This window comes from Clostridium sp. B9 (assembly GCF_050509515.1).
Classification (GTDB): domain Bacteria; phylum Bacillota; class Clostridia; order Clostridiales; family Clostridiaceae; genus Sarcina.
In genome coordinates this window covers 2,010,659-2,241,344 of record NZ_JBNWKA010000003.1, presented here as the reverse complement: position 1 = coordinate 2,241,344, position 230,686 = coordinate 2,010,659, and the positions used below count along the sequence as shown (strand labels likewise).

The window sequence follows — 230,686 nt, the reverse complement described above, 5'->3', positions numbered from 1 at the left end:
ATAGGTATAATACCTGTTGGTACAGCTAACGACTTTGCGAAGCATTTAGGAATGCCACAAGATGCAGGAGCTTGCGTTGAGATGATATTAGATTCATATGCAGTTGGAGTTGATTTAGGAAAGGTAAATGATAATTACTTTGTAAATGTATTATCAACAGGATTATTTACTGATGTATCTCAAAAAACAGATACAAACTTAAAAAATACAATTGGAAAGTTAGCATATTATTTAAAGGGATTAGAAGAACTTCCTAACTTTAGAAAATTAGATGTTAAAATAACTGCTAATGGGGAAGTATTTAATGAGCCTATATACTTAATGCTTGTATTTAATGGTCAAACAGCTGGTAACTTTAAGTTAGCAACAAAAGCTAAAGTACAAGATGGATTATTAGATGTTGTAATATTTAAAGCTTGTCATATTCCAGAATTAATACCTATGTTTATAAAGGTATTAAAGGGAGAACATTTAAATGACTCAAGAATAGAGTATATAAAGGCTGAGGAGATTCTTATAGAGTCAAATGAAAATATAGTTACTGACATAGATGGAGAAAGAGGCCCGGATTTTCCACTAAGAGTACAGTGTATTAAAGATGGAATAAAAGTTTTAGGAATAAATAAGTAATTTAAATAATAGTTTATAGTAATGATTAATTTAATATGTAAAACAAAATAGAGTAATACTAGGAGGAATTATGAATCAAACATTTATTTATTACGCAGTTTTGTTAATTATAATTTTTATTACTATAAACAATATATTAGAAAACTTAAAATATTCGCCTAAAAAATTAAAATTACTAATAAGTATAGCTTTTATATTTCAATTAATAAGAGGAATTTCATTAATAGTTTTAGCTTTAGTTGAAAAGCAAAATTATATTGGCTTTTTAAAGTACACCATATTTTTTGATTTAATATATATTCCACTAATATTAATGTTAGCATTTTATGTGTTTTTAAGAAGTGATAGAGTTAATTTTAATATAATAAGATTATCATTTGGAATACTTAGTATGTTTTATTTAGGAATGATAGTATTTTTTAAACCATATTTTAAGGCTACATGGGAGTTTGGATATTTAATAAATGTTGATAATGAATTTCTATTTAAGGGGATATACTTATTTTTATTATCTATTATAATTTCATTTATAATACTTTATAAAAAGGAAAAACATTCAAATAATACAGGGATAATAGGTGTTGTTTTTGTAGGTTTTTTAATAATATTAGAAAATTCTTTAGGATTAATAGGGTTAGAATTTTTAAATGCATGTTTAATAAGCGAAGTTGCTTTAACTTGTCTATGCTTTTATTTTTTGACTACCTTTAAAAAGAATATAATATCAGTAAATGGATAGAAGTTAATCTATCCATTTATTTTTTTTGAACAAATAGGGGAAAACTATTAAAAACAGAATGAGGTGATTTTATGAAAAAATTAATCTTATCATTTTTAATAGGAATTACTATTTTCAATGTAGGATGTACAAGTAATATTGAGAAGGTTCCAGAAGAATCAAATACTCAACAAGTAAATCCAGCACAAGGAGTTTCACCAGATCCAACAGAAATTCCAGAGGAGAAAAACAGCAAAGAAGAATACTCAAAAAATAGGATAAAAGGATTGTATGAAAAATTAGTTGATAAAGCAGAAAGTGAAAAAGATTTTAATGAGAAAGAATGGAGTAACTTTAAAGGAGTGTACATGAATGATTTAACTAAAGCTGAAGAAGAGATAAAAGGAACTGATAGTGCTAAAAATATACCTCTTTTAAAAGATTTAGTTAATGAATACGATAAATATTTAAATGGAAATGCTAAAGATGAAAAAGTAAAAGAGATAAAAGATAATATAGAGTCTAATATAAAATAATTTTAAATAGAGTGTAGATTTATTTAAAATTAGTCTTAATTAAAATATATAATTTAATTTTATATTAAGCTCTATTTTAAACTAGTGTTGATTTCTAGCTAGGTTTGAAGATATAGATGGAAATCAACACTCGCTTAAAACAGAGACATATATTATCTAAAAAATTCCTTAGAAGGTAGGTCTTTTAATATTTCACCAGATTGAAGTTCAATTACTCTTGATGAAGCTTCTTTAGCAAATTCCATATCATGCGTTATTATTAGTATTCCTATATTGGTTTTAGCTAATGATTTCATTATATTAGCTATTTCTTTTGTTATTGTAGGATCAAGTGCTGATGTTGGTTCATCAAAGCAGATATATTTAGGATTTAGCATTAGAGCACGACCTATAGCAACTCTTTGTTTTTGTCCACCTGAAAGTTCACATGGATAAGAGTCAGCTTTATCATCTAAAGCAAGATTTTTTAATATTACCATAGCTTTAGATTCAGCTTCTTCTTTTGAAATTTTTAAAGTTTGCATTGGAGCAGCTATTAAGTTTTCCATAATGCTCATATGAGGAAATAGATTAAAGTTTTGAAAAACTAGTCCTATTTTGTTGTGAATATCTTTAAGCTTTTTGGTGACTACATACTTTCCTTCATTACAAATAGTAAAGTCATCTATATTTATAGTTCCTAAGTCACAAGTTTCTAATCCATTTAATATTCTCAAAATTGTAGTTTTACCTGCGCCGGAAGGACCAAGAAGACTTAAAATCTCCCCTTCTTTAAGTGAAAAGTTTATATTTTTTAGAATTTTATTTCCTTTAAAAGATTTCTCTAAGTTTTTAATCTCTATCATTTAACTTGTCCTCCTTTTAATTATAGTAAGAATACCTTTTTTCAAGTCTATCAAAGACTTTGGTTAATAGAGCAACCAATATTAGATATATGACTCCAGTTAAAAATAAAGGAATTAATGAAGCATCTCTATTACTTGCAATTTTACCAGCTCTTAATAATTCTCCGATTCCAACAACATATACTAAAGAGGTATCTTTCACTAATGTGATTACTTCATTAGCTATAGCAGGTAATATCTTTTTAAATGCTTGTGGTAATATTATTTTTCTAAATGTATATGATTTTGAAAATCCTAAGATTTCACAGGCTTCATACTGACCAGCAGGAACATCTTTAATTCCAGATCTGAATATTTCCCCAAAGTATGCTGCGTAGTTTAGAACAAAGGCTAAAATTGCAGCAGGAAATCTATCTATACTTATTCCTATAATAGGTAGTCCAAAGAATACAAATATTAATTGAAGAAGTAGAGGAGTTCCACGCATAACCCATACATAAAATGAAGCTATTCCATTTATAGTTTTTATTTTTGATAATCTAAGTATTGCAACAACAACTCCTAGTGGAATTGATAATAATAATGTAATAATGAAAACGCCTAAGGTATTTTTAAGTCCTTCTAAAATTGACGGCATTAATGTAATAATATAATCCAAAACTTTTCACCCCTTTAAAATTTTATTCTAAATCTTTGCCAAACCATTTTACTGATATTTTTTTTGTTGTACCATCCTGTTTCATTTCCTCTAAAGTTTTATTTAGAGGAGCTAGTATAGGAGAACTTTTTCTAAGACCAACACTGTAGCTTTCTTTTCCTAAATCTTCAGACAAAACTCTAAATTTATTTTTATCTTTTTTAGACATATAGTATTGTGCTAGTATTTCATCGCATACAACTGCATCACTTCTTCCAGCTTCTAAATCCATAAAGCAATCATTGAAGCTATCAAATAGGATAGGTTCATTACCTTTGAATGAAGCTACAAGATTTGGGTTTTCGAATAAGACATCTAGTGAACTTGAACCATCTTGAGTTGTAACTGTTTTTCCTTTTAAATCTTTTAATGATGTTATATTTGAATCTGATAAAGTTACAATAACTTGTCTATTTTTTAAATAAGGTTCTGTAAAGGCTACTTTTTTTGCTCTTTCAGGTGTCATTGTGTATCCGTTCCATATAGCATCTATGTTTCCGTTATTAAGTTCCGTTTCTTTCATAGACCAGTCGATCGCTTGAAAATCAACTTTATAACCTATTCTTTTAAAAGCTTCCTTTGCTAAATCAACATCAAATCCAACGATATTTCCGTCTTGATCTCTAAATCCCATTGGAACAAAAGTATCATCCATTCCAACTACTATAGTTTTTTCATCCTTAACTTTAGTAGTATTTTTTTTAGAACAACCATAAAGAAAGGTTGAAAAAACAAGTACAGTTAATAATAAAAATAAAAGTTTTTTCATAATTGCCTCCATCACTTTAATATATCACTACTTTATCATGCTAAAGCAAAGAAGTCAATGTGCATTTTAAATTTATTTGTTTTAAATCTCTTTAAAAAGTTGCATTTTAAAGTTTATATAATATAATAAACTAGAGAGTTATATAATTTTTTTTTAAAAGGTGGTGAAACTAAATGGAAGATAGCCCTCGAGAAGATAGGTGCAAAGAAGAGATAAAAAATAATATTATTAAGAAAAGAGGGAGGATATTTTCTGTTTAGGATTTTAGGACATACTTCTCCTTTTCTTAATAGATACTTAATCTTAAATTAATTATTTTAAGGTTAAAGGAGGAGAGATATAATGAATAAGTTAACAATGTTTCTTTATAGTAATATAATGAATAAAAAAATATACGATGAGTTTAATGAAGTTTTAGGTGTATTAAAAGATGTATATGTTACTACAGAAGAAGGATATCCAAGAATAATTGGATATAAAGTTAAGAGAGATGGAGTTATATTTGACTATGAGTTTAAAAATATAGATTTTTATCAAAAGGATAATGGGAAAATAAAGATTCAAATAAGAGGAAGCAGAGAGATATTACCTAGAAATTATAGCTATTTATTATCACAAAATTTATTAGATAGAAAAATAGTAGACATAAATGGTAAAAAGGTTGTTAAGGTTGATGACTTAAGAATTGTTAAAATAGCAGGTGAGTTTAGAGTTATAGCTGTTGAAACTGGTAATATAGTTAAATTTAGAAGAAAAGGACTTGATACTTTAGGTAAATTGTTAGCTAAAATATTTAGAGAAAAGTTTCAAGAAAAAGTTATTATGTGGGAAGATGTTGAGTCTTTAGAAATGATAAACGAAAACTTAAAGTTAGCTATTCCATATAAGAAACTTCAAAAATTACACCCTGCTGACTTAGCAGATATACTGGAAGAATTAGATGCTATAAACAGAAAAAAAGTCTTTGATAGTTTAGATGAAGACTTAGCAGCTGATACATTAGAAGAAATAGAACCAGAAGTACAAAGTAGTATCATAAAAGGGCTTTCTCATTCAAAAACAGCAGAGCTATTTGAAAATATTCCGAATGATGAGATTGCTGATATTATTGATGAACTGGATGAAGAAGAAAGAGAAAAAGTATTAATTGCCTTAGAAAATGAAGATGCTGAGGAAGTTAAGGAACTTATGGGTTATTCAGATGAATCTGTAGGTAGTATTATGAATAAGGACTTTATATCATTTAATTTAGATCTTACAGTAAAAGAAACAGTAGAGCTTCTTAGAGAGTTAAATGCTGATGAGGAAGTTATGTATTATGTCTACATAACTGATGAGGAAGATAGATTAAAAGGTGTAGTTACATTGAGAGATTTAATAATGAATCAAGATGGAATTATGCTTAAAGAGATAATGCATACATCTTCTCTAAGTGTTAATATAGATAGTACAATTGAAGATGCTATAGAAAAATCAACAAAATATGATTTAATATCTATTCCAGTAGTTGATTATGAAGAAAAATTAGTTGGAATAGTTCTAATTCATGATATAGTTGATGAACTAATTCCAAACAATCTGAAGAAAAAGTTTAAGAAAAAGTACACAGATTAGTTGACAAAATTGAATAAAAGCATATAATAAAATATATAATTCATATCAGAATAGTCGGATAAATGTTATGATGAAGTAAAGTATTATAAGGATAGGTTACAGAGAGAAAGTGATGCTGGAAATCTTTCACCAAAGCTTTATGAGAAGTGCGCTTCTGAACAAAAATTTTGAATTTACTTATTATAATAGTAGAAATTTTCGTGAATCACCCGTTAAAGTGATAGAGTATTTATTGTACTTGATTAAGTGAGGTCTTTACCTAATTAGAGTGGAACCACGGAGCAAAAAGCTTCGTCTCTAAATAGTGTAAAGGCCTTTTATTTATATATTTTAGGAGGTTTTATAATATGGTTTTTAAGAATGTATTAAGTTTAATAGGAAATACACCGGTATTAAAGGTTGATGGATTATTTGAAGGAGAAAATAATCCAAATATATTTGTTAAATTAGAAAAGTTTAATCCTGGAGGAAGTATAAAAGATAGAGCTGCTTTAGGTATGATAGAACAGGCTGAAAAAGAAGGGCTATTAAAAGAACATGGAGTTATAGTTGAACCTACTAGTGGAAATACTGGAATTGCTATAGCTATGATAGGAAAGGTTAAGGGGTATAAAGTTATAATAACTATGCCTGAGACTATGAGTAAAGAAAGAAGAGATATGATAAAGGCTTATGGTGCTGAAATAATTCTTACAGAAGGAAGTAAAGGAATGAAAGGAGCGATTGCTGAGGCTGAAAGACTAGCTGATGAAAAAGGTTATTTTATGCCTCAACAATTTTTAAATATTGCTAATGCTAATAAGCATTATGAAACAACAGCAGAGGAAATTTTGAAAGATATTCCGGATATAGATGTTTTAGTTGCAGGTGTTGGTACTGGTGGAACAATAAGTGGAATTGGTAAGAGACTGAAAGAGGTTAATCCTAATATTAAAGTAGTAGCTGTTGAACCAAGTACATCAGCAGTTTTATCTGGTGAAAACCCAGGAGCTCATAAGATTCAGGGGATAGGAGCTGGATTTATACCTAAGATATATAATGCAGATGTTGTTGATGAAGTAGTAAAAGTTGATAGTGAAGATGCTTTTAAAATGGCAAAAGAATTTTCAGAAAAAGAAGGTGTTCTTGTAGGTATATCTTCAGGAGCTGCAATATATGGTGCCAAAGAAATAGGAAAGAATTTACCAAAGGATAAAAAGATAGTTGTCATAGCTCCAGATGGAGGAGAGAAATATTTCTCAACAGGTTTGTATGATTAATTATAATAGGAGTGAAAAGTTTGTTTGAAAGACTAAAATATGATATAGAGAACGTTATGAAAAATGATCCTGCTGCTAGAACAAAATTAGAAGTGTTTTTACTTTATCAAAGTATTCATGTTTTGATTTTTTATAGAATAGCTAATAGATTATATAGATGGAAGTTATTTTTCCTAGCAAGACTTATTTCTCAATTAGGAAGATTTTTTACGGGAATAGAGATTCATCCAGGAGCAAAAATTGGGAAAGGACTTTTTATAGATCATGGTATGGGAGTTGTAATTGGGGAGACTGCAGAGATTGGAGATAATGTAACAATATATCATGGTGTTACCTTAGGTGGCACTGGCAAAGAAAAGGGAAAGAGACACCCAACAGTAGGTGATAATGTTATAATTGGGTGTGGCGCTAAAGTTTTAGGACCAATTAATATAGGTAATAACTCAAAGATTGGTGCTAATTCTGTTGTTTTAAAGGATGTGCCAGAGGGTAAGACGGCCGTAGGAATACCTGCGGTTATAAAAAAATAGATTAATATTTTTATTTAGTAGTTTATATTTTAAATTTATGAATAATTGTTTGAAATAGATTATATCAAAGGGTAATATGAAAATATAAGAGTAGTACTTGTATTTTTCATAAAGCCCTTTTATTATTTAGCTAGAGGTGATAAGGATTTGAAGAAAAAAATTATAGATTATTGCAACGAATTAGGATTAGAAAATATAGGATTTGTTAGTTGTAGAAAGTTTTCTGAGTTAGAAGATGTTTTTAAGTTAAGAAAAGAAAAAGGTCTAGAAAATGATTTTGAAGAGAGTGATATTGAAAAAAGAATAAATCCTAATATATATATGGAAGATGGAAAAACTATAATAACAATAGCTTTTCCGTATTTACATAATCAGGAGTATATTGATAATGGTTTTTCAGTATATACTAGAGGACAGGATTATCATGCAGTAGTTAATTCTTATCTAAAAAAAATAGGGGATTTTATAGAGACGTTAGGTGGAAAAGCAATAAGTTTGGTTGATAGCAATGCTTTACCGGAAAGATATATAGCTTACTTAGGGGGTATAGGTTTTATTGGTAAAAACAATATGCTAATAACTGAAAAGTATGGATCTTATGTATTTTTAGGGGAAATAATAACAAATTTAGATATTGAATGTGAGGATGGAAGGACTTTAGAAGAATTAAGAGAATATAAAAAGTGTGGGGATTGTGAAATTTGCTTTAAAGAATGTCCAACTAAGGTTTTAAATAGAAGAATGATGAAGAATACCAATTCATGCATGTCATATATTACACAGAAAAAAGAAATTGAAGATAAGTATTTGAGACTTATGAATGGAAGGATTTTTGGGTGTGATAGCTGTCAGAAGAAATGTCCCTATAATAAGGAAATAGAGTATAGTAATATTAAAGAATTTACTCCTTTTGATTTTATGGAAAAAAAAGACTTTGAAAACTTATATACTATGAGTAAAAAAGAGTTCAATGAAAGTATAAAGCAAACTTCATGTGGATGGAGAGGAAAGAATGTTATACTTAGAAATGTAATCATAAGAGATGCGCTATTTGATAAGAAGGATATCTCAAAATATAAAGTCAATTCAGAAAATTTGAGGGTATTTAAAAATAGACTTTTAAATTTTTATGATGTATAATAATATATTGTTAAAATTTTTGATGCAGGAGGTAAACGAGTAATATGATGTTTAATCGTATAGGTGCTAATGTTTTAGTTAGGCTACCAGAAAGTATGTTTAGACCAATAGCAGGAAGTTTAATCGGTAGATGTTTAAATAAATATGCTGACTTAAAAGTAGAAGGACTTGAAGAGTTAAAAAAAGAGGAAGGACCATTTATATTCATAGGTAACCACCTAAGCAATGCAGATGGTTTGGTTTTAGATAAAGTATTAAGAGAATACTATGATCCTTATTTTATAGCAGGCGTTAAGTTGAATGACAAAGCCTTAACTAATATTGGAACTAGATTAGTTAAAAATATAAAAATAAAACCAAATTCAGCTGATAGAGAATCTCTTAACAAAATTGTTAAGGAAGTAAAGTCAGGACAAAATATAGTTATATTTCCTGAAGGAACTAGAAGTAGAACTGGAGCAATGATAGAGGGTAAAAAAGGAGTTTTGCTTATAGCAAGATTAACAAAAGCTAAAATTGTTCCTTTTGGAATGACTGGAACTGAAAAGCTTATGCCAATAAATGATGATAATATGGGAGCTGAAAAGTTCAATCATTCAGAGGTTGTAATTAAGTTTGGGAAGCCTTTAACTTTACCTAAGAAGGAAAAAGGTGAAGAGAAGCATGAGTATGAAGAAAGATCTTTAAGACACCTTATGAAAGGAATAGCAAATCTTTTACCAGAAAGTTATAGAGGTGTTTACAAAGACTAGAGGTGTATGGTATGAAGAAAAGAACTAAAGAGGTATTAGAAATATTAAAAAAAGAATACCCAGATGCAAAATGTGAATTAAATTATGAAACACCATTTCAGTTGCTTGTTGCTACAATTTTATCAGCTCAAACAACAGATAAAAAAGTAAATGAAGTAACTGAAACTTTATTTAGAGATTATCCAGATGTAAATGCATTTTTAAACATATCCCAAGAAGAATTAGAAGATAGAATAAAACAGATTGGGTTATATAGAAATAAAGCTAAGAATTTAATAATGATGGCTCATCAATTAAATCAAAATTTTAAAGGGGAAGTTCCAAAGACAATGGAAGGCATAACCTCTTTAGCTGGCGCTGGTAGAAAAACAGCTAATGTGGTTTTATCAAATGCCTTTGGAGTACCATCTATAGCTGTTGACACTCATGTTTTTAGAGTTTCAAACAGAATTGGTTTAGCTCACTCAGATAATGTTTTAGAAACTGAGAAGCAACTTCAAAAAGAACTTCCAAAGAAAGAGTGGTCATTAGCTCATCATTTATTAATATTCCATGGGAGAAGATGTTGTATTGCTAGAAAGCCTAAATGTGACATTTGTCCAATAAATAAGTATTGTGATTATTTTAAGAATTTAAAATAAAGAAAGCTACACTTAATAGTGTAGCTTTCTTTTATTTTGTAGCTTTCTTGTTATATAAAAAGATTACAAAGGATGCTCCTAAAATTAATGCGTATCCAATTAGAGAAATGCTATCTGGAAGATCACCAAATAATGTGAAACCTATTAAGGCAGCAAATATAACTTGAGTGTAATCAAATATTGAGATATCCTTAGCAGGAGCATATTTGTATGCTGCAGTTAAAGCGAATTGAGCACATGAAGCTGCAACACCTGCAAGTATTAAAAATACAAATTGATTAATAGTAAACATTTCAAATTGAATTATCATAATAGGGAATGTGGTTACTATTGAGAAGAATGAAAAGAAGAAAACAATTGTAGCTCCTTTTTCTTTCCCTCCTAGATACCTAACAAATGTATATGCACCACCAGCAAAAGCAGCTGAGCATAATCCTATTAAAGCAGGCATAATATTACTAGCTAAACTTCCAGAAGGTCTAACTATAAAGAGAACCCCTGTAAAAGCAACGAAAAGTGAAATTATATGAATTGGCTTTAACTTTTCTTTTAAGAATAAATAGGAAAATATAATTACAAAGAATGGGCTTAGTTTGTTTAGTATTGTCGCATCCGATAAAATAAGATTATCAATAGCGTAATAATTAGCCCATATTCCTAAAGTTCCTAAGGTTGCACGTCCTATTAGGGCAAGTCTGTTTTCTTTATGACCGAATAATAATGACTTATCTTTTCTAACTAGATAAAAAGCCACCACACAACTAACTAGATTCCTAAAAAAACTTTTTTCTATAGATGGTAAATCACCAGATAATTTTACAAAAGTACTCATAAGAGCAAAACTAAAAGCTGATATAAGTATAAAAATTATCCCTTTTGTTTTATTATTCATTTAATCCTCCTATGAAAATGTTAAAAATTTTTACTATATTATTGTAGTTCTTATATATAAATAGGTCAATATCAATGATTATATGGTAAATTTATGAAGAAAAGAATAATTTTTAGAAAAAAGCTTAAAATTAATTCCTAAAATTGGTTTATTAATATATAATAGAATAGATTAGTAACTGATTAAGAATGAGGTTAAGTAAATAATGTTAGTTGGACTTTTTAATAATTTAAACTTAAAAGGAAAAAATATAAAATTAATATCTGTAATTACAGTGGTTTTACTATCTTTATTTTATATAAAAAGTTTGAGTATTATCCAGGGGATAAATGAAGGTGCATTTTTAAATGTAGATATAAATTGTGCAGTAGAAGAAATAATTATTATGACTCAAGTTTTATTAGTATTGATGGTTTTAAGTATATGTTTTATATATTATCGAGGGTTAAAAAGAAAGAATTTCTTTGGGATATCTTTGGTATATGTGAGTATAATTACTGAAATGATTATTATGATGGTTATTGGTAAAACAATACCAAGTCAAATATATGACTTAAATATCTATAGTGTATTATTTAGGTCGATAATATTATTAATAGCTATAATTGATTATAAAAAAATAGAAGACTTAATTTGTAAATATAAAAAGATTTCTTTGATTGTGGTAATAGGGATAACTTCTATAATAAGAAACTTAAATTTAGATTATAACTTTGGGATATATGATAGGTCTATATTTAACTTTTTTGCTACCATAATAATGGTGATTTATATAACTACAATATTTATATGTTTTTTTAAAACATTTAAATATAAAGAAGTTACATATTTAGTAATAATGATAAGTGTATCAATAATGTTATTGAAATTTATGTATTGTGTTTCTTTAATAATTACGGGGAATGGTCTTTTTAAGATTAACATAGTATTTTTTTCTTTTATATCTTTTATGGCTTTTGTTTTTGGTATGTTTTTTGATGCATTACAAATTATAAAAAGTAAAAATTTTATGCAAGAAGAGTTAAGTGCATTTTTTAATTTAATAGAGTTTGATTGTAATAGTGAAATAATTTTGCTTAGCAATAATCTAAAAATTATATATGCAAATGAGAAGTGTAGAAGAAAGAGAATAAAAAATATAGGTGAAAGTAAATATTATGAATTAGAAAGACAGATAAAAGAATTATTGTATGATAAAAATATAATAAGTGTAGAGAGTGTTCTTAGAGAATCTCAGGAATGGAAGGGAACTCTTGTATTGAATGATAAGACAGAAGTCTTAAGAGTAAATCTTCAAAGGGTTAAGAAGAAGAAACATATTTACTATGTTTTAAGAGTAAATGATATAACTGAAGAATATGGAATGGAAAAGAAATTAAAACTTAATGAACAACGGTTAAGAGGAGTAACTGAGAATATAAAAGACTTAATATTCACAATTGATGTGAATGGTAACATAACATATGCCAATAAGGCTGTAACAGAAGTCTTAGGATATCCTAGGGAAGAATTGATAGGACAAGTTTACTATGATTTTCTCTTGATTGAGTCAAATCTAAAGGTTATAGATAGCAAACAATTTAATAAGGATAAGGTGCTTACTGTTGACAAGATTAGAGGGAAAAATGGTTTAGTTGAGCTAGAATCTATATCAAGTAGAATTAAAGATAATCAAAATAATACTTTGGGATGGGTAAGAGTAGCTAGAAATGTAGAGGATGTTAGAGAGATTGAGGTTCTTAAAAATAAATTTGAGGAGATAAAGCAATACGATAAAATCAAAAATGAATTTTTTGCTAATTTATCTCATGAATTAAGAACTCCAATAAACATAATTTACTCATGTATACAGCTTTTAAATAACAATAAAAAGAATGAGGAAGGTTTTTCAAGTTTTTATACAAAATATGAAAAAACTTTGAAACAGAATTGTTTTAGAATGCTTAGGCTTGTAAACAATCTTATTGATATAACCAAAATAGATTCTGGATTTATAAAAATGGGGTTTGTAAATTATGATATAATAAAGCTTACAGAAGATATAACTATGTCAGTAATTCCGTATGTGGAATCTAAGAATATAAATATAGTTTTTGATACAGACTGTGAAGAGTTAGAAATAAAATGTGATCCTGATAAAATAGAGAGAATAATATTAAACTTATTATCAAATGCTATAAAATTTACTGAATCAGGTGGAGAGATTAGTGTTAATATATTAACTGATGATAATTGGGTTGATATAAGAGTTAAAGATACAGGTATAGGTGTACCTTCTCATATGAAAGAGTTTATATTTGAAAGATTTATACAAAATGACAAATCGTTGAATAGGAATAAAGAAGGAAGTGGCATAGGGTTATCTCTTGTTAAGTCATTAGTAGAACTTCATGATGGAAAGGTGTTTTTAAGAGAAAGTAGTGAAACAGGAAGTGAGTTTTCTATTTTATTACCTAATATAAGAATAGCCGATATAGAGGATGAAGTTATGGGTTTAGATTATAAAACAGAAGTTGAAAAAATATCAATAGAATTTGCAGATATATATGAAATTTATTAGGATAATTTAATAAATCACTAACTTTCTATTTTGAATATATAGTGATATAATATTAAGGGCTTGTTTTGAAAAAAGACAAGTCCTTAATTATTTCTATTTTGGAGGTAAAGAAATGAAAGTTGGAGTAATAATGGGTGGTATTTCTTCAGAAAGAGAAATATCAATACAAAGTGGTAATTCTGTAGTAAATGCCTTAAATAATAATGATAAATATGAAGCTATTCCTATAGTTTTAAATGAAAAAGAAGATTTGATAAAAAAGATTGAAGGTATAGATTTTGCTTTATTGGCTTTACATGGGAAATTTGGAGAGGATGGAACAGTTCAATCAGTTCTTAAAACTTTAGGAATACCTTTTTCAGGATGTGGTCCTTTAAGTAGTGCTATATGTATGGATAAAGATATGACAAAGAGAGTTTTAGCTTTTGGAAATGTTAGAACAGCAAAGTGGACTATGGTTTATTCAGTAGAAGGAATTGACTACGAAGCTATTGAAAAGTTAGGGTATCCTGTATTTATAAAACCTAATAATGGGGGTTCATCAGTTGCAACTACTTTAGTTGAGAGCAAGGAAGAGGTAGAAAAGGCGGTTTCAGAAGCTTTAAAATATGATACTGAAGTTATGATAGAAGAGTATATAAAGGGAGATGAAATTACTTGTCCTATTATTGAGGGAAAAATGTTACCTGTTATAGCTATTAAGCCAAAGGGTAAGTTTTTTGATATAGAGTCAAAGTATGCTGATGGAGGCGCAGATGAGTTTATAGTAAATCTAAATGAAGAACTTCATAAAGAGGTTGAATTCATGGCTCTAGAAACATATAAATTATTAAAGTGTGATGTGTACGCAAGAGTAGACATGCTTATAAGGGATAATGTTCCTTATATATTAGAAGTTAATACACTACCAGGAATGACTAAAAATAGTCTTTTCCCTAAAAGCGCAGCTGGAGCAGGAATGAGCTTTGAAGAACTTTTAGATACTATAATAGAGAAATCTTTAAAGGTTAATAGAGATTAATATATAATTAGTAACAACTTCCTTTGAATTTTTATATTTTATATTGAGTATTAATTTTTAGGGAGAGTATTAATGCAAGATAAAAATCCATTAAGTACTTTTGGTCCAGATTTAAATGAATTTAGTAAGGATGTTAATTTCGAAAAGTTATCTAAAAACTCAGATTTTATTTACTTAAGAGCTTCAGGTTCGGGAACAGGAAAGTTAAGAGTTGATAAGAAATTTTTAGAGTTTGCAAAAGAATGCAGAAAATATGGGATTCCATGCGGAGCGTATCATTTTGCTAAACCTTCTGCAGATTTAGAGACAGCTGTTCAACAAGCTGATCAATTTATAGATGTATTGCAACAAGGCTTTGGTAAGGGTGATTATGGGGATTTATTCCCAGTGGTAGATGTTGAGGTTCCTGTAGACAAATCATTAACCCCAACTCAACTTGTTAACTGGATAGATAAGTTTAGAGATAGATTTGAAGAAAAAACTAGAAGAAGATTAATGCTATATACTGGCTTATTCTTTATAGACCTATATAGTGATTTTAAAGTTCCTGGTAAAGGATATCCCTTAAGTGATATGCCATTATGGCTTGCTATGTACACAAGAATACCATCTAATCCTAAGATTCCACCGAATGTTGGTGGATGGAAGAGATGGACTATATGGCAATATACTGATGAAGGGAAATTAGATGGTGTAGGAAATCCGCTAGATTTAAATTGGGGACCAAATAGTGTAGCAAGACTTATGCCTCCAGCAGCTGTTACAGGACTTAAGGCTTATGATGATAATAAGAGGATATATGTAGTCTGGAATAGCAATAAAGAGGATGATTTAAATGGATATAATGTTTTTGTAAATGATAATTATGCAGGAACATTGCCAAGGAAAGCCACTAAATTTGTGATAAATAAGAATAAGTTCTATTTGCCACAAGGTAAACCTATAAAAATATCAATTGAGGCTTTTGATATTGCCGGAGATTTTTCTAAAGATAGAACAGAATATGTTATAGATTAATTATAAGATTTACGGTGTTAAATAGGGTTAAAGTTTTTTTAACTCTATTTAATTTTTTTACTCAAGTTGTAAAAAATTTGTTATAATAATAAATGTTATTATATTGTAATAATTTTTTGTGAGATTTATCTTATAGTTTTTGTAGGAGAACATAGAGAGGAGAATAATTGTGAGTGAAGAAAATAAAAAAAAGAGTACAAGCTTTCTAAAGAGTAAAAAGAACATAATAATATCAGTTATTGTAATATTAGCAATTATAATAGGTTCTGTTACTGCTTATATAGTAAGTATTCAGAAAAAGGTAGAAAAGTGGAATAATAAGATATATCCTAACGTTTATGTTGAAAATGTAGATTTATCAGGTATGAGTAAAGATGAGGCTATAAAAGCTTTAAATGAAAAGATAAAAGAACCAATACAAAATAAAGCAATAACAGTAAAAGCTGCAGATAAAAGTATTGAAATAAAATATTCAGATTTGTCACCAGAATATAATATAGATGCAACTGTAGATGAAGCTATGAATTATGGAAAAGATTTAAATCTTTTTGAAAAAAATGAATTGATTGAGGGAAGTTCTAAAAAAGAATTAAAATTAGAATTTAAATATGATGAAACTAAGTTAGTAGGTTATGAGGATAAATTAGCTGAAATGGTTAATCAGGATGCTAAAAATGCTACTATAAGTTTAAGTGGAGGAGGTATAGATGTAGTTGATGGTCAAGATGGTCGTGCTATTGAAAAAGAAAAGATGACTACTTTGGTTAAAGAAGCTATAAATGCCAATCCAGAAGCTAATACAGTAGTTGAGGTTCCAGTAGAAGTTACTAAACCTAAGGTTACTAAAGATATGCTTACAAAAATAGATGGCGTTATAGGAAGTTTTACAACTAGCTATACTAGTTCAGATGCTAGCAGAAGTGCTAATGTTGAAATAGCAGCAAAAACTGTAAATGGGACTCTATTAATGCCAGGTGAGACATTTAGTTATAATAATACTTTAGGTGAAAGAACTAGAGATAAGGGTTATAGGGATGGAGCTGCATATATAGGTAATAAAGTAGTTATGGTAACTGGTGGAGGAATTTGTCAGGTATCTACTACATTATATAGAGCTGTATTAAGAGCAGGAATATTGCCAACAGAAAGACATAATCATAGTATGACTACAAGCTACTCAGGACCAAGTGGAGATGCTACGGTAGCATGGGGGTCATTAGATTATCAATTTAAGAACCCATATGATTTCCCAATATATATTCAAGGGTACACAGCTAACAAGCATGTTACATTTAATATATATGGAAATAAAGAAGGTATGGATGGAAAAACATATGAACTTCAGACAGTTGTTAATGAAACATTAACACCAACAACAAAAGTGGTTGATGATCCAAATTTACCAGCAGGTGAAAGAGTTGTTGAACAACATGCTGTTAAAGGATATAAATCAAGTGGATACTTAGTAACTTATCAAAATGGAAAAGAAATAGATAAGAAATTAATTGCACATGATGTCTATAAGAAAAAGGATGAAATAATAAAGGTGGGTACAAAAAAGGCTGAACCAAAGCCAGAACCAAAACCAGAGGTGAAACCTGAAACAAAGCCTGAGGAAACACAACCTACAACGCCACCAACTGAGCAACCGAAGCCAGAGGAAACAAAGCCAACAACACCTCCAGCAAATGGAAGTCAGGCGGCAACACAACCTCCTGCTAATACTCAAACTCAAGGAGCTGCTGCTCAAGGGCAAGCTCATCAATAATAAAAATTTTAAGAGAGGTTAAGTAATTAACCTCTCTTTTTTTATAGGAGGAGAATTTATGAGATACAAAATGATATGCATTGATATGGATGGAACTTTACTAAATTCTAAAAAGGTAATTAGTGAAGAAAATAGAATAGCTTTGAAAGAAGCATATAATAAAGGAGTGCATATAATAATTTGCACAGGAAGAAATGCTAAAAATGCAATATACTTTTCAAGCTTTATAGGAGTTAATTGTGCAGTTATAGCTAATAATGGAGCATGGATAATAGATGAGGATAGAGATATTCTTATAGCAAGGGATACTCTAAGCAGTAATCAGTGTGAAGAAATAAGAGAGGTATGTAAAAAATATAAAGGAGTGCCTAGTTTTCATTCAAGAGATAAAGTCTATTGGTCATCTAAATTGAGGAAACATATTTCTGATTATGCTCTTAATATAAAGACACCTAAAGAGCATAGAGTAGCAAATGTTTATGTGAAAGAAAATTTATTTAAGGAAGCTTTAGAAAAAGAGAATATAGGAAAATGTATAATAATTGATTTTAGTACAAATAGACTTAGCAAAATAAAGAATGATTTGAATGCTTTAGGAAATTTTGAGGTTACAGCATCAGGGAAATATTCTTTAGAAGTAAATAATAAAGGTGTTTCTAAAGGGAGAGCAGTTAGAGTTTTAGGAGAAAGATTTGGAATAAAAAGAGATGAGATAATATGCATAGGTGACAATGAAAATGATTTGTCGATGATAAAATATGCTGGATTAGGTGTTGCTATGGGAAATGGAAGTGAGGAGTTAAAAAAACTTGCAGATTATGTAACTGATACCAATGATAATAATGGTGTTGCTAAGGTGATATATGAATTTATATTAAAAAATGATTAACTTGCAATTTGTTCGATTAGATACTATCATATACTTATGACTTAACTTAAAAATTTATATATTTTTACATTTATTTGGAGGGACAAAGGTGAATCTTAATATAGTTTTATATCAACCAGAAATACCACAAAATACAGGGAATATAGCAAGAACTTGTGTTTTAACAAATTCAAAGCTTCACATAATAAAACCTATGAGCTTTGTTATAGATGATAAACATGTAAAGAGAGCAGGACTAGATTACTGGGATCAATTAGATATTGAAATACATGAAAGTTATGAAGCGTTTATGGAGAAGTATGGAGATAAGAAAATATACTTATCAACGACTCATGCTACTGATCATCATGATGAGGTTAAATATGAAGAGGGTGATTTCATAATGTTTGGAAGAGAAACTTCTGGAGTTCCAGATGATGTTCATAATGCGCATCATGGAATAAAGGTTCCTATGATAAGCAGTTCAACTAGAAGCTTAAACTTATCAAACACTGTGGCAATCATAGCTTATGAAGCATTAAGACAAATAGGATTTCCAGGCATGAAATAAGGGGGAAATAGACTTTGGAAAAAATAAAGATTATAACGGATAGTACATGTGACTTATCTAAGGAAATTATAGATAAATATGACATAGATGTTATGCCAATGTTAATAAACTTTGGGGAAGATAGCTATTTAGATGGCGTTGAAATAAAAGTAGATGCTATGATGGAGAGAATTGAAAGAGAAAATGCTCTTCCAACTACAGCTCAAATAGTTCCAACAAGATTTATTGAAAGATATAAACAATACTTAGATGAAGGGTACAAAGTTATATCTATACATATATCATCAAATATGAGTGGAACTTATCAATCAGCTTGCTTAGCTAAGGCTGAATTAGAAAGTGATGATATAGTTGTTATTGATTCAAGAAATGTAACTGTTGGTTTAGGTCTTATAATATTAAAGGCAGCTAAATTAATAGAACAAGGGATAACTTTAAATGAATTAGAAAAAGAAATATTAGAATATTCAAAACATGTAAAAAGTACAATAGCTTTTGAAAGTTTAGATAACTTAGTTAGAGGTGGAAGACTTTCAAAGGGGAAAGCATTATTTGTAAATGCTTTAGGAATAAAACTTATGCTAAATGTTCAAGATGGTGAGATGAATGTTCAAGGAAAAATAAGAGGAACTAAGAAGATGGTTAAGGCAATGATAGAACAATTTGCTGAAACTCCAAGAAAAGAGGGAGAACCAGTTATCTTAGTAGAACTTGAAAATGAAGATATATATTTACCTATAAAAGATTATTTAGAATCTAATAATATAGAATATATTAAACTTCCTTTAGGATGTTCAGTAGCAATACATTCAGGGCCAAAAGTTTGTGCATTATTCTATGTAGAAGAATATTAATATAAAAGAGTAACTCTCGAGGAGTTACTCTTTTTCTTTTTATACATAAAATTATTGATTTTGGAAATCATATAAATTGATATGAAAAAGAGGAGGCCTATGATATGAGATTTAAGAAAGTTTTTGCATCTATAGTATTATTAGCTGCTTTAGTAAGTTTTGTAGGATGCAATTCAAATAGCTCATCTGCATTAGAAAAAGTTAATATAATAGAAAAAGAAGTATATAATTTTGCTCTTATAAAGGATGATTTTGTAGATGAAGAAAATTACTTTACTGATTTAGCTGTTGATGGATTAGAAAGAATAAAAAAAGAATACAATGCTAATATAGAAGTTTTTGATACAAATTCTTCAGAAGATTATGAAAAAAGATTAAGAGAAGCAGCACAAAACAATGATTTAACATTCGCATCTGCATTTAAATTTCTAGAAGGTTTAAATAATGTAGCAAAAGATTATCCGGATAAGAATTTTGCTATAGTAGATACAGTTTCTGAACTTCCAAATGTAAAGTCTATTGATTTCAAAGATGAAGAGGGAGCCTTTCTAATGGGAATAATAGCTGGAAATATGACGAAAACAAATAAAGTTGGTTTTATTGGTGGGATTGAGGCTGAAGTAATAGAAAATTTTTTATCAGGATATATGGCAGGGTTAAAAGCTTCTAATGAGGAAGCGTATAATAATATAAAAAATGATAATATGGTTAGATATGTTGGAGATTTTAAAAATCAAGAAGAGGGGTATAAAATAGCTGGAGAAATGTATGGAGGTGGAGCAGATATAATATTTCATGCAGCTGGAGAAGCTGGTGTAGGTTTATTTAAGGCAGCTAAAGAAACAGGAAATTATGCTATCGGGGTAGATGTAGACTCTGCAGTAGTATTTTCAGAGTATGCAAATAACATACTTTCATCTATGCTAAAAAGATTAGATGAGGCTGTTTATAATACAGCTAAGGAGGTTATAAATAGTGATTTTAAATCAGGTCCAGAAAATATAATGGAAATTGGTTTGAAAAATGATGGTATAGCTGTTGCGGAGTCTACTAAAAATTTAGTGCCTCAAAATGTTATGGATAAAGTTAATAGATACAAAGAATTAATAATAAATGGGGAAATAGATGTGCCTAAAAATCTTAATGAGGTTGAGAATTTTAAAGTTAACCAATAATAATGGTTTTATTCGTATATTGACAGAATATAACTTTGTATGTAATCATAATTTTGGTGGTTAATATTTATACATATATTAGCTGATAGGAGGAAACTTCTATCAGTTTAATCTTATTATTTAAATGTACAAGCTTATAATTATATATTCAATAAAAGACTTTGTTTTAAAATTAATATTTACTTAAAATAGGGTTAATAAAATATAGAGAGGATGAATATTTGGGATGAGTCTAATTAAGAAGAAAAATGATTTTAGTGTCAAGAGGATGTGCTTTGCAGCACTATTAATAGGGCTAAGTATGATACTAGCTAATGTAAAGGTGTTTCAAACAATAGCTTTTGATTCTATGCCTGCGTTTGTAGGAGGAATTTTATTGTCTCCAGTTATTGGTGGAATTATAGGATTGTTAGGACATTTATTTACAGCACTTATGTCAGGATTTCCATTTACAGTACCAGTACATATTCTTATAGCTATAGAAATGTTTGTTGTCGTTTATTTAACTTCACAAATATACAATAAAGGCAAAACTATTTTAGCTTGTATAGTAGGAACTTTGTTAAATGGAGTAGTTGCTACTTTAATAACAGGAGCATTTATGTATTATACAGCTGGTGGATTAAATCCAATACAATTTCTACAAGTTATGGGATTACCATTAACCGTAGCAAGTTTAGCTAACATTGTTTTAGCATTTATAATAGCAAAAGGTGTTAAAAATGCAAATATACAAATTTAGAGATTTAACAATAATAAATGAGCTAGATAAAGAAACTGTAATAGCTTGTGATAGTTGCTGTGGTATTGGAGAAAGAGAATTGGATATAATTAAATCTGACAATAAGATTGTTGGATATTTTTCAGCAAGGGTTTGTCTTTTTGAATTGCTAGCTTTTAAGGCAAGACCTCAAGTTATAGTTAACAACTTAGGTATGCCAATGAAAGGACAGGGAGAAAGAATAATAGAAGGAATAAACAGAGCAATAGAAGAGTATAACAATACAGATTTTTTTAACGATAAATATGACTTGAAAGAGTGTGTAACTGGAAGTACTGAAGATAACTTTAATACTTTACAAACATTCTTAGGGTTAACTATAGTAGGCAAGAAAAGTAAAGAAAAGAAAAAAAACTTTGAAAAAGGTGATGCTGTAGTCTTGTTAGGAATACCTAAGGTTGGCATAGAAGTTTTAGAAGAACTTAAAAGTGAAAAAAGAGAGATAGTTGGATTTAAAGAACTTAAACTTTTAAGCGAATTCGAGGGTGTTAAGGAAATACTACCTATAGGCTCTAAGGGAGCAATACATGAAGTAAAAGAACTAGAAGTAAGTAACAATATAAAAATTGAGATTAAATATGATTCAGAGAAGCTTAGAAAATCAGCAGGACCAGCAACAGCGTTGTTATTTATGTGTAGTAATGAAAGCATAGAAGAGATAAAAAACAAAATTTATATACCTATGATTAAAATAGGTGAAGTTATTTAAAATAAGCATGGTAGATTTTAATCTACCATGCTTATTTTAGAATTAATTATTATATTTTAAACATAATAATTAATGAAGAGTGAGCTTAACATATTATAATATTGAAAAAAACTTTAATTTGATAGATAATTAAAGAGGAAAGGTACTAGAGAAAAAATGAATGTTTAGAATTTGATAATTTTGGGTGATATATATGTTAATGGATTTTAATTTGAATTTAACTCAGGAACAAAAGTTAATAATGACTCAGCAAATGCAATTATCTATAAAGCTTTTGCAGATGTCTACATATGATTTAAGAGAATATATAGAAAAAGAATTTTCAGAAAATCCTGTTCTAGAGGCTCAATATGAAGAGCAAAAAGAAATGGTTAATGAACAAGATAGATTAGATTACAAAGAATTAGTAAAATATTTAGAATCAGATAATTATGGTTCTCAAAGTTATGGAGAATATGACAAAGATAGTGTTTCCCCATTTACATTTATAAGTAAGCCAGAGTCTCTTACTGATTATTTAGAAGATCAAATAAGAGAACTTCCTATAAATGAGTATGAGAGAAGCGTATGTAGTTACATGGTAGAATGTTTAGATCACAAGGGGTATCTTGATATAAGTAAGGAAGAACTTATGAATGAACTTAATTGTTCGGAAGAAACATTTGAGAGAGCTTTAATAGTTCTTCATAATTTAGAGCCAGCAGGTATAGGAGCTAAAGATTTAAAAGAGTGTTTGAGAATACAATTAGAGCGTAAAGGTGAGTTTGGTGAAGAGGTTGAAAAAATAATAGAAGATCATTTAGATGATTTAGCAGATAATAAATATCAAGTTATTGCTAAATCATTAGGAATAACTCCTAAAGAAGCTCAAAGTTATGGGGATCAAATAAAAAGCTTGGAGCCTAAACCTTCAAGAGGGTTTTATACTGGAGATGAAGTTGGTTTTATAATACCTGATGCAGAGATAAGAAAAATAGATGGAGAATTTTTTATCATAATGAATGATGGGGTATTACCTCTATTATCAGTAAATCCTCTATACGCATCGCTATTAAAAGAGAATAATAATGATAAAGAAGCAACAGAGTATGTAAAAGAAAAAATGGGAAAAGCTATGTTTCTTATAAAAAGTATAGAGCAAAGAAAGAGTACATTATATAGAGTTTTAGAAAAAATACTTGGAAAGCAAAAAGAGTATTTTGAAAAGGGAGATAAATATTTAAAGCCTATGACTCTTAAAGAAATAGCTGAGCAATTAGAAATGCATGAATCAACTATTTCAAGAGCAATTAGAGATAAATATATTTTAACTTCTATGGGAACAATAAAAATAAAAAATCTCTTTGTTAACTCAATAAGCAATAAAGAAAATAGTAATGGTGATGAAGATGTTACAGTTATAAATATAAAAAAAGCATTAGAGGATGTTATAAAAGAAGAAAATAAATCAAAACCTTTATCTGACCAAGCTATAAGTGAAATATTAAAAGAAAAAGGTATGGCTATATCTAGAAGAACTGTGGCGAAATATAGAGAAGAGCTTGGAATAAAGTCTTCAAGTAAGAGGAAAAGATTTTAAATAGATAAAAAATAGGGATTAATTGGAATAAAACTTCTTGTAAATAGCATAATTGAGTGAAAAATATAGAGAGATTGGGTAATCTCTCTATATTTTTTTATATTTTTTAAAAAAATAAGAAAAATTTTTCTAAAAACCCTTTAAATTTTTCTTAATATGTTTTATAATAAACATGCGGGACATTTAAGAAGCAAGTGGGACTTTGAATGTCCAAAGGAGTTGTTAAATTTGCTAGAGATTTTAAAATTGCAAAAAATAATAGTTCCTGAAATGGTAGAACTATTAGTGAAAAGATACAATATAATCAGAACAATTTATTATAATCAGCCAATAGGTAGAAGAGCTTTGGCAAACAATTTAAATTTAGGTGAAAGAATTGTAAGAACAGAAATAGGTTTTTTAAAATCTCAAAACCTTATACAAATAAACACTCCAGGTATGTCTGTAACCCAAGAAGGGGAATTCATGCTAGAGTCATTAAAAGGATTTATACATGAAATTAAAGGCCTATCTAATCTGGAAAAACAATTATGTGATGCACTAAATGTTAGAGATGTAATAGTTGTTCCAGGAGACAGTGGTGAAGAAGAAAGTACTATAAAAGAACTTGGAAAAGCTGCTGCAAACTATTCAAAAAACATAATCAAAGATGGTTATACAATTGCTGTTACTGGTGGAACAACTGTTAAAGAAGTTATAGATGAATTACCAGAAATGGCAAACCTACGCAATGTTTTAGTTGTGCCTGCAAGAGGTGGTATGGGCAAGAAGGTTGAAACACAGTCAAATACATTGGCTGCAAATTTAGCTAAAAAGTTAAATGGAACCTATAAAATGCTTCATGTTCCTGATAACATAAGTAAAGAAGTAATGGATGCTTTAATGAAACAGGATGATATGAGAGAACTCATAGATAATATCAAAAATGCAGATATGCTAATATATGGTATAGGTAGAGCAAAAAAAATGGCTGATAAGAGAGGTGTTCCTAGAGAAGAAGTTATGAGACTTTTAGAATTAGGAGCCGTTGGAGAAGCCTTTGGATGCTACTTCAATGAAAAATCAGAAGTTGTTTATGTTATGCCAACTTTAGGGGTAACAATAAATGATTTAAGAAAAATAAAAAGCCATATTGCTGTAGCTGGTGGAGGAAATAAAGCTGAAGCTATTTTAACTACTGTATATGGAAATAAGAATGCAGTTCTTGTTACAGATGAGGGTGCAGCAAATGAAATTTTAAAAATTTTAGGTAGAGATGAATAAAATAATATGAAATCTCTCAAAATAAATCTGTTTAAAATATTTTTTAATATTTTATATATAAAAATAAACAACATCTTTTAGGAGGTATTTACAATATGGTAAATGTAGCAATTAACGGATTTGGAAGAATAGGAAGATTAGCATTAAGATTAATGATCAACAACCCAGAGTTCAACGTTGTTGGAATTAACGATTTAACAGATGCTAAAACTTTAGCTCACTTATTCAAATATGATTCAGCACAAGGAAGATTCGATGGAGAAATCGAAGTTAAAGAAGGAGCTTTCGTAGTTAACGGAAAAGAAATCAAAGTTACTGCAGAAAGAGACCCTAAAAACTTACCATGGGGAGATTTAAATGTAGACATCGTTTTAGAGTGTACAGGATTCTTCGCATCAAAAGAGAAAGCTTCAGCTCACTTAGAAGCAGGCGCTAAGAAAGTTGTTATATCAGCTCCAGCTGGAAACGACCTTCCAACAGTAGTTTACAACATAAACAACGAAATATTAAAAGCTAGCGATACAGTTATATCAGGTGCTTCATGTACAACTAACTGTTTAGCTCCAATGGCTAAAGTATTAAACGATCAATTTGGATTAAAAGAAGGATTCATGACTACAATCCACGCTTACACAAATGACCAAAATACTTTAGATGCTCCTCACGGAAAAGGTGATTTAAGAAGAGCAAGAGCTGCTGCTGCTTCAATCGTACCTAACTCAACTGGTGCTGCTAAAGCAATCGGATTAGTTATCCCAGAATTAGCTGGTAAATTAGACGGAAACGCTCAAAGAGTACCTGTAATAACTGGTTCATTAACTGAGTTAGTTTGTGTATTAGACAAAAACACTACAGTTGAAGAAATAAACGCTGCTATGAAAGCTGCTGCTAACGAATCATACGGATACACTGAAGATCCAATAGTATCATCAGACGTAATCGGAATAAGCTTCGGATCATTATTCGATGCAACTCAAACAAAAATCATGGAAGTTAACGGACAACAATTAGTTAAAGTTGCTTCATGGTACGACAATGAAATGTCATACACTAACCAATTAATCAGAACTTTAGGATACTTCGCTAACTTAAAGTAATCTATTAATTAGATAGTATTTTATAAAAAGTTTTATAAGTCTGGTTTTGTAGTATAAGGCTATAAGGCCAGACTATTTTCAAATTTAAATTTAATTTTAATAAGAGGTGAATACGATGAACTTCAATAAAAAGACTGTAGAAGATATACAAGTTAAAGGTAAAAAAGTTTTAGTAAGATGTGACTTTAACGTACCACTAAAAGATGGTGTTATAACTGATATAAACAGATTAAATGGTGCTATGCCAACTATAAAATACTTAGTTGACAACGGAGCACAAGTAATCCTTTGCTCACATATGGGTAAACCAAAAGGAGAAGCTAAGCCAGAATTCTCATTAGCACCAGTTGCTAAGAAATTAAGCGAAATGCTTGGAAAAGAAGTTGTTTTTGCAGCTGACGACAATGTTGTTGGAGAAAATGCTAAAAAAGCAGTAGCTGAAATGAAAGATGGAGATGTAGTTTTACTTCAAAACACAAGATACAGAAAAGAAGAAACTAAAAACGGCGAAGAGTTATCAAAAGAATTAGCTTCATTAGCTGATATGTTCGTTAACGATGCATTCGGAACTGCTCACAGAGCTCACTGTTCAACAGTTGGAGTTACTGAGTTCTTAGATACTGCTGTATGTGGATACTTAATCCAAAAAGAGCTTAAGTTCTTAGGAGATGCTGTAGAAACTCCAGAAAGACCATTCGTTGCTATCTTAGGTGGAGCTAAAGTTTCAGATAAGATAAACGTTATAAACAACTTATTAGAAAAAGTTGATACTTTAATAATCGGTGGAGGAATGGCTTACACATTCTTAAAAGCTCAAGGATACACTGTAGGAAGTTCATTAGTAGAAGAAGATAAAGTTGAATACGCTAAAGAAATGTTAGCTAAAGCTGAGGAAAAAGGTGTTAAATTATTATTACCTGTAGACCACAGAGTAGCTAAAGAATTCAAAGATGTTGAAGCTGTAGTTACAGAAGATCAAAACATCGCTGAAGGATTCATGGGATTAGATATCGGACCAAAAACTGAAGCTATATACGCTGAGGCTATCAAAGATGCTAAGACAGTTATCTGGAACGGACCAATGGGAGTATTCGAATTCGAAAACTTCAACAAAGGTACAATAGCTGTTGCTAAAGCTATGGCTGATGCTGATGCTACTACTATAATCGGTGGTGGAGATTCAGCTGCTGCTGTAAACATATTAGGATTCGGTGATAAAATGTCTCACATCTCAACTGGTGGTGGAGCTTCATTAGAATTCTTAGAAGGTAAAGTATTACCAGGAATAGCTGCTTTAAACGATAAGTAATTATTATACCATAAAGTAGTAAATTTTTAGATTGAAGTACAAAGATTGTTGTTTTATAAAATAAAATATGGTGTTTGGTAAAGAGATTTACCATACACCATTTAGTATTTAAAATATTAATAGAGGTGAATATAGATGAGAACTCCAATAATCGCAGGAAACTGGAAAATGCACTATACAATAGACGAGGCTGTTAAATTAGTTGAAGAATTAAAGCCATTAGTTAAAGATGCTAAATGTGAAGTAGTTGTATGCCCAACTTTCGTTTGCTTAGACGCTGTTAAAAAAGCTGTTGAAGGATCAAACATAAAAGTAGGTGCTCAAAACATGCACTTCGAAGAAAAAGGAGCTTTCACTGGAGAAATCGCTCCAAGAATGTTAGAAGCTATGGGAATAGACTACGTTGTAATCGGACATAGTGAAAGAAGAGAATACTTCAACGAAACAGATGAAACTTGTAACAAGAAAGTTAAAGCTGCTTTCGCTCACAACATGACTCCAATCCTTTGCTGTGGAGAAACTTTAGAGCAAAGAGAAAACGGAACTACTAACGACGTAATCAAAGCTCAAATAACTGCTGATTTAGAAGGATTAACTAAAGAGCAAGCTGAGAAAGTTGTTATAGCTTACGAGCCAATCTGGGCTATCGGAACTGGAAAAACTGCTACTTCAGACCAAGCTAACGAAACAATAGCTGCTATAAGAGCTATGGTTGCTGAAATGTTCGGACAAGAAGTTGCTGACAAAGTAAGAATACAATACGGTGGATCAGTTAAACCTAACACTATAGCTGAGCAAATGGCTAAATCAGACATCGATGGTGCTTTAGTTGGTGGAGCTAGCTTAGTTGCAGCTGATTTCTCACAAATCGTAAACTACTAATAAAAGGTAATATTATTAGATAATAGTTTTTATTGAATAATATTGGTAATTAAACAGTAGCAATAGGCAACTAATACCAAGTGTCTATTGCTATTGTTTTTTAAATAACAACATATTATAATAGATGTATAAATAGAAATTAATTTTTTTGGAGGGTTATTATGAGTAAAAAACCTGTAATGTTAATGATACTAGATGGATTTGGAATATCTCCAAATAAAGAAGGTAACGCAGTAGCTGCTGCTAGCAAGCCAAATTATGATAGATTATTCGCTAAATACCCACATACTGAATTACAAGCTTCAGGATTAGAAGTTGGTCTTCCAGAAGGACAAATGGGTAACTCAGAAGTTGGACATTTAAATATAGGTGCTGGTAGAATAATATACCAAGAGTTAACAAGAATAACTAAAGAAATCAAAGAAGGAACTTTCTTTGAAAATGCTGCTTTAGTTAAAGCTATGGATGAAGCTAAAGAAAATAATACTTCATTACATTTAATGGGATTATTATCAAACGGAGGAGTTCACTCTCACATAGATCACTTAAAAGGTCTTTTAGAGTTAGCTAAGAAAAAAGGACTTCAAAAAGTTTATGTTCATGCTTTCATGGATGGAAGAGACGTTGCTCCATCATCAGGTAAAGATTTTATAGTTGAATTAGAAAATGCTATGAAAGAAATCGGTGTTGGTGAAATAGCTACTGTAAGTGGTAGATACTATGCAATGGATAGAGATAACAGATGGGAAAGAGTTCAGTTAGCTTACAATGCTATGGCTTTAGGAGAAGGTGAAAAAGCTTCTTCAGCTGTTGAAGCTATTGAAAAATCATACCATGATAATAAAACTGATGAGTTCGTTTTACCTACAGTAATAGAAGAAGATGGACACCCAGTTGCTAGAATTAAAGATGGAGATTCAGTAATATTCTTCAACTTTAGACCAGATAGAGCTAGAGAAATAACTAGAGCTATAGTTGACCCAGAGTTCACTGGATTCGAAAGAAAGCAATTACATGTAAACTTCGTTTGTATGACTCAATATGATGAATCATTAAAATGTGTAGATGTTGCTTATAGACCAGAAAGTTACTCAAATACTTTAGGAGAGTATGTTGCTTCTAAAGGATTAAACCAATTAAGAATAGCTGAAACTGAGAAGTATGCTCACGTAACATTCTTCTTTAATGGTGGCGAAGAAGTTCCAAACACTAATGAAGATAGAGCTTTAATAGCTTCACCAAAGGTTGCTACATACGACTTACAACCAGAAATGAGTGCTTATGAAGTAACTGAAGAATTATTAAAGAGATTAGATCAAGATAAATATGATATGATCATATTAAACTACGCTAACCCAGATATGGTTGGACATACTGGAGTAGAGTCAGCAGCAATAAAAGCTATAGAGACTGTTGATGAGTGTTTAGGAAAAGTTGCTGATAAAGTATTAGAAAAAGATGGTACTTTATTTATAACAGCTGACCACGGAAATGCTGAAATAATGATAGATTACTCAACTGGTAATCCAATGACAGCTCATACTTCAGATCCAGTTCCATTCTTATGGATTGCAAAAGACGCTGAAGGAAAATCATTAAAAGATGGTGGAAAATTAGCTGATATAGCTCCAACTATGTTAAATGTTATGGGATTAGAAGTACCAGCAGAAATGACTGGAAACTGTCTTTTAAACAAATAATATAGAAAATAAATTTATTATAATTAAAATAGTATTCTTCATTGAAGAATGCTATTTTTTTTGAATTTGTTTATTTTTAGTGAGTAAAAAATATAAAAAATTATAAAAATTGAATTGAAAATTGGAAAAAGAAAAATTTGTTTTTATAATTTAAAATAAATAATTTTAGAGATGAAGTGGAAATAAATTGAATTTAATTTTGCATTAAAAGTTTATTTAATTTAAGTAAACTTAATAAATGTTAACTTTTGGAGAGTATAGTACAATTTGTTTAACAAATTAAGAATAGAGAGTTATAATATATATAAACAAAACGTTAACAAATAGTTAACTTTGTTTATAACTCAAAAAAATAAAAGTTTCTTACTTCTTTTAGAAGCAACTAACTAGTAATTTATTTGAGCTAATCAAATAACTTAAGAGGAGTTGAGTTTAAATGAAACAAGAAGGAACAAACCAAAAAACAAAATCATTAACACTGTTTGGATTTTTTGCAATGACAGCATCTATGGTTATGGCTGTGTATGAATATCCTACCTTTGCAACATCCAAATTACACTTAGTATTTTATTTGCTTTTAGGAGGGTTCTTGTGGTTTATACCAGTTGCTCTATGTGCTGCTGAAATGGCAACAGTAGATGGTTGGGAAAAAGGAGGAGTTTTTACTTGGACCGGTAAGAATCTAGGTAAAAAATATGGCTTTGCCAATTTATTCTTTGAATTTTTTGAAATAACCGTTGGTTTTGTAACAATGATTTATTTCATACTTGGTGCTTTATCATATGTATTTAATTGGCCAGCACTAAATAGTAATCCAGTTATTAAATTCATAGGAGTTTTAGTCATATTTTGGGTATTAGCTTTATCACAATTTGGAGGAACTAAATATACTGCTAAAATAGCTAAAATTGGTTTCGTAATAGGAATACTTTTACCAGCAGCTATTTTAATAATCTTATCTTTGATATATATAATACAAGGTAATCCTATATATATATCAAGCAAAGATACCTTTGTTCCAAATTTCTCAAATGTTAATACATTAGTTGTATTTGTATCCTTTATCCTATCTTACATGGGTGTAGAAGCATCTGCTACACATGCAAATGAAATGGAAAATCCAAAAAGGGATTATCCTTTAGCAATGCTTTTATTAGTTATAGTAGCTATAGTTGTTAGTACATTGGGTGGATTAGCAATAGCTGCAGTAATTCCTCAAGATCAAATAAACTTAAGTGCAGGGGTTGTACAAACCTTCGCAGTATTATTAGGTCACTTTACAACTCATAATACAATTTTAGTTAAAATTATAGCCATCCTACTTGCTTTTGGAGTAATAGCAGAAGTAAGTTCATGGGTAGTTGGCCCAACAAGAGGTATGATTATAGCTGCTGAAGAAGGAGCTATTCCAAAATTATGGGCTAAAACAAATGAACATGATGTTCCAGTTTACTTAGTTATAGCACAAGGTATATTAGTTACTATATGGGATGCAGTTTTAACTTTTGGAGCAGGTGGAAGTAACCTTTCATTCTTAGCAGCAATGTCATTAACAGTTGTAATTTACCTAACAGGTTATATTTTATTCTTTGTAGGATATATTAAAGCTATCCTAGGAAAAGGATTAAATGGTTCATATCAAATGCCTGGTGGAAAAGGTGTTAAATTAGTAGTTGCCATAGTAGGATTAGCAACATCAATATTTGCATTCTTTATTTCATTTGTACCACCAACATCAATAGCAAGCAGTATGGTACAATCACATGAATACATGTGGATGTTAATAATAAGTTACTTAGTAGCTTTAGTATTACCATTTGCTATTTATGCATTCTGTCAAAAATATATGCATGCTCATGAAGGCAATGTTCATCATGCAGTAGCAACTCACAAACACTAATTAAAGAAGGCTGTCCTAAAGAGTTGAGAAAATTCATCTTGTTTAGGAGAGTCTTTTCTTGTAATAAAATTTGCTTTTTGAGAAATAATATTTTAGAAAAATAAATTAACTAATGATAAGGAGTGAATTTTATGAGCAAGAAAAAGACTCTAAAGGGAATGCAAGATAGTATGAAAAAACATAATGACGATTCCTCTAATTCTAAAAATGGATTTAATGATAGAAGTAATTCAGGAAAAGAACCTGGAATAGTCAATAGAAAAGGTCTTTAAAAGTATATCTAAAGCAATATAAAACTTTAGGTAGGTGTCACTTTACACATCGATTTAAAAGTAAAGATTGAAAAAAGCTGTACTTTAATACAGCTTTTTTATTTGAGGAAAATTATAAATATTAAATTATGAATAAATTTTGGATAAAGAATTAATGAGTAGTAAAATTGAATAGTATAACGATGAAAGAGGAGGAAGTCATCATGCATATACTATCAATTTTACTATTTGCTATTTCATCTAATTTAGATAATTTAACTGTTGGGATAGGTTATGGTATGGAAAAAATTAAGGTTAATCCTTTAAGTAATTTTATAATCAGTCTAATTTCAGCAGTAGGAACTTTTATATCAATGTATCTTGGTACTATTATATTAAAGTTTTTAAATAAAGAGATTACTAATTTGATTGGAAGTGGAATTCTTATAGTTATAGGATTATTTTTCTGCTACCAATTTTTTAAGAATAAAGATGTGAAAAATGATGACAATTTAATTAAGAATCCAAAGAAGGCTGATAAAAATAATTCAAAACGTATAGAGCCAAAAGAAGCCGTATCACTTGGTTTTGCTCTTACAATAAATAATTTTGGAGTAGGTTTTGGTGCTAGTATTGCAGGGCTAAGTGTTGTATTAACAAGCATAGTTACATTTTTCGTAAGTATTATTTTCTTAGAAGGTGGATATTTATTAGGAAATGCTGTTTTTGCAAAAATATTTGGTAAGTATTCTGACTTAATATCAGGATTAATAATAGTTTTCATAGGATTTTATGAGATATTTTTCTAAAAAACAAGCCAATGATAATCATTTTCAATAAATGTGATTTAAATCACAGAATTATGTAAAAAAATAAACTAAAATAAAAGCATAAAAAGTGATTGAAAAGAACAAAATAAAAAATGATTGATTATTAATTTGAAAAAATTTAAGGAGGAATATAGACATGAAACAATATATTGAAATAATTGATGTTGTAGCAAGACAAATCTTAGATTCAAGATGCTTCCCAACAGTAGAGGTAGAAGTTTACTTAGAAGATGGTACAGTAGGAAGAGCGGCTGTTCCTTCAGGTGCTTCAACAGGAATATATGAAGCTGTTGAATTAAGAGATGGTGATAAAGATAAATACTTAGGAAAAGGTGTAGATAAAGCAGTAGAGAATGTTAATGATACTATAGCTGAAGAAATTATAGGATTAAATGTTTTAGATCAAGCTTATATAGACAAAACTCTTATAGAGCTAGATGGAACTAAGAATAAAGGAAAATTAGGAGCTAATGCTATACTAGGAGTTTCATTAGCTGTAGCTCAAGCAGCTGCTAATTATTTAGGAATGCCATTATATCAATACATTGGAGGAGTAAATGCAAAAGTATTACCAGTTCCAATGATGAACATAATAAATGGTGGTAGCCATGCTGATAACTCAGTAGATATTCAAGAGTTTATGATTATGCCAGTTGGATTTAATTGCTTTGAAAGAGCAGTTAGAGCTTGTGCAGAGGTTTATCATGCATTAAAGAAAACTTTAAATGAAAAAGGATATTCAACAGGTGTTGGTGATGAGGGTGGATTTGCTCCAAACTTAAAATCAAATGCTGAAGCAATAGAAGTTATTTTAGAAGCAATAGAGAAAGCTGGATATGAAGCAGGAAAAGAATTCTTCATAGCTATAGATGCTGCTTCATCAGAATACTATAAAGATGGAAAATATGTATTAGAGCATGAAGGAAAAACTTTATCAGCTTCTGAAATGGTTGATTTCTTTGAAGAATGGGTTAATAAATATCCAATAATCTCAATTGAAGATGGTATGGCAGAAGAAGATTGGGAAGGATGGAAGTTAATGACTGAAAGACTTGGTAAAAAAGTTCAGTTAGTTGGTGATGATTTGTTCGTTACTAATACAGAAAGACTTTCAACTGGAATTGAAAAAGGAATTGCAAACTCAATCTTAATAAAACTAAACCAAATTGGTACTTTAACAGAAACTTTAAATGCTATAGAAATGGCTAACAGAGCAGGATACACAGCTGTTGTTTCTCATAGATCAGGTGAGACAGAAGATACAACTATAGCTGATTTAGTTGTAGCTGTTAATGCAGGACAAATAAAAACTGGTGCTCCAGCAAGAAGTGAAAGAGTAGCTAAGTATAACCAATTAATAAGAATAAATGAAGAATTAGGTGATGTGGCTGAATACAGAGGAATGAAAGCATTCTTCAATCTTTCAAAATAATTTGTAAATAAAATAAGATAAAATAGTAAAAAGACCTTAAGAGATTTCTTAAGGTCTTTTTGTATGTAAAATTAAAAAGCTAGTCTTAAATAATTTACTCTTAAATGATAATTAAATAACAAAATATTGAAATATAATACAAAATATTGAATTAAAATGAAAAATATGTTAAAATGATTTAAATATCAAGTATAAGTTGAGGGAGAGGTGATTATATGCTAAATATAATAGCATGGGGAGTAATAATTTTAGCATTTATTATAATCCCTATTATTAAGTTAAGAAAGAATCCTATAATTATAGAGTTGGATGATAGGTATTATTCTTTAAATGATATAAGAAATGCTACTTTAAAACATTTAAAAATGAGTGGTAAGGCTTGTGAGATTGTAGATGAAAGAATATTAATGGTTGATGGTGAAAAATATTTATTAACAGAAACTACAGTTAATGTAGGCGCACCAGTACAACAAGTTATTTTAAAAAGTATTTAATTAAAACATAGCCAATTAAATAAATAATATGAGTTATTTTATTTATTTTGGAACATTTTTATTAAAAATTTAATATATAAATATATAGATATTAATAAAAAGTTTAAAATGAAAAGCATGATAAAATAATTTTAATTATTGAAATAGAAAAAAAAATAAAGTAATATAGTAAAAAAGAACATAAATATCCCTTTGAAGAGGAGTAAGTAGTTAAACTTAGATTCAATAAAGAGAGCTAATGATGGTGGAAATTTAGCAAGAAAGAGTTTGATGAATCGGCAACCTTGGAGGTATGAAATGAAATCTATTTAGAAAGTAGTGGAATGGTGGGCTGCACCTTATAGCAGATAGAGTATGCTAGTACTTGAAAATGAGATATATTGAAGCATTATTATAGCTAAGTGCACATTGAGGCTATAATATTATGGGATTCAATATAAATTAGGTGGTATCGCGGATTCAACTTCGCCCTATATTTAGGGGCGGAGTTTTTTTATTTTAGCTAGAATTTATAGAATATAATTTTAAGTTGAATCTGACTTAAAAATCTTTTGCAAAAGTAAATTAGATTTCTATGATTATAAAAATATTTAGAAGTCTATGTTAAGAGTTGAAAGGAGGGAGTTCAAAAATGAAATGAAGTGTTGAAAGAATAAATAAAAGTGAGTTGAAGAAAAAAAGTTTTGTTGAAATAACTCCCTTAGTAACGGGAGTTTAAGAAATGTGTTACTAAATTTAACTTGAATTTTGGAGGATTTTATAATGAATGTAAGAAATAACACAAGAATATTAACAATGAATGCTTTATTACTAGCTATAGGAGTGATACTTCACCAAATAACGCCAGTACTAGGATTACCTATGCAACCAGATTTTGCACTTACAATGCTTTTTATAATAATTTTATTAAATGATAATTTTAAGATAACATTAGTTTCAGGTACATTAATGGGAATATTCACAGCTATGACAACTAAGTTTCCGGGTGGGCAATTACCAAACTTAATAGATAAATTTATAACTGCTATAATAATATTTACTTTAATAACTTTAATCAAAAAAACAAATATACTAGGAAAATTAAATGAAGAAAAAAGAGAGTTATTCTTAATAGGATTTGTATTACCATTTGGAACTTTAATCAGTGGACTAGCATTTTTAGGGTCAGCACAAGTAATAGTTGGCTTACCAGCAAGCTTTATGGCTTTATTCTTGACTGTAGTAGTACCATCAATAGTTTTAAATACAGTAGTGGGAATAATGCTATACAAAGTGGTTATGTCTTCTTTAAAAAGAGTTTCTTATAGTATCAGAAGATAAAATAAAGTTTAAAAAATTTTAAAGTATACAATATGTATATTGTTATAATTATGTGCACAAAATGAGATAAATATTGTAAATTTTTCATTGGTGTGATATGATACTTCTATGGAATTATGCAACTATATCAAGCTTAGGAGGTTTTCTTATGAATAATGTTTTAATAGTGGTCGAAGCTATTTTAGCTATAGTAATATTGGTTTCAATAATGATGCAACCAAGTAAAGCAGATGCGTTAAGTGGATTAATTCAGGGAAGTCAAGATAGTTTCTATTCAAGAAACAAAGGTAGAACAAGAGAGGCTATGCTTATAAAAGTTACTGTTGTTTCATCTATCTTATTCGCTATAAACACAATTGCTATAAATTTAGTTAAATAGTTATTTATGCGGCCACCCATAATTTCAGGGTGGCTTTTGATTTGTCTTGGTTATAATTCCCTTAATCAAAGAGGAATTTTAGGCATATCATAGTAATAAGAGAATAGTTAAGCTTTAAGATATAAATTTTAATGCTCTTGGCAAGATATATATAGAAAGAAGTTTATTAATAAGTAAGTTTCGATTAAATTGTTGCAAATTTAATTTAGAGGTAGAACGGAGGAAGAAGAATGAAAATAAAAGATATAATTTTAGGTCTTATGAAAGAAGAAGCATATAGACCAATGACGATGTTAGAATTATCAAAGATATTTAATATAAATAAAGCTGAATACAAGCAGTTTAAAAAAGTGTTTAAAGCTATGGAAACTGAAGGGCTAATAGCTAGAGACGAAGAGGATAGATTCGGATTAGTAGATACAGTTGGGTTAATCCCAGGTAAAATCCAAATACATCAAAAAGGTTTTGGTTTCCTTATTCCAGATGAGGAAGGAATGAAAGATGTATTTATACCTAAGAACTCTTTAAATGGAGCTATGAACGGAGATAGAGTATTAGGAAAAGTTACTAAGGAAAGTGAAGAAGGAAAAAGACGTGAAGGTGAAATAGTAAGAGTAACTGAGAGAGTTAACACTAAAGTAATCGGAATATATGAAGATAATAAGAGTTTCGGATTTGTGCTTCCAGAGGATCAAAGAATAAGAAATGACATATTCATTTCTAAGAAAGATAGAAATGGTGCTAAAAAAGGTAATGTAGTTGTTGTTGAAATAACTAAATGGCCAGATGGAAAGAGAAGAAATCCAGAGGGCGTAGTTGTTGAGATATTAGGAAATAGAGGAGATTTAGGACTTGATATCATAACTGTAATCAAGAAGTATGCACTTCCAGAAGAATTCCCAGTTAATGTTTTGGCATGTGCTGAAGAGATTCCAGACGAAATACCAGAGACAGAAATCAATAGAAGAACAGACTTAAGAGATTTAAGAATGGTTACTATAGACGGTGAGGATGCAAAAGACTTAGATGATGCTGTATCTATAGAAAGACTTTCAAATGGAAACTATAGACTAGGAGTTCATATTGCAGACGTAACTCACTATGTTAAGGAAAATAACCCTTTAGACAAAGAAGCATTTAAGAGAGCAACTTCTGTTTACTTAGTAGATAGAGTTATACCTATGCTTCCTAAGAAGTTATCAAATGGTATATGTTCATTAAATCCACAGGTTAATAGATTAACACTAACTTGTTTCATGGAAATAGATCATAAAGGAAATGTTTTAAATTCCTCTATACATGAAAGTGTAATTAAAACTAATGAAAGAATGACTTACACTGATGTAACTAAGATTTTAAGAGATAATGATGCTGAGTTAATGGAAAGATATAAAGACTTGGTAGATGACTTTAAAGCTATGGAAGAGCTTTGTAAGATATTAAATAAGAGAAGAATGGGAAGAGGTGCTATTGACTTTGAATTTACAGAGAGTAAAATCATCTTGGATGAAAAGGGTAAGCCAATAGAAATCAAACCATATGAAAGAGCTATAGCTAACAGAATAATAGAAGAGTTCATGTTAGTTTGTAATGAAACTATAGCAGAATATATGTTTAAGAAAGAAATGCCTTTTGTATACAGAATCCACGAAGAGCCAGATAATGAAAAGCTTCAAAGATTCAAAAACTTCGCTTATAACCTAGGTTACTCATTTAACTTTGGTGAAGAGGTTGAGCCAAAAGATTTACAAAGTGTTGTAGAAAAAGTCAAGGGTGAAGATAATGAAATGGTAATAAATACATTACTATTAAGAAGTATGATGCAGGCTAGATATTCACCAGAATGTGCAGGTCACTTTGGATTAGCAGCAGAATACTACTGTCACTTTACTTCACCAATTAGAAGATATCCAGATTTACAAATTCACAGAATAATTAAAGAGTTTATAAATGGTAAGATAGATGCTAAGAGGGCTAAGAAGTTAAACACTATAGTTGATTCTGCATCTAAGCAATCTTCAGAAATGGAAAGAATAGCTCAAGAAGCTGAAAGAGAGACAAATGATCTTAAGAAAGCTGAATATATGAAAGATAGAATTGGAGAAATCTTTGATGGTATTATTTCTTCAGTTACTGGATTTGGAGCATTTATTGAACTTCCAAACACAATAGAAGGATTAGTTCATGTAACAAGCTTTAGAGATGACTACTACATCTATGATGAAGAGAATATTCAATTAATAGGTGAAAGAACTAAGAAGATTTATAAACTTGGAGAAAAAGTTAAGGTTATCTGTTCTAAGGTAGAAATGGCTACTAGAGAAGTTTACTTCGAGATAGTTGAGGATAAATATACTATCGAAGAAAAAGAAGAAGAAACTGAAAAGAGAGAAGACTTAATGGATGAAGTTAAAAAAGAGCTTGAGGCTGAAGGAAAGGTTGAAATTATTGAACCTAGAGAAGAAACAGCTGAGGAAGAGCTATAATAACAGGTTAATTAAAAACTTATAGATAGATTTCGAGAATTACTGTATTTCGTTAAGAATTTATAGTAATCATTACGAGAGGTTTACTAAAGCTTCGAAACTTGCTTCGCTTCGAACAGTCTCAGCTTATTAACGTAAACATCTCTCCATGATTACTTAAATTCTAAAACTCATACAGATATTCTCTACATTCTATCTATAAGTTTTTTACTATCTACCTATGTATTAAAGTGTTAGATAGTAATAATAGTAAGTAATGCTTAAAACTTTAAAACTAGATGCGCGTTAATTCAAAGTCCAAATTTAAATTAGCACTTTGAATTTATATCTTTGAGTGAAGCGAAAAGGTGCTACTTTTTAAATATTTGCTTAGTGGAGCTTACTTATTAATTTTCACTTAAAGTCTAAAGAGTTAATTTGATTGTAGTTTTATGTTAAGTGGAGTGGTGAAGTGTTTTGTGTTTAATAGTGTGTAGATTGCAACGAATGCAGAGTAGATGAAATTACCTATAAAGGGTTGGGTATTGTAATTTAAGGACTGTATTAAGCTTATAGAACAAAATACTAGAGAATAAATTAACATGCTCCAGTAACCCCATTTTCTTTGTTTTAAGTAGCCATATGATATTACTAATGAAAATACAATTAAAAGTGATTGGACTAATATTTCTGGCATAAATGGGACGGCAAATCTTACATTAAAGGCTACATCTTGTTTAACATTTAATGTGAGTAATACTGCTAAAGCACCAAAGACTTGAAACCATCCTATAAATTTAATTCCTGTAGGAATTTCTTTTTTCATTTTATTTACCTCCAATATAATTTATTAATGAATCAAAAGTTTATAATTATTATACAATATTTATTTGAAAAATATAACAATTATTGAAATTGTTATGATGAGAAGTGTGGATGTTTTGAGTGCTTATTAAATGTACACGTATATATGAGTTTATTAATAAATACAACATTATAAAAATAATGTAACCATGTGAAATTAAAAATTAAGACTATATAATTTGTTTTGAATAAGAAGTTTTAACTTTTGACACAATAAGTGGATGGGTTATAATTTACATTTAAATAGTAAGTATGTTAAAATAGTAAGAAAAGAAATAAAAGGTATGTTTTCCTTTGGGAGGATATACTTTCAATATAACCATCATAGTAGGTGAGAGTATGGCAAAAAGAAAAGATAATAAGACATTAGCAGAAAATAGAAAAGCAAGACATGATTATTTTGTTGACGAAGCTATGGAAGCAGGAATAGCTTTAGTTGGAACAGAAGTTAAGTCGATAAGAAATGGAAGAGTTAACTTAAAGGATTGTTATGCAGATGTATATAATGGAGAAGTTTATATAAATAATATGCATATAAGTCCATATGAGCAAGGAAACATATTTAATGTTGATCCTTTAAGAAAGAGAAAGTTACTTCTTCATAAAGCAGAAATACAAAGACTTATTGGTATAGTTCAACAACAAGGTGTTGCTTTAATTCCACTTTCTTTATATTTAAAGAATGGAAGAGTTAAGGTAAACTTAGGAGTTTGTAGAGGTAAGAAGAACTACGATAAGAGAGATTCAATGCTTGAAAAAGCTCATAAGAGAGAAATGGATAGACAACTTAAAGAAAGAAACAGATACTAAGCTATTTGAAAAAGTGTTTAGAAGACAAAAAGTATTAGGCGTTAATCTAATATTATGTCTTTTAAACACTTTTTTATTATAATGCATATATATAAGGGTAAAAGGGATAAGGGGGATTTTATTTATGAAAAGATTAAATGGGATTGTTTTAGCTGTGGTTCCAACTTTATTTTTAACGGGGTGTGGTGATGTTTCTAAAAATGATGTTGCAAAGCTTAGCTTTGATAAACTTTCAGTGAAAGAGGAACAAATATTAAATCTAACCGAAAATAGAGTTTTCTTTTATAATATAAAAGATATTGATAAAAGTAATGGATATAAGATTGATTTAAATTATGAGTTTTATAAAGAGGGTAAGGAAGTGAGAAGAGAACCTATTCTTTCAATGATTAATGAAACATATGAAGATGGAAAAGATGATCTGGATTTAGGGATAAATATTAAAGAAGGAAATAAGATAAATTGCCTTTTATCAGATGATGGTGTTTATACCAATAATGCTTATGAGTTTGAAGAGAATATAGAAGATTGGGCAACAGCTGTTTTTTCAGGAGATTCAGAGTTGGAGCTGGCAAAAGGAAAAAGAATTTGTATTTATTATGGAACATCAGAGAATTATATAGAAGCTGGAGCAGTAGGAATGGATATGGATTCAGAAGAAGTACAAAAAGTTATTAATAAAAATAAAGAAAATATATTTCTGACTATAAGTATAAATGACTTTGAAAGCGAAAAATAAGTAATTTATAATACTATATTTTTATAAAAGTGATTTTATTATTTATAAGTTTATTAAAGGCTCTATTTTAAGTAAATGTTGATTTGGGGTTACTTCTTCAAAACTATTTGATTTCACAAAGAGTAATCATTAAAATAGTTTTATAGTAATATTTAGAATTAACACTAGCTTAAAATAGAGCCTTATTAAAATTTTATTGTTATAGACTTTTAGAAGTGATAGTCTTAAAATCTTATGAGTTTATTTCTAATAACTCACTAAATCTTGAAAAGAACTTCAAGTTGTTTAACATTTCATCTTCAAGAGCAATTTCTTTTAAACAATCACAGTGATGTAAAGCTCTTTCTAAATAGTAGAATGCATTGTTAGCATCTTTTTTTAGGGCATAAGCTCTAGCTTTATAGTAAAATGCTATAAAGTTAAATGGTGATAGGGAGAGTGCCTCATCTAATGCGTCTAAAGCTTTATCATATAGTCCTAAATGAAGTAATACATTTGCATATTCACAATAGTATGTTTCGCTCTTAGGATTAAGTTCTAAGGCTTTTTCATACATCTTTGAGCTTGACTTTAAATCGTTTAGGTAAAAGTAACATTCTCCAAGTTTTTTGAATGCAGGAGCCTCAGTTTGATCTATGGATATGAAGTCTTCTAATAAATCTACAGATGTTTTATAGTCTCCTTTTTCATAGGTACAGTAAGCTTTGCCAGACAAAGCATTTTTAAAAAATGGATTGAATTCTAGAGCTTTATCAAAGGAAGCTTCAGCTTTTTCATATTCACCAATTTTTATATGAGCAAATCCTTTATTGCTTAGGGCATATAGGTCTAGGGGATTTAAGTCAAGTGCTTTCTTAGAAAGTTCGATTGCTCTATGGTAGAGGTTGAGGTTATAGTAGACAAAAGCAATATTATTGTAAAGTTGATGGTTTGGTTCTTTGATTTTTCTTAAAGCCTCTATGGAAAGTTCATAGGCTGCATTAAAGTCTTTTCCCTTAGATAGAGCTAAAATTTTATTGTTATAAAAAAATAGTGGATCTAGTTTTTCAGAATGCTTATCTAAAAAATAGAGAGCCTTGTTATACTTTCCTAGAGAGACGCATTTTTGGATTTGTTTTTCTGGTAAAAAATTATCAGATTCTATTAAATATAAAATAATAATTATGGTTAAAATACATATAAGTATCATTACGAGTGATTGAGCTTGATTCATGTTCATCTCTCCAAAAGATTTTTCTACTATTATTATATAAAAAATATTTCAAAAGGATTACATGAATAACAAGAATACTGTATAATAAAATAAGATGACAATAACTTTTTCTAATATGTTATAATAGAGGAAGTTAATACTATATTAATAGTAAGAAAGGGTGTAACCAAATGGAACTATTAAAAGATAAGATAAAAAAAGAAGGAAGAGTTACAGAAGATAATATTTTAATGGTTGATTCTTTTTTAAATCACCAAATGGATGTAGAGTTTTTTAACGAAGTAGGAAAAGAATTTAAAGATAGATTTAAAAATGACCAAGTAGATAAAATACTTACAATAGAATCAACAGGAATAGGGCTAGGAATAATAACTGCTCAATATTTTGATAATGTACCAGTTGTTTTTGGTAAGAAAATAGAAAGATTACCAAGAAACAAAAGAGAAGATGTATTCAATTCAGAAGTTTACTCATTCACAAAGAAAACAATATACAATGTTGTAGTTGATAAGAAATTCATAAAACCGGGTGAAAAGATCCTTATAGTAGATGACTTCTTAGCAAATGCATGTGCTGTATTTGGATTAATAGATGTAGTAAAACAAGCTGGAGCTGAGGTAGTTGGTGTTGGAATAGTTATAGAAAAGGGATTCCAAAGTGGAAGAACTAACTTAGAAGACAAAGGCATAAGAGTAGAATCTTTAGTTACTATAGATAAAATAGAAAATGGAGAAGTTTACTTTAAATAGAATATTAAGTGAGTTTAATAAAAACTATTTAATAGGATTGTAATACAAATGAAAAAAAGTTTTGATTTAGGTAAAAATAACCATTGATATTTTGAATAGAATTATGTATTATATAAATTGTCTATTTTAGAATGTTAAAAGTTAATTAATTAGTCAAGGAATTTATCTCTTACAAACACAAACATTATATGTCCCTTGACTAACTTAATTAATTGATATATAATGAGAACATAAGTTTTCTTTGAAAGCTTTAAGTTTAAAAATTGAATATGGAATTAGCGTTTAGACCATATTATTATCTCATACATGGGGGCGTTTTGGCTTCGACGGGGGTAAGATGGGTTTGATAAGCGGGTCGAGGAAAGCATGGTACCTCGTTAATCAAGTATGCATTAAAGATAAACGCAGAAGATAATTTTGCATTAGCAGCTTAATTTAAGCGCTGCTCATCCTTCCTCAATTGCCCACGGTTGAGATCAAGGGTGTCATTTTAAAGTGGGGAACCGAGCTTAGCAAAGCTTTGAGCTAGGAACGGAATTTATGAAGCTTACCAAAGAGGAAGTTTGTCTGTGGACGTCTTCTGAGGGAATTTTAAAACACAAGACTACACTCGTAGAAAGTCTTACTGGTCTGCTTTCGGACACGGGTTCGACACCCGTCGCCTCCACCATATAAACCACGATTTAATATCGTGGTTTTTTAGCGTTTGGAGATTTATTTAGATGAAGATCATGCTACACTATTTAATAAATATTTTATAAAGACTACGTTGGAGAAATATTCAATGTAGTCTTTTATTTTTTGAAATATTGAATAGTTTAAGAGAAAATCCTTAATAAAGATTGAAAGATATATTTTAGTAATAGATGCGTTTATTCCTATCTTAAATGAATAAGGCAACAACAAATAATAAATAATAAATAGAGATTAATATTATACAAGGAGGAACTATAATGAAGATGGGAAATGAAACATTTAAAAAAGTATTAAAAAGTTGTGTTGTATTAGGAATTTCCATCTTAGCAATTTTAATTAATAGTAAAGCTCTGGAATCTAAAGCTTCATTTAAAGTAGCAGAAAAAGAATATCTGATATTAGCATATAATGATTTAGGAATGCATTGTATACAGGGAGATTATTCTGCTTTTATGATATTACCACCAGCTAATACCGTTAGGGTTCAAGTCTTTGAGAAGGGAACAGATAAGGCTAAACTTATAGATAGTGGAATAATAGTAGAATACAAAATGAATAACAATACTACATCAGTTGATAAAAGTAATTTTTGGAATTATGCTAAAGATTATGGTTATGATTTGAAACCTAATGAAGGTATTACTGGAAATTATTTAAGTGGAGTTTGTAAATTGTCAAAGGATAAAAATTATTACGAAGCCGAATACGTTCCAGTAGTACCTTTTAATGATGGGAGTAAGGAAAGAAATCCATATCAAACCATGACTGTTACAGTAATTGATGAGGCTACAAAAAAAGTATTAGCACAAGAGGATAGTATTGTAGTTCCGGTATCAGATGAGATGAATTGTAGTAATTGTCATGGAGAGGTGGATACTTATGCAAATATATTAAAGGTTCATGATAGGAAAGAAAAAACTACTTTATATTCTGATTTAAATAATAATAAAAGACACAAATGTAATGAGTGCCATTCAGATAATGCTTTAGGTGCATCAGGGGCTCAAGGTGTTCAAAGTCTTTCTCTTGCAGTACATGACTTTCATGCATCAATTATGGGTATGTCAGATTTGAAAAACAAATGCTACAATTGTCATCCAGGGGTTGAGACACAGTGCAATAGAGGAGCTATGTATAAAGCAGGTATTACTTGTAGTGATAGTAAATGTCATGGAGACATGGAAAAAGTAGCTCAGTCTTTAAAGGAAGGTAGACGAGATTGGCTTGATGAACCACAGTGTAGTAATTGTCATGGAGAACTTTATAGTATAAAAGATAATGAACTATATAGGGAGGCATATCTCCAAAATGGACCAAAAGGTATGAATGGAAAAGTAAAATGTGCAACTTGTCATAATAGTCCACATGCTGAATGGATATCATCACTTCCTCAAGATAATGAGATACCAAAAAAACTTTATGGCAAACCTGATTTTATTAGAAAATGCACAACTTGTCATGAGAATAAAGGAAATAATAAAATACATCAGTATAAGGGAGAGTAGAGAAAATGAATTTAGGGAATTTGCTTATTCTTATATCTTTAGTAGGTAGTATATTAATACTACCTATTAATATACTAGTACATAATAAAAGGATAAGAGACGTAATTTTAATAATTACTGCCATAAGTTTAACAGCTTCATTAATTTTAATTCTATATTATCAATACACTTGTAACTTTAGGTATAGTTATGTAGTGGAACATATATCAACAGATTTAAAACCTCTTTATAAGATTTCAGCTTTATGGGCAGGGCAAAGTGGTTCCTTTTTATTATGGGCAGTTATTTCTATTTGGCTAGGGATTGCTATAAAAGATAATAACAAATCTTTTAATATTTATATGATTATCACTATAGCACTTATTGCCTTTGTTTATTTAAGTGACCCATTTGCAATTGAAAGAGTAATTCCTAGTGAGGGAAATGGATTAAATATAGCATTACAAAATCCTTGGATGGTTATACATCCACCACTTGTATTTATAGGATATTCGTCTATGGCTATACTGTTTTGTGAAAGTTTTTCACAGAGTGTAGAGAAAAAATGGACTTATATTTCATTGCTTTTTTTAGGAGCTGGGATATTTACAGGAAGTATATGGGCTTATAAAGCATTAGGGTGGGGAGGATATTGGGCATGGGATCCAATTGAGAATGCTGCATTAGTTCCATGGCTAATTTTACTAGCTATTGTTCATAAGGAAAAAGTAAAGTCTTATGTAACTATGTTACCTTTTATTCTAGCCGTTTTTGGAACATTTTTAGCAAGAAGCGGAATATTAGAAGGAAAATCAGTACATTCGTATAATATATCCACCATGTCAAAGCCAATATTGATTTTAATTAGTTTTTTATGTGTATTACTATTTATAATTGCTATAAAAAATAAGCAAAGTAAAGATATAGTAAAGAATAAGAGTGCTTCAAAAAAAGTATTATCTATATTTTGCATTAGTACATATTTATTTTCGGCACTTATTTTAATAGGTACTACTTTACCTATTTATTCATCTTATAATGTTGAAGTTGATTTTTATAATTTATTATCATTAGCTTTTGCAATAATTTCTTCAATTTTATTCTTAATTTATATGAAGGATTTATTTAAGGGAAACTTAGCTATTGTATTAATAATAAATACAATTTTACTTATAACAATAAGTAGGATTACAAAGTTTGGAGAAGTCAAGTGGCTGCTTATTCTTTGGGTACTAATGCTTCCATTGCTTTTAAAAATAATCTATTTTAATAAAATTAAAAATAAATCAGCAAATATAGCCCATATTGGATTTATATTAATGGTATTAGGTAGTATTACATCATCTATATTTGGTGAAATTGGAATGTTTTTAGATGCACAGGTGACAAACCAGGAAGTTGTAGAGGCTATAATAATTCATAATTTTTTAGAAGATGTAATAATAACAGAAGGTGCAAAATATACAACAAAGCCATTAATATTTTTATTTTGGATAGGTGGAATTTTAATAATGCTTTCTATGGTAAGAAAAATATGGTTCTTTAAGGAAAGGATAAAATAAGAACATAATAATACTAAAATGATACGACTAATGATATAATGTGTAAGGAATAAATTTTTTATAGTAATGAAGTTTATTGCATTAAAAGAAGTTTAAGATATGAGGAATAAAAAGATTTAAAAAACAAAAGATTGGATGGAAAAGATGAGAAAAGAAATTACTGTAAAAGTGAAATCAAGATATGTAGATAAGTTTAAAAAGGGATACCCATTAATTTTTAAGGAAGCGCTAATAAATGTTGATGCTTTTAATAAAGAGGGGGAGCTAGTTAAACTAGTAGATGAAAAAAATAGATTTGTTGCAAGAGGATATCATGGAAAACAGAATAAAGGTTATGGATGGATTCTTAGTACAAAAGAAAATACAAAGATAGATATAAGCTTTTTTGAAAGAAAGATAATATCTGCATTAAATAAGAGAGCAGGTCTTTATAGAAGTCGTGATACAAATGCATTTAGAGTATTTAACGGAGAAGGAGACGGTATAGGTGGATTAACTATTGATTATTTTGATGGTTATTACTTAATAAACTGGTATAGTAGAGGTATTTATAAGTTTAGAGATGAGGTATTAAATTCATTAAAAAGAATAGTTGAATTTAAGGCTATTTATCAGAAGAAGAGATTTGATGAGAATGGTGCTTACATAGAAGAAGATGGATTTGTAATGGGAGAGAGAGGGAATTTCCCTATTATAGTAAAAGAAAATGGAGTTAATTTTGCTATATACCTAAATGAAGGAGCGATGGTTGGAGTATTCCTAGACCAAAGAAACGTAAGAAGAACTATCAGAGATAAATATGCAAAAGGGAAGAATGTTTTAAATACATTTTCTTATACAGGAGCATTCTCTGTGTATGCAGCCTTAGGTGGTGCAAAAAAGACAACAAGTGTTGACCTTGCAAATAGAAGTTTACCAAAAACGATTGAACAATTCAGTATAAATGGAATAGACTATGAAGCTCAGGATATAGTTGTTGAAGATGTATTTAATTACTTTAAATATGCTGTTAAGCAAGGATTAAAGTATGATTTAGTTATACTTGATCCACCAAGTTTTGCTAAATCAAAGAAATTCCAATTTAGTGCAGCTCATAATTATAAAGATCTTCTTAAGGAAGCAATAGCTATAACAGAAGATAATGGTGTAATAGTGGCTTCTACAAACTGCAGTAACTTTAATATGAAAAAATTCAAAGAATTTATAGCTACTGCATTTAGAGAAATGTATGGTACTTACAAAATTATAGAAGAATACTCATTACCATCAGATTTTAGAATTTCAAAGGAATATGAAGAAAGTGATTATCTTAAGGTTGTGTTTATCAAGAAAATTAGAGGTCATTTTTAATAGTGTACTAGATACTTTAATATAGATTAAGCATTGAGTTTGAGGAATTTAAAAATTCGTTTGAGTATAGAATATTAATTTTATATTTTATGAATATATTGGGATAATATGGGATAGGAAAGTAATTAATAAACATAAATATTAAAACCTCAGTATTAATATAATTTAATGCTGAGGTTTTTAGTATTATTTACTTAGTTGGAACTTTTGGGATTTTTACTAAATACATCATGACAGTATATTCCTATCTTTTGTGATATATATCCTAATACATTACCACAAAGTAATGCTGGTACAACTGCTTGCCAATCACCGTTTAATCCAAAGGTTGAGAAACATCCACAAAATGCTCCTGATATAAATTCAAATTTCTTGAATTTTGCTTGTATTACCATCATAAAAGAAAAGAATGCTGTTAAGAAATAAGACCAATATTCATTTGGAAAAATAGATGATCCCTTTATAATAAGCAGAGCATAAATAATTCCAGTTGCATTTGAAGTAAGAGACCTAAAAAGCCCTTTAGCCATCCCTCCTGAAGAATAATAACTAGTCCATCCAACAAATCCTGTCCAACTTACCATTCCAAAAGTTGCTGCCATCCATGCCCAAACTCCAGAAAGTACTCCAACACTAATAGCTACATATACAAGTACGTCCATATAAATTTTGTCCTCCTCTTTAGTATCTCATAAATTATCCTTGATGTTTTTACTTTACCATACCATTCTATCTAAAAGTAAACCTTTAATCAATTTGTTAATTTTTCTAAATTAAATTATATTTCAAGATATATCTACAAATTGGCACTCACCTAAAACGTAACAGCTAACCTATAAAGGAAGAAACAATGCTATGAATACTATACATTTATCTAGCACAAAATTCAAAAATGTGCAAAAATTATATAGTAGTAATCTTTACAAGAGACTATTAAATAACTTTAAAAATATATTGATTAATAGAAATTGGATAAATAAAAGGGCTGTATTTTAGCCAGGTATTAATTTCTAAACATACTTAGAAGGCAATAATAGCTTTAAGTAGACATTACTTATAAATAAAGAATTGTATTTTAAAATAGTTTTGGTTTCTAGATATAGATGAAAGACCATCTTAATGAGCAATTAGAGTTTCATTGTCTTAGGAAGCACCTTCTCATATTCATTCGAAGGTATAAGTTCAAAGTACAAAATTAAAAATTTTGATTTTTACTTAAAATTAAGTTAGGTCTGAAGAAATATCTAGAAATCAAAACTCACTTTAAAAACAAACAAAGAAAAGGAGATGTAAAAGTGAATATATATAGTAAATATTTTAAGAGATATAAGCTTCCTTTTTTAACTGCTATTATTTGTGTAACATTGGAAGCTATATGTGATTTACTTGGACCAACTCTTATGTCTAACATAATTAATTTAGGAATAGATGGAGCGAATCTTTCGAGTGTTTATTACTGGGGCGGATTAATGCTCATGGTTACAGCACTAGGTGCTTGTTTTGCTATAACTCGTAATATATTAGCTTCTAAGGTTTCTCAAAGAGTTGGTGCAGATTTAAGGTATGATTTATTTAAGAAGATATTATATTTTTCAGAAAATGGAGCAGATAAGATAGAAAGTGGTTCTCTTATTACACGTATGACTAATGATACTTCTCAGGTTATACAATTTATAAATGGAATTATGCGTATTTTTCTAAAGGCTCCTATAACTTGCATAGGTAGTATTATTCTTGCAACAATACTTAATTTTAGACTTTCTTTAATTATTTATGGAGTTGTAATAATTGTTGTTGGAATTATAGTAGTTAGTATGAAACTTAGTTATCCACGCTTTTATAAATTACAAAAGTCTATAGATAAAGTGAACTCTGTTGTTCAGGAATACTTAATAGGAGTTAGATTAGTTAAGGCTTTTTGTACTTATGATAAGGAACAAAAAAAGTTTGGAGAGGCTAATGATAACTTGATGAAAAGCAGTATTTCTTCTCAAATGATTATAACGGTAATAGCTCCTCTTATTACTTTTACAGTTGGAGTTGGTACAGTAATTGTAATTTGGCTTGGAAGTAAGCTTTTCTCTTTAAATCTTGCAAATCCAGGGGATATAACAGCTTTTACAATATATATGGCTCAAATCCTTACGTCTTTAATAATGATAACTAATATATTTAATACCTTTGTTAGAACAAAGGCATCTACTAATCGTATTAAAGAAATTTTAGAGTGTGAGGATGATTTTACTCATGGTGGAGAGATTTCAGAAGTAAAATGGGAAATAGGTTTTAAAGATGTTGTTTTTTCTTACCCTAATGGCAGTGGAGTACCAGCTATTAATGGGTTGAGTTTTTCTTTGAAAGCTGGTGAAAAGCTTGCTATTATAGGACCTACAGGAAGTGGAAAGTCAACAATAGCTTGGTTGTTATTAAGATTTTATGATGTGAATAGTGGGAAAATATTAATTGATGGTAAGAATATAAAGGATATAGATGTAAAATCTCTTAGAAAAAATATTTCTATTGCTCCTCAAAAACCAATGTTATTCTCAGGAACAATTAATGAGAATATTAAGTGGGGAAATAAAAATGCTTCACATGAAAAAGTTAATTTAGTAGCTGAAAAGGCTGAGGCTTCTTTTATATACAACATACCAGAAGAGTTTGATTCTTTATTAGGAAGTAGAGGAGTTAATCTATCTGGTGGACAAAAGCAAAGAATTTCTATAGCTAGAGGACTTCTTAAAGATTCAAAAGTACTTATATTAGATGATGCTACTAGTGCTTTAGATGCAGTTACTGAAAGAAGAGTTAGGGATAATATAAATTCTTTAATGAAAGATAAAACAGTTATCACTATTACTCAACGCTGTGGAACAGCTATGGCTTCAGATAAGATTTTAGTTATGGATAATGGGAAAAATGTTGGATTTGGAACTCATATTGATCTTATGAAAAACTGTGAGGTTTATAGAGAAATATATAGAACTCAAATAGAAAGTAGCAAGGAGGCAGAATAATGGGAGAAGTATATAATAATAAATCACAAGCCAAGATGCCTTCAATAGGAAGAGGTGGTGGAGGCCCTAATAGGTTTGCGCCTAAAGCCAAGCCTAAAAATGCTAAGGGAACTTTGGTAAGAATTATAAAAATATATATGAAATGGGGAAAAGCTATATTTTTAGCTATGCTTTTAACAATTATTTCTTCAGTTATAACAGTAAGCATTCCTTATTTTGTTGGGGAAACATTTAATTATTTTGATATTAGCACTAGAACTGTAAATTTTAAAATAATAATGTGGATTTTAATGATTATTTTAGCACTTTATTTATCTAATTTTATTATTTCAAGTGTTAATCAGGTAGTTATGCTAAAGGTATCTCAAAAATTAGTACATGCTTTGAGAACAGAGTTCTTTCATAAGATGCAAAAGATTCCTTTAAATTTTTATGATAAAAGATCTAATGGGGATACTATGAGTAGGATTACTAATGATATAGACAATATCAGCTCAACATTAGCTCAAACTACAACACAACTTATATCAAGTATTTTGATTTTAACTGGTTCATTTTTAGTGATGATAAATTTAAATTTTTTTCTTACTGTAGTTGTCCTTTTATGTGTTCCTTTGGTGATTTTACTAACTAAAATAATTGCATCTAAAAGCAGAGATAATTTCTTATCTCAGCAGAGAAGTCTTGGTGCTTTAAATGGGATTATTGAAGAGAATATTTTAGGACTAAAAATGGTTAAAGCTTTTAATAAACAAGAGGATGTTTTAGAAAGTTTTAAAGAAACTAATGAAAGATTATATGAAAGTAGTAAGAAAGCTCAAATATGGTCGGGGTATATGATGCCTTTAATGAACGTTATTAATAACTTTATATTTGCTGTGGTTGCTATTGTAGGTGGAGTTTTATCAGTAAGTTTTGGATTGGAAGTAGGAACTGTTGTCAGCTTTTTAAGTTATTCAAAACAGTTTTCTAGACCATTAAATTCTCTTGCTGGAATGTTTAATACTATTCAGTCAGCTCTTGCAGGTGCTGAAAGGGTTTTTGAAATTTTGGATACTGAAGAGGAGAAAAAGGATAAAAAAGAAGCTATAGAACTAAAATCACCTAAGGGTGCTGTAGAGTTTAGAAATGTTAGCTTTTCTTACGATAAATCAAAGAAAATACTAGATAATATAAGTTTTAATGTTAATGCAGGAGAAGTGGTTGCTTTGGTTGGAGAAACTGGGGCTGGTAAAACAACTATAGTTAATCTTCTTACGGAGTTTTATGAGGTGGATAGTGGAACTATTCTCATAGATAATGAACCTATAACAAATATAAAAAGAGATAGTCTTAGAAAGTGTTTTTCAGTTGTTCTTCAGGACACATATTTATTTACAGGAACAATTATGGACAATATTAGATATTCTCAAAGTTTTGCTTCAGATGAAGAGGTAATTATGGCATCGAAAATAGCTCATGCACATGAATTTATAAGTAAGTTGCCAAGAGGATATTTTACTATGGTTTCAGGATCTAATGATAACTTAAGTCAAGGACAGCGTCAGCTTATAGCAATTGCTAGAGCTATTTTATGTGATAGTCCTATTCTTATTTTGGATGAGGCAACTAGTAGTGTTGATACTAAGACAGAGAAGGATATTCAAAATGCATTAGTTAAATTAATGAAAAATAGAACAAGTTTTTTAATTGCTCATAGACTCTCCACTATTAGAGATGCTGATAAAATTATGGTTATTGGAGATGGGAAAATTATTGAAAGTGGAAATCATAATAGCTTAATGGAGAAAAAAGGGCTTTATTATAAAATGGTAGTAAGCCAAATGGGTGAAGTATTTATAGAAATATAAGAATCTTTTTTAGAGTTTATATAAAGAGTTGGTTATAATGGTACGAAAGAAAGTTAAGATAAAGAGTATATATTTAATAGAAAGTAAGACTTGATTTAAATATACTTTTTTAGAAAAGGAGAACATATGGAGAATACATGGGAGAAAAAGTGGTTATCTTTAGTGATTATAGTATAGATAGTAAATAATAATATAAGTATAGATATTAGTAGAGATATACAGAGATAATAGAGTATAACAAGGGAGTGTATAAGAGTAAGTAAGTACCACAGTAAAATATATTATTAATAAGACAATATTACTATTGAATAATTATTTAAAATCAACTTATAATAGTAATATAAACTTATTAGACATGTAAAGAATGATAGGAGGAACTTACGGATTGGAATTACATACGATAAGATATGAAAATAAAGATATTGTTGTACTACTTGATAATGATATGAAATTAGTTAAACCTGTATATGCTTACTTGAAATATCTTAGACATAAAGATAGAGCATTTAATACTATAAAGGCTAATTGTAATGACCTAAAGTTGTATTGGGATTTTTTAAATAAGGAACATTACCAATATGATGAAGTAACGCCTAATGTTATAAGTGAATTTATAGAGTACCTTAGAGAACCTAACGCTACTGATAACGTAGTTAGTATTTATGCTGAAAGTAAGCGTACTGGAAAAACTATAAATAGAATACTTAGTACAGTTTATAACTTCTACAAGTATTGTGGAATGGTTAAAGAGATAAATAATCCTATAATAATGGAAGATGTAAATAGACCATTTGGTATGTTTAAGAGCCTACTACATCATGCAAGAAGCAATAATAAAACTAAGCAATCTATATTCAAAGTTAAAGAAAGTAAAACTACTTTTAAATTATTATCAGATAATAATGCTGAAACATTTTTAAATAATTTGCCTACTTGGAGAGATAAATTAATCTTTAAAATAATGTACCTTACAGGGGCGAGAATTGGAGAAGTTTTAGACCTTCAAATTGAAGATATACCCTATCCCGATATTTCCAAAGAAATTGGAATGTTAGAAAATATAAAGTCTAAAGGTAAAAGAAGAAATTTGTATATTCCAATGACTTTATTAGAGGAAATAGATAATTTTATAATGGAAGAAAGAAATAATATTGATACAGAGCATAGTTATATCTTTGTATCACAACAAAAGCAAAATTTAGGTAAACCACTAACTTATAGAGCAATCTATGAAGTATTTAATACAGTTAAAAAGAAAACTGGAATAGAATTAAATTTTCACGATTTAAGACATACTTGTGCAACTGCTTTAGTTCAAAGTGGTATGGATATTAGTGTTATTAAGATAATTTTAGGTCACGAACATATCACTACAACTCAACAATATACTCATATTTCAAATCAGTATCTTGAAGATAATTTAAGTAAGTATTGGAATAAGAGTTCTTTAATTGGAGGTAGCGCAAATGGTAAGTAAAATGCCTAATGATGATATTTGGGAATTGATAGATAATGATAGCAATTCGCAACATTATGGAAAGAAATTTAAATTTGATTTTTCATATATATATTCAACTAATATAAAGGAAATTATGAAAAAGTACATTTGGCATAATTATAAAACTGGAAGTAAAACTGTTAGAACTTTAAGTGAAGATATTAGTTGCTTTAAAATTATAAATGAATTTTTAAATATTAATAAAATAAATTACTTAAGAGAATTAACGAATTATGATATTAATAAGTTAATATCATATGTAAAAACTATCTTAAACCCTAAAACAAAAGTACCATATTCAACATCAGCTCAAAGAAAGTGTTATTTTACCATTAAAAAATTAGTCATGTATAGCAAACTATATTGCGAGAATGAATCGCCAAGTGGAGATATTTTTATAGGTACAGTAGTACCACAAATAGAAAGAAATATAAAAATTGATTTTATTCCTGACGACGTTTTATCTAAAATAAATATTGCTTTAACAAGAGAAGAAAATCCCTATATTAAGTATGGAATAATTATTTTACAATCAACGGGGATGAGAATTGGAGATATGTTGAAATTAACAATAGATTCAATTAAACCACATATAATCAATGGTTATACATTGACTTGGTATGAATATAAAACAAGAACACAAAGACAACCTATGCCTGTGACTAATGAATGTAAGATTGCTATTAATAAATTAATAGCAATTACAGAAGAAGTTAGGAAACAAGCAAATGAAGGTACGAAAAAATATATTTTTATAAAAGAAAATATTAAAAGTAAGGAAATTTCACCTATTGAAAGAAGAACCTATAGTAGATGGTTAAAACTTTTTATTGAACAACATAATATTCGAGGAATAGATGGTGAATTGTACAACATAAAGACTCATCAATTTAGAAGAACCTTGGCAACTGACATGCTGTCCAAAGGTACTGATATTAACATAATAAGAAATGTGTTAGGACAAAAATCTGCAACAACAACCAGTAGATATTATGCTGATATTAAAGATAAAGAAAGAGCCGAGATATTTAAGAATATAGGTATTATCGGTAACATCAACAAGATTGATGAAACATTTATAGCAGATAAGAAGGATTTAATTTGGTTCAAGGAAAATAAGGATAAAGGGGCAAGGATGGAAGATGGCTATTGCACTAAGCCTTGTAGTGATGGGAAAATTTGTGATAGATTATTAAAAAGACAAAAATGCTACACTTGTAGTAGGTATATTACTACTCCAGAGTATTTACAGGCTCATAAAAATCATTTAGCAGAGTTAGAAAAGCAATTAGAGGGAAATATCTATGGTGACCATTATGCTGAACATTTCTTACCTACTATTAAAGTTCTAAAAGAGATTGTAAAGAGATTGGAGGAAATACAAGATGGCAATAACTAAGCTAAATTTACAACCAATAATTACGGAAAGTGATTATAGTAATATAACTATTGGAAATTCTAAATTCAATGATGATGAATGGGACGTAACGCCATTCATGACTACTAAGGGTGTTAAAAGATGTAGAAGTAGAATAAATTTTAAATATATAAATAGTAATGCTATGAAATTTGTAATTAAGCAATATGCTTATTTCTGCTTTAGTAAATTAAAAGCATCTACAGTAGTAAGTAATATAAATAGTAAGTTACCTTCGTTTATTGAATACTGTAATATTAATAATATTACATCATTTAAGGATGTTGATACAATAATATTAATGAATTATGTAGATTGGTTAAGAAATGAAAAAGGATTTTCTGAAAGAACTGGGTATTCTAAAACATTAGTTGTAGAAGAATTAATGAAGGTTGGAGCAAGTCAAGGGTGGAATGTCAATAAAGAAAATGGTTTTTTTTTAGAATCAACACATTTGTTATGGAATATAAAAAAAGAAATTAATAACAATAAGGTAAAACCTATACCAGAGGATATATTTAATAAAATATTATATTATGCTATTAATAAAGAAAATGATATATTAACTAAGGCTGGAATAATTATTCAAAGTCAAACTGGTTTAAGAATAAGTGAAGTATTATCTATAAAGGATGATTGTTTAGGGATAACTAATGATGGTTATGAGTATATGGAGGTTTATTTAAACAAAACAACAAAAGATAATTTTATAAAGCATAAAGTTTTTATAAATGATTTAGTAAAAAAAACAGTATTAGAACTTATAGAATCAACTAAATCTATGAGGAAAAGGTTTTGTGTTAATAATTTATTTATTAAGATAAATTATGCGGACAAAAAAATTAAAATATTAAATAATGATGATTTTGCATATAGAGTTAATTCATTCATTAAGAGATGGAATATCACAGATAATAATGGAAATATATATCACTTGAGGACACATCAATTTAGAGCAACATTTGTTAGGGAACTTATCAAACAAAAAGTACCAATAGCACACATTATGAAACAGTTTGCTCACGTATCTATTGAAATGACTTCACACTATCTTACTTTGCAAGAGGAAGAAATTAAAGAAATATATTCAGATATGATACTTGGTAAAGATTCTAAGATTGCTGGACTTAGAGCAAAGGAAATTAAAACCAAACTTGATGAACAGTTTAGAGGCAAAACAGAACAAGAAATTGATGATATAGTTTCTAATTTATCTAAATCTATGAGTTTTAATCCATTACCGACAGGCGTATGCTTGTATGACTTTAGAAGGGGGAACTGTTCTGATGGTGATGGCTGTTTCTTTTACAACTGCCCTAACTACGTTACCGAGGTTAAATTCTACCCTGTTTTAAAACAAGAATTAGACCTTATGGAGAAGGAAATGACAAGGTATAAAGAGTTAGGTCAACAACGTTCTTGGGAAAGACAATATGTTAAATATAAGTATCTAAAACCATTAGTAGATAGTTTGGAGGAACAAATCAATGAAGAAAAATAGTAATAAAAATACAGAAGGTTTAAAAGAGTTTGCCGAAAAGAAAAAACAAGAAACTATCGAAAAGGTTAATAAAGCAATAGATAAGTTAAAGCGTTCAAAAACCAAGTCAATTAACTTTAAAACAGTAGCCGAGGAAGCAGGGGTATCTAAGGCTACTCTATATAACAATGATATTCTTAAAGAACGTATATTAAGTTTAAGAGCTATTCAAAAAGGTGTTCCTAACGATAGCATAGTTGCTACACCTAAAGATAAAATAAAGGCTAAAAACGATAAAATAAAGCAACTCTACGAAGAAATCAAAAAACTGAAAGAAGATAAAGAAAAACTAATTATCCAATTAGTTGATATGGAAGAACTTAAAGATGAAAATAAAAGATTAAGAGAAAGTTTGAATAGAATTGATAACTAAAAATAGGAGTGGAAAATGAAAGATAATATTACTAAAAAACAACATTATATACCGAGGTCATATTTAAAAGAGTTTTCAAAAATTAATGATAATAGTGACGATAAAAAAAATAAAATTTTAGTTTTTGATAAGTTAAGAAAAAAATCATACGGTTCAAATGTTTATGATATAGCATGTGAGAATTTATTCTATGAAATTGAGAATGCACCTACAATTACAGAAAGACAAATTTTTGAAACAACTTTTAGTGAAATGGAAAGTAAGTTCTTAGTATTGTTAAAAAAGTTTAGAAGACTTTGTGAAGAAGAAAATAATTATTTTAATGCATTGATTACAACTAAGGAACAAAGATTAGAATTTTCATTTTATATTGTTTTACAGTGGATAAGAACTAAAAAATATAGGGATATTATTAGAAACTTTAATGATAATGCTATGACAAAGATAATGAAATTTTATAAGGAAGAGTTTTTAGGAGAAAAATTTGATACAAATAATAAGGGATACAAGATAGATGAGAAAATAATGCATTTAAACAGTCTTCTTGACAGTAATTACATTGGTGCTTTAACAAATTTTATTTCAAACTCTCATTGGATGTTTATTAAAAATGAAACACAAACACCATTTATAACATCAGATAATCCAGTTTGTAGGATTCCCAAATACTATGTTGATGAAATATATGGAGAAAAAATATATCCTATTTTTAGTGATACATTAGAAATAAACTTTCCTTTGTCTCCTAATATACTATTGCGTATTTTTAGAAATCAAACTTCTAATTATGAGAAATTAAAAAAATTTAGAAATAGAGTTGTTCCTGTTAAAGAAATTGAAATGGTAGATATTATAAATCAGTTTCAATGCATTATGGCAAATGAGAAAATTTTTATAAATCCTGAATATAAAAATTTACTTGAAAAATATACTAAAGAAGATTTGCTAAAAGAGATAAATTTAATAATGTAGTATAGGATTGAAATTTAATAACAACTTATTAGACACTAAAAAGTGAAAAACAAGAAAGAAAGTGGTATTTAAAAGAGTTTAGTACTTATAATACACTTTGTTACTAAAGATAATATTCGATAGAGGACATTGATTATTTAAAAGAGGAGCTTAAAAAAAGACATAAGAATCTATTTGCCTATACAAGTGAAAATGAGTTTAATGAAAAGATAGATAATCTAAAAAGAATAGTCAATAAGTTAGACTATGAGGAGATGAAAGTTGAAGTATCAAGAGTTGTAGCTTCTGTTAAAGATGCACATACTTCAATGGTGTTTCCTGCTAGAAAGTTTCTTCCTCTTAAGTTTTACTATTTCAATGATGGAGTGTATATTATTGGTACTACCAAGGAATATGAGAATTTATTGTTTAAAAAGGTAATAGGCATAGAGGAGAGTTCTATGGAGGAGGTTTTAAAGGAACTTTTTGAAGTTATATCCTTTGAAAATGAGTATTTCTTTAAGGCTCAAAGTATGAAGTATATGCAAATAGCTGAAGTTTTATATGGACTTTTAATAATTGATCATATGGATAATATAAAAATAACTCTAGAAGATGGAGTTTATGAAGTTTCAACATGTTCTATTGAAGAACTAGTTTATACAAATAAGAAATTACCTAGGTACGCTAGGAATAGCTCTCATAATCTTTGGTTTGAGATTTTAGAAAATGGAGAACTTTACATAAAGTATAACAGCTGTAGAGAGCAGGAAGATATAAGTATAGAAAATAAAATTAAAAGCTTGATTGCTTTAATTGAAGAAAATGATATGGAAAAAGTAACTATAGATTTAAGAAATAATTTAGGCGGAAACTCCACATTGTTTGATTCATTTATAGAGTGGCTAAAGCACAATAAGAAGATAAATAATAAAGGGAATTTAAAGGTCATAATAGGCAGAGAAACATTTTCCTCAGCACTTTTAAATGCATATAGCTTTAAAAATTACACAAATGCAAAAATAGTTGGAGAGCCAAGTGGAGGGAAACCAAATTGCTATGGTGAGATTTTAAGGATTACACTTCCAAATAGCAAGCTTATAATTACCTATTCCACGAGATTTTATAAACTTATTGATGATGATTCAGTTAAAGCATTATATCCAGAAGAAACTGTTTTAGAATCAATAGAAGATTATAAAGGGGCTTTAACAAAATAACCTTTTAATAAGACTTCCAAACATATTTAGAGAATAACTAAATCTCCATAAGAAATTAAAGTTATTCTTTTCATAGCGTTTGGAAGTTTTATTATTTTGGAATAGATAATAGAAACTCTTTGGGAAATTAAGTAGGTCTGAAGGGCTAGCTAAAATAAACGATGCTTTAAAGTGGAAATTTTTAAAGTGTAGTCTAAAAATAGACAAGTTATTAGACAAGTTTAAAATCAAGGGATTTGTAGGAAAAGCTATCTAAATAGGGTGAAATAAGTGAAAATAAGGCTTTTATCACTGTTGAAATTGTTAATAAACTGTGATAGTATTGAACTTGTCTAAAAAACGAGTAGAAAGTAGACAAGTTTATCAGGGGAATAAGGCGAGAATATTTTAATTGTTTTTGTAAACGATTATTGAAAAGAGGAGGAATAAATAAGGGATTAAAAAATTTTTATGAAAAATTTGTAAACGATTATTAGGGAGATCAAAGGAAAAATAAAAGAGGTGTAGAACATGGAAATTTCACTTAATAGAACAGAAGAGATGGAAGACATCAATATAAAGAAAGCAGTACCAGCGGTATTAGCTTTAATGATTTTTGCATTAGTTATTGATAATTCATTTAAGATTATTTCGCCAGATTTAGCAAAGGCTTTTAATATATCAGCAAGTACAGTTAGTTGGCAAGTAACTTTAGCTGGATTAGTTATCGGTATTGGAGCAATTGTATATGCTTCTTTATCAGATTCAATAAGTGTTAGAACTTTATTATCAATAGGAATTGTATTGATTTGTGTTGGATCATTAATGGGCTTTATTTTTCAAAAGTCATTTATAATGATAGTTATTTCAAGAATAATTCAGTCTGCTGGATTAGGGAGTGCAGAAACTTTATATGTAATATTTGTAGCTAAGTATTTTAAAGAGAGTGAACATAAAAAATATTTAGGATTTAGTACAAGTAGTTATGCTATTGCACAGGTAATTGGTACTATTACAGGTGGATATGTATCAACATATTTAAGCTGGCAAGCATTATTCTTAATTCCACTATTAACTTTAATAATATTACCATTTATCTTAAAGTATATTCCAAAGGAAAAAGCTAGTGCTGGAAATATTGACTTTATAGGTTTTGTATTAGTTGCAACAGTTGCAGCAACATTAATGCTTTTTGTTTCAGAATTTAAGTGGGTATTCTTAATAGGCTTTATAGTAGCTCTTGTATTATTCATTACATATATAAGCAAAAATCAAAAAGCATTTATTACTATTAAGTTTTTCAAAAATAGAAACTTTATATCAGTTTTATTTGTAGCTTTTGTTATATATAGTGTACAACTTGCATTTATATTTATGTTCCCATTTTTAGTGGAATCTATATATCATTATAGACTAGATCAAATTTCTTTACTTTTAGTTCCATCATATGTTTTAGCAGCTACTGTAGGTGCTTTATCAGGTAAGGTTGCTAATAAAATTGGAAGTAAGCAATGCATTCAAATAGCTATAGTAGGTATAATAATCAGTCTTATTGTAGGAGCTTTATTTGTTGAGACATCAGTATTTGTATTTATATTCGTAATGATACTATTCTCAAGTTCATTTGCTTTAATGTATGCACCTATGATTGATACATTAACAAAAACAATTCCTAAAGAAAATTCAGGGACTGCTATTGGATTCTATAATTTCTGTTTAAATATAGCAGCATCAATTGGTATAACATATGTAGCAGTATTTATGGAAACTGAATCTTTAGGAAAAAATATTACTGGTCTTTTCAATAATGCAATAGCTATACAATATAGCAACGTATTAATTGTACTAGCTGTAATATCAGCAGTTGCCTTTATATTATACTGGGCTTTAATTGGAAGAAGAGAAAAAGCTTAATAAAATTAATTTATAAATAATTTATTTTTTATTGGATTTTAATATAAATTATATAAATATACTATTTTGATTATAGTATAATTAGATGGAAGGGGTTCAACAAAGAGTGTTGAACCTCTTCTTTTGTTTATTATAAATTAGTATTGTAAAATAGTCCTATTTTATAATGAAGAATAATGAAACATAATATTGATTTAAATGTATTTATTAATAAAAAAGATATATTGATAATAAAAATATAATAATATCTCATATATTGACATAAAAGTATATAGATGGTAAAGTGGTTTTGTTATAAAATATAACGAGAAATCTGATGGATTTATAGGGATAATAAGGAATTTTGTTAAACGAGTAGTCTTACATATATTTTATTTCAATTCGTATGATAACGAATACAAAGATTGGTAGTACTATAAATTAAGGTGTTTAAGATTGTTGTTAGTACTGCAATAAATTATATGAAGAGTTTATCATTTAATATTATTAAGTAAATGAACGTTATTCATATGGATTCGCCAGATAAAATAATAAAATAGGGGGAAAATTATGCGAAACAAAACTAAAAAACTAACGTGGCTAATTTGTAGATTAATGACTTTAGTTATGGCAGTAACTTTACTATCAGGAATACCTGTAAAAAACGTATTAGCTACGGAAGTAAGGGAATCAAACAAAGAGGAATATGAAATTTATCCAATTCCTCAAAGTATAAAATATGACAATGGAACAGTTGATTTAGGATCAGATGCCAACGTTGTATTTGAAGAGGGGATAGATGAAGCTACAAAGAATAGGTTAATTGAAGTTTTAGGAATTAAGGGAATTAACCATGAAGTAAGTACTGAAATAAAAGAAGGAAAATTAAACTTCTTAGTAGGAATAAACAATTCTAATGGAGTTGTAGATAATTACTTTACAGAAAATAAATTAGTAAATGACAATCATTTTGGACATCACGATGCCCATGTTGTATCTGTTAAGGATAATGTGGTAGCAGTATTAGGTAAAGATACTGATTCAGCATTCTACGGAATTACATCTTTAAAGTTAATATTTAATCAATTAGAAGGTAATGAACTAAGTGAGTTATTAATTGAAGACTATTCAGATGGACAATGGCGTGGATTTATTGAGGGATACTATGGAATACCTTGGAGTAATGAAAATCGTATGGATTTAATGAGGTTTGGTGGAGATTTCAAGATGAATTCTTACATATTTGCACCAAAGGATGATGAGTATCACAGTCTTAAGTGGAGAGAACCATATCCAGCAGAGAAATTAGCTGAAATTGAGGAGATGGTTGAAGTTGGTGCTTCAACAAAGAATAAATTTATATGGACAATACATCCATTCTTAAAAGATGGAATGAACTTTGAGTCAGAAGAGGCTTATGCAGCTGATCTAGAAAAAATAATAACTAAGTTTGAGCAACTATACAGTGTTGGAGTACGTCAATTTGGAGTTCTTGCAGATGATGCTGAGGGAGATGCTAACAATCAAGTTAAGCTTATGAATGATTTAGAAGAGTGGCGTCTACAAAAAGGTGATGTCTATGAATTTATCTTTGTTCCTAAGGTTTACACAAAGGAATCAGCAGGTGGAAATGTTAATAATGAATACTTAAATACTATTGGAACAATGCCAGAAACAGTTGATATTATGTGGACTGGTGATGTAATACTTGGACATGTAACTCAAGAAACATTTGAGTTTTTTGAAGAGGCTGTAGGGCGTCAAGCATTCATGTGGTTAAACTGGCCAGTAAATGATATAAATAATAAAAGATTATTAATGGGTAAAGGTGAAATGTTAGATCCAACAGTTACAAACTTTAAAGGAATAGTAACCAACCCAATGCAAGAAGCTCAAGCTTCAAAGGTTGCTTTATTTGCAATAGCTGACTATGGATGGAATAGAGCAAATTTTGACATGGATAAGAGTTGGGAAGACTCATTTAAGTATATAGAGCCAGATGCTACTGATGAATTACACACATTTGCAAAGCATATGAGTGATCCAGCTCCAAACTGGCATGGATTATCTTTAGAAGAATCTGAAGAGTTAAAACCAGTTCTTGAACAATTCATAAGAAAATTATGGGACAAAGAATCGATATTAGATTATAGCGAAGTAGTTTTAGATGAGTATGAAGAGATTCTAGATGCTACAAATAATTTTGCTACTAAGTCTAAGAACGAATTATTAAAGAGTGAAATTAAAGGATGGGTTGATTCTTTAAGAGATTTAACAGAAGCAACTATAGCATATGTAAATGCAACTGTTGCTTTAGAAAAGGGTGACTATGAAAAAGCTATGGAATACTATGTTTTAGGAGAAGAGGAGTATGTTGCTTCAAGATCTCATAGAACTCCAACATTAACAGGAGTATCAAGACCAGAGCCTGGTACAAGACATCTAATTCCATTTGCTAAAGATTTATCTAAAATAATTAGTGATAATATTAATCAATTTATAAATCCTGATACTACTAAAGTAACCCTTCGTCCTTATACAAATATGGATCCTTTATATTGGGGACATGTTCAAAATATAGCTGATGGAGACAATACTAGATATTCATGTATGTGGATAAGAAGAGCTGCTAAAGAAGGAGACTATGTTGCTGTAGAATTAAATGAAGTAACTAAGGTTGAGAACATTGTATTTGAACAAGGACAAGATGAGGGAGATACATTTAACTATTGTAAATTCCAATACTCTATGGATGGTGAAACTTGGACAGATGTAGATGGAATAGAATATGGTCCAAACATGAAAGAAATAGTTATAGAAGATTTAGATATAACAGCTAAGCATTTAAGAGTTGTTCCAACTGGTGAAATACTAGGAAACTGGATTGCTGTTAGAGAATTCTCTGTTAATAAAGAAGAGAAAACTGATAATGGAATATTTGAAGTTAATCCAGAAGCAGAGCCTAAATTTGAGACAAAAAATTTAATTGATGGAAAGTTAAGTACAGCATTTAAACCATTAGTAGCTGCTCCTAAAAACGGATCTTTAATTTATAAAATTTCTGATGAAACAGAGGTTAAGAAGTTCACAATAGTTCAAAATCCAAATACAATTTCTAATGCAGTAGTATCTGTAAGAAGTGAAGAAGGTTGGGCAGAGATTGGAGAATTAGAGAAGAGCTTCAATGAATTTGAAACAGAAGATTTTAAAAATATCTTTGAAATAAAAGTAGAATGGGATGGTGTTGCTCCAACTATTCATGAAATAGGATTTTCAACAATCACAGATGAAGCTTTACCAGTTAGCAATTTTGAAGCTTCAGAAATCAAAAAGAAGAGTGTTGTTGTAAAGTGGGATGCTCCAGAAACTAATAAAGAATTAGTTGGATATGTCCTTTATAGAGATGGTAAGAAAGTTGGAGAAGTAGATTCTTCAGAGACTACTTATAAATTTAAAGGGTTAAATAAACATACAATTTATAACTTTAAAATAGCTGCAAAGTACTCTGATGGAGAACTTTCAAAGAAAGAGAGCATAACTTTAAGAACGGATAGATAAAATATAAAAACTACTGAAATTTTTCATTAATAACTTATGGTGAAAAATCAGTAGTTTTTTTCTTTTAACTTCTTTAAATTAAAGAACTTTATATGCATAATTATGCTTAAGTAATTGGATATATTTTGAAAATATGAAAGAATTAGAATGGATTTTTTAGTGGTAAAGTGATATTATTATAAACATGATAAAAAATGTTGTATATTTATAATAAAATATAAGAAATATACAAAAAAATAATTTGATAAACTGACTGGTATAGTCAGAAATTTTTTTACTAAACTAAGGTTGGGTATAATGTGTACAAGCAATTATACATATACTATAGTTATAGTTTATATAATGTTTGTACATTTTATATAAATTATATAGGATGAAATATCAATAAAAACTATTGATATGAGGAACGAAAGGAGAGATTAGGTATATGAAGAAGAAATTACCTAAAGAAGCTTATGGTGGAGTCAGTGGAAAAGACTATGTTCCGTATTTTACTGGTAAATCAAAAAATGGAGTTAACTTACCAGTTCTAATAATCGGAATAATATTAGCAATTGTTTTTGCTGCATCTACTGCTTATTCAGGAATGAAATCAGGATTGACAGTTGCAGCTGGTATACCAGGAGCAATTATAGGATCCGTATTTGTTGGAATATTTGCTCGTAGCAAAGGTATACTTGGAAAAAATATAACACAAGGAATGGCTAGTGGTGGAGAATCAATAGCTAGTGGTATGATTTTTGTATTACCTGCAATCATTTTAATTGGAAGTGATTTTACTTTCTTAGAAGGAATAGCTGTAGGAATAGGTGGAGTTCTATTTGGTATAGGATGTCTATCATTAGTTTATAACTATCTAATAGTAGAAGAGCATGGAAAACTTATGTATCCAGAATCAATGGCAATTTCAGAAACACTAGTTGCTTCAGAAGGAAGCGAGGACTCTATAAAATTTATGGGAGTTGGTTTTATTGTCAGTGGAGTTATTACAGCTTTATCAAGTTCATTTTTTAACTTAATAAATAATACTGTTAATTTTGTAGGAAGTAAGTTCTACAAGTGGAAGTTTTCAACAGAAGTTAATCCTCTTTTATTAGGAATAGGATTTATTGTTGGATTAGAAGTTTCACTTACTATGTTTGCAGGTTCTATATTAGCTAACTTTGGAATAGCTCCATTAATAGGATATTTTACAGATATGGCTGAAAAGAGTATGCATTCATGGAATGATGCAACAATATTAATCAATCAAATGGATGTAAATGCAATATCCGGTAGTTACGTTAAGTACATAGGAGCAGGAATGATGCTTTGTGGGGGTATTATAGGAGCTATAAAACTTATACCTACTATAATAGTTTCCATAAAAGAAACTTTAAAAGCAAATCCTGTTAATGAGGAAAATGCTGAAAAAAATAGTGGTGCTATAATAATACTTTTATTAGGTGCAATAATAGCTTTCGTAGCTGGCTTCTTTATTTCTAACAGTATAGGAATGGCTATAACAGGAGCTGTGGTTTCATTAATATTATCATTACTTTTTGTAATAGTTGCAGGACGTTTAACAGGTACAATAGGAACATCAAATCTTCCAGTATCAGGTATGACAATAGCTTCATTAGTTATTTTAACTTTAGTTTTCGTCATAATGGGATGGACTGGCAAGGCTGATAATAAATCATTACTTTTATTTGCTACATTTATGGTTGTAGCTATATCAGTAGCTGGTGGATATAGCCAATCTCAAAAAGTAACTTACATAATTGGTGGTAGTAAGAAAGAAATGCAAAATTCATTTTTAATTGCTAGTATAGTAGGAGTAATAGTTGTTACAGGAACAATTTTAGTACTTTCTAGCCAATTAAAAATAACTGGAGCAAATGCACCATTTGCATTACCACAAGCTAACTTAATGTCAACTTTAACAGCAGGTATAATGGAAGGTAACTTACCATGGCCAATGATAATAGTTGGAATAGTAATGGCTTTATTCTTATTCTTATTAGATTTACCTATAATGACAGTTGCAATAGGATTCTATTTACCTATTTCAACAACATCTATAATATTAATAGGTGCATTAATACGTGTATTTATTGAGAAAATGAGTAAAGAAGAGCATGAGAGAGAAGTTAGGGTTTCAAATGGAATAAGCTTATCTTCAGGTCTTGTTGCTGGGGGTTCTATTATAGGATTAGTAGGAATAATTCTACAAGTAACAGGAATAATAACACCAGGAACACCAACTGGTTTTGTAGGAAGCAATGGAATGGCTATAATCTTATTAGTTATTTTAGTTTTAGCAACTACATTACCTATTATGAAGTCTAAGGTGAAAAATCATGGATAATGATGAACTTTTAGCTATGGTATTTAAGAAATGTGATTATATAAAATATGAAGTGGATGAAGAAGGAATAGTCACTATTTTTGAAAAACAAGATCATAAGATTCAGAAATTTTTTAGAAAACTAAAGTTTAAGATTCCTATGTATAAGAAAATTACTTTTGATGAATATAGTAGTGAGGTATTTATGATGATAGATGGGATTAAAACTGTTAAAGAAATAGGTGAAAACCTAGAAGTTAAGTTTGGTGAAAAAGTAAATCCGCTTTATGAAAGGTTATTAGTTTTCTTAAATCACATATATTTAAATTGTAATTACATAGAAAAACTATAATAGATATTATTTATAGCCTCCAAAATCTTATTTAGATTTTGGAGGCTATTTTTATAATGAAACTTACTGACAAATACTTTTTGAAAAATTAGCATATTAAATATTTTAAATAGTGTTATGGTTTCATATAAGAAAATTATGTAACACTGTATAGCATTTATGAATAATATATATTAAGACGGTTCAAACTTAGCTAAATGTAAGTAATGTTCAAAAAAGGACTTGCTTATATGTTAAGTTTTTCTATAATAAATAAAATAATAGGAGTTGATTTATATGGATTATTATAGAAATATGTCAAGTAGAGGTCATCATCATTATAGAAGAAAAAGAAGAAGACTAAGTGACTCATCATATAGTAGCTCAGTTAGTGAATCAGCAAGTAGCTCATATAGTAGTTCATTCAGTGACTCACACAGCAGTTCACAAAGTAGCTCATACAGCGACTCACACAGCAGCTCATATAGTAGCTCATACAGTGAATCAGCAAGCAGCTCATACAGTGAATCAGCAAGCAGCTCATACAGCGACTCATCAAGTAGCTCATATAGCAGCTCATATAGTGACTCATCAAGTAGCTCATATAGTGACTCATATAGCAGATAAAATAAGTATCCAAATTAGATAAAATAGATGAACAATGGATAAGCATTATAAGAAGAAAGAGTCAGTAAATGGGTATTCAATAACTAAAAAATTAGGTCAAGGTAGATATGGAATAGTCTACCTTGCCATAAATGAAAATAATGAGAAGGTAATTATAAAACAGTTAAAAAAAGAAATGCTAGAAGAAACAAGGAAAAAGCTGTTTTATGAGAAAAAAACATTAGATACACTAAGTAATTATGATAATTTTCCTAAGTTTATATCTAAATTTGAAGATGGAGACAGAGAAGGATATATACTTGAATATATAGAAGGTACTGTATTAGAAGATTTGATTTATAAAAGAGGATATGAATTTAGCAAGGAAGAAATTTATCAGATTGCAGCTAAAGTTTTAGATATTATGGAGATATTGCATGAGAATAACATTGTGCATAGAGATATTAGAACTCCTAATGTAATAATGAGAGAAAATAAAGAGTTAGTTTTAATTGATTTTGGACTAGCTAGATTTATTGATGAAAATCATCTTAAAGACGTAGATTATTGGTATTTAGGAGATTTCTTAATTCATTTGTATTATTCTTCTTATGTTGAAAATGATGAAGAGGAAAAACCTTGGTACGAAGAGCTTAATTTAAAGCCTGAAGAAGAAGTGTTTTTAAAAAAACTTATGGGAATTGAAGAAGCTTATAAAAGTATTGAGGAAATAAGAGAAGATTTAAAGAAGATAAAAGACAGTAATTAAGATAACAAACCATATATACTTACAAAGTTATATGGTTTGTTATTAAATATATGAGGAAGGAGATATTATTTTGACTAATATTAAAAGGATTTTAAGATTGTATCCTGAAAGCTTTAGAGCAAATTTATATACTACTGAGCCTTTTAGAATGATAGGGCTTATAGATGTAGATATTGAATATGATTATGGTGTTGAGAGAGTAACGCTAGCTTATTATAGATCATCTGGAACTAATAGTGGAAAGACTAAAGGATTATGGTATCCTATAGTTGGAATAAAGACTAGACAAGGAAGCTTTGTTGAATTTACTAAATATTTAAATTATGTATTAACACGTTGTACAAGGGGAGGAAAGGCAAGAGCAGGCTGGTTAGCAAAATCATTATTTTTTTCAAGAAGAAATTCAGAGGGATTGAATTTTAGAGGATTTTCAAATGGAATACATCATGAGAGTCTTTTGGTTATAGGAAAGACATTAAGGAATATGTTTGAAAATGGAGAATTTGAAGAGGTAGATTGGCTATATGGTGAAGAACTTAATAATATAGTAACTTCAAAAAAAATATACTATGGAAATATGCGTACGCAAAGAGAAAATTTTGAGAAGTTTATAGAAGATATATTCAATGAGAGATAATTACTTGTACCACATTTTTACTATTATGAATGTGGTACAAGTAATTATTTTACGGCTTTAGATACTTTTATATTTATGCTTTTTAAGAAATAATTAGATTTTACTAGAGCAAGAAATACTTATTATAATAAATTTGTAATTTAGAAAGTAGATAAGTAAAAAAAATACTGATATAATAATATTTCAGAAGATTAAAAAAGGAGTCAAATGATGAAGTATTATTTAGCACCAATGGAAGGTATAACTGGATTTATATATAGAAATACATATGAAAAATACTTTGGGGGAATTGATAAATATTTTGCACCATTTGTTGTTCCAAATCAAAGTAAGAGTCTTAAGACTAAAGAATTAAGGGACGTATTGCCTGAGAACAATAAAGGACTTAATGTAGTTCCTCAAATACTTACTAATGATTCAGAAGGATTTATTACAACAGCTAGGAAGTTACAGCAGTTAGGATATAATGAAGTTAACTTAAATCTTGGTTGTCCATCTGGGACTGTAGTTGGAAAGAAGAGAGGATCAGGATTTTTAGCACATAGAGAAGAATTGGATAAGTTTTTAGAGGAAATATATAAAATAAATGATATGAGTATAACCATAAAAACTAGATTAGGAATGGAAAATCCAGAGGAATTTTATGAACTTATAGAAATTTATAATAAGTACACTATGGAAGAATTAATTATTCATCCTAGAACTAGAAAAGATTTTTATGGAAACAAGCCAAATTTGGAACTTTTTAAGGATGCATTATCTTTAAGTAAAAATCCAATTTGTTACAATGGAGATATTTTTACAGTAGAAGATAGGAATAGATTTATTGAAGCTTTTCCAGAAGTGGATAAAATTATGCTAGGAAGAGGGATATTAGCTAATCCTGGTTTAATAAATGAGATTAATAAAGGTGAGTTCGTAGATAAAGCTACATTAAAAGAATTCCATGATGAAATATTTAATGGCTACAAAGAGGTATTTAATGAAGAAAGAAATGCTATGTTTAGGATGAAAGAGTTATGGGGATATATGATATACATGTTCTCTAATAATAAAAAGTATGCTAAAAAAATAAAGAAGGCTCAAAAAATAGTAGATTATAATCAAGCTATTACAAGTCTTTTTGCAGAACAAGAGATTATAAATGGTTCTGGATTATTTAATAATAAAGAGTAGTTAAGATAGAATTGTGAAAAGCAAGTAATATTTAGTTAAAAATTATTACTTGCTTATTTTATATATAGATACTTGATTTAAATAAATACTTTGAATATTTGTAGTTTTATGGTTAGAATTAGAATAAACATCAAAACTATAAGAATACAAATAGATTGGAGATACTATGAAGGAAAAATATATTTTAAAGCTTTCAAATTATGATAAATTCAAATGTACAGCAGATAAGTGCAAGTTCACATGCTGTGAAGGTTGGGATATAAGCATAGATAATGACACTTATGAGAAGTGGGGAAAAGGAAGCGATGCTAAGAAACTTTTAGATTGTGTAAAGTTTAAACCAGCGGAGGAGAGAAAAGAATATTTTATAAATAAAGAAACCTTTGATATTTGTCCTTTATTAGATAATAATGGGTTATGCAATATAGTAAAAAGTCAAGGGGAAGAATATTTATCTTTAACGTGTCATACATTCCCTAGGATAGAGAATGACTTTGGGTATAAGAAGGAATTATCATTATCATGTGCATGTCCGGAGGTCATTAATATAATAAATGATACTGATAAAATAGAATTTGTTCATTGTGATGAAGAAGCTTCAAATGATGATTTGTTAGAACTTAAAATTAGAAAGAGTCTAATAAATTTAATAACTAAAAAAGAATTACCATTAGATGAAAAATTGATAATAGCATTTGAAATGCTTTTATCAATTTTAGAAGAAAGTAATTTTGAAAGAAAAGAACTTATATTTGGTGAGTTAGAAAAGTATAGAAGTGAAGATTATATAGAGGAAGTTATAAATACTTATAGACAATTAGAGTTGAATTTAGGAGAATCATTAGAAGAGATAAATTATTTATTTTTAGATATAACAGAAAATTATAAGGAAGTTAATAATTTAAGAAAGCTTTTAGAGAGTGTGTCTGAGTATGCAGAAAATGAGGGCATAGAAATTTTAGAAGAAAATTGGCATGAGTATAAGAAAAAATTCCAAGCATATGATGAATTACTTGAAAAATGTATTATATCAAAAATAATAAGTAACTGTGTAAATGAAGATATTGAAGAGGTTATAGTTGCATTCCAAATGATTATATTAGAATATTTATTAGTTAGATATTCAGTATTTTTAAAATATCTTATAGAAGACAATGATAAATTGGATGTTGAGGATATAAAAGACTATATATTAGCATTCTCAAGAATAATAGGAAATAATAGTGATGCTGTTAGAGAATTTATAAGAGATGGTTTTGAAGGTGAAATTTTAGAAATAGGCTATTTATGCTTTGTGACTTTAGTTTAAAATGAATGCTAGGTTATTAGGAATTTAAAATAAAATTTTTGATTGATTTTAGAATTTTAAGAAGTAAATTGAATTATTCGATTTACTTCTTTTTATTTTTTACTTATGTAAAATTTATTCTTAATAAAAAGTTTTTAATAATTTACTATAACTCAATAAGGTGCTATTATATTACATATAAGTAAAAAATAGTAAAAGCTTTGAGGGTGATTGTAGATTCTTTAACTTTAAATTTAGAGAATTTTACAATAGATTATTTTAAAATTATAGGGGGGATTTCGATGAAACAAATTCATCAAAAAGGTTCTGCTTTAGGTGTAGCAATAGCTATGGCTTTAACTTTATCACCTACAGTAGTAAGAGCTGAAAGTAAGCAGGCAACAGAGTCTGAAACTGTGCATGTTGGATTTATTAAAGATGGAGAGCGTTCAACAATATTTAATGAAAATTGGCGTTTTATTAAGGGTAATCCATCGGGAGCTGAAGGGGTAAATTTTGATGACTCTTCTTGGAGAGGGTTAAATTTACCACATGACTGGAGTATCGAGGGAGATTTCACTGTTGAGGGAGAGGCAGAAAGTGGATTCTTATTAGGTGGTACAGGATGGTATAGAAAGAGCTTTGTAGTTCCAGAAAAATTTGATGGGCAAGATTTTACACTAAACTTCGATGGCGTTTATATGAATGCAGAAGTATATGTAAATGGGAAAAAGTTAGGTGAGCATAACTATGGTTATACTGCTTTTGCTTTTGATATTACTGATGCTTTAATTTGTGATGGTGAGACTGAAAATATCATAGCTGTTAAGGTTACAAATAATATACCAACAAGTAGATGGTATTCAGGTAGTGGTATTTATCGGGATGTTACATTAAGTGTTACAGATCCAATTCACGTAGGACATTTAGGCACAAGTGTTACTACACCTAATATTGAAACACAAAATGGTGGAGATGTAGATGTAGTTGTTGAGACAGTTGTTGAAAACGAATCCAAAGAAGAGGCTAATGTTTCAGTTAAGACTACTATTATAGATGAAAATGGAGAAGAAGTTAGTGAACCAGTAGTAGAGGCTAAAGTAGTTGGAGTTGAAGAAAGTATAGAGTTTAATCAAACTGCTATAGTAAATCAACCAGAACTATGGTCAGTGGATAACCCAAGCATGTATGAGGTTAAGAGTGAAGTTATAGTAAATGGAGAAGTAGTAGATACTTATTATACAGATTTTGGATTTAGATATTATAACTTTGATAAAGATACTGGTTTCTCTTTAAATGGAGAAAATATGAAATTAAAAGGTGTGTGTATGCACCATGATCAAGGGGCTTTAGGAGCTGCTTCATATTATAGAGCTGTAGAACGTCAGATGGAGATTATGAAGGAAATGGGTGTTAATGCAATCCGTGTATCTCATAACCCAGCAAGTGATATGTTATTAGAAATTTGTGATAAATTAGGGTTGATGGTTATCAATGAGGCATTTGATACATGGACAAACCCTAAAAATGGTAATGTAAATGACTTCTCTAAATATTTTAATGAAGCAATAGGAGAAGAAAATGAAATAATAAATGGAAATCCAGAAATGTCTTGGGGAGAGTTTGAAGCTAGATCTATGGTTAAAAACTCCAAAAATAGTCCATCAGTAATTATGTGGTCTATAGGAAATGAGGTTTTAGAAGGTATTAGTGGAAGTGCATCAAATTATGCAACTGTATCTCAGAATATAATTGATTGGATTTCCGATGAGGATCCAACCAAGCCTGTTACTATAGGTGACAATAGAAGTAAAGGTGGACAACAATTAGCTATTGATATTAACAATGTAATTACTGAGAATAATGGGATAGTAGGTTTAAACTATTCAAATGATGCACAGTTTGAGAGTTTAAGACAAAGATATCCAGACTGGACATTATATGCATCAGAAACTAGCAGTGCAGTTCATACTAGAGGTTATTATGGAACTAAGGGAATAAATTACTCAAATCATAGAATTTCTGAGTATGATAACAATCAAACAAGAGTAGGATGGGGACACTCAGCTAGTGATGCTTGGAGATTTGTTATAGAAAATGATTATAATGCAGGAGAATTTGTATGGACAGGATTTGACTATATAGGTGAGCCAACTCCTTGGAATGGAACTGGTACAGGTTCTGTTGGTGGGGGAAACGGGCCTTCTCCAAAATCAAGTTACTTTGGTATAGTTGATACTGCAGGATTCCCTAAAGATATCTATTATTTATATCAAAGCCAATGGAATGATGATGTAAATACACTTCATGTACTTCCATCGTGGGATAGAGAAGATATATACATGGAGAATGGAATGGTTGAAGTAAATGTATTTACTGATGCTCATAAAGTAGAACTATATTTAAATGATGAAAAGATTGGAGAGCAAACTTCAACTGAGCATGTAACAGAAGCTGGATATAAGTATTATACTTTTGGGGAAAAATCATTCTATCCAGTATTTAATGTTCCGTATGAAGAAGGTGTTTTAACTGCTAAGGCATACGATAAAGAAGGAAATGAAATTACTAATACTGAAGGTAGAAGTTCAGTAACAACATCTGGAACTCCTACTACTGTAGAATTAAGTGCTGATAATACTACTATTGATTCAGATGGTTATGATTTATCTTATATAACTATAGATATAGTTGATGAGAATGGAAATATAGTACCAGGTGCAGATAATAGATTAAACTTTGAACTTGAAGGTAATGGTAAAATTGTAGGATTAGATAATGGTGATCAAACTGATATAGAATCTTATAAGCCTACAACTGATACTACTGGAAGTAAGAGAGCTTTAAGTGGAAAAGCTTTAGTTATAGTACAATCTACTAAGGATGCAGGTACTATGACATTAAATGTTTCTGGTGATGGATTAGAAACTCAATCTATAGAGATTAATACTGTAAATAATTCAAGTGAAGATAGATTCTTAGAATCTTATGATATAGTTAAAGAATATTATGTTGGATTAGGAGAAAGGCCTGAATTACCATCTACAGTAGAAGGTAGATATAGTGATGGTACAACTGAGACTTTTAATATCTCATGGAATGATTATAGTGAGGGGGAATTAAATACACCTCAAATATTTAAAGTTACTGGTAAATTAGAAGGGACAGATGTGGCTGTAAATGTTAATGTTCATGTAGTTGGTGAGGTTGCCTCAATGGAAAACTATTCAACATTCACTTATGCTAATCAAGATCCAGTACTTCCTAAGACTGTAAAAGGATATTTGGTTGATGGTGCTGAAAGTGAGGAATTTAAGGTTGATTGGAATTTAGAAGGTTTAGATTTCACTACACCTAATACGACTGTAGAGGTACCAGGTAAAGTTTCATTACTAGGAAATGTTTATGAAGTTAAGGCTTATGTAAGAGTTGTAGAAGAGTTAAAGGCGGCAGCTAATCTAGCAATAAATAATTCTGAAAACAAAGATGTACCAACTCTATCACAAAGTTGTACTACTACATCAGATAATTTAAATGCTATTAACAATGGAGTTACTAATAATAGTTCAAATACAGCTGAGCGTTGGACAAACTGGAATGAGCGTAATTTAACTTTTGCTGGAGAGCCAATGGGAGCTCATGTTCAATTAGATTGGGATAGCAAGCATAGCATTGACAGATTAGACTTATGGCTATTTACTGACAATATATATGGAAGAATTCCAAAAAAAGTTGAAATAAGCTATAGAAATGAAGCTGGAGAATATGTAAAAGTTTCTCATTCTAATACAACTGAAGTTCCGTATTTCTCAGGTGAAACAACTTATTTCTTAAATGAAGTAATAAACACTGATAGCATACGTATCTATATGCAACAACCAGAAGTAGGTAAGTGTATTGGATTAACAGAGGTTGCTGTTTATGAGTATGTTCCAAAAGTAAATGCAAATACTACTGATACTTTATCAGGAATTAAGTTAGATGGAGCAGAATTAGAAGGATTTGATTCTAGTACTATGGAGTATACAGTTAATGTTGAAGCTTTACCAGAAACAGTAGAAGCTATAGCAGAAGAGAATGCTGCAGTTACTGTGTTACCAATCCATAATAATAAATCAACAATAGTAGTACGTTCTGAATCAGGTAGTAAGAATGTATATACTGTAACTTATGTTTTAGAGGATCAAACTAACTCACTAGATGTAAATGAGGATGGAGTAGTAAATGTTGGAGATTTATCAATAGTGTCTAAGTATCAGGGAGAAATAATAGAAGACAATAAATTAAGCGAAAAGTCTGATGTTAATAAAGATGGTATGGTTGATACTAAGGATATACAATTAGTCATGGATAGTATTTTAGGCGAGTAATATTACAATTAATTTTAATGAGAATACCATGAGGTTTATTTAAACTTCATGGTATTTTTTTATTATTAAATTTAAGTTTGAAAGTTTAATAATATTTCGATATGAAACTATTAGTTATAATAAAGAGAAAATTAAAGAAAAACACGTTAAGTATATTTTTTTTTGAAAAAAATTTAAATGTTTAAAATAAAATATTGATAAAACAATTTGAAATATTGAAATTATTTACATAAAATGGTAATTTTAAGATGAGAATTATAAAATTTTAATAATATTGAGAGGAATTATTGTTATGAAGAGGGATTTATGCAAAGGCGCTATAGCAGCCACATTAGCATCAGCTATAATAGCCGGGAATGTATCATTATCAGTTTTAGCTGAACCAGTAAATTCAATGAGTATTGAAAAAAGAAACGATATTTTTCAAGCTCACATTTGGGAAGAAAAGAATGGAGATGGTATAGTTATAACAGATAATGCATCAGATTTTACTTCTATTGGAGGAGAGATAAAAGCTGGAGATAGTATAACTTATAGTGATGTAGATTTTGGACAAGGAACATTAACTACAATGCTTATGACAATATCAGCTTTGAATGTAGACAATGGAAAAGAAATAGAAGTTAGATTAGACTCCCCACAAGGAGAATTATTAGGAATAATAGGAGTAAATGCTTCAAATGATTTAAGAGTGTTTAAAGATCATTACTTAAGTATTCCTGAAGTTAGTGGAGTACATGATATAGCACTTGTATTTAAAGCGGATATGAATGTTGAAATAGATATCTTTAATTTTTCAGAGTATGATGGCACTGAAACAGAAGAAGAATTTGATGAAAGAATGCAGTGGTGGAGAGATGCCAAATATGGCCAATTCATACACTGGGGACCATATGCATATGCAGGTGGAGAATATAAGGGACGATGGGTTCAATATTCAGAATGGATTATGAATTATTTAAGAATTTCTAAAGAGGATTATGCTAATGATATAGCAAAACCTTTTAATCCAACACAGTTCAATGCAGAGGAAGTTGTTAGATTGGCTAAAGAGGCTGGTCAAAAATATATGATATTTACATCTAGACATCATGATGGGTTCTCAATGTATGATACTGAAATAAGAGAGTTTAAAGATTATGAATTATTAGGTTATGGGAACTATGCAGGAACAGATCCTTTAGAAGAATTAGCAAAAGAATGTAAAAAACAAGGTGTTAAATTTGGAGCATATTACACTATATATGATTGGCATGATAAATCACAAGAGAACCTAGGAGAATATATAGATCCAGAGCAAAAAGAAGAATATAAAACTCGTATTAAAGGTCAATTAAGAGAGCTTATTGAAAAATATGATGTGGAAGTTTTATGGTTTGACGGAGAATGGATTAATTGGTGGACAAAAGAAGATGGACAAGAATTATATAGATATTTAAGAACTCTAAAACCATCGTTAGTTATAAATAACAGAGTAGGGAAAAGACATCCAGACGATGGTGATTATGGAACTCCAGAGCAAGAAATACCTCCAACTGGTTTAGATTATGAGTGGGAAACTTGCATGACACTTAACAGATCATGGGGATATCATAAGACTGATGAAAATTGGAAATCACCAAAAGTAGTAATAGATAATTTAGTTGATGTTACATCTAAAGGTGGAAATTATTTATTAAATGTAGGTCCAGATGAAGAAGGAAGAGTTCCAAATGGAAGTGCTGAAATATTAAGAGAAGTTGGAGCTTGGATGGATCAATATGGTGAAAGTATTTATGGAACAAGAATATCATGTTTTACTAAACTACCAAACGGAGTAAAAGCTACAACTAAAGAGGGGAAGATATATTTACATTTTAGTGAGTGGAATAGTGGAGATGTAATAAAAATCCCTGGAATAGTAAATGAAATAAAAGGAATGAAATTATTAGGAACGGACATTAATGTTGATTATACAGAGATAAAAGATGGAATATTAATTGAAACACCACAATATGAAGGAAATCAATATGATACAGTAATAGAGATTGATGTTGTGGGTACACCAGAAGCAGTTCCGTCAGATGAAAATGTGAACTTAGCAAATAGAGCTATTGATGTAAAGGCTTCAAATCATTATCAAAACAATGTAACTTATAGTGGGAAAAAAGCTGTTGATGGTGACTTAAACACTAGATGGGCAACTGATGATAATACTAATCAAGCTACTTTAGAGTTAACTTTTGAAGAAGAAATAACTATAAATAAAGCATCATTCAAAACATTCTTGGCACCAAATAAAAATAGCATAGATTCTTACAATATTGAGTATTGGGATGGACAAAAATGGGTTGTTGGCTATACAGGAGAAGCATTGACTGAAGAAACTATGGAAGTTCAGTTTAATCCAATAACAAGCAATAAAATTAGATTGAATATAACAGATGCTATGAATCCAAGTATTTATGAATTCCAAATATTCAATGAGGTGGTAACAGAAGTAACTGTAGATTCACCAAGTGAAAGCAAGATACTAAGTTCAGATGGATTTACTATGGAAGGTACTGCTGTTGGAGGAGAGTCTGTTGAGATTTTAGTTAAGAGTGCAAATTCAACTCCTGTAGAATTTGAAACTAAAGTTTTAGAAGATGGTACTTGGAGTACTGATATATCCAATATTGGTGGTGGAAATAAAGATGTTAGAGTTTCTCTTAAAGATAAGGATGGAAGCATTGTAGATGTTACAAATACTAAGTTAAAAGTAAGAGACAAAGGGAAAAACTTAGTTAAGGGAAAAGAAATAACAGTTTCTTCAGAATATAATCAAGAGCTAGGCTATGATAAGAGTAAGTTAGTTGATGAAGACTTATCAACTAGATGGGCTCCTGCAAATGGAGATAGAATACCAACTTTAACAGTTAACTTTGGAGAAAGAACAACTTTTGATACTGTTATACTAAGTGAGATGATAGATGAATGGGTTACTCCAAATGATTATAGATGTAAAAAATTTAAATTAGAATATAAAGATGGAGACACTTGGAAAACAATCGTTGAAGGTGATGGAATTGGTGATGAAAAGATTATTGAGTTTGAACCAGTAACTGGAGAAGAATTAAGATTTATTGTTACAGAAAATTCAGCAGCCAATAATTATGCACCAGCAAACTTTAAGGAACTTGAGGTATATAGTACTAAAGATACAGAAGTTTCAGAAGATGTTAACAAGGTTGAAAATTTAAGTGTTAGTGAAAAAAGTAAAAAGTCAGTTACACTTACATGGGATAAGCCAGTTGGTGGAGTTGAGGTAGCAGAATATATTATCTATAAAGATGGTAAGAAAATAGGAACTGTTCCTGCGAGTGGAGAGTTAAGCTATATAGCTAATGGATTAAAGAGACATACAATTTACAACTTCAAAGTTGCAGCTAAAGGTGTAAATGGAAAAATTGGACCTAAAGCATCTGTAACTTTAAGAACAGATAGATAATAAAAAGTTTTGAGAAATATCGGGTATTAGGAGAAATTCCAATATCCGATTTTTTTATAGTATAATATGTATTGTTGATTAAAAATAGTATGGTTTAGTTTTGGTAAAAAGCTAGGATGACATATAAAATTTTTATTTTACAAATAATAAAGAAATACTACAAAGGAATAGAGAGGATAAGCTATGGCTAAAGTTAGTAAAAGAGGATTTGATGAAAATGATAAAAGATGGTTTTCAAATGAAGAATTGATAAAGTTAAAAAAAGCTAAAGATGAAATTGAGTGGTTAATTACTAGAGATTATAAAATGGATCATGTAATAAAATTTGTTGGAGATAGATATCAGTTTTCTCTAAGACAAAGAGATGCATTAAAAAGAGGGGCTTGTTCTGAAAAAAGTAAGGTGTTGAGAGAAAATAAAAAGTTATCATTGGAATCTTTAAAAGAAGGGTCAATAAACATAGATGGATTCAATTTAATAGTAGCATTAGAAGTAGCATTATCAGAAGGTACTTTAATAATAGGAAGTGATGGGTGTATTAGAGATTTAGCAGGTCTTAGAGGAACATATAAATTAATTGATAAAACGTATAAGGCTTTAGGAATTATGGGAGAATTCTTTAAAAAATATGAGTGTAAAAAAATAAATTTTTACTTGGATTCGCCTGTTTCAAATTCAGGGAATTTAAAGTGTGAAATTTTAGAACATGCTAAAGAGTGGAATATAGATGTAGAAGTTAATTTAGTAAATAATGCAGATGTTATTTTAGAAAGATTAGATAGGGTAGTTAGTAGTGATGCTGTTATTATTGATAGAGCAGATAGTTACTTTAATTTAGCAAGAGAAATAGTAAATGAGTTTATAACAGAAGCTAGCTTGGTTGATTTAAACTAAAGATAGCTTAGTGTGTAAGATTTGCGTGGTTTGAAAAATATAATTCATAGTGTATAATTTTATAGGTTGAGTTAAAAGGAATAATCAAATGAAGAGGAGAACCTATGATTCATACAGGGAGAGTTAAGAAGAGTAAAAAAAAGGTTAAAATTAATAATATAAAAGAGTTTAAAGTCTTATTAGAGGAATCAGGTTATGCTATAAAATCAGTTAACAAAGAAGATTTCAAAGATAAAATTGAAAGCTTATTAAATTTAGATAGGGAAGTGGCTGAAAGATTACATATTTGTTTAAATGAAAATATTGAATATAGAGCAGTAGATTTAGCTGATTTTATAGATTATATTGAGAAGATGATTTGTTTTGAATTTAAACACAATATGCTAAGTGAGAAAATAATTGATATAGAAAAACTACGCATAGATAGAATAGAGTTTGAGAGAGAACCTCTAATACAAGAAGATGTACATGAGTTGCTTAATGATTTAAATAAAATAAAAATTAAAGTTGCTGAAGGCATGGAGAATTATGAAATAGAACGATTATTAGAGGTAGAGAGGGAAATAAATTCAGATTATTTATATGCTAAAGATATTGAGTTTTTAAAGAAGATGATAATAGCTAATAATTGTGGGATTAAAGAAACTTATAATGAAGAGGATCAAATAAAGACATTAATTATAGACAAAAAGAGGAAAATAGATTTTACATATATAAAGCATAAAAAAGGCAGCATAGAGTATCACGATTATTTAAAGAATAATATACCTAGAATGGACAGGCTAATAAGTAATATTGATAAATATATTGATAAGGATAAGAAAAACAACTTATTTATGATTAATCAAAGTAGTGCACTTCAAGACTCAATAAATATTGCTATTGCTAATTATGATGGAAAAGAATTTAAAGCAATCAGTGGTAGTAATGAAATAAAAAGTTATTGTAAATCTCCTAAAAAAGAAGAGGCATACTTTAAAAGTAGAAAAGTAAATAAGTTAGGCAAGTTAGGCATAGGATATGATAGAGCAAATGATAGTGAGAAAAAGATATTTGAAGAGATTCATCGTAATATAAAAGAGAAAAAATTAAATGATTATGGAGAGCTTATTTTATATAGTAAGTGGGAACCATGTCCAAGCTGTTATCTAGTAATAGATCAATTTTGTAAGAAACATCCTAATATAGATGTGAAGGTTAGATGGAGTGAAAGCTACGGAGAAAAGAGAAAGTATGGTTAGATAAATTACAGCTTTAATAATTAGAGGTGAAAAACTTCTAACAACATAATAAAAGGAGGAATTTAACCTCCTTTTATTTATTATTTACATGTTTTAATTTTATGTTGATTTAAAACAATGCCTTATTATTTAATCTAAAATTACTTATCTAACAGTTCTTAAAGTAATAGGTTCTTTAGGTGACAATTATTTATATAAATTCTAGAAAAGTTTTCAATACCATCTTGCATTCTAGTGACTTCAGAAATTGTTAAGTCTTTATCAGCTTGAGAAGCGGCAACCGCAGAACCATATTCAATTCCTTTATTAGGTCTCTTAAGTGACTTAATTAAAGTGTCTATTTCATCTTTAAGTTCAGGGGCGTTTTCCATAAGGTATTTAGCTTTATTTATATCTCTTATTCCTTCCTTTAATCTTTCGAATCTAGGAGTAGAATAGAATGTGTGTGTAGTACTATCTTTTTCAGCTGGGTAGATATACCATGGATCACCAGGTTCCCAATACTTGTATGAAACATTTTTAAGTGGATTTTCAACCCATCCATCCCATGACCAACGCATAAATCCATCAGTATTTTGAGATAATGAATACCACATTGTCCAAGCGCTTTCAGCTGTATCACTTATTGTAAAGCTATTTGGATAATCTCCAGTGCAGGTATATATAGTTGTTAAAAGACCTAGCTCTTTTCTATGGGCAGCCATGTGTCTCATATCATCTGAATTATGATTTATATGAGACAAACCAATAGAGATATCATCAATTCTATCTAAGAATGAATAGTCATTTCCGCTTTGGTAATTCATAGCTGATGAAATTTTAAAGTGATCGCCATTTTGATTTGTAATACTTTCTATTAAATTTACACTTGCTTTCAAATCATTCATACTTCTTTCATCCATTGATATATAAGTTATACCAAACAAATCTTTTTCTTCAAGGTGAGACATGAATGAAGTTAAGAATTGTGTCCATGTATCTATCCAAAGTTCACTTCCAGGTGTTGGGTTAATAGACGTATTAGAATTTAAATTTTCATCAAAATATTGAATTCTGTTATTCCAAGGAACTATACTATAACATTTAATTTGTCCTAACCCATTTTCAGGATCTAAAATACCTAAATCAATATTGAATTGTATCCATTTATCAAAGTGAGAATAGTCAAATTCAAAGTTACCATCTAAATTTTTTATCCATTTTATCATTGAAGGATCACTATCATATGATTGATGATTCCAGGCTTCTTCAACAATAGTAGCTATAACACCTCTTCCTCCCATATCTCTATACTCTTCAAGATTTTCTCTGAGATATTTGAAGTGCTCTTCAGTAAATAAATCTTCATTAGCTACATCATAATATCTAGCAGTAGTATATGGGTGCTGCCATAACTCTATTTGAGTATTAGTTTCTTGTGGTAATGGTTGTAATAAATTTAATATTTCAAAAGAATAATTAAATATATAAGGCTCTTCTAATTGATCTGCATCTACACTAATAGTACCAGTATATATACCAGGTTCAGCATCACGAGGAATAACTATATTAATCCATGCTGCATTAATTTTAAATGCTTCAGAGTTTAGAGAACTACCTTTATGAATTATATCTGGAAATGGTTCAACTGGAGCTGAAGGATTTCCACGACCAATATTAGCTAGAGTTTCTTTTAACCAAGAAATTTCTATATTATCTGAAGATATCATATCTCCATTTTCTTTTAAAAAGTCACTTGATGTTATTGTGATATTATTAATTGGATCATTTTTTGACCAAACTACAACTTTTGAATTCAGTTCATCTCCAATCCAAGCAACATCATGCCAAGTGTTATTAGTTAAATTCTTTATATCATCATAATTTTTCTGTAAATAATGAAAATCAGTAGAACCAACAGAAGCGCCTAAAGGAGCTCCAGCTTTTGTAACTGTTAAAGGAATGCTAGTTTTTAAGTTGGTTCTTACAACATTTGCAGTGCGATTAGTTTGTCCTTCTTTAAGTGCCATGATTTCTCCTAAAATTAATCCTTATAATTCCCCTTAAATTTTTATTGAGAAATAAGTAACTCCTTTCTTAATTGCTATAGTAATATTATAATTTACACAAAAGTTAAAATAAAGAAAAAATGAAAAAGATATCAATAAAATTATTTGAGTAAAATAATTTTATAAAAAAGTAAAGAAAATATATATAAATAGTATCTTGGTAAAAAAAGTAGATTAATAAGTCAATTTATTTTATATAAATTTATTTTATATAAATTTTTTTTACTTATTGAACAAGGATTTATATGATGATATAATGACAACATGATTTCAAATAAATGTAAATAATGTATAATTTATGAATTGAAAAGATTAAGAGTCTCAATTAAATCAATAATGTTGGTTTAATATATTTATTTAATAGGGGGAAAAGGGATGCAAATTAACAAATTTTCAAAAAAATCATTATCCGTAACTTTGGGTCTTAGTGTTGCTTTAACAAATGCAGTACCATTAGCTGTATTAGCTGATAATAAGGCTGAAGAGGATGTATTAGCTATTAAGACACAAGATAAAATTGTTGTTGGAAACGAATACATCGAAAGAGAGTTTTTTATAAATAATGGAAAGGTTTCAACTGTAGGAATAGAGAATAGTAGAGCAAATACAACTTTGATTCCACAAAGTGGTTCAGAGGATTTTATTATAAATACTATTCAGCCAAGTATAGATATTCCAACTCCAGAGCCAATATTACCTACTAAAGTTATAGATAGAACAAACTGGACAGCAAGTTTAACAGTAGCAAATGGAACTTCATATCCAGCTGCATCAGTTTCTAGTTTGTTTGATGGAGATAAAGATACTTATATAAATGATTATCAAATTAATGGGTATCCAACAACATTAGAGATAGACTTAGGAGAAGTTAAAGAAGTTTCATCATTTTCATATTTAAAGAGACCAGGATATAGTCAGCCAGCTTATGGAAAAAATGGAACTATGGGAGCATATAAGCTTTATGTAAGTGAAGATGGAGAGACATGGAGTGAAGCTGGACAGGGTGAATTTAAAGCAGAAGACTTTAATCTTCATGAAGAAGGTGGTCTACACAATGTAGGAGATGTAGTTTATGGAAATTTCGATAGGACTTATGAAGCTAGGTATATAAGAATAGACCAATTATCAGATTCATTAGGAGGAACTCAAGAATTTTCAGGAGCGGAAATAAACTTATTTTCAGATGAATATATTAAGCCAGAGAAACCAGTAGGGCCAGAAACAGCTATTAAATCAAGTGACTTAACAGTAGATGTTTCAACTACTAAGATTGAAGATATAGAGAATGGTAAGAAGGTTGTTATTTCATATGAGCCATATGAATTCAACGGAACAGAATACACAATTGATATGGTTACTGTTTTAGAAAATGATGATCATTATATGAGATCATTCTTAGAAATTACAACTAATAACAAAGAAGCTCAAATAGATTATATCGATATGGATAACTTTGTTTTAGCAGAAGATATAAAAGATACAATATGGTCACATCCAGATTTAAAAGATGTATCATCACAATGGATTGGTAAGAATGAATTGATGCTTGGACAACCTATATATGCTAATGGTATGTTCTTTGGTTCAGAATTCCCAGCTGCTGATACAGATGTTGTAGAAGATGAGATGCAAATAAGATATTACAGTGGTAAGACTTTTGAAGAGTTAGAAAGAGATAATCAATTAACTGTAGATGGAAAATTTGTATCGTGGCAAAATGTTGTTGGAGCTGCTGAAGGAACAGATACAGATGTTGTACAAACTGATTTCTTCGAGTATATTTCAGAAATAGCTACACCAACTGAGTTTAGAAAGCAATATAATTCATGGTATGATAATATGCTTGCTATAACAGATGAGAGTATAGAAAAATCATTCTATGGTTCAGAAAAAGGACTGACTGGAAATGGCATTGAGCCAGTTGACTCATATGTTGTTGATGATGGATGGCATAACTATAGAGATGAAGAATTCAATCCTAATATATCAGTTGCTGATGCTGGAAATAGCATGAATAGAACAGGTTTCTGGGAGTTTAATGATAAGTTCCCTAATGAGTTATATACATCAACAGAATTAACAAGTAAGTTCCAATCAAAATTTGGATTATGGCTTGGACCACAAGGTGGATATAACTATTTTGGTGGATTTGGTAAGTATTTAGAGAAAATGGGTACTGGATATCTTCAAGAAGATTATTGGAATAACGTTTGTGTTGGCTCAGATAAATACATCAAGAACTTAACAAGCCTATTTTTAGATTATCAAAAGAGGTTTGATATAGATTACTGGAAATTAGATGGATTTGCTGTTAGACCATGTACAAGTGAAGATCATGATCATATGACTGGTGGACATAATAATATGTACTATACAACAGATTTATGGGAAAAATGGACTGATGCTTGGGAGACGATGAGAGCGAGTAGAGCTGAAGAAGGAAAAGATTTATTTATAAATGCAACTTGCTATGTAAACTTAAGTCCATGGTTATTACAATGGGTTAATACTGTATGGGTTCAGGATTCAGGTGATACAGGACATGCAGGTGATGGATCAAGATATCAACAAAAAATAACTTATAGAGACAATGTGTACTACAATCTTTACAAGTCAAATCAAGTACAATTCCCATTAAAGAATATATATAACCATGATCCTATATATGGGGTATCTGATGGAAGTAATGCAACCACAGAAGATTTTAGAGATTTCTTATTTGCAAACACTGTTAGAGGTACTGCATTCTGGGAACTATATTATTCACCATCAATAATGGATGAGGAGAAGTGGCAAGTAAATGCTGATGCTTTAGATTTTGCTGAGAGTAACTTCCACATCTTAGAGAAAGCCAAGTTATTTGGTAACAGAGCTACTGAAGGTGTTTATGGATATTCAGCTTGGAATGGAAATGAAGGAGTAGTTTCATTTAGAAACCCAACTGGAGAAGTTCAAGAATATACTTTAGAATTAACTGATGTTGTTGGTGTTCCAAAAACAGTTTCTAACTTAAAAGGAAATCAAGTATTACCATATGTTGTTGGTGAAGTCGGAGAAGTTTCTTATGGAGATAGCATAACAGTTACTTTAGAGCCGTTTGAGACTAGAATACTTCAATATGGAAAAGTAGATACTGAGGCTGCGGAAATAGTATCAGCTAAGGTTACTGGAGAAGATGAAATCACTATTAAGTATAACGAGAGAGTTGAAAATGATGAAGGAGTTTATTCTGTTGAAGGAAATATAATAACAGGTACTGAATTAAAAGCTGATTACAGAACGGTAGTTATAACTACTGAAAATAAATTATATGGAGATGTTACTTTAAATATTAACGGAGAGAGAGATGCTTTAGGAAATTCACTAAGTACAGACTTAACAATTCCAGTTTATAAGGGGGAGATTATAGCAGCAGTTGAAAATGGAAATGAATTAATAGGTGGAAGTGATATTAATAAGAAATATAATGGTAATACAGATACTTATTTCTTAGAAATGAATAAGGCATATGAAATAGATACAAACAATAATTTTGTAGGAACAACTGACTTTGCAGTTACTATGGCTATAGATACTACAGCTACTAATGTAAACTTATTAAGTCAGGGAGAAGATATTCAATTATCAATAGATGAAGAGGGATATGTAAACTTCAAAGTTAAAGATTTAACTGTTAACTCTAAGACTGAAGTTACTACTGTTATAGAGAAAGCTCATGGAACATTTGGAACAGATGCATATGTTCCAACTACTGCTCAATCAACTTATGTTGGAAGAGTAAATGATGGTGAAGTTCATCACATAACTGCTGTTAGAGAAGTTAATGGAATGCTTAAGGTTTATATCGATGGAGAGTTAGCAAATTCTGTATATGATAAATCCTTAATGAATCAACCAGTAAGTGGAGGAACAATAACAGTTGCTGATGATAATTTCAATGGAATAATGGCAGACATTAAATTAAGAAATACTTCAGTTTATTATGATGAAGCTAAGGAATTAGCAAATGCATATGAAGGATCAAATTTAATAGAATATAGTAGAGAAAATTGGACTGCAAGCGCTTGTTCAGAAATGAATGCTTCATCAGGAGATGGTAATGCAAACTGTGCTATAGATGGAAATGAAAATTCATGGTGGCATACAAATTATGTTGGTGGAGATAATCATGAAGGAAATCACTGGTTAGCAGTTGATTTTGGAGAAGAGGTTGAGTTCGATGCTGTAAATCTTCTATCAAGAGGAAAAGGAAGCAATGGAACAATTAAAGGATATAAGTTAGAAGCTAATGTAAATGGTGAATGGACTGTTGTAAAAAAAGGAGAATTCACTGATGGTGTAAATGATAAGATAGAATTAGATGAGGCTATAACTGCTTCAGAATTAAAAATAACTATATTATCAACGTTTAATGGTCAAAACTTTGGTGCTATCAAAGAATTAACTGTAACTAAGAATGATAGACAAGCTACAGTTGATGAAATAAACGAAGTTAAGGCTTTAGTTGAAGACATCAATGAAGCTGGATATACTAAGGCTACAGCTGATAGATATAATGTTGTCGCTGAAAAAGTAAATTCATTAGATTTAGTAAATACTATTCCATTAAAAGCTTTAAGAGCAAGCTTAGAAGAAGCACATAATGGATTATTAGAAGCTGAAGAATTAAATATATTAATAGCTCAAGGGGGAGAATTAGTAGAAGCTGATTATACTGCTGAGAGTTGGGCTATATTTGCAGAAGCTTTAAAGAATGCTAAGAATGTAAATAATGATATAGCTTCTACTAGAGAAATAGTTGATAATGCTGAAGCTAGCTTAAAGTCTGCTATAGATTCTTTAGAGAATGTTGGTGGTGGAGAAATAATCGTTAACCCAGTTAGAAACTTTATAGCTTCAGAAGTAAATAAGAAGAATGTTGTTGTAACTTGGGAAGCACCAAAAACTACTGAAGGTTTAGAAGGGTATGTTCTTTATAAAGATGGTAAGAAAGTTGGAGAAGTAGATTCTTCAGAAACTACTTTCAACTTCAAAGGACTAAATAGACATACAATCTATAACTTCAAGGTAGCTGTTAAATACTCAAATGGAGAACTTTCAAGTAAAGAAAGCATAACTTTAAGAACTGCTAGATAATAAAAATAATAGATGATAATTTGAAACCCTATAAATTAATAATTTGAAACCCTAATATATTTATAAAAAGAGTCAATGTGTTTAGTGTATGTTGACTCTTTTCTTTGATTTAACTTGAGTTTTGGTTTAAAATATTTATAATAATTTATTATTTGAAATTATATAAGAGGGGTGAAGTTATGAAAAAAATTAAGTGGGGAATATTAGGCCCAGGAAGTATAGCAAGTGAATTTGCAAATGCATTAAATAGAGTAAATAATGAAGTCTATGCTGTGGCTTCAAGGAGCAAAGAAAGAGCAGAAAGGTTTGCTAAAGAGCATGGTGTCTATAAGGCTTATGGAAGTTATGATGATCTTTTAAATGATAAAAATGTAGACGTTGTATATATAGCTACACCACATAGTAATCATTATGAGTATATAATAAAAAGTTTAAAAAACAACAAACATGTTCTTTGTGAAAAAGCAATAACAGTTAGTAAAGCTGAACTAGATGAAGCTTTATCTATAGCTAAAGAAAAGAATTTAATATTAGAAGAGGCCATGACAATTTTCCATATGCCTTTATATGAAAAACTTATGGAGAAAATAAATGGTGGAGAATTAGGAAAAGTTAATATGATTCAAGTTTCTTTTGGAAGCTTTAAAGCATTTGATGTTAACAATAGGTTTTTCAGCATGGATTTAGCTGGTGGAGCATTACTTGATATAGGAACATATGCTTTAAGTTTTTCTAGATATTTTCTTTCAAGTATGCCTAATGAAATTTTGACAACTGTAAAGAAGGCTGAAACAGGCGTTGATGATCAATCAGGAATAATACTTAAAACTGAAAATGGACAAATGGCTGTTGTAACTTTAGCATTTAGATCAAAAATGCCTAAGAGAGGAATAGTTTCTTGTGATAAAGGTTTTATAACAGTAGATGATTTTCCAAGAGCTACTAAAGCCACAATAACTTATTTAGATGGGAAAATAGAAGAGATAAATATAGGTGAAGTTCAAAAAGCATTAGATTATGAAGTTGAATTTATGGAGAAAAGCATACTGAATTTAGAGAAAACAAAGGCTTCAGAGTTAACTTATGATGTTATAAGCATTATGGATAATGTTAGAGAACAATGGGGAATTGTTTATCCTTTTGAAAAAAAATAATTTGTACCAATATAAATGGTTTTAATATATTCTATATTATAAACAATAATAATGGTTAAAAATATGGAATTAGAGCTTTTAAAAAAATATAGAGCGTTAGATTTTGAAAAGTTTAGTACTGACATGGATTCTTTTGTTAATTCAAATAATATAGAAAGCAAAACAGATTATTTGTTAGTAACCAATCTGAAAAGCAAGTACACATATGTATTTAAAAAAATGAATGGAAAATGGGTTAGATTGTATAAATGGCTTTCTACCATTGGAAAACCAAGTACACCGACTATAAAAGGAATGTTTCAGATAAGTGGAAGAAAAAGTGGGTTTTATGGTGAGGACTATTCAGTAAAATATGCTACAAGAATAATGGGTGGATATTACTATCATTCTATTTTATATAGTAGAGATGGTAAGTGGATTAAAGATGGACAGTTAGGATATGCATTAAGCCATGGATGTATTAGATTAGATACTAAAAATGCAAAATGGATATATGATAATATACCAGATAATACTATGGTTTTAATAGCTTAAAGTTGTGCATACTATTTTAGAATAATTTTATTGGAAGGAGAAAAATAGTATGGATAAACTACATTATGTAGTAGATGGATTAGGAACTACTACAAATAAAACTCAAGTAAAAAATGCTCTAGAAAATCTAGAGGGAGTTCAAAAGGTTTGTGTTGATTTAGGAAGAGGATCTGTAGAAGTAATGTTTAATGAAAAAACAAGTGAAAATGAAATAAGAAGTTGTATAGAAAATGCAGGATTTTCAGTACAAAACTATTAATTCAAAAAAAGAGCTCTTTAAAGAGCTCTTTTTTTATAGCTTTTGAACATTTACAGCCATAGGGCCTTTTTCTCCTTCACTTACATCAAATGATACACTTTCACCTTCATGTAAATCTTTTTCAGGACCTTTTTCTTTAACTTGAGATATATGTACGAATATATCATCTCCTTCATCACAAGAGATAAATCCAAATCCTTTTTCATTATTAAACCATTTTACTATTCCAGTTCTGCTCATAATTGTTTTACTCTCCTTCTAATTAAAAAATTAAACAACCTTAGTATTACCTAAAATATGATTTTTAAACATGAAGTTAAATTAAAATAATTAGGGTTTTATGTGTTAAATAAGTTGAGTAAAATATAAATTCTTATAGTAATTATTTATATTTTGTTAAATAAGAAGAGAACGTGATATAATAAATAAAAAGTTTCTAAAATTTAGGAGGTTATATGGATTGTAAAGGGGTTATATTCGATTTTAATGGGACTTTATTTTGGGATTCAGAAAAGCATGAAAAGGCTTGGAAGGAATTTTCAAAAGAAATAAGAGGATATGAATTAAGCGAGAAAGAATTTAAAGAAAATGTACACGGAAGAACTAATGAACTAATACTTAAGCATATAATGGGAGATGAATGTGATTCTGAAAGGATAGAATATCTATCAAAAGAAAAGGAACGAGTTTATAGAGAACTTTGCAAAAGTGATGAGAAAACTTTTAAACTTGTTCCTGGAGCTACGGAGCTATTTGATTACTTAAAAAAAGAGGGGATTCCATTTACCATAGCTACAGCGTCAATAAAAGATAATGTTGATTTCTTTATTGAAAGTTTTGGATTAGATAAATGGTTTGATGAGGATAAGATAGCTTACGATGATGGAGAAACAAAGAGTAAACCAGATCCAGATATATATTTGAAAGCAGCATCTAAGATAGGGGTAGATATAAAAGAGTGCATAGTATTTGAAGATGCCATATCTGGTATAAAAGCTGCTAATAATGCAGGAGCTAAAGAGATTATAGTTATAGATGGAAAAGAAGAAAAAGCTTCTTTTAAAGATATAGAAGGGGTAAGTAAGATAATAAAAGACTTCAGAGATTTAATATAAAAGTAAACATAATTAATTTACTAAAACCACAGAAAGTACTGTGGTTTTTTATATATTAAGAAAAGGAATATTAAGTCTTAGGATTTCATAAGATTGAATAAAGTTCAATTAATAATGGCTTTGGTTGTAATTTTGTTTATAGATAATATATTAGTAAAGTAAGGGGATTTATATGAAACCTGTTTTAGTAAGATTAAAGGAATATGGACGAACTTGCAGTAATACAGAAAGACAAATTATAAGATATATTCTAGAAGAACCTGATAAAGCAGTTAATTTAAGTGTACAAGAATTAGCTAAAAATACATATGCTTCTGTTGGAACTGTTGTACGACTCTCTAAGAGGATAGGTTTTTCTGGAATAAAGGAACTTAAAATGGAGCTAATATCTGAGTTAGCACTACTTGAAAAGAATCAATTTATAAATGAAGATGAAATTACTAAGGAAGATACCTCTTCAGATATATTAAACAAGGTCATGAGAAAGCATACACTTTGTTTAGAGGAAACTAAGGCGCTTATGGATATTTATATTTTAGAAGAGTGTGTAAAACTTATGAAGGAATGTAGAAATATTATTTTACTTGGAATAGGAGCATCTTTTTTAGTAGCTAAGGATTTCGAGCAAAAGTTTATGAGACTAAATAAACTTTGTGTTATACATGAGGACTATCATTCTCAAATAGTACAATGTAGAAATGCTTCTAAAAATGATTTGGTAATAGTATTTTCTTATTCTGGAAAGACAAAAGAGGTGGTTAAAAATGTAAACATTTGCAGAGATTCTGGGGCGAAAATAATAGCTATAACAGGTTTTGGAGCATCTCCTATATCAGAACTTGCAGATTATAATTTATATGTTTCTGCCAATGAACCAACAAAGAGAAGTGGAGCTATAACATCTAGAATATCGCAACTTTTAATAGTAGATATTCTTTATAATCTTTATATAAAAAAAACTTATGAAAAGGCTGTTAAGGAAATTATAAACACTCAAATATTAAAGGAATTATAATCAATTTTTAAAGGAGAAGGTTTATGAATAATAATGAATTAGCCTTACGTATAGTTGAAGTTTTAGGTGGAAAAGCTAATATAATCAGTGTTGAAAATTGTATGACTAGACTTAGAATCGAAATTGAAGATTTAACTAAGGTTAACTATAATGAGCTTGAAAACACAAAGGGTGTTTTAGGTGTAGTTAAAGAGGATACAGGCTTACAGGTAGTTGTTGGACCAGGTAAATCAGGTAAACTGTGTAGTATATTGAAAGGTGATTTAGGAATAAAAGAAGTAAGTCAAGAAATTGGAGATTGGGAAACTAATAAAAAGAATATAAAGGGTAATCAAAAAGAAAATGGATTAAAGAAGGCACTAAAAACTATAGGAGAAATATTTATTCCACTTATACCAGCTATTATAGCAGCAGGTATTTTAAATGGATTTGCAGGACTTATATCAAACCTTCAAAGTACAGGAAGCTTACCAGCAGATAGTAATACATGGAATACTATAAGAATATTCATGTCCTTAATAGGTGGATCATTCTTAGGATATTTTGCTATATTCACTGGAATAAATTCAGCTAAGAAATTTGGAGCTACTCCTGCTTTAGGAGGAATGCTTGGAGCCATGTCTATAATGCCAGCTATTAACGATATTTCAAAGATATTTGGAATGTTTGACGAAACACAGGCTTTAAATTCAATACTTACAACTGGTAAAGGTGGAGTAATTGGAGTTATTATAGGAGTTTATTTATTAGCTAAGGTTGAAAAACAAGTTAGAAAGGTTATACCAGATGTTTTAGATTTAATATTAACTCCTTTGGTAACTTTAGTTATAACTGCAATAGTATTTGTATTTATTATAATGCCAGTTTCAGGATTTGCATCTGATTGTCTAGTGGATATTTTAGGATTACTAATAAATTCTAGTAATCCAATAGTAAGTATAATATCAGGCTATGTGTTAGCAGCATTATTCTTACCTATGGTATTATTAGGACTTCATCATGGATTAATCCCTATATATGCTATTCAACTTGAAGCTTTAGGTGGAGTAACATTATTCCCAGTATTGGCTATGGCAGGTGCTGGACAAGTAGGGGCAGCTATAGCAATATATTTAAAAGCTAAGAAGGTTAAAAATGAAAAGATGAAACAGGTAATAGCAGGTGCACTGCCAGCAGGTATTCTAGGAATTGGAGAACCATTAATATATGGAGTAACTCTTCCATTAGGAAAACCATTTGTTACAGCTGGTTTAGGAGCAGGATTTGGAGGAGCATATGTAATGTTTAGTAATGTAATGGCAAATGCTTGGGGACCATCAGGTATAGTAGCTGTTCCATTAATGCAACCAGATTCAATGCTTAACTTTGTAATAGGAATACTTATTTCATATGTATGTGGATTTATAATAACTCATTTATTTATAAAGGAAAAAGATGTTGCTAATGTATAGTATTTATATTTTGTGATTCTTATGGCTTAATTTACAATATTTAAACATAAAAATATTGAAATTAGGCCATTTTAAATTTATACAATAAATATTAAATTATAAGTGAATTTATCAAAATAAGTTCTATTATTAAGTCTTGATATATACCTTTTGTAATACAAATGTTTATTATTTAAGATTAATATTATGGTAATATTATATTAAATTATTTTTAGAGGGGGGGATTTTGTGAAAAAGGTAGGATTTAAGATAGTATTTATTTTAATAGGGTTAATTTGTATAGCATATTATGTTTTAGTTAATTCATTAACTGGAAGAACTACATTTAGTTCTTTTTATTTAATTATTGGAATTGCTTTGATTCTTTATTCACTATTTATTGATAAATTATTAAAGATTAAGTTTTTTAGTAGATTATATAAGCCATTTAAGATATTTGTTATAATTTGCATAAGTACATTTATATTAGTTGAAGGAGCTATTGTTTTATATCCTAAAAAATCTTTAGAACCATGCGATTACATAGTTGTTCTAGGGGCTGGTATAAGAGGGACAAGCTTAACGACAACATTAAAAGATAGACTCGACAAAACAATAGAATATGTCAATAAAACTGGCTATGATGGAGATATAATTGTTTCTGGTGGTAAAGGACCAGGTGAAGATATGACAGAAGCCGAAGCTATGAATAGATACCTTGTTGAAAATGGAATACATAAAAATAAAGTTATTCTTGAGGATAAAGCAACTAGTACTTATGAAAATTTAAACTTTTCAAAGAAAATAATAGAGGAGTTAAGTGGAAGAGGCATAGAAGATTTGGATATATTAGTTGTAACAACAGATTTTCATGCTATGAGAAGTAATATGTTAGCTAAGAAAAATGGATATAAAGATGTAAACTTATATACTAGTGATAGCCAATGGTATTTAGTGCCATCTACTTATGCAAGAGAATTTTTCGCTTTAGGAAAATCTATAGTGTTTGATAGGTAATCAAAATATAAAAAGCAGATTAGTTTTACTAATCTGCTTTTGGTTTAGCATGTAGATGTATGAATAAAAATGTAAAAGGAGAATTACAACACAAAGAAACAAATTTATAGGTTATATAGTTTAAGAATATTCATAGAAGGTTCTACATGCTTTTACAAAATAAGAAAAAGTGAGGTTAAAAATTACTAAATTATAATTTTTATTATTATATATTTATGAGAATGGATTACAAAATATTCCAAATGGGATGAAATAAAAATAAAATTTTTATTTACAAAATGTTTAAAACTGCTTAATATTATATATAGAAGATAATTAAAGTATTAAATTATAAGTTAGGAGGTGGTGTAAATGGAAGGAGATCCCCTTAGTAGAATTTTAGTAAATATTAAATTGAAAACAAGAGGAAAAGTACATTTATACCATTTGTACAGAAACTAACTATGTTTTTATATATTATAAAATTGAATAGAGATTAATGTAGTTATCCTCTTGAGACGGAAAAGAGGAAGAAATATGAACAGAAAGTTAACAAAAGGGAAACTAAAAGAAATTCTATTTAAGTATCCTAAGGAAGAGATGTTAGATATATTAGAAGATATACATCCTGCTGATATAGTGGACTTATTTGAAGAAGATGAAGAAAATATAAATATTATAAAAGATCTTCCAGATGATATAATTGCAGATGTTATAGATTTTGCAAAAGATGATGATAAAGTTAATATTTTAAAGAGTTTACCAGAGGATAAAAAGAAAAGAGTATTAAATAAAATATCATCTGATGAACTTACAGATTTAATGGCAAACTTAAATAGAGAAGAAACTAGCAAACTTCTTTCAAGTATGCCAGTTGAGGACGCGAAAGATGTTAGAAAGTTATTAACATATGCACCTGATACTGCCGGTGGAGTAATGGCAACTGAGTATATATCAATAAAAGATACTATGAGTGTAAAAGAAACTTTAGAGTATTTACAAGTAGTTGCACCAGAAGCAGAATCAGCTTATTACATATATGTGGTTGATGATTTAGGTATATTAAAGGGAGTAGTTTCTTTAAGAGAACTTGTTATAAGTAAATTTAATGAGAAAATTTCTGTAATAGCAAATAAAAATGTTATAAGCGTTCCTTTTGATATGGACCAAGAAGAAGTTGCAAATATCTTTGATAAATATGGGCTTTTAACAATACCAGTTGTGGATTATAAAGATATGCTCCTAGGTATAATAACAATAGATGATGTTATAGAAATCATAAAAGAAGAGACAACAGAAGATATCCATCGTCTAGGTGGTGTTGACGGAGAGGAAAAAGTTGATAGCACAGTTAAAGAATCTGTAAAAAGTAGATTGCCATGGCTTTTTGTAAACTTGGTAACAGCTTTCTTGGCATCAGCAACCGTAGGTCTTTTTGAAAATACAATAAGCAAAGTTGTTATATTAGCTACCTTTATGCCAATAGTTGCAGGAATGGGTGGAAATGGTGGAACTCAGACATTAACAATAATTGTTAGAGGTATTGCTTTAGGTGAATTAACTTTTAAAAATGCTAAAAGAATATTCTTTAAAGAGATTGGTGTTGGTATATTAACAGGAGCGGCTACAGGAATTGTTACTGCCATAGTTGCAGTAATTTGGTCTGGAAAGCCAGCAATAGGATTAGTTATAGGATTAGCAATGATATTAAATATGACAGCAGCTACTTTTGCAGGATACTTAGTACCAGTTATACTAAAGAAATTAAAAGTAGACCCTGCATTAGCATCAGCAGTATTTGTTACAACAGTAACTGATGTATGTGGATTCTTTTTCTTCTTAGGATTAGGAACATTATTCTTACCATATTTAACTTAAAATATAAAAGAGGGTGGATTCAGTGAAAAAGAGTTTTAGATTTAAAAATATATTAATGGTAATAGTATTAGCCTTTATAATATTTTTAGGAGGAAACCTATTTTTAAATAATTCTTTATTAAATGTTTCAAATAATTCTCAAGGTATAATGAGCATACAAGAAACTAAATAATTTAAAAAAGGTATATATAATATACCTTTTTTATATTCATAATTTATTCATAAACCTGTTTTATTATAAGTAAGAGGTGATAAGTATGTGTGATTATTTTTTTAATCAAGGCATGATGGGTGGAGGTATTTTTGGAACACTTATGATGTTAGGAATATTATTAGTAGTATTATTTATTGGATACTTTTTATTTAAATTTTTAAAAGATTTTAATAATCCTAATAGGGATGCTTTAAAAAACTTAAGTAATAGATTTGCTAATGGAGAAATAAGCAAAGAAGAATATGAGGAAATTAAAAAATTTTTATAAAAATAAAACTGACATGAATATATATTCATGTCAGTTTTATTTTATTTGTCTTTAGACATAATATGTTCTATTAATGATATTACAAATCCTATAAAACATAGGCTTGCTATTAGTATGTATACAAACTTCATGCCTGAAATAAATATCTCTGGTTTTCCGGGGATAGCTCCTAAAACGCGATATCCAGCTATTGTACTCATTTTATAATATAAAATTGATGTGGATGCAGAAACTCCAAAAGCTAATCCTAAATTTCTTATTAGGGCATTAGTTCCGCCAGCTATCCCTAGCTTATCTTTTGGAACTGATGACATTATTAAGTTTGTATTAGGTGATTGGAATAATCCATTTGCAAATCCTAATAATGATAGCATAAGGAATATTACAATTTCTTTTGAATTAGAATTTAAAGTTGCCAATAAAACTAATGAAACTCCAGTTAAAAATAATCCTATTAATGTAAGGAGTTTACTACCTATTTTATCAGATAAAGAACCACTAAGAGGTGCTACTACAAACAATACAATAGGGTAAGCTGTCATTATTATTGAAATCTTACCTGGACTATAGTTTAAAATATCATTTAGATAGAATGGTTGAATAACATTTATAGTGTTTATTGCTGTAAATGATATAAATGCACAAATTAAACTTACTGAAAATATAGGCTTTTTAAATAAATGTAAGTGAAGCATTGGATTTTTAGTTTTATCTTCAAACATTAAAAATAAAGCAATAATTAAAAATCCTATTATTAATCCTAAAACTACATAAAGACTAGCAAAACCTAGATGCTGTCCAAGTAATATTGAGGTAAATATAAGTATTGTCGCAATAAAGAACATTATTGCACCAGGTTTATCCATACCTTCAGAATTGTTAGATATTCTTATTGGTAAGTACTTTTTAGCAAATATGTAAGAAATTATACCTATAGGTATATTTATTAGGAAAATATAATGCCAAGTAAAGTATGTTACTATGAATCCGCCTAAGGCTGGTCCTAAAATTGACCCTAAGGCAACGAATGAACCAGAAATCCCCAAGGCTTTACCTCTTTCTTGAGGCGGGAATACATCTGTTATTATTCCTTGGTTAGTAGCCATTAACATTGAAGCTCCAATCGCTTGAATAACTCTTGATATAACTAGAATCTCTAGTGTTGGAGAAATACCACAAAGCAATGAACCTACAACAAATATTATAATTCCTTTTATAAATATAGAACTTTTAGAATGCATATCACCGAGTCTACCGAATATTAATATTGTAGCAGAAATAACTATTAGATATGAACTAACAATCCACTCAGTTCCGGCCATGGTAGAGCCAAGATTCTTTTGTATAATTGGAAGCGCTACATTTACTATACTACTATCTAAACAAGCCATGAATGGTTGCATGACTAATACTGCTAGTATAAACCATCTGCTTTTATAAATCTCCTCATTTGAATTTTGAAGATCTTTTTTAGCATCAATCATCCAATCATCTCCTTTATTAAATTATGAACTATACAATTATAAGACTATGAATTTTAATTGTCAAAAAGCAAAATATCTGTATTATTAATATGAAAACGTTTGGAGATGTTTACAATTTATTAAAAAAAGCAGATTATTAGATTTTAGTCAAAATATATAGGAATTATTGATAATTTTAGTATAAAGAAATAATTTGTTTGAGTTTATTTAAGTGGGTTAAAGGTGTTATATATGAACAAAAAGTGTTAGAATGAGTTAGAATAAAGGAGTTTTACATAAGGAGGCGTATAAATATGAAAGAAAAAAACTTTTCTTTTAAAAAAAATATAATAGAAACTAAATTGCTAATAAGTGCAGTTGTTTTAGCCTTGTTTATGTCAGAGATACTCGAAGTGAAATTTTTTAGATATATAGTAGTGACTATATCTACCTTTATGATTATATTAGATTATGATGAAAATTTTGAAAAATATATTAATGATAAATATTTGATATATAAAAAGTATAAAAGAACTTTATTTTTTATTATTGAGAGCTTTATTATAGGATACATTCTCAATTGTGCTTTTTGGATAGTTACAAAGAATATTATATTTAAGTTGGATGAAAATATATTAAAAAATACTCTAATAGCTAATATAATTGTGGTTATATCTATAAATTTAATTTTTATAATCTGTATAGATAGAATAGAATTTGATAAATTAAAATATATTATAATGCTATTAGTAATATCATTTATAAATAATAATTTCATAAATAGATTGATTGATAAAGTTTTTATAATTAGGTATGGAGATTTTATAAATATAATTACGACTATAATAATAGCAATAAGTTTATTTATATTAGGGTATTATATTTTAAAAAAAATATTGCTAAAAAGTTTAAAATTTTAAATTTAATCAATATAAAAATGGATTTAAGGAAAAGATAATTGTAAATCTGAATTTTATGGAGGTAATAAAATGTTAAATGAATTTTTAAATCACAAATTAATTCCTTTAAAGAGTCCCGCTTATTGTGGCTCAAGTTCTAGTAAAGGAGAAGGATTTCCTTTAAAGCCTTTAGATTATGCTTATGATGCTTTAGAACCATCAATAGATGAAGAAACAGTTAAAATTCATCATGATAAACATCAACAAGCTTATGTAGATAAATTAAATAAAGCAATAGAGAAGCATCCAGAGTTATATGGTAAAAGTCTACATGATATATTAAGCAATTTAGATGATATGCCAGAAGATATCATGACTGATTTAGTAAATCAGGGTGGTGGAGTTTATAACCATGAATTTTATTGGAGTGTATTAGGAAAAGGGTGTAATAGACCGGTTGCTGATTTAGCAGATGCTATAGATAGAGACTTTGGTTCTTTTGAAAAATTTAAAGAAGCATTTAAACAGTGTGGAGTTTCTACTTTTGGATCAGGATGGGCTTGGCTTGTAAGTGATAAAGATGGAAAATTAAAAATCATGTCTACTAAAGACCAATCATCTCCAATTTCATTAGGATTAATTCCTATATTAACAATGGATGTGTGGGAACATGCTTACTACTTAAAATATCAAAATAAACGTCCAGAATATATAGATAATTTCTTTGATGTTATAAATTGGAAAAAGTGTGGAGAATATTATATAAATAGATAATTATATTTTAGAAGCTTAATTTAAAATTAAGCTTCTTTTTTTATTGTTTCTTTTGGTAATATTTGTAAAAAATATGAGTATACATATTATATGTTTGTAAATTAAAATTTCAAGGGGGAGAACAATGACAAAGCATAAATTTATGAAAAAAAATGCAGCTAAATATACTGCAGCTATTTTGACTTCGATTTATGGGTTAACTTTAGTAAGTCCGCAAATCGTTAAGGCTGATATAGAAAAAGAAAGTATTAAGGTTGAATCACATTCAGAAGTAAATGAGATTGCAGATGTAACTGAACAGCTTACTAGAGAATTAGAAGTTAACGCAAGGGATGTAGCTAACCCAGAAGTTATACCTGCATTTGAAGGAGAATTAAGAACTATAGAAAATACAGATATAATAAGTTCAGAAGAATTATCAGTAACAATTGATAGAGACTTTCCTAATATAACAGAGTACCGAATGGGTGATAAGGTTATTAAGGGAGCAAATAATTCAAGAGATGAGTTTTTAATTAATGGAAAAATATTTACACCTACAGTAACTTCAGAGAAAAATCCAGATACTTCTCAAGGGGAGTCATACATTTATAGAGTAAACTTTGAAGATATAAATGTTGATATGGTTCTTTCTCTTACTGTAGTTGAAAATACTGTTAAAATTCAATTTGAAGAAATAAATGAGAATGGTGATTTTAAAGTAGGAACAATACAAATTCCTAATCATAATCTTGTAACTATAAATGATGGGGAGCAAGATCCAGATATTACAGCTGCAAGAGTTCATGGAATATTAAGTTCAGATGACTATTTCTATGATTTAAATGAAAAGGAAGTTGATAAAGCACCTGTTCATCAAACTATGGCATTTTTAGATAATGGTGATTTAGTAGCTTCCATAGAAAATAACGTTTTGGATTATGAAAAGCAGGTTTATTATCAGACATCTTTAAATGGTGATGTTAAAGAAGCTGGAATTTGGAATGGTTCTTGGATTTATAGAGAAAATTTAAGTGCTGGAGAAGGAATGGCTTTCACAATGACAGCTGAAGGATTAGAGTTTGAAGGAGTTCAAATTATAAGTGACTCAGAAAATTCAATATATCCAGATTTAAATAAGGATATGGAAGCTGTTTACTGTGGCCTTGGAACAGGTGCTGACTTTGAAGGTAAGGATTTAACTGGAAAAATAGCTCTTGTAGATAGAGGAGAAACTACTTTTGTTTCTAAAGCTGAAAATGCAAAAAAAGCTGGTGCTGAATTTGTAATTGTTATGAATAATGTTGAAGGTGCTTTACCTGGACAAGGAACTCATGATGCTTGCAATATGATAGGCGTAAGTAAAGCCGTTGGGGACCAAATAAAAGCTAAATTAGGTGAAGATAATTCAATCGTTGTTAATTCTAAAGAGAAGGTTGGAGCATTCAGTGGAGTAACTGAACTTCCTTGGTCAAGAGTAGTTATTTCAGGTGATCAAAATAATGATGAATTGGTAGATTGGCAAGATGGTGCAGTAGCATATAGGGAGCATATGGTAAAACCTCATGGAGATGATGTTGTCAAAGATCATATTTCTCACGTAGCTATGAACTTTGCATCTCATGCACAATATCCATTTGATAGATTAACAGATCAAGTAGCTAAGTATTCTAATTACTTAGATGGATTTGGTCAAATGATGCTTGTTAAGGGATATCAATCAGAGGGTCATGATAGTGCTCATCCTGATTATGGTAATAATTTTAATGAAAGAGCTGGTGGAGTTGAAGAATTCAATGAAATGGCTAAAACAGTTGGAGAAAAATATAATACATTAGTTGGTGTTCATATTAATACAACAGAAATTTACCCAGAAGCTAAATATTTCTTAGATGATATATTAGAACAGCCTTACAGAAAGGGATGGGGTTGGCTTGATCAATCTTATTATGTAGATAAGAGAGCAGATGTATTAAATGATACTGAAATTGGATTAAAGGCAAGACTAGGTGAAATGAAGGAAGCTACAAGTGAACTTGATTGGGTTTATGTGGATGTATATAGAACAAATCCGTGGAATGAGTATATGCTTCAAAACTTCTTAATGGACAGTGATTGGTATGTTGCTACTGAGTGGAGTGGTCCAATGAGAAGAAATGCGATATGGACTCACTGGGCCGATTTAACTTATGATAATGGCAATGTATCTAATGGAGTTAACTGGGGAGAACAGTATAGAGGAACAAGAAGTCAGGTTGTTAGATTTGTAGAAAATGAAATGAAGGATGTATTCCCTAATGATATTTTATTAAAAGGTAATAAGAATAAAGGATTCATGGGATGGGAAGGCGATGCTCCAAGAGAGAAGAATATAGAATACTCAGTGGAGACTTTCTATAATTGGACATTACCTACAAAATATATGCAACACTTCCCAATAGTAAAATGGACTGATAATCAAGTTGTATTTGAAAATAACTTAGTAAGTTCAGTTGAAAACTTAAATAAAGATGAGTATGGTAAAGTTTATGGTGGAGACACTAAGCTTGAGAAAGATGGTAATCTAATCTACTCTGGAACAACTTACAGAAATGGAAGTGCAGATGGACGTAGAGCGGAAGATGCAGGAGATAAATTGTTATCTAAGGATAATAGAGTATTTATTCCATATAGTGATACTGATATAGAAAATCCGGATAAGATTTATGCATGGAATGATTTTGAAGAAGAAAGAACATGGCACTTACCAAAAGCTTGGAAAGACGCAGGCGCTTCATCTGTATATCTTTATGAAACTTCAGGAGAAGGAAGAAGATTTGTTCAAGAAATACCTGTAGTTGATGGACAAGTGGTATTAAACTTAACTCCAAGCACTCCGTATGTTATTTATTATGAAAAGGTTGAGGAGACCATAGGAACCACTACTTGGGGTGAAACAAGTAATGTAGGAGATATGGGATTTGATAGTTATGACTTTAAAGAGGGTGCAGATGATACTTACGGATGGTGGAGTAAGATATATGAAGGTGATTCAAGTCATATAACTTTTGAAAGAGAGAATGGAACTTCAGAAGCTAACGGAAGCTTTACTAACAATGTAGGTCAAACTTATTTAAGAGTTGATGGAGAAAATGCTGGCGGAGTTACTCAGAATATAACACTACAAGGGGGAAAAGATTATACAGCATCAGTTTGGGCAGAAATAACTCCTGGCACAGAAAGAAATGCTGAATTAGAGGTTAAGTTTGGAGATGAAGTATTTACTAATCATATAACTTCAACAAACTTTAAAAATTACACTGTAAATAGTGATAAGCATAACACTTACTTCCAAAAAATAAATGTTGACTTTACTCTTCCAGAGGGTGTTAATGAAGTGACTCTATCATTAAAAGCTGGTGAAGGTGATACAGACTCTTATGTTAGATTTGATAATGTTAGGGTTGTAGAGCATAAAAGAAGTGATGCGGAAATAGTAAATCAAAATGAAAATTATTATTATGAAAACTTTGAAAGTGTGGATGAAGGATGGGGTCCTTTTGTTTATGGATATGATGGACCATGCAGAACTCATCTTTCTGAAAGAAATGCAAATGGGTATACTAATGACACAATAAATGGAGAGTGGTCATTTAAGACCCAAGAAGGAGTAAGTGGATTAGTTGCTAGAACTGTTCCAGGTATATTAAAGCTTAATCCAAATACCAAGTATTCAATTAAGCTTGATTATAAGTTCCCAGATAATGATTTCTATAAGCCAGATAAATATGCAAATTATGATATAGCAATTACTTCAGATAAAGCAAAGGGATCAGATGAAGAGACTGTTATGAGAGCAAGATTAGGTAGATATGAAGTTGATGAAGCAACAGGCAATGGATCAGGAACTTTTGAATATACTTTCCAAACAGGAAACTATGATGATTATTATATTGCTATAGAAAAGCTTGGAAATGGTATTTTAGTTTTAGATGATTTAACAATCAATGAGTATGATGGAGAAATTGATAATCCATTCCCAGAGCCACCAAAGCCTCCAGTAGATCCTTTAGCTATTCCACAAGAAGATATGTCAATAATCGCTAATGCAGAGCAACCAGATGGTGGTGGAGAAGGTCCGGCTAAATATGCTTTAGATGGAAATGAATCTACAATATGGCACACTCCTTGGGATGGATCAGGAGAAAAACCATATACTCTAACTTTAGATTTAGATAAGGATGGTAACGAAAGTCATGTTATTGACACAGTAACTTATCTTCCAAGACAAAGTGGAGGAAATGGTAGAATAACTCAATATGAACTTCAAGTAAGTAATGATGGTGAGAATTTCACAACTGTTAGCACAGGAAATTGGGCAAATGATGAGATGTTAAAGACAGTTAAGTTTAGTCCGATAGAAGCAACTCATATTAAGCTTATAGCATTAGAAGGTGTTGGTGGATATGCATCAGCTGCTGAAATAAATGTTAAGAAGAAAGCTGAAGTAGTTGTAAATCCAGTTCAGGAATTTAAAGAGACTGAAGTTAATAAAAGAGATGTAAGTGTATCATGGAAAGCTCCGAAATCAGATTATGGTTTAGAAGGATACATTCTTTATAAAGATGGTAAAAAAGTTGGCGAAGTAGGAAAAGACGTGACTTCCTATACATTTAAAGGGTTAAATAGACACACTATTTATAACTTTAAGATTGCTGCTAAATATAATGATGGAAAGATTTCGACTAAGGAATCAATAACTTTAAGAACTAAGAGATAGGATTAAATAAATTGAAAAATAGGGCATGAAGATCTTCTTCACGCCTTATTTTTATGTGTAAATTTATAAAGTTTTACAAAGTTAACATAATAAAAAGAAACTATGCATATATTTATTATTGATATGTAATTTAGGGGGAGAGTTTACTATGACACGTTATAATTTTATGAAAAAAAATGCTCTAAAATATGCAGCGGCAATAGCTACATCGATGTATGCAATATCTTTAGTTTCACCAAATCTAGTAACTGCAAATGAGAAAAATATTGATAATATTTCTCAAATTGAAAGTGCTGATGAATTAAAAGATGTAACAGATTTATTAGGAGAAGAGTTAGAAAGTAGTGCTAAAACTTATTCAGATGAAATTAATGAGCAAATTAAAAATGCAGAAGAAAGATTTATAGAAAATACGCTGACTATAAATAATGGAGAGTTAGAGATTGTTTTAGATACTGAATTTCCAAATGTAGTTGAGTACAGAATGGGAGATAAGATTATAAAGGGAACTGATAAGTCAAAAGATTTATTCTTAATAAATGGAGAGCTTTATAAGCCAACAATAAAAGAAAAATCTAAAAAAGAAGAAAAAGGATTATTTGTAGGTTATTTATATACTTTAGCATTTGAAGAAATTGATGTAGAAATGAAAATTTCACTTTCAATCATGGATAATGCAGTTACATTAAATTTTGAAAGTATAGAGGAGAATGGAGATTTCTTAGTTTATGATATAGAAATACCAAGTCATAATCTTGTAACCATAAATGAAAATGAAGAGAGTCCAGATATAGCAGCAGCTAAAGTTTTCTATGTTTTAAGTTCAGATGACTATTTTTATAGTTTAGCTGATAAAGAATTAGATGAAAAACCTGTTAATCAAACAATGGTTATGATGGAGAATGGTCAGTTAGCAGCAAGTATTGAAAATAATACTTTAGATTATGAAAGACAAATGTATTATCAAACAACAATGGATGGTGACACTAAGAAGGCTGGAATGTGGAATGCTACTTGGACATACAGAGAGGTTGAAAGCGAGATAGTTGAACTTCCATGGTCTAAGATAGTGATAAGTGATGATGCTAATGGTAGTGGGGATGTTGATTGGCAAGATGCTGCTATAGCCCATAGAGAACACATGAAAAAGCCTCATGGATATGATGTTGTTAAGGATAATGTATCTCATGTAGCTATGAACTTTGCTTCGCAAGCACAATATCCATTTGATAGATTAACAGACCAAGTAGCTAAGTATTCTAATTACTTAGATGGATTTGGACAAATGTTATTGATTAAGGGATATCAATCAGAGGGACATGATAGTGGTCACCCAGACTATGGTAATAACTTTAATGAAAGAGCTGGTGGAGTTGAAGAGTTCAATGAAATGGCTAAAAAGGTTGGAGAAGATTATAATACTTTAGTTGGTGTTCATATAAATACAACTGAAATATATCCAGAAGCTAAGCATTTTAACTTTGAAATGTTAGAAAAACCATATAGAGAAGGATGGAACTGGCTAGATCAATCTTGGTATGTAGATAAGAGAAAAGATATATTAGATAATGGTCCGAGTGGGCTAAAAGCCAGATTAGATGAACTTAAGGATGCATCTAGTGAGTTAGACTGGGTTTATGTTGATGTTTATAGAGAAAAAAAACAGTGGCATGAGTATAAATTGCAAGAATTCTTAATGGATAATGACTGGTATGTTGCTACTGAGTGGAGTGGTCCTATGAGAAGAAATGCTATATGGACTCACTGGGCAGATTTAACTTACAATGAAGGTAAAATTGAGAATGGTGTTGATTTAGGAGAGCAATATAGAGGAACAAGAAGCCAAATTGTTAGATTTGTAGAAAATGAAATGAAGGATGTATTCCCAAATGATATTCTTTTAAAAGGAAATAAAAACAAAGGATTTATGGGATGGTCTGGAGATTGCCCAATAGAAAATAATATTGATTATTCAGTTGAAACTTTCTATAATTGGACTTTACCTACAAAATATATGCAGCATTTCCCTATAATTGAGTGGAATAAAAATGAAAGTGTCAAATTTGAAGGAGATTTAGAAGTAAAGGTTGTTGAGGATACTTTAGATGTCAATGAGTATGGAAAAGTGCTTGGTGGAGACACTGAGATGTACAAAGATGGAAACTTAATTTATTCTGGAACAACTTATAGAAATGATGACAGAATAGAAGATAAGAATGATAAGTTATTGTCTAAAAATGATAGAGTATTTATACCATATAGTGAAACTGATATAGAAAATCCTGAGAAGATATATGCGTGGAATGACTTTGAGGAAGAAAGAACATGGCATCTACCTAAATCTTGGAAAGAAAGCGGAGTAGAAAAGGTTTATCTTTATGAAACAAATGATCAGGGAAGAACTTTTATTGAAGAAATAAATGTTGTAAATGGACAAGTTACGCTTAACTTAAACGGAGAAACTCCTTATGTAATATATAGTGAGAAAGTTGAAGACACTATAGGAGATACTGAGTGGGGTAGTACAAGTAATGTTGGTGACCATGGATTTGATAGTAAGGACTTTATAGAAAATGAAGAAGATACTTCAGGATATTGGAGAGTAGCATCAACAAGTGGAAAGACTGATCATATAGGATTCTATCAAGAAGAGGTTCGTTCAGCTGGACAAACTTATGCTATGGTAGATGGTAAACATGATGCTAAACTTTCTCAAGAAATAACCTTAGAAGGTGGAAAGGATTATTCAGCTTCTGTTTGGGCTGAAATTACTCCAGGTAAAGAAAGAGAAGTTGCTTTAGAAATTGAATTAGCTAATGGAGATAAGTTTGAGAAATCTATAGATGCTACTAATAGTGTTAACTATACTAAAAATAGTGATAAAATGTACACTAATTTTAATAAGATAAAAGTAGATTTTACTTTACCTACTGAACTAAGTTCTGCAACTGTTAACTTAAAAGTAGCTAAAGGCGATGGTGACGCTAAGGTTTATTTTGATAATGTTAGAGTATTAGAGCATGAAAGAAGTGAAGAAGAAATAACAGGACAAAATGAACATTATTATTATGAAGATTTTGAAAGTGTAGATGAACACTGGGGACCGTTTGTTCAGCCTCTTAATGGACCTACTAGAACTCATCTTTCAGAATTACATGAAGGATATACTAATGATACTATAAATGGAAATTGGAGCTTAAAATCTCAAGAGCATATTAGAGGATTAGTTCTTAGAACAACTCCAGGTATATTAGAGTTCAAACCGAATAAAGAGTATACAGTTAAGTTTGATTATAAGTTTCCTGTGAATTCATTTGATTCACCAGATGCTTATGGAAAATACGATTTAGTATTAAAAACAGACAAAGGTGGAAATGAAGAGGGATTTAGAGTAACCCTTCCAGAATACGAAGGAGAATATGGAACTTTCGAGTATACTTTTGAAACAGGAAAGTATAATGATCATTATTTGGCATTTGATAAATTAAGTGATGCCATATTAGTTATAGATAACTTTACTATTGATGAACATGAAACTACTGATATAGTAGTAAATCCTGTTAATAATTTTGGAATTACCAATATAGATAAGACAAGCATTGATGTAACTTGGAATGAACCAAATACTACATCAGGGTTAGTTGGATATGTTCTATATAAGGATGGTAAAAAAGTTTCTGAAGTTCCAGCTCATATTGAGTCATATACTTTTAAAGGATTAAAGAGACATACAATATATAACTTGAAAGTAGCTGCTAAATATGAAAATGGAGAGATTTCAAGTAAGGAATCTATAACAATAAGAACTAAGAGATAATTTGATAAATCAGAAGGTTTTTTTATCCTTCTGATTTTTTTATACATTTACATTAATTGTAAACGATATTATAATTATATTGTAATTATTTGCCAATAGGAGGGGACTATGAAGAGAAAAATGTTAAAAAGACTTTTAACTTCAGCATTTGCTTGTATGTTCATAGCGAATGGAGTGGTAACTACTACAGTAAGAGCTGTAGGACCTAAAGAAGGGGAGGAAAAACAAGTTTTATTACCTAATCTTAATCCAACACCAGAAAACTTAGAAGTTTTAGGAGATGGATTTCAACTAACTACTTCAGTTAATTTGATTGGAGAAGATGCTGCAGATAAGGATGCTATCAATTCCTTAAAAGAATTTTTAAGTGTAAATAGCATAGAAATAAATTCAGAAAATAATCCTAATTCAACTACTCTTATAATAGGTGAGGCTGATGATAGTATTCCGGAAATGGATGGTGCATTAAATGGTGCATCTTCACAAGAATTAAAAGAGGAAGGTTATAAGTTAGTATCTGATGATGGAGTAATTGCAATTGAAGGAAAAGATGGTGATGGAACATTTTATGGAGTACAGACTTTAAAACAGTTAATACAAGAATCTGATGGAAATAAGGTTATACCAGAAGTTAATATTAGTGACTATCCAACAGTTAGTGCTAGAGGAATAGTAGAAGGTTTTTATGGAACGCCTTGGACTCAAGCAGATAGATTGGATCAACTAGAGTTTTATGGAGAAAATAAATTAAATACTTATATATATGCACCTAAAGATGATCCATATCATAGAGAAAAATGGAGAGATCCATATCCAGAGAGCGAAATGGCAAGAATGAAAGAACTTATAGATACTGCTAAAGAGAATAAGGTTGATTTTGTTTTTGGAATTTCTCCAGGTGGAGACATAAGATATGATGGTGAGGCAGGAGAAGCGGATTTCCAACACTTATTAAATAAAGCTCAATCTTTATATGATATGGGAGTAAGAAGTTTTGCTATTTATTGGGATGATATTGTAGATAAGAGTGCATCAAAACAAGCTAATGTATTAAATAGATTTAATGATGAGTTTGTTAAGGTTAAAGGAGATGTTAAACCATTAATAACAGTACCTACAGAGTATGATACTGGAGCAATGGTGAGTGGTGGACAACCTAAGGAGTACACTAGGATATTTGCAGAAACAGTTCATGATGATATAGAAGTGATGTGGACTGGACCAGGTGTTGTTACTAATGAGATTCCTTTAAGTGATGCAGAACTTATAAGTGGAATTTATAAGAGGGAAATGGCAGTTTGGTGGAATTATCCTGTAACGGATTATTTCAAAGGTAAATTAGCATTAGGACCAATGCATGGTTTAGATACAGGACTTGATCAATATGTTGATTTCTTTACAGTAAACCCAATGGAGCATGCAGAGATGTCAAAGATATCTATTCATACAGCAGCAGATTATAGCTGGAATATGGATAACTATGATTATGATACTGCTTGGAATAGATCTATTGAAATGCTTTATGGAGAATTAGCAGAAGATATGAAAATTTTTGCTGATCATTCAACAAGAATGGATAATAGAAGTTGGGCAAGATCAGGAAGAGAAGATGCTCCAAAATTAAGGGCTAAGATGGACTTGTTATGGGATAAGTTAGCGGCTAAGGAAGATGTAACTAATATAATCAATGAGTTATATGCTGATTTTGATAGGATGGAAGAAGCAGCTAAAAATTTAAAAGCAAATCTTCCAGAGATAGTTCTAGAAGAATGTTCTAGCCAGTTAGATGAATTAATAACTTTAGCTCAAGGAGATAAGGCTGCATTAGATGCTTTAGTAGCTCAAATAAATGGAGATTTAAATGGTTTTGAAGAAGCAAAGGGTATAGCACAAGGGAAACTAAATTCAGCTTTAAATTCATTTGCTGTTATATCAGAAACGGTTGCACAATCATTTATACAAGAGGCTTTAAGTTATGATGCTACTTTAGTTGATCCAAGTACAGTATTAGTAACTGCATCATCTGAAGAAACAGTTGGAGAAAATGCACCAGCTTCTAATGCATCAGATGGAGATACAAATACTTTTTGGCATAGTAAGTGGTCAGAGCCAGCTAACTTAGGTCCACATCATTTAACTTTAGAATTAGATGATGTATATGAAATTAATAAAGTTAGATATGTTCCAAGGCAGGATAGTATAAATGGAAGAATAACAGGATATAAGATTTCGGTTAGTACAGATGGAAAAAGCTTTACTGAGGTTAAAGAAGGAACATTAGAAAACACGGCAGCTATTAAATTTATAGAATTTGATAGTGTTGAAGCTAAATATGTTAAATTAGAGGTAACTGATAGTGTAGCAGATCAAGCAAATAGTAGGGGGAAATTTGCTACAGCGGCAGAGGTTAATGTTTATGAAACTATGAAAGAAGAAATAGGGGTTTCAGGAACAGCTTCAATAGAGAATAATCAAGAAGTTAAGGTTAATGAAAATCTAGAAGTTTCTGTAGGAATTGGAGAATTAACTAATGGAGAAGCATATGCATATGATTTTGTATTAAACTATGATGAAAATGCATTTGATTATGTAGAAACTACATCAATAGATGGAGTATTTGTAAGTGCTAAGAAAATTGCGGATGGACAAGTGAGAGTATTAGCAAGTTCATTAACAGGAGAGACGTTGCCAGTTAAAGAAGCTTTAGCGAAAGTAGTATTAACTGCGACTAAAGCAGTAGAAGGATCAAGTCTTGTTGTAAGCAACACCTCAATTGGAGATGGAGAAGGAAAGGTTCACGAAATAGATGGAAGTGAAAGTACTGTAAATATAGTAGAAGGTACTGCACCAGAAATAGTAGTGAATCCAGTAAGAGACTTTAAAGCTTCAGAAGTAAACAAGAAGAATGTAACAGTAACATGGACAGCTCCAGAAACGACAGAAGGATTAGATGGATATATTCTTTATAAGGATGGAAAGAAGGTTGGAGAGATAGATGCTTCAGAATCTTCTTATATGTTTAAAGGATTAAATAGACATACAATTTACAACTTCAAGATTGCGGCTAAATATTCAAATGGAGAGATTTCAAGTAAGGAATCTATAACACTAAGAACTGCAAGATAATAAAATATTTAATGAGATGTAAGCAATTTTGCTTACATCTTATTTTTATTTTAAAAAAATTTATATAAGTAAAAAAAGTCTATGTCATGTCTGCTGTAAAAATGTTACAATTTAAGAAAATTTAAATAAAGATTTGGGGGATAATATGACAAGAAATAAATTTATGAAGAAACATGGCTTAAAACTTATGGCCGCAATAATGACTTCTTTTTATGGATTAACTTTAGTTTCACCTAATATTGTAAAAGCTAATCCTATCGAAGAAGAAAAAGCTACTAAAAATATAGTTGGAACTGTAGAACTTGATGATTTAGAGAGTATTCACAAGAACATTAATCTAAAATCTCAAGAAGAAGTTTATACTAAGGATTTTGAAGAATCTATAGATTTAGATGGGTATAGACTTTTTATGGGTGAAAGTAAAAAAATGTCTGTTGAAGACGGCGTTTTAAAGTTAGCTAATAACCTATGGAAAGAGCTTAGGGTTGTAGATGATAATTCACCACAAGTTCAAAATGGGGAATATACATTTGACTTTACAATGCAGTCAGGTGGTCAATTTGGAGCTATTATAAGATATGAAAACGATGACAGTTACGGAATGGTTTGCTATGATGGTGGAAATTGGGTGTTACAAAGTGCTGATAGTTATATAAGCGTTAATGGTCCAAGTCTTGAGGTAAATAGAAAATATAGAATAAAAATAAAATATATCGGAAATAAATTAGAGGTTTATTTAGATGGAGATTTAGCTATAGAAGCTGATTTAAGTAAAGTAAATGGATTCCCAATGGGCGCTGGTAAAATTGGATTTAGATTATGGTCACAAGAAAAAGAAATTCATTTTGATAATATAGAGTATAAAAAAGGAGAAGATACTGTACAAGAGCAGGACAGAGTTATTGAAGAAGGAGTACAAGATACACTAGCTTCAGAAGAATTAACAGTTACAGTTGATACACTATTCCCTAATGTCGTTAGATATAATAAAGGAGATAAGAGTATAGGTGGTACTGATACTTCTAAAGATAAAGTTAAAATTAATGGAGAAGTTTATTCACCTACTATAACTTATAATAAAGCAGCAGATAACAAAGCAGTGTATTCTTTTGCTTTTGAAGGAGTAGATTTAACATTTGATATTTCATTAGAAGTTGTAAATAACTATTTAGAAATGAAATTATTAAATGTTGTAGAAGGAGCAGAGTTTGCTTTAAATACATTAGAATTTATAGAGCATGATTTAGTAACAGTAAATGCTGATGAGGCTGTTGGAAAACTTACAGCAGCTAAGATTAGTAGTATAAATAAGTCAGAAGATATATATATGGATGTAAGTACAGCGGATCCATCTTCACCTAATAAGGCTAGTATAGCAATACTAAATAATAATGAATTAGCAGCTTCTATAGAAAACAACATTATAAATTATGAAGGCGAAGTACAATATCAGGTAAGAGAAAATGAAGGTAAAAAAGAAATTGGGCTTTGGAACGGATCTATAATATATAGAGAAGTATCAAAAGAGCAAGATGCTCCAGTATTAAATGGAGAATTTGCTGCAAAAGTAGTAATTGCTGATGATTTAAATACTGATGGAGAGATAACTTGGCACGATGCTGGTATAGCATATAGAGATGTCATGACAAAACCTCAATATCATGATATGGTAAAAGACAAAGTAAGTCATATAAATATGAACTTTGCATCACAGGCCCAATATCCATTTGAGAGAGTAGTTGACCATGTTGCCCAATATTCAAATTTTATTGATGGATTTGGACAAATGTTATTATTTAAAGGATATCAATCAGAGGGGCATGATAGTGGACATCCGGATTATGGAAATAACTTCAACAAAAAAGCTGGCGGATTAGATGGATTTAATGCTATGGAAGAAGTTCTAGAAAATAAATATGGAACTAAAGTTGGGGTTCATATAAATGCAACTGAAGCTTATCCAGAGGCTAAATATTTCTCAGAAGAGTTAATAGGTAATAAGTGGCAACCGGGTTGGTCATGGTTAGATCAGGCTTATATTATAGACAAAAGAGCTGATATATTAAATACAAGTGAAGCAGGTCTTCTAGGAAGGCTTACAGAAATGAAGCAAAACGCTCCGGGCATTGATTGGGTGTATGTTGATACTTATTGGTCAAACCCATGGAATGAGTATAAGGTACAAGAATTCTTATTAGAAAATGATTTTGCAGTTACTACTGAGTATAGTGGACCATTTAGAGATAATAGTATATGGACACATTGGGCAGACCAAGCTAAAGGATCAGATGAATATTCAAGAGGAACTAGAAGTTCTATAGTAAGGTTTATAGAAAATGAAATGAAGGATGTATTCCCTCATGATATACATTTAAAAGGAACTAAGCATACAGGATTCACAGGATGGCAAAATGAAAAGAGTTTAGAAAATGTTGTAAAACAATTCTATACTTGGGAATTGGCTACTAAATATATGCAAAACTTTGCTATATTAGATTCAAGTGAGGAAGAAGTTGTATTTGAAAATGGTTTAGTAAGTAAAGCTAGTAATGTAAAGAAGGATAATTTAGGGGTAGCTTATGAAGGAAACCATGAACTCTATAAAGATGGAAATTTAATTTATTCAGGGTTCACATATAAGAGTGGAACATTATTCTCAAGAGATAATAGAGTATTTATTCCTTGGGGAGAGGATGTAAATAATCCAGATAAGGTTTACGCTTGGAATGACTTTGAAGAGAGTAAAGAGTGGGGATTACCAAATACTTGGACTGAAGCAAGTGAAGTTTATCTTTATAAAACAGATTCAACAGGAAGAAGTTTAGTTGAAACTGTACCAGTAGTTGATGGAAAAATAACTTTAGACTTAGATACAAGTACACCTTATGTTGTTTATAAAGAAAAAGTAGCAGAAACTACAGAATCAACAGAATGGTCAGAGACAAGTATAGTAAAAGATAATGGATTTAACAGTTTTGCATTTAAAGAAAGTGCAGATGACACTTATGGATGGTGGGAAAAATCATCTACAGCAGAAACTACAGATCATATAGTATTTGATATAGATGATGATGTAGCACATGGGCAAAATTATTTAAGAGTTAATGGAATAGAAGAAGGACAAGTTTCTCAAAACTTAACATTAGAAGGTGGAAAGTATTATTCAGCATCAGTTTGGGTAGAGGTTTCTGATAAGTCAGAAAAGAAAGCGGAAATAGAAGTTGTACTTCCAAATGGGGAAAAAGTATCAAATTATGTTAATGCTACTAACTTCACTAACTTTGTTATAAATACAGATAAGAGAGGAACTAGATTCCAAAGGGTTAAGGTTGAGTTCTTCATGCCAGAAGGAGAGAGTAATGTAACATTAAATTTAAAAGCTGGAATCGGTGAAGATGAAAATAGTTATGTAAGATTTGATAATGTTAGAGTTGTAGAAGAAGAAAAAACACAGTCTGAATTAGAGAATCAAGAAAAGTACTATTATTATGAAGACTTTGAAACTGTTGACGAAGGATGTGAACCATTCACTAGTGCAGTAAATGGAGAATCACATACTCATCTTTCAGAGACTCATGAAGGATTTACTGATGATACAATAGATGGAAGATATTCATTAAAGAGTAGACAGTCAAATAGTGGTTTAGTCTATAAGTCATCACCAGGTTTATTAAAATTAGAACCAGGTGCTAAGTATAAAGCAAGGTTTGATTATAAATTAATGGGTGATGGAATTTATGATTTCGTAGTTAGAACAGATGCAGGGGGAAGAGCAGAGGAGAAAATGGATATTACGTTACCTGCTTATGAAGGTGATCATGGAACATTTGAAATAGCATTCAAAACAGGTGACTTTGAGGATTACTTCATAGGATTTGAAAGAAGAGCAGGAACTTTAGTAATTGATAACTTAATAATAGAAGAATATGATGGAGAAGTTCCAGATTATATACCAGAAGGCTTAGATCCAACAATGGTAAATCCAGCATCTATTAAAGTAAGTGCATCATCAGAAGAAATTTCAGGAGAAAATGGAGCAGCTAAGAATGCATCAGATGATGATTTAAATACTATTTGGCATACTCAATGGTCAAATGGTGGAGCTGCAGGTCCTCATCATATAATTTTAGAGTTAGAAGAGGCTACTAAACTTGATAAGTTTAGATATGTTCCAAGACAAAGTGGTACAAATGGTAATATTACTGAATACAAATTATCAGTAAGCTTAGATGGAGAGAACTTCACTGAGATTAAGAATGGAACATTTGCGAATGATTCTATGGATAAGATTGTAGAATTTGAAGAGGCAGTAGAGGCGAAGTATGTTAAGCTTGATGTTATAAACAGTGTTGGTGGATTTGCATCAGCTGCTGAATTGAATGTTTATAAAGCAGATCAAGAAATAGGAGTTTCAGGAACAGCTTTAATAGAAAATAGTGAAGAAGTTAATGTTAATGAAAACTTAGAAGTTTCTGTAGGCATCAGAGAATTAATTAATGGAGAGGCATATGCATATGATCTTGTATTAAATTATGATGAGAATGCTTTTGATTATGTAGAAACTAAATCAATAGATGGAGTATTTATAAGTGCTAAGAAAATTGGGGATGGACAAGTAAGAGTATTAGCAAGTTCATTAACAGGAGAGCAGTTACCAGTTAAAGAAACTTTAGCTAAGGTTGTACTAACAGCTACCAATAAAGTAGAAGGAGCAAGCTTAACTGTAAGTAATAGTTCAATTGGAGATGGAGAAGGAAAGGTTTATGAAATAGAAGGAAGTGAGAGCAAGGTAAATGTAGTTGAAGGTCTTGCGCCAGAAATAGTAGTGAATCCAGTAAGAGACTTCAAAGCTTCAGAAATAAATAGAAAGAATGTAACAGTAACATGGACAGAGCCAGAAACAACAGAAGGATTAGTAAGTTATGTCCTTTATAAAGATGGAAAGAAGGTGGGAGAAGTTGATGCTTCAGAAACTTCGTATATATTTAAAGGACTAAATAGACATACAATTTATAACTTTAAGATTGCAGCTAAATATTCAAATGGAGATGTTTCAACTAAGGAATCTATAACACTAAGAACTGCAAGATAATAAATTTAAAAATAAAAGGTAGAAATATCTGTATATTTCTACCTTTTATTTTATAGATAATTATAGGAAAATTTAAAATCTTAATTTAAAGGTGCATGAAATTGGCTAAAAATACCTTAAAATGGAATAATAAATGATAATTGTTTTCAATTATTATAATAAAATAAAAAATATTACGTTTTTTTAGAAAAATTTTTAGAAATATATTGTTACATCGCCATTGTTTTGTTAAAATATACGTGAGGGTAATTAAATATCCCATAGGGACATAAAAAGTCCCAAGTTGTTAAGAGGAATAGATATAGCAAATACATTTTGTTATAAGTTATTTTTTAGGGAGGAGAAATGAATATGATGTATTCAAGCGAAGTTCAAGAAATGTGCGTAATTGCTAAAGGTCCAAATCACGGTCCAGCACCAATCCCTGTAGAAGGTAGATGGGTTCAATCAAGAGAAATAAAAGATGTTTCAGGTTTAACTCATGGAATAGGTTGGTGTGCACCACAACAAGGAGCATGTAAATTAACTTTAAACGTTAAAGAAGGTATCATCGAGGAAGCTTTAATAGAAACTATAGGATGTTCAGGTATGACACACTCAGCTGCTATGGCTTCAGAGATATTACCAGGAAAAACTATATTAGAGGCTTTAAACACAGATTTAGTTTGTGATGCTATAAATACTGCAATGAGAGAATTATTCCTTCAAATAGTTTATGGTAGAAGCCAAACTGCGTTCTCAGAAGGCGGATTACCAATAGGAGCAGGTCTTGAGGACTTAGGAAAAGGATTAAGATCACAAGTAGGTACTATGTACGGAACTTTAGCTAAAGGTCCAAGATACCTTGAAATGGCTGAAGGTTATGTAACTAAAGTAGCTTTAGATGCAGATGATCAAATAATAGGATACAGATTCGTTCACTTAGGTAGAATGATGGAAATGGTAGCTAAAGGAATGAGCGCTAACGAAGCTATGGAAAAAGCTACTGGTCAATACGGAAGATTTGACGAAGCTGTTAGAACTATGGATCCAAGACACGAATAATCTATATATTCATTATTGAAGGAGGATAATAAAATGGCATTATTTGAAAGTTATGAAAGAAGAATTAACCAAATACAACCTGTATTAGAAAAGTACGGAATGGAAAGAATAGAAGATGCTAAAGTTGTTTGCGATAACTTAGGAATAGATCCTTACACAATCGTAAAAGAAACTCAACCAATAGCATTCGAAAATGCTGGATGGGCTTACACTTTAGGTGCTGCTATAGCTATCAAGAAAGGATGTAAAACTGCTGCTGAAGCTGCTGAAGCTATCGGAGAAGGATTACAAGCTTTCTGTATCCCTGGTTCAGTTGCTGACGACAGAAAAGTTGGTTTAGGACACGGAAACTTAGGAGCTATGCTTTTAAGAGATGAAACTAAATGTTTCGCATTCTTAGCAGGACACGAATCATTCGCTGCTGCTGAAGGTGCTATCAAAATAGCTGAAAAAGCTAACAAAGTTAGAAAAGAGCCTTTAAGAGTTATATTAAACGGTCTTGGAAAAGATGCTGCATTCATAATCTCAAGAATAAACGGATTTACATATGTTGAAACTAAATTTGACTATGTAACTGGTAAATTAAATATAGTTAGAGAAATACCATACTCAAACGGTCCAAGAGCTAAAGTTAAATGCTACGGTTCAGATGACGTTAGAGAAGGTGTTGCTATAATGCATCATGAGGGAGTTGACGTATCAATCACTGGTAACTCAACTAACCCAACAAGATTCCAACATCCAGTTGCTGGAACATACAAAAAAGAATGTGTTGAGCAAGGTAAGAAATACTTCTCAGTAGCATCAGGTGGTGGTACAGGAAGAACTCTTCACCCAGATAACATGGCTGCTGGTCCAGCTTCATACGGTATGACTGATACTATGGGAAGAATGCACTCAGATGCACAATTCGCAGGTTCATCATCAGTTCCAGCTCACGTTGAAATGATGGGATTAATCGGAATGGGTAACAACCCAATGGTTGGAGCTACTGTTGCAGTTGCTGTTGCTGTTGAAGAAGGAATGAACAAATAATTTAAGATTAAAGATTTTTTGAGATTTAATTATTAGTTTATAGTTATTCAATATGAATTTTATAAAGCCCTAGATTAACTTTTGTTAATCTAGGGCTTTTTTACAATTTAAAGCTAATTAAGAATGTCTTAAAAACTAATTTTTTTTATATAAGTTAGGTGAAATTATTTTCATTAAATAAATTAAACGAATATATTACCGAAGAAACAAGCAGTTATTAATAATGTTTATCGAGAGACATGCAATGTTTAAAAAGATTACGAATTATAAAGTAGAAATAATAATTTTTATCTTGTACTTATTGGCTAATTACATTTTTGGAAGTATAATAATAGTATTGGAAAGATTATGAATGGTATCTAATAATGATTCAATTTAGAATTGTTTATACATATAAATGAAGTGATGACTTTGAAATTCATAATTAGGTATTAGCCTAAAATATATTAATCGAAAATAAAGGAGACTTATATGATGAATAGAAATAGGTTAAGCTGCCTAATAATAGGAGCTGTTATCGGTTCGGGAGCGTTAGTCTGTGCTCAAAGCACACAAGTTCATGCTGAACCTATAAATGGAATAAAAAATATAAATGAAAGTAAAGGCAATGTCCTTGGAGAGATTATTTCATCAGAAGCTTTAAACCTAAGAAAGGGTGCAGACTCTTCTCATGAAATAATAACTTCAATACCAAGTGGAGCTAGAGTTCAGATATTGGATAAGGTTTCAAATGAGTGGTACAAAATAAGTTATAAAGACTACGTTGGATATTCTTCTGCTAAATATATAAAAGTTTTAGGTGAACATTTAAATCAAGATAACGTAGGGATAATATCCGCTGATGATTTAAATGTTAGAACCAGTCCAAATGAAAATGGAAGTATAATTGGAACTTTACATAAGAATGATAAAGTGAATGTACTAGATAAAGAAATTGATGGATGGTATAAAATTGATTTCAATGGAAGAAGAGCTTATGTATCTAGTTCATATGTAAATCTTATTTCATATAATAAGAAGGAAGATGTAGTAGAGAAAAAGATAACTGAAAAAGTTGAAGGAAACGGAAAAGTAAATGTAGATACTTCATTGAATGTTAGACAAGCTGCTACTAGTAATAGTAGAATAATTGGAAGCTTAAAAGGTGGAGAAGAAGTAAATATAATAAGTGAAGCAAATGGCTTTTATAAAATCGAGTTTAATGGCTCATATGGATATGTTTATGCTCAATACATACTAAAGGATTATGGAGCGCAAATTGGAAAAGAAAATGAAGAGAATAAAAGTGGACAAAAAGATCAAGAAAAATTGGAAACTGTAAAATCAATTAATAAGACAGGAACAGTAAATGTAAGTAGTTCTTTAAATGTAAGATCTGGAGCTAGCACAAGTAGTAAAGTTATAGGAAGTTTAAAGGGACAAACCCAGGTGACTATAGTTGGAGAATCAGGTTCATTCTATAAGATAAAATACAATAGTGGGTTTGGGTATGTAGCTAAAGAATATATAACTAATATAAAAGATACTGAACCAGAAAAGCCTGTAGAGCCAGAAAAGCCGGACACAGGTGATATGAATAAGACAGGAACAGTAAATGTAAGTAGTTCTCTAAATGTAAGATCTGGAGCTAGTACAAGTAGTAAAGTTATAGGAAGCTTAAAGGGACAAACTCAGGTGACTATAGTTGGGGAATCAGGTTCATTCTATAAGATAAAATACAATAGTGGGTTTGGGTATGTAGCTAAAGAATATATAACTAATATAAAAGATACTGAACCAGAAAAGCCTGTAGAGCCAGAAAAGCCGGACACAGGTGATATGAATAAGACAGGAACAGTAAATGTAAGTAGCTCTCTAAATGTAAGATCTGGAGCTAGTACAAGTAGTAAAGTTATAGGAAGCTTAAAGGGACAAACTCAGGTGACTATAGTTGGGGAATCAGGTTCATTCTATAAGATAAAATACAATAGTGGGTTTGGGTATGTAGCTAAAGAATATATAACTAATATAAAAGATACTGAACCAGAAAAGCCTGTAGAGCCAGAAAAGCCTGTAGAGCCAGAAAAGCCGGACACAGGTGATATGAATAAGACAGGAACAGTAAATGTAAGTAGTTCTCTAAATGTAAGATCTGGAGCTAGTACAAGTAGTAAAGTTATAGGAAGCTTAAAGGGACAAACTCAGGTGACTATAGTTGGAGAATCAGGTTCATTCTATAAGATAAAATACAATAGTGGGTTTGGGTATGTAGCTAAAGAATATATAACTAATATAAAAGATACTGAACCAGAAAAGCCTGTAGAGCCAGAAAAACCAGATGTGGATAAGGTTAAAACAGGAACAGTAAATGTAAGTAGCTCTCTAAATGTAAGATCTGGAGCTAGTACAAGTAGTAGTGTTATAGGAAGTTTAAAAGGTAATACTAAGGTAATAATAGTTTCTGAAGAAGGTTCTTTTTACAAAATAGAGTATAATAATGGTTATGGATATGTAGCTAAAGAATATATAACAGATATAAAAGAAGAAGAAAGACCAGTAAATCCAGATAAACCAGTAAATCCAGATAAGCCAGAAGAAAATAAAATTGGAGTTGTAGATGCTTCAAATGGATTAAATGTAAGAAAAGAAGCAAATGCATCTTCACAAATAATAGGTGTTTTAAATTCTGGAGAAACAGTTGAAATATTAGGTGAAGTAGATGGGTTTTATAAAATTAACTATAAAGGACAAGAAGCTTATGCTTCATCAAAATATATAAGTATATTAGATGGAGATTCAAATATAAATCCAGACCTAGATCTAGGAGATCATACAACAACTTCTTATGGTGTATCAATGCAAGAATATATTAGAATGCAACAGAAGAGTAATCCATCTAATTACTCTTATGCTGAATTTGAAAAATATATAAATCCTGCTAATGCAACTAATAGATATCAATTTTTAAGAATAGATAGATTTAGAGCGGTAAGTGTTTCTGGGTTAAGTAGTAGACTAAATAATAAAGGTATTTTAACAGGACAGGGTCAAGCCTTTGTTGATGCTGCAAGAGCATATAATATAGATCCTATATATCTAGTTGCTCAATGTTTACATGAAACAGGTAATGGCACGAGTAAATTAGCAAAAGGGGTTACAATAACAGAAATTGCAGATGAGAGTAGACCTATATACAATAGTTATGGACAATTAGTTGGATACCATATGATTAAGTTGTCATCTCCTGTTACCGTATATAATCTATTTGGAATTGGAGCAAAGGATAACTCTGCTGTTTTCCCTAATAGAGCATTAATTTTAGGTACTACTTATGCTTACAATAAGGGATGGACAAGCATTGGAAATGCAATAAAAGGTGCAGCTGAATTTGTTTCATTAAATTATGTGCATAGTTCAAGATATGAACAAAATACTCTTTACAAGATGAGATATAATCAAGATACAGCTAATATGTGGCACCAATATGCAACGACTCCATGGTATGCATCAAGTATAGCTGATATTATGAGTGGTTATGATGATTTGTATTTAGAAACTAATTTCACATTTGATGTTCCTGTATTTGGAGGAGCTCAATAGAGCATTACTTTAAGGTTAAAGTAGATAGTTTATATATAAATAAAAGGAGTCTAAAGAAGACTTCTTTTATTTTTTTCAATTATAAAGAGAGGATATTTATTAATGAAAAAATCTGTTTTAAAAAGACGGGTAAATTTGGTAATAATATCGGTATTTATTTTATGGATAATAATATCTACTGCTATTACACTATTTAAATTGTACCCTCAAGTTTATACGCTTCAAAAAGAAGGAAATAGAAAAGCTATCAATAATATGATAGAAGATTTTGATAGAGAAATTGGTAAGTTAGATAATCTGATGTTTCGGAATAGTGTATATGAAAAATATAATAATTTTTTGAATGAAAAACAGTTTAATATTAGAGGATTTATAGATGTTAGAAGTGGGAAAACCAATATTAAAACATCTAATGGAGGAGAGCTTTACTTAGATAGCTTTAAGGATGTATTTAATACAATAATAAATGTTTATAATTATGATGGAAATATTACTGTTGGTACATTAAAAGAAAAAATTCCATTTTTATTATTCTTGAATAAAGTTGATAAAAATCTTTATCAAGTTGGCGTAGTGTTTCTGGATGGAAAAGGTAGTTTTAGATTAGATCAAAATTTAATAGGGCAGAATGTTAAAGTTTCATTTTTCCCGATTAATGCAGATACATCTAGTTTTGAAGAGATGAATATAGAAAGCGGATTTTTAGGGGATATATACAAAAAGAGTTATATTAGTGATAAGTCATTTATAAATGATGTATATCTTAAAGATTATAAGGACGATATATGCTTAGAATTAGTTTATGATTTTGATATATATGGTTCACCATATGTTTATGAAGCTTTTATAAAATATGGTTTATCTGTATTAATAATTAATATAATATTTGCGATTATAATAATAACAGTTTTAAATAGAAGTATATTCTTCAGAATAGATGTTTTAAATAATAAAGTAGTAAAAATGATGAAGGCTCATGGGATTAAATATAAGGAACTAAATAAGAGAAGTGCTACTATCTTAAAAGAGGATGAGATAACTGCTATAAGTAAAGATTTAGGCGTGGTAAATGATTACATAGATTTTTACGCTAAGAGAGCTGATTTTTATTATAAAAAAGATAAGGCAACTGGTCTTAACAAGATGGATACTTTTTTATCTCAAGGGAAAGTATTCATAAAAGAAAATAAGAAAAGTGCTATTATATATATAAGTTTAGAAGGAATAAGTGTATTAAATTATAATTTAGGATTTAATAAAGGAACTAAGCTTATGAAGTGTGCTGTATTGGCATTAAATAAAGTTATGCCTCACGGAATATGGGCGAGAATATCAGGGATTGAATTAGCTATTTTATTTAAATATGATAGAGAAGAAGAATTAGAGGAATATTGTAAAAAGGTTATTTATGAACTGAATAATAATATTTATTTAGATAATAAACAATATTTTATCTCTTGTAGCGTTGGAGGAACTTTAATTTCAGATACTTGTTCCTCTTTAGACTGCATTTTAAGCAGAGCTTACATAGCAATGACAATGGCAAGAGAAAATGCAATAAATACATATGAAATATTAAATAATGAAATAAATAATTCAATAACTGTAGATATGCTTCAAGACGCTATGGAAAATAATGAGTTTAAACTATATTATCAACCAAAAGTGGATTGCAAAACATTGGAGATTGTAGGGGTTGAGGCTTTGATTAGATGGATAAGCCCTGAAAAAGGATTCATACCACCAGATGAGTTTATTTCTATAGCTGAAAAAAGTGGATATATAAGAGATCTAGGTAAGTGGGTTTTGAAAGAAGCAGCAAAAGATATGAATGAGTTTAGAGAAAAAACAGGGAAGGATTTATCTATAGGAATAAATGTTTCAGCTATACAGCTTTTAGATAGTGAACTTATAAATGATATAAAATATATATTTGATGAAGTTAACTATCCACTTGACAAAGTAGAACTTGAAATTACTGAAAGTATGTCAGTTAATAGATTTAATGGACTCAAAAAAATGATTGAATCTGCTAGAAGTTTAGGTATGAGTATAGCTATAGATGATTTTGGAACTGGATATAGTAACTTAAAATACTTAAAGGACTATGAGGTTGATACTATAAAACTTGACAAATCACTAATAGAGAATATGAAAGATAATAAAATGTTTATAAAGAGTGTTATAGATATTATACGTATTATGGGAGCTCAATCAGTTGCTGAGGGAGTTGAAGAAGTGCAGGAAGTAGAACTTTTAAGAAAGTATGGTTGCAATCTTATACAAGGATATTATTTTTACAAACCTATGCCTTTAGAAAGCTTAATAGAAACTATTAAGAATATTTAGTTTGGTAATAATTACAATGTAAAGTAAGTAAAATAGTAGTGATATTATTTTGTGGAGTGTTAAATTTGGAGATTTTAGACTGGAAGTTTATTTTTGTGATAATTACATTTGCTCTAATAGGCATTGGATGTCTAATAAAAAGATCTAGAATAGGAGTGACAGCAGCATCTTTTGGAGTTGTTTCTACATTAGTAATATGGGGAATAGTAAGATTAAACATTAAGTTTCAAAGTTTTTTATCCCAAGTTGGATTAACCTTTAAAGATATACTAACTTTTGTAGCAATTATTTTAGTTGCTATAATTGCTTTTATAGTTATATTTTTTGTGTTAAAAACATTTAATTCATTAAATGGAAAAGTAAAAAAGAGATAAGACTGTTTGTCTTATCTCTTTTTACCATTCTCCAGGGTATGCAACTATATGAAGTGTTACTTGACGTCTTCCCCAAGAGATACATTCACTATGAGAGTTCATATAAAGATCTATTATATGACCCTTAATAGCGCCACCAGTATCTGATGCTATTGCATAACCATATCCAGGGATGTACACTTTAGAACCTAGAGGGATTACACTAGGATCTACAGCGATTGTACTTATTCCGCTTGGATTTCTTACTGGTCTTAACCCCATTGCTGTTAAAGTTCCTCCACTGTAAGCTGTTGCTTCAACAGAAAGAGTTTTCTTATAATTACCATCACCACTAGGTGGAGTTACATTGGAACCACCTGATGAATTACCTTCCTTATTTTCTTCAGCTTGCTTTGCCGCTTCTTCTGCTTTGATTTTATCAATCTTACTTTGGGCAGCTTGTACAGAATTACTTGCTGTAGTTTTAACTGAATCAACATTAAGTTGTGGTATTAATTGATTTAAAGTACTTATAGCACTTTCTAATTCGTTAATTGATGAGGATGAATTTATAACTGACACTGAATGAGAAATTAAAGAGTTTTCATTTGCTTTTATTACTTCTAAAACAGCATCCTTTTGATTATTTAATTCATTTATTTTTTTCTGTTCTTCAGCTTTTTTGCTATCTAGTTCTTTTAAAGATTCTTCTGTTGAGTTTTTTAATTCATTTAAATCGGATTTATCTCTTTCAAGCTTTTTAATGTCATTGCCAAGAGAATCTCTTTGGGAATTTAAATCTTCTATAAGATTTTTATCAAGAGCTGTTACTCTTGCTAAAGCATCAATTCTACTTATTAAGTCTGAAAGATTTTCAGATGTAAGTAGAAAGACTAACGGACTCATAGAATCCTTACTTTTGTACATAGCTCTCATTCTTTTTCCTAAAACAAGTTGTTTTTCATCTATTTCCTTCTTTAAGGTATTTACTTTGCTTTCAGTTTCTTTTAGGTTTTCCTCAGTATCTTTCATTTTACGCTTATTTTCTTCAAGTTTTGAATTAAGCTCTCCAATTTCGGTATTTAATTTAGATACTTGTGAATTTAGAGACATAATCTCATTATCTAGTTGTTCATACTTTACTTTGTTCTCTTGAATGGTTGATTTTTTTTCATTTACTGTATCAGCAAAAACTACTTGAGTAGCTGATAAGCTAATCGTTAAAGCTAAAATTGCTGATAAAATCTTTTTTTGCATAAAGTACACTCCTTTTAGTAATATGTCCACAACTTAAGTGTATTTCATCCTGTATTATTGAATTATAACACAATAAGTAAAAAATAAAAAAACAAATTTTACTTATTAATCATAAAAAAGAACAATATAACATTTTATCCATTCCCTATATCATAAATTATACTCTTTTTATAAAGATAAGTCATTATAGCGAAATATGCATATATAATTTTTTTGAAATATATATGTTAAGTAGATTATAATTAAATGGAGTTTAAGTGGAAAGTTAGTCTATATTATAAAAGAATGATTCTTTTATTTTTGACTTAATAAAATTTTAGGAGGAATTAGGCATAGTTGTTATGCTGAGTAAATATGAAGAAAGCTATAGTTATTATGGGAGTAGGAACTAGTGATTTAGAACTTTTAAACCAATCATTTGGAAAGGTCTCTGATGATTTAAAGAAAGCATTTAGTCAATATGATATTTATACAAGTTTTACGTCTAAAAAGATAATGGATAAATTAAAAAAAATAGAGAGAAAGAGTATATTAAATCCAGTTGAAACATTAGATTATCTTAAGAAAAAAGGATACGAAAAAGTAATAATTCAACCGTTACATATTATACAAGGTGATGAATATGAAAATTTAAATAGGCTAAAGTCTCAATTTAGGGAAAATTTTAATGAACTAATACTAACAAATGCACTATTATGTGAAGATAAAGGAACTATAGATAGATATGATGATTTTATAAAATCAATAAGTGGAAAATTGAATTCTAATGAAAATATAGTTTTAGTTGGGCATGGTGGAACCCATAAGGGAAATGAATCTTATATAAAATTACAAAGAGAATTAATAGAACATGGGTATAAAAATGTTTTAGTAGGAACCATAAGTGGAGTTCCAAGCTTTAATGAAGTTTTAGATAAGATAAAAAAGAACAATTGGAAGAAGATAAAATTGATTCCTTTAATGTTTTTGGCAGGTCACCATAGTAAATTAGATATATGTTCATTGAGAAACGAGATGTCATGGAATTCTAAATTAACTAAGGTTGGAATAGAAGTTGAGTGCGATTCAAATGGTCTTGTTGAATTAGAGGAGTTTAGAAAGTTGTATATTGAAAGTATAAAAAATATAATTATGTATAATTAACATAGTTTGAAAATCAAAGTAATTTAATATATTATATAAAATAAGTATATTTATATAATATAAGAAAGGATTTTTATTATGAAGAGTAAAACTAGATTAAAGGTTAGGTATGCAGAAACTGATGCTATGCAAGTAGTTCATCATGCTAGTTATTATGTTTATTTTGAGTGTGCTAGAGAAGATTTTATAAAACAGTTCGGTATAGAGTACAAGGATATGGAAGATATGGGCATAATGATGCCTTTAGTTGAAACACAATGCAAATATATAGATGCTGCAAGGTATGGAGATAATTTAATTATAGAGACAGAATATGAAATTTTAAGCCCTATAAAAGTAGGACTAAAGTATTCTGTGATAAGAGAAGATGATAATAAATTATTAGCTATTGGTAAAACAATGCAGACATTTGTGGATAGCTCCACATTTAGAATAATAAACCTGAAAAAAACATACTCTGATTTATGGAATAAATTAAGTAGGTATTAATATTGATAACAAATAGTTAAAATTATATTAATATATGTATATCTTATTGAAATGAAATTTTAATTAAAATATAATCTAATAAAATAAAATGTTCTTTAAATTAGCTCAGAGAAGCTGGTAAGAATTAATTGTTTAGATTGTATAAAATCAGTAGTTTAAAGAATTAACTTCTTACTGAGAGTCTTCTCTATAGTAAGAAGTTTTATTTTTACCTTTTTAAATCAGTCCAGTGAGGCTGAAAAGAGGAGAAGCAGAGTTTTCTCCTTAAACTTTAAAACATAAGGAGGCTTAAATTTATGGCACAACAAGTAATAGGAAAAGAAAAAAGCAATATTAAGACGGATGGTATTTTATCTCACTTAAAAAATGGTATTTTAGGATTGCAACATTTAGTTGCAATGTTTGGAGCTACAATATTAGTTCCTATGGTAACTGGATTAGATCCTTCAGTAGCTTTATTTACAGCAGGGATAGGAACTCTTATATTTCATCTGTGTACAAAAGGAAAGGTTCCAGTATTTTTAGGGTCATCATTTGCATTCATACCGGTAATAGTAGCAGTTGGTGAAAAATATGGAGATTTAAGATATGCTCAAGGAGGAATATTCTTCGCAGGATTAGCATATGTGCTTATGTCTTTCGCTATAAAAAAGATTGGTGTAGATAAAATAAGAAGAGTTTTACCAGCAAGAGTTGTTGGACCTATGATAATGGTTATAGGATTAAATCTTATACCAAATGCATTAAATATGGCTGGAGTTAATTCTCTAATAGCAGGCGAAGCGGGAGCAGGAGCAAATGTTCTTATAGCGGGAGTAACATTAGGGTTAGCTCTCTTAATAAGTAGGCTTGGAAAAGGTTTTTTCTCACAGCTAGCAATAATCACAGCAGTTGCTGTGGGGTATACTTTAAGCTTAGTTTTAGGACAAGTTGACACAACTTTAATTCAACAAAGTAGTATGGTTGCAGTTCCAAGTTTCACTCTGCCAAAGTTTGATTTTGGAGCAATAATGATTACATTACCAGTAATATTAGCTGTATCTATGGAACATATAGGTGATATTACTACTAATGGACAAGTTGTAGGAAAGAATTTTATAGAGGATCCAGGTTTAAATAGAACTGTATTAGGTGATGGTTTAGCAACTTTAGTTGCATCTTTATTAGGAGGAACCAGCTAACACAACTTACGGTGAAAATACAGGAGTTTTAGCTATAACTAAAAACTATAATCCAGCAATTTTAAGATTAACAGCTGTTTTTGCCATAATATTAAGCTTTATAGCAAAGTTTGGAGCAGTTATAAGAACTATTCCACAATCAGTAATGGGTGGAATAAGTCTAATGTTGTTTTCTATGATTGCTTTGGTAGGGGTTAAGACAATAAAGAATGAGAATGTTAAGTTAGATGGAAAGAATATAGCCTTAATGGTTATAATAATGTTTGTTGGCTTATCAGGATTATTCTTAAATGAACCTATAGGAATCCAAATAAGTGACAGTGTGAGCATATCAGGTTTAAGCTTAGCTGCCTTAGTAGGAGTTACATTAAATATAATACTTACTAAAATAGAATCTAGAAATATGAAAGAAGTAATTGCATAGTGCTTGTAACAGGTCATCTCAAAAGAGATGGCCTGTTATTTATTATATGGCTTATGAAGCTTTGATTTTTTATGGATTAATAGGTATTCTGATTTTTATCTAGGAAAAAATAATAAATAAAATAGGTTAGAAAAAAATGTTAGAATGTGATATTATATTCTTAATAAATATTAATAAATTGTTAATATACATTTGTTGAAAAGGAAGTGTAGAAATGGATTTAAATAATAGAATCGATGAGATGAAAGATGAATTAATCCAATCAGTACAAGAAATTATTAGAATAAAGAGTGTAGAGAGTGAAGCTAAGGAAGGAATGCCTTTTGGCGAAGGTGTTTCAAAATCTTTGGCCTGTGCCCTTGAAATTGCAGATAGATTAGGATTTAAAACTGTAAATTTAGATGGACATGTAGGATATGCTGAATTTGGTGAAGGAGAAGATTATGTAGCTGCTTTAGGACATTTAGATGTAGTTCCAGAAGGTGATGGATGGGAATTCCCAGCTTATGGTGCAGAAATACATGATGGAAAGATTTATGGTAGAGGAACAACAGATGATAAAGGACCAATAATGGCGTCATTATATGGACTAAAGGCTATAAAGGACTTGAATTTACCATTATCAAAAAGAGTAAGAATAATATTTGGAACTAATGAAGAAACTGGAAGCAAGGATATTGAATACTACTTAGAACATGAAAAGGCTCCAGTTGCAGGATTTACTCCAGATGCTGATTTCCCAATAATAAATGGTGAAAAAGGAATAACAATTTTTGATTTAGTTAAAGAGTTTGAGAGTAAACAAGATGGAGATATAGTTGTAGAAAGCATTAAAGGTGGAGTAGCTTCTAATGTGGTTGCAAGCCTTTGTGAAACAAAGTTAAAAGCTAAAGATGCTTTAAATGTATGTAAAATAATAAAAGAGAATGCAGAAAAAAATAACATAAAAGCTGAAGTAACTTCAAATGAACATGAAATATGTTTGAAAGTATTTGGAGTATCAGCACATGGAAGTACACCAGAAAAGGGTGTAAATGCTATAATGCAAAGTATAAAACTTCTATCAATGTTAAATTTACAAAATGGCGAAATGAAAGAATTTATTGAATTTCTAAATAAAAACATTGGAGAAGATGTTTATGGAGAAAAGTTTGGAATATTTTTAGAAGATAAGGCTTCAGGAAAATTAAGTTTCAATGTTGGAGTTATAGATTTGAATGAAAACAGATGTATTTTAACTGTGAATTTAAGATATCCTGTAACTAGTTCATTAGAAGAGATGATGACTCCATTTAATAAAAGAATAGAGGGAACTTCAATAAGAATAGAAAATTTTGAACATCAAAAACCTCTGTATTTCTCACCAGAACATTCATTAATAAGAGTATTACAAAGTGTTTATAAAGAAGTAACAGGAGAAGAGGCAGAGCTTATGTCTATAGGTGGAGGAACTTATGCAAAAGAGATGCCTAATATAGTTGCTTTTGGTCCTATCTTCCCAGATGAGCCTGATGTTATTCATAAACCTAATGAATATATAAAGATAGACGATTTAGTATTAATAACTAAAATATATGCTAAAACTTTATATGAATTAGCAAAATAAAATCTTTTAATTAGTAAAGGGACTGCATAAAAGCTTAATAATAAAACTTACAAATATATTTCTAATTACAATATTTGTGAGTTTTATTAGAAAGGTATCTTTATGTAGTTCTTTTTTTATTATAAACAAAAAGAAAGAGTGGCGTTATCCACTCTTTCTTATTCGTGTTTATCTTGACACTCTTCGCAAATTCCATAGAAGTACATCTTATTAGATAATACTCTATACTTTGAGTGCTTTTGAGCTTCTTCATTTAGATGTGAGTAATCTAAATGTTCAATATCATCAACTCTACCACATGCTAAGCACTGTATATGACAGTGATCCATAGCGTTTCCATCATATCTGAAGTTCCCTTCACCGACATTGATTTCTTGTATTAGTTCAACCTCAACAAGTGTCTTTAATGCTTTGTACACAGTAGCTAATGACATTGTAGGATAATCTTCCTGTAAAGCTTTATAAATTGTCTCAGCTGATGGATGTTCTTTAGTACTTTTTAAATACTTATAAACAGCAATCCTCTGAGGTGTTAGTTTTAATTTTTTTTCTTTAAAAATAGTAGTTATATTGTCCATTTCCACCATCCCTATCGTTTGAGAATTGATTATATTATATAATAATAATTATTATATGTCAAAGATTATCTTTTAATATTAACTAAAGTTAAAAAGAGTTTAAAAATTTTTTACAAATTAACGTAAAAATTGCTTGTAAATTTAACCTTTTTATGATAAAATTTATTTAAAGGTTGTTAATTAATTAACAAAGTTTTTCCATGTTCATTTCATTTTCCTTTAAGAACAGTTTTGCTGTTCTTTTTTTTTACAGTTGTGTATGAAAACAAACTAAAAAAGGTATTAAAGTTTCAAGCTTTAAATACCTTTTAAAATTACTCTTAATAATAATGAATTAGATTAAAATAATTTTATCGCCAATACTATTTTACTTGATAAAAAAATATTTGCAAGTAAAGTAATTACAATTGTATATTAATATGTTATAAAATTAGGATGTTTTTTAATAAATTTTTACACTATTACATTTAAATTTTGTAAAAATAAAATTTAAATGTAATAGTGTAATTTTGAAAAATAATAATTATTATTTTGGTAAACAATATATTAGGTATATAAACTTAGAATAGCTTTACTTAAAGTTTAATAAGTGGTAAACTTTACTATATAAATTAATTACTTAGGAGGTTAATTATGTCAAAATATAAAGTTGGAGACGAATTAATTATAGTTACAGACCCTAATCAAGAAAAAGAGAAGTTAAAAGATTTAAGCTTCTTAAAGAAAGAAGGAGATTATGCTTCTTTATCATGGGGAATAAAAGTAGTAGATGTGGAATACGACAAACCTAATGTTACTTTAACTTACAGAAATGTTATGGGAGAAACTAATAAAGTTTTCGCTGTATGTAAAGATGTGGATAACTTCGATCATGAAAAAGTATTAGAAAAAGCTTTACTTAAAGCGTTCCAAAATGAACTTACAAATCTTACAGTAATTAAAAATACTGGATTAAAAACTATATTTTAATTAATAAGAGGGGATTGAGGGGATAATATGGCGCAGTGTCCATTTTGGTCAAATGAGAGGGTAAAAGTTGGCTGTTATAAAGAATGTCCAATGAATGAGATTATTACAGGAGAAGAATGTATATTTTCTCTTTACTTAGATAAAAATTCTTTAGGTGATGATGAAAATAAAGATTCAGAACTTGTATTATGTGCATCAAATTAATAAGAGACGCTTCCTGGGTATGAAGCGTCTCTTATTTTTTATCAATTTAATAGCTTTTATTTATATATATTTGAATATCTATGAAGTAAGTTATGCTTTAAGTTCCAAAGTCCAGTTGATAAATCAACATAGTAAGTATGTGGATTTTCGAATCTTAATATTTCAGGCCAAAGTTTTTCACATTCTTCTTTTGCATAATCTCTTATTTCCATTACTGTTGGATTAGTATAACAAATAGTTCCTTTATCAAAAACTTTAACTAATAAGTCTTTAACATAGTAATTTGTTAGTGTTTTTCTTTTCCATACATGTATAGGATCAAATATTTCTAGTGGCTTATCTGTATCTATTTTCTCATCATTTAAAAGTATTAAATCAGCTAAAGCTGTATGAGTAGTCTTATCAAATACTCTTATTAATCTTTTGAATCCTGGATTTGTTATTTTTTCTTCATTTTCACTTATTTTAATTCTAGGAATTATGTTACCATCTTCATCTTCAACAGCAACTAGTTTATAAACGCCTCCGAAAACAGGTTCGGATTTAGCTGTTATAAGTCTTTCGCCAACGCCAAATGCATCTATTGAAGCTCCTTGACCTAGAACATCTCTTATAATATATTCATCTAAAGAGTTTGAAACTATTATTTTACAGTCAGGATATCCAGCATCATCTAACATTTTTCTGCACTTCTTAGATAAATAAGTTATATCTCCACTATCTATTCTTATACCTTTTGGTCTTTTGCCAAGTGGTTTTAGAATTTCATCAAATACCTTTATTGCATTAGGAATACCAGATTTTAAAACGTTATATGTATCTATTAAAAGTGTACAGTTATCTGGGTATGCAACAGCCCATGCTTTAAATGCCTCATATTCATCGCCAAATAATTGAATCCAACTGTGAGCCATAGTTCCGATAGCTGGTATGTCAAACATTTGGTCAGCTATTGTACAAGCTGTAGAGTGACATCCACCTATTGCAGCAGCTCTAGCACCATATATAGCACCATCATATCCTTGAGCTCTTCTAGAACCAAACTCCATAACGGTTCTTCCTTCGGCAGCTCTACAAATTCTGTTAGCTTTAGTTGCAATAAGTGTTTGGTGGTTTATAGTAAGAAGTATCATAGTTTCAACAAATTGTGCTTGTATTACGGGACCTTTTACTATAACTAAAGGTTCATTAGGAAAAACAGGGTTTCCTTCAGGGATTGCCCAAACATCACAAGTAAATTCAAAATTTATTAAAAATTCTAAGAATTCATCACAAAATATGTTTTTTGATTTTAAGTACTCTATGTCATCTTCTGAAAAGTTAAGATTTGATAGGTATTCTATTAACTGTTCAACACCAGACATTATACAATATCCACCACCATCTGGTACCCTTCTAAAATACATATCAAAATAGGCAATTTTATTTTCTATTCCATTTTTAAAATAACCATTTGCCATAGTAAGCTCATAGAAATCAACTAGCATTGTAAGATTTCTAGGGTTTTTTAAATCAAACTTATAATCCATATAAAATTTATCTCCTTTTCATAAGTTGTCAATAACTATTGTAACCACTTGGAAGAATTATTACAATATATATGTTACTAAATATTATGTTTTAAGTGAGTAATTTTAGTTAATAATTAAATTGATTATATATTAGGAGATTGATATGTCTAGATTAGATAAGTTTCAACAAGAGGCTGTTAGAGCTCAGGGGAAAAGTGTCTTAGTAATAGCACCACCAGGAGCAGGAAAAACTACAGTTATTTTAAATAGAATAAAATATCTTTTAGAGGAAAGAAAAATAAATGGAATAAATATAGTAGTTATAACTTTCACAAAGGCAGCTGCTGAAAATATGAAGAGTAGATTTAAAGAGATGAGCAGTGGAGGTGTCATTCCTTTCTTTGGTACATTTCATGGACTGTTTTATAAGATTCTTTTAAGAAATAAAGAAGAAATTCGTATTATAGAATCGAGGGATTCTTACAATGTTGTGAGAAAAGTTTTATCAACTTATATGGAAGAAGTTAGTGATGATAAAATAAAAGAAGTTTTAAATAATATATCAAGAAGAAAGGTTTCTTCTAAAGAACTAGAAATATCCATGGGTATTGATGTTTTTGATAAATGCTATGAAGCTTATGAAACTTTTAAGACTCAAAGAGGATTATTGGATTTTGATGATTTACAGATTAAAGCTGTAGATTTTTTAAAAAACAACCCTAATGCTTTAGGATATTACAAAAATCTAATAAAATATATACTAGTTGATGAGTTTCAAGACTGTGATGAAATTCAATTAGAGTTTTTAAAGCTTATAAATAATAATGTGTTCTGTGTTGGAGACGAGGATCAAAGTATATATTCATTTAGAGGTGCAACTCCAAAGTGTATGATAAATTTTAGTGAGGATTTTGAAGAGAGTGAGAAAGTTTATTTAAAATATAACTACAGAAGTCTTAAAAATATAGTTGATTTATCAAAAGAGGTTATAAAAAATAATAAAGAAAGATATAGTAAGGAAATTTTAGCTTACAATGAGAATGGCGGTAAAATAGAATTTAAAACTCCATTCAATGAGTCAGAAGAAGCTAATATGATTATAGATAAAATAGAAAAATCCAAAAAGATAGGTGAAAAATATTCAGATAATGTTATTCTTTACAGAACTAATATGGAAAGTAGGAGTTTTATAGATGCCTTTATAAGAAAAAAGATTCCATTTAAGCTTTTAGATAAAGAATATAACTTCTTTAATCATTTTATATGCAAGGATTTAATATCTTACTTAAAGCTATCTATAGATCCATATGACAAAGAGGCTTTTAATAAGATAATAAATAAGCCTTTTAGATATGTTTCCAAAAATGCAGTCTATGGAGTTATAAATTCTAAAAAACAAGAGAATGTTTTTGATTTATTGATGAATGGAGAGGGAATTCATCCTTTTCAAATGAGAAAACTTGAGGAGCTTAAAAATGATATAGCATATTTAAATAAGCTTTCTTTAAATAGTGCTATTGATTTTATATTAGGTGATTTAGAATATAGTCAATATATAAGAGAATATTGTTCAAAGTTTAAACAAAATCAAGAAGAACTTTTAGAGATTGTAGAGGAATTTAAGAGTTCAGCTAGTGATTTTAAATCAATAATTCAATTTTTAACACATATAGCAAGTGTTGAGGAGAACTTAGAAAACTTAAATTCAAAAGGCAATATAGATTCAGTAATACTAAGTACAATGCATGGGGTTAAAGGAATGCAGTTTAAAAATGTTTATATAGTAAATATTGTTGATGAAACAATACCTCATAAGAATAGCATGGATAACTTAGAAGAGGAGAGAAGGCTCTTCTATGTAGGGGTAACAAGAGCTATAAACAATGTATATCTATATTCCCCTAAAAATGTTAGGGGGAAATTTAAAGATATATCTATGTTTTTAGCTAATATAGGCTTAGAAGAGGCTTTTTCTATTAAGGATTATGGAATAAAGACTGGAGATGCTGTTAGACATAATTATTTTGGAATAGGAGAAGTGAGTGGTATAGATAAGGGAACCATTGAAATAAAATTTATTCAAGGAGACTTAAGAAAGTTTTCATTAAAAACATTAGTAGAAAACAACATAATAGAAAAAATTATTTGCGAAGTATAGAAATAAAGCCTTATGGCTTTATTTTTTACTTGTATACATTTAAATAATATATTCTTAAATGATTATAAAAGTAAAGAAAAAAATTGAATTAAAAAATATGGTAATATATAATCAAAAATAGATAAATTAAATAAACTATAAAAGAAAAAGAAAGTTAAAATAAAAGTAGGTGGTAAAATGGATATAAATTTATTAAATGAAGCAAAAGAAATAAAAGATATTTTGATAGATTTAAGAAGAGATTTTCATGAGAATCCAGAGCTTGGGTTTGAAGAGTGGAGAACTTCAGGAAAAATAAAAGAGTTTTTAACTAATGAAGGAATAGAGTATATAGAAACTGCTAAAACCGGTGTATGTGGTATAATAAGAGGAACTTTAGAAGATGATAGTAAAAAGGATAGGTGTATAGCATTAAGATCAGATATAGATGGGCTTCCTATGAATGATAAGAAAAGTTGTTCTTATTCATCAAAAATACCAGGAAGAATGCATGCATGTGGACATGATGCCCATATGTCAATCTTATTAGGTGCAGCTAAGCTTTTAAATAGACATAAAGATAAGTTTAGTGGAACTGTTAAATTATTATTTGAACCAGCAGAGGAGACAACAGGTGGAGCTCCACTTATGATAGAAGATGGAGTTTTAGAAAATCCTAGAGTTCAGAAGATAATAGGTCTTCATGTTGAGGAAACTTTAAATGTTGGAGAAATAATGATTAAAAAAGGTGTAGTAAATGCAGCCTCAAATCCATTTACTATAAAGATAAAAGGAAGAGGGGGTCATGGAGCATATCCTCACATGGCAATAGATCCAATAGTTATGGCTTCTCAAGTAGTTTTAGGTTTACAAACCATAGTAAGTAGAGAAATAAAACCTGTAAATCCAGCTGTGGTTACAGTGGGGAGTATAAATGGGGGAACAGCTCAAAATATTATCCCAGATGAAGTTACTTTAAAAGGGGTAATAAGAACTATGACTTTAGAAGATAGAGCATATGCAAAGGAAAGACTAAAAGAAATAGCTACTTCAATATGCAAGGCTATGAGAGGGGAATGCGAAGTTATTATAGAGGAAAGTTATCCTTGCCTTTATAATGATGATGATATGGTTGATTTAGTTAAGGAAACTGCTAAAGAAATCATAGGGGAAGAAAATGTAAAAGAACAAGCGGCACCAAAGCTTGGAGTTGAAAGTTTTGCATACTTTGCTTTAGAGAGAGAATCAGCTTTCTACTTCTTAGGAGCAAGAAACGAAGCAAGAAATATAATACATTCAGCACATAATAGTATGTTTGATGTAGATGAGGATTTATTACCTATAGGAGTTTCAATTCAAAGTGGAGCTGCATTAAAGTATTTGACAAGGGATTAATTTAATATTAATCTATAAAAAGTAATTAAAAAGATTTAAATTAGGAGTGAAGCAATTTGAAAATAGAAATAGGTACAAATGAAGCAGGACAGAGATTAGATAAATTCTTAAGAAAATATTTAAAGGATGTACCGCTAAGCGCCATATTTAAAGCCTTAAGAAAAGGTGATATAAGAGTAAATGGAAAGAAACAAAAGGAAAAGTACTCTTTAGAAGAGGGAGATATTATTGAAATAAGATATCTTCAAAGTGTTGTTACAAAAGAGAAGAGAAAGATGAACTTCCAAATGGTTGATTCAGGATCTCTTCAAATAATATATGAAGATGAGAATATGGCTTTAGTAGAAAAATGGCCAGGAGTACTAGTTCATTCAGACAAGAAAAATGGTGCACCAACTTTAACTGATTATGTATTATCATATTTATTTAAAAAAGGTGACTATGTTCCAGAAAATGAATTAACTTTCACACCAGCATCTTGTAACAGACTAGATAGAAATACTTCAGGTATGGTTTTCTTTGGAAAGAACTTTGAAGGTTTAAAAGCATTAAATGAGATGATAAGAGAAAGAGGCGTTAAGAAGTATTACTGCGCTTTAGTTAAAGGGAAAATAACACCTGGTAAATATGAAGCTTACATATCAAAAGATGAAGAAGTTAATAAGTCAAAAGTATATGATACACCTAAGCAAGATACAAAGAAAATAGAAATGGATGTTAAGGTTATACAAACTAATGGAGCCTTTTCATTACTTGAAATAGAGCTTATAACAGGAAGAAGTCATCAGTTAAGAGCTCATTTAGCTCATCTTGGAAATCCTATAGTTGGAGATTTTAAGTATGGTGATAATAAAATGAATTCATTCTTTGAAAATAAATTCGGATTAAATTATCAATTCCTTTATGCTTATAAAGTAACATTTAAGGATGTGCCAGAGAAGTTTAATTACTTAAAGAACAAAACAATAGCACAAGGACTTCCACCAATGTTTAAAAAGATTAAAAGGGATGTATTTAAGTTTAGACTTTAGTTTTTTTAAGATAGGAGATTTTTATGAAAGAGCAATCTATAACTAAAGGTTTTGCAATACTTTCTATTGCAAGTATAGTTGCTAAGGTATTATCTTTAGTATATGTACCTATATTAACTAGCATTATAGGTGATGTTGGTATGGGGATATATGGAAAAACTTATGATATATTTGTTTTTATATATGCACTAACAAATGTTGGTTTACAAACAGCTATATCAAAACATGTTTCTGAGTTGAATGCTGTAGGTAATTACAGAGATGCTTTAAGAAGTTTTAAGATTTCAAGAGCTTTTTTACTTGTTGTGGGAACTTTATTCACTATAGGTTTAATGTTAAGTGCCAATTTCTTAGCAAGAATAAGTCAAACTCCAGAAATGGTTTATCCAATAATATTCTTAGCACCAACAATAATGATTACAACTGTTTTAGTTACTTATAAAGGATATTTTCAAGGAAGATCACAAGCTACACCAATTGCTATTGCTACTATTATAGAGCAAGTAGTAAATGTTGTGTTAAGCTTAGGATGTGCATATTTTCTTATTAAAATGAGTGTTTCATTAGGGGTTGCAGGAGGTACTCTTGGTACATCTTTTGGAGCTTTAATAGCAGTTATATATTTAATGTATATATATAACATATATGGAGTTGAGAAAGAAGCTAGAAGAAAACAAAATCCTGATGTTAAAAGATTAAGAGGTAAAGAAATAGCTAGAACTTTATTTAAATATGGCTTACCAATAACTCTAAGTACTGGCCTTCAAAACCTTGGTAATATAATAGATATGCTAACAGTAAGTAATAGATTAGTCGATGCAGCAGGATTTTCACAAAATGAGGCTAATGCTCTTTATGGATACTATGCAACAAGATACAAGACATTATTTAATGTTCCTATGGTGTTTATAACATCATTAGGATATATGTCATTACCAGCTATATCTAAAGCTTATGTGCTTAAAGATAAAAAAGAGATAAAAAGTAAGATCGATTTTTCTATGAGAGTTACATATCTTGTTTCAATACCATCCGCTGTAGGTTTAGCTTTATTAAGTGAAAATATATATAATTATATATTCCCAGATTCAAGAGGATATATGATGATGGTTATAGGAGCAGCAATAATTCCATTAATGGGAATAGTTCTTATGCAAAATGTAATTCTTCAAAGTGTAAGTCAATTCTATTATGTATTATTTACTCTTGCTTTAAGTATTGTTGTTAAATTTACATTAAATATGGCTTTGGTTGCAAATCCAAAAATAAATATATATGGTGCTGTTGTAGCAGGTATGGCAGCTTTTACTATATCGATGGTGTTAAATCACTTTAGAATGAGGAAAACTTTGAGAATGAAAATATCAATGTTTAAATATGCTATAAAACCTATATTAGCATCTGCATATATGGGAATAGGTATTTATTTATTACAACTTATATTATCATTCTTTATGGATTTAAATAAATTAAGCACTTTAATTGGAATTCCTATATTGCTTTTAATAATAGCTATAGGAGGATTTATGTATCTTCATGCTATTATTGTTTTAGGTGGAGTTAGGAAAGCTGATATAGAAGAGGTATCACCAAAACTTTTAAGAGTAATGCCAAGATTTCTTAGAAAAAATATTAGATAGAATAAAAAAAGATTAGCAATTTAAAATTGCTAATCTTTTTTTATTACTTTCTTCTAAAAATTTTAAATACTTCATTTATAACAAATGGTATAAATGATACTAAAATAACAACTAACCAATCATATGGTAGTAGAGGAGTAACCTTAAAAATACTTGCTATTGGAGCTATAGAAATTATGGCTACTTGAAGGAGTATTCCAAATAAGATTGAATATATTAGATACTTATTTGAGAATAGCCCAAGAGAGAAAGCAGATTTCACATTACTTCTAATAGAGAGTGAAAGAAATAATTGAGAAATACTTAAAACTACAAAAGCCATAGTTTGAGCATGTATCAATGAGTCAGGATATAAATTTTCACCTAATTTAAAAGCAAATAAAGTTATACCACCAATTAACAAACCATTTATAATTAATTGGATTTTATCACTTTTTACAAATATACTTTCTTTTGGACTCCTTGGCTTCTTATCCATAACATCTTCTTTAGTTTCATCAACTCCTAAGGCTAGGGCTGGAAAACTATCTGTAATAAGATTTACCCACAATATATGAATTGGTTGAAGAGGGGAATTCCAATTTAATAGTATAGCAGTAAATAAAGTTATTATTTCACCTAAGTTACATGATAGTAAAAATACAATAGATTTTTTGATGTTTAGATATATCTTTCTACCTTCTTCAACAGCTGAGACTATCGTTGAAAAGTTATCATCTGTTAAAATCATATCTGAGGCTCCCTTAGATACATCAGTACCTGTTATACCCATAGCAACACCAATATCAGCCGCCTTTAATGAAGGGGCGTCATTAACACCATCACCTGTCATAGAAACTATATTTCCATGTGATTTAAAGGCTTTTACTATTTTAACCTTGTGTTCTGGGGATACTCTTGCAAAAACTCTAAAGTTTATTATCTTTTCATTAAATTCATTGTCATTAAAATTATTTATTTCAGCACCTGTTATAGCCTGAGAAATATTTTCTGCAATTCCTAGTTCATTAGCTATAGCAAAAGCTGTGTTTTTATGGTCACCTGTTATCATTACAGTAGTTATTCCTGCACTCTTACAAAGCTCTATGGAATCTTTAACCTCTAATCTTGGAGGATCTATCATTCCGACCATACCTATAAATATCAAATTCTCTTCTAAACTATCTAATACTATATTCTCTTTTGAAATATCTTTATATGCAAAGGCTAATACTCTCAGAGCTTTATCTGACATTATATTAGAGTTAGTTAAAATCTTTTCTTTATAATCTTTAGAAAAATCTACTATAGTACCATTTATAGATATTTTATTGCAAATTGATAGTATTGAGTCTAAAGCACCTTTAGTAAACACTCTTGTTTTATCATTAATAAGATTAACTGTTGTCATTAGTTTTCTATCTGAGTCAAAAGGTATTTCATCTATTCTTTTAAAATCTCTTTCAAGGTCTTCTTTGAGAATATTTAGTCTAAAAGAGCTTTCAAGAAGAGCAATTTCTGTTGGATCACCAGTTTGAGCTTTATCAGAATAAGTAGCATCATTACATAGTGTCATACAATCAATTAGAAGATTAGCCTCTTCAGAATCGTTTTTGAAATCTTCATCTTTTATATAACTATCATTTAAATAAAGCGTAGTAACGGTCATTTTATTTTGAGTTAATGTACCAGTTTTGTCAGAACATATTATATTTACTGAACCTAATGTTTCTACAGCAGGGAGTTTTCTTATGATAGCATTCTTTTTAACCATTCTTTGAACACCTAAGGCTAAAACTATTGCTACTATGGCAGGTAATCCTTCTGGAATTGCAGCAACAGCTAAGGAAATAGCAGTTAAAAACATTTCTAATAAATCTCTTCCTTGGAAGAAGGAAATTACAAATATAAGTATGCATATACCAACAGCAAGTAATCCAAGGATTTTACCTAGTTCACTTAATTTTTTTTGTAGAGGAGTTTCTTCACTTTCTTCTTGCTCAATCATTTTAGCGATCTTACCTATTTCGGTATTCATTCCAGTTGATACAACAACACCAATCCCACGACCATAGGTTGCTAAAGTAGACATAAATGCCATGTTTTTTTGATCTCCTATTGGTAAATCAGTATCACTAGAGAATAAGAAGTCTTTTTCAGCAGGAACTGACTCACCAGTAAATGCTGATTCTTCAATCTTAAGATTAGCTGTGTCTATTAATCTTAAGTCTCCAGGAATGTATCGTCCAGCATCTATAATTACTATATCGCCAGGAACTATGTCCTCAGATAGAATTTCTGATAATCTACCATCTCTTTTTACTAAGGCTTTTGGAGTTGAAAGCTCCTTAAGAGCCTCAAGTGCCTTTTCAGCCTTAGCTTCTTGGACAACTCCAATTATTGCATTTATTAAAACTACAAGTAGAATTATAAGTGCATCACTTATTTCGCCAAGAAAAGCAGATATAATAGCAGCTGCTATTAAGATATAAATCATAACATCCTTAAGTTGAGCAAAAAACTGTTGTACTAATGTTTTTTTCTTTTTTGTAATAAGTTTATTTTTACCATATTTATCTAAGCGTTTTAGAGCTTCTTCTTGCGATAATCCTGTTTTTTCATTTGCTTTTAATTTCTCTAAAACTTCTTCTTTAGAATTTTTATACCACAAAATAATCACATCCTTTCTCATTATATTAGGTTGTAAGTTTTTATAAAAAAAATACGGAAAAAATGAAAGTATTTTTAATACTTTATAAAATAATATATTTTTTAAAAGACAAAAGTGATAATATTTAACAAGATTTAAAGAATTTATAAATTTTAAAGAAAGTTAATTTAAAAATATAGAAAATTTAGTAAAATAAACTTATCTATTTGAATGATTTATGGTAATTGTAGTTATTTTAAAACAAAATAGTAAATGGATTTGCTATAAAAGGGGGAAATAAAAATGACCAAGCCTACTTTAGTTATAATGGCAGCAGGAATGGGTAGTAGATATGGAGGATTAAAGCAACTAGATAAAATTGGACCAAATGGAGAGACTATCATTGAATATTCTATTTATGATGCTATTAAGGCTGGTATAAAAAAAGTTGTATTCATTATTAAAAAAAATATTTTTGAAGTTTTTAAAGAAACAATAGGTAATAAGATAGAAAAGATAGTTGAGACTGAATATATATTTCAAGAGTTAGATACTATAGAGATTGAAAATGTTAAAAATTATAATAGAGTAAAGCCTTGGGGAACAGGACATGCAGTTTTATGTTGCAAGGATGTTGTTAAAGATCCATTTGTAGTAATAAATGCAGATGATTTTTATGGAAAGAGTACCTATGAAATTATTGTAAGTGAGATTATAATGAATAAGGATGATTCATATAAGTACACTATGGCTGGATTTAAGGTTGAAAATACATTAACTGAGTTTGGAAGCGTATCTAGGGGGATTTGTAAGGTAGATAGTCAAAACTATTTACTTTCAGTTGATGAAAAAACTAAAATAAAAAGAGTTCATAGTGACATAGTTTATGAGGAAGAGGACATTTTAACAAAAATTGAAGAAGGGACCTTAGTTTCTATGAATATATGGGGATTAAAACCTAGTATATTTGAGGAACTAGAAGATAAATTTGTTGAATTTTTAAATAATAAAAATATTGATAAGAAAAAAGATGAATTTTATCTTCCAGTAGTAATAGATGAACTTATAAAAGAAAATAAGGCTGAGGTTAAGGTGCTTAAGTCTAATGAACAGTGGTATGGCGTAACTTACAAAGAGGACAAAGAAAAAGTAGGACAAGCTTTAAGAGCTTTATCCAAAACAAATTATCCAGATGATTTATGGAGGGAGTTTAAAGAGGATGAATAAGATTTACAATTTTAACGATATAGCAGAAAAATTTGATTTAGAGGGAAAACTGAAAAAATCCGACAGTCATGTTTGTGGACACATAAACGATACATTTATTCTTCAATGTGAACTTGAAAATGGAGAAGAAATTAAATATGTTCTTCAAAGAATAAATTCTGATATTTTTAAAAATCCAGATGAATTAATGGATAATATAGAAAAGGTAACTTATCATATAAGTAAAAAAGTTTTGGAAGAGAATGGTGATCCTTCAAGAGAAACTTTAAATATAGTAAAGACTAAAGATAATATGAATTATTATAAAAGTGAAGAAGGAGATTATTGGAGAGTATTTAAGTTCATATATGGAGCAAGAACTTATCAAATGGTTGAGAAGCCAGAGCATCTTTATACTGCGGGAAAAACTTTGGGGAAATTCCAAAAGCAATTAGCAGATTTTAAAGTTGATTCTCTTTTTGAAACAATAAAGGATTTTCATGATACAGAGAAAAGATATGAGGCTTTCTTAGAGGCTGTTGAAGCCGATAGAGCAGGAAGATTAGAAAGTGTAAGAGAAGAGGTTGATTTTGTTATTAATCGTGCAGAAGATACAAAAGTATTAGTAAACATGATTAAAGCTGGAGAATTACCATTAAGAGTTACTCATAATGATACTAAATTTAATAATATAATGATTGATGATGAAACGGGAGAAGGGGTAGCTGTTATAGATTTAGATACTGTTATGCCTGGACTATCATTATATGATTTTGGTGATTCTATACGTTCAGGGGCAACAACAGCTTTAGAGGACGAAACAAATTTATCAAAGGTTAATTTTGATTTGAATTTATATGAGAATTATACTAAAGGATTCTTAGAATCAGTAGGAGATTCTTTAACTGAAAATGAAATAGCATACTTACCATTTTCAGCTAAGCTTATGACATTTGAATGTGGAATGAGATTTTTAATGGATCACTTAAATGGAGATACTTATTTTAAAGTTCATAGAGAAAACCATAATTTAGATAGAGCAAGGAATCAATTTAAGTTAGTTAGTGATATGGAATCACAAATGGATCTTATGAAAGAAGTTGTAAATAAATATTTATAATATTAAATATTTACTGTTCTTCATCAATTTTAAGGAATATAATGGATTGAGTGGATTTTTAGGAATCCACTTATATAATATTTAAGGAAGGAGAATAGAAATGAAGTTTTTAGATAAGCTAGAACGTAAGTTTGGAAAATATTACATAAAAAACTTAATGGCATACATAATAGGATTAAATGCAATTGTTTATATAATGATGTACACGTCAATGGGACAAGGTACTGTAAATAATTTAGTGTTAGTACCGGATTTAGTGCTAAAAGGAGAAGTGTGGAGATTAATAACATTTATTTTTGTTCCACCATCATCTAGCATAATATTTATAGCTTTTGTGCTTTATTTATATTATCTTGCTGGGACAACACTTGAGAATTATTGGGGAGGATTTAAGTTTAATGTCTATTACCTTATAGGTATTTTAAGCACAATACTTATTTCTTTTATAACAGATACACCAGCAACATCAGCATATATAAATTTATCATTATTTTTAGCTTTTGCTAGGATAGCACCTGAGTTTCCAATGCTTATATTTTTTATAATACCAGCAAAAGCAAAGCATTTGGCTGTTTTAAACTGGATATTTATAATATACAATCTTATATTTGCAGGCTCTTTGGGTGAAAGATTATTAGTTTTAGCACCAGTTATAAATTACTTAATATTCTTTGGTAAAGATATATTAACTAGAAGTGTATCATCTACTAAAAATTATCAAAGACAGAGAGAATTTGATAAAAAAATAAAGCCAACAGAATATAGACATAAATGCGTTGTTTGTGGAGTTACAGAAATAGAGAATCCTAATATGGAATTTAGATATTGTTCTAAATGTTCAGGAAATAAATGTTACTGTATTAATCATATAAAAAACCATAAACATACTTAGTAATGGATAACAATAAAATAGTAGAAATGAACAAATGAAAGGAGATTTGTTATGAGTAAAAAAAATACTGATTTAGGAAAAGACAGTATAGGTAAATTATTATTCAAATTAGCTACTCCTGCTATAATAGCACAACTTGTTAATGTACTGTACAACATAGTAGATAGAATGTTTATAGGTAGACTTCCAAGTGGGGATATGGCTATGGCCGGAGTAGGAGTGGCATTTCCTATAATAATGATAGTATCAGCTTTTAGTGCCTTAATAGGTATGGGAGGAGCCCCTTTAGCAGCAATAAAAATGGGGGAAAAGAAGCAAGAAGATGCTGAAGAGATAATGTCAAACAGTTTTTCATCTCTTGTAGGATTGGGACTTATACTAACAGTATTTTTCTTAGTATTTAAAGAACCTATTTTATGGGCTTTTGGAGCTAGTGAAGCAACTATAGGATATGCTTTAGATTATTTAGGTATCTATCTTGTAGGTACAATATTTGTTCAAATAGCTTTAGGAATGAACCCTTTTATAAACACTCAAGGGTTTGCTAAGGTTGGAATGGTTACTGTAATGGTTGGAGCAGTTATAAACATAGTATTAGATCCTATATTTATATTTGGATTTGATATGGGAGTAAAAGGAGCAGCATTAGCTACACTACTAGGTCAAATGGTATCAGCTATATGGGTATTATATTTCTTGTTTGGGAAACAAAGTATTTTAAGAATAAGAAAAAAATTCTTAATGCCTAAAGTGAAGATAATGCTTTCAATAATGGCCTTAGGAGTTTCGCCATTCATTATGCAGGCTACAGAGAGTTTAGTAATAATAAATATGAATAATAGTCTTCTTAAATATGGAGGAGATTTAGCTGTAGGGGCTATGACTATAATGAGTAGTATTATGCAAATAGTATTATTACCTCTTATGGGATTATCTCAAGGAGCTCAGCCTATTATTAGTTACAATTATGGGGCACAGGCATTTGATAGGGTTAAAAAGGCATTTAGATTATTGCTAATATGTTGTATGGTATTCACTGGAGTAATGTGGGCATCACTTATGCTTGCACCAGAGGTATTTGTAAAAATATTCAATAGTAATAATCCAGAACTTATGAATATAACAAGTTGGAGTATAAGAATATACTTTGCAGGAATACTTATTTTCGGAGCACAGATTGCTTGTCAACAGACATTCTTAGCTTTAGGACAAGCTAAGATATCCTTAATACTTGCACTACTTAGAAAAATTGTGCTTTTAATACCATTTATGTATATACTTCCAATGTTCTTTGAAAACAAATTGAAAGGTGTTCTTATGGCAGAGCCTTTTGCAGATATAATTGCAGCTTTATCTACAATAGTATGCTTTACTATATTCTATAAAAAAAGTCTTTCAAAGGATTCAGAAGAAGTAGAATTAACTTATTAATAAATAAAAGCTATTTTAAAACAAATTAGAGTTTTAAGATAGCTTTTTAAATAAATTACAAAAGGAGAAGCTAAAGGTGATAGTAAATAGAAGGGAATTGAAATATGCCATTAGTGAATTTGATTACTATAAGATAAATGACTTATTAAAGCAAATATTGACACCAGATAGTAACAATGGGGATTATGGTTATCGAATAAGGAGTCTTTATTTTGACTCTGTAGACAACTGTGATTATTATGCAAAAATACACGGTGAGGAGGTTAGAAAGAAAATACGCCTTAGAATTTATGATACTAGTTGTCAATGGGTCAAGCTAGAGATTAAGAGAAAGATGAATATTAATCAGAAAAAAGAAACTTTAAGCATTAAAAGGGAAGACGCTATAGAACTTATAAATAAAAACTATGCAGTTTTACTTAATTATGATAGTGAAATAGCCGAAGCGGCCTATAATATAATGACTATTGGGCAATACCAGCCTGTTGTTTTAGTCGAATATAATAGACGTGCATATATTCATGAGGAAAATAGTATAAGGGTTACTCTAGATAGCGATATTAGAGCTAGTGAAACAGATTTTGATATATTTTCAAATGAGGTGTTTTTAAGTCCAGTATTTACACATTATGATGGATTGTTAGAAGTTAAGTATGATGGTGATTTCTTCTGTTGGATATCACAGATAGTAAATGGAAGAGATGCTATTAATCAATCAATGAGTAAATATTGTTCTTCAAGAAGATTTTTTGAAAGTTATTTAGCTTAATATTTATGGAAGACATATGGGGGAAGAAAAATGAAGGAAAGATTATATGATTATTTAATAAGTAACAGCAGTGAAATAGGAGCATTTAAAGCTCTAGAAATACTAATTATAGCTTTGTTAATAAGCTTAATAATATTTGTGACATATAAAATAACTTACAGTGGAGTTATGTACAATAAGAAATTTAATGTATCTTTAGTTATGCTTGTTTTAATTACAAGTATGGTAATGATAGTAATAGGAAGTAATATAGCTTTATCATTAGGTATGGTAGGAGCTTTATCTATAGTACGTTTTCGTACAGCAGTTAAGGATCCTAGAGATACAATGTATATATTTTGGGCAATTTCATCAGGTATATGCGTAGGAACTCAAAGTTATGTTATAGCTTTAATAGGTACCGTTTTCTTAAGTATAGTAATATTTGCTTTAAGTGTAGGTGGTCTTGGTAAAGAGGACAGATACATATTAATAGTAAGAGGTATTAGGGAAAAAGAAGAGGAAATGATGAGTTGTGTTTTTAAGGCTTTTAAATCTGGGCAGTTAAGAGCAAAAAATTCAACAGGTAAAAATATAGAGCTTGTTTATCAAATTAAGATAAATAAGGAAAATGATAAAGGAATATTAAAAGAACTATATGCTATAGAGGGAGTTTCAACAGTAAACATAATAGCTCAAAATGGAGAAACTTTAGGATAGCAATGAATATTAAAAAAATATTTGGAGTAGTAGCTACTAATATATTAATAGCTACCCTCTTTTTTGGATGTAATGTTGAAACTTCCGAAAAGCAAACATTAAATGAGAGTGTTGAAAAAGAAGAAGAGGGATTAAAAGTAGCTATTGAAGATAACAAGGGATATAATCTTCCTTTGATAGTTATAGATACAAAGGGAGAGAAAATAAATGGAGAAGAAAGAATAATCGCTGATTTTAAAATATACGATTCTAAGGGTGAATTAAATTATTTAACAGATAAAGAGGAAATTCATTCAAAGATATCAATAAAAACAAGAGGGAATACAACAAGACTAGTTCCTAAAAAACAATATAGTATAGATTTAGTGAATTCAGAAGGGAAAAAAATAAAAAAGGAAGTCTTAGGAATGCCTAAGGATTCAGAATGGATATTAAACGCACCTTTTGAAGATAAATCTCTTATGAGAAATCATTTAGCCTATTCTATTTCTAGGGAAATAATGGAGTATGCTCCAAGGTCAGAGTACTGTGAAGTGTTTTTGGTTGATGATGGAAGCAAAGAAATTAAAGAAGAACACTATAAAGGCGTATTTCTTATGGTGGAGAAAATAAAGAGGGGTGAAAATAGGGTTAATATAGGTAAAAGCAATTCTTCGAAAAATGAAACTAGTTTTATAGTACAAAAAAACAATGAAAAAGCTGAGGATATTATTTTTGATAATTATGGTTTTGAAACCTATATTTATGATTATCCTGTTTTAGCTTCTTATCCTAAAAAAAGTTTAACTGATAATCAAAGAGAGTATATATCTAGAACTATAAGTATATTTGAAAGAATACTTTATTCTGATAAATATGATGATGATACTATGGGGTATGAAAACTATATAGAGGTTGATAGTTTTGTTGATTATTTTATAATAAATGAATTCTTCAATAATACAGACGCAGGTATATTAAGTACTTACATTTATAAAGATTTTGGAGAAAAGATAAAGGCTGAACCAGTGTGGGACTTTAATACCTCTATGGGTAATAATAATTTGCTTAGTCCATATTTTGACTATAAAGGATTTTATATGAATAGAACTTCGTGGTTTGATAGATTAATGGAGGATAAGAGTTTTGTAGCTAAGGTAATTTCAAGATATGAAGTACTTAGGAAAACTTATTTAAGTGATGAATATTTAATAGATTTTATAGATAGGACTGTAGAAGAATTAGGAGAGGCAGTAAATAGGAATTTTGAAGTTTGGCCATTTTATATGTGTAATCAAGTTGAGATGTTTAAGGAAGGAAAAAATGACTTTACAAGTTTTGGAGACAATCCAAGGTTATTAGATGAATATTTAAAGAATAACACACATTTATTAAAGTCTACTGAGAATATGTCAAATTCATTTGATGAAGAAATAAATATGCTTAAGGTATTTCTTGTAAATAGAGGCGAATGGGTTGATGAAAATATAAGGAAGCTTTATAAATGGACAGATTAAGGGAAGAGAGTTTATGCTATGAAGAAATTTTTATATTTTAGTATAGTTATATTTTTAGTAGTGATTCTAGGATGGAGTTTCATAGAAAAGGTTGCATGTTTAAGGGATGAAGTAACAAGTTTTTCAAGAGTAGAAGATAAAAACATCCTAGTAAATGATGAAAAGTTTACTTTAAAGGGAATTAACATAAGTTCAGTAGAGCCTGGAGGCTTTACAGGAGATTTTAAAGCATCAGAGGAAGACTATTTAAGGTGGTTTGGATATATTGATGATTTAAAAGTTAATAGTCTGAGAGTTTCAGGGCTTATGGATGCTGATTTTTATAATGCACTGTATGAGTTTAATTCAAGGAGAGAAAAGCCAATTTATTTGTTGCAAGGGATTTCATTTAATGATGAATATATAAATGATGGGTTTGGATTACAGAGTGAAACTGTTACAAAAGATATGGAGGATGAAATAAAGAAGGTTATAGATGCTATACATGGTAATAAAGAACCTTTTTTAACTTCTAATTCAGATGAAATATATTCAAAGGATGTATCTAATTACGTTATAGGATATACCTTAGGAAATGGACTAGCCTATAATGATGTAATATATTCAGAACTTATGAATACACTTGGAGATTTTAAAGGAAAGTATGTATATTCTAAGGACGGTGCTTCGGATACTGAAAAATATATTGCATATTTGGCTGATTATATAGTTTCTTATGAAAGTAACACTTATAAAAGTCAAAGACTTATAAGTTTTGTAGCTAGTGACAAGGATTCTATAAATTCAGAGGCTGGAATTAAGGATAGAACTTTAAAAAGGTATGTTGATATTGAAAAGTTAGGAACAACAGAAGAATTAAAATCAGGTTTGTTTGTATCTTATAATGTTTCAATATTAAAAGATGAATTTACTAGAGAAAGTCAAAATATATATGAATATTTTAAAGAATTAAACGAGGTCCATACCATACCAGTTGTTATATCTGAATACTCAGTTCCATCAGCTAGAATGGCTGGAGACTTTATTAGAGATGAAGAAAAAGGATATATAACTGAAAAGGAACAAGGAGAACTTCTTTTAGAAGGATATAAGGCTATAAAGGAATCAGGATGTGCAGGTAGTTTTTTATTTGAATGGCAAGATTGTTGGTATAGATCATCTTGGAATACAAAGGAATTAGTTACTCTAGATAAAAGTGCATACTGGAGTAATGCACAAGTATATAGTCAAAACTTTGGATTGCTTGCCTTTGACCCAGGCAAAGAAAAGAGCATTTCATATCCAGATAATACGATAGAGGAATGGGATTTAGATGATATAGTTTCAGAAAGTGAAGATGTATCTTTATCAATGAAATCTGATGAAAAATATTTATACTTTATGGCTAAGTTTAATGAATCTATTGGTGACGAAGATAGGTTGTTCATAGATTTAAATATAACACCTAAGTCTGGAAGTAAAATTAATTCTGAATTAGGATTAGAGTTTGAAGAAGAGGCGGATTTTATTATTTCTTTAGGAAAAAATATTCAAAGTGAGCTTCTAGTACATGAGTATTATGATTCATATAAGTTTATAGAAAACACAAAAAAATTAAAGGTTAATCCAAATGATATAGATGTTCAAAAGAATGGAGAAGGATTTTCAGTAGTAAGATTACATTCAAGGGAAAGAACTTACTCTGAAATTACTAATTCTTTTAAGGAAGCTAAAGCTTATGAGACAGGACGACTGATTTTAGGAAATGGGAATCCAAATAGCCAGGAGTTTAATTCTATATCAGATTACTTCATTGGTGAGGATTATATAGAGATAAGGGTACCTTGGGCCCTATTAAACTTTAAGGATCCTACAACTAAAACTATTCATGATGATTATTATAGTACATTTGGCTTTGAAGGATTAGTAATTGATGCAATATCAGTTGGAGTTACTCTAAAAAGTGGAGATGAAAGTCATAGGGTTAGTTCTGCTAAATATGAATTATCAGGATGGACGATGCCTAAATACCATGAAAGACTTAAAGAGTCTTATTATATTATAAAAGAAGAATTTAGTAAGAGTTAAGGGGGATATAAATGAAATTAGTACCATATATATTTTTAACTCTTATTTGCTTCATATATTTAATTTTTATGGGCATTATATATATGAAATTTGAAAAGAAGAGGGTAAAAAAGGAAGAAAATAAGATAAATACATTGGAAAAGAAGTTAGAGGAAGTTTTGGTTAGTCAGTTTATGAATGTAATATCTGGAAAAGAAGTTGATAAAGGTAGTCTTGAATATACTAATAAAATTTTAAGAAGTTCTAGTGGAAAGGTAGCATTTAACAATGTATTGTTTAAACTTAATAAAGAAAGAAAATTTTCAGCTTATACATCTAAGTTAATGAAAAATTATGAAACATTTGTGTTACAAGAGATTTATAAGTATAACAAGAAGGATGACATAAAAAAAGCATATTTATTATATTCACTAGGTGAATACAAGCTTTGTAATGAAGAAATAAAAAAACTTCTAATCAAAGAACTTATTAGAGATTCTCTTTATGTAAGATATAATGCATTAAACTCTATTTCTAACATAGGAGATAAAGAAACAATAATAGAAGCCTTAAGGTATATTTCTAAGAATAATATTTATGTTAATGAAAAGATGTTCTTAGAAGTATTAGATAAATCAAAAAATGATTTAGACATAAGCAAAAGTATTATGAAAAATCTTTCAGAATTCAATACTTATGTACAAAGTATTATAATAAATAGTTTTTCTAAGAATAAGTATGCTTTATGTGGTGAAGAACTTTTAAATAAGCTTTCTTTAGAAATGGATAGAGAAGTAAGGATAAGTATAATAAAATACTTTGGATGTGTTAAAATCGAAAAGGCTAAAGAAAAATTAATATCTCTTTTAGAATCAAAATGGTGGGAAGAGAGAGCATTGGCTGCCAAAAGTCTTAATTTATATTATTCAGATGAGGTTGAGGAAAATTTAAAGAAGAGCATAAAAGATTCTAATTGGCATGTTAGATTAAATTCTGCTTTAACGATTATAGAGAATAATTGTAGTGAGAAGTTAATTGAAGAGATATTATTAGATTATGATAAATATGCAAATGAGATATTATTATATGTATTAAAAGATAAAAGTAGAGATCTATATGAAAAATTTTCTGAGGAAAAGAATAGGAGTATGGCTTTAACATGTTAGAAAATATAGTCGATTTTATAAATATATTCTTTATGTACTACATCTTTATTTATGCCATAATATTCTTTGTATCTACTATTTACTCAATAGTCAATTTACATGAAAGTACTCTTAGAAAAAGATATAAAAACACAATAAATATATATGATGAAAGCAATTATATGCCAGTTTCTGTATTAGTACCAGCATATAATGAAGAAAAAACTATTTTAAAATGTGTAGAATCATTACTTTCATTAGATTATCCAGAGTATGAAATAATAGTAGTTAATGATGGTTCTAAAGATAAGACAAAAGATGTTTTGATTGAAAGCTTTAATTTGAAAGAAGTTAAAAAACCAATAAGAAAACAGTTAAAATGCAAGGAGATTGTAGATGTTTATGAAGGATTTAATAAAGTTAAGATAACTTTATTAAATAAAGAAAATGGAGGTAAAGCGGATGCTTTAAATATGGGAATAAATGCTTCTAAGTATCCTCTATTTCTAACTTTAGATGCAGATTCTATTCTTCAAAGAGATTCTTTAAATAACATAATAGTTCCTTTTATGGAAAATGAGAATACAATTGCTGTAGGTGGAAATGTAAAGATATCTAATAATGTTTTAATTGAGGATGGAGTAGTTAAAAAGAATTCGGTACCGAATAGATGGCTTGTAATATTTCAGTTGATAGAATATTACAGAGTATTTTTAACAACTAGAGTTTGGTTTAATAAGTTTAATGGTAATCTTATTATTTCGGGAGCTTTTGGTTTGTTTAAAAAGAAGGCTGTAATAAACGTAGGGGGATATGATTCTGGTAGTATAGGTGAAGATATGGAACTTGTAGTTAAACTACATTCTTTTAATAAAAAAAATGAAAATAAATATAGCATACAATACACTCCAACAGCCATATGTTGGTCTCAAGCGCCTACTAAATTAAAAGATTTGATGGGACAAAGAAGAAGATGGCATATGGGACTTATGCAAAGTTTACTTGAGCATAAGTATATATTTCTAAACTTAAAATACGGAGTTATAGGTACATTTTCATTTTTATATTATCTTATATATGAAATGTTATCTTGTTTAATTGAAGTTGGTGGAGTTATATTTATAGCAATTTCTTACCTTACAGGTTTTATAAACTTAAGGTTCCTAATAACGTTTATGATTGTTTATCTGATATATAGTTCTTTAATATCTATATCTTCAATATTTTTAGAAGAGTATTTCTTTGATACAAAGATAAGCTTTGGTGGAAAAGTTAAGCTTATATTATTTAGTTTTTTAGAGGCTTTTGGATATAGACAACTATGTTCAATATTTAGAATCATAGCTATATTTACTTACAAAAAGAAAAAGGCTGTGTGGGGAGAAATAGAAAGAGAAAGTTATTTAGAAAAAGATAGGGCTAGTCAATAAAAGGTGGGTTATATCAAGACTTAATAATAAATTTGAAAACATATTGCTAAAATCACTAGATAAGATTTTTATGATGTTTACAAGTTTTGTTAAAAAATTGTTTTGATATGGCCCCTTTTCTTTTAAGTATAATTGGTGTTATGGTAAACTTTAATTAAGCTATATTAAGAGTAGTTAATTAAGATAAAAATAGGTGATTTACATGAGTTTAGATATAATAAAGGTTTCTATTAGAAGCTTAGTTGAATTTGTAATGAGAAGTGGAAGTATAGATAGCAGAATAAAAGCTTCGGTAAGAGCAGTAGAAGGTATAAAAGGACATAAAAAAATACAAAGTGAATACTCAGAGAACTCAAAATCAGAAGTATCATTGAGAGAAGAGGTAGAATTTGATGACTTTATATTAAGAATTGAAGGAAGAGCAGATGGTATTTTAAAGGAAGATGATAAGGTAATAATAGATGAGATAAAGACCACTACAAGAAATGTTATGGATATAGATGAAAACTATAATGAATTGCACTGGGCTCAGGCTAAGATTTATGCTTACATATATGGTAAAGAAAAGGAGTTAGATGAAATATATGTCCAACTTACTTATTACAATATTGAGGATTTTAACACTAAATATTTAAGGAAAAAATATTCATTAAGTGAGTTAAATGAGTTTTTTGAAAATATTGTTTCCGATTATAAAGAATGGGTCTTGAGCGAGAAAGCATGGAAAGATGAAAGAAATAAAACCATAGAAAATCTATCATTCCCGTTTAAAGAGTATAGAAAAGGGCAAAGAGAACTGGCAATAAGAGTTTATAAGGCAATAGAGGATGGGGCTAAATGTTTAGCACAAGCACCAACAGGTACTGGGAAAACCATATCCACATTATTTCCAACAATAAAATCTTTAGGGAATGATTTTACTTCTAAGATTTTTTATTTAACAGCTAAAACAACTACAAGAGAAGTAGCTAATAGCAGTGTGGAGTTAATGAGAAAAGAAGGGCTTAAGCTAAGAAGTTTAACCCTAACTGCAAAGGATAAGTGCTGTAAGATGGATGAGAAAAAATGCATACCTGAATATTGTCCTTATGCTAATGGATATTTTGATAGAGTAAACTTTGCTTTGAAAGAAGCTTTGGAGAATAAGGGGAATTATGACTTTGAATACATAAGCTTTTTAGCTGATAAATTTAATATATGTCCTTTTGAATTTTCTCTTGAATTAACAAATTGGTGTGATCTTATAATTTGTGATTATAATTATATATTTGATCCTCAAGTGTCTTTAAAGAGCACTATGGATTCAAAAGCAAAGGAATATACATTATTAATAGATGAGGCTCATAACCTTGTTGATAGAGGAAGAGGAATGTACTCTGCTACTTTAAATAAAAACGAATTTTTAGAACTTAAAAGAGAAATTAAAAGTAAGGATAAAGGAATATTCAATTCATTAACTAAGATAAATAAATATTTTATAGAAAAAAGAAATGTTTTAGAGAAATTAGAAACCAAGACATTAATGGAAAAGGAAGAGGGAAAAGAACTTTTAGGAATGCTTAGAGGATTTTTAGAATTAGTTGATATTTTCCAAAGTAAAAATACAGAAGAAAACCAAAAACTTTTAGATTTATATTTTAAAGTGTATAGTTTTTTAACTATAAGTAATTTTTATGGAGAAGAATTTATAACTCTATATAAAGAAGAAAAAAATGATTTAGAAATTTCAATAAATTGTTTAGATCCTTCTAAAATATTAAAGGGTATAATGAGTAGTTTTAAATCGGATATAATATTTTCTGCAACATTATTACCTATTGAATACTTTAAAGAAGTTTATGGATATGCCAAAGAGGATTATTTAATAAACCTGCCTTCTCCATTTGATTCTCATAATAAGCTAACTATTGTAGGACATGATGTATCGACTACTTATAGAAATAGAAAAAAATCTCTTCCTAAAGTGGTTAAATATATAAAAGAATTAGCAGAAAGTAAGGTTGGAAATTACTTAGTATTTTTTCCGTCTTATGAATATATGCTTATGGTTTATGATGAGTTTAGATTTTTGAATTTGGATATAAGTATAAGGGTACAGGAGAATAATATGGATGAATATGATAAAGCCTTATACTTATCTTTCTTTGAAGAGGGAAAAGATAAATCTCATATAGGATTTGCTGTTTTAGGAGGACATTTCTCTGAGGGGATAGACTTGGTTAGAGAAAAGCTTATTGGAGTTATTGTAGTAGGAGTTGGAATGCCTAAGATATGTTTAGAAAGAGAGGCTATAAAAGATTATTATGATTCTTTAGGAGAGAATGGTTTTGATCATGCATATGTTTATCCAGGTATAATAAAGGTATTGCAAGGTGCAGGTAGATGTATAAGAACAGAGGATGATAAGGGTATAGTACTTCTTTTAGATGATAGATATTTTAGTGATAAGTATAAAGTATTACTTCCTAGAGAGTGGTATGAGAATATACAAGTTCAAAATGAAAGAAGTATAAAAGAGGCTTCAAGTGCATTTTGGAATGGGTTATCATAATTTTCAAAAAATTTAGAATAATATACAAAAAGTATTATTAATTAATAGTTGGTTTAAAAAATGGTATAAAATAAAACTTTGTTTTATACCATTTTTAATGTTATAATCATATGAAGATTTATTTAGTTTACATAAATAATGTTAAGAAGAGACAAGTAGGTGAAGAAATGAGTGAAAATAAGTTTTTGCCAATTTGCAAAGATGATATGATAGAAAGAGGATGGGATCAGTGTGACTTTGTTCTTGTAACAGGGGATGCATATATAGACCATCACAGTTTTGGAACTGCAATTATTTCTAGGGTTTTAGAAAATGCAGGATATAAGGTTGGAATAATAGCTCAACCAGATTGGAAAAGTGTAGATGATTTTAAAAAGTTAGGTAGACCAAGAATTGGATTTCTAGTTAACGGTGGAAATATGGACCCTATGGTTAATCACTACACAGTAAGTAAAAAGTTAAGAAAGAAAGACCTATACACTCCTAAGGGGGAAATGGGTAAGAGACCTGATAGAGCTACAATAGTTTATTGTAATAAAATAAGAGAAGCATACAAGGATGTCAATATAGTAATTGGTGGAATTGAGGCTAGTTTAAGAAGATTTGCTCATTACGATTATTGGGAAAATAAAGTAAGAAAATCAATATTAGTTGATAGTGGAGCAGATCTTTTAATTTATGGAATGAGTGAAAAGCAAATAGTAGAAGTTGCTGATTTTTTAAATCAAGGATTTGAGGGGAAATACATAAGACATATACCAGGTACGTGTTATATAGCAGATAGTTTAGACGAAATCTATGAAGAACATATAGTTCTTCCTTCGTTTAAAGAGGTGGCAGAAAATAAGAGAACTTATGCAGAGTGCTTTAGAACTCAATATGAGGAGCAAGACCCTGTAAGAGGAAAAACTTTAGTTCAAGAACATAATGGAAAGTATGTTGTTGTTAATAAACCTCAAATGCCGCTATCCAGAGAAGAGTTAGATAAAGTTTACGCTCTTCCATATCAGAAAACATACCATCCTGTATATGAAAAAGATGGTGGTATTGCAGCAATAGAAGAGGTTAAGTTTAGCTTAGTAAGTTCAAGAGGATGCTCAGGAAACTGTTCATTCTGTGCTATAACATTCCACCAAGGAAGAGTTGTTACTAGTAGAAGTGAAGAATCTATAGTAGAAGAAGCAGAAGGCATAACTAAGTATGAAGACTTTAAAGGATATATACATGATATAGGGGGTCCTACAGCTAACTTTAGAAAGCCAGCATGTAAAAAGCAGTTAACATTGGGTGCATGTAAGCATAAGAAATGTATGGAACCAAGTATATGCAAAAACATGGAAGTAGACCATAAAGAATACCTTCATTTATTAAGAAGAGTTAGAAAGTTACCTGGAATTAAAAAAGTATTCATACGTTCAGGGTTAAGATATGATTACATAATGGCTGATAAGAATGATACATTCTTTAAAGAACTAGTTGAGCATCATGTAAGTGGTCAGCTAAAGGTTGCACCAGAGCATGTATCTCCAAATGTTTTAAAATACATGGGTAAACCAGCTGGTAAAACTTATGAAGAGTTTAGACAAAAATTCTTTAGAATTACTGAAAAATTAGGTAAAAAGCAATACATAATTCCTTACTTAATGTCAAGTCACCCAGGTTGTGAATTAAAAGATGCTATCATGCTTGCTGAATACTTAAGAGATATAAATTACCAACCAGAACAGGTACAGGATTTCTATCCAACTCCAGGTACTGCATCAACAACGATGTTCTATACAGGATTAGATCCATTAACAATGGAAGAGGTTTATATACCTAGAAGCAAAGAAGAAAAAGCTATGCAAAGAGCATTACTTCAATTTAAAAATCCAAAGAACTACAATATAGTTTACGATGCATTAGTTAGAGCTGGGAGAGAAGATCTTATAGGAAATGGCCCTAAGTGCTTAATAAGAGATAAAAATAGTAGAGGGTCAAATAATCATTATAGAAACCATGGAGATCACGGAAATAGTAAAACTCATGGCAAAAATAATGGCAAAAATAATGGCAGAAGAGACGGAAGAAAATCTTCACAAGGTAGAGGATTTGAAGAAGAAACTCCAAAGAAAAAGAACTCACATAGCAAAAAGCAAAGAGGTTCTTCAAAAGGAGTAAGTAGAAAAAATAGCTCAAGAGGGAAAAGAAGATAAATAAAAATAACAGTTATTAGGAATTTCCTAATAACTGTTATTTTTTATGCATATATTTACAGGACATATATAATTGATAGATTAAAGAGAATATTAATTAATTTTAAGATTAAATTTGATTTTTGTTTATTATTAGAAGTTTTATTCAGATGATATAATTAAAATTTTATGATATAGTTAATAAAGAGTTAACATAGTATGAACTGAATTTGCGTTAATTATTCATATTTTGGAAGATATATTAATAAGATTATATCAATTAATCAATAAAGAGGTGAAGCTAACTTGTATTATAAAATAGGGATTGATGCAGGCTCTACAACTTTGAAATGTATAGTTTTAGATAAAGGCGATAAAGTAATTTATTCAAATTATGAGAGACACTTTTCAAAGGTGAGAGAAAAGTTAATAGAAGAATTAAATAATATAAAAAATATAATAGGTGATGAAAGTTTTAAAATAGCTATAACAGGTTCAGCAGGATATGGAATAGCTAGTAAATATAAATTACCATTTGTTCAAGAAGTTTTTGCAACCACTCTTGCTATAAAACAATATTATAGTGATGTTGATGCAGCTATAGAACTTGGTGGAGAGGATGCAAAGATAATATTCTTGACTGGTGGATTTGAGGAAAGAATGAATTCAAGTTGTGCAGGTGGGACAGGAGCCTTTATAGATCAAATGTCTCACTTAATGGGACTAACTGTAGATGAAATGGATAGTCTTAGCTTAAAGCACGAAAATATATATGAAATAGCTTCAAGATGTGGGGTTTTTGCAAAGACAGATGTTCAACCACTTTTGAATCAAGGAGCTAAAAAAGAAGATATTTCAGCTAGTGTTTTTCAGTCAGTAGTAAATCAAACAATTGGTGGGCTAGCCCAGGGAAGAACTATTGAAGGAAAAATAATGTTTTTAGGAGGTCCCTTATATTTTTGTAAAGGACTGAGAGAAAGATTTATAAAAACATTAAAATTAAGTGATGAAAATGCAATTTCTCCTGAGAATGCTCAGGTTTTTGTAGCTATTGGTAGCGCAATATATTCTAAAGAAGAAAAAGAAACATATACATATGAGGAACTTTTAAAGATTATAAATAAAGAACATAAAGAAATAGCCACTATTAATACAATTGATCCTTTATTTAAAGATGAGGATGAATATAAAGAATTCATAGAAAGGCATAATAAGGCTGAAGTCAATTGTAAAGATATAGAGTCATATAGTGGAGATGCTTACATAGGAATTGATGCAGGAAGTACAACAACTAAAGTTGTATTAATTGATAAAGAAAATAATATTTTATATGAATATTATGGGTCAAACAAAGGAAATCCAGTTGAGATTTTAAGAAGTGAATTAAAGAATCTTTATAATATATGCAAGGATAAGATAAAAATAGTTGGAAGTGCTGTTACAGGATATGGAGAAGAACTTATAAAAAGAGCTTTTTCAATAGACTATGGAATAGTAGAAACTGTAGCTCACTATATAGCAGCTAGTCATTTTAATCCTAAAGTAGATTTTATACTAGATATAGGTGGACAAGATATAAAATGCTTTAAAATAAAAGATGGTATAGTTACAAATATAATGTTAAACGAAGCTTGTTCGTCTGGGTGTGGCTCATTTATAGAGAGTTTTGCAAATCAGATGGGATATGATGTTGAAACATTCTCAAAGCTTGGATTATTTGCAAAAAAAGGGGCTGATTTAGGATCAAGATGCACTGTTTTTATGAACTCTTCAGTAAAGCAAGCACAGAAAGAAGGTGCTACTGTAGAAGATTTATCAGCAGGGCTTTCTGTAAGTGTGGTTAAAAATGCGCTTTATAAGGTTATAAGAGCTAGAAGTGTAGAAGAACTTGGAGATAACATTATTGTACAGGGAGGAACTATGTATAATGATGCTATTTTAAGAGCATTTGAAAAAGAACTTAAAAAGGATGTAATAAGGCCTAATATTTCTGGACTTATGGGTGCATATGGATGTGCACTTTATGCTAAAAGAAAGAGTAAAGGAAAGAGTGGTATAATATCTAAAGAAGAATTAGAGAGTTTTACACATAAATCGAAGATTGCTAAATGTGGATTATGTACTAATAGATGTAATTTAACTATAAATATATTCAATGAAGGAGATAGATATATATCAGGTAATAGATGCCAAAGACCGACTGGAAATAAAATAGAAGACAAAATACCTAATATGTATGAATATAAATATAATAAGATAAGAAGCTATGAATCAATTAGTGAGGAATCAAAAGGAACTATAGGAATACCAATGGTTTTAAATATGTATGAAAATCTTCCACTATGGGCTACATTCTTTAAAGAACTTGGATTTAATATTAAGTTATCAGATTCATCTAATAAGAAGATGTACTTAAAAGGACAACATACAATTCCATCAGATACTGTATGCTATCCAGCTAAACTAGCACATGGTCATATTGAAAATCTATTAGAGAAAGAAATAGATTATATTTTCTATCCTTGCATGAGTTATAATTTTGATGAGGGAATTTCAGATAATTGCTTTAATTGTCCTGTAGTTGCATATTATCCAGAACTTCTTAAAACTAATATTGGCAAGCTTAGTGAAGAAAATTTCATAATGGATTATTTAAGCTTAAATAATAAAAAACTACTGGCAAAAAGACTTTATGAAATTTTAAATAGAACCTTTGGAAATATTAAGCGTAAAGAAGTGAAAAATGCACTAGAAAAAGCTTATTTAGAATATGAAAACTATACTAAAGACATTAAAGAAAAAGGTGCAGAGTATATAAAGTATGCTAATGAAAATGGTAAGAATATAATAGTTATAGCAGGAAGACCCTATCACGTAGATCCAGAGATAAACCATGGAATAGATAGGGCATTAAGTGGATTAGGAGTTGTTATTTTAACAGAAGATTCTATAGAACTTAGTCATGAGAAACCAAAAGTTAATATATTAAATCAATGGACATATCAAGCAAGATTATATAATGCTGCAAGTTTTGTTGCTAAAAATAATAATATGGAGCTTATACAATTGGTATCATTTGGATGTGGAACGGATGCTATAACTTCAGATGAGGTTAAAGATATATTAGAAAGTCACAATAAGATATATACTCAATTAAAAATAGATGAAACTAACAATTTAGGAGCCGCTAAGATAAGAATTAGAAGCTTACTAGAGGCTATAGCACAGGAATAGGTGATTTAATGGAAATAATAAATAATAATGGATTTGCAGAATTTACTAAAGAAATGAAAAAAACTCATACTATTGTAGCCCCAACTATGTTGCCTATACACTTTGAACTTATATCAAAAATAATGAAGAACTATGGATATAAATTAGAGTTCTTTAATGGAGATACAAATAGTGCCATAGAAGAAGGGTTAAAAAGTGTTCATAATGATATATGTTATCCAGCTATGATTGTTATTGGACAACTTATGGATGCAATAAAGAGTGGGAAATATGACCCTAATAAAACAGCTTTAATAATAAGTCAAACAGGTGGCGGATGCCGTGCTTCAAATTATATTCATTTATTAAGAAAAGCCTTGAAAGAAAATAATTTAGAGCATGTGCCGGTAATATCATTAAATGCTAGTGGTTTAGAAAAGCATGAAGGATTTAAAATGTACCCAAGTCTAACAATTAAGGCTATATATTCCCTTTATTATAGTGATTTGTTAATGTATATGTATAATCAGTGTAAATCCTATGAGTTAGAAAAGGGGGCTACCGATAGACTTTTAAATAAATGGCTAGAAGAACTAAATACTAGGTTTGATGGCTTAGGTTATCTTAAAATGAGAAAAATATATAAAGAGATAATAGAAGATTTTTCTAAGTTGGAATTGGAAAAAATGGAAAAGGTTAAGGTTGGTATAGTTGGAGAGATTTATCTTAAATATTCTCCTCTAGGAAATAATGATTTAGAGAAATTTTTAAGAGAAGATAATGCAGAGGTTGTTATGTCTGGAGTTATGGATTTCTTTATGTATTGCCTATCAAATGCTGAAATAGATAAGAAGTTATATGGAATGAAGAAATTTTCTAGTAAGTTAACAAAGTGTGGGTGTACTTACTTAGAGCATTTACAAAATATTATGATAAAATCAATAAAAAAATACTCAACATTTAGAGCACCTGCTTCCTTTAAGGAATTAAAAAATTCTGTTGAAGAGTATATTGGAAGAGGCGTTAAAATGGGAGAGGGCTGGCTTATGACAGCTGAAATGCTAGAACTTATAAATAGTGGGGTTAACAATATAGTTTGTGCTCAACCTTTTGGATGTCTTCCTAATCATATAGTTGGTAAAGGAATGATTAGGGGTATAATGGAAAAACATCCAGAAGCTAATATAGTAGTTGTTGATTATGATCCATCTTCAACAAAGGTAAATCAAGAAAATAGAATAAAATTAATGCTTGCTAATGCAAAGCTAAGTGAGTATTTACTAAAGCAGTGAGTTTATTAAATAATAAAAAGAGTACATTTTAATACAAAATGTACTCTTTTTACTTTCTCTTTATTATAAGTGAGCATTAATTTTTATTGGTATTTAAGCAGAAATTTATTTTAGAGAGAAATTTTCCTTAAAAGTACCTTAAATAATATTAAATTAAGTTTAGTAAATATAATATTTAATATTATAATAGAGTTAAGAATTTTATTGGAGGTTATTTATGAACATTTTAATTGCAGAAGATGAACAAGATATAAGAGAACTTTTAGAATTACATTTAGTTAAGGAAGGATACACCGTTTTCAAAGCTACAAATGGATTGGAAGCTTTAGATATATTAAAAAAAGAAAATATACATTTAGCATTATTAGATGTTATGATGGATGGATTAGATGGATTTAATCTTCTTAAAAAATTAAGAGAATGGAGTCAGATACCGGTTATTTTTTTGACTGCTAAAATAGAAGATGATGATAAAATATTAGGATTAGGCTTAGGGGCTGATGACTATGTCATAAAGCCTTTTAGACCAGTAGAACTTATGGCAAGAATAAAGTCTAATTTAAGACGATGTTATAGATATTCTGGAGAAATTGAAATAATAAAAGCTGGTGATTTAGAGTTAGATAAGGAAGGTTGTACAGTAAAAAGAAATGGAGAAAGCATTTCTTTAAATGCAAAAGAATTTAAAATACTAGAAATGCTTATGAGTAGCTTAGGAAGAGTATTTACTAAAAAGCAGATATATGAAAATGTATGGCAAGAGGATTACTTAGGTGATGACAATACAATAATGGTACATATAAGTCATTTGAGAGAAAAGATAGAAGATGATCCCAAAAGTCCTGCTAAAATAAAAACAATAAGAGGGATAGGATATAGATTTGAAAAAAATTAATTTAAATATAAATAAAGGAAGACATAAGGTGTCAAATATACTTTTAAGAAATTATCTTAAGGTATTTTTAATAATAACTATAATAACCATAGCACTTTTAATTATTTCCCTTGTAGTTGGTGGATTTTTATATATCAAAAGAGATTCTCTAGAGAATGAAAGTGCTGAGATTGTATTAGGAGATATAGAAAACGAAGATTACAATAGTATAAATGAAAATTATATAACTAAAAATAATGGATGGATAGAAATAATAGATGATAATTTAAATGTTATAAAAGTCCTAGGAACACCAAAGATAAATAAGGAGAGATATTCAACTGAAGAGTTTGGTGAGATTTTAGTTAACGAGATTAATGGTAATAACGAAGATGAGGATTATGTTTTATCAATTGGCTATAGTAAAAAAGGACATTTCTTTGTGCTAACTAGAATTCCTAAGGATGAGTTTGTTGATATGTTTGTAAAAAATCCTAGAATAAGAGTTAAGGTATTTGTATATTCAGTTGGGATTATTTATATAATTATATTCTTGATAAGCTTAATAATTTATTCTAAATTAACATCTAGAACATTTACTAAACCCTTAGAAAAACTTATGAATGGGGTTAGAAAATTAACATCTGGTGATTATTCAACAAGAATAAATATAGAAAAACAGAATGAATTTAAAGAACTTGGAGATGCTTTTAATAATATGGCATCTAAAATAGAGAAAGAAACTAAGTTGAAAGAAAATTCGGAAAAGCTTAGGAAGGAGTTTGTAAGGAACATAGCACATGATTTAAAAACGCCTTTATCAAGCATAGTTGGATATTCTAATATATTAAAGCAGAGTAGAGATTTAGATGATAAAACATTCAATAAATATATAAATATTATAGAAAGCAATGGAGAAAGAGCTAATGAAATGATTATGGAACTTTTTGAGTTTTATACACTTCAAAGTTCAGAGTTTATGCTAAGTAAGAAAAGGCAAGACTTAAGCGAGTTTTTAAGGAATGTAATAGCTGATTATATATATCTTTTAGAAGAAAAAGAATTTGATTTTGACTTTGAGATATGTGATGAGGCAGTATTTTTAGAATTTGATGAAAAGAAGCTTGAGAGAGCTATAGGAAATTTAATAATCAATAGTGTAAAATACAATAAAGAGGGAACTGAGTTCTTAGTGTCTTTGTATATAAAAGATAACATCGCAAGAATAACGGTAAGTGATAATGGTATTGGATTAAGTGATGATATTAAAAAGAACATGTTTAATCCTTTTGTAAGAGGAGAAAAATCAAGAAACTCAAAAAAAGGGGGTTCTGGTTTAGGTCTTACAATAACAAAACAAATTGTAGACAAGCATGATGGACGCATTTATTTAGATGATGCTCCATTAAGTGGTTGCAATTTTATAATTGAATTACCTATAACTTAAAAAGACTAGCATCATGCTAGTCTTTTTAAGTTCAAGCAACTCTTCTAAGAGCTCTTTTATTCTTTTTATATTTAGAATTATTTTTCTTTCTTTTTCTATAAGAAAATTTCTTTTTAAAATAGCTATATATTAAGTCAGTTATAGTATGAAGACCGGAACCTATGAATAAAGCTAATAAAATATTAGAGAATAATATTTTATTTTCTAATATGAAATTAAATGTTGTTTTAATAAGGTTAGGTGTTGAAAGATTTATTATAGAAAATGAATAAAGTATTGAAGAAATAGTTATAGGTATAACAGATACATAAAGTATTCTTATTATAGGTCCTAATATAAATCCGTGTGTAAATACACTTCTATGTTCAAAAAGTTTTTGGTATGGTATCCAAATAAACTTAAAATATCCCCATCTTCTAAATTCACGACTATTAATATCTAGGTCTCCTGAAAACATGTATCCACCAAACATATAAACGGACACGCCTAAAATAGTGAATGCTATACTGCTTCCTAAGTCCTTTAATAGAATCATATTTATAAAAAGAAAAAATGAAGCTACAAAAGGGGTCATAATAACCGTAATTTTGTCATGTGTTTTTCCTGCTGCCATAATATCACCCCGCTAAGTCATTTATAATAATAATATAACATATTTTGGAGAAATAGCACAGAAATTCTTACAATGAAGATAAAATTAAATTTTTTTATTTTGTTAACAAAAAGTAAAATTAATAATTTTTTAGGTTTTATTAATTAAAATTTATAAATTGATATTTACCTTTATTAACTATTTATGATATATTAAAAAAAACTTCTTTTTAGGAATGATTTGTTATTACTAAAAATGCTGAAAAATTCATAGGATTGGGGGAATAGATTTGAATAATAATAAGTATGGATTATTTACGGCTATAGGAATGATAGTAGGGGTAGTTATAGGATCAGGTATATTTTTTAAAAGTGATAACATACTTGTTGCTACAGGAGGAAGCATAAGCTTAGGCGTATTAGTTTTCTCCATAGCAGCAATGGGAATTATATTTGGCAGTCTTACAATTTCAGAATTAGCTTCAAGAAATTCAAAGGCTGGGGGAATAGTTACATATGCTGAGGAATCATATAATAAATCAGTAGCTTGTTCGTTTGGATGGTTTCATACATTTTTATATTATCCAACTCTTATAGCTGTTGTTTCATGGGTAACAGGAATATATACTTGTATATTATTTGGAATTGAAGGAACTTTAGAGATTCAAATTCTAATAGGACTGGCTGTAATAGGAATTTTATTTATATTTAATGTTCTATCAGCAAAGGCAGGAGGATATTTTCAAAATGCCTCTACAGTAATAAAGTTAATACCATTAATACTTATAGCTGTAGTTGGGATAGCTTATGGAGATCCAAAGACGATTTCTCCAACTGATGTTACAAATATGCAATCTTTAGGGTGGATTTCTGCTATAGCACCTATAGCATTTTCTTTTGATGGATGGATTGTTGCTACTGCTATAGGGCATGAGATTAAAGATCCTAAGAAAAACTTGCCTAAGGCTTTGATTATAGCACCATTATTTATACTTATAATGTATATAGCGTATTTTATAGGAATAAGTACATTTATAGGTCCAGAAATGGTTATGGAACTAGGAGATGCTCATGTTGATTTAGCTGCAAATAGAATATTGGGACCTATGGGTGCTAAGATATTTATAGTATTTGTAATAATATCAATTATGGGAACAGTTAATGGGCTTTTAATGGGAATGATAAGATTACCTTATTCATTAGCAATTAGAGGAATGTTTCCAAAGTCAGATAAGATATCAAAGATGAATGAAAAGGTTGGTATACCAGTAAATTCAGCTATGGTAGGTTTAATAGTAGTATTATTCTGGGTAGTAATTCATTATTTAACTCAAAAGTTTGGTGTATTACCAAACTCAGATATATCAGAGATATCAATAACGATAAACTATGTTTTATATGTCTTCCTATACTTAAAAGTATTTAGGATGGGAAGAAGTGGTGAAATAAAAGGAATTTGGAGAGGAATGCTTAATCCAATACTAGCTACAATTGGTTCGTTAATAATATTAATTGGAAGTATGAGTAATCCCTTATTCTGGGTTTACACAAGTTTTTGTTTAACTCTTTTAATAGCTGCTATAGTGTTTTGGAAAATAAAAGAAAGAAATTTGGATTTAGTGTAATAAATAAAAAAGCGCAAGTGGATATAAAAAACATTTGTGCTTTTTTATTTGCAACTAATTTACAGAATAATTAATAAAAAAGAATAGAAATTTATATCAATATTATAAAAAAAATAAAATGTTAACTAAATTTTAATAAATTGTTATTATAACAACTAAAAAATATTTAAAATATTCAAAAAATATGATAGTATTTATACTATGCGTATAAGTATACGATATAATTTAACAATTTAACCAAGGAGGAAAAATATGAGCTCAGAACATAAAAGTAAACTGTCTTTAACAGCGCTTATATTAATGATTTTCACATCAGTATATGGATTTGCTAATATGCCAAAAGCATTCTATTTAATGGGATACGGGGCTATTCCATGGTATATAATTTCAGCTTTAGCATTTTCAATACCATATGCTTTTATGATGGCTGAGTATGGAGCAGCATTTAGAAAGGAAAGAGGTGGAATATACTCATGGATGGCTAAGTCAGTAGGACCTAAATATGCTTTCATAGTTACATTTATGTGGTATTCATCAAACCTAATATGGATGGTAAGCAACTCATCATCAATATGGATTCCTTTCTCTAACGTTATATATGGAAAAGACATGACTAGTACATGGTCATTATTTGGATTAACTGTTCCTCAAACTATGGCAGTTTTAGGATCAATTCTTATAGTGATTATTACTTATGCAGCATCTAAAGGATTAAAGAGTATAACAAAGGTAACTTCTATTGGAGGAACTGTTGTTGCATTATCAAACATAGTACTTATATTAGGAGCAATAATTGTTTTTGCCAGCAATGGATTTAAAGCAGCAGAACCTATAACAGTACAAGCGTTTGTACATGCTCCAAACCCTTCATATCAATCACCAATAGGTGTATTAGGATTTTTAGTTTTTGCAATTTTTGCTTATGGTGGATTAGAAGCTGTTAGTGGATTAGTTGATGAAACTAAGGATGCTAAGAAAAACTTCCCAAAAGGATTGATGATAGCTTCAATAATAATAGCTGTTGGATATGCTGTTGGAATACTTTGTGTTGGATTATTTACAAATTGGCAAGAAGTATTATCAGGTAATGATGTAAACTTAGCTAATGTAGCATATGTAGTTATTCAAAATCTAGGCGTTCAACTTGGACATGTTTTTGGAATAAGTACACAAGCTTCACTTCAATTAGGAGCATGGTTTGCAAGATATATAGGGCTTTCAATGATGCTAGCTTTAATGGGAGCATTCTTCACTTTAAGTTACGCACCGATCAAACAGTTAATAGAAGGAACTCCAAAAGAAATATGGCCTAAAAAATGGACAAAGTTAAATGAAAATAACATGCCTGTAAATGCAATGTGGGTACAATGTGTAGTTGTTGTTATATTCATACTAACTGCTTCATTTGGTGGAGAGTCTGCAAATAAATTCTTTAGTTATTTAATATTAATGGGTAATGTTGCTATGACAATTCCATATATGTTCTTATCAGGAGCTTTTCCAGCATTTAAGAAGAAGGAAAACATTGAGAAGCCATTCGTTATGTATAAATCATATAAGGCTTCAGTAGTATGGTCTGTAATAGTAACTTTAACAATTGGTTTTGCAAACTTCTTCACAATCATAAAACCTGTAATAGATGATAAGGATTATGTAGCTATGGCATTCCAAATAACTGAACCTATAGTATTTGCTATAATAGCATTTATACTTTATCACAATTATGAAAAGAAAATGAAAAACAAATAATTTATAGGCCACCTTTTAAATAGGGTGGCTTTCTCATATCCTTTTAATATAGATTGTTTTAAAGTTTTTATAGTATAATAATGTTAACGATATATTAAAAAATAGAGAGGGAAAAGCATATGAAAAAGAAGATTATAATAGTTTTAGGTTTATTATTAGTCTTAGGTTTATCTTTTGGAGTTTACATTATAAAAAATAAATCTGAGTTTCATGTTGTAATAAACAATGAGACAAATGAAACTATAAATGGATTAGAGATAAGTTCGGGAGGAACTAGTGATAATATTAAGGTTAGTGGGATAGAAGCTGGAAAATCTAAAGATTTAGTTGTTAAGACAAAAGAGGCTGGAAATTTGGTTATGTATTACACTGATATTGCAGGTAACTATCATAAAGAGATATTAGCAGGATATTATAAGCCAGGAGCAGATGGAAAGGTTATAGTGAATATAACATCTGTTGATGCCTTTGGAGTTTATAGTATGGAGATAGCTTCGCCAGCTGCTGAAGCCTTAGAAAATAATTAATAAAGGGGGGAGAGTGTAAAAGAATAACTTTTACAATTATTATGGAGAACATTATATATAAAATTTTATATATAATAATATATAGCTTCTTAGGATGGATATGTGAAGTTATATATTGTTATATATTAGATCATAAATTCACGAATAGAGGGTTTTTAAATGGACCATTATGTCCAGTATATGGATTTGGAGCTTTATTTGTATTAACATTTTTGAATGATTTTAGAAATAATGTATTTTTAGTATTTATATTAGGAGTTATAATAACTTCTGTATTGGAGTATGTAACATCTGTTATTTTAGAAGTTTCATTTCACACAAAGTGGTGGGATTATTCAAATCATAAATTTAATATACATGGAAGAGTATGTCTATTAAATTCAACTCTTTTTGGAATATTATCAGTTGTTTTAGTTGAAGTCATAAATCCAGCTATAGTCAACTTGGTTAGTAAGTTTCCAAAGGAATTGGTAATTTTAATAACAATATTGTTAACAACAGCTATATTTGTAGATTTTGTAATTACAGTGAGTACTATGCTTAAACTTAATTCAAAACTTCATAATTTAAATGGACTAGCTAATGAATTTGAAGAGCTTGGAATATCATTTATTGAGAAGACAGAGAAGGATTTAGACCTTGCTATAAGTAAATTAAACAAGGGAAAAAATAAAGAAGAAATATTAAATAGAGTAAGATCATTAAGAAAAGATGGATTGGTTCAAAGAAGAATTTTAAAAGCTTTCCCTACAATGAAGCATAAAAAATATGATAATCTTTTACAAGGATTAAAAAAATTCAACAAATAAAATTATATTTATGCTATCAGCTTTAAATACAATCTTAATAGCAAGATATTTATGAAATATGGTTATAAAAAAATCACATGTTAATTTAACATGTGATTTTTATTGCTTTAAGATTTAAATGAAATTAGTTATATTTATCCTTAGATAAAACCTCTCTATTAACTAAAACTCCATTTTCATAAGTGTTTTTGTAAGTTGTTGATGATTTACGGACCATGTTGGTCAACATCTATAACAATCTCTTTTTCAGGATGTTCATCTATTCCCCAAATAGTAGCTTCAACTTGTCCAGAACTATTTATATAGGTTTGAACTATCACTGGATTATTAAGACTGTTCTTGAATTTGAAGTCAACAACATCTTTAGCCATAGTAGCATCCCTTCCAATTGGAGCATAAGTTACTGGTAAACTATGAGGAGCTCTTTCAACTATCTTTAAATCTGCATATAAAACAGCATTATAAAGAGTTGTTACTCCTTGACATATACCACCTGCTAAAATATCAACAACCTTATTGTTTATAAAACCAGGAGCATATGTGTATCCATTACTTTCATTCCTATCTTCGCCTTCTTTGTCTGCTGAGAAAACATCACCAGGCATAAGAATAGTGCCATTAAGCTTACTTAAATAAGTTCTTATATTATGGGTACGTCCACCAGTTAATTCAGGCAGAGGTGTTGAATAGGTACCAAGTACAACCATATTGCTTACAAGGTCTTGAGTTAACTCAGGTTTAACTTCTTCAACTGGAAGTTCTATAGAACAACTCATTTCTTCGTGATTATGTGAATCTATATCTTTTACAACTTCTTCTGAAAGCTTTTCTAAATCGAGTTTATAACCTATTTCTTCTTTAGTAGCTGATAAAGAGCTTCCAGAGAAAGAAATTACAGGTTCGATTTTTTCTTTATCAAGCTTACTGCTTATTTCAGATAGTTTTTCTTTAAGAGCATCAGGATTTGACTTTGCCTTAAAAGAAAAATTTTCTGGGTTAGACTTTAATGATAATCTATCTAAAGAATTTTCAATTATATTTCCTTCTTTACCATAAGAAAATACTTTAGAAGATATTTCATCAGAATCATAAAAGAAACCTAAATCGTTGGCAGAAAAAGTTTCATTAAACATATCTTTATAAGTAAATGTTACTTTAAAAGTGTCTAGTAAATTAGAATAATAATCACTTATTTTACTTTTAAGTTCTTTTTGGGTTAGATTAGACATATTCATATCCTCTACAAATATCCCTTCATAAGTTCTGTCTTTACTTGAATAAGTTTTAAATGCTACTGCTGAGATTAAGATTAAAAATAAAACTATAAGTACTATTAAAATCTTTAAAGCTATCTTTTGTGGTTTAGATTTGTTTGATCTCTTACTTCTCAATTTTATTACCTCAACTATACTTAATAAATTAATATTATAAAAATATGTACATATAAATTATCAAATAAATATAAATAAAATGTGGAGAAATTTTATTATTTTATTTCACAAAAGAATTTGTAATATTATTTAAATTATAACATTTTTATGATTTTATTTCCAATAAATATAATTATAATACAAAAATAAAAAATAATATACAACTTAGAGGAAGTTTTCATATTATATTTAATAAAAAACAAGGTTGATGATAAAATGTTTAAAAATATAGGTATAAAAGAAAGAAAAGTGTACTACGAATTCCTTGATAAAAATAAATTTTTCAGTTGTGAGTATTCCTTTTCAACTTTATATATGTGGAGAAAGGCTAATTTATTACAATATGCAATAATTGATAATGCTTTTATTATCAAAAAATATGATTTGGACTATGGAATGTTTTTTATGGAACCTATAGGAAGCATATCAGATAAAGAGTTAGTAAAGCTTGTTGGATGTTTAGAGGTTGTTAGAAGAAAGGAAAATATGTCGTGGCTTTTTGGAAATGTTACAAAATCTTTCATTAACAGGTTACAGTTGATTTATGGAGATAAATTAACAATAGAAGAAGAGAAGAATCATTATGATTATATATATGAAAGTGACAAACTTATAAATTTAAAAGGAAAAGAGTATGCAAATAAAAGAAATAAAATAAATCGTTTTTGTAAGGAATATGAGTACTCTATAAAAGTCATAGAAAAAAATATAAATGGAAGTGGCTTGTTAAAGTATAGAGATTTTTTAGGACGATGGAATAAGGAACACATAAATAAGGATTGCTATTTTGAGTATGAAGTTGAATCAATAGAAGATTTATTAAAAAATATAGAAGAGTTAAATATTAAACTTATAGAACTTTATAGTGGAAAAGAGTTAATAGGTTTCTCTATAGGAGAAATATTCAATGATAATGTATATATAGTTCATGTGGAAAAATGCTTAAGAGATTTCAATGGGGCATATGCTTTCATAAACAACATGGCTTTAAAGTTATGTTGTAATGGACAAAAATTTATAAATAGAGAAGAGGATTTGGGTATTAGTGGATTAAGAAAAGCTAAAATATCATATAGACCTCTGTTTCTAGAAAAAAAATATCTTATAAAAATAGAATGAGCAGGATATCCTGGCTCATTCTATTTTTTATAATTTAATCTTTTTTAAAGCCATACAGTGACGTTTTAGTAGAATCTAAAGAGTTATTTATTTGATTTAAAGTATTCTGTATAAGTTGTTTATTATCATTTTTTTCTACTGTGTTTAGAGCAAAATTCATATACTCTTGAGCATGAAGAACGTTTTTGACAGCTGAATTTAGCTCTCTTTTAATGTTAACCTTTGAATTACCCATTTTTAAATCCTCCTAAGATTAATCTTCATATTTATTTAGGTTATTTTGAGCAGATTCTAAGGCAGCAGCAACTGTTTTTAGAGCAGCATGTACTTCAACCTTATTATCATTCTCATTCATATTCATATATGCATTATTTAAATGGTTTTGACAAGAACAAAGTTCATCTATGGCCATTTTAAAATTATCTCTTGCATTTCGTTTCAAAATAAACACCACCTTCTATATAAGTTACATTTATATAGTGTGTATAATTAGAGAAATAATAAGTGGAAATAATGACCTATAGCTAGTCTCTGACAACTCCTTTACCAGAATCACTTATATCTAATAGTTCTTCAGGGTAAGGCTCTAAAATGCTTTGAGATAATAAATAATCGTTATTAAATCTTATAGCATAGCTTTTTAATAAATTTGTTATAACGCTTCTAGGAATTTTTCCAAGTCTAAATTTATCTAAGGTTTCAAGGAAGAATTCTTTTTCTTCTGAGTTTAAATTATTTGAAAAATATCCGAAAGCATGATTATATGTATTTATCAAAGAGGTATATTTTGGTTGTTTTCTTAATTGAAGAATAAGATTTGTATTATATTCATCAAGAATTTCTTTAATATCCTTATGGGAATGGTTTGCAACTACATTTCCTAATCTTTTTAAACCAACTTGATTATATGCCATAAATAATAACTTGTTTTTAGAATGAAATTCTACTAAGTCTTTTATTTTATTTGTATTTTTTATTTCGTCAAACTTGGCAAATACAAATATTCTTATTAAAAAATGTTCTCTTATATCAAAGTTATTTAATCTACCTTCTTCTTCAATAGGAATATTTTTGAAATTTTTCATAACTTCCATAGCAAAAATTCCTTTTCCTTTTTTTGAGGCAGCTCCTTTTTCAGTACCTTTATATATTTTTACTCCTTGAATTCCACAGGATGGAGAACGTCCCTTAAGTATAAATGCATTGGGAGAAATTGTGTCATATTGAATACACATTTCATTTGCAAATTCGCACATGTTTTTTGTATAATCTTTTAAAGTTTTAGGATCTATTAAGTTTACTGAATCATCAGAAGAGGATATGAGTCTAATTGCATTTCTAGGAGTAGGGAGTCCAATACCTTCTTCGGGACAAACTTCTATGATGTTAGAAAAATATTTTAGCTTATTTATTAATCCACAAGGTGTAGCTTCACCATCATATCTACAAGGTGTATTACCTAAGCATTTACTAACAATTAATGTTGGTTTTGGCCAAGTGTTTTCCATAAATAATCATCTCCTTATAATTATTTATCTTTAGAATTCCATATATTAAGAGTAATATTCCTAATTACACTTAAATAATATACTCGTAAATGATTATCAAAAGTAAAAAAATAATAAAAAGAAGCAAAGAATTAATTGAATAGATAGTTAAATAAAAAAACAGAGATAAAATCTCTGTTTTCAAAGTTACTTATTTTCATTATTTAATCTGTTAATCATAATATCTTTAGCCTTTAATTCAAATGAATCATCTAAAGGTTCTAATTTAACATTTTCATATTTATTGCTAAGAGCTAAAGTTAATAGTCTATCAGCAAGTTCAGGATTTTTAGATAACAATGAACCGTGGAAATAAGTACAGAATGTGTTCTTATAAATACAGCCTTCATAGCCACTTTCTCCATTATTTCCATAACCATGGACACACTTACCAAGTGGGTTTAGGTTTCCAATAAACGTTCTACCGGAGTGGTTTTCAAATCCAACATAAGTTTCATTGTATTCATCATTATGAATTACAGTGTTACCTATGAATCTTGTATCTCCACCTTCTGTATATATATCTAAAATTCCTAAGCCATCTATTTTTTCACCAGTAGGAGCAGTGTAGTAGTTACCTAATAATTGATAGCCACCACAGATAGCTAAAAGAACTTTCCCTTCTTCAACATATTCTTTTAAAGCATCCTTTTTTAAGTTAACTAAGTCATCTGAAACTATAGATTGCTCAAAATCTTGTCCGCCACCAAAGAATACTATGTCATAGTTATCTTTATCAAATTTATCACCCATAGAAACATTTAGTACATTTACTTTGATTCCACGTAACTCAGCTCTATGTTTTAATATTAAAATATTTCCTACATCCCCATATACATTTAGAAGATCAGGATATAAGTGACATATATTTAATTCCATGTGAATCTCTCCTTTAAATTACCAAAGCTTCTCTATATAGCCTTTAGAATGTAAGTATTTTCTATAGTTAATCATAGCTGTATAAGTTGCTAAAATATAAACTTTATTTTCTTTAGAATTTTTGATGGCTTCTGTTAAACCTTCATATTCTTCTTCAATGACAAACTTATCAACTGGTAAATTAGCTATTTTTAATCTTACAGCCATATCGTAAGCTCTTATTCCTGAGATGAATATTTCATTTAAGTCCATAGTATTTAACTTTTCAAAATCTACATCCCATATCCAAGATACATCTTTACCATCTGCATAATTATCGTTAAGTAAAAATGCTGCTGAAAAACTTTCAGAGTTTAAAAGTAGAGTATCTAAAGCTTGGTTATATCCTGCTGGATTTTTAACTAATATTATTCTAGCTTCTTTGTCACCTATTTTAATAGTTTCTTGTCTACCAAATGATGAACTTTGACTAGAAAATGATTTTTGAATTACATCATCATTAATATGTAGTTCTTTTGCAACAGAATAGGCACATAATGCATTATATATATTATAAGTACCTGGTTGAGTTATATTAAACAATCCACCATTTATAACAACTTTAGAACTTTCAGGAGTAAGTTCTACTATTTCTTCAACTTTATATTTTAAATTTTCTCTTTTGAATCCACAATTAGGGCAGTAGAAACTTCCAAGATGATTATATGTTATGAAGTTGTAAGAATATGGATGCTTACAGAATTTACAGAACTTAGCATCTGCATTTACTTCTATATTCTTATTATTATTTGGAGAGACTTCAAACCCGTAATAAACTTTTGGGTTTTTAACCTCAAGTTTTCCAAGAAGAGATTCATCTCCATTTAAAAGAAGTGTAGTACTTGGAACTTTAACAACTCCTTCTAATATCTTGCTTAAAGTAGTATATACTTCTCCATATCTATCTAATTGATCTCTAAATAGATTAGTTACAGTTATGATTTCTGGAGTTATGTACTCAGTTATGAATTTTAAGTTAGCTTCATCAACTTCTATTACTGCATATCTCTCTTTTTTTGAAGAGAATTTATAATTAGCTACAAATGTACTAACTATTCCAGGATAAAGGTTTGCTCCTGTAGCATTAGTTATAACATCTAACCCACTACCTTTTAAAACATTGTATATCATTGAAGTAGTAGTAGTTTTTCCATTTGTTCCAGTAACTAATATTACTTTATAGTTTTCAGAAACTACTTTTAAAATATTTCTATCAAGTTTTAAGGCAACTTTACCTGGAAAGTTAGTTCCACCTTTAAAAACTTTTTTTGAAATAAATTGTGTTATTTTAGATAAGATTATGCTTATATAAGATTTAATAGCTATTTTAAACACCACCTTACAATTACTTTTAGTCAATCTTCCTATTAGTCAATCTTCTTAAACTATTATAGTATAGCACAAAGCTTTCCAAAAATAAATTAATAAAAATAAGTATAAATTTAATTTAACTAATTTTATTAAAGAAAATTAATGTGTAAATAAGAATAATTTCAGTTTTTAAAAAGAATCAATAATTTATAAGGTCTTAACTAGAAATTTTACAATGCATTATAAGGTAAAATATTGTATTATATATAGGAAAGATATAATTGATTATACAAATGATCATAAATAAACTAGACTAGGGGGAATACTAATGTATCCAATAAGATTTGAAAATTTATACTATGATAAAGTATGGGGCGGAAGAGATTTCGAACTGTTTAGAGATAATATGCCAGAAGGAATGATAGGAGAAACTTGGGATGTTGCTTGTCATCCAAATGGAATGAGCGTAGTTGAAAATGGAGAATATAAAGGCCTAAGATTAGACGAGTTAATAGATAAACTAGGAAGCGACTTAGTAGGAACAGAAATATCAAAAGAGAAATTTCCTCTACTTGTAAAGTTAATAAATGCTAAAGATAAATTATCAGTACAAGTTCATCCAAATGATGAATATGGAATGAGAGTAGAAGGAGAGCTTGGAAAGACTGAAATATGGTATGTTGTTGAAGCTTTTGAAGGAGCTAATCTAATCGTAGGGACAAAGGATTGCACTAAAGAGCAATTCGTAAAAGCTATAGAAACTGGTGATTTTGATCAGTATTTAAATAAAGTATCTGTAAAAAAAGGAGATACTTTCTTTGTAAGAAGCGGATTAGTTCATGCTATATGCGAAGGTGTTGTAATAGCTGAAATACAACAAAATAGTGATACAACTTACAGAGTTTATGACTATAATAGAGGAAGAGAAATTCATGTTGAAAAGGCATTAGATTGTATAGACTTCTCACTATCAGGTGAAAAAGCTAAAGGATTAAAAGTTTCATATGACCAATATGATAAAACTTATTTATCACTTTGTGAATACTTCTCATTAGAAAAATATGATATAAATGGAGTGTGTGAAGAAGAAAGTGATAAAGAAAGATTCTTCATATTCACATGTGTTGAGGGTGAAGGTGTTATAACTTCAGAAGAAGGTGAATTAATGATTAAAAAGGGTGATAGTATATTCATTCCAGCATCATTAGGTAAGTACGAGTTAAAAGGAAATATGTCTTTATTAAAGAGCTATGTACCAAAAGCTGGTGCTGTTGAAGAGGAAATACTTTCAGTGGTAAAAGCATAGTAAAGTTATAAAATTTGAATATTAGTTATATTATGGGAGTATATTGAGATATAGCATCTTTATATACTCCTATTCTTTTTTATTAAGAGTATGTACAAATAGTAAAGGTGGACAAATTCTATTAATGAAATTATAATTAAAAAGTAAAACTTAATTTAAGAAAGCGAGTGTAGTTATGGGAATTGATTTTTTATTCATACTTAAGGCCATAATAATTGCAATTGTTGAAGGTCTTACAGAGTTTGTTCCTGTTTCATCAACAGGGCATATGATTCTAGTTGGTGACCTTATACACTTCAATACTCAATCAGGTGGATTCCCTGAGATGTATGAAGTTGTTATCCAATTAGGAGCTATTTTAGCAGTTGTAGTTTTATACTGGAAGAAGATAAGTAGTTCAGTAGTTGAGTTCTTAAGTTACATATTTTCATTTATTGCTTCAAAAACATCAAGTGATAAGAGAGAATACGAAAAGAAACTTAGAGAATCAGAAACTGGATTTAAATTCGGTATAAATGTAATTATAGGTACTATACCAGCAGCTATATTAGGTCTTTTATTCCATGATGAAATAAAAGAATACCTATTCTCAACAAAAACAGTAGCTATAGGATTTATTGTCGGTGGTATCTTACTTATAGTTATAGAGAATAACTTCAGAAGAAGAGCTAAGAGAAGCAAAGTGGTTAAAAATATAGATAATATGTCTTACAAACAATCACTTTTAGTTGGATGTTTCCAATGTCTTTCTTTATGGCCAGGAATGTCAAGAAGTGCTTCAACTATCATGGGAGGTTGGATTTCAGGATTAAGCACAACAGTTGCAACTGAATTTACATTCTTCTTAGCAATACCAGCTATGGTAGGAGCATCAGGACTAGATTTACTTAAGTTTGATTATTCTCAAATGAATGCAACAAATTGGATTGCGTTAGTACTAGGATTTATAGTTGCATTTGTAGTTTCATTAGTTGTTATAGACAAATTTATAAATTACTTAAAGAAAAAACCTATGAGAATATTTGCAATATACAGAGTATTTGCAGGTATATTATTAGCTATATTAATATTCACAGGTGTAATAAGTTAATTATGTTAAAAGACAAGAGTTTAAAATTCTTGTCTTTTTTTGTTTTATTAAAATTTTAAAGTGAAATTAGGTTTTAGTAATATAAATGTAAAAAAGAATAAATTTTCTCAATATTTCAACTAATTTTACTTTTCATAGAATCATTTATATGATATCATTTACTTAAAGGGTAATTGTAAAAATTTACAAAATAAAACTATGATATAAGATTGTTTAGGAGGGGGATTCTATATGACACAACCAATCAAAAAAATCGCTATATTAACAGGTGGAGGAGATTGTCCAGGTTTAAATGCAGTAATAAGAGCCGTTACAAGAACAGCAATATTACAGTATGGATATGAGGTTATAGGATATAAGTTTGGTTATAGAGGATTATATAATAATGACTTTATAAAGTTAGACTTAGACTCTGTATCAGGCATACTTCATAGAGGAGGAACAATTCTTCATAGCTCAAATAAGGACAATCTATTCGACTATCAAGTTGAGGATGAAAATGGTGAAATAGTTAAGAAAGATGTATCTGATGTAGGTGTTGAAAACCTTAAAAAAGAGGGCGTTGATGCATTAGTTGTTATTGGTGGAGATGGAACTTTAACTTCTGCAAGAGACTTCTCAAGAAAAGGTGTCAATGTTATAGGGGTTCCTAAAACGATAGATAATGATCTATTAGCTACTGATGTAACATTTGGATTTAATACTGCTACTGAAATAGCTACTGAGGCTTTAGATAGACTTCATACTACTGCTGAATCACATCATAGAATTATGCTTTTAGAAGTTATGGGTAGAAATGCTGGCTGGATAGCTTTAGAATCAGGAATAGCCGGTTCAGCTGATGTAATATTATTACCAGAGATCCCATATGACATAAATAAAATAGTTGAAAAAGTTAGAGAAAGAGAAGAAGCTGGAAAGCAATTTACAATAGTTGTTGTTGCTGAAGGTGCTAAACCAAAGGATGGAGAGGTAGTTGTTTCTAAAATTGTTGGAGATAGTCCAGACCCAATAAGACTAGGTGGAATAGCTAATAAATTAGCTAATGATTTAGAGGATTTAATCAAAAATCATGAAGTTAGAAGTACTGTTCTTGGTCATATACAAAGAGGAGGAAATACCTCTGCATATGATAGAATACTTTCTACCAGATATGGAGTTAAAGCAGTTGAGCTTATAAATAGTAACTTATTTGGTAATATGGTTGCATTAAAAGGAAACAGTGTTTCCTATGAAAATTTAGAAAATGTAATTGGATATACTAAGGATGTAGATCCAGAAGGCGAAATGGTAAAGGCAGCTAAGAGTATAGGAATATGCTTCGCTGATTAATATGATAAAACACCTACTAATTTTAGTAGGTGTTTTATTTTGTAGTTTAGTAAAAATTTTACTTATATTATTTATTAAAATTGCCAATACTTTAAAATGGCTAAAGAAAAATATTTAAACGTTAACAAGAAAAAATTTACAATTAAGACTTCAAAATTTTCTGAAAATATGTTACACTTTAAACAAGGCAACATTAAAAGCAACATTAAAAGAAAGCTGGTGGGTATTTATGAAAGAAGTTCAAAAATATTTAGAGAGCAGAATTGGTTCGTATAGCTTTTTCTTTGAGGATTTGAAAAGTGGCTATACTTATGGTTATAATGAAAACGTTAAAATGGTTTCAGCAGGTTGCATGAAATTACCTATAGCTATAGCTCTTATAAAACAAGTTGAGGAAGGTAAGATAGACTTTTTGGATAAGATAAAAATAGAAAGTTCAGATAAAGTTTATGGTACTGGAATAATACATGAATTTGGAGAAAGAGAGTATACTGTATTTGAGCTTTTAGTAGCAATGCTTATACAAAGTGATAATACGGCTGCTAACAAAATCATAGATTTAGTTGGTATGGAAAGAATAAACCAAATCATTAAAGAATTAGGGATGAAAAATACTGAACTTAACAGAAAGACTGCGGATGAAAGAAATTTCAAAGCAGATGTGGAGAATTATACTACAGCTTATGATTTAACATTAGCTTGGAGAAAGCTTAGCGAGGGTTCATACTTAAGTAAAGAAAACTCTCAAATGCTTATCGATATACTTACAAGACAACAAATAAAAAACAAGCTGGCTTTATATATACCAGATAATCTTAAGTTTGATATATCAAGCAAAACTGGAGATAAAAAAGGTGTTGAAAATGATACTGAATTAATTCATAGCAGTAAGGGAAACTTTGCATGTACAGTAATGTCTAGTGGAATACCAAATTCAGTTTATGGAACAGTGACTCTTGCAAAATCTGGAAAGATGATGTGGGACTCAATAATGAATAATTGGCATTAAATTTAAAATCATTAACCTCTTGTATTTACAAGAGGTTAATTTGGGTTGGAGGATTTTTATGGATATAGTAAAGTTAAATGAAATTGCTTGGGATAATGAGGTGGAGCTTGAGAATAAATGGACAATACCTGTTAGTAAAGAGGAAGTCGTTTTAGCTAGAAAAGGGAAGTTTAATATATTTTTAACCCCAAAAAAATCTGTTCCAAGGGAGTGGATTGGAGAGGTTGAAAATAAGAATATATTGTGTTTAGCGTCTGGTGGTGGGCAACAGGGGCCTATATTTTCAGCTTTAGGTGGAAATGTTACAGTGTTTGATAATAGTAGAAAACAATTAGAAAAAGATGAATTTGTTGCTAAAAGAGATAGGTTAAATATTCATATAGAACAAGGTGATATGAGAAATTTATCTCGTTTTGAGAATGAAAGCTTTGATTTGATATTTCATCCTATTTCAAATTGTTTCATAGATGATATAGAAATTGTTTGGAAAGAATGTTATAGAGTTTTAAAGAAAGGCGGAGCTTTATTATCAGGTTTCATTAATCCACTTGTATATATTTTTGATCTTTATGAATGGGAGGAAAATGATAATTTAGTTGTTTCAAAAAAAATACCTTATTCAGATATAGAGCAACTTTCTAAGAATGAATTAGAAAATCGTATTGAAAATAGAGATACATTAGACTTTGGGCATTCATTAGAAAGTCAAATTGGAGGACAAATAAAAGCAGGTTTTCTTATAGCGGGATTTTATGAAGATAAGCTAGGAAATAGCTTGTTAGACAAGCATATAGATACCTATATTGCAACGAAGGCAATTAAGTTGTAAAAATTATTTTGCTAAAGATAAGTCAAAAGACTATAAGTTTATGCTGAAACAAGAAAATGAAAATCTAAGCATAAAGGTCACTAAATTAAAAATATTTAACAATTATAATTTAAAGAATTTATAATTGTTGGAATAAATGTATAGCAAAGTAAACTGCTATACATTTATTAGTTTTTTTAAAGATTTATAATAAGTTATAGACCTATAGCTGAAAGTATACTGGCTGGAAGTATGTTAAAATATATGCATACAATTAGAACTATTGCACAGAACGCAATTATCTTTATTACTGTTTTTGCTACCTTTATTATTATAAATACACATAGAGCTACCAATAATACTGATATTAAAGTTTCCATGATAATCTCCTTTCAAATTCATATTTTATGTAAATAACATAGTTTCTTATTTTCATTTTATTCACATTAATATTATACAAGGAAAGTAAAATTTTAACTAGGATAATTAACTTGTTAAAAGATTATTATTCCATATTGTGAAATATAATAGATTACATTTAACAAAACGATAGTAGATTGATATGTTTATAATAGATATTTATTACATATACTGAATAATTTAGTAGAGTTATTTTATATTTGGAATATTTATAAAAAACTTTATTGACATAAAAATTTTAATATGATATCATAAGCACAATAAAAGCAGTCCAGTGAGACTTATTAATAAATAACCTTTAAATTTGATCCAGAGAGGTCAATAAGGAAGTTATATAGTTGAATTATAATCTTTTAAGATTAAATAGAGATTTATATATAAAAGTCTTCCTTATACAAGGAAGACTTTTTTTTACACGTAATTAGAATTATATAACTTTTCTTCTTTAAATTAACACAGAGAGGTTAAAAAGGAGTGAATAGTATGTTAAAAAACAAACACTTATTAGATCCGTCAGATTTCACAATAGAGGAGTTTGAAGAGATTTTTAAGTTAGCACATCAAATAATGGCAAATCCAAAAGAATATCAAGACATATGCAAAGGAAAGATTCTAGCAACGCTTTTCTATGAGCCAAGCACTAGAACAAGATTATCTTTCGAAGCTGCAATGCTTAGATTAGGTGGACAAGTTATTGGGTTCTCAGAACCAGGTTCAAGTTCAGTATCTAAGGGAGAATCCTTAGCTGACACTATACAAACAGTAAATTGTTACGCTGATTTAATAGCAATGAGACACCCACTAGAGGGAGCAGCAAAGGTTGCATCAATGTACTCAGAGATTCCAGTAATAAATGCAGGAGATGGTGGACATCAACATCCAACGCAAACATTAACTGATCTTCTTACAATAAAAGAGTACAAGGGCAACTTAGAAGGAAATACAATTGCATTATGTGGAGATTTAAAATTCGGTAGAACAGTGCATTCTCTTATAAAGGCACTTTCAAGATATAAGAATAATAAATTCATCTTAATATCTCCTATAGAACTTAGAATCCCAAATTATATTAGAGAACAAATCTTAGAAAAGAATGATATAGAATATGTAGAGATAACTAGCTTAGAAGATGGAATTAAAGAAGCGGATATTTTATACATGACAAGAATACAAAGAGAAAGATTCTTAGACCCAAACGAGTATGAAAGACTAAAAAATGTCTACGTCTTAGATAAAAACAAAATGGATGAAGCTAAGACAGATATGATAGTTATGCATCCTCTTCCAAGAGTAAATGAAATTGCATATGAAGTGGATAAAGATCCAAGAGCATTATACTTCAAGCAAGCTAAATGCGGAATGTATGTAAGAATGGCCTTAATGGCAAAACTTTTAGGGGAGGCTTAAAGCTATGAAAAATAAAGAAATAGAAAGAAAATGTAAGAATCCTAAGTGTATAACTCAAGTGGAGAAATATGTTCCTCAAAGTTTCACAGTGTTTGATAAGAAAAATAACATCTGCCATTGTGACTACTGTCATGGAGAAAACCAATTTCCAAAACTTTAATTTAAGGAGTATAAGATGAAGTTATTAATTAAAAATGTAAATTTAATAGATGAAAGCAATAATTTCTTTGGGGATATATACCTAGAGAATGGATTAATAAAGGAACTTGGTTCAGAACTTCAAAAAGAGTGTGAGACAATAGATGGAAAAGGCTTAGTACTTATGCCGGCCTTCATAGATACACATGCACACTTTAGAGATCCTGGGTTCCAATATAAAGAAGATATAGAATCTGGTTCTAAGGCAGCAGTAAGAGGTGGGTACACAACAGTAACTTTAATGCCAAATACTAAGCCGGTATGTAGTTCAAAAGAAGTTTTAGACTACGTAGTAAATAAAGGTAAGGAAGTTGGTCTAGTAGATTTATATCAAACAGTTTCTATAACAAGAGATTTAGCTGGACAAGAAGTAGAACACTTAAATGATTTCATTGGAAATGAAGATGTAAAAGCAATAACAGATGATGGTAAAGGTGTATCAGACTCTAAGATTATGATGGAAGCGATGAAAGTTGCTAAAGAGAATAACTGGATAGTAATGTCTCATGCAGAAAGCCCAGAGTTCACTAAAGTAGATATGCGTTTAGCAGAAAACATGATGACTTGGAGAGATATAACTCTAGCTAAGTTTGTAGGAGCTAGATTGCACATGTCTCATGTTAGTACTAAAGAAGCTATGAAGTACATCATAGATGGGAAGAATGAAGGAGTAGAAGTAACTTGTGAGATAACACCACATCATTTAGCTTTAAATAATAAAATCAATAACTACAGAGTTAATCCTCCAATAAGAGAAGAAGAGGATGTTAACTTCTTGATAAAAGCAATAAAGATGAATTATGTAGATTGTATAGGAACAGATCATGCTCCTCATTCAAAAGAGGATAAGGAAAAGGGTGCTCCAGGAATGATAGGAATAGAGCAAGCCTTTTCAATATGCTATACAACATTAGTAAAAGGAAATCATATTAACTTAAACAAGCTAAGCCAGCTTATGAGTGGAAATGCTGCTAAGTTATTAAATATAAATAAAGGAAAGCTTCAACCAGGATTCGCAGGAGATTTAGTTCTTGTAGATATAAATAAGAAGAGGATATTTAAAGAAGAAGATATAGTATCTAAGAGTAAAAATACACCATTTAATGGTATGGAGTTTTACGGAGATGTAGTTTTAACAATAAAAGACGGAAAAGTAGTTTATAAAGGCGAGTTTTAGGAGGGCATAGGATGATAGCAGATAAGTTATTTGAAAGAGTAGAACAAAATGGAGTAGTTTGTGTAGGGTTAGACACTAGCTTAGATTATATACCAGAAGAATTTAAAGGTAAGTTTTCAAATGAAGCGGATATGTTATTCAACTTCAACAAAGAGATAATAGATGCAACATTAGATGTATCATCATGTTTCAAGGTTCAAATAGCATACTATGAAGCTCTTGGACTTAAAGGATTAGAAGCTTACAAAAGAACATTAAGCTACTTAAGAGAAAAGGATGCTTTAATAATAGCTGATATAAAAAGAGGAGATATAGCAGCAACTGCTACAATGTATGCAAAGGCTCACTTTGAAGGAGATTTTGAAAGTGACTTCATAACTCTAAATCCATATATGGGAATGGATAGTATAGAACCATATCTTCCCTATATAGAGAAGAATGAAAAGGGAGTTTTTGTTCTAGTAAGAACTTCAAATAAAGGTGCTGAGGATATAGAGTATTTAGAGGCTGGAAATGAAAAGAAAGTTTATGATGTAGTTGGAGAAAAAGTACACACTTTAGGTAAAAATTACTTAGGAAAGCATGGATACAGCTCAATCGGAGGAGTTGTAGGATGTACTCACCAAGAAGAAGCTAAAGAAATGAGAAAAGAGTTAAACACAATGCCTTTCTTAATACCTGGATATGGGGCACAAGGAGGAACTGCTGATGATGTAGCAGCCTACTTAAATAATGGGAATGGTGGAGTGGTAAACTCATCGAGAAAGATCTTATTAGCATACAAAGCAATGGAAGATAGTAAAAACTTCGCTGAATGTTCAAGAAAAGAAGCGATAACAATGAGAGATAGTATAAGAGCAGCAATCTTAAAATAGAAGGAACTTGGGAGGACAAATTATGGCTATAGAATATTTCAAAAGTAAAGTAAAAGAAAATGTAGAGGTAGTAGATGGAATATACTCACTAATAGTAGAGCATGATGCAAAAGTAAATGCAGGACAATTTTACATGATAAAAACACCAAATACATTCTTAGGAAGACCAATAAGTGTTTGTGAAGTAAATGGAAAAGACGTACGTTTTGTATATGCTACTGTTGGATCAGGAACTAATGAAATGAAGAAGATGGTTTCTGGAGATGAAATAGAAATAATAGGTCCTTTAGGAAATGGATTTGATGTAACCAAGGATTATGGAAGAGTAGCTTTAGTAAGCGGAGGAATTGGAACAGCTCCAATGCTAGAACTTGCAAAAATGCTTAGAAAGAATAATTCTGAAATGAAAATGGACTTCTATGGTGGATTCAGAGATGACATATACTTAGTAGAAGAAATCGGAGAATATGTAGGAGAAACTAAGGTTTCAACAAATAGTGGAAAGCATGGACATAAAGGTTTTGTAACAGAAATACTTCCACTTGAAAACTATGATACAGTACTATGCTGCGGACCAGAAATCATGATGAAAAGAGTAGTTGAGATGTGTAAGGAAGCAGGCGTAAATGTGTACGTATCAATGGAAAAACACATGGCTTGCGGAGTTGGAGCATGCTTAGTATGCACATGTAAAACTAAATCAGGAAACAAGAGAACTTGTAAAGATGGTCCAGTATTTAATGGATTAGAAGTAGAATTCTAAAATAGGAGGGGTTAATTATGTTAAAGACAGTTATAAATGGAGTAGATTTTAAGAACCCTGTCATAGCAGCATCAGGTACTTTTGGATTTGGAGCAGAGTACAGTAATTTCTATGATGTGGGAGAGTTAGGAGGAATAAGTTCAAAGGGCTTAACTCTTAATGGAAGAGAAGGTAATGAAGGAATAAGAATATATGAAACACCTCAAGGAATTATGAATTCAGTAGGACTTCAAAATCCAGGAATAGAGAAATTCATAGAAATAGAGCTTCCTAAAATGAGAGAACTTGGTACAAACATAATAGCCAATGTTGGTGGAGCTACTATAGAAGACTATGAAAGAGCAGTTTCTCTTCTAAATAAAGAAGATATAGATATGATAGAACTTAACATATCATGTCCAAACGTAAAATCTGGAGGGATGGCCTTCGGAATAAAATCAGATGTAGCTTATGATGTTGTATCTAAGGTGAGAAAAATATGTGATAAACCACTTATGGTAAAATTATCACCAAATGCTGAAGATATATGCGACATGGCTTATAGATGCCAAGAAGCAGGAGCAGATTCAATTTCACTAATAAACACATTAAAGGGAATGGCAATAGATATAAAGAATAGAAAGCCAGTGTTCAATAATGTATATGCAGGACTTTCAGGTCCAGCTATAAAGCCAGTAGCATTAAGAATGGTGCATGAAGTAGCTAAAACAGTAGATATCCCAGTAATAGGATTGGGTGGAATAGCTACGGCTGAGGATGCAATAGAGTTTATGATGGCTGGAGCATCAGCTATACAAATAGGAACAATAAACTTTGTAAACCCAAATGCAGGCCCAGAAATAATAAAGGGATTAGAGGACTTCTGTAGAAGGGAAGGGTTAAAGAACATAAACGAAATCGTAGGATGTATAAAGTAAATAGTATAAATGAATTTAATTAAAAGAATAAATAAAAAAATTAAAATGTTTTGGAGGAATTATATATGAAAAATACAGATGTTATGGTTATAGATACATTAAAAGAGGTTGGAGCATTATTAGAAGGACACTTTTTACTATCATCAGGAAGACACTCAAATAGATACTGCCAATGTGCACAATTATTAAAGCACCCAGATAAAGCTGAGAAAGTATTAAAGGTTGTAGCTGATCAATTAAAGGATATCGACTTTGACTTAGTAGTTGGACCAGCTATGGGTGGAGTTATAGTAGCATATGAGTTAGGGAGACAATTAGGAAAGCCTGCAATCTTTACTGAAAGAGTAGATGGAGAAATGGCCTTAAGAAGAGGATTTACTATAGAAAAAGGACAAAGAGTAGTAATCACAGAGGATGTTGTAACAACAGGTAAAAGTTTTAAAGAGGCAGCTAAAGTAATAGAAGAACAAGGTGGAGAAGTTGTAGCAGTAGTTTGTATAGTAGACAGAACTCCAGGAAATGTAACAGACTTCCCAATGTATAGCTCAATCAAATTAGACATAGAAAGTTTTGATGCAAGTGAGTGTCCATTATGTAAAGAAGGAATTCCTTACGTGAAACCAGGTAGCAGAAACATAAAATAGTATAAATAATAAATTTAGAAAAGTCGATATTTAACATATCGGCTTTTTTCTTAGACCATATTTTAAATGAGTATTGATTTAAAATATAATATTTAGCTATATAGAAAATAAAGGATGGTTTAAAAGTTTAAATCATTCTTTTTTTAAATAAGATCCATAGAATAGACATAAAATTATTAATAAGGTAAAGTTAAATTTAATATATAAAGTAAAATGTTGGAGGGAATTTATATGAGAAATAAAATAGAGGATTTTATAAATGACAATAGAGAGAAATTGATAAAGTATAGAAGAGATTTCCATAAGTATCCAGAAAGTGCATGGAGAGAGTTTAGAACAGCTTCTTTAATAGGAAAAGCATTACTTGATATGGGATATGAACTTAAGATAGGAAAAGAGATAATAAGTGATGAATATAGAATGGATGTACCAAATGAAAAAGAGCTTTCTAAAAATTACGATAGAGCTTTAAAGCAGGGTGCTTATGAGAAGTTAGCTAAACTTATGACTGGTGGATATACAGGGATTGTTGGAGTTTTAAGAAACGGAGAGGGACCAACAATTGCTTTAAGATTTGATATTGATGGTGTTAAGGTTGTGGAGAGTGAAGAGGAAAGTCATATTCCTTTTAAAGAAGGATTTTCTTCGGTAAATAAAGGCATTATGCATGCTTGTGGTCATGATGGACATATAACTATAGGTCTTGGAGTTTCTGAATTACTTATGAATCTAAAAGATGAGTTTAATGGAACAATAAAATTAATATTTCAACCTGGAGAGGAAAGTGTATGTGGAGGAAGGCCTATGGCTGAGTCTGGAATACTAGATGATGTTGATTATCTATTAAGTGGACATATAGGTATCAAGGCAAAGGAATCTGGAATAATAATTTGTGGAACTAAAGGTTTTCTAGCTACATCAAAAATTAATGCAGAATTTAAAGGTAAATCTTCTCATGCAGGTGTAGCACCAGAAAAAGGACATAATGCATTACTTTCAGCTTCAACTGCTGTTTTAAATTTAGATGCTATTCCTAGAAATAGTGAGGGGATAACTAGAATAAATGTGGGAAGATTGGTTGCAGGTAGTGGAAGGAATGTAATTCCAGGAAAAGCTTTTATGGAAGTTGAAACAAGAGGGGAAACTACAGAGCTTAATGAATATATGGAGGATTATGCTATAAGAATTTTAAAAGCTTCTGCTGATATGCATGATAATGATATTGAAATTTCGATATTAGGAAGATCTATAAGTGGAGAAAGTGATAAGGAATTAATAGAAATTGTGAAAGAGTCCTCAGAAGACTTGGGTTGTTTTGATTCAATTATAGAAGAAGAGGACTTTGGGGCAAGTGAAGATATATGTTATATGATGAAAAAAGTTCAAGAAAATGGTGGGAAGAGTACTTATATAATGTTTGGAAGTGATTTAAAAGGAGAGCATCATTCGGTTAAATTTGATTTTAATGAAGAAGATATATTTACTGCTATAGGGGTTTATATAAATTCAATCTTAAAGTTATGTAATAAGAAATAAATATTAACTTTAGTATAAAGCATAGGCAAAATTTAATGCCTATGCTTTAATTTTTTTTTTAAAATTATTATGTTTCTCATTTTTATTTACATAACAGTTTAGAAATAGAAGGTCTCTTGTTTAATCTAAAGGAGAAAATTTGGAATATTTTTAGACATTTTGAATATAACTATATTGTTAATTTGGATGATGAGGATTTGTTAAAAAATAAGGAATTAATGTGAATAATTATCATTTAAAATCTAATTTTATTGATAAAATTTAAATGCTCTCGGCGATGAGATTTTAAAATTGATAATTCAATTAAAAGATTAAATTTGATTTATCAATAACTAAATTTAATATAAATATATTTTTTACAAATTAAATATTTACAAATTAGCTATAAAATATTTTTGAAATGGGGGTGAAGGTTATTAGTGATTTATTAAATCAATGATTTTTTATTGGGGACAGAGATTTTATTGAGTTTATTAGATTTGCTAATAACAAATAAGTATGAATAAGAAATTAAAAGCTATAATAGCGGGTGCTATTGTTTGTAGTGTTATGAGTACCTATTTAAGTAGTAATATAATTCTTGCTTATGGAAAAGAAAAAAACAGTAATAATATTGATCTTAGTGAGTCTATTTCCATAAAAAATGATGTGAAAGAAAGATTAAGTGAAGCAGTTAATTCAAAAGCTGAAAATGAACTTAAGAAAATGTATAAGTCTGAGGAGGATGTTACTGTAATTGTTGAATTAGAAAGTAAACCTCTACTTGATTATTATATAGAGCAAAAAAATAGTGAAAATATTTCTACGTATATCATGACAAAGAATGGAAAAAACATAACAAGAGAAATTCAAAATGAACAGAAAGAGATAGCAAGTAGAATTTCTAAAAGTATATCAAAGGAAGTTGAGAGGGAAGCAGAGTATAAGGTCGCTTTAAATGGATTTGCTATAACTGCAAAGTTTAAAGATTTAGAGAAAATTAGGGAAGTTGAAGGTGTTAAAAATGCATTTATTTCAACTATTCACCAATTGCCTACTAATCCTGAAATAGAAAAAGAACCAAAAATGATAAATAGTAATGGAACTATAGGAGCTATAGAAGCTAATGAGTTAGGATATACTGGGGAGAATACTGTAGTTGCTGTTTTAGACACTGGATTAGACATTAATCATGAAGCATTTCAAACCATTCCAGAAAGTATTAAATATTCAGAAGAGGATATAAGTAAAATTTTAAACAATAATGAAATGAATGCAAATGGAACTGTTTATAAAAGTGGAAAGATTCCCTTTGCATATGATTATGCAGATAGAGATGATAATCCACAGGATGCTGGAGATCATGGAACTCATGTAGCTGGCACCGTGGCATCAAATGGAGAAAAGGTAAAAGGAGTTGCACCTGATGCTCAGCTTGTCATAATGAAAGTATTTAGTAGTAAGGGTGGTGGGGCATCAGATAAAACGATTTTAGCAGCTTTAGATGACGCTGTAACATTAGGAGTAGATGCTATTAATATGAGTTTAGGTTCAGCGGCTGGTTTTACAGAAGAGTCTGATGAAGTGTTAAATGATACTTATGATAGAGTTAAGGATGCTGGAATAAATTTGATTTGTGCAGCTGGTAATGATAATAGTTCAACTAACATGTCAAGTAAAGGAAATCTTCCGCTAGTTGAAAATCCTGATAACGGAATAGTCGGTTCTCCATCAACTTATGATGCAGCAACATCTATTGCTAGTGTAAATAATGCTAAGACATATTTGTCATATTTTTTACATGGGAATTCAAAAATTAAGTACTCAGATACTAATGCTGGAACAAATGTAGTCTTTACTTCTTTAGAAGGAGAGCATGAGGTTGTAGCTGTTCCGGGAGTTGGAACAATAGCTGATTTTGAATCAGTAAATGTAGAAGGTAAAATAGCACTAGTTCAAAGAGGGGTAATAGCATTTACAGAAAAAGAAGAGAATGCAGCAATGTATGGAGCTAAAGGAATTATTGTTTATAACAACGTTGAAGGTGATTTAATAAATATGCAAACAAATGGTACAATTCCTTCTATTTTTATAAACAAGGCAGATGGTAGTAGCATAGCTAATAGTGAAGAGAGAATTATTTCAGTAGATAAATCATTTGAGGATTCTTTTGAGGAAAGTACTTCGGGCCTAATGTCTGATTTTTCTTCTTGGGGAGTAACTCCTGATTTAAAATTAAAACCTGAAATTACAGCGCCAGGAGGTGGAATATACTCAACACTTCCAGGAAATTCATATGGTTCAATGAATGGAACTTCTATGGCAAGCCCACATGTAGCTGGAGCTGCAGCAGTTGTTAGAGAATATTTAAATGAAAATAAATCAGCTTTAGATAAGAGCGAAGAAGAAAAGATTATAACAAATCGTTTAATGAGTACAGCTAGTATAGTACTTGATGAAAAAGGAAATCCATATTCACCAAGAAAACAAGGTGCTGGTGTTATAAATGTAAATGATGCTATAAGAAGCCATGGATATTTAACAGTAGCCTCAGAGAAACCTAAGGTAGAAATGGGTGATAGTGAAGATGGGGAATTTTCTTTTGAATTTGAAGTTCACAATACTTCAGATAAAGAAGTAAACTATAATTTAGTTCCAAGCGTTTTAACAGAGGAAATAATAGAATTAAACGGAGAAAAATTCTTTGCTCAAAAATCTAGAGTTTTAAATGAGAAAGAAGTTAATGTTGAATTTAATCAGGTAGAAGGAAATAAAATTACACTTTCACCAGGTGAAAGCAAAACTATAGAGGTTTCAATAAATCTTACTAATCATGTAAAAGAGAGTTTAGATAACTGTGAAAATGGAGCTTTCATAGATGGATTTATAAGTCTTAAAGGGGAAGAGGAAGACTCTGTTGATTTAAACTTACCTTTCTTAGGATTCTATGGAGATTGGAATGCAGCACCTGTTTTAGATAGTCACATATTTGATGATGAACAAGCTGTTATGTATGAAACTGCTATGGGTAATTTCGATTTGATGACTGGTTCAGGATATTATTTAGGAATGAACATGTTCACTCCTGATGATGAGGCACCTGTAATAAGTGAAGATAAAATTGCTATAGGGAATATAACAGGACAATGGGTGGTGAGTCCTTTAGTAGGGCTTTTAAGAAGTGCAGAAGAAATAGAATATTCTGTAACTAACAGTGAAGATGAAGTAGTATATGAAAGAGAATATGGAAATCAAGGAAAGACTTATTTCTATGAAACAGGTGGGTTTATGACATACGCTATGGATGAGCATGGATGGGATGCTGTAGATTGGAATACAATGAAACCTATGCCAGATGGTGAATATACTTATAAGATTAAGGCTAATGGAGTTGGGGATAGTGAAGCTGAAAAGTTAGAGTTTCCTATTACTATAGATACTGAAGAGGCACAGCTTGTAAGAAAAGAAAATTTAAATATTGGTGGAAAAGATTATTTGAAGCTTGTTGTTAAAGATAATCATTATATACAAGCAGTTCAATTAGTAGATTATAATGAGGAGCCTCTTACTGATATAATTCCATTAGATGCAGATGAAAAAGGATATGAACATGAATTGTTATTTGATTTAGAAAATATTAAGGAAACAACAGCTGCTAAGATAGTGGTAGTGGATTATGCTAGGAATATTCATACATCTGAAGAATTTGATATTTTTGAAGAAAGTGAAATTGTTAGAAATCCTGTAGAGAATTTTAAGGTAATAGAGGTTGGGAAAAAAGAAGTAGTTGTATCATGGGAAGCTCCTAAATCAACTTATGGGTTAAAGAGTTATGTAATATATAAGGATGGCAAAAAGGTTGCTGAACTTGATAAAGAAGCAACCGAATATATCTTTGAAAATTTAAATAGACATACTATTTATAATTTTAAGATAGCGGCGAAATATGAAAATGGAAAGCTTTCTAAAAAGGAATCTATAACACTAAGAACAAAAAGATAGAAGAGAATCAATCTATATTATATAAATAGGACTGTAAAAAGTAAATATAAAATTAAGGCTCTGTTTTAAACTAGTGTTGATCTTAGTTGGAAAAATCAACATTCACTTAAAACAGAGCCTTAATTAAATGTTTTCAAGTAAGTCATCAATAATCATATTGGCACCTAATTTATAATCATAATCAGATTTGCTATTTATAGATTTCAAATAACTCCAAGACGCATTCCAAAGCTTAACTACAAATAAGTAATCTTCTATTTTTTCTTTAAGTTCGTAGGAATAATATCCAAAATAGTTTTTTAAAAGTATGTATCTTTCAACTTCATCCAACATCCACGAAAGTGTTGCTAAATCAAAAAATATATCTCCCATAGCTGAGAATTCAAAATCTAAAAGAAAAACAGTATTATTTTTATAAAGAACATTTGATGAGTTTAAATCATTATGGCAAAGACCTAGTAATTTGTTTTTTGTAAGTTTTTCTTCTAAGTAATTTAATTTATCAAGAATTAAGCTTATATCTTTATCCATCTTAAAATTAAATTTTTCTAGTGAAAAAAGATTTTTTCTTATTTCATCAAAAGGGTTAAAATGATAGGGAGAGTTTAAACTATGAAACTTTCTTAAAGACTTACAAAGATTTTTTAAAAAGTCTTTAGAGGTAAAAGTAGCCATGTTTACTTTAGAATTCTCTATGAATTCACTTAATAATATACCATTTTCCTTATTATGATATATAATAGGTGGTGAAAGCTTGTTCAAATTAGCAAAGGTTATTACATAATTTTCCTTTAAAAAATTATTTCTATTATCTTTACTAGGTATTCTTAAAACGTATTTTTTATTATCACACTCTAATAAATAATTAAGGTTATTAAGTCCACCTAGTCTAGTTATCTTATGATTTTTAAATTTAGTAATCATTTTATTCTCCTTATAATTTTATGAAATTATTATATCAGAAAATAAGAAGGGATGAAAAAGTATAATGTTAAATAATGTACTAAAAGGGATACGAGGATTAGATGAAAATTCAATGGACAAGGCTAAAAAAAGAGTAGATTCTTTGGCAAAGCCTTTAGGTAGTTTAGGGAAATTAGAGTCAATTGCCATAAAGTTATCTGGAATGACAGGGGATATCTTTAATAATATTGATAAAAAGTGTATATTAATAATGTCTTCGGATAATGGGGTTGTGGAAGAAGGTGTAGCTTCAGCACCTCAAGTTGTAACTCTTATACAAACAAAAAACTTTTTAAAAGGTACCACTGGGGTTGCTACTTTATCTAAGGTTAATAACACAGATTTAATGGTCTTTGATGTAGGTATTAATTCAGATGAAATTATAGAAGGAGTTATAAATAAGAAAATTTCTAAGGGAACTAAAAATATTTATAAAGAACCTGCTATGACTTATGAAGATGCAATAAAATCTTTAGAAATAGGAATTGAAGCTGTAAAAATGGCTAAAGAAGAAGGATATAACATATTAGGAGTAGGAGAAATGGGAATAGGAAATACTACTACTTCAGCGGCTGTTTTAAAAGCTTTAATTGGATGTTCTGCTTCTGATGTTGTTGGAAAAGGTGCTGGTATAAAAAGCGAGGCCTTTGAAAAGAAGAAAAAAATAGTTGATGAAGTTATAAAAATGCATAATGTAGATTGTAATGATCCTATTGATGTTCTCTCAAAAGTTGGAGGATATGATATTGGAGCTATGGCAGGTGTATTTTTAGGAGCGGCATACTATAGGATACCAGTAGTAATAGATGGATTTATATCTGTTGTTTCAGCACTTTTAGCTAATAAATTGAATCCGTTAGTTAAGGATTTCTGTTTTACTTCTCATAAATCAGAGGAGATAGGATATAACTTAGCTATAAATGAATTAGGTTTAACTCCTATGCTAGATCTTAATATGAGACTAGGAGAAGGAAGTGGTTGTCCTATCGCTTTTTCAGTTATTGATTTTTCGATTGCTATGATGAATAATATGGCAACATTTGAAGAGGGTAATATTGATGATACTTATTTAGAAGAAGTAAAAGAGGAAGAGTGTTACGTAGTAAACTAACTAAAAGAAGGAGACAGCTATTATGGTTATTTTAATTATTGGGGGAGCTAAGAGTAGCAAATCTTCTTATGCTGAGTTTTACAGTAGTAAGCTTTCTAAGGGTGAAGAAGGAACTTTATATTATCTAGCTACAATGAATCCTTATGACTTAGAGGATTTGAAAAGGATTGAAAATCATTTAGTAAGTAGAGAAAAATATGATTTTACAACCATAGAAAAACATAGAAATATAAAGAGTGTAGCTAATGAGTTTACAAAAAAAGATACTGTTTTATTAGACAGTTTAACTTCTTTAGTTACTAATGAAATGTTTGTTGGACAAGACTTCAATAAAAATGTAAGTTCATATATTTTTGAGGATTTAAAGGTATTAATAAAAAGTGTTAAAAACTTAGTTATAGTTTCAGATTATGTTTTCTGTGATGGAATTAAATATGATTCTTATACAGATACTTTTAGAAAGGAACTTGGAAATTTAACATGCAATTTAACTAAAATATCTGATGTTGTTATAGAAGCTTCCTTTGGTAACTTAATATTTCATAAAGGAAAGGAGGTTTTAGAAAATGAATAGGATTTACAAGGCTTTTAATATGGCTTTAAGTATGTTTACTGTTATTCCTCTTCCAAAATATGAGTGGGATGATAAGGCAGCTAAAGATATAATGAAGCTATATCCTTTAATAGGATTAGTGGTAGGCTTATTTTGGTACTTAGGTTTTATTATTCTTAATAAGCTTCATGTTAATTATCTTCTTATGGGAGCAATTATAATGGCAATTCCATATTTTTTAACTGGATTTTTACATTTAGATGGTTTTATGGATGTTTGTGATGCTTTGCTTTCAAGAAGAACTAAAGAAGAAAAACTTAGAATATTAAAGGATTCAAGAGTAGGAGCATTTTCTGTAATTGCAGTTGTTTTATTATTAATAATAGAATTTTCAGGGGTTTACACAATTCTAGCTAATGGAGTTAATATGAAAATTTTAATTCTTATACCAATTGCCTCAAGAGCTATTAGTGGATATTTTATTGTAAGCAAAGAAATGCTTGGAGAAAGCTCTTTAGGAAAATTCTTTAAAAATGGAACTGGAAAAGTTGATGAAGCAGTTTTAATGGGAATATATATCTTTACTATAGTATTAAGTTTTTTAATATTTGGAGTAGATTATGCTATATCAATTTTACTAATGGGAATAGTAGCTTTCTTATTACTTAGAAAGGTCAATAAAGAGTTTGGTGGAATAAATGGAGATGTTGCAGGATATATTCTTGTGCTTATGGAATTTACAGGAATTATTGCTTTAGGAATTCTTTAAGGAGGAGATAGGTTGAAGCTTTTATTTGGTGGATCATATAATGGAAAATTAAATTACGTAAAAGAAGAGCTAGGAATAAAAGAGGATGACATATTTTATTGCAAAGAAGGAGAATTTGATTTTTCGAAAAAAGTAATAAGTGGAATAGATAGATTTACTTATTTTAATGTTTTAGAAAAGAGAGATTCATTAAGCTTTTTTAAGGAGAATATAGAAAAGTTTAGAGATAAGATATTGATTTGTGATGAAATATCTTCTGGAATAGTTCCTTTAAAAAAAGAAGAAAGAAAATGGAGAGAAGAAACAGGTAAGGTTCTTCAGTTTTTATCTAAGGAAAGTGAAGAGGTTTATAGAATATTTTTTGGAATACCAACAAAGTTAAAGGGTGAATAAGATGATAATTTATTTAATAAGGCATGGTAAAACTTATTGCAACGAAGAGAGGCTTTATTGTGGAGTAAGTGATGTGCCTTTAAGTGAAATAGGAATAAGTGAGTTAGAGGAAAAAAAGAAGAGTGTGAAATTGCCTAAATGTAAGAGATATTTTACAAGTGGGCTAAAAAGAGCTAATAAAACCTTTGAAATTTTATATCCAAATGAAAATTATGAAGTTTTTGAAGGATTTTCTGAGTACAACTTTGGAGACTTTGAATTAAAATCTTATGAAATGCTAAAAGAGAAAAAAGAGTATTTAGATTGGATACTAGATGAGAGCAAGGAAGTAACTTGTCCTAATGGTGAATCACGAAAAGATTTTGAGCTTAGGATGAAGGAAGCATTTTTAAATCTTCTTTTAATGCTAGAGGAGCAGAATGAAGAGGAGGCTTTAATAGTATGTCATGGAGGAAGTATAGCTTCTCTTTTAGAACTTTTTGAAAAAGAGGGATTAGATTTTTATACATATCAACCTAAATGCGGTGAAGGATATAAGCTAAAAATTGAATTAGCACATAAAAATTTGAAAGAGAAATTATCAGAAAAAGATTTTGAAAGTAATATAAAAAAATATGTAAGCTTAGAGATAGTGGAAAGGTTTTAGAAATGATAAAAATTGTAATAGGGTATATTTTAGATATGGTAATAGGGGATCCTCAAAATCCATATCATCCTATAAGATATATAGGTAAGCTAGCTCAAAGTATGGAGAAACTTTGGAGAAGTGTTTTTTCAAAAAAACAGAAGTTAGCAGGCTTATTTGCTTGGCTTTCAATAGTAATAATAACTTTTTTAATTGCTTTAGGAATTGTTGAAATTTCTAATATTATTAACCCTATTTTAGGAACTGTAGTGTCTGGTATACTTATTTATTTTTGTATATCAGCTAAGGGACTTAAAGTTGAGGGGCTTAAGGTTATTAATATATTAGAAAGTGGAGATATTGTAAGGGCAAGAAAGCAGCTTTCTTACATAGTAGGAAGAGATACTGAAAACTTAGATGAAGAGGCTATAGTTAGAGCTGTAGTTGAAACTGTAGCTGAAAATATGTCAGATGGAATAATAGCTCCATTGATATTTGCTGGACTTGGAGGAGCACCTTTAGCCTTTTTATATAAAGCGGTTAACACTTGTGATTCAATGTTTGGCTATAAAAATGATAAATACAAAGATTTTGGTTTTGTTTCAGCTAAACTTGATGATGTATTTAATTATATTCCAGCAAGAATAACTGCATATTTAATAGTTTTAGCTAGTTGGATTTTAAGAATGAACTATAAAAATAGTTTTAAGATATATAAAAGAGATAGATATAACCATTCAAGTCCTAATAGTGCGCATCCAGAGGCAGCTGTAGCTGGTGCTTTAGGAATAAGACTTGGAGGAGCTAACTATTATTTTGGGAAGCTTGTGGAAAAACCAACAATAGGTGATTCTATAAGCAAAATAAAAATAGACCATGTTTATAAAACAAACAACATACTTATGCTGGTTTCATTTTTAGGGATGATAATTTCAGTAGGTCTTAGAGGAATTATTGAGGTGATTATATGAACTTAGGACATGGTGGAAATGTGGAAGAAATAAAAAGAATATACAATATGGATAAAATTTTAGATTTTTCAGCTAATATAAATCCTATGGGAATGTCAGATAAAGTACATAAGGCTATGACTTATGCATTAAATGAGATTGAAAGGTATCCAGATATAACTTATTTTGAATTAAAGAAGGCTATATCTATTTATGAAAATTGTAATAGTGAAGAATTAGTTTTAGGAAATGGAGCAGCAGAAGTTATTTTTAATATAGCAAGAGCTTTAAAACCTAAGAGTTCACTTTTAATAGCACCAACTTTTTCTGAGTATGAAGATGCTTTAAATTCTGTAGGATGCAAGATTTCACATTATTTATTAAAGGACAAATATTCTTTAGATTCAGATTTTTTAAATGAAATTAACAGTGACATAGACATTTTATTTTTATGTAATCCTAATAATCCAACAGGAGCTTTGATAGAAAAAGATTTATCTTTAAAGATATTAGAAAAAGCAAGGGATAATGGATGTACAGTAGTTTTTGATGAATCATTTTTGGATTTTGTGAAAGATGGAGAAAAATATACTCTTACTAAGGAATTAAATGAATTTAACAACTTAATTATTGTTAAGTCATTAACTAAACTATTCGCTTTCCCAGGAATAAGATTAGGATACGGACTAAGTGGAAATAGCGAATATATAGAGGAAATAAATAAAGTTTCTACTCCTTGGAGTGTAAATACTGTAGCAGACTATGCAGGAAGACAAGCTCTTGAAGAGAAGGAATATATAAAAGAGTCTATTGAATATATAGAAAAAGAAAATAAATTTTTATATGAAGAAATAAATAAAATAAAAAATATAAAAATTTTTAAAGGTGCTGTTAACTTTTTGTTTTTTGAGATTAAAAAAGAGATTGATTTAAGAGGAGAGCTTCTTAAAAAGGGAATCTTAATAAGAAGTTGTTGTAATTATATCGGCTTAAATAAGAGGTTTTATAGGATTGCAGTTAGAACAAGAGAAGAAAATTTAGAGCTTTTAAAAGAGTTAAAAGCTATTATAAATTAAATAATATTATTGATAAACATTATTTATTGATTTTAAACTAAATACCATATATTATTTATTTTCCCATTGATTCCAATAATAGATAAGTATAGAGGTTTGACAATGGGAAAATATAATAATATAATCAAGGTGATTGACTCATAATTGGTGTGAATTCACTTAATAGGGAATGAAGTGTAAATCTTCAACTACCTCAGTAACCGTGAAGCTGACGAAATCTCATTATGTCACTGCATTTTATGTGGGAAGGCGAGAAAGTAGAATGAAGCAAAGTCGGGAAACCTGCCTTTATGAATGTACTATTATCCTCTGAGGGTAGGATAATAGGATGCGTGTTTTAAAGAGTGTAACATACCTTCATTAGGTATGCTTTTTTTATTTTACGCGTTAATCATAGCCTCACAAAACAAAAAATTTAAGTTACTATGGTGGTAATCGTTTTTTTGTCTTAATTATTGTTTTAGTTAGAGTAACTTATATATGGGTATCAATTAAGGTTAAAAGTTACACTGCTTAACAATTAATTTGAAAACTAAATAAGATAATTTAAAAGGTTTACTTTCGTGGTGCTTAAAGAAAATACAAAGGTAAAACGGAGGTATAATTAAATGAAAAAATTCAAAAAAGTCTTTGCAGCCTTAATGGTAATGACTATGTCTTTATTATTATTTGTTGGATGTGGAGAAAAAACAGTTACAATGAAGGACATGGAAGGAACAGAGTTTACTGTACCTAAAAAGATTGAAAGAATAGTTTCAACAGCTCCTTCAAACACAGAAATCTTAGTAGGGTTAGGTTTAGGGAACAAGATAGTAGGAATTGATAAGTACTCTGCTGATGTAAAAGGATTAAATCCAGACGTAACTAAGTTTGATTTTAGAAATCCTGATGCAGAGGCTATATTAGCACTTAAACCAGATGTAATAATAGCTTCGGGTCATAACAGAGAAGGTAAAGAAGATCCATTTAAAGTTTTAAAAGAGGCTGGAATCCCTGTAGTTTATATTCCAACAAGCGATAGTATGGAAGGAATATATGAAGACATAAACTTCTTAGCTAAGTTAACTGGAACAGAGAAAAAAGGTACTGAGATGGTTGACGGAATGAAAGAAGAAGTTAACAAAATAAAAGCTATAGGTGATACTATAAAAGACAAGAAAACAGTTTATTTTGAAATCGGATCAGGTTCAAAGTTATATAGTTTTGGAAGTGATACTTTCTTAAACAGCTTATTAAACATAGTTGGTGCAGAAAATATATTTGCAGACCAAAAAGGTTGGATTTCACCAAGTGAAGAATCTATTATAGAAAAAAATCCAGATGTAATACTAACAAATGAAGGTTACATAGAAAATGCTACAGAAGTAATTGCTAAACGTCCAGGTTGGAATACAATAACTGCTGTTAAGGATAATCAAATATTCTTAATAGACAAAAATGCTTCATCACGTGGAAGTCAATATGTAATAGAAGCATTAAAGCAAATGGCTAAGGATATATATCCAGAGCAATATGCAGGAATCTAAAAAAAGAAAAATTTTAATAACATTAGCTATTCCCCTGGTGTTATTAGTACTTTGTATTGGAACTTCTATAGGAAGTTCCAATATTCATATAATGGATACTGTTTCAATAATAGGGAATAAGTTATTTGATATTCCGCTTAGAGTAGGAATTAAACCAGAGGACGTAGCGATTATTTGGATTATAAGATTACCAAGAGTTTTATTAGCATTTGGAGTTGGTGCTTCCTTAGCTGTAAGTGGAGCAGTAATACAATCAATACTTAAAAACCCATTAGCCTCTCCTTATACATTAGGTGTTTCATCAGGAGCATCATTAGGGGTTGGCTTATATATAGTTTTAGGAATAACCATTCCTTATGTAGGTAATTTAGCAATGCCTGTTATAGGATTTGTATGTGGTGTAATAACTGTTTTTACAGTTATTATGTTTTCTAATAAGGTGGATAGAGGGCTTTCTAATAATACTGTAATATTAGCTGGTATGGTATTATCACTATTTACAAGTGCTATATTAACCACAATAACAGCATTATGCAGTGAGGATATACAAGCTATAACTATGTGGCAAATGGGATCATTCTCAATGAAAAGTTGGAGTTATGTTTTTGCAGGGCTTCCATTTTTAATAATTGGATTGATCAGAGTATTGAAATATACAAAAGAAATGGACATACTAAGCTTTGGTGAAGATAGTGCTAAAAGTTTAGGGGTTGAAACAAAGAAAGTTAAAAAAAGCCTACTTATTTCAGTTGCTATTTTAACTGGAAGTGCTGTAGCTTTAAGTGGAGTAATTGGTTTTATAGACTTAATAACTCCTCATATAGTGAGAAAGATATTTGGTTCTAATCATAAAGTGGTGATACCTATGTGTATAGTTGTTGGTGGAACTCTTATGGTTTTAACAGATTTAGTTTCAAGAACAATAATATCACCATCTGAATTGCCAGTTGGAGCAATTACAGCTTTAGTAGGAGCACCATTCTTTGCTTATCTTTACTTTGGAAAGAGAAGTAGGTGATAACGTGTTAGAAGTTAAAAATCTTAAATGTGGATATGATGGATATGAAGTTATCCATGGAGTCTCTTTTAGGGCAGAGCCTGGAGAGAATATATCAATTATAGGTCCAAATGGATGTGGTAAATCCACTCTACTAAAATCTTTAGCTAATCTTATGGATTATACTGGAGAAATAAAGTTAGATGGTGTAGAAGTTCGTGAAATAAAGAGAAAAGATTTAGCTAAAAAAATAGCCTTAATGAGTCAAAATTCAGATATATATTTTTCTTATACAGTTTTTGAAACAGTGGCACTTGGAAGATATGCACATATGGATGGGTTATTTTCAAGCCTTTCTCATGAAGATAGAGAAATTGTTTTAAATTGTATTGAAAGCGTTGGACTAAGTGAAGAAAAGAATAAATTAATAAGTGAATTATCTGGAGGGCAGTTACAAAGGGTCTATTTAGCAAGAGCATTTGCACAAGAACCAGATATATTACTTTTAGATGAGCCAACAAATCATTTGGATTTAAAATGTCAGATAGAAATATTAGATTATATAAATAGATGGGTAAGTGAAAACAATAAAACTGTTATAGGAGTTTTACATGATTTAAACTTAGTACAAAGATTTAGTGAAAATGTCATACTTATTAAAAGTGGGCATATTTATGGAGAAGGAAAAGCAAAAGAAGTTTTAAATAGCGAAAAGATAAAGGATGTTTATGGAATAGACATAAGGGCATTTATGATAGGTGCTCTTGAAAGATGGAGATAGAGGTGGATATTATGGAAAAGAAATTTGTTGTATCATATAGCTGTGGAAAAGATAGTACATTATCATTATATAGAATGATAAAAGAAGGACATAAACCAGTTGCTTTATTGGTTACTGTTGATAAAAAGGTTTTAAGAAGTTGGTTTCATGGAATTCCAGATCAATTATTAAAGGATGTTTCTAATTCATTAGATATACCAATGGTTTTAGTTGAAAGTAATGGAACTAATTATGCAGAGACTTTTGTAGAAGCATTAACTAAGGTTAAAGAAGAGATGGGTGCAGAAGCTTGCGTGTTTGGTGATATAGATTTAATGGCACACAGAACTTGGTGTGAAGATAAATGTGAAAAGGCAGGCTTAGAAGCAATATTTCCACTATGGGAAGAGGATAGAGAAAAGTTAACTTACGAATTTATAGACAGTGGTTTTAAAACAGTAATCAAGAACGTAAGATTAAAAGAACTAGGAGAAGAATTCTTAGGAAAAGTTTTAACAAAAGATTTAGTTCAAAAAATAAAAGCTGCAGGAGCAGATGCTTGTGGAGAAAATGGAGAATATCATACATTTGTTTTTGATGAACCTTTATTTAAAGAAAGAATAGAATTTGAAACTGGAGAGAATATACTAAATGAAACTCATGGATTCCTAGATATTAAGTAGGTGAGATGTATGAAGTATAGAGGAATAATGCTTCTTGGAACGGCTTCTTCAGTAGGGAAAAGTACAGTAGCAGCAGCCTTCTGTAGATATTTCAAGAAAAAAGGATATAGTGTAGCACCATACAAGGCTCTTAATATTTCTTTAAATTCTTTTGTAACCAAAGAGGGCGATGAAATTGGAAGAGCTCAGGTTGTTCAATCAGAAGCTTGTGAGATAGAACCAAAAGAATATATGAATCCTATACTTATGAAACCTAGTGCGGGTTATAAGACTCAGGTAATAGTAAGAGGAAAAGTGCATTGTACAATGGATGCTTATAAGTATGAAGATTTAAATAAATACTTGAAAGAGAAAGCAAAAGAAGCTTATGAAGATATATCTAATGATTATGATTTAATTGTTTTAGAAGGATCTGGAAGTTGTGCTGAGATAAACTTAAGAAAAACTGATATAGCTAATATGCATACTGCAAAAATGGCGGATGCAGATGTTATTTTAGTAGCAGACATAGATAGAGGTGGTGTTTTTGCTTCTATTGTTGGAACAGTAATGCTTTTAAGTGAAGAAGAAAAAAAGCGAGTTAAAGGTGTTATAATTAATAAATTTAGAGGGAAAAAAGAATACTTTAAGTCAGCTATGAAACAGATTGAAGATATAATAAATATTCCTGTTTTAGGGGTTATGCCTTACTTTGACTTAGATATTGAAGAAGAGGACAGTACTTCTATAAAGAGTAATGAAAAACATGGTGAGGGTATAGACATAGCTATAATAAGACTTCCTCATATGTCAAACTTCACAGATTTTAATTCATTAGGAAGAATTAAAGATGTTAATATTAGATATATTGATTCACCTAAAGAGTTAGAGAAAGCCAATATGATTATTATTCCAGGAAGTAAAAATACTATAGATGATTTAAACTACATAAAGAAAAGTGGATTTAAAGAAGCTTTAGAGGAACAAAAAGCTAAAGGTAAATTAATTTTTGGAATATGTGGTGGATATCAAATATTAGGTGAAAAAATAAGTGATCCTTTAGGTATTGAGGGGAATGTAAGAGAAGAAGAGGGATTAGGTTTCTTAAATATAGAAACAACCTTCAATGAAATAAAAACAACAAAACAGGTTGAAGCTTTAGATTTAGAAGGTAATAAGCTATGTGGGTATGAAATTCATAATGGAGAAAGCATTCCAACTAAGAAAGAAAATATTTGGCTTAAGGATTCTAATGGAAAAGCCCTTGGAATGAAAAGTTGTTCTGGAAATGTATTTGGAACTTATATTCATGGAGTATTTGATGAAGGAGACTTTGGAGAAAAACTTATAAATAAACTTAAAAGAGAGTTTAACCTTGAAGAAAGCAAAGAAATAAGTTATAAGGATTATAAAATTAGTCAATATGATAAGCTTTGTGATCTCTTAGAAGAAAATATAGATATGGAATATGTTGAAGAGTTAATAAGAAACTAATAAAAAAACACATTAATCTAAATTGATTAATGTGTTTTTTTATTTTACGGTGTTTAGGCTAAAATTTTTTTAAAATTTTAGGGGAAAAATATATGTTTATGTTTTTATAAAAAACTTTATATTTTTTCACTTTTGGTAACTTAGGTTACAGGAAAGTTGAGTAATATAGTATAGAATAAAGCATGTCGAGGGGACAATAAATAATTAAAAACAAATGAAAAAAATTATAAATGATGGAGGAATTATTAATGGAAAATAAAATGTTTTGCTTCCAGTGTCAAGAGACTGCTGGATGTACAGGATGTACTAAATTTGGAGTATGTGGTAAATCACCAGATTTAGCTAGAATGCAAGACTTATTAATATATACAACTAAAGGATTATCAGAAGTTACAACTAGATTAAGAGAAGAAGGAAAGAAAATAGATTCTAAGGTTAATCACTTAGTAACAATAAATTTATTTACTACAATAACTAATGCAAACTTTGATGATGAAATATTCTATGAAAGAGTTAAAGAGACTTTAAGAACAAAAGAGCTTTTATTAGTTTCATTAAAAAATAAAAATGGTTTATCAGAAGCTGCTTTATGGAATGCAACTAATAAAAATGAAATAGATGAGAAAATTGGACTTTTACAAAGAATAAAAAATATATTTTCAAGTAAAGAAGAATCAATTGAATTAATAGATACTATTTTAGATGAAAAATCAACAAAGGTAGGAGTCTTAGCTACTAAAGATGAAGATGTAAGAAGTTTAAGAGAACTTATAATATATGGATTAAAAGGTATGTCAGCATACATGAAGCATGCTAATGCTTTAGGATATGATAATGAAGATATAAATGCATTTATGCAAAGTACATTAGCTAAAACATTAAATGACAATTTAACTATAGATGAATTAATAGCTTTAACTTTAGAAACAGGTAAGGTTGGAGTAGATGGTATGGCATTATTAGATAGTGCAAACACTAGAACATATGGTCATCCAGAAATAACAAAAGTAAACATAGGGGTTAGAAGTAACCCAGGTATATTAGTTTCAGGACATGATTTAAAGGATTTAGAGTTATTATTAAAGCAAACAGAAGGAACAGGAGTAGATGTATATACTCATTCAGAGATGTTACCTGCTCACTATTACCCAGCTTTTAAAAAGTATTCTCACTTTGTAGGTAACTATGGAAATGCATGGTGGAAGCAAAAAGAAGAGTTTGAAAGTTTCAATGGACCAATATTAATGACTACAAACTGTATAGTTCCTCCTAAAGATAGCTATAAGGATAGATTATATACAACTGGAGCAGCTGGATTTGCAGGATGTACTCACATAAAAGGAAACTCAGAATCAGATAAAGATTTTTCAGCTATAATAAATCATGCTAAGAAATGTAAGGCACCAAAGGAAATAGAAACAGGAGAAATTGTTGGAGGATTTGCTCACAATCAGGTATTTGCACTAGCTGACAAGATTGTTGAGGCTGTTAAGTCAGGTGCTATAAAAAGATTCTTTGTTATGGGAGGATGTGACGGAAGAGCTAAGTCAAGAAATTACTATACTGATTTTGCAAAAGCTTTACCAAAGGATACTGTTATATTAACAGCAGGATGTGCTAAGTATAAGTATAATAAATTACCTTTAGGTGATATAAATGGAATTCCAAGAGTATTAGATGCTGGACAATGTAATGACTCATATTCATTAGCTTTAATTGCATTAAAACTTAAAGAGGTCTTTGAATTAGAAGATATAAATGAATTACCAATATCATTTAACATAGCTTGGTATGAGCAGAAAGCTGTAATAGTATTATTATCTTTACTATATTTAGGAGTTAAAAATATACATTTAGGACCAACTTTACCAGCATTCTTATCACCAAATGTGGCTAAAGTTTTAGTTGAGAACTTTGGTATTGGTGGAATAACTAATGTTGAAGATGATATAAAAATGTTTTTACAATAATATAATTATAGTGTATTTATGATAGAAAATTAAAAGGTGGATAATTATTATCCACCTTTTTTGTATAATGTATTAATAAATGGTTAATTATTTGTTATTTAAATGAATTTTGATAATAAATAGTTAAAAAAATATGTGGTAAATGCTAGAATATAGATTATCTTAAAATAATTATTATTTAGTATGGGGTATAAAAGTGAAGTTTAAAAATTATAAAAAAACAATAATTTTAGGAGTAGTATTTGTGCTTGTAATTATTAGTACGGCTGTTGGATTAAAGGCTACATTATCATCATATAAAGATAGTTATTATTTTGATAGGATGATAAAGTTAATTATGGATGATGAAGAAAGAAAATTAAATAAAAGTGAGTTAGAAACATTTAGAAAAAATATAATTTCTGAAGTAGAATCAATAAGTGATGTGTATTTATTAGAAAAAGCTTATTATGCCTTAGGGGCTATAGAGTATTTAGAAGGAAATTATGAGAAATCAATTGAATTTCTAATTAAATCTAGCAATTATAATCCGGAAAATCTAAATAATATAGATTTAATGATATATAGTGCATTATCCACTAATTATATGAAAATAGGTGAACTTGAAATATCAGAAAAATATTTTGAGTATGCTAAAAGTATAGCAATAAATAAAAAGTTAAACAGTGAGCTTGTAAATATATACTATGGGAGAGCAAAAAGTATATTAAACTCTAATGGAAATTTAAATGATGTCATAGAATTGATGGAAGAATCTAATAAATTAAAGCAAAGTTATACTCAAAGGATAAGATCAAATTTGCTTTTATCAACAATGTACAGATTAAAAGGAGAGTATGATATTTCTTTAGATTATGATGAAGAAGCATTAAACATTGCATTAGATTATAAGGATGATAAAAATATTAATGCATGTATAATTAATTTAGGTGAAAATTACTATGTAAGGAGAGAGTATAATAAAGTTATATATATATATGAATCTCTTTTGCAAAGCAAGCGAGTTAAAGAACCAAATAACAAACTTAATATATATGCTTATTTATTAGAAAGTTATTTTGAAGTAGGGAAGGAAGAAAAAGTAGATCATTATAAAGAAATGTATTTAAATGAATTGAAAAATATAGATGAAGAGGATCGTAATAGAGAATTAATTTGGATTTATATGGTTTTGTCAGATATAAATATAAAAAATAGTAATTTTGAAATTGGCGAGAGATACTATAACAATGCTAATGAACTATATAAAAAAATAAAGAAGATTCATATGCAAATACAGATATGTATTTGGAAAAGTTGGAAATAGGATTGGATTATATTAAAGATAAAGATTTTAATAGAGCTAGTGAAGCATATGAAAATTTGCTTGATAAAATAAAAAAAAGAGGTATAACTTCAGATATATTTTATTCCGTTGCATATTCTTTAATTAAATTAAGTTATGAAAATAAAGAGTATGAGAATTTTACAAATCAAATTGTTGAACTGTATAGATTATATGAAAATAAGGAAGATACTTTAGCTACTGATTCTGTTTTAGTTAAACTTAATAATGAAATATTCAACAAAAGTAAAGAACACGACAGAAAAAAGATATATTGTCTTACTTTCTTGTTGTCTATATCTATTGGTGTTATTACCTTGATACATATAAAAAATGAAAGAATTAGACGGCTTAATAAAGAACTAAAAAAAGCTATAATTACAGACGGATTAACAAAAGTATATAATAAGAGTTATTTATACAAAACCTTTGAATATATTGCTTCAAAGGGAAGTGATGTAATATTTATTATGATTGATATAGACTACTTTAAAAAATATAATGATAATTATGGACATTTAAAGGGGGATGAAGCCTTAATAAAGGTAGCTAATATTATAAAGAGTACTTTTAAAAATGATATAACCTTTAGATATGGTGGAGAAGAATTTTCAGTAATATCTAAAAGGTCAAGAAAAGAGGTATTAACTGATATAAAATTTCTTAGAGAAAGAATATATGAAGAAAATATAGAGCATAAATTTTCAGAGGTCAGTGACAGAATAACATTGAGTATTGGAATAGATTCTTTAACTATAAATTCAATGTATGACGTTGAACTATTGATAACTTCTTCAGATAAGAAGTTATATGAATCAAAAGTTTTAGGTAGGAATAGATATACAATTTAATTACTTAATACTACTATTATAATATTAGATTGTTGAAAGAATTTTAATTATATATTATAATGAAACAAAGAATACTATTTTTAGATTAAGGGAAAGTGGTTAAAATCCACTACAGCCCCCGCTACTGTAATAGGATACAAGTTTCAAAGCATCCACTGGCGTAATAATGCTGGGAAGGAAGAAATGAGGACAGGCCTTAAGTCAGGATACCTTTCTAAAAATAATTAACTGGACTTCGGAGGGAAGATTTAGTGATTATTATGGATATGTATATTTAAATTATACAATGCGAATAGTTATGGTTTACTATTTTGCGATATTATGTAATGATTATGAGTTTTAGAAGAAGCATCTGGTTTTAAAATCAGATGCTTTTTTATTTTAATAAACTAAATAGTATTGAGTAAGTCAATATTTAAAATTATTTTTTAATGAATGTAAAGAGGTGTAAAATTGAAAAAAGCTATTTTAGTAGTAAGTTTTGGGACAAGTCATTTAGACGCATTAAATAATTCTATAAGTAAAATAGAAGATTTAATAGGAGAAAATTTTAGGGAGTATGATATTTATAGAAGCTTTACCTCTCATAAAATAGTAAAGAAGATTAATGAAAAGCATGGAATAAAAGTTTTATTTCCAGAGGAATCTTTAAAGTTATTAAATGAAAAAGGATATGAGGAAGTAATAGTTCAACCACTACATATAATACCAGGAGAGGAATTTGAATATGTAAAGCATATGGTTGAACAGTATAAGAATGAATTTGGAAAAATTGAATTAGGTAGACCTATATTTCATTATGAAGGATTTGAGGAAGGTCCTAATGATTATTCAAAGTTCGTTGAAAAAATGAAATGTATATTAGAGGAAAATAGTCCTTGTGTATTAGTTGGACATGGAAGTGCTCATCCATCAAATGCTGTTTATGGATGCTTACAATCTATATTGAATGACAATGAATATGAAAATGTTTTCGTCGGAACAGTTGAGGGTTATCCTAATTTTAATGATGTTTTAAGAAGAGTTAAAAGAAATAATATAAGTGAACTTAAAATAATTCCATTAATGGTTGTTGCAGGTGACCATGCTAAAAATGATATGGCATCTGATGAAGAGGATTCTTGGAAGAGTAGATTTGAAAATGAGGGAATAAAAACTTCTGTTGTTTTAAAAGGATTAGGAGAATATGAGGAGTTTAGAGAACTTTATATTGATAGAGTTAATGATGTAATAAGTGGTAGATACAAAGGTTTAGGAGAAACTAAAAAGAAAAAACACAGAAAGGTGTTGATTGGATAAATGAGTTATATGAAAAATCCTATGGGAATAGAGAAAAGAAGTTTTGAAATAATTGAATCTGAAATGCAGAATCATAGTTTTTCAAAAAGAGAGTTAGAAATAGTAAAAAGAGTAATACATACAACTGCAGATTTTGAATATGAAGACTTAATAGAAATAAGTGAAGGTGCAATAGATGCTGGAGTAAGGGCTTTAAAAGATGGAGCTAAGATATACACTGATACAAATATGGCATTATCAGGAATGAATAAAAGAGCATTAAAAGAATTGAACTCTAAAGTGGAATGCTATGTAGGTTTAGAAAAAGTATTTGAGCTAGCAAAAGAAAAAGAAATAACTAGATCTATGGCTGGAGTAGAGCTTGCAGCTAAAGAAGATGTAGATATTTTTGTTTTTGGAAATGCACCTACAGCTTTATTTAAACTTAGAGAGCTTATAAAAGAAGGAAAGGCTAAGCCAAAACTTATAGTAGCAGTACCAGTAGGTTTTGTTGGTGCTAGTGAAAGTAAAGAAGGACTAGATGAGTTAAATGTTCCATATATAAGAGTAAAAGGAAGAAAAGGTGGAAGTACAGTAGCTGCTGCCATAATAAATGCATTACTTTACATGAACTATAATAGAGAAATGTAATAAAAGAAGGTATTTTAAATGTTTGAAATGTACATAGAAAGTGGTGGCAAAAAGTTGAGATGTGGATATACTACAGGTTCATGTGCTACAGGAGCAGCTAAGGCTGCCACATATATGCTTTTTAGTAAAAATGATATTACTAGTATAGAGATAGATACTCCTAAGAATATAAAACTTAACTTAGAAATTAATAATATAAAAAGAGAAAGTAATTCAGTTTCTTGTTCAATCATAAAAGATGGTGGAGATGATATAGATGCTACAAGTGGTATGTCTATCTTTGCTAAAGCTGAGGAAATAGATGAAGGTTTTGAACTTTTAGGGGGAGAAGGAATAGGAGTAGTAACTAAGGATGGACTTTTTGTTGAAAAAGGAGAGGCTGCTATAAATCCTGTTCCAAGAGAAATGATAAAAAAAGAGGTTTTAAATGTTTTGCCAAAAGGTAAAGGTGTGAGAATAACTATTTCTGCTCCTGAAGGAAAAGAAATAGCAAAAAAAACCTTTAATCCAAGATTAGGTATTGAAGGTGGTATATCAATTCTAGGGACAACAGGAATTGTTTATCCTATGTCTGAAGATGCAATAAAGGAATCTATACGTCTTGAAATAAGGCAAAAATCCAAAAATAATAAAGAACTTTTATTTGTATTTGGAAACATGGGAGAAAGATTTATAAGAGAGTATGGTTATGAAAAAGACAATATAGTAGTTATTTCAAATTATGTTGGCTTTTCTATAGAATGTGCTATAGCTCAAGGAGTAAAAGATATAACAATAGTAGGTCACATAGGTAAACTAAGTAAGATAGCTTTTGGGTGCTTTAACACTCATAGTAGAGTTTCCGATGTAAGACTAGAAGTTATTGCCTTAGAATTAACTCTTATGGGATATGACTTGTCTTTAATAGAAAAGGTATTAAGGGAAAAAACTAGCGAAGGAGCTGTTAAGCTTTTAGGGGATGATTTTACTGAACTATATGAAAGAATTGGTAAAAAAATATTAAAGAGACTTGATATATATTCTTATGGAGAAGTTCATTTTGATATACTTATGTATTATGGTGCAAAGGAAATGAAGCTCCTATATAAATCAAGTAATTAAAGGAGTTGAGTACTTTCATATGCTTAAAATATTAGGCTTAGGTCCAGGTCATAAGGATTATATAGTTCCGAAGGTTATAAAAATTTTAGAGGAAAGCGAAATAATAATAGGATTTGAGAGAGCTTTAGAATCTTTAAAGATATTAGATAATATTGATTTTTCAAAGTTTAAAAAAGTTGTTTCTTTAAAAGAAATATTAAATATAATAAGTGAAAATAAAGAAAAAAGTATTTCTGTAATAGCTTCTGGTGATCCAACTTTTTATGGAATAACTAATTATATAAAGAAAAATTATAATGAAAGCTTTGAAATAATACCAGGAATAAGTTCTTTTCAATATTTAACTTGTAAATTAAATAAACCTTGGGGAAATGCTTTCGTTGGAAGTATGCATGGAAGAGAAGAAAACTTCGAAAAGATTGTTAAAGAGAATAGTCTATCTATTTGGCTTACTGATAAAAAAAATACACCTAATACTCTAAGTAAGAAATTATTGGATGCCAATATAAACTGTACGGTTTATGTTGGGGAAAATCTTTCTTATGAAGATGAAAAAATTACTAAGGGGTCTCCTTTAGAAATTTTAGAAAAAGATTATGAGAATTTAGTTGTTATGATAGTTGAAAGATAGGACTTTGGAGGAAATATGAGATTTATAAAAGATTCTGAATTTATAAGAGGAAATTGTCCTATGACTAAGGAAGATATTAGAATTCTTACAATAGGTAAACTGGATTTGGAAAAGGATTCGAATTTCCTAGATATAGGTAGTGGAACAGGAAGTATAACTGTACAAGCTTCTCAATTTATAGAGGAAGGGCAAGTTTACTCTATTGAAAGAGATGAAGATGCTTTAAATGTAACTAAAGAAAATTTAAGAAAGTTTAATTGTAAAAATGTTGTTTTGCTTGAAGGTGATGCTAGAGAAAAACTTGATGAGCTTTTAGAAAAGCTTAAGAATAAAATGATTACTCCTTTTGATTCTATATTTATAGGTGGATCAGGTGGTGGCTTAGAAAATATTTTATTTAAGTCTAATGAATTATTAGGCCATAAAGGAACTATTGTTTTAAATTTTATAACTTTAAATAATGCATATAAGGCTATTGAATATTTAAAAGAATTAGGGCTAAAAGCGGAAGTATCTTTAGTTAATATAAGTAAAAATAGAGAAAATACATACATGATGATTAGCAATAATCCAATTTTTATTGTTAAGGCATTTAAGGAGGAAAAATAATGGCAATATTATATGGAATAGGTGTGGGACCAGGAGATAGTGAATTATTAACAATAAAGGCAGTTAAGGCTATAGAAAACAGTGATGTAATAGTAGCGCCAAGTGCAGAGGAAGGTGGAGAAAGTATAGCTTTAAATTCTGCTGAGGAATACATAAAAGAAGGAACTGAGATTGCTATTAAGCATTTTCCTATGGGAAAGAAAAATAGAGAGTTAAAAGTAAAAGAAGCTTATGATTTTATATTAGAAAAGCTTAGAGAGGGAAAAAATGTTAGTTTCCTAACTATAGGTGATCCTTACGTTTATAGTACATATATTCATCTTTTAAATTATGTTGAAGATAATGGATTCCATGTAAAAACTATACCTGGAATAACATCTTTTTGTGCAGCGGCTAGCATAGTCGATAGAACAATAGTTGTAGGAAATGAGCCATTACTTGTTTTACCAGCAGGAAGAGTACAAGATATAAAGGATGAAAAATTCGTTGTAATAATGAAGGTTTATAAAAAAGAAGAAGAAGTTTTAGATGTATTGGAAGAAAAAGGCTTTGAATATGTTCTTGTTAGTAGAGCAGGAAGAGAAGGAGAAAAAGTCTTAAAAACAAGAGAAGAAATTTTAAGTCATAGAGACTATATGTCTTTAATATTAGCAAGTAAATAAATAAAAATTAGTGAATATTAAGATTATAAAATTGAAGATTTACATAAGGGAGGAAGAGAATAAAATGTTATATTTTATAGGTGCAGGAACCAGGAGCTGCTGATTTAATAACAGTTAGAGGGAAAAATATTTTAGAAAAAGCTGATGTTGTAATATATGCAGGATCTTTAGTAAGTAAGGAACATTTAGATTGTTGTAAAGAGGGGGTTAAAATATATAACTCTGCTTCAATGACTTTAGATGAGGTTGTAGAAGTTATTAAAGACAATGATGGTGAAGATAAGATTATAGTTAGACTACATACAGGAGACCCATCAATATATGGTGCTATTAAGGAGCAAATGGATGAATTAGATAAATTCAATATAAAATATGAAGTAGTTCCAGGAGTAAGTTCATTTACAGCAGCAGCTGCTGCCATAAAGAAAGAATTTACTCTTCCATCAGTAACTCAAACAGTTATATTAACTAGAGTTGAAGGAAGAACCCCAGTGCCAGAAACTGAAGATCTAGAAAGATTAGCTTCTATAGGAGCTTCTATGGCTTTATTTTTATCAATTTCAATGATAGATAAGGTTGTAGATAAACTAAAAAGAGGATATGGAAGAGAAGATGTTCCTATAGCTGTTATTTCAAGAGCTACGTGGGAGGATCAAGAAATAATAACAGGAACTTTAGAAAATATATCTCAAAAAGTAAAAGAGGCTGGAATTAATAAATGTGCTCAAATATTAGTTGGAGACTTTATTGATTGCGATTATGAGAAGAGTTTACTTTACGATAAACATTTTACTCATATGTTTAGAAAAGGCATAGATTAATATGATTGGAATAATAAGTGTTACTGAAAGAGGAGACACTATTGGAAATAAGCTCTTAGAGTACTTTGAAAATAAGAATGAGTCAGTAATTAAGTTTTATAAAAGTGAGAGGGATGATTTTTCTTTAAAAATAGTAAGTGAAAAATCTTTTAAACTTTGTAAAAATATTATTTTCATAAGTTCAACAGGAATTGCTATAAGAGGAATTGCAAGTCTTATAGTAAAGAAAGATAAAGATCCAGGGGTTGTAGTAGTTGATGTGAATAATAATTTTACTATTAGTTTAGTTGGTGGACATTTAGGAGGAGCTAATGAGTTAACTTTAGAAATAAGCAGTTTATTAAATAATACGCCTGTAATAACTACAGCTACAGATAACCAAAATAAATTAGCTCCAGATATGGTAGCTAAAAACAATGGACTCATAATAGATGATCTTAGTAAGGCTAAAGAGATGGCATCAAGGCTAGTAAATAATAAAAAAGTTTATTTTAAAGATGATAGGAAAATTTTAAAAACTCCTTTAGGATATGAAAATACAGAAGAAGTTAAAGAGAATACCCTATGGGTAACAAATAAAAAATTAAATTTAACTTCAGACAATATTTTAAGATTAATAAGAAAAGATATTATCTTAGGAATAGGATGTAGAAAAAATACTGACTCTAAAGATTTGAGAGACTTTGTTAAAGAATCCTTAGAAAAATTAGATATTGATGAAAAAGCTGTTTTAATAATAGGATCAATAGATATAAAGAAGGATGAAAAAGCTATTTTAGATTTAAGCAAGTCTTTAGATTGTCCTTTTGAAACTTTCTCAAAAGATGAAATAAAGAAGGTTCAAGATAATTTTGAGGGTAGTGATTTTGTTGAAAAATCTATTGGAGTAAGAGCTGTTTCAGAGCCAGTAGTCCTATTAATGGATGGAAATATAATAATCAATAAGATAAAGAAAAATGGAATGACATTAACTATTGGAGAGAAAAATTTTAAAAAATTAGGAGGCATTTAAGTGGGAAAGTTATACGTAATTGGAATAGGTCCTGGAGGACTAGATGAAATGACTTTAAGAGCTGTGAAAGCTATAGAAGAATGTGATGTAATAGTTGGATATACAAAATATATAGAAATGGTTAAAGAATTAATCGCAGAAAAAGAAGTGTTTAAGACAGGAATGCGTGGAGAAGAGGAAAGATGTAAGGAAGCTTTATCTCTAAGTAGAGATAAGAAGGTAGCTCTTATAAGTACTGGAGATTCAGGGATTTATGGAATGGCTGGGCTTATTTTAGAAATGAGAAAAGATGAAAATGTAGAGATAATACCTGGTATAACAGCATCAAGCGCTGCTGGATCAGTCTTAGGTGCTCCTCTAATGCATGATAATTGTAATATAAGTTTAAGCGACTTAATGACTCCTTACGATGAAATAAAAAATAGAGTTAAATTAGCTGCAGAGGGAGATTTTGTAATATCTTTATACAATCCAAAGAGCAAAGGAAGACCTCATTATTTAAAAGAATGCATAGAAATAATAAGAGAGTTTAGAAAGGAAGATACTCCTATTGCAGTAGTCAGAAATGCTTTAAGAGAGGATGAAAGCAAGGAAATATTTACTCTTAAGAATTTTACTGATGAAAATGTAGACATGTTCTCTATAGTAATCATAGGTAATTCAAAGAGTTATATTAAGGATGGATATTTCATAACTCCTAGAGGATATAAAATAAATAATTAATTATTTATTTGGTTTAAATTGATATTTATAGTTGTATAAGTTGTTTAATTATTAGGCTCTGTTTTAAACTAGTGTTGATTTCTAGATAATAGAAACTCTTTGTGCGATTAAGTTAGATATGAGGAGAGGGCTAGAAATCAATACTTACTTAAAATAGAGCCTAAAAACAAAATCTTAATTTAGGATGATGATAAAATGATAGGATTTATACTTGGAACTTCAGAAGGAAAGGACTTTTTAAGAGGTCTTAAAGATTTTCAAGAGAGAATAGTTGTTTCAACGGCTACAGAATATGGTGGAGAGTTATTAAGTGAATTTGATGTTGCACATGTTAATACAAAACCTTTAGATGAAAAAGAACTTAAAGAGTTTATAAAAAGATTTAACTTAAAAGTTTTAGTAGATGCTTCGCATCCATATGCTAAAAATGTTAGTGAAAATGCTCTAAAAGCTTGTAAAGAGTTAAAGATTGAATACATAAGGTATGAGCGTTCTGGTGTTTTAACAAAACTTGAAGATGAAAATATAATAAGAATAAGTTCTTTACAAGAACTTAAAAATATTGATTCAGATATAAATGGAACTTTACTTAATACAACAGGAAGCAATGGAATAAAAACCATTTTAAATTTAAATTTAAAAAATAGAGTGATTCATAGGGTATTACCTTCTATAAAAGTGATGAATGATATATTTGAGCTTGGAGTAAGGGTTGAGGATATTATTGCTATAAAAGGTCCAATTGGATATGAATTAAATAAAGCATTTATAAAGGAATATAATGCAAAGGCTCTTTTAACGAAGGATAGTGGAATAAGAGGGGGAGCTTTAGAAAAAGCTAAAGCTGCATTAGATAGCAATATAAAATTAGTAATACTTGAAAAACCTAAGGTTAAGTATGGAAAAAGTTTTTCGAGTATAGATGAAACAATAAACTATACGAAAAGAGTTTTAAATAAGTAAGGGGAAGAAAGATATGAAAAAGAAAAGAATTTTAGGTTTGGCTACATTGGGATTATTTGTTACTTTGGCTTTAGGGGGATGTGGGAAAAGTATTGAAAATACTTCAGTTGAAACTTTTAAAGCTACTGAAAATGGATATCCAGTTACTATAAATACATATGATCAAAATGGAAAAGAGTTTAAGGAGACATTTAAAGAAAAGCCTAAGAGAGTTGTTAGTACAAATCAAACTACAACGGAAATAATGCTTGATTTAGACTTACAGGATTATTTAGTTGGAACTGCTTTTATGGACAGTCCTATATTACCTAGATTAGAGGATAAGTATAAGAAAATGAATGTTCTTTCAGAAACATATCCTAGCAAAGAATCAGTTTTAGCCTTAAATCCTGATTTGATAATAGGATGGAAAAGTGTATTTTCTGATAAAAACTTAGGCTCTGTAGAAGCTTGGAATGAAAAGGGTGTAAATACCTTTATTCAAAGAAATTCTGGGATTGCAAAAGAGCAAACTTTAGAAGATGTTTATGAAGATATTGAAGATATTGGAACTATATTTAATATAGAAGATAAAGCTGATAAATATGTAGATAATATAGAAGATAGAATAGATAAAATAACAGAACAAACTAAAGAAGTAAAAGAACCTATGAAAGTTTTAATATTAGAAGGAGAAGGAGAAAATAAATACAGAGTGTATGGACCTAAATCTCTAGTTTCAGATATGGTATTAAAAGCAGGTGGAGTTAATATTGCAAAGGATTCTGGAAGTGTAGGAATTGAAAACATAATAGAAATGAATCCTGATGCTATAGTTCTTATACACTATTTAATGCAGAATAAAGATAATAAGGAAGAAAATTCATTGCTAGAGAATCCGGCATTGAGAAATGTTACAGCTATAAAAGAAAATAAAATAATATATACACCACTTGCAGAGACTTATGCTGGAGGGGTTAGAACAGTAGATGGAATAGAAAGAATAGCTAAGGGATTATATCCTAATTTGATAAAATAACAAAGGAGAATTTGATGAGTTTATTAAATCTAAAAAAAGAAAAGAATAAGACAATCATAATTGGATTCTTTTTATTTTTTCTTTTTATTTTGTCTATTATTTTAGGAATATCATTTGGCGCAGTAGATATTCCACCTTCTGATGTTTATAGTGTTTTTTTATATAAACTATTTGGTATTAAGATTGGAAATATTGGACATGTATTGAATAGTACAGTTTTTGATATTATTTGGGAAGTAAGGATGCCAAGAGTTTTATTAGGAGCTTTTACTGGAATGAGCTTAGCTGTAGTTGGTGTTATTATGCAGGCTACAATACAAAATCCATTGGGAGATCCATATATACTCGGGCTTTCTTCAGGAGCATCCTTAGGAGCAACATTTTCAATTCTTATAGGGTTCACTGGAATACTATCAAACTTTGGAGTAGGATTTGGAGCTTTTTTAGGAGCTTTAGTAGCCGCGATTTTAGTTTATTTCTTAGCGAAAATAGGGGGAAGAATTACTCCATTTAAAATGATATTAGCTGGAATGATTATAAGTTCTATTTGCTCTTCATTGACAAGTCTTATAATATTTCTATCTAAAGATAATGAAGGGATAAGAACTGTGAACTTTTGGATGATGGGAAGTTTAGCTGGAGCAGATTGGAGTAATATTGTTTTACCAATATTAGTTTCAATAATTCCGATTATCTATTTTTTTACTCAATGTAGAAACTTAAATCTTATGGTTTTAGGTGATGAAACATCTATAACTTTAGGGTTAAATATAGAAAAGCATAGAAAAATATATATGATTTTATCCTCTTTAGTAACAGGAGTAATAGTTTCAGTTTGTGGAACTATTGGATTTGTTGGAATTATGATACCTCATATAGTAAGGCTGTTATTTGGAACAGATCATAAACTTTTATTACCTTTTAGCGCTTTACTAGGAGCAATATTTCTTATTTGGACAGATGTTTTAGCTAGATGTGCTATTCAAAACATGGAGTTACCTATAGGTATAATAACAGCAATAGCTGGAGCACCATTTTTGTTATGGCTTATGGTTAAAGGAAATAATTGATTAAGAAAGGGAAGCTAAAATGATAAAAGTTGAAGAATTAAATGTATCATTAAGTAAAAATAAAATTATAGAAGATATTTCTTTTAATATTGAAAAAGGTGACTTTGTAGGGGTTATAGGACCTAATGGAAGTGGTAAATCTACTTTGTTAAAGACAATATATAAGGTATTAAAGCAAGATAGTGGAAAGATTTATATAAAAGGTGAGGATAGTGAAAAAATAAGTATAAAATCTATGGCTAGAGAATTAGCAGTTGTAAGTCAGTTTAATGATTACAATTTTAATTTTAAAGTTAAGGATATAGTAATTATGGGAAGAAATCCTTATAAAAAATCTTTTCAGTTAGATAATAAAGAAGACTTTGTAATAGTTAAAGAAGCTTTGAAAAAGGTCAATATGTATTCAGATAAGGATAGAGATTTTTTAAGTTTATCAGGGGGAGAAAAACAAAGAGTTATTTTAGCAAGAGCATTGGCACAAAAGACAGATATTTTAATTTTAGATGAGCCTACAAATCATCTAGATATAAAATATCAAATTGAAATAATGAATATTGTTAAGGACTTAAATATAACGGTTTTAGCAGCACTACATGATATGAATCTGGTTGCTTCATATTGTAATAAGGTTTATATGATGAAGGATAAAAGAATTGTTTTTTATGGAGAAAAAAGTGAGGTTTTAATACCTAAGAATATAAAATCAATTTTTGGTGTTGATTGTGAAATTGGAAAAACCTCTAATGGGAAAATGACAATAAATTTTTTGTTTAATTAATATTAAGTTCATATTTGTTTTTTTTAGTAGTATTTTTTGAAATTTAAAATAGAAAAATACTACTTTTTTTATTTTGATTATCAAAAAAAATATAAAATATATATTTTTTAATAATAATTTTTGGAGAAAATATATTATTATTAAAAAATAATGAAAAATAACTTTCAATAGATTTATTTCAAAATAAAAACATTAAAGGAATAAATTGACATAAAAATATTTTTTATATAGAATAATGATGTAGTGACAAGATGATAATCTAAAGTTGATTATAAATTTATATTAATAGCACTTAGAAAAAACACTAGAAATTAAATTATCAATAGAGTCTATAGCTGTATTATTATAAATTTGTAAAAGGATTTGATTCTTAAAAAATGAATATGGGAAACGGGGGGAGAACAATGAAAAGAAAGATGATAATCAAAAAGCTAAGTGTCTTAGCATTAGGTACTGTCTTTGCTTCAAATCTTATGCTACCTACAACATCGATTTATGCGTATCCAATAGAAGGTGAAAGCATAAATCATAATGTTAAAAAGGAAGGTGTAGAAGAAGAAACACCAAAAGAGACTGATTACTATCAAATTGGTGGAGTAGAAAGTTTTACTCAAAATGAAAACGATGTAATTCTAAGCTTAACAACAGGTGAAAAATTAAAAGTTTCATTTTTAACTGATGATGTTTTAAGAGTTTATATGGATCCAACAGGAGAATTCCAAGAGGAGCCAGATACAAATGGAAAAGATCACACAACTAAAATAATTGACAAGGCTGAAGAAGAGTATGCAAATCCAACTCCAAGTGTAGAAGATGGAGAGGTTATAAAAATTGGTACTAGTCTTGTTGAATTAAGAATAGAAAAAGCTACAGGGAAAATGGAACTTTTCAGTAAGGCCAGCAATAAAACTCTTTGGAAAGAAGCGGAACCTCTAAAATATAAGGGAAGAGAAACTGTTCAGACTTTAGAGTCAAATAAAGATGAATACTACTATGGTGGAGGAATGCAAAATGGACGTTTCTCACATAAAGGTAAGAAAATAAATATTAAAAATGAAAATAACTGGGTAGATGGAGGAGTTGCAAGTCCAAATCCATTCTATTTCTCAACTAATGGATATGGAGTTATGAGACACACTTTCCAACCAGGAGTATATGATTTTGAGTCAACTGAGTCTGGAAAAGTTACAACAACTCATAATGAGAGAAGATTTGATGCTTATTATTTTGTTGATGAAAAACCAACAAATATTATAGATAAATTTACAGAATTAACAGGAGAGCCTGTATTATTACCTGAGTATGGATTCTATTTAGGACATGCAAACTGTTATTCTCGTGACTGGATAAATGATGAAACAGGACAAGAGTCACAAACACCAAAACCTGGATTTGATAGACAAGAAACATTAATGGTAGATGCTAAAAAAATTGTTGATGATCATGTTAAAAATGATACTCCACTTGGATGGTTCTTGCCAAATGATGGTTATGGATGTGGATATGGTCGTGAAGAGACTATAGATGGAAATATAGACAATCTAAAAGAATTCGTTGATTATTCAAGAGGATTTGGTATTCAAACTGGTCTTTGGACACAAAGTCAGTTAAAGCCAACTGGAAACCAAGCTGCATACCTTGAAAGAGATATAGATAAAGAGGTTGGAGTAGCTGGTACAAATGGAGTTAAAACTGATGTTGCATGGGTTGGTCCTGGATATTCATTTGCTCTTAACTCAGTAAGACAGGCTGCTGAAGGTATAGTAAATAACTCTAAGGATAACGCAAGACCATTTATAGTTAGTTTAGATGGTTGGGCTGGAACTCAAAGATATGCAAGTATTTGGTCTGGAGACCAATATGGGGGAGAGTGGGAGTATATTAGATTCCATATTCCAACGTATATAGGATCAGGTCTTTCTGGACAACCTAATGTTGGTTCTGATATGGATGGTATTTTTGGAGGAAGTGCTTTAGTACAAGCAAGAGATTTCCAATGGAAGACATTTACTCCAGTTCAAATAGACATGGATGGATGGGGATCAAATGCTAAGAATCCTTATGTATTCGGAGAACCATATACTTCAATAAACAGAATGTATCTAAAGCTTAAAGGCGAAATGATGCCATATAACTACAGTATAGCTAATGAGGCTACTGAAGATGGGGTTCCAATGATTAGAGCTATGATGCTTGAATATCCAGAAGCGTATACTTATGGAACAGCTACTGAGTATCAATATATGTGGGGACCAAATATGTTAGTAGCTCCAATTTATCAAAATACAGCTGCTGATGAAGTTGGAAATGATATAAGAAATGATATTTATCTTCCTGATGAAGATCAAATATGGATAGATTACTTTAGTGGTACACAATATAGAGGTGGCGGAGTATTAAATAACTTTGATGCACCATTATGGAAGGTTCCTGTTTTTGTTAAGAATGGAGCTATAATTCCAATGACTAGTGAAAATAATAATCCAGAAGAAGTAGATGATTCTCATAGAATTTATGAAGTATATCCAAGCGGGGATACAAACTTTGAGGTTTATGAAGATGATGGATTAACAACTTCTTATAAAGAAGGAAAATCAGCTAGAACTATGGTTACTTCAAGTGCTCCTAAAACTGGAGAGGGCACTGCTGTTATAACTGCTGGATTATTAGAAGGTGATTATAATGGAATAACTGTTGAAAGATCAACAGAATTTATAGTAAATGTTAGTAAGAAACCAACAAGCCTTAATGTTACTGTAGGTGGAGGAGATGTTACATTAACTGAAGCTACAACACTAGAAGAGTTTGAAAATGGAACTAACATGTACTTCTATGATGAATCTCCAAACTTAAATAAGTATGCTACTGAAGGTTCAGACTTTGCAGATGTAGAGATTACTACTACTCCTAAGGTATACGTAAAAGTTGATAAGACAAATGTGAAAGAAAATGAAGTTAAATTAACAGTTGAAGGTTTTGAAAATGTTCAACCTATAGATAAGAATGAAGTTAATGCAAACTTAAGTACTCCAAGTAATTTTGGAGCTGATGAAGAAGGAATTACTCCTGAGTCAATTAAGCTAACTTGGGATGCTGTAGAAGGTGCTACAACTTATGATGTAGAAGTAGATGGTGTTGTATTTAAAAATATCAAGACTAATGAATACCTTGATACAGAGCTACATTATGATACTGATTATAACTATCGTGTACGTAGTGTAAATCAAGATGGACATTCAGAGTGGAGTGAATTAATAACAGTTAGAACAGATTTAGATCCATATAGAAATGTTCCTAAAGATATGAAGGCAGATTGGAAGTGGGGACAATACAGCAGTGATGAACCATTCAAAGCTTTAGATGGAGATGATGCATCACAGTTCCATTCAGCTGGAAGTGCTATTGATAAGCCGTTTATAATTGATATGCAAAAAGCTTATGAAATAGAAAAATTAGAATTGTTATTTAGAAAAAATGGTAATGGTTCTGTTAGAAGAGCAGAGATATATAGTAGCTTAGATGGAGTTAACTATGAGAAGGTATTTAGTAATGCTCAAGGTTCAGATATTCCAAAATGGGAAACTGATGGAGAAGTTAAAACTATAGAATTTAATGAGCCAATAAAAGCTCGTTACTTCAAAATTGTAACTAAGGAGTCAATTGGAAATTTCTTAACAATGAGAGAATTTAGACCATATAAAGTTGATGGGACTAATGGACAAGTTGTTGGAGACTGGAACAACAGTGGAAGTATAGAAGAAGGAGATTTAGTGTTCCTTGAAAACTATACTGGGTTAACAACCGTAGACTCAGACTGGGGATATGTATCTTCAGCAGACTTAAATGCTAATGGTGTTATAGATGCATATGATATTTCTTATGTTGCTAGCCAATTAGAGGGTGGAATTAAGCCGTCAGAAGGTAAGGAATTAGAAGGAGAAATCATGCTAGTACCTAGCAAGACTGATATTAAGGCTGGAGAAACATTTACAATAGATGTAGTTGGAACTGGGCTTTCAGATATTAATGCATTCAGTGTTGAACTTCCTTTAGATGCTTCTAAGTATGAATACATTAAGACACAAGGAACTGTTCCTACAGCTGGAATGAGAAATCTTTCTAAAAATAGAGTTCATACAGATGGTACTCAAGATGTTTATGTAACATTTACTAACGTTGGAGACAATGTAAGAGTAAGTGGAACAGATACAATAGCAAGAGTAGAATTAAAGGCTAAACAAAATTTAACTTGGGATATAGAAGCTACTCATGCATTATTAGTTGATAGTAAATTAAATTCTAAGACTGCTATAGCAGAGATAGTTGATCCTGAAACAGAATTGCCTTCAGGTAGACCAGAAACTAGTAAGATTGAAAAAGAACACATTACAGTTGATGGCGATTCAAGTCAATTACAAGCTAATATGGGATTAGATAAGTTAATAGATGGAACTACAAGCAGTGATGATGGTTCACGAATGGATCTTAAGTGGGTATTTACTCCAGATCAAGAGGATAAAGGAACGCTTCCTTTCGAAATGATATTTGAATTTGATGAGCCGAAGAAATTGGATAACTTTACTATTTACAATAGAACAAATAGTGATGGAAGTATAAATTCAGCTGCAATGAAGAAAGTTAAAGCTGTTGGATACTTAAATGGACAAGAAGTTGATTTAGGCGAAAAAGCAGATATTAGAACTGCTACTACTGTTTATGAATTAGATGGACAAGAGTTTGATAAGATTGTAATTACTGCTTTAGAATCTCATAAAGATATGCATACATTAGCAATAAATGAGATTGAGTTCTATGAAAAAGCTGGTGTAGAGGCTAATGG

General features: G+C 29.5%; 177 protein-coding genes, 1 other RNA gene, 2 pseudogenes, 2 riboswitches and 1 other annotated feature (2 of these 183 cut by a window edge). Of the genes and pseudogenes, 157 read left to right on the top strand and 23 right to left on the bottom strand.

Annotated elements, in window-relative coordinates:
- From ACQZHJ_RS10000 to ACQZHJ_RS09990, 3 genes are all read left to right on the top strand, one after another.
- A protein-coding gene (locus ACQZHJ_RS10000) for a YegS/Rv2252/BmrU family lipid kinase (RefSeq protein ID WP_430485408.1) crosses the window boundary here: on the top strand, positions 1–630 show its 3' portion. The gene continues 252 nt to the left of window position 1, outside the view; 630 of the gene's 882 nt are visible here — the last part of the coding sequence; its start codon lies beyond the left edge, outside the window; its stop codon occupies positions 628–630.
- A 70-nt stretch (positions 631–700) separates the two neighbouring features.
- Entirely contained in the window at positions 701–1,369 is a 669-nt protein-coding gene (locus ACQZHJ_RS09995) for a hypothetical protein (protein ID WP_430485407.1), read from the top strand.
- Positions 1,370–1,440: 71 nt separating this feature from the next.
- Positions 1,441–1,884: a hypothetical protein gene (locus tag ACQZHJ_RS09990; protein WP_430485406.1), complete on the top strand. Its 444-nt coding sequence runs from the start codon at positions 1,441–1,443 to the stop codon at positions 1,882–1,884.
- A 152-nt stretch (positions 1,885–2,036) separates the two neighbouring features.
- Here ACQZHJ_RS09990 and ACQZHJ_RS09985 read toward each other — a convergent pair whose 3' ends face one another.
- The 3 genes from ACQZHJ_RS09985 to ACQZHJ_RS09975 are packed head-to-tail and all read right to left on the bottom strand — an operon-like array spanning position 2,037 to position 4,195.
- Entirely contained in the window at positions 2,037–2,729 is a 693-nt protein-coding gene (locus ACQZHJ_RS09985) for an amino acid ABC transporter ATP-binding protein (protein WP_430485405.1), read from the bottom strand.
- A gap of 16 nt (positions 2,730–2,745) precedes the next feature.
- A complete protein-coding gene (locus tag ACQZHJ_RS09980) occupies positions 2,746–3,387 on the bottom strand; it encodes an amino acid ABC transporter permease (RefSeq protein WP_430485404.1) in 642 nt (213 codons plus the stop codon).
- A gap of 22 nt (positions 3,388–3,409) precedes the next feature.
- A complete protein-coding gene (locus ACQZHJ_RS09975; protein WP_430485403.1) occupies positions 3,410–4,195 on the bottom strand; it encodes an amino acid ABC transporter substrate-binding protein in 786 nt (261 codons plus the stop codon).
- A gap of 342 nt (positions 4,196–4,537) precedes the next feature.
- Between ACQZHJ_RS09975 and ACQZHJ_RS09970 the strand changes: the two genes are divergently transcribed.
- The 6 genes from ACQZHJ_RS09970 to nth all read left to right on the top strand — a co-directional run bounded on the left by ACQZHJ_RS09970 (position 4,538) and on the right by nth (position 10,131).
- Positions 4,538–5,809, top strand: coding sequence for a magnesium transporter (locus ACQZHJ_RS09970; protein ID WP_430485402.1), 1,272 nt, complete (start codon positions 4,538–4,540; stop codon positions 5,807–5,809).
- A 58-nt stretch (positions 5,810–5,867) separates the two neighbouring features.
- Positions 5,868–6,111: a binding site (T-box leader), on the top strand.
- Positions 6,112–6,156: 45 nt separating this feature from the next.
- Complete coding sequence (cysK, locus tag ACQZHJ_RS09965) at positions 6,157–7,068, top strand: cysteine synthase A (protein ID WP_430485401.1); 912 nt, start codon at positions 6,157–6,159, stop codon at positions 7,066–7,068.
- Positions 7,069–7,088: 20 nt separating this feature from the next.
- Positions 7,089–7,598, top strand: a complete 510-nt coding sequence (epsC, locus tag ACQZHJ_RS09960) for a serine O-acetyltransferase EpsC (RefSeq protein ID WP_430485400.1) — start codon at positions 7,089–7,091, stop codon at positions 7,596–7,598.
- A 147-nt stretch (positions 7,599–7,745) separates the two neighbouring features.
- Positions 7,746–8,738 carry a tRNA epoxyqueuosine(34) reductase QueG gene (gene queG / locus ACQZHJ_RS09955; RefSeq protein ID WP_430485399.1) on the top strand — a complete coding sequence of 331 codons (993 nt, stop codon included), beginning with the start codon at positions 7,746–7,748 and terminating at the stop codon, positions 8,736–8,738.
- A 47-nt stretch (positions 8,739–8,785) separates the two neighbouring features.
- Complete coding sequence (locus tag ACQZHJ_RS09950) at positions 8,786–9,490, top strand: lysophospholipid acyltransferase family protein (protein ID WP_430486889.1); 705 nt, start codon at positions 8,786–8,788, stop codon at positions 9,488–9,490.
- A gap of 11 nt (positions 9,491–9,501) precedes the next feature.
- Positions 9,502–10,131, top strand: a complete 630-nt coding sequence (gene nth / locus ACQZHJ_RS09945) for an endonuclease III (RefSeq protein ID WP_430485398.1) — start codon at positions 9,502–9,504, stop codon at positions 10,129–10,131.
- A gap of 31 nt (positions 10,132–10,162) precedes the next feature.
- On the opposite strand, the gene ACQZHJ_RS09940 is transcribed toward nth, so the two are convergent.
- Positions 10,163–11,023 carry a DMT family transporter gene (locus ACQZHJ_RS09940; protein WP_430485397.1) on the bottom strand — a complete coding sequence of 287 codons (861 nt, stop codon included), beginning with the start codon at positions 11,021–11,023 and terminating at the stop codon, positions 10,163–10,165.
- 205 nt (positions 11,024–11,228) lie between these two features.
- Here ACQZHJ_RS09940 and ACQZHJ_RS09935 point away from each other — a divergent pair, with 205 nt between their 5' ends.
- The 24 genes from ACQZHJ_RS09935 (at position 11,229) to rnr (ending at position 39,269) form a co-directional block, all read left to right on the top strand.
- Positions 11,229–13,583 carry a PAS domain-containing sensor histidine kinase gene (locus ACQZHJ_RS09935; protein ID WP_430485396.1) on the top strand — a complete coding sequence of 785 codons (2,355 nt, stop codon included), beginning with the start codon at positions 11,229–11,231 and terminating at the stop codon, positions 13,581–13,583.
- Between the two features lie 112 nt (positions 13,584–13,695).
- The gene (locus tag ACQZHJ_RS09930; protein ID WP_430485395.1) at positions 13,696–14,604 is read left to right on the top strand and encodes a D-alanine--D-alanine ligase; all 909 of its coding nucleotides are present in this window, start codon (positions 13,696–13,698) and stop codon (positions 14,602–14,604) included.
- Between the two features lie 72 nt (positions 14,605–14,676).
- On the top strand, positions 14,677–15,621 hold the full coding sequence (locus ACQZHJ_RS09925; RefSeq protein ID WP_430485394.1) for a GH25 family lysozyme: 945 nt from the start codon (positions 14,677–14,679) through the stop codon (positions 15,619–15,621).
- A gap of 169 nt (positions 15,622–15,790) precedes the next feature.
- Positions 15,791–17,389: a VanW family protein gene (locus ACQZHJ_RS09920; RefSeq protein WP_430485393.1), complete on the top strand. Its 1,599-nt coding sequence runs from the start codon at positions 15,791–15,793 to the stop codon at positions 17,387–17,389.
- A 58-nt stretch (positions 17,390–17,447) separates the two neighbouring features.
- Positions 17,448–18,278, top strand: a complete 831-nt coding sequence (locus ACQZHJ_RS09915; protein WP_430485392.1) for a Cof-type HAD-IIB family hydrolase — start codon at positions 17,448–17,450, stop codon at positions 18,276–18,278.
- 88 nt (positions 18,279–18,366) lie between these two features.
- Positions 18,367–18,828, top strand: a complete 462-nt coding sequence (locus ACQZHJ_RS09910; protein WP_430485391.1) for a tRNA (cytidine(34)-2'-O)-methyltransferase — start codon at positions 18,367–18,369, stop codon at positions 18,826–18,828.
- A gap of 14 nt (positions 18,829–18,842) precedes the next feature.
- Positions 18,843–19,682 (top strand): DegV family protein, encoded by an 840-nt coding sequence (locus tag ACQZHJ_RS09905; RefSeq protein ID WP_430485390.1) that lies wholly within the window; start codon positions 18,843–18,845, stop codon positions 19,680–19,682.
- Between the two features lie 104 nt (positions 19,683–19,786).
- Positions 19,787–20,857 carry a BMP family lipoprotein gene (locus tag ACQZHJ_RS09900; protein ID WP_430485389.1) on the top strand — a complete coding sequence of 357 codons (1,071 nt, stop codon included), beginning with the start codon at positions 19,787–19,789 and terminating at the stop codon, positions 20,855–20,857.
- Positions 20,858–21,083: 226 nt separating this feature from the next.
- On the top strand, positions 21,084–21,599 hold the full coding sequence (locus ACQZHJ_RS09895; protein WP_430485388.1) for an ECF transporter S component: 516 nt from the start codon (positions 21,084–21,086) through the stop codon (positions 21,597–21,599).
- On the top strand, positions 21,580–22,347 hold the full coding sequence (locus tag ACQZHJ_RS09890; RefSeq protein ID WP_430485387.1) for a hypothetical protein: 768 nt from the start codon (positions 21,580–21,582) through the stop codon (positions 22,345–22,347). The genes ACQZHJ_RS09895 and ACQZHJ_RS09890 overlap by 20 nt, the downstream gene beginning before the upstream one ends.
- Before the next feature lie 193 nt (positions 22,348–22,540).
- Positions 22,541–23,926 (top strand): RNA polymerase factor sigma-54, encoded by a 1,386-nt coding sequence (rpoN, locus tag ACQZHJ_RS09885; protein ID WP_430485386.1) that lies wholly within the window; start codon positions 22,541–22,543, stop codon positions 23,924–23,926.
- A gap of 228 nt (positions 23,927–24,154) precedes the next feature.
- The gene (locus ACQZHJ_RS09880; protein ID WP_430486888.1) at positions 24,155–25,189 is read left to right on the top strand and encodes a sugar-binding transcriptional regulator; all 1,035 of its coding nucleotides are present in this window, start codon (positions 24,155–24,157) and stop codon (positions 25,187–25,189) included.
- Between the two features lie 95 nt (positions 25,190–25,284).
- Positions 25,285–26,286 carry a type I glyceraldehyde-3-phosphate dehydrogenase gene (gene gap, locus ACQZHJ_RS09875; RefSeq protein ID WP_430485385.1) on the top strand — a complete coding sequence of 334 codons (1,002 nt, stop codon included), beginning with the start codon at positions 25,285–25,287 and terminating at the stop codon, positions 26,284–26,286.
- A gap of 115 nt (positions 26,287–26,401) precedes the next feature.
- Positions 26,402–27,595, top strand: coding sequence for a phosphoglycerate kinase (locus ACQZHJ_RS09870; RefSeq protein ID WP_430485384.1), 1,194 nt, complete (start codon positions 26,402–26,404; stop codon positions 27,593–27,595).
- 135 nt (positions 27,596–27,730) lie between these two features.
- The gene (gene tpiA / locus ACQZHJ_RS09865) at positions 27,731–28,477 is read left to right on the top strand and encodes a triose-phosphate isomerase (RefSeq protein ID WP_430485383.1); all 747 of its coding nucleotides are present in this window, start codon (positions 27,731–27,733) and stop codon (positions 28,475–28,477) included.
- Positions 28,478–28,638: 161 nt separating this feature from the next.
- On the top strand, positions 28,639–30,177 hold the full coding sequence (gene gpmI, locus ACQZHJ_RS09860; protein WP_430485382.1) for a 2,3-bisphosphoglycerate-independent phosphoglycerate mutase: 1,539 nt from the start codon (positions 28,639–28,641) through the stop codon (positions 30,175–30,177).
- A gap of 436 nt (positions 30,178–30,613) precedes the next feature.
- Positions 30,614–32,077, top strand: a complete 1,464-nt coding sequence (gadC, locus tag ACQZHJ_RS09855; protein WP_430485381.1) for a glutamate:gamma-aminobutyrate antiporter — start codon at positions 30,614–30,616, stop codon at positions 32,075–32,077.
- A gap of 131 nt (positions 32,078–32,208) precedes the next feature.
- Entirely contained in the window at positions 32,209–32,349 is a 141-nt protein-coding gene (locus tag ACQZHJ_RS09850) for a hypothetical protein (RefSeq protein ID WP_430485380.1), read from the top strand.
- Between the two features lie 203 nt (positions 32,350–32,552).
- Positions 32,553–33,137, top strand: a complete 585-nt coding sequence (gene ytaF / locus ACQZHJ_RS09845; protein ID WP_430485379.1) for a sporulation membrane protein YtaF — start codon at positions 32,553–32,555, stop codon at positions 33,135–33,137.
- Between the two features lie 157 nt (positions 33,138–33,294).
- Positions 33,295–34,590, top strand: coding sequence for a phosphopyruvate hydratase (gene eno, locus ACQZHJ_RS09840; RefSeq protein WP_430485378.1), 1,296 nt, complete (start codon positions 33,295–33,297; stop codon positions 34,588–34,590).
- A 215-nt stretch (positions 34,591–34,805) separates the two neighbouring features.
- On the top strand, positions 34,806–35,084 hold the full coding sequence (locus tag ACQZHJ_RS09835; RefSeq protein WP_430485377.1) for a hypothetical protein: 279 nt from the start codon (positions 34,806–34,808) through the stop codon (positions 35,082–35,084).
- Positions 35,085–35,846: 762 nt separating this feature from the next.
- Complete coding sequence (locus ACQZHJ_RS09830) at positions 35,847–36,404, top strand: tryptophan transporter (protein ID WP_430485376.1); 558 nt, start codon at positions 35,847–35,849, stop codon at positions 36,402–36,404.
- 148 nt (positions 36,405–36,552) lie between these two features.
- Positions 36,553–36,783 carry a preprotein translocase subunit SecG gene (gene secG, locus ACQZHJ_RS09825; protein ID WP_430485375.1) on the top strand — a complete coding sequence of 77 codons (231 nt, stop codon included), beginning with the start codon at positions 36,553–36,555 and terminating at the stop codon, positions 36,781–36,783.
- A 230-nt stretch (positions 36,784–37,013) separates the two neighbouring features.
- The gene (rnr, locus tag ACQZHJ_RS09820; RefSeq protein ID WP_430485374.1) at positions 37,014–39,269 is read left to right on the top strand and encodes a ribonuclease R; all 2,256 of its coding nucleotides are present in this window, start codon (positions 37,014–37,016) and stop codon (positions 39,267–39,269) included.
- A 412-nt stretch (positions 39,270–39,681) separates the two neighbouring features.
- Here rnr and ACQZHJ_RS09815 read toward each other — a convergent pair whose 3' ends face one another.
- A complete protein-coding gene (locus ACQZHJ_RS09815) occupies positions 39,682–40,074 on the bottom strand; it encodes a hypothetical protein (RefSeq protein ID WP_430485373.1) in 393 nt (130 codons plus the stop codon).
- A gap of 377 nt (positions 40,075–40,451) precedes the next feature.
- On the opposite strand from ACQZHJ_RS09815, the gene smpB reads away from it, so the two are divergent.
- On the top strand, positions 40,452–40,922 hold the full coding sequence (gene smpB / locus ACQZHJ_RS09810) for an SsrA-binding protein SmpB (protein ID WP_430485372.1): 471 nt from the start codon (positions 40,452–40,454) through the stop codon (positions 40,920–40,922).
- 124 nt (positions 40,923–41,046) lie between these two features.
- Positions 41,047–41,661 carry a hypothetical protein gene (locus ACQZHJ_RS09805; protein ID WP_430485371.1) on the top strand — a complete coding sequence of 205 codons (615 nt, stop codon included), beginning with the start codon at positions 41,047–41,049 and terminating at the stop codon, positions 41,659–41,661.
- Between the two features lie 232 nt (positions 41,662–41,893).
- Here ACQZHJ_RS09805 and ACQZHJ_RS09800 read toward each other — a convergent pair whose 3' ends face one another.
- Complete coding sequence (locus tag ACQZHJ_RS09800; protein ID WP_430485370.1) at positions 41,894–42,874, bottom strand: tetratricopeptide repeat protein; 981 nt, start codon at positions 42,872–42,874, stop codon at positions 41,894–41,896.
- Between the two features lie 170 nt (positions 42,875–43,044).
- Here ACQZHJ_RS09800 and ACQZHJ_RS09795 point away from each other — a divergent pair, with 170 nt between their 5' ends.
- From ACQZHJ_RS09795 to ACQZHJ_RS09775, 5 genes are all read left to right on the top strand, one after another.
- Positions 43,045–43,623, top strand: coding sequence for a xanthine phosphoribosyltransferase (locus ACQZHJ_RS09795; protein ID WP_430485369.1), 579 nt, complete (start codon positions 43,045–43,047; stop codon positions 43,621–43,623).
- Positions 43,624–43,931: 308 nt separating this feature from the next.
- Positions 43,932–44,293, top strand: a transfer-messenger RNA (tmRNA) gene (gene ssrA / locus ACQZHJ_RS09790).
- Positions 44,294–44,576: 283 nt separating this feature from the next.
- The gene (locus ACQZHJ_RS09785) at positions 44,577–45,824 is read left to right on the top strand and encodes a hypothetical protein (RefSeq protein WP_430485368.1); all 1,248 of its coding nucleotides are present in this window, start codon (positions 44,577–44,579) and stop codon (positions 45,822–45,824) included.
- 5 nt (positions 45,825–45,829) lie between these two features.
- A complete protein-coding gene (gene ccsA / locus ACQZHJ_RS09780) occupies positions 45,830–47,365 on the top strand; it encodes a cytochrome c biogenesis protein CcsA (protein WP_430485367.1) in 1,536 nt (511 codons plus the stop codon).
- 144 nt (positions 47,366–47,509) lie between these two features.
- Positions 47,510–48,715, top strand: coding sequence for a class I SAM-dependent rRNA methyltransferase (locus ACQZHJ_RS09775; protein WP_430485366.1), 1,206 nt, complete (start codon positions 47,510–47,512; stop codon positions 48,713–48,715).
- Positions 48,716–48,909: 194 nt separating this feature from the next.
- Here the strand turns inward: ACQZHJ_RS09775 and ACQZHJ_RS09770 are convergent, their stop codons facing one another.
- The gene (locus ACQZHJ_RS09770) at positions 48,910–49,377 is read right to left on the bottom strand and encodes a DUF1097 domain-containing protein (RefSeq protein ID WP_430485365.1); all 468 of its coding nucleotides are present in this window, start codon (positions 49,375–49,377) and stop codon (positions 48,910–48,912) included.
- A 633-nt stretch (positions 49,378–50,010) separates the two neighbouring features.
- Between ACQZHJ_RS09770 and ACQZHJ_RS09765 the strand changes: the two genes are divergently transcribed.
- From ACQZHJ_RS09765 to ACQZHJ_RS09665, 21 genes are all read left to right on the top strand, one after another.
- Positions 50,011–51,732 carry an ABC transporter ATP-binding protein gene (locus ACQZHJ_RS09765; protein ID WP_430485364.1) on the top strand — a complete coding sequence of 574 codons (1,722 nt, stop codon included), beginning with the start codon at positions 50,011–50,013 and terminating at the stop codon, positions 51,730–51,732.
- A complete protein-coding gene (locus ACQZHJ_RS09760) occupies positions 51,732–53,582 on the top strand; it encodes an ABC transporter ATP-binding protein (protein WP_430485363.1) in 1,851 nt (616 codons plus the stop codon). Before ACQZHJ_RS09765 ends, ACQZHJ_RS09760 begins: the two co-directional genes overlap by 1 nt.
- Before the next feature lie 385 nt (positions 53,583–53,967).
- Entirely contained in the window at positions 53,968–55,059 is a 1,092-nt protein-coding gene (locus ACQZHJ_RS09755; RefSeq protein ID WP_430485362.1) for a tyrosine-type recombinase/integrase, read from the top strand.
- Positions 55,049–56,479 (top strand): tyrosine-type recombinase/integrase, encoded by a 1,431-nt coding sequence (locus tag ACQZHJ_RS09750; RefSeq protein WP_430485361.1) that lies wholly within the window; start codon positions 55,049–55,051, stop codon positions 56,477–56,479. Before ACQZHJ_RS09755 ends, ACQZHJ_RS09750 begins: the two co-directional genes overlap by 11 nt.
- Entirely contained in the window at positions 56,466–57,998 is a 1,533-nt protein-coding gene (locus ACQZHJ_RS09745) for a tyrosine-type recombinase/integrase (RefSeq protein ID WP_430485360.1), read from the top strand. The genes ACQZHJ_RS09750 and ACQZHJ_RS09745 overlap by 14 nt, the downstream gene beginning before the upstream one ends.
- On the top strand, positions 57,985–58,410 hold the full coding sequence (locus ACQZHJ_RS09740) for a DUF6262 family protein (protein ID WP_430485359.1): 426 nt from the start codon (positions 57,985–57,987) through the stop codon (positions 58,408–58,410). The genes ACQZHJ_RS09745 and ACQZHJ_RS09740 overlap by 14 nt, the downstream gene beginning before the upstream one ends.
- A 15-nt stretch (positions 58,411–58,425) precedes the next feature.
- A complete protein-coding gene (locus ACQZHJ_RS09735) occupies positions 58,426–59,382 on the top strand; it encodes a DUF4238 domain-containing protein (protein ID WP_430485358.1) in 957 nt (318 codons plus the stop codon).
- A gap of 254 nt (positions 59,383–59,636) precedes the next feature.
- The gene (locus tag ACQZHJ_RS09730; RefSeq protein ID WP_430485357.1) at positions 59,637–60,581 is read left to right on the top strand and encodes a peptidase S41; all 945 of its coding nucleotides are present in this window, start codon (positions 59,637–59,639) and stop codon (positions 60,579–60,581) included.
- Between the two features lie 510 nt (positions 60,582–61,091).
- Positions 61,092–62,474: an MFS transporter gene (locus ACQZHJ_RS09725; protein WP_430485356.1), complete on the top strand. Its 1,383-nt coding sequence runs from the start codon at positions 61,092–61,094 to the stop codon at positions 62,472–62,474.
- Between the two features lie 549 nt (positions 62,475–63,023).
- A complete protein-coding gene (locus tag ACQZHJ_RS09720) occupies positions 63,024–66,011 on the top strand; it encodes a beta-N-acetylglucosaminidase domain-containing protein (protein ID WP_430485355.1) in 2,988 nt (995 codons plus the stop codon).
- A 427-nt stretch (positions 66,012–66,438) separates the two neighbouring features.
- Positions 66,439–68,361, top strand: coding sequence for an OPT family oligopeptide transporter (locus ACQZHJ_RS09715; protein ID WP_430485354.1), 1,923 nt, complete (start codon positions 66,439–66,441; stop codon positions 68,359–68,361).
- The gene (locus ACQZHJ_RS09710; protein WP_430485353.1) at positions 68,354–68,692 is read left to right on the top strand and encodes a PqqD family peptide modification chaperone; all 339 of its coding nucleotides are present in this window, start codon (positions 68,354–68,356) and stop codon (positions 68,690–68,692) included. The genes ACQZHJ_RS09715 and ACQZHJ_RS09710 overlap by 8 nt, the downstream gene beginning before the upstream one ends.
- Positions 68,693–69,035: 343 nt before the next feature.
- The gene (locus ACQZHJ_RS09705) at positions 69,036–69,320 is read left to right on the top strand and encodes a hypothetical protein (protein WP_430485352.1); all 285 of its coding nucleotides are present in this window, start codon (positions 69,036–69,038) and stop codon (positions 69,318–69,320) included.
- A gap of 12 nt (positions 69,321–69,332) precedes the next feature.
- On the top strand, positions 69,333–70,046 hold the full coding sequence (locus tag ACQZHJ_RS09700) for a serine/threonine protein kinase (RefSeq protein WP_430485351.1): 714 nt from the start codon (positions 69,333–69,335) through the stop codon (positions 70,044–70,046).
- A 70-nt stretch (positions 70,047–70,116) separates the two neighbouring features.
- Positions 70,117–70,683: a hypothetical protein gene (locus tag ACQZHJ_RS09695; RefSeq protein WP_430485350.1), complete on the top strand. Its 567-nt coding sequence runs from the start codon at positions 70,117–70,119 to the stop codon at positions 70,681–70,683.
- 210 nt (positions 70,684–70,893) lie between these two features.
- The gene (locus ACQZHJ_RS09690; RefSeq protein WP_430485349.1) at positions 70,894–71,859 is read left to right on the top strand and encodes a tRNA dihydrouridine synthase; all 966 of its coding nucleotides are present in this window, start codon (positions 70,894–70,896) and stop codon (positions 71,857–71,859) included.
- Between the two features lie 166 nt (positions 71,860–72,025).
- Positions 72,026–73,168 (top strand): flagellin lysine-N-methylase, encoded by a 1,143-nt coding sequence (gene fliB, locus ACQZHJ_RS09685; RefSeq protein ID WP_430485348.1) that lies wholly within the window; start codon positions 72,026–72,028, stop codon positions 73,166–73,168.
- Positions 73,169–73,449: 281 nt separating this feature from the next.
- On the top strand, positions 73,450–77,517 hold the full coding sequence (locus tag ACQZHJ_RS09680) for a glycoside hydrolase family 2 TIM barrel-domain containing protein (protein WP_430485347.1): 4,068 nt from the start codon (positions 73,450–73,452) through the stop codon (positions 77,515–77,517).
- Positions 77,518–77,809: 292 nt separating this feature from the next.
- Positions 77,810–80,986, top strand: coding sequence for an alpha-L-fucosidase (locus ACQZHJ_RS09675; protein WP_430485346.1), 3,177 nt, complete (start codon positions 77,810–77,812; stop codon positions 80,984–80,986).
- Positions 80,987–81,169: 183 nt separating this feature from the next.
- Entirely contained in the window at positions 81,170–81,880 is a 711-nt protein-coding gene (locus ACQZHJ_RS09670) for a DUF434 domain-containing protein (RefSeq protein WP_430485345.1), read from the top strand.
- 104 nt (positions 81,881–81,984) lie between these two features.
- Entirely contained in the window at positions 81,985–83,121 is a 1,137-nt protein-coding gene (locus tag ACQZHJ_RS09665) for a deaminase domain-containing protein (RefSeq protein WP_430485344.1), read from the top strand.
- Between the two features lie 158 nt (positions 83,122–83,279).
- Here the strand turns inward: ACQZHJ_RS09665 and ACQZHJ_RS09660 are convergent, their stop codons facing one another.
- Complete coding sequence (locus ACQZHJ_RS09660; protein WP_430485343.1) at positions 83,280–85,130, bottom strand: glycoside hydrolase domain-containing protein; 1,851 nt, start codon at positions 85,128–85,130, stop codon at positions 83,280–83,282.
- 414 nt (positions 85,131–85,544) lie between these two features.
- Here ACQZHJ_RS09660 and ACQZHJ_RS09655 point away from each other — a divergent pair, with 414 nt between their 5' ends.
- The 4 genes from ACQZHJ_RS09655 to ACQZHJ_RS09640 all read left to right on the top strand — a co-directional run bounded on the left by ACQZHJ_RS09655 (position 85,545) and on the right by ACQZHJ_RS09640 (position 92,252).
- On the top strand, positions 85,545–90,305 hold the full coding sequence (locus ACQZHJ_RS09655; protein ID WP_430485342.1) for a discoidin domain-containing protein: 4,761 nt from the start codon (positions 85,545–85,547) through the stop codon (positions 90,303–90,305).
- Positions 90,306–90,484: 179 nt separating this feature from the next.
- The gene (locus tag ACQZHJ_RS09650) at positions 90,485–91,459 is read left to right on the top strand and encodes a Gfo/Idh/MocA family protein (protein ID WP_430485341.1); all 975 of its coding nucleotides are present in this window, start codon (positions 90,485–90,487) and stop codon (positions 91,457–91,459) included.
- 63 nt (positions 91,460–91,522) lie between these two features.
- Positions 91,523–91,993: a L,D-transpeptidase gene (locus tag ACQZHJ_RS09645; protein WP_430486887.1), complete on the top strand. Its 471-nt coding sequence runs from the start codon at positions 91,523–91,525 to the stop codon at positions 91,991–91,993.
- 49 nt (positions 91,994–92,042) lie between these two features.
- Positions 92,043–92,252, top strand: a complete 210-nt coding sequence (locus tag ACQZHJ_RS09640) for a heavy-metal-associated domain-containing protein (protein WP_430485340.1) — start codon at positions 92,043–92,045, stop codon at positions 92,250–92,252.
- Between the two features lie 33 nt (positions 92,253–92,285).
- On the opposite strand, the gene ACQZHJ_RS09635 is transcribed toward ACQZHJ_RS09640, so the two are convergent.
- Positions 92,286–92,495 carry a cold-shock protein gene (locus ACQZHJ_RS09635; protein ID WP_430486886.1) on the bottom strand — a complete coding sequence of 70 codons (210 nt, stop codon included), beginning with the start codon at positions 92,493–92,495 and terminating at the stop codon, positions 92,286–92,288.
- A gap of 212 nt (positions 92,496–92,707) precedes the next feature.
- On the opposite strand from ACQZHJ_RS09635, the gene ACQZHJ_RS09630 reads away from it, so the two are divergent.
- The 7 genes from ACQZHJ_RS09630 to ACQZHJ_RS09600 all read left to right on the top strand — a co-directional run bounded on the left by ACQZHJ_RS09630 (position 92,708) and on the right by ACQZHJ_RS09600 (position 99,168).
- Positions 92,708–93,367, top strand: coding sequence for an HAD family hydrolase (locus ACQZHJ_RS09630; protein WP_430485339.1), 660 nt, complete (start codon positions 92,708–92,710; stop codon positions 93,365–93,367).
- Between the two features lie 172 nt (positions 93,368–93,539).
- On the top strand, positions 93,540–94,382 hold the full coding sequence (locus ACQZHJ_RS09625; RefSeq protein WP_430485338.1) for a MurR/RpiR family transcriptional regulator: 843 nt from the start codon (positions 93,540–93,542) through the stop codon (positions 94,380–94,382).
- Between the two features lie 23 nt (positions 94,383–94,405).
- Positions 94,406–95,833, top strand: a complete 1,428-nt coding sequence (locus ACQZHJ_RS09620) for a PTS transporter subunit EIIC (protein WP_430485337.1) — start codon at positions 94,406–94,408, stop codon at positions 95,831–95,833.
- Between the two features lie 228 nt (positions 95,834–96,061).
- Positions 96,062–96,829, top strand: a complete 768-nt coding sequence (locus ACQZHJ_RS09615; protein WP_430485336.1) for an ElyC/SanA/YdcF family protein — start codon at positions 96,062–96,064, stop codon at positions 96,827–96,829.
- A 516-nt stretch (positions 96,830–97,345) separates the two neighbouring features.
- Positions 97,346–98,686, top strand: a complete 1,341-nt coding sequence (mgtE, locus tag ACQZHJ_RS09610) for a magnesium transporter (protein ID WP_430485335.1) — start codon at positions 97,346–97,348, stop codon at positions 98,684–98,686.
- Between the two features lie 22 nt (positions 98,687–98,708).
- Positions 98,709–98,858, top strand: a complete 150-nt coding sequence (locus ACQZHJ_RS09605; protein ID WP_430485334.1) for a hypothetical protein — start codon at positions 98,709–98,711, stop codon at positions 98,856–98,858.
- An 85-nt stretch (positions 98,859–98,943) separates the two neighbouring features.
- On the top strand, positions 98,944–99,168 hold the full coding sequence (locus tag ACQZHJ_RS09600; RefSeq protein WP_430485333.1) for an SHOCT domain-containing protein: 225 nt from the start codon (positions 98,944–98,946) through the stop codon (positions 99,166–99,168).
- 41 nt (positions 99,169–99,209) lie between these two features.
- On the opposite strand, the gene ACQZHJ_RS09595 is transcribed toward ACQZHJ_RS09600, so the two are convergent.
- Complete coding sequence (locus ACQZHJ_RS09595) at positions 99,210–100,652, bottom strand: MFS transporter (protein WP_430485332.1); 1,443 nt, start codon at positions 100,650–100,652, stop codon at positions 99,210–99,212.
- Between the two features lie 293 nt (positions 100,653–100,945).
- On the opposite strand from ACQZHJ_RS09595, the gene ACQZHJ_RS09590 reads away from it, so the two are divergent.
- The 11 genes from ACQZHJ_RS09590 to ACQZHJ_RS09540 all read left to right on the top strand — a co-directional run bounded on the left by ACQZHJ_RS09590 (position 100,946) and on the right by ACQZHJ_RS09540 (position 127,458).
- Positions 100,946–101,551 (top strand): hypothetical protein, encoded by a 606-nt coding sequence (locus ACQZHJ_RS09590; RefSeq protein WP_430485331.1) that lies wholly within the window; start codon positions 100,946–100,948, stop codon positions 101,549–101,551.
- Positions 101,552–101,620: 69 nt separating this feature from the next.
- The gene (locus ACQZHJ_RS09585) at positions 101,621–102,304 is read left to right on the top strand and encodes a superoxide dismutase (RefSeq protein WP_430485330.1); all 684 of its coding nucleotides are present in this window, start codon (positions 101,621–101,623) and stop codon (positions 102,302–102,304) included.
- A gap of 124 nt (positions 102,305–102,428) precedes the next feature.
- Positions 102,429–107,042 carry an endo-alpha-N-acetylgalactosaminidase family protein gene (locus ACQZHJ_RS09580; RefSeq protein ID WP_430485329.1) on the top strand — a complete coding sequence of 1,538 codons (4,614 nt, stop codon included), beginning with the start codon at positions 102,429–102,431 and terminating at the stop codon, positions 107,040–107,042.
- A 148-nt stretch (positions 107,043–107,190) separates the two neighbouring features.
- Positions 107,191–110,859 (top strand): endo-alpha-N-acetylgalactosaminidase family protein, encoded by a 3,669-nt coding sequence (locus tag ACQZHJ_RS09575; protein ID WP_430485328.1) that lies wholly within the window; start codon positions 107,191–107,193, stop codon positions 110,857–110,859.
- A 108-nt stretch (positions 110,860–110,967) separates the two neighbouring features.
- Positions 110,968–113,985, top strand: a complete 3,018-nt coding sequence (locus tag ACQZHJ_RS09570; RefSeq protein WP_430485327.1) for a beta-N-acetylglucosaminidase domain-containing protein — start codon at positions 110,968–110,970, stop codon at positions 113,983–113,985.
- Positions 113,986–114,130: 145 nt separating this feature from the next.
- Complete coding sequence (locus ACQZHJ_RS09565; protein ID WP_430485326.1) at positions 114,131–119,077, top strand: endo-alpha-N-acetylgalactosaminidase family protein; 4,947 nt, start codon at positions 114,131–114,133, stop codon at positions 119,075–119,077.
- A gap of 351 nt (positions 119,078–119,428) precedes the next feature.
- Positions 119,429–120,121, top strand: a complete 693-nt coding sequence (locus ACQZHJ_RS09560; RefSeq protein WP_430485325.1) for an iron-sulfur cluster assembly scaffold protein — start codon at positions 119,429–119,431, stop codon at positions 120,119–120,121.
- Positions 120,122–120,154: 33 nt separating this feature from the next.
- Entirely contained in the window at positions 120,155–121,156 is a 1,002-nt protein-coding gene (locus ACQZHJ_RS09555) for a GGGtGRT protein (protein WP_430485324.1), read from the top strand.
- Between the two features lie 474 nt (positions 121,157–121,630).
- The gene (locus ACQZHJ_RS09550) at positions 121,631–124,735 is read left to right on the top strand and encodes an SH3 domain-containing protein (RefSeq protein WP_430486885.1); all 3,105 of its coding nucleotides are present in this window, start codon (positions 121,631–121,633) and stop codon (positions 124,733–124,735) included.
- 255 nt (positions 124,736–124,990) lie between these two features.
- Positions 124,991–127,084 (top strand): putative bifunctional diguanylate cyclase/phosphodiesterase, encoded by a 2,094-nt coding sequence (locus ACQZHJ_RS09545; RefSeq protein WP_430485323.1) that lies wholly within the window; start codon positions 124,991–124,993, stop codon positions 127,082–127,084.
- 65 nt (positions 127,085–127,149) lie between these two features.
- The gene (locus tag ACQZHJ_RS09540) at positions 127,150–127,458 is read left to right on the top strand and encodes a hypothetical protein (protein WP_430485322.1); all 309 of its coding nucleotides are present in this window, start codon (positions 127,150–127,152) and stop codon (positions 127,456–127,458) included.
- 21 nt (positions 127,459–127,479) lie between these two features.
- On the opposite strand, the gene ACQZHJ_RS09535 is transcribed toward ACQZHJ_RS09540, so the two are convergent.
- Complete coding sequence (locus ACQZHJ_RS09535; RefSeq protein ID WP_430485321.1) at positions 127,480–128,694, bottom strand: 3D domain-containing protein; 1,215 nt, start codon at positions 128,692–128,694, stop codon at positions 127,480–127,482.
- Between the two features lie 354 nt (positions 128,695–129,048).
- Between ACQZHJ_RS09535 and ACQZHJ_RS09530 the strand changes: the two genes are divergently transcribed.
- The 4 genes and pseudogenes from ACQZHJ_RS09530 to pepV all read left to right on the top strand — a co-directional run bounded on the left by ACQZHJ_RS09530 (position 129,049) and on the right by pepV (position 133,537).
- On the top strand, positions 129,049–129,837 hold the full coding sequence (locus ACQZHJ_RS09530) for a sirohydrochlorin cobaltochelatase (protein ID WP_430485320.1): 789 nt from the start codon (positions 129,049–129,051) through the stop codon (positions 129,835–129,837).
- Between the two features lie 78 nt (positions 129,838–129,915).
- On the top strand, positions 129,916–130,326 hold the full coding sequence (locus ACQZHJ_RS09525; protein WP_430485319.1) for an acyl-CoA thioesterase: 411 nt from the start codon (positions 129,916–129,918) through the stop codon (positions 130,324–130,326).
- 296 nt (positions 130,327–130,622) lie between these two features.
- Positions 130,623–131,931, top strand: a pseudogene (locus ACQZHJ_RS09520) (uracil-xanthine permease family protein).
- A gap of 214 nt (positions 131,932–132,145) precedes the next feature.
- Positions 132,146–133,537, top strand: coding sequence for a dipeptidase PepV (gene pepV, locus ACQZHJ_RS09515; protein ID WP_430485318.1), 1,392 nt, complete (start codon positions 132,146–132,148; stop codon positions 133,535–133,537).
- 158 nt (positions 133,538–133,695) lie between these two features.
- Here pepV and ACQZHJ_RS09510 read toward each other — a convergent pair whose 3' ends face one another.
- Positions 133,696–134,115: a Fur family transcriptional regulator gene (locus ACQZHJ_RS09510; RefSeq protein WP_430485317.1), complete on the bottom strand. Its 420-nt coding sequence runs from the start codon at positions 134,113–134,115 to the stop codon at positions 133,696–133,698.
- Positions 134,116–134,748: 633 nt separating this feature from the next.
- On the opposite strand from ACQZHJ_RS09510, the gene ACQZHJ_RS09505 reads away from it, so the two are divergent.
- Together ACQZHJ_RS09505 and ACQZHJ_RS09500 are read left to right on the top strand one after the other, a co-directional pair.
- The gene (locus ACQZHJ_RS09505; protein ID WP_430485316.1) at positions 134,749–135,084 is read left to right on the top strand and encodes a hypothetical protein; all 336 of its coding nucleotides are present in this window, start codon (positions 134,749–134,751) and stop codon (positions 135,082–135,084) included.
- Positions 135,085–135,111: 27 nt separating this feature from the next.
- Positions 135,112–135,288 (top strand): hypothetical protein, encoded by a 177-nt coding sequence (locus ACQZHJ_RS09500; RefSeq protein ID WP_430485315.1) that lies wholly within the window; start codon positions 135,112–135,114, stop codon positions 135,286–135,288.
- 56 nt (positions 135,289–135,344) lie between these two features.
- On the opposite strand, the gene ACQZHJ_RS09495 is transcribed toward ACQZHJ_RS09500, so the two are convergent.
- Positions 135,345–136,817: a nicotinate phosphoribosyltransferase gene (locus ACQZHJ_RS09495; RefSeq protein ID WP_430485314.1), complete on the bottom strand. Its 1,473-nt coding sequence runs from the start codon at positions 136,815–136,817 to the stop codon at positions 135,345–135,347.
- A 145-nt stretch (positions 136,818–136,962) separates the two neighbouring features.
- Between ACQZHJ_RS09495 and ACQZHJ_RS09490 the strand changes: the two genes are divergently transcribed.
- The 4 genes from ACQZHJ_RS09490 to ACQZHJ_RS09475 all read left to right on the top strand — a co-directional run bounded on the left by ACQZHJ_RS09490 (position 136,963) and on the right by ACQZHJ_RS09475 (position 143,002).
- On the top strand, positions 136,963–138,957 hold the full coding sequence (locus ACQZHJ_RS09490) for an ATP-dependent helicase (RefSeq protein WP_430485313.1): 1,995 nt from the start codon (positions 136,963–136,965) through the stop codon (positions 138,955–138,957).
- A 177-nt stretch (positions 138,958–139,134) separates the two neighbouring features.
- Positions 139,135–140,331 carry a M20 metallopeptidase family protein gene (locus ACQZHJ_RS09485; protein WP_430485312.1) on the top strand — a complete coding sequence of 399 codons (1,197 nt, stop codon included), beginning with the start codon at positions 139,135–139,137 and terminating at the stop codon, positions 140,329–140,331.
- Positions 140,332–140,387: 56 nt separating this feature from the next.
- The gene (locus ACQZHJ_RS09480) at positions 140,388–141,362 is read left to right on the top strand and encodes an RluA family pseudouridine synthase (RefSeq protein ID WP_430485311.1); all 975 of its coding nucleotides are present in this window, start codon (positions 140,388–140,390) and stop codon (positions 141,360–141,362) included.
- Positions 141,363–141,385: 23 nt separating this feature from the next.
- The gene (locus tag ACQZHJ_RS09475) at positions 141,386–143,002 is read left to right on the top strand and encodes a putative polysaccharide biosynthesis protein (protein WP_430485310.1); all 1,617 of its coding nucleotides are present in this window, start codon (positions 141,386–141,388) and stop codon (positions 143,000–143,002) included.
- Positions 143,003–143,045: 43 nt separating this feature from the next.
- Here the strand turns inward: ACQZHJ_RS09475 and ACQZHJ_RS09470 are convergent, their stop codons facing one another.
- Positions 143,046–145,652: a calcium-translocating P-type ATPase, PMCA-type gene (locus tag ACQZHJ_RS09470; protein ID WP_430485309.1), complete on the bottom strand. Its 2,607-nt coding sequence runs from the start codon at positions 145,650–145,652 to the stop codon at positions 143,046–143,048.
- A 282-nt stretch (positions 145,653–145,934) separates the two neighbouring features.
- Between ACQZHJ_RS09470 and ACQZHJ_RS09465 the strand changes: the two genes are divergently transcribed.
- From ACQZHJ_RS09465 to ACQZHJ_RS09390, 16 genes are all read left to right on the top strand, one after another.
- Positions 145,935–146,858: a nucleotidyltransferase family protein gene (locus ACQZHJ_RS09465; protein ID WP_430485308.1), complete on the top strand. Its 924-nt coding sequence runs from the start codon at positions 145,935–145,937 to the stop codon at positions 146,856–146,858.
- Entirely contained in the window at positions 146,851–147,957 is a 1,107-nt protein-coding gene (locus ACQZHJ_RS09460) for a phosphotransferase enzyme family protein (protein WP_430485307.1), read from the top strand. Before ACQZHJ_RS09465 ends, ACQZHJ_RS09460 begins: the two co-directional genes overlap by 8 nt.
- Before the next feature lie 100 nt (positions 147,958–148,057).
- Positions 148,058–148,849, top strand: a complete 792-nt coding sequence (locus ACQZHJ_RS09455; protein WP_430485306.1) for a rhomboid family intramembrane serine protease — start codon at positions 148,058–148,060, stop codon at positions 148,847–148,849.
- A 51-nt stretch (positions 148,850–148,900) separates the two neighbouring features.
- On the top strand, positions 148,901–150,280 hold the full coding sequence (locus ACQZHJ_RS09450; RefSeq protein WP_430485305.1) for an MATE family efflux transporter: 1,380 nt from the start codon (positions 148,901–148,903) through the stop codon (positions 150,278–150,280).
- Between the two features lie 76 nt (positions 150,281–150,356).
- Positions 150,357–151,049: a polyphosphate polymerase domain-containing protein gene (locus tag ACQZHJ_RS09445; RefSeq protein WP_430485304.1), complete on the top strand. Its 693-nt coding sequence runs from the start codon at positions 150,357–150,359 to the stop codon at positions 151,047–151,049.
- A 30-nt stretch (positions 151,050–151,079) separates the two neighbouring features.
- Entirely contained in the window at positions 151,080–151,748 is a 669-nt protein-coding gene (locus ACQZHJ_RS09440) for a DUF4956 domain-containing protein (protein WP_430485303.1), read from the top strand.
- Between the two features lie 2 nt (positions 151,749–151,750).
- Positions 151,751–153,244, top strand: coding sequence for a CotH kinase family protein (locus tag ACQZHJ_RS09435; protein ID WP_430485302.1), 1,494 nt, complete (start codon positions 151,751–151,753; stop codon positions 153,242–153,244).
- Positions 153,245–153,262: 18 nt separating this feature from the next.
- Positions 153,263–155,311, top strand: a complete 2,049-nt coding sequence (locus ACQZHJ_RS09430; RefSeq protein ID WP_430485301.1) for a hypothetical protein — start codon at positions 153,263–153,265, stop codon at positions 155,309–155,311.
- Positions 155,312–155,322: 11 nt separating this feature from the next.
- Positions 155,323–156,456 (top strand): HEAT repeat domain-containing protein, encoded by a 1,134-nt coding sequence (locus ACQZHJ_RS09425; protein ID WP_430485300.1) that lies wholly within the window; start codon positions 155,323–155,325, stop codon positions 156,454–156,456.
- On the top strand, positions 156,450–157,865 hold the full coding sequence (locus ACQZHJ_RS09420; RefSeq protein WP_430485299.1) for a glycosyltransferase family 2 protein: 1,416 nt from the start codon (positions 156,450–156,452) through the stop codon (positions 157,863–157,865). The genes ACQZHJ_RS09425 and ACQZHJ_RS09420 overlap by 7 nt, the downstream gene beginning before the upstream one ends.
- Positions 157,866–158,067: 202 nt before the next feature.
- Positions 158,068–160,416 carry a helicase C-terminal domain-containing protein gene (locus ACQZHJ_RS09415; RefSeq protein WP_430485298.1) on the top strand — a complete coding sequence of 783 codons (2,349 nt, stop codon included), beginning with the start codon at positions 158,068–158,070 and terminating at the stop codon, positions 160,414–160,416.
- A gap of 167 nt (positions 160,417–160,583) precedes the next feature.
- Positions 160,584–162,611, top strand: coding sequence for a YgiQ family radical SAM protein (locus ACQZHJ_RS09410; protein ID WP_430486884.1), 2,028 nt, complete (start codon positions 160,584–160,586; stop codon positions 162,609–162,611).
- Positions 162,612–162,896: 285 nt separating this feature from the next.
- Complete coding sequence (locus ACQZHJ_RS09405; protein ID WP_430485297.1) at positions 162,897–165,824, top strand: acyl-CoA dehydratase activase-related protein; 2,928 nt, start codon at positions 162,897–162,899, stop codon at positions 165,822–165,824.
- A gap of 8 nt (positions 165,825–165,832) precedes the next feature.
- Positions 165,833–167,095: a 2-hydroxyglutaryl-CoA dehydratase gene (locus ACQZHJ_RS09400; RefSeq protein ID WP_430485296.1), complete on the top strand. Its 1,263-nt coding sequence runs from the start codon at positions 165,833–165,835 to the stop codon at positions 167,093–167,095.
- A 217-nt stretch (positions 167,096–167,312) separates the two neighbouring features.
- Entirely contained in the window at positions 167,313–167,990 is a 678-nt protein-coding gene (locus ACQZHJ_RS09395; RefSeq protein WP_430485295.1) for a response regulator transcription factor, read from the top strand.
- Positions 167,991–168,018: 28 nt separating this feature from the next.
- Complete coding sequence (locus tag ACQZHJ_RS09390; protein ID WP_430485294.1) at positions 168,019–169,416, top strand: HAMP domain-containing sensor histidine kinase; 1,398 nt, start codon at positions 168,019–168,021, stop codon at positions 169,414–169,416.
- A gap of 31 nt (positions 169,417–169,447) precedes the next feature.
- Here the strand turns inward: ACQZHJ_RS09390 and ACQZHJ_RS09385 are convergent, their stop codons facing one another.
- Complete coding sequence (locus tag ACQZHJ_RS09385; RefSeq protein ID WP_430485293.1) at positions 169,448–170,029, bottom strand: metal-binding protein; 582 nt, start codon at positions 170,027–170,029, stop codon at positions 169,448–169,450.
- Between the two features lie 268 nt (positions 170,030–170,297).
- On the opposite strand from ACQZHJ_RS09385, the gene ACQZHJ_RS09380 reads away from it, so the two are divergent.
- The 4 genes from ACQZHJ_RS09380 to ACQZHJ_RS09365 all read left to right on the top strand — a co-directional run bounded on the left by ACQZHJ_RS09380 (position 170,298) and on the right by ACQZHJ_RS09365 (position 174,717).
- Positions 170,298–171,632: an APC family permease gene (locus ACQZHJ_RS09380; protein ID WP_430485292.1), complete on the top strand. Its 1,335-nt coding sequence runs from the start codon at positions 170,298–170,300 to the stop codon at positions 171,630–171,632.
- 252 nt (positions 171,633–171,884) lie between these two features.
- Positions 171,885–173,381 (top strand): glutamate/gamma-aminobutyrate family transporter YjeM, encoded by a 1,497-nt coding sequence (gene yjeM / locus ACQZHJ_RS09375; RefSeq protein WP_430485291.1) that lies wholly within the window; start codon positions 171,885–171,887, stop codon positions 173,379–173,381.
- 119 nt (positions 173,382–173,500) lie between these two features.
- Complete coding sequence (locus ACQZHJ_RS09370) at positions 173,501–173,908, top strand: hypothetical protein (protein ID WP_430485290.1); 408 nt, start codon at positions 173,501–173,503, stop codon at positions 173,906–173,908.
- A gap of 41 nt (positions 173,909–173,949) precedes the next feature.
- Positions 173,950–174,717 (top strand): putative ABC transporter permease, encoded by a 768-nt coding sequence (locus ACQZHJ_RS09365; RefSeq protein WP_430485289.1) that lies wholly within the window; start codon positions 173,950–173,952, stop codon positions 174,715–174,717.
- A 206-nt stretch (positions 174,718–174,923) separates the two neighbouring features.
- On the opposite strand, the gene ACQZHJ_RS09360 is transcribed toward ACQZHJ_RS09365, so the two are convergent.
- A complete protein-coding gene (locus tag ACQZHJ_RS09360; protein ID WP_430485288.1) occupies positions 174,924–176,108 on the bottom strand; it encodes a VanW family protein in 1,185 nt (394 codons plus the stop codon).
- 255 nt (positions 176,109–176,363) lie between these two features.
- Between ACQZHJ_RS09360 and ACQZHJ_RS09355 the strand changes: the two genes are divergently transcribed.
- Positions 176,364–177,266, top strand: a complete 903-nt coding sequence (locus ACQZHJ_RS09355; protein WP_430485287.1) for a DUF2156 domain-containing protein — start codon at positions 176,364–176,366, stop codon at positions 177,264–177,266.
- Between the two features lie 34 nt (positions 177,267–177,300).
- On the opposite strand, the gene ACQZHJ_RS09350 is transcribed toward ACQZHJ_RS09355, so the two are convergent.
- The 5 genes from ACQZHJ_RS09350 to ACQZHJ_RS09330 form a co-directional block, all read right to left on the bottom strand.
- A complete protein-coding gene (locus ACQZHJ_RS09350; protein WP_430485286.1) occupies positions 177,301–177,501 on the bottom strand; it encodes a hypothetical protein in 201 nt (66 codons plus the stop codon).
- Between the two features lie 18 nt (positions 177,502–177,519).
- Entirely contained in the window at positions 177,520–177,717 is a 198-nt protein-coding gene (locus ACQZHJ_RS09345) for a hypothetical protein (RefSeq protein WP_430485285.1), read from the bottom strand.
- Between the two features lie 73 nt (positions 177,718–177,790).
- Positions 177,791–178,774, bottom strand: coding sequence for a YbgA family protein (locus ACQZHJ_RS09340; RefSeq protein ID WP_430485284.1), 984 nt, complete (start codon positions 178,772–178,774; stop codon positions 177,791–177,793).
- A 186-nt stretch (positions 178,775–178,960) separates the two neighbouring features.
- A complete protein-coding gene (locus ACQZHJ_RS09335; RefSeq protein ID WP_430485283.1) occupies positions 178,961–179,692 on the bottom strand; it encodes a type 1 glutamine amidotransferase in 732 nt (243 codons plus the stop codon).
- A gap of 18 nt (positions 179,693–179,710) precedes the next feature.
- A complete protein-coding gene (locus ACQZHJ_RS09330) occupies positions 179,711–181,066 on the bottom strand; it encodes a MurT ligase domain-containing protein (RefSeq protein ID WP_430486883.1) in 1,356 nt (451 codons plus the stop codon).
- A 304-nt stretch (positions 181,067–181,370) separates the two neighbouring features.
- On the opposite strand from ACQZHJ_RS09330, the gene manA reads away from it, so the two are divergent.
- From manA to ACQZHJ_RS09305, 5 genes are all read left to right on the top strand, one after another.
- Positions 181,371–182,348: a mannose-6-phosphate isomerase, class I gene (manA, locus tag ACQZHJ_RS09325; RefSeq protein WP_430485282.1), complete on the top strand. Its 978-nt coding sequence runs from the start codon at positions 181,371–181,373 to the stop codon at positions 182,346–182,348.
- A 175-nt stretch (positions 182,349–182,523) separates the two neighbouring features.
- The gene (locus ACQZHJ_RS09320) at positions 182,524–183,438 is read left to right on the top strand and encodes an undecaprenyl-diphosphate phosphatase (RefSeq protein ID WP_430485281.1); all 915 of its coding nucleotides are present in this window, start codon (positions 182,524–182,526) and stop codon (positions 183,436–183,438) included.
- 231 nt (positions 183,439–183,669) lie between these two features.
- A complete protein-coding gene (locus ACQZHJ_RS09315; RefSeq protein ID WP_430485280.1) occupies positions 183,670–184,770 on the top strand; it encodes a 6-phosphofructokinase in 1,101 nt (366 codons plus the stop codon).
- A 229-nt stretch (positions 184,771–184,999) separates the two neighbouring features.
- A complete protein-coding gene (locus tag ACQZHJ_RS09310) occupies positions 185,000–185,779 on the top strand; it encodes a serine hydrolase (protein ID WP_430485279.1) in 780 nt (259 codons plus the stop codon).
- 58 nt (positions 185,780–185,837) lie between these two features.
- Positions 185,838–186,608 carry a class I SAM-dependent methyltransferase gene (locus ACQZHJ_RS09305; RefSeq protein ID WP_430485278.1) on the top strand — a complete coding sequence of 257 codons (771 nt, stop codon included), beginning with the start codon at positions 185,838–185,840 and terminating at the stop codon, positions 186,606–186,608.
- A 194-nt stretch (positions 186,609–186,802) separates the two neighbouring features.
- Here ACQZHJ_RS09305 and ACQZHJ_RS09300 read toward each other — a convergent pair whose 3' ends face one another.
- Entirely contained in the window at positions 186,803–186,967 is a 165-nt protein-coding gene (locus tag ACQZHJ_RS09300) for a hypothetical protein (protein WP_430485277.1), read from the bottom strand.
- 523 nt (positions 186,968–187,490) lie between these two features.
- Here ACQZHJ_RS09300 and pyrB point away from each other — a divergent pair.
- The 9 genes from pyrB (at position 187,491) to ACQZHJ_RS09255 (ending at position 198,505) form a co-directional block, all read left to right on the top strand.
- A complete protein-coding gene (gene pyrB / locus ACQZHJ_RS09295; protein ID WP_430485276.1) occupies positions 187,491–188,414 on the top strand; it encodes an aspartate carbamoyltransferase in 924 nt (307 codons plus the stop codon).
- A gap of 4 nt (positions 188,415–188,418) precedes the next feature.
- On the top strand, positions 188,419–188,574 hold the full coding sequence (locus ACQZHJ_RS09290) for an aspartate carbamoyltransferase (protein WP_430485275.1): 156 nt from the start codon (positions 188,419–188,421) through the stop codon (positions 188,572–188,574).
- A 15-nt stretch (positions 188,575–188,589) separates the two neighbouring features.
- The gene (locus tag ACQZHJ_RS09285; RefSeq protein WP_430485274.1) at positions 188,590–189,789 is read left to right on the top strand and encodes a dihydroorotase; all 1,200 of its coding nucleotides are present in this window, start codon (positions 188,590–188,592) and stop codon (positions 189,787–189,789) included.
- An 11-nt stretch (positions 189,790–189,800) separates the two neighbouring features.
- A complete protein-coding gene (gene pyrF, locus ACQZHJ_RS09280; protein WP_430485273.1) occupies positions 189,801–190,664 on the top strand; it encodes an orotidine-5'-phosphate decarboxylase in 864 nt (287 codons plus the stop codon).
- A gap of 22 nt (positions 190,665–190,686) precedes the next feature.
- Positions 190,687–191,427: a dihydroorotate dehydrogenase electron transfer subunit gene (locus tag ACQZHJ_RS09275; RefSeq protein WP_430485272.1), complete on the top strand. Its 741-nt coding sequence runs from the start codon at positions 190,687–190,689 to the stop codon at positions 191,425–191,427.
- A gap of 17 nt (positions 191,428–191,444) precedes the next feature.
- Positions 191,445–192,344 carry a dihydroorotate dehydrogenase gene (locus ACQZHJ_RS09270; protein ID WP_430485271.1) on the top strand — a complete coding sequence of 300 codons (900 nt, stop codon included), beginning with the start codon at positions 191,445–191,447 and terminating at the stop codon, positions 192,342–192,344.
- Between the two features lie 65 nt (positions 192,345–192,409).
- On the top strand, positions 192,410–192,988 hold the full coding sequence (gene pyrE / locus ACQZHJ_RS09265) for an orotate phosphoribosyltransferase (protein ID WP_430485270.1): 579 nt from the start codon (positions 192,410–192,412) through the stop codon (positions 192,986–192,988).
- Positions 192,989–193,219: 231 nt separating this feature from the next.
- Positions 193,220–194,524 carry a M20 family metallo-hydrolase gene (locus ACQZHJ_RS09260; RefSeq protein WP_430485269.1) on the top strand — a complete coding sequence of 435 codons (1,305 nt, stop codon included), beginning with the start codon at positions 193,220–193,222 and terminating at the stop codon, positions 194,522–194,524.
- A 498-nt stretch (positions 194,525–195,022) separates the two neighbouring features.
- Complete coding sequence (locus tag ACQZHJ_RS09255; RefSeq protein WP_430485268.1) at positions 195,023–198,505, top strand: S8 family serine peptidase; 3,483 nt, start codon at positions 195,023–195,025, stop codon at positions 198,503–198,505.
- Between the two features lie 123 nt (positions 198,506–198,628).
- On the opposite strand, the gene ACQZHJ_RS09250 is transcribed toward ACQZHJ_RS09255, so the two are convergent.
- On the bottom strand, positions 198,629–199,429 hold the full coding sequence (locus tag ACQZHJ_RS09250; RefSeq protein ID WP_430485267.1) for a phosphotransferase: 801 nt from the start codon (positions 199,427–199,429) through the stop codon (positions 198,629–198,631).
- A gap of 64 nt (positions 199,430–199,493) precedes the next feature.
- Between ACQZHJ_RS09250 and cobT the strand changes: the two genes are divergently transcribed.
- From cobT to ACQZHJ_RS09105, 29 genes and pseudogenes are all read left to right on the top strand, one after another.
- Complete coding sequence (gene cobT, locus ACQZHJ_RS09245; protein WP_430485266.1) at positions 199,494–200,579, top strand: nicotinate-nucleotide--dimethylbenzimidazole phosphoribosyltransferase; 1,086 nt, start codon at positions 199,494–199,496, stop codon at positions 200,577–200,579.
- Positions 200,580–200,601: 22 nt separating this feature from the next.
- Entirely contained in the window at positions 200,602–201,153 is a 552-nt protein-coding gene (locus ACQZHJ_RS09240) for a bifunctional adenosylcobinamide kinase/adenosylcobinamide-phosphate guanylyltransferase (protein WP_430485265.1), read from the top strand.
- Positions 201,146–201,901, top strand: a complete 756-nt coding sequence (locus tag ACQZHJ_RS09235; RefSeq protein WP_430485264.1) for an adenosylcobinamide-GDP ribazoletransferase — start codon at positions 201,146–201,148, stop codon at positions 201,899–201,901. Before ACQZHJ_RS09240 ends, ACQZHJ_RS09235 begins: the two co-directional genes overlap by 8 nt.
- A gap of 12 nt (positions 201,902–201,913) precedes the next feature.
- Complete coding sequence (locus ACQZHJ_RS09230; RefSeq protein ID WP_430485263.1) at positions 201,914–202,294, top strand: bifunctional adenosylcobinamide kinase/adenosylcobinamide-phosphate guanylyltransferase; 381 nt, start codon at positions 201,914–201,916, stop codon at positions 202,292–202,294.
- A gap of 1 nt (position 202,295) precedes the next feature.
- Positions 202,296–202,940: a histidine phosphatase family protein gene (locus ACQZHJ_RS09225; RefSeq protein ID WP_430485262.1), complete on the top strand. Its 645-nt coding sequence runs from the start codon at positions 202,296–202,298 to the stop codon at positions 202,938–202,940.
- Between the two features lie 2 nt (positions 202,941–202,942).
- Positions 202,943–203,890 carry an adenosylcobinamide-phosphate synthase CbiB gene (gene cbiB / locus ACQZHJ_RS09220; protein ID WP_430485261.1) on the top strand — a complete coding sequence of 316 codons (948 nt, stop codon included), beginning with the start codon at positions 202,943–202,945 and terminating at the stop codon, positions 203,888–203,890.
- Positions 203,887–204,945 carry a threonine-phosphate decarboxylase CobD gene (gene cobD, locus ACQZHJ_RS09215; protein ID WP_430485260.1) on the top strand — a complete coding sequence of 353 codons (1,059 nt, stop codon included), beginning with the start codon at positions 203,887–203,889 and terminating at the stop codon, positions 204,943–204,945. Before cbiB ends, cobD begins: the two co-directional genes overlap by 4 nt.
- Positions 204,946–205,055: 110 nt before the next feature.
- Positions 205,056–205,249, top strand: a riboswitch (cobalamin riboswitch).
- Positions 205,250–205,553: 304 nt separating this feature from the next.
- A complete protein-coding gene (locus ACQZHJ_RS09210) occupies positions 205,554–206,471 on the top strand; it encodes an ABC transporter substrate-binding protein (RefSeq protein ID WP_430485259.1) in 918 nt (305 codons plus the stop codon).
- A complete protein-coding gene (locus ACQZHJ_RS09205) occupies positions 206,458–207,489 on the top strand; it encodes a FecCD family ABC transporter permease (RefSeq protein WP_430485258.1) in 1,032 nt (343 codons plus the stop codon). The genes ACQZHJ_RS09210 and ACQZHJ_RS09205 overlap by 14 nt, the downstream gene beginning before the upstream one ends.
- 4 nt (positions 207,490–207,493) lie before the next feature.
- Positions 207,494–208,249, top strand: coding sequence for an ABC transporter ATP-binding protein (locus ACQZHJ_RS09200; protein WP_430486882.1), 756 nt, complete (start codon positions 207,494–207,496; stop codon positions 208,247–208,249).
- 11 nt (positions 208,250–208,260) lie between these two features.
- Positions 208,261–208,911: a diphthine--ammonia ligase gene (locus tag ACQZHJ_RS09195; RefSeq protein ID WP_430485257.1), complete on the top strand. Its 651-nt coding sequence runs from the start codon at positions 208,261–208,263 to the stop codon at positions 208,909–208,911.
- Positions 208,912–208,920: 9 nt separating this feature from the next.
- A complete protein-coding gene (locus ACQZHJ_RS09190; protein ID WP_430485256.1) occupies positions 208,921–210,384 on the top strand; it encodes a cobyric acid synthase in 1,464 nt (487 codons plus the stop codon).
- A gap of 248 nt (positions 210,385–210,632) precedes the next feature.
- Positions 210,633–212,354: a hydroxylamine reductase gene (hcp, locus tag ACQZHJ_RS09185; protein WP_430485255.1), complete on the top strand. Its 1,722-nt coding sequence runs from the start codon at positions 210,633–210,635 to the stop codon at positions 212,352–212,354.
- Between the two features lie 196 nt (positions 212,355–212,550).
- Positions 212,551–213,660, top strand: coding sequence for a tetratricopeptide repeat protein (locus tag ACQZHJ_RS09180; RefSeq protein WP_430485254.1), 1,110 nt, complete (start codon positions 212,551–212,553; stop codon positions 213,658–213,660).
- Entirely contained in the window at positions 213,642–214,529 is an 888-nt protein-coding gene (locus ACQZHJ_RS09175) for a GGDEF domain-containing protein (protein ID WP_430485253.1), read from the top strand. Before ACQZHJ_RS09180 ends, ACQZHJ_RS09175 begins: the two co-directional genes overlap by 19 nt.
- A 65-nt stretch (positions 214,530–214,594) precedes the next feature.
- Positions 214,595–214,761: riboswitch (cobalamin riboswitch) on the top strand.
- Positions 214,762–214,982: 221 nt separating this feature from the next.
- Positions 214,983–215,828, top strand: a complete 846-nt coding sequence (locus tag ACQZHJ_RS09170; protein ID WP_430485252.1) for a sirohydrochlorin cobaltochelatase — start codon at positions 214,983–214,985, stop codon at positions 215,826–215,828.
- Positions 215,829–216,458, top strand: coding sequence for a precorrin-8X methylmutase (locus ACQZHJ_RS09165; RefSeq protein ID WP_430485251.1), 630 nt, complete (start codon positions 215,829–215,831; stop codon positions 216,456–216,458).
- An 18-nt stretch (positions 216,459–216,476) separates the two neighbouring features.
- A complete protein-coding gene (gene cbiD / locus ACQZHJ_RS09160; RefSeq protein WP_430485250.1) occupies positions 216,477–217,559 on the top strand; it encodes a cobalt-precorrin-5B (C(1))-methyltransferase CbiD in 1,083 nt (360 codons plus the stop codon).
- A 19-nt stretch (positions 217,560–217,578) separates the two neighbouring features.
- Positions 217,579–218,190 carry a precorrin-6y C5,15-methyltransferase (decarboxylating) subunit CbiE gene (gene cbiE, locus ACQZHJ_RS09155; protein WP_430485249.1) on the top strand — a complete coding sequence of 204 codons (612 nt, stop codon included), beginning with the start codon at positions 217,579–217,581 and terminating at the stop codon, positions 218,188–218,190.
- A 15-nt stretch (positions 218,191–218,205) separates the two neighbouring features.
- Entirely contained in the window at positions 218,206–218,799 is a 594-nt protein-coding gene (gene cbiT, locus ACQZHJ_RS09150) for a precorrin-6Y C5,15-methyltransferase (decarboxylating) subunit CbiT (RefSeq protein ID WP_430485248.1), read from the top strand.
- Positions 218,799–219,461 (top strand): cobalt-factor II C(20)-methyltransferase, encoded by a 663-nt coding sequence (locus tag ACQZHJ_RS09145; RefSeq protein WP_430485247.1) that lies wholly within the window; start codon positions 218,799–218,801, stop codon positions 219,459–219,461. The genes cbiT and ACQZHJ_RS09145 overlap by 1 nt, the downstream gene beginning before the upstream one ends.
- A gap of 64 nt (positions 219,462–219,525) precedes the next feature.
- Positions 219,526–220,282: pseudogene (gene cobM / locus ACQZHJ_RS09140) on the top strand (precorrin-4 C(11)-methyltransferase).
- A gap of 1 nt (position 220,283) precedes the next feature.
- A complete protein-coding gene (cbiG, locus tag ACQZHJ_RS09135; RefSeq protein ID WP_430485246.1) occupies positions 220,284–221,294 on the top strand; it encodes a cobalt-precorrin 5A hydrolase in 1,011 nt (336 codons plus the stop codon).
- On the top strand, positions 221,295–222,017 hold the full coding sequence (gene cobJ / locus ACQZHJ_RS09130) for a precorrin-3B C(17)-methyltransferase (RefSeq protein ID WP_430485245.1): 723 nt from the start codon (positions 221,295–221,297) through the stop codon (positions 222,015–222,017).
- 195 nt (positions 222,018–222,212) lie between these two features.
- Entirely contained in the window at positions 222,213–222,980 is a 768-nt protein-coding gene (locus ACQZHJ_RS09125; RefSeq protein ID WP_430485244.1) for a cobalt-precorrin-6A reductase, read from the top strand.
- Positions 222,981–222,993: 13 nt separating this feature from the next.
- On the top strand, positions 222,994–223,998 hold the full coding sequence (locus ACQZHJ_RS09120; RefSeq protein WP_430485243.1) for an ABC transporter substrate-binding protein: 1,005 nt from the start codon (positions 222,994–222,996) through the stop codon (positions 223,996–223,998).
- Between the two features lie 14 nt (positions 223,999–224,012).
- A complete protein-coding gene (locus ACQZHJ_RS09115) occupies positions 224,013–225,068 on the top strand; it encodes a FecCD family ABC transporter permease (RefSeq protein WP_430485242.1) in 1,056 nt (351 codons plus the stop codon).
- A 19-nt stretch (positions 225,069–225,087) separates the two neighbouring features.
- Complete coding sequence (locus ACQZHJ_RS09110; protein ID WP_430485241.1) at positions 225,088–225,846, top strand: ABC transporter ATP-binding protein; 759 nt, start codon at positions 225,088–225,090, stop codon at positions 225,844–225,846.
- Positions 225,847–226,250: 404 nt separating this feature from the next.
- Positions 226,251–230,686 carry the 5' portion of a discoidin domain-containing protein gene (locus ACQZHJ_RS09105; protein WP_430485240.1) on the top strand. It continues 1,471 nt past the right edge of the window, so only the first 4,436 of its 5,907 coding nucleotides appear in the window; it begins with the start codon at positions 226,251–226,253; its stop codon lies off the right edge, out of view.

What these genes read in the sequence shown, in the direction of transcription:
- ACQZHJ_RS09890 (WP_430485387.1), top strand. Translation starts at nt 21,580, where the DNA reads ATGCAAATATACAAATTTAGAGATTTAACAATAATAAATGAGCTAGAT.
- ACQZHJ_RS09355 (WP_430485287.1), top strand. Translation starts at nt 176,364, where the DNA reads ATGTTTAAAAATATAGGTATAAAAGAAAGAAAAGTGTACTACGAATTC.
- ACQZHJ_RS09495 (WP_430485314.1), bottom strand. Translation starts at nt 136,817, where the DNA reads ATGGATTATAAGTTTGATTTAAAAAACCCTAGAAATCTTACAATGCTA.
- ACQZHJ_RS09620 (WP_430485337.1), top strand. Translation starts at nt 94,406, where the DNA reads ATGAATAATAATGAATTAGCCTTACGTATAGTTGAAGTTTTAGGTGGA.
- ACQZHJ_RS09195 (WP_430485257.1), top strand. Translation starts at nt 208,261, where the DNA reads ATGGAAAAGAAATTTGTTGTATCATATAGCTGTGGAAAAGATAGTACA.
- ACQZHJ_RS09370 (WP_430485290.1), top strand. Translation starts at nt 173,501, where the DNA reads ATGAAAAAGAAGATTATAATAGTTTTAGGTTTATTATTAGTCTTAGGT.
- ACQZHJ_RS09730 (WP_430485357.1), top strand. Translation starts at nt 59,637, where the DNA reads ATGAAAGTTGAAGTATCAAGAGTTGTAGCTTCTGTTAAAGATGCACAT.
- cbiB (WP_430485261.1), top strand. Translation starts at nt 202,943, where the DNA reads ATGATAAAAATTGTAATAGGGTATATTTTAGATATGGTAATAGGGGAT.
- ACQZHJ_RS09545 (WP_430485323.1), top strand. Translation starts at nt 124,991, where the DNA reads ATGATAGAAGATTTTGATAGAGAAATTGGTAAGTTAGATAATCTGATG.
- pyrB (WP_430485276.1), top strand. Translation starts at nt 187,491, where the DNA reads ATGTTAAAAAACAAACACTTATTAGATCCGTCAGATTTCACAATAGAG.
- ACQZHJ_RS09645 (WP_430486887.1), top strand. Translation starts at nt 91,523, where the DNA reads ATGGAATTAGAGCTTTTAAAAAAATATAGAGCGTTAGATTTTGAAAAG.
- ACQZHJ_RS09970 (WP_430485402.1), top strand. Translation starts at nt 4,538, where the DNA reads ATGAATAAGTTAACAATGTTTCTTTATAGTAATATAATGAATAAAAAA.
- cobT (WP_430485266.1), top strand. Translation starts at nt 199,494, where the DNA reads ATGTTAAATAATGTACTAAAAGGGATACGAGGATTAGATGAAAATTCA.
- ACQZHJ_RS09675 (WP_430485346.1), top strand. Translation starts at nt 77,810, where the DNA reads ATGAAGAGGGATTTATGCAAAGGCGCTATAGCAGCCACATTAGCATCA.
- ACQZHJ_RS09400 (WP_430485296.1), top strand. Translation starts at nt 165,833, where the DNA reads ATGGAAATAATAAATAATAATGGATTTGCAGAATTTACTAAAGAAATG.
- ACQZHJ_RS09420 (WP_430485299.1), top strand. Translation starts at nt 156,450, where the DNA reads ATGTTAGAAAATATAGTCGATTTTATAAATATATTCTTTATGTACTAC.
- ACQZHJ_RS09900 (WP_430485389.1), top strand. Translation starts at nt 19,787, where the DNA reads ATGAGATTTAAGAAAGTTTTTGCATCTATAGTATTATTAGCTGCTTTA.
- ACQZHJ_RS09740 (WP_430485359.1), top strand. Translation starts at nt 57,985, where the DNA reads ATGAAGAAAAATAGTAATAAAAATACAGAAGGTTTAAAAGAGTTTGCC.
- ACQZHJ_RS09975 (WP_430485403.1), bottom strand. Translation starts at nt 4,195, where the DNA reads ATGAAAAAACTTTTATTTTTATTATTAACTGTACTTGTTTTTTCAACC.
- ACQZHJ_RS09660 (WP_430485343.1), bottom strand. Translation starts at nt 85,130, where the DNA reads ATGGCACTTAAAGAAGGACAAACTAATCGCACTGCAAATGTTGTAAGA.
- ACQZHJ_RS09110 (WP_430485241.1), top strand. Translation starts at nt 225,088, where the DNA reads ATGATAAAAGTTGAAGAATTAAATGTATCATTAAGTAAAAATAAAATT.
- fliB (WP_430485348.1), top strand. Translation starts at nt 72,026, where the DNA reads ATGAAGGAAAAATATATTTTAAAGCTTTCAAATTATGATAAATTCAAA.
- secG (WP_430485375.1), top strand. Translation starts at nt 36,553, where the DNA reads ATGAATAATGTTTTAATAGTGGTCGAAGCTATTTTAGCTATAGTAATA.
- ACQZHJ_RS09805 (WP_430485371.1), top strand. Translation starts at nt 41,047, where the DNA reads ATGAAAAGATTAAATGGGATTGTTTTAGCTGTGGTTCCAACTTTATTT.
- ACQZHJ_RS09775 (WP_430485366.1), top strand. Translation starts at nt 47,510, where the DNA reads ATGAGAAAAGAAATTACTGTAAAAGTGAAATCAAGATATGTAGATAAG.
- ccsA (WP_430485367.1), top strand. Translation starts at nt 45,830, where the DNA reads ATGAATTTAGGGAATTTGCTTATTCTTATATCTTTAGTAGGTAGTATA.
- ACQZHJ_RS09575 (WP_430485328.1), top strand. Translation starts at nt 107,191, where the DNA reads ATGACACGTTATAATTTTATGAAAAAAAATGCTCTAAAATATGCAGCG.
- ACQZHJ_RS09715 (WP_430485354.1), top strand. Translation starts at nt 66,439, where the DNA reads ATGAAGAAGAAATTACCTAAAGAAGCTTATGGTGGAGTCAGTGGAAAA.
- rnr (WP_430485374.1), top strand. Translation starts at nt 37,014, where the DNA reads ATGAAAATAAAAGATATAATTTTAGGTCTTATGAAAGAAGAAGCATAT.
- ACQZHJ_RS09630 (WP_430485339.1), top strand. Translation starts at nt 92,708, where the DNA reads ATGGATTGTAAAGGGGTTATATTCGATTTTAATGGGACTTTATTTTGG.
- cbiT (WP_430485248.1), top strand. Translation starts at nt 218,206, where the DNA reads ATGAGATTTATAAAAGATTCTGAATTTATAAGAGGAAATTGTCCTATG.
- ACQZHJ_RS09510 (WP_430485317.1), bottom strand. Translation starts at nt 134,115, where the DNA reads ATGGACAATATAACTACTATTTTTAAAGAAAAAAAATTAAAACTAACA.
- gadC (WP_430485381.1), top strand. Translation starts at nt 30,614, where the DNA reads ATGAAACAAGAAGGAACAAACCAAAAAACAAAATCATTAACACTGTTT.
- ACQZHJ_RS09475 (WP_430485310.1), top strand. Translation starts at nt 141,386, where the DNA reads ATGAAAGAGCAATCTATAACTAAAGGTTTTGCAATACTTTCTATTGCA.
- ACQZHJ_RS09680 (WP_430485347.1), top strand. Translation starts at nt 73,450, where the DNA reads ATGAAACAAATTCATCAAAAAGGTTCTGCTTTAGGTGTAGCAATAGCT.
- ACQZHJ_RS09485 (WP_430485312.1), top strand. Translation starts at nt 139,135, where the DNA reads ATGGATATAAATTTATTAAATGAAGCAAAAGAAATAAAAGATATTTTG.
- ACQZHJ_RS09300 (WP_430485277.1), bottom strand. Translation starts at nt 186,967, where the DNA reads ATGGAAACTTTAATATCAGTATTATTGGTAGCTCTATGTGTATTTATA.
- ACQZHJ_RS09415 (WP_430485298.1), top strand. Translation starts at nt 158,068, where the DNA reads ATGAGTTTAGATATAATAAAGGTTTCTATTAGAAGCTTAGTTGAATTT.
- cbiE (WP_430485249.1), top strand. Translation starts at nt 217,579, where the DNA reads ATGCTTAAAATATTAGGCTTAGGTCCAGGTCATAAGGATTATATAGTT.
- ACQZHJ_RS09950 (WP_430486889.1), top strand. Translation starts at nt 8,786, where the DNA reads ATGTTTAATCGTATAGGTGCTAATGTTTTAGTTAGGCTACCAGAAAGT.
- cobD (WP_430485260.1), top strand. Translation starts at nt 203,887, where the DNA reads ATGAACTTAGGACATGGTGGAAATGTGGAAGAAATAAAAAGAATATAC.
- ACQZHJ_RS09385 (WP_430485293.1), bottom strand. Translation starts at nt 170,029, where the DNA reads ATGGCAGCAGGAAAAACACATGACAAAATTACGGTTATTATGACCCCT.
- ytaF (WP_430485379.1), top strand. Translation starts at nt 32,553, where the DNA reads ATGCATATACTATCAATTTTACTATTTGCTATTTCATCTAATTTAGAT.
- ACQZHJ_RS09305 (WP_430485278.1), top strand. Translation starts at nt 185,838, where the DNA reads ATGGATATAGTAAAGTTAAATGAAATTGCTTGGGATAATGAGGTGGAG.
- ACQZHJ_RS09870 (WP_430485384.1), top strand. Translation starts at nt 26,402, where the DNA reads ATGAACTTCAATAAAAAGACTGTAGAAGATATACAAGTTAAAGGTAAA.
- ACQZHJ_RS09350 (WP_430485286.1), bottom strand. Translation starts at nt 177,501, where the DNA reads ATGGGTAATTCAAAGGTTAACATTAAAAGAGAGCTAAATTCAGCTGTC.
- ACQZHJ_RS09985 (WP_430485405.1), bottom strand. Translation starts at nt 2,729, where the DNA reads ATGATAGAGATTAAAAACTTAGAGAAATCTTTTAAAGGAAATAAAATT.
- ACQZHJ_RS09750 (WP_430485361.1), top strand. Translation starts at nt 55,049, where the DNA reads ATGGTAAGTAAAATGCCTAATGATGATATTTGGGAATTGATAGATAAT.
- ACQZHJ_RS09650 (WP_430485341.1), top strand. Translation starts at nt 90,485, where the DNA reads ATGAAAAAAATTAAGTGGGGAATATTAGGCCCAGGAAGTATAGCAAGT.
- ACQZHJ_RS09320 (WP_430485281.1), top strand. Translation starts at nt 182,524, where the DNA reads ATGGGAATTGATTTTTTATTCATACTTAAGGCCATAATAATTGCAATT.
- ACQZHJ_RS09560 (WP_430485325.1), top strand. Translation starts at nt 119,429, where the DNA reads ATGATGTATTCAAGCGAAGTTCAAGAAATGTGCGTAATTGCTAAAGGT.
- ACQZHJ_RS09625 (WP_430485338.1), top strand. Translation starts at nt 93,540, where the DNA reads ATGAAACCTGTTTTAGTAAGATTAAAGGAATATGGACGAACTTGCAGT.
- ACQZHJ_RS09770 (WP_430485365.1), bottom strand. Translation starts at nt 49,377, where the DNA reads ATGGACGTACTTGTATATGTAGCTATTAGTGTTGGAGTACTTTCTGGA.
- ACQZHJ_RS09700 (WP_430485351.1), top strand. Translation starts at nt 69,333, where the DNA reads ATGGATAAGCATTATAAGAAGAAAGAGTCAGTAAATGGGTATTCAATA.
- ACQZHJ_RS09895 (WP_430485388.1), top strand. Translation starts at nt 21,084, where the DNA reads ATGAGTCTAATTAAGAAGAAAAATGATTTTAGTGTCAAGAGGATGTGC.
- ACQZHJ_RS09590 (WP_430485331.1), top strand. Translation starts at nt 100,946, where the DNA reads ATGAAAGAAAAAAACTTTTCTTTTAAAAAAAATATAATAGAAACTAAA.
- ACQZHJ_RS09290 (WP_430485275.1), top strand. Translation starts at nt 188,419, where the DNA reads ATGAAAAATAAAGAAATAGAAAGAAAATGTAAGAATCCTAAGTGTATA.
- ACQZHJ_RS09460 (WP_430485307.1), top strand. Translation starts at nt 146,851, where the DNA reads ATGAATAAGATTTACAATTTTAACGATATAGCAGAAAAATTTGATTTA.
- pyrF (WP_430485273.1), top strand. Translation starts at nt 189,801, where the DNA reads ATGATAGCAGATAAGTTATTTGAAAGAGTAGAACAAAATGGAGTAGTT.
- ACQZHJ_RS09425 (WP_430485300.1), top strand. Translation starts at nt 155,323, where the DNA reads ATGAAATTAGTACCATATATATTTTTAACTCTTATTTGCTTCATATAT.
- ACQZHJ_RS09725 (WP_430485356.1), top strand. Translation starts at nt 61,092, where the DNA reads ATGGAAATTTCACTTAATAGAACAGAAGAGATGGAAGACATCAATATA.
- rpoN (WP_430485386.1), top strand. Translation starts at nt 22,541, where the DNA reads ATGTTAATGGATTTTAATTTGAATTTAACTCAGGAACAAAAGTTAATA.
- ACQZHJ_RS09800 (WP_430485370.1), bottom strand. Translation starts at nt 42,874, where the DNA reads ATGAATCAAGCTCAATCACTCGTAATGATACTTATATGTATTTTAACC.
- ACQZHJ_RS09490 (WP_430485313.1), top strand. Translation starts at nt 136,963, where the DNA reads ATGTCTAGATTAGATAAGTTTCAACAAGAGGCTGTTAGAGCTCAGGGG.
- ACQZHJ_RS09255 (WP_430485268.1), top strand. Translation starts at nt 195,023, where the DNA reads ATGAATAAGAAATTAAAAGCTATAATAGCGGGTGCTATTGTTTGTAGT.
- cbiD (WP_430485250.1), top strand. Translation starts at nt 216,477, where the DNA reads ATGTTTGAAATGTACATAGAAAGTGGTGGCAAAAAGTTGAGATGTGGA.
- ACQZHJ_RS09795 (WP_430485369.1), top strand. Translation starts at nt 43,045, where the DNA reads ATGGAACTATTAAAAGATAAGATAAAAAAAGAAGGAAGAGTTACAGAA.
- ACQZHJ_RS09760 (WP_430485363.1), top strand. Translation starts at nt 51,732, where the DNA reads ATGGGAGAAGTATATAATAATAAATCACAAGCCAAGATGCCTTCAATA.
- ACQZHJ_RS09240 (WP_430485265.1), top strand. Translation starts at nt 200,602, where the DNA reads ATGGTTATTTTAATTATTGGGGGAGCTAAGAGTAGCAAATCTTCTTAT.
- ACQZHJ_RS09530 (WP_430485320.1), top strand. Translation starts at nt 129,049, where the DNA reads ATGAAGAAAGCTATAGTTATTATGGGAGTAGGAACTAGTGATTTAGAA.
- ACQZHJ_RS09935 (WP_430485396.1), top strand. Translation starts at nt 11,229, where the DNA reads ATGTTAGTTGGACTTTTTAATAATTTAAACTTAAAAGGAAAAAATATA.
- ACQZHJ_RS09410 (WP_430486884.1), top strand. Translation starts at nt 160,584, where the DNA reads ATGAGTGAAAATAAGTTTTTGCCAATTTGCAAAGATGATATGATAGAA.
- ACQZHJ_RS09465 (WP_430485308.1), top strand. Translation starts at nt 145,935, where the DNA reads ATGACCAAGCCTACTTTAGTTATAATGGCAGCAGGAATGGGTAGTAGA.
- ACQZHJ_RS09270 (WP_430485271.1), top strand. Translation starts at nt 191,445, where the DNA reads ATGTTAAAGACAGTTATAAATGGAGTAGATTTTAAGAACCCTGTCATA.
- ACQZHJ_RS09505 (WP_430485316.1), top strand. Translation starts at nt 134,749, where the DNA reads ATGTCAAAATATAAAGTTGGAGACGAATTAATTATAGTTACAGACCCT.
- ACQZHJ_RS09580 (WP_430485329.1), top strand. Translation starts at nt 102,429, where the DNA reads ATGACAAAGCATAAATTTATGAAAAAAAATGCAGCTAAATATACTGCA.
- ACQZHJ_RS09310 (WP_430485279.1), top strand. Translation starts at nt 185,000, where the DNA reads ATGAAAGAAGTTCAAAAATATTTAGAGAGCAGAATTGGTTCGTATAGC.
- ACQZHJ_RS09565 (WP_430485326.1), top strand. Translation starts at nt 114,131, where the DNA reads ATGACAAGAAATAAATTTATGAAGAAACATGGCTTAAAACTTATGGCC.
- nth (WP_430485398.1), top strand. Translation starts at nt 9,502, where the DNA reads ATGAAGAAAAGAACTAAAGAGGTATTAGAAATATTAAAAAAAGAATAC.
- pepV (WP_430485318.1), top strand. Translation starts at nt 132,146, where the DNA reads ATGGATTTAAATAATAGAATCGATGAGATGAAAGATGAATTAATCCAA.
- pyrE (WP_430485270.1), top strand. Translation starts at nt 192,410, where the DNA reads ATGAAAAATACAGATGTTATGGTTATAGATACATTAAAAGAGGTTGGA.
- ACQZHJ_RS09125 (WP_430485244.1), top strand. Translation starts at nt 222,213, where the DNA reads ATGATAGGATTTATACTTGGAACTTCAGAAGGAAAGGACTTTTTAAGA.
- cysK (WP_430485401.1), top strand. Translation starts at nt 6,157, where the DNA reads ATGGTTTTTAAGAATGTATTAAGTTTAATAGGAAATACACCGGTATTA.
- ACQZHJ_RS09210 (WP_430485259.1), top strand. Translation starts at nt 205,554, where the DNA reads ATGAAAAAATTCAAAAAAGTCTTTGCAGCCTTAATGGTAATGACTATG.
- ACQZHJ_RS09435 (WP_430485302.1), top strand. Translation starts at nt 151,751, where the DNA reads ATGAATATTAAAAAAATATTTGGAGTAGTAGCTACTAATATATTAATA.
- ACQZHJ_RS09710 (WP_430485353.1), top strand. Translation starts at nt 68,354, where the DNA reads ATGGATAATGATGAACTTTTAGCTATGGTATTTAAGAAATGTGATTAT.
- ACQZHJ_RS09340 (WP_430485284.1), bottom strand. Translation starts at nt 178,774, where the DNA reads ATGGAAAACACTTGGCCAAAACCAACATTAATTGTTAGTAAATGCTTA.
- ACQZHJ_RS09690 (WP_430485349.1), top strand. Translation starts at nt 70,894, where the DNA reads ATGAAGTATTATTTAGCACCAATGGAAGGTATAACTGGATTTATATAT.
- ACQZHJ_RS09915 (WP_430485392.1), top strand. Translation starts at nt 17,448, where the DNA reads ATGAGATACAAAATGATATGCATTGATATGGATGGAACTTTACTAAAT.
- ACQZHJ_RS09585 (WP_430485330.1), top strand. Translation starts at nt 101,621, where the DNA reads ATGTTAAATGAATTTTTAAATCACAAATTAATTCCTTTAAAGAGTCCC.
- ACQZHJ_RS09815 (WP_430485373.1), bottom strand. Translation starts at nt 40,074, where the DNA reads ATGAAAAAAGAAATTCCTACAGGAATTAAATTTATAGGATGGTTTCAA.
- ACQZHJ_RS09250 (WP_430485267.1), bottom strand. Translation starts at nt 199,429, where the DNA reads ATGATTACTAAATTTAAAAATCATAAGATAACTAGACTAGGTGGACTT.
- ACQZHJ_RS09430 (WP_430485301.1), top strand. Translation starts at nt 153,263, where the DNA reads ATGAAGAAATTTTTATATTTTAGTATAGTTATATTTTTAGTAGTGATT.
- ACQZHJ_RS09940 (WP_430485397.1), bottom strand. Translation starts at nt 11,023, where the DNA reads ATGAATAATAAAACAAAAGGGATAATTTTTATACTTATATCAGCTTTT.
- ACQZHJ_RS09455 (WP_430485306.1), top strand. Translation starts at nt 148,058, where the DNA reads ATGAAGTTTTTAGATAAGCTAGAACGTAAGTTTGGAAAATATTACATA.
- ACQZHJ_RS09850 (WP_430485380.1), top strand. Translation starts at nt 32,209, where the DNA reads ATGAGCAAGAAAAAGACTCTAAAGGGAATGCAAGATAGTATGAAAAAA.
- manA (WP_430485282.1), top strand. Translation starts at nt 181,371, where the DNA reads ATGTATCCAATAAGATTTGAAAATTTATACTATGATAAAGTATGGGGC.
- ACQZHJ_RS09335 (WP_430485283.1), bottom strand. Translation starts at nt 179,692, where the DNA reads ATGGAATTAAATATATGTCACTTATATCCTGATCTTCTAAATGTATAT.
- ACQZHJ_RS09735 (WP_430485358.1), top strand. Translation starts at nt 58,426, where the DNA reads ATGAAAGATAATATTACTAAAAAACAACATTATATACCGAGGTCATAT.
- ACQZHJ_RS09115 (WP_430485242.1), top strand. Translation starts at nt 224,013, where the DNA reads ATGAGTTTATTAAATCTAAAAAAAGAAAAGAATAAGACAATCATAATT.
- ACQZHJ_RS09525 (WP_430485319.1), top strand. Translation starts at nt 129,916, where the DNA reads ATGAAGAGTAAAACTAGATTAAAGGTTAGGTATGCAGAAACTGATGCT.
- ACQZHJ_RS09500 (WP_430485315.1), top strand. Translation starts at nt 135,112, where the DNA reads ATGGCGCAGTGTCCATTTTGGTCAAATGAGAGGGTAAAAGTTGGCTGT.
- ACQZHJ_RS09720 (WP_430485355.1), top strand. Translation starts at nt 63,024, where the DNA reads ATGCGAAACAAAACTAAAAAACTAACGTGGCTAATTTGTAGATTAATG.
- ACQZHJ_RS09830 (WP_430485376.1), top strand. Translation starts at nt 35,847, where the DNA reads ATGAATGTAAGAAATAACACAAGAATATTAACAATGAATGCTTTATTA.
- ACQZHJ_RS09205 (WP_430485258.1), top strand. Translation starts at nt 206,458, where the DNA reads ATGCAGGAATCTAAAAAAAGAAAAATTTTAATAACATTAGCTATTCCC.
- ACQZHJ_RS09670 (WP_430485345.1), top strand. Translation starts at nt 81,170, where the DNA reads ATGGCTAAAGTTAGTAAAAGAGGATTTGATGAAAATGATAAAAGATGG.
- ACQZHJ_RS09190 (WP_430485256.1), top strand. Translation starts at nt 208,921, where the DNA reads ATGAAGTATAGAGGAATAATGCTTCTTGGAACGGCTTCTTCAGTAGGG.
- gap (WP_430485385.1), top strand. Translation starts at nt 25,285, where the DNA reads ATGGTAAATGTAGCAATTAACGGATTTGGAAGAATAGGAAGATTAGCA.
- smpB (WP_430485372.1), top strand. Translation starts at nt 40,452, where the DNA reads ATGGCAAAAAGAAAAGATAATAAGACATTAGCAGAAAATAGAAAAGCA.
- ACQZHJ_RS09395 (WP_430485295.1), top strand. Translation starts at nt 167,313, where the DNA reads ATGAACATTTTAATTGCAGAAGATGAACAAGATATAAGAGAACTTTTA.
- yjeM (WP_430485291.1), top strand. Translation starts at nt 171,885, where the DNA reads ATGAGCTCAGAACATAAAAGTAAACTGTCTTTAACAGCGCTTATATTA.
- eno (WP_430485378.1), top strand. Translation starts at nt 33,295, where the DNA reads ATGAAACAATATATTGAAATAATTGATGTTGTAGCAAGACAAATCTTA.
- ACQZHJ_RS09145 (WP_430485247.1), top strand. Translation starts at nt 218,799, where the DNA reads ATGGCAATATTATATGGAATAGGTGTGGGACCAGGAGATAGTGAATTA.
- ACQZHJ_RS09550 (WP_430486885.1), top strand. Translation starts at nt 121,631, where the DNA reads ATGAATAGAAATAGGTTAAGCTGCCTAATAATAGGAGCTGTTATCGGT.
- ACQZHJ_RS09995 (WP_430485407.1), top strand. Translation starts at nt 701, where the DNA reads ATGAATCAAACATTTATTTATTACGCAGTTTTGTTAATTATAATTTTT.
- ACQZHJ_RS09535 (WP_430485321.1), bottom strand. Translation starts at nt 128,694, where the DNA reads ATGCAAAAAAAGATTTTATCAGCAATTTTAGCTTTAACGATTAGCTTA.
- gpmI (WP_430485382.1), top strand. Translation starts at nt 28,639, where the DNA reads ATGAGTAAAAAACCTGTAATGTTAATGATACTAGATGGATTTGGAATA.
- ACQZHJ_RS09925 (WP_430485394.1), top strand. Translation starts at nt 14,677, where the DNA reads ATGCAAGATAAAAATCCATTAAGTACTTTTGGTCCAGATTTAAATGAA.
- ACQZHJ_RS09835 (WP_430485377.1), top strand. Translation starts at nt 34,806, where the DNA reads ATGCTAAATATAATAGCATGGGGAGTAATAATTTTAGCATTTATTATA.
- ACQZHJ_RS09365 (WP_430485289.1), top strand. Translation starts at nt 173,950, where the DNA reads ATGGAGAACATTATATATAAAATTTTATATATAATAATATATAGCTTC.
- ACQZHJ_RS09785 (WP_430485368.1), top strand. Translation starts at nt 44,577, where the DNA reads ATGAAGATGGGAAATGAAACATTTAAAAAAGTATTAAAAAGTTGTGTT.
- mgtE (WP_430485335.1), top strand. Translation starts at nt 97,346, where the DNA reads ATGAACAGAAAGTTAACAAAAGGGAAACTAAAAGAAATTCTATTTAAG.
- ACQZHJ_RS09450 (WP_430485305.1), top strand. Translation starts at nt 148,901, where the DNA reads ATGAGTAAAAAAAATACTGATTTAGGAAAAGACAGTATAGGTAAATTA.
- ACQZHJ_RS09570 (WP_430485327.1), top strand. Translation starts at nt 110,968, where the DNA reads ATGAAGAGAAAAATGTTAAAAAGACTTTTAACTTCAGCATTTGCTTGT.
- ACQZHJ_RS09745 (WP_430485360.1), top strand. Translation starts at nt 56,466, where the DNA reads ATGGCAATAACTAAGCTAAATTTACAACCAATAATTACGGAAAGTGAT.
- ACQZHJ_RS09440 (WP_430485303.1), top strand. Translation starts at nt 151,080, where the DNA reads ATGAAGGAAAGATTATATGATTATTTAATAAGTAACAGCAGTGAAATA.
- ACQZHJ_RS09275 (WP_430485272.1), top strand. Translation starts at nt 190,687, where the DNA reads ATGGCTATAGAATATTTCAAAAGTAAAGTAAAAGAAAATGTAGAGGTA.
- ACQZHJ_RS09165 (WP_430485251.1), top strand. Translation starts at nt 215,829, where the DNA reads ATGAGTTATATGAAAAATCCTATGGGAATAGAGAAAAGAAGTTTTGAA.
- ACQZHJ_RS09930 (WP_430485395.1), top strand. Translation starts at nt 13,696, where the DNA reads ATGAAAGTTGGAGTAATAATGGGTGGTATTTCTTCAGAAAGAGAAATA.
- ACQZHJ_RS09260 (WP_430485269.1), top strand. Translation starts at nt 193,220, where the DNA reads ATGAGAAATAAAATAGAGGATTTTATAAATGACAATAGAGAGAAATTG.
- tpiA (WP_430485383.1), top strand. Translation starts at nt 27,731, where the DNA reads ATGAGAACTCCAATAATCGCAGGAAACTGGAAAATGCACTATACAATA.
- ACQZHJ_RS09600 (WP_430485333.1), top strand. Translation starts at nt 98,944, where the DNA reads ATGTGTGATTATTTTTTTAATCAAGGCATGATGGGTGGAGGTATTTTT.
- hcp (WP_430485255.1), top strand. Translation starts at nt 210,633, where the DNA reads ATGGAAAATAAAATGTTTTGCTTCCAGTGTCAAGAGACTGCTGGATGT.
- ACQZHJ_RS09990 (WP_430485406.1), top strand. Translation starts at nt 1,441, where the DNA reads ATGAAAAAATTAATCTTATCATTTTTAATAGGAATTACTATTTTCAAT.
- ACQZHJ_RS09235 (WP_430485264.1), top strand. Translation starts at nt 201,146, where the DNA reads ATGAATAGGATTTACAAGGCTTTTAATATGGCTTTAAGTATGTTTACT.
- ACQZHJ_RS09640 (WP_430485340.1), top strand. Translation starts at nt 92,043, where the DNA reads ATGGATAAACTACATTATGTAGTAGATGGATTAGGAACTACTACAAAT.
- ACQZHJ_RS09120 (WP_430485243.1), top strand. Translation starts at nt 222,994, where the DNA reads ATGAAAAAGAAAAGAATTTTAGGTTTGGCTACATTGGGATTATTTGTT.
- ACQZHJ_RS09315 (WP_430485280.1), top strand. Translation starts at nt 183,670, where the DNA reads ATGACACAACCAATCAAAAAAATCGCTATATTAACAGGTGGAGGAGAT.
- ACQZHJ_RS09225 (WP_430485262.1), top strand. Translation starts at nt 202,296, where the DNA reads ATGATAATTTATTTAATAAGGCATGGTAAAACTTATTGCAACGAAGAG.
- ACQZHJ_RS09595 (WP_430485332.1), bottom strand. Translation starts at nt 100,652, where the DNA reads ATGATTGATGCTAAAAAAGATCTTCAAAATTCAAATGAGGAGATTTAT.
- cbiG (WP_430485246.1), top strand. Translation starts at nt 220,284, where the DNA reads ATGATTGGAATAATAAGTGTTACTGAAAGAGGAGACACTATTGGAAAT.
- ACQZHJ_RS09655 (WP_430485342.1), top strand. Translation starts at nt 85,545, where the DNA reads ATGCAAATTAACAAATTTTCAAAAAAATCATTATCCGTAACTTTGGGT.
- ACQZHJ_RS09555 (WP_430485324.1), top strand. Translation starts at nt 120,155, where the DNA reads ATGGCATTATTTGAAAGTTATGAAAGAAGAATTAACCAAATACAACCT.
- ACQZHJ_RS09665 (WP_430485344.1), top strand. Translation starts at nt 81,985, where the DNA reads ATGATTCATACAGGGAGAGTTAAGAAGAGTAAAAAAAAGGTTAAAATT.
- ACQZHJ_RS09285 (WP_430485274.1), top strand. Translation starts at nt 188,590, where the DNA reads ATGAAGTTATTAATTAAAAATGTAAATTTAATAGATGAAAGCAATAAT.